The following is a 176,249-nucleotide window of genomic DNA, read 5'->3' as shown; positions in this document are numbered from 1 at the left end:
GCTGCTGCACCTGGCGGAGTCCGACCCGGACGCCGCGGACGCCGCGGCGTTCGGGCACCCCGGCCGCCGGGGGAGTACGGCCGGGTGCGGCGTTGCTGGAGTACGCGCGGGGGCGTGTGCGGTCGGCGCAGGGCCGCCACCGCGACGCGGTCGAGCAGTACATGGGGTGTGCGGACGGCTCCTGCTGGACCGGGGGGGCGGTGAACCCGGTCCTGGCACCGTGGCGGTCGGCGGCGGCGACGTCGCTGCTGGCCTGCGGCGCCCCGGCGGCCGCCCACCGGATGGCCGCCGACGAGCTCCGGCTCGCCCTCCCGGTGGGGCGCGCCGGCCCGGTCGCCGTGGCCGAGGCGGTCCTGGCCGGGCTGGACGCCGATCCCACCGTCGAGGAGCCGGGCGGGGACGGGGTGACCCGTGCTGCACGGCCGTGACCTGGAGCTGCGCACCCTGCGCGGGACGCCGTCGCCCGGGCCGCCGACGGGCGTGGCACGGCCGTCGTCGTCGGCGGCGGTGTCGGCACCGGCCGGACCGCACTGCTCGACGCGGTGGCGGTCGCGGCGGGCAGGGCCGGTCTGACGGTGCTGCGGGCCGCGTCGGCGCTCGTCGAGCGCGACTTCGAGTACGGCGTCGTCCGGCAGCTGTTCGACCCGCTCCTCGCCGCCGCGGGCGCGGACGCCCGCGGCCGGTGGCTGGCGGCGTCGGGCGGGAGCCTGCCCGCGGCGCTGGCGGTGGAGCCGCTCGACCGGCCGGAGCCGCACGACCAGCACGGCCGGGGTGCGCGAGCTGCAGGCGCTGCTGGCGACGGTCGGCGCCGAGCGGCCGGTCCTGGTGCTGGTCGACGACCTCCAGTGGGCGGACACGGCGTCGCTGCAGTGGCTGAACCGGCTCGTCGCGCGGGTCGCGGAGCTGCCGGTGTCCTTCGTCGGCACCACCCTGCACGGCGATCCCGGGGGCCGGACGGCCACCGGTGCGCGGCCTGGCCGCCGGCCGCGGGTACCGCTGCGCGCCCGGCCGCTGGGGCCCGCAGCGGTCCGCGGGGTGGTCGCCGGCCGCTTCGGCCGCGCGCGGCGACCCGGAGTTCCTGCAGGTGTGCGAGGAGGTGTCGGGGGGGGGTGTCTCTATGGGTTCGTCAAGCGGCGGCGAGTTCTGGATCGGGGTTGTTGACCGTGGGCGGGTTGTAGGGGCGGCGGTCGCGGAGCATGGCGTAGATGACGTCGGTGCGGCGTCGGGCGAGGAGATCAGGGCGGCGTTGTGTCGTTTGCCGGCGGCTCGTTTGCGGTCGTAGTAGGCGCGGCTGGCGGGGTCGGCCAGGGCGGCGAATGCGGACAGGAACAGCGCGGATTTCAGGGCGTGGTTGCCGCGCTGGGATCGGGTTTCGCCTTTGATCGAGGTGCCGGAGCGGCGGGTGACTGGGGCGAGGCCGGCGTAAGCGGCGAGGTGCCGGCGGTGGGGAACCCGGAGCCGTCGCCGACGATGGTGAGGATCTTGATGGCGGTCCTGACCCCGAGTCCGGGCATCGAGGTCAGGACCGGTCCAAGAGGGTGGGCCTCCAGGCGGGCTTCGAGCTCGTCGGCGAGCTGGTCGCGTTCGGTGTGGACCTGGCGCAGCTGCCCGGCGACGCCGGTGATGACACGGGCGAACGCGGCCGTGCCGGGAACGGTCAGGCTCTGGGCGTCGAGCGAGGTCAGGATCTGGGCGGGAAGGGTGCGGGCCAGTCGAGGCGACCGGGCCCGCATCGTCTCGGCGATCCGTCAGCGCCGAGCTCTCGCAGGGCTTGCGGGGTGGGCGCGGCCGCGAGCAGGTCGAGCACGCCACCGCGGTCCAGGCGTGGCCCGAGCAGGCGTTCCAGGGCGGGATGAACATGCAGCAGGGCGTCGCGCAGCCGGTTCGTCAGCCGGGTGCTCTGCCCAGCCAGGTCATCGTCGTAACCGGCGAGCACAGTGAGTTCGGCGAGGGTCTCGTCGTCGGTGCCGACCCGGCGCAGGGTGTGCGGCATCGTCCGGGCGGCCTCGGCGATCACGTGGGCGTCGCGGGCGTCGGTCTTGGCCTGCCCGGGATGCAGGTCGGCGATGCGGCGCATCGCCAGCCCGGGCAGGTAGGCCACCGTGATCCCCAGATCACGAGCGACGGCGATGGCCAGCGCTCCGATCGAGGCGGGCTGGTCGATGACCATCAGCACCGCGCCGTGCTCGGCCAGCCCGGACAGCACGGTGCGCAGCGCCGATTCGTCGTTGGGCAGGGCCTTGTCGTGCACCCGCTTCCCGTTGGTGTCGACCGCGCAGGCGTGGTGTTCGGACTTGCCCACGTCCAGGCCGCAGAACACCGCGAACCCGGTCGGGTGCTGGTCAGGATCGGGCAACCGCCGCTCCCTTCTCGTCGCGGCAGGCCGACCACGAGCACCCGCGCCGGCAGCCACGTTACGAGCAGACCACACGGGTCAGGTCTCTATCAGCGGTCGTTGGCGCCCTCCGGCCACGGCGACAACACCCCCCAGATCATCGGGCGACAGGGGCAGTCAGTCATACCGCGGCCGGCGGCCTGCAAGCCCTCAGCGGGCTTGATCAAGAAGGTAACGGGGGGGGGTGCCGTCGGTGCTGCGGGCGGTGCTCGACGAGGTCGTCGCCGCCGGCGGCGGACCGGTCGCGGCGTGCGGCGCAGCGGTGCGGGCGGCCTGGCCCGCCGTCCTGCGGGAGCGGTTCGTCCGGTGCCTGCGCGCACAGGACGACGCGGCGCGCCGGTACCTGGGTGCCCTGGCGGTACTGGGGCCCGGCACCGACCCGGCGATCGTCGCGCGGCTGGCGGACCTGGACCCGCACGGGCTCCGTGCGGTCCAGGGGCAGCTGACCGACCAGGGCCTGCTCACCGACGACCACACCGGCTTCACCCACCCGCTGGTCCGGGACGTCGCCGCCGACCCCGCCGAGCGGGAACGGCTGCACCTGCGCGCGGCACGGCTGCTGCACGAGACCGGGCACCACGCCCGGCAGGTGGCCGCACACCTGCTCGCGGTCGCCGCCCCGCTCGACGGCTGGGCGGTCGAGGTCCTGCGGGCCGCGGCACACCAGACGGCCACCGCGCACCGCCCGGACGCGGCCGACGACCACGACACCGACCCGGTCGCGGTCCGGTACCTGCGCCGGGCGTTGCTCGACAGCGACGTCCGCGGCCACGAGCGCGGGGCCCTGCTGGTGGAGCTGGCCGCGGCGGAGCGGTTCACCGAGCCCGGCACCGCGGTCCGGCACGTGTCCCAGGCGCTGCCGCTGCTCGCCTCCCCGCAGGACCGGGCGGTCGCACTCACCCTGATCGACCCGTCGACGGTGCGGGAGGTACCGGCCCGGGTCCGGGAGGCGGTCCGTGCCGCCGACGCCGGAACGGACCCGGTCGCCGACGACGAGCGCGCGGTGGCCGTGCGGATCCGCGCCCGCGCCCGGCGCCTGGCCGAGCAGCACCCCGAGGGGCTGGCCCGGTCCTGTGCGCTGCTGCGCGAGGTCGTGGCCGCGCCGGACGGGTACCTCAGCACCGCGGCAGGCCGGGAGCTGGTCGGCGTGCTGCTGCACGCCGCGGCGCTGACCGGCGCGGTGCCGGCGGCCGACGTCGCCCATCTCGGCGAACGGCTGCTGCGGATCACACCGGCGCGTGAGGTGCGCCCCCCGCACGGCATCCCGCCCGGCGACGGGCCGCGCGGCCTGCTGGTGCTCGCACTCGTCGCCGCCGACCGGCCGCGGCCGCTGGAGGACTGGCTCGTCCCCGACCCGGCGTCGCCCGCAGCGGCCACCGCCGACGAGCTGGCACTGGTGCTGCTCGCCCGCGGACGTCCCGCCGAGGCCGCGGCGCTGCCCGGTGGGGTGCTGCGCGAGCGCGGGGTTCCGACGTCGGCCGCGTTCCACACCGCGCTGATCGCCGCGGCGATCGAGGCCGGGGCGCCGGCCCTCGGCCCGGAGCCCGCCGGGCGCCCGCCCGGCGGCGGTCTGGTCGCGCACGCGACCCACCAGCTCGTGCGCGCGGCCGGCGCACTGCGGGCCGACCGGCAGGACCTGGCGCTGGAGTGCCTCCTCGACTGCGGGCGTCACCTGGAGCACCTCGGCTGGTCCAACCCGGCCCTGTTCCCGTGGCGGAGCTGGGCGGCCCGGCTGCTGCGCCGGCGTGGTGCGACGGCGGCCGCGCTGGAGTGGGCCGACGAGGACCTGGCACTGGCGCGGGCGTGGGGCGCTCCCGCCGCGCTGGGGCGCGCCCTGCGGGTGCGGGCGCGCTGGTCGGCGGGGCCGCGGGCGGGACCCAGCTGACGGAGGCGGTCGAGGTGCTCGGGGACTCGGCGGACACCGCCGCGCTGGGGCGGGGCCGAGATCGCGCTGGGGCGACACCTCGCCGGGACGGGCGCGCCCGAGGGGGAGGAACTGCTGCGCCGCGGCCTGCGTCGCGTCGAGGAGGCCGGGGTCGGGGACCCGTACGGCGGGGCGCCGGCACCGGTACCGGCGGTCGAGCCGGGGGCCGGGGCCGCCGGCACCGGCGACGACGGGGAGGCGCCCGCGGGGCCGCTCGTGGTCGAGGGACTGACCGAGGCCGAGCGGCAGGTCGTGGACCGGGTGGTCGCCGGGGCGACCAACAAGATGATCGCCGAGGAGCTGGGCGTCAGCCGCCGGGCCGTGGAGAAGCGGCTGACCAGTGCCTACCGCAAGCTCGGGGTCAGCGGCCGCAGCGCGCTCCCGGGGGCCGGTCGAGCGCAGGCCCCGATGCCGGGCGTGCGGCACCGGGGCCGGGCCCCGTCAGGCGCGTCCGGTCCAGCTCGCGGGCGCCTGGTAGCCGCCCTGACCGGTCCAGCTCGCCGCGGGCCGGTAGCCGTCCGCGCCCGGCCAGGACGTGGCCCGGTGCCGCCGGGCAGGCGGGCCGGTCCGGGCCCGTCCGGCCAGGGCGCACAGCGCCACGGTCACCGCCGCCACCTCGGCCGGGGTCGGGTGGCCCCCGGTGATCAGGATCCGCGGCCCGGGGCCCGTCGCGGTGGTCACGTCGGGGGGTTGCCGTGCTTGCGGACCGGCAGCTCGGCGCGCTTGGCGCGCAGCATCGACAGCGCGTCGACGAGGACCGCGCGCGTGTCGGAGGGGTCGATCACGTCGTCGACCAGACCGGCCTCGGCGGCGTAGTAGGGGTGCATCAGGTCGTTGCGGTACTGCTTGATCCGTTGGGCGCGGGCGATCTCGGGGTCGGGCGCGGCGGCGATCTCGCGCCGGAAGACGACGTTGGCCGCGGCCTCGGCGCCCATCACGGCGATCTCGTTGGTCGGCCAGGCGAGCGAGAGGTCCGCCCCGATCGAGCGCGAGTCCATCACGATGTAGGCGCCGCCGTAGGCCTTGCGCAGGATGAGCTGGACCCGCGGGACGGTGGCGGCGCAGTAGGCGTAGAGCAGCTTGGCGCCGTGCCGGATGATCCCCCCGCGCTCCTGGTCGCCGCCGGGCAGGAAGCCCGGCACGTCGACCAGGGTGACCAGCGGGATGCTGAAGGAGTCGCAGGTGGAGACGAAGCGGGCGGCCTTCTCCGAGGCGTGGATGTCGAGTACCCCGGCCAGCGAGGCCGGCTGGTTCGCCACGATCCCGACCGTGTGCCCGTCGAGGCGGGCGAGGCCGCACACGATGTTGGTGGCCCAGTTCGCGTGCACCTCGAACAGGTCGCCGTCGTCGACCACCTCGGCGATCACGTCACGCATGTCGTAGGCGCGGGTGGTGTCGGCCGGGACGATGTCGAGCAGCGCGGGGGTGGTGCGGTCCGGCGGATCGGCCGTGGGCGCGACGGGCGGCTGCTCGCGGTTGTTCGACGGCAGCAGCGACACGAGGTGGCGCACGTCGGCGAAGCAGGACTCCTCGTCGTCGTAGACGAAGGCACCCGCCCCGGACTCGGTGGCGTGCACCTCGGCGCCGCCCAGCTCCTCGTGCGTGATCTCCTCACCGGTCACGGCGGACACGACGTCCGGTCCGGTGATGTACATCTGGGCGATGTCGCGGACCATGAACACGTAGTCGGTCAGGGCGGGGGAGTAGGTCGCGCCGCCGGCACACGGGCCGAGCATCACGCTGATCTGCGGGACGACACCGGAGGCCCGGACGTTGCGGCGGAAGATGCCGCCGTAGCCGGCCAGCGCCGTCACGCCCTCCTGGATCCGGGCGCCCGCGCCGTCGCTCAGGCTGATCAACGGCGCCCCGGCCGACTCGGCCAGGTCCATCACCTTGTGGATCTTGGTGGCGTGCGCCTCGCCGAGCGAACCGCCGAAGATCCGGAAGTCGTGGGCGTAGACGAACACGGTGCGGCCGTCGATGGTGCCCCAGCCGGTGACGACGCCGTCGGTGTGCGGACGGCGGTCCTCCAGCCCGAAACCGGTGGCGCGGTGCCTGCGGAACTGCTCGATCTCGCGGAAGCTGCCCTCGTCGAGCAACATCGCCAGGCGTTCGTGCACGGTCAGCTTGCCGCGGGCGTGCTGCTGCTCGGTCGCGGCGGTGGACGGGCCGGACCGGATCTGCTCACGGGCCGCGTGCAGCTCGGCCACCCGCGACCGCAGGTCCGCGGTCGTCCGGATGTCGTCGGTGGCGGTCATGTTCTCACCTTTCGCCTCGGGACGTCGTCGGGTCGAGCAGTCACTTCACGTGATCGGGCACGACCTGGGGCGGCCACGAACCCAGCTCGAAGAAGCCCATCGAGTAGGCCTTGGAGATCAGAGCCGGCCGGTTCTTGACCCGCATCTTCCGGAGCAGGGCGGTCACGTGGTACTCGACGCCGCCGCGGCTGAGGAACAGGGTGGAGGCCAGCTGCACGGTGGAGGCGCCGGAGGCGACCCCCTCCAGGATCTTGGCGTCCATGTCCGACAGGATCCGGCGCGGCCCGCTCCACGCCGCGGACGGCTCGGCGTCCCCGGTGCGCAGGACGACGACGACGCCCTCGACCCGGCCCGCGTTCCGCGCGATCGCGGTCGCCATCAGGTCACCCCGCAGCGACGAGTCGGCCCCGGCGATCGCGACCGACCGCTCCTGGAAACGGGGCTGCTGACCGTCCAGCAGCCGCTCCATCTGGTGTCGGACACGGGGCCGGATGCTCCCGTCCAGCAGATCGCAGAAGGCCGATCCGCACACGTCGCCGGAGCCGATGTCGCACATCCGGCGGAACATCTCCTGGTTCGCCGCGACGACGCGCAGGCCTCGGTCGAGCGATACCATGCAGGCACTGGTGGATTCCTGGGAAATGCGCTCGGCGGTGTCGCCTTCATAGGGCAGGACTCGCATCGAATAAGAGCGTCCGGCAGTAGAGGTGGCCGTGTGTCGGTGTTGGTAGAGACACGGACCTGCAAGTGATCATGGGATTGCTGATGTCCTGATGGTCGCCTGGAGAGTCCGTGCCTCTACCTGCAACGACACCCCCACGACCTCATTTACCGGGCGCTCTAACTCCCCGAAGTTCAACGGAACACGCTGTTCCGGGAGCGGACCGGACAGTCGCGGTAGCCGTTCTCGATAACCGATTCGACCGTATGGGGGTCGCTCGACAGGGGTCAACGGCTCCGTAGCGTAAGCGCTTAACACTGTGGCCGCGGGGGTGCGGGGGTTCGGTGGGGTGTGGTGCGGTGTGTGAGCTGGATCACTACGGTGCGGGGTGTGAGTGCTGGGGTTCTGCTGGTCCCGTCCGTGGTCCCGCGGGTGCGCGCGGCGGCCCCGGGGTAACGAGATCGCCCGGCGGGTCACACCCGGCGGCGTCGCCCCGCCCGGGCCGGTCCGCCGGTGCCGGTCCTCGCCTCAGGGCCGCACGAGACCGGCTTCGCGCAGGTCGTCCAGCCAGTCGTCCATCATGTCCCGCATCGCCCAGGGTCGGTGTCCCACAGGTCGGCGAGATGGGCGGCGGCGTCGCCGAGGTTCCACGCCGACCGGCACAGCGCGAGCCACATGGCCGTGCCGACCTCGTCGCACAGCAGCCGGTCGCAGCGCGTCGGATGGCCCAGCTCCATCCATCCCGTGTCGAGCACCCGGACGGTCAGTCCCGGAACGGGTTCCACGTCGCTCCCCCTCCGTGTCGGACCGGCTCGACCCGCGGGTCCCCGACCGGTCGCGTCGCCCGTCCGTTGCATTCCCGACATGATGAGTTCATGCTCGCCGTCCCCGATCGTCATCGCGGTAGGACTATGCCGCCGATGTCGCCCGGATACCACCAGTATCCACTGCGCGGATCGAACCGACGCGGGCCGGCGGCAGAACTGGGCCTTTCCCGACGGATTCCGTGGTGGGGCTCCGTTCCACGCCGCACCGGCGTAAGATGATCATCGAATCGCGTGCACGTCCGCGGACCGGAGGTCGTATGAGTGTCGGGGGCCCACCCGGGGGAGCCGTCCGTCGGACGGACCGCGCGGCGCTCCGTGCGCGCGTCACCCGGTCACGGGGCCTGCGCTGATGCCCCGTCCGGTCCTGCTCGACCGCGCCGACGACCTGGCCGAGGTCGACGCCGTCCTCGACCGTGCCGTCGGCGGTGCGGCCGGCCTGCTCGTGTTCACCGGCCCGATCGGTATCGGGCGGACGGCCCTGCTCGAGGAGGTCGCGCGCCGCGGCGCCGCCCGCGGGATGCAGGTCGTGCGGGCCGCCGGCAGCGACGAGGGGCCCGGCCTCCCGCCGGGCACCCTGGACGACCTGCTCGCCCCGTCCGGCCGTCGGCCGTCCCCCGGCCGGGGACACGACCGGGAGGACACCACCGGCGCCCCGGGCGCCGAGCCCGCCGACCGTGCCGCGGTCGCGCCGGTGCTGCTGCTCGTCGACGACGCGGCCCGCTGCGACGCCGACCCGCTGCGCCGGCTGGCCGCTCTGTGCCACCCCCGGGCCGGTCTGCGCGTGGCGGTGGTCCTCACCGTCCTCGACGGCGAGGCCGGGCACGACGGCGGTACCGCCGCACTGCCGGCCGAGCTGACCGCCGCGGCCGACGCGGTGCGGTCGCTCCGCCCGCTCTCGGACGAGGCGATCGCGGCGTCGGCCCGCGCGGCACTCGGTCGGGACGCGACCCCGGACCTCGTCGAGGCCCTCTCCACGGCGACGGAGGGGAACCCGCTGTACCTCAGCTGCGTGCTGGAGGAGCTCGCGGCCCGACCGCAGGGCGCCGTGGAACCGCCGGCGAGCCGGGTGCCCGGGTGTGCGCCGACGCGGCTGCGGGACCGGCTCGCGCACGCCGTGCGACGACTGCCCGCCGCCGAGCGCCGCTACCTGGCCGCGGTGGCCGTCGTGGGGGAGACCGACGAGGACACGATGCCGGCCCGGCTGGCGGGGCTGGACGCGACCGATGTCGCTCTCGCCGGGGCCGTCACCCGGCGGATGGGGCTCACCGGGCCCGACGGCCACCGGCTGCGGCACGCCGTGGTCGGCGACGCCCTCGGGGTCGTCCAGCCGTCGGAGCAGCGACGCGACCTGCACCTGGATGCCGCCCGGATGCTGCGGGACGCGGGCGCGCCGTCGGACCGGGTCGCGTCGCACCTGCTCGCGGTCGGCGGGTCGGCACCGGCCTGGACGGTGGAGGCGTTGCGCGACGCCGCGGGGAGCGCGGCGGGCCGCGGGGAGCCGTGGACCGCCGTCCGGTACCTGCGGCACGCCTTGCTCGCGGGCCCGGAGGGGCCGGAGCGGGCCGGCGTGCTGGTCGACCTGGCGGGCCTGGAGCGCTCCTACGACACCGGCCTCGCCCTGCGCCGGATCGTCCAGGCGGTCCCGTTGCTCGGGTCGGTGCGGGAGCGGGCCGCCGCGCTGTGCCGGGTGACGCCGCTCGCGCTGGAGGGTGCCGCGCCGCCGGTGATCGCGCTCCTGCGGGGGGTGGCCGCGGAGCTGGACCGCGACGGCGACACCGGGGACGCCGAGGTCCGCGAGCTCGCCCTGCGGGTGGAGGCCCGGCTGCACTACGTCGACAAGCACACCCGCGCCGGGCTGTCCGCCGCCGCCGTCCGGCTCGACGAGCTCGAGGACCTCTCGGCCGGGCTCCCGGTGGGGACACCGGGGGAGCGGGAGCTGGCGTGTGTCCTGCTGCACTCCGCCGCCGTCGGCGGTCACCGGCCGGCGAGCCGGGTCGCCGCCGCCTGCCGGGCGGTCCTGGCCCGTGAACCGGCGTCGTCGGAGCACGTGCACAGCACGGTCGGGATGCTGGTGACCTGTCTGTGCATGGCCGATGCGGTCGAGGACCTCCCGCCCTGGCTGTCGGTCGCGATCGAGCAGGCGCGTGCCGAGCGCGCCCCGGTCGCCGAGGCGGTGCTGCGTGCCGAGCTCGCGGCGGTCCTCGTGTGTTCCGGCCGGGTCACGGAGGCCGCCGAACAGGTGCGGTCGGCGGTCGACCTGGTCGACGAGCTGTCCGACGACTCGCTGCTGCCCGGGACGGTGCTCGCCCCGGTGCTGACCGCGGTACCGCACGGGCCCGGGGCGGACCGGGTACTGGCCCGCTACGGCGCGACGCCGTCGATCCCCCCGGGGTTCGGGGCCTGCCTGCAGATGCTGCGCGCCCGGGTCGCCGCCGAGGCCGGCGACGTGGAGACCGCCCTGGAGTACTGTCTCGACGCCGGTCGCCGGTTCGACCAGGCGGGATGGGTCGCCACCCCCGTGCCGTGGCGGCCGTGGGCGGTGGAGATCCTGGCCGAGCGGGGGCGGCGGGCCGAGGCCCGCGAGCTCGCCGGGCAGGAGCTGGCCCGTGCGCGCCGCTGGGGTGCACCGGCGCAGCTGGGGCGGGCGCTGCGGATGCTCGGGCAGCTGGGCGGGACCGACCGTGCCGCGGGCCTGCTCGACGAGGCGACCACGGTCCTGCGGGCCTCGGCCGACCGGTCGGAGGTCGAGCGGGCGACCCGGGCGCTGGACGCACACCGGGCCGAGCCGGGTCCCGGTGACCTGCCACCCCGGCCCGGGACCCCGGCGGGGCCACCGCGCCGCCACGACACCGTGGGGACGCCCATGCCCGGGCGCCGGCCCGCTCCCGCCGTCCGCGCCCCCGCCGCCCTGACCCGGTCCGAGGAGCGGGTCGCGACCCGGGCCTCCCGCGGCCTGACCAACCAGGAGATCGCCGCGGACCTCGCCGTCAGCGTCCGGGCCGTCGAGAAGCACCTGACCGGCGTCTACCGCAAGCTGGGGGTGCCGGGGCGTGCTGCGCTCCGCCGTCTCCGGGAGAGTGGTTCCGATCGCATCGCCTGACCGGTCGGGGAGCGGCGCACCGCCGCCCGCCGACCGGCTGGCCGCCGCGTTGCGTCACGAGCCGCCCGGCGTCGTCGAGCTGGCCGGGGCCGCCGCCGTGCTCGACCCGGACGCCGGTGCCGCCACCCGGGCCCGGGTGGCCGGGCTGGACGACATCGCGGCCGCCCGGGCCGCGGAACGGCTCGCGGAGCTCGGGGTGCTCGACGGAGCACGCTGCGGGGACGGACCGGCCCGCGCCGCGGTCCTCGACGCCGCCGGGGACGACCGGTGCCGCCGGCTGCACGCCCGCGCCGCCCGGGTACTGGACTGCGAGGGGGCACCGCTGGAGCGGGTGGCCCACCACCACCTGGCGGCCGGGCCGCCGTGGGACGGGGGAGTGGTCGAGCTGCTGCACGTCGCCGCCGCCCGCGCCGAGCAGAGCGGTGACCGCACCCGGGCGGGGCGCCTGCTGGAGCACGCGCTGACCGGGCCGGTGGGCGGCCGGCGGCGGGCCGCCCTGCTGGTGGACCTCAGCGTCGTCGCGCGGGTCGCCGCACCGGCGACGGCGCACGGGCACCTGGCCGAGGCGTTGTCGCTGGTGCCCTGCGCGCGGGAACGTGCCGAGCTGCTCGCCCGGACCGTGGCCCGGTCACCCGGGGGGCGCCGTGGACCTCGCGCCGCTGCTGGAGCGCGGCCGGCGCGAGCTGGCCGACGCGACCACCGCGACGCGGGAGGACCGTGAGCTGCGGCAGCGGCTGGAGGCACTGGCGCTGCACGCCGCCTGCGAGGACCCCTCGGGTGCCGCGCAGGTGTGGGAGTGGGTCGTGCGGACCGACCCCGACGAGCTGGGGGACGGGCCCGGCGCCGACGTCCTGCGTAGCGCCCACCTGCTGTTCTCCGCGCTGGGACTGCACACCGACGCCGCGACGGCCGCCGCCAGGACCGCCGAGGCGATGCCCGCGGACCTGGAGGACGACGCGTACCTCCATCCGATGCGGGTGGCAGCGCTCGGACTGCTGTGCTGGTCCGAGGCCGCCACCGGTCTCGGCGGCGTCCGCCGACGGACCCTGGACGCCGCCCACCGCACGAACCGGCCGGACGTCGAGGCGTTCCTGCGCGGGGTCGAGTCGATGCGGCTGCTCCGGCGCGGGCAGGTGCCTGCGGCGCTCGCCGCGGCCCTGGCCTCGCTCGACGTGCTGACCGGCGAGACCCGGCTGATGGTCGTCCGCGCGTCGCCGCTGGCGTGTGTCGAGCTGGGGCGCACGGCGGAGGCGGAGCGGTTGCTCGCGCCGGTCGACGACCGGGTCACGTCCGAGCGGACCTGGCGGTGGAGCTACCTGCTCGACGCCAGGGCGGCGGTCCTCGCGGCGACCGGGCGGACCCGGGAGGCGCTCGCGCTGACCCTCGAGTGCGGACACCGGCTGATGTCCGCCGGGATCGTCAACCCGGTGGTGCTCGACTGGCGCCGGCGCGCGGTCGAGCTCCACCACGAGCTCGGCGAGCACGAGGCGGCGAGGACGGCGGCGGAGGAGTACGTCGCGCTCTGCCGCCGCTGGGGGGCCGAGGGGTACGTCGGCGCGGCGCTGCGGGTGCTCGGACTCGCCCAGGGCGGGGAGCAGGGCCTGGCGACGCTGCGCTCGGCCCGCGCCGCGCTCGCGGCCTCGCCGCTGGCCCTGGACCGGGCACGGTGCACGGTGGACCTGGGCGCGCGGGTGCGCGCCGAGGGCGGTGCCGGTGAGGCGCGGGCCCTGCTGCGGCACGGGCTGGAGCTGGCCGCCGAGTGCGGTGCCCCGACCCTGGCGGCCCGGGCCCGCACCGAGCTCGCCGCCGCCGGTGGGCGACCGCGCCGCGGTGGCTCCTCCTCCCTGACCCCGGCCGAGCTCGGCGTCGCCCGGCTGGCCGCGGGGGGAGCGACCAACCGGGACATCGCCGCGGTCCTGGGGTCGACCCTGCGGGCGGTCGAGGGACACCTCACGCGGGTGTACCGCAAGCTGGGGATCGACGGTCGTGCCGGGCTGGCGTCCGCACCGGGTCTGCGGGTCGGTGACCGTCGCCCGGGCGGGCCCGACGACGGCGACGACCCGACCCGGCAGGCCGCGCTCCGGCCGTGACCGTCCGCACCGGGCCCGTCCCGCCCGCCGTGCCGGCGACCGATTGCGCGCCCGATCCGGCGGTCCCGACCCCGGCCTAGCGTCCGGCCCGCACTGCTCCGTCCCGACCCGGCACGCGCGACGGGCGGGACGGCCGGTCCGACCGGTCGCGCAGCGAGGACGCCGGGCCCGGCAGGAGAGGAGCACCATGAGGATCACGATCCTGGGCCGGGGCACCGTCGGCGGCGGGCTGGCGGCGCTCTGGACCGCGGCCGGGCACACCGTCACCGTGCTGGGCCGCGACGGCGGCGACGCCACCGGCGCCGACGTGCTCGTCGTCGCCGTCCCCGGTGACCGGGTCGCCGAGGCCCTGTCCCGGGTCACGGGGATCGCCGGCACCCCCGCGGTCGACGCCACCAACGTCTACGGTCCGCGCGATCCCGGCCACGAGTCGAACGCGCACCTCGTCCGGTCGGTCACCGGCGGCCCGGTGGCGAAGTCGTTCAGCGCGAACTTCGCCTCCGAGTACCCGCGGCTGGCCGACCAGGCGACGCCGCCGGGCAACCTGGTGGCCGCCGAGCCGGAGATCCGGGAGCTGGTCGACCGGCTCAACCGGGACGCGGGGTTCGCGCCGGTCCACGTCGGCGGGCTGGAGGCGGCCCGCGCGATCGAGGACGCCGGCCCGTTGCTGATCGCCATCGCCCGCAACGGCACCGGCCCGTTCTTCTACCGGGTCTCGCCGACCGGCCGATGACCGGGACGGCCGCGGGTCACGCCCACCGCAGCGGGTCGTCCTCCAGCGCGGCGCGGTCCCAGTTCCCGAGGTCGGCCGCGGCCGCGTAGGTCGTGCGGAGGAACTCGGCGACCGCACGGTCGGGGTCGGGCGCGGTGCGCGCGGCCTCGTAGGGCAGCAGGAACTGGGCGAACTCCGGGCTGAAGAAGGCCCCCTCCGGGCCGACCGGTGCGTCGGCGAAACCGGCGGGTGCGGGGTAGGCGTAGGAGTAGAAGGCGCCCTCCTCGCCCCCGCCCGGCCAGAACCCGCAGCTGGACAGCTCCCGGGAGTAGCCCTCGACCATGACCCAGTCGCCGCAGTTCGGCACCCCGCCCGGGTGCGGGGGCGCCGGCCGCCCGGAGAACCGGGTGCAGGCCAGGTCCATGCCGCCCCAGAAGAAGTGCACCGGGCTGACCTTGCCGACGAAGTGCGACCGGAACTCGCCGATCACCCGGTTCGCCTGCAGCAGCTGCCGCCAGAACAGGGTGACCGCCGCACCGTCGTAGGAGCTGTGGGTCCGGTCCTCGGCGAAGGGGATCGCGGGGTCGACCTCGTTGGGGTGCGGGCGGATCGGGGCGGGGATCCCGAGCCGGCGCAGGACGTCGAGGAGCCGGTCGTAGAACTCGGCGACCGGCATCGGCGCCAGCGCGAAGCCCAGCGCGCCGCCGTCGCTGGTGCGGACCTCCAACCGGTGGCCGACGAGGTCGAACTCGATCTCGAAGGCGCCGGTGCCGTACGGGATCGTCGACGTCGTCAGCCCGCGCGGGCCGACGTAGAGGGTGACCTGCCACCAGTGGTTGAGCAGCGGGGCGTGGGCCATCCGGATCTTGCCCACGATCTGGGTCCACATGTGCAGCGTCTCGCGGGTGTCGGTCCAGTCCGCCACCCGCAGGGCCGGCCATGCCGTGGTGGTGCTCGTCATCGGTGCTCCTGGTCCTCAGCGGTACTCGGGGTTGGCGTGCCCGGGGTGGGTCCCGGCGTCCCAGGCGGTGCGCTGGTTGCCGTAGGCCGGGAAGCCGCCGGCGTCCCGGATCATCGCAGCGAGGTGCAGCAGGTTGTAGGTCATGAAGGCGATGTTGCGGTTGGTGAAGTCGTTGTCCGGGCCGCCGGAGCCCTCGTCCAGGTAGGACGGGCCGGGGCCGACCTCGCCCAGCCAGCCGGCGTCGGCCTGGGGCGGGACGGTGAACCCGATGTGCTGGAGGCTGTAGAGGATGTTCATCGCGCAGTGCTTGAGGCCGTCCTCGTTGCCGGTGAGCAGGCACCCGGCGACGCGGCCGTAGTAGGCGTACTGGCCGCGGTCGTTCAGCACGCCCGAGCGGCCGTAGAGGCGTTCGGTCACGCGTTTGGTCACCGAGCTGTTGTCGCCCAGCCAGATCGGCCCGCCGAGGACGAGGATGTCGGCGTCGAGGATGCGTTCGAGCAGGGCGGGCCAGTCGTCGGTGTCCCAGCCGTGCTCGGTCATGTCCGGGCGGACCCCGGTGGCGATGTCGTGGTCCACGGCCCGGAACCGGTCGACCGAGACGCCGTTGGCCTCCATGATCGCGATGCTGCGGTCGATGACGCCCTGGGTGTGGCTGCGGCCGGGGGAACGGTTGAGGGTGCAGTTGACGAAGGTCGCGCGGAGCCCGGTGAAGTCGGGCCCGGCGGCCGTCGCGGGCGCAGCGGGGGGTGCGGAGCGGGTCACCCGGGCAGTGTCGGGCGCGGCGGGTCCCGCCGGATCGGTCGCCGGATCGGTCGCGGGGGACGATCCGGGCCGCGCGGCTACGGTGGGGGACGGACCGGCCGTGCCACGGCGGGCCGGGTCACCGGGGGTGCGCGGGGTCATGGAGCTGTTCGGGCGGCGTGCCGAGACCGCGACGCTGGACCGGCTGCTGGACGGTGCGGCCGGGGGAGCGGGGGCGTCGCTCGTGCTGTGGGGCGAGCCGGGCATCGGCAAGACGGCGCTGCTCGACCACGTCGTCGACGTCGCGTCCGGGGTCGCGTCCGGCGTCACGGTGCTCCGCACCCGGGGCACCCGGATGGAGGCGGGGCTCGCGTTCGGTGCCCTGCACGCGCTGCTGTGGCCGGTGCTCGACCGGCTCGGTGCGCTCCCGGCGCCGCAGGCCGCCGCCCTGCGGGGTGCGCTGGGGATCAGCCGGGATCCGGCCAACCGGTTCCTCATCGGTGCGGCCGTGGTGTCGCTGCTGTCCGGGCTGGCCCGGGAGCGACCGGTGCTCGTCGTCGTGGACGACGCGCAGTGGGTGGACGAGGCGACCGCACACTGCCTGGGCTTCCTCGCGCGCCGGGTGCGGACCGACCCGGTCGTGGTGGTCCTGACCGACCACGCGGACCCGGCCACGGGACCCTGGGAGGGGGTACCGGCCCGGGAGGTCGTGGGACTCACCGACGACGACGCCCGCCGGCTGGTCGTCGCTGTCGCCCCGGACGCCGAGGGGGCCACCGTCGACGGCATCGTCGCGATGGCGGGGGGCAACCCGCTCGCGCTGCGGGAGCTGCCCACCGTCGTGGGCGACGCCGGTGCCGGGACCTCCCGCACCGCGTCCGGAGAGCCGATGCCGGTGGGGCCCCGGCTGCAGCAGGCGTTCTGCGCGCGTGCCGAGGCGCTCAAGCCGGCCACCCGGGCGCTGCTGCTCCTGGCGGCGGCCGAGGGGCGGGGCGACCGCCGGGTCGTCGACCGGGCCGGAGCTGGATGGGATGTCGACGCGTCCAGCTGGGACGAGGCCCTGCGCTCGGGTCTGCTCCACGCCGCGGGCGACCGCGTGCAGTTCCGCCACCCGCTGGTCCCGGCCGCCCTCTACGACGGTGCGCCGGTGCCCGACCGGCGGGCCGCGCACCGCGCGCTGGCCGCCGTGCTCCCGGCCGGGGCCACGGAGGAACGTGCCTGGCACCTGGCGACGGCTGCGGACGGGCCGGACGAGCAGGTCGCGGCGCTGCTGGAGCAGGCGGCCGAGCGCTGCCTGCAGCGCAGCGCCGGTCCGCTGGCGGCCCGCACACTGCGGCGCGCCGCCGAGCTGTCCCCGGAACCCGCGGACGCCGCACGCCGGCTGGCGACCGCGGCCCGTGCCGCCTGGGACGCCGGCGACGCGGGGCAGGCCCGTCGGCTGCTCGACGACGCCGAGCGGCTGGGCGGGGTGGAGCCCGTCGTGCGGTGCAGCGGCGGTCTGCGCGGGATCCTCGAGTTCACCGTCGGGCTCCCCGAACGCGCCCACCACTACCTGGTCGCGGACACCGGCGTCGTCCCCGGGACCCGCACGGCGCTGGAGCTGGGCACGGTGGCGGTCCGCGCGGCATGGTCGGCCGGGCGGCCGGACCTGCAGCAGGACGCCCTGCGCCGGCTGCTCGCCCTGGACACCGGCGGTGTCCCGGAGCTGGCACCGGTCCTGCCGACCCTGCAGGCGTGGTGGGCCTGCTACGACGTGACCGGCACGCCCACGCCGCCGTTCCCCGCCCCCGACGCCGACACCGTCGGTCTGCTCGGCACCGTGCCGTGGGAGCTGCTGCCCCCGGTGCCGCTGGCCCAGTCGTGGGGGGTCGAGGGGCCGCTGCGCGACGTGCTGCGGGTCCAGGCCGCCCAGCTGCGCCGCAGGCACGAGCTCGCGGCACTCGCCGTGGTGCTCGTCCAGGGCGCGGTGCTCGACTTCGCGGCGGGCCGGTGGGAGGTGGCCCGGGCCGCGGCGGCCGAGGCCCTGCGGCTGGCCGAGGAGGCCGGCGCGGACCACGTGGCCTCCCAGTGCCGGCTCCACCTGGCGAACCTGGCCGCGGCCCGGGGCGACACCGCCGCGGTCGACGAGCACACCGGCAGGGCACTGGCGGTCTCGGTGCCGCAGGGCGTGCGCGCCCTCAGCGCGTCGGCGTACTGGGTGCGGGGGCGGGCGGCGCTGTTCGCGGGCAGGCCACGGGACGCCCTGCGGCACCTGGTGCCGCTCGAGGAACCAGGACACGAGGCCGCGCACCCCACGTTCGCGCTGCTCGCGGCCCCGGACACCGCGGAGGCCGCGACGCAGGCGGGGCGCACCGACACGGCCGCGTCCCGGACCGCGGCCGTGTCGGCGTGGGCGCGGCGGACCGGGGCCGCCTGGGCCCGCACCGCCGCCGACCGGCTGCACGCCCTGGCCGCGAGCGGGCCGGACGCCGAGACCTCCTACCGGGCGGCGCTCGACGCCGTGGGCCTGGCCGTCGACCCGTTCGAGCAGGCCCGGACCCGGCTGCTGTACGGGGAGTGGCTGCGGCGGGTCCGCCGTCGTGCCGACGCCCGGCACGAGCTGAGCGGCGCGGCGGAGGTCTTCGCGCGTCTCGGTGCGGTGGGGCTGCGGGAGCGCGCGCTGCGCGAGCTGGGACTGGCCGCGCAGTCGGGCACGCGGCACGAGCCGTCCGGGCCCGGCCTCACCGTGCAGGAGCTGCGGGTCGCGCAGCTGGCCGCCGAGGGGCTCACCAACCGGGAGATCGCCGCCCGGCTGCTGATCAGCCACCGCACGGTCGGGCACCACCTGGGCAGCGTCTACCCGAAGCTCGGCATCGCCTCCCGCGCCGACCTGGCCCGGATCGACATGGCGGGCGACCTGAGGTTGCGCGCGCCCGGGCCCGACGGGTGACCCGGGCCCGCCCGCGGTGACCGATTGAGGTGGTCCCGGTGCTGCGCCGGGAGACCGCGGCCGCCCGCGCACCCGGTGTCCCGGACGCCCCCACGCACGCGTCGCTGGTCCGTGCCCGGTACGGCGACGCGCCACCGCGCCGGCCACGGCCCCGGCCGAACGGGGGCGACAACCTCACCGGGGACTCCCCGTACGAGGACTGCGACCCCGCCGTGCCGACCCGGTACCCGGCCGCGTGAGCGCCGCCGACCGTCCCGGTGCGGCCGGGACCGGTGGGCCTCAGCCCGGCGCGGTCGTCGGTCCGCTCACGGCCGGCACGGCGGGGAGGACGATCTCGGCCCCGGGGAGTCCGGCGAGCACCTCCTCCAGCGAGACCGAGGCCGACGTCGCGTAGTCGCGTTCCCGGCGCCGCTCGTCGCCGAGGACCAGCACCTCCACGACGAACGCCGCGGTGAGCCGCACCGACAGGTCGTTCTCGGGCCGGCCCATCCGGGGCGCCAGAGCGGCCTCCAGCTGTGTCCGCGTGCTGAGGTGGAAGTCCCAGAGCCGCGCCCGTGGCACCGGGGCCAGGTCCACCAGCCGCCGGATCTCCGGTAGCCGCAGCTCGGGTGCGTCGAAGTCGGCCGCGGCCCGGCGCAGCACGGCGGTCAGCGCCTCGCCCACCGGTTCGTCGCGGGGCCGCTCGCGCAGGCGCTCCCCGAGGTTCATGCCACCCACGATCCGGTCGAGCAGCAGCAGGTCCTTGGTCGGGAAGTAGCGGTAGAGCGTCGTGGTGCCGACCTCGGCGCGCTCGGCGATCTGCTCCATCGTCGTGTCGTCGTAGCCCTGATTGAGGAAGAGCTCCACGGCGACGTCGATCATCCGCTGCCGGGTGCGCGCCGACTTGATCTCCCGCAGACCCATGACGTGATCGTACCCGGGGCTCTCACCCGGAAGGACTTGACAACGAGAGAGGTGTGACTCCAATGTGGTAGTCACTACCGATCAGAAGTCGACTCCACACGAGGAGGTGTGTCGATGTCGGTCCCCGTCGTCGGCGCACCGGTGATGAACGGCCCCCGGCGCCCGGGACCCCCGCAGGCTGCGGCCGGGAGGGCGATCCCCGCCGGCGGCACACCACCCGGGGTGAGTGAGCCCCCGCGTGAGGGCCACCGGCTCCCGGACGACGGGCGCCCGACGAGAGGAAACCGATGACCGTCCTGTCCGTGTCGTCCTACAGCCTGCGCGAGCAGCTCGGACCGACCGACCTCGCCGTCGTCGCCCCCGACGGGCGCGAGATCCGGTTCACCACCGACTTCCCGGCGCTGGTGGACATCGCCGAGTTCCCCGGCCTGGCGGCCGAGCGGTTCGGCGTCGCGGGGGTCGAGACGGTGGCGTTCCAGTTCACCGGCCCGCAGGACCCCCAGCTCGACCGGTTCGCCGCGGAGGCGGCGGCCGCCGGCGTACGGCTGCTCAACGTGGCCGTGGACGTCGGTGACCTGCTCACCGAGGACCCCGTCCGGCGCGCCGACGACGTCGCGGCCCTGACGGCCTGGATCGACCGGTGCGCCGGGCTCGGATCCGCCTTCGTCCGGGTGAACCCGGGCTCGCCGCTGAGCCCCCACCACGGGACCACGCCGCCGGAGCACCTGGTCGAGGCGCTGACCGGGCTCGGCGCCCACGCCCGGGAGCGGGGCGTGCGGCTGCTCGTGGAGAACCACGGCGGGCCCTCCAGCGACGCGGTCTGGATGAACCGGCTGCTCGACGCCGTGGGGCAGGAGAACCTCGGCCTGCTGCTCGACCTGGGGAACTTCGACGTGATCACGGTGCCGATGACGGCCGCGCTCACCGGTGACCCGGACGGCCCCCCGGTGCCGCTGCGCGGCGGCGCCGAGCTCGAACCCGTCTACCGGGGGATCGACGCGCTCGCCGGTCGCGCCGAGCTCGTCCACGTCAAGGCCCACGACGTCGACGACGACGGGACCGTCGGGCTCGTCGACCTCCCGCGGGCGTTCGCGATCCTCGCCCGCCACGGCTACCGGGGGCCGCTGACGGTCGAGTACGAGGGCACCGGCGGCGACCCGTGGGCCAGGACGCGGCGGGTGCTCGACCTGACCGCCGCGGCGTTCGCCGGGACCGGCTGACCCGCTGACCTGCCCCGCGACCTCGCAGAGGACCGAGATGACCTCCACCGACGCCGGCGACCCCCGGGTCGACGTGCTCGTGATCGGGAGCGGCCCCGCCGGCTCCACCTACGCCCGGACCATCGGGGACGCCGTCCCCACGGCGCGGATCCTGATGGTCGAGGTCGGCCCGGCCGTCCCCGGCGTCCGCGGCGACCACACCCAGAACATGTCGGACGACGACCGGGCCGCGGCCCAGCTGCTCACCCAGGGGCCGGACGCCGGTGTCGAGCGGGCGGCCGCGCTCTCCGACGTCGCCGACGGCATCGACCCGAGCCTGGAGTTCCGGCACACCATCCTGCCGGGCCTGTTCTTCGCCGACCCGCGGCCGACCCGGGACCCGGGTGAGGTCGGGCTGCCCGCGGCCAGCATGGCCAGCGGGGTCGGGGGGATGGGGATCCACTGGGGGACCTCGAGCCCCCGCCCGCAGCAGTCCGAACGTATCCCGTTCGTGCCCGCGGCCGAGATGGACACCGCCCTCGACCGGGCCGAGCGGCTCCTGGGCACGACCACTCCGCCGACCCCGGGACACGGGCTGCCCGAGGCCGTCCGGTCGGCACTGGCCGACGAGTTCGACGGGCCCGGGCTGACCCCGACCGGGTTCATGCCGACCTCCACCCACTGGGAGGGCGACACCCTGCGGTTCAGCGGTACCGGCAGCATCCTGGGGGACCTGGAGGCCACGGTGCCCGGTTTCGGGCTGCGGACCGGGACCCTGGCCCGCCGGGTCGTCGTGGAGAACGGCGCCGCCGTGGGCGCGGTGCTGGAGGACCGGCGGTCGGGACGGACCTACGAGGTCCGGGCCCGGCACGTCGTCGTGTGCGCCGACGGCCTGCGCACGCCGCAGGTGCTGTACGCCTCGGGGGTCCGCCCGGCCGCTCTCGGGCGCCACCTCAACGAGCACTTCCAGGTGACCTCGTTCGTCTCCCTGGACGACCGGGTCGACCCGGCGGCGTTCCCGCCCGAACCCCGCAACGTCCGCTCGGTACTGATCCCGTTCTCCGACGCCCGGCCCGTGCAGGGCGGGGTCGTGCTGCTCGCGAACTCCGCCTACCGGCCGAGCCCGGGCGGCGGCGACCTGCTCGCCGGCGCCGGCGCCTCCGACCGGCTCGCGGTCCTGGCCTGGTACGGGGCGAAGGACATCCGCTCCGCCGACGCCGTCGGGTTCAGCGACACCGCCACCGACTTCTACGGCATGCCGCGGATGCGGATCCGCTACTCCCACACCGACCGGGACCGGGCGACGATCGAGCGGATGACGGCCGACTCGGTCCGCGCGGCGCGCCGGATCGGCACGCTGCACGAGCCCCCGGCGCTCGCCGCCGGCGGGTCCTCGCTGCACTACCAGGGGACCGTCCGGATGGGCGAGGTCGACGACGGCTCGTCGGTCTGCGACCCGTGGCTGCGGGTCTGGGGGGTCGACAACCTCCACGTCGGCGGTAACGGCGTCATCCCCACCTCGACCGCGTCCAACCCGACGCTGACGACGGTGGCACTGGCGTGGCGGGCCGCGACCGCGATCGCCCGGAGCCTGACCTCGTCCCGTGGCGCCACCCCGGCGGTCGTCCACGGGGACCCGGACCCGCGCAGGGCCACGACCCCGGACGCGCGGTCGTGAGCCCGGGCTGGACCGCGAGCTGGACGCAGGCCGTCACCGACGTGGGGGTGGCCGACCTCGAGCTCCGGGACGTGACCCTGCGGATCGCGGTGGAGGCGGGCGTCGGCGGTGACCGGCTGCGGATCGGCCTGAGCAACCGCTTCGGGACGACCCCGCTGCACATCGGCCGGGCCGCGGTGCGGGTGGCCGGGCGCGGCGCCCCGGCCCGGTTCGACGGAGTGCCCACCGTGGAGCTCCCGGCGGGCGCCGAGCTCACCACCGACCCGGTGGACCTCCCCGTCGGCGCAGGCGACGCGGTCGAGCTCGACCTGTACCTGCCCGGCACGTGGCGCTACGCCACGGCGAACGTGTCCACCGCGACGTGGCGCCCGTCCGCGCCCGGCGACCACGCGGGGTCCGACCGGTTCCCCGGACGGGACGCCCCCGTGCTGACGCTGCTCGACGGCACCGCGAGGGCCCTGCCCGCGCCGTTGCTGCGCGGGGTGGACGTGCAGCGCGAGGTACCCGCCCCGGTGGTGGTCTGCCTGGGGGACTCCATCACCGCGGCCGGCTGGCCCGAGCGCACGGCGCGGCTGCTGCGGGACCGCCCCGTCGCGGTGGTCAACCGGGGCATCGCCGGCAACCGGCTCCGGCTCGACGGGGCCGGGCCCTTCGGGCCGGTCTTCGGCGCGTCGGGCCGGTCGCGGTTCGACCGCGACGTGCTCGCGACCACCGGCCGGACCCACGTCGTCGTCGCACTCGGGGTCAACGACCTCGGCCACCCGGGGACGACGGCGCCGCAGGACCAGCTGCCGACGGCCGGGCAGCTGATCCGCGCGCTGGACGAGGTCGCGGGCCGGGCCGAGGCCGCGGGCCTGCCGGTGGTGCTCGCGACCCTGACGCCGTTCGACGGCGCCGAGGGGTTCGACCACGAGCGCGAGCGGCGCCGCGCCGAGGTCAACGCGTGGATCCGCGACCCCGGCAGCGGCCGCCCCGTCCTCGACTTCGATGCCGCCCTGCGAGCCGGACCGGGCTCGGTCGCGCTCGACCCGCGCGGCGACAGCGGTGACCACCTGCACCCCGGCGACGAGGGCCTCGACCGGATGGCGGACGTCGCGGCCGGGGTGCTCGGCCGGCTCGTGTGAGGCCCCGCCCGGGTGCCGGCCACCGCGGAGGCCGGCACCGCTGGCGTGCTCAGAAGCCCCGCGCCAGCCGGTGGTAGGCGTTGTTCCAGCGCAGCTCGTGCAGGAACGTGCGCGGCCGCGTGGTGTCGCCGATGTGCACCAGCTCGGTGCCGACGATCTCGGCCAGGTCGTCGAGGGCCTCGACCCCGACGGCGGTCGACAGCACCGTGTGGTGCGGGCCGCCCGCCATCAGCCAGCACTCGGCCGAGGTGGCCAGCGACGGCTCCGGGACCCAGGTCGCCGTGGCCACCGGCAGCCTCGGCATCGGCTCGTCCGGGTCGACGACCTCGATGTCGTTGCTGACCAGACGGAACCGCTCGCCGAGGTCGCAGATGCCGAGCACCACGCCCGGGCCCGGGTCGGCGGTGAACCGCAGCCGGACCGGGTCCTCGCGCCCGCCGATGCCCAGTGGGTGGATCTCCAGCGACGGCCGGGACCCGGTGATGCTCGGGCAGACCTCCAGCATGTGCGCCCCGAGGATCCGCTCGTGGCCGGGCCGCAGGTGGTAGGTGTAGTCCTCCATGAACGAGGTGCCGCCGGGGAGTCCGGTCGCGACGACCTTCACCGCGCGCAGCATGGCGGCGGTCTTCCAGTCGCCCTCGGCGCCGAAGCCGTAGCCGTCGGCCATCATGCGCTGCACCGCGAGCCCGGGGAGCTGGCGCAGGCTGCCGAGGTCCTCGAAGTTCGTGGTGAAGGCCTGCGCGCCCGCCGCCTCCAGGAACGAGCGCAGCCCGATCTCGACCCGGGCGCCGTAGCGGAGCGCGTCGTGCCGGTCGCCGTCGGGGAGCAGCTCGGGGACGACGTCGTAGAGCTCGGCGTACTCGGCGACGAGCTTGTCGACGTCGGTGTCGGCGACCTCGTCGACGACCGCGACGAGGTCGTTCACGCCGTGGGTCCGGACCGACATCCCGAACACCCGGGTGGCCTCGACCCGGTCGCCGTCGGTCACGGCGACGTCGCGCATGGTGTCACCGAACCGGACCAGCGTCAGTGCCCGCAGCTCCGCCGCACCGGCGGCCGCCCGGGTCCAGGTCCCGATGCGGTCGCGGAGCACCGGGTCCGAGACGTGCCCGGCGACGGTCTTGCGGGCCAGGCCGAGCCGGGTCTGCACGTAGCCGAACTCCCGGTCGCCGTGCGCGGCCTGGTTCAGGTTCATGAAGTCCATGTCGATCTCCGACCAGGGGAGGTCGACACCGGCCTGGGTGTGCAGGTGCAGCAGCGGCCGGGTCAGGGCCTCGAGCCCGGGGATCCACATCTTCGCCGGCGAGAAGGTGTGCATCCAGGCGATCACGCCGAGGCAGCGGTCGTCGGCGTTGGCCTCCAGGCAGATCCGCCGGATCGCGTCGGCGTCGGTGAGCACGGGCTTCCACACCACCCGCACCGGGATCTCGGCGGCGGTGTCGAGCCGGTCGGCGACCACCCTGGACTGGTCGGCGACCTGGGCGAGGGTCTCCTCGCCGTAGAGGCCCTGACTGCCGGTCAGGAACCAGACCTCGTAGCTGTCGAGCAGCGAGCCGCTCATCGGACGTCCCTCCTTTGGGGTGCGGCGGCGCTCAACGCTGCCCGTAGACGTTCTGGTAGCGGTCCCAGAGGCTGTCGATCCCGGCCTGGGGGATGGGCACGGTCTCGCCGAGCTGGCGGGCCAGGTGCACGGTGCGGGCGACGTCCTCGCACATCACCGCGGCCTTCACCGCGGAGCGGGCGTCGGCGCCGATGGTGAACACACCGTGGTTCTGCATGATCACGGCGGGGGAGCGGCTGCCGGTCAGGGTCTCGACGACGCCGCGGCCGATCGACTCGTCGCCGATCAGCGAGAACGGGCCGATCGGGATGTCCCCGCCGAACTCGTCGCTCATCGCGGTGAGCACGCACGGGATCGGCTCGGCGCGCGCCGCCCACGCGCTGGCGTAGGTGGAGTGGGTGTGCACCACGCCGCCGACCCCGGGCATGGCCCGGTAGACGTGGGCGTGCGCCGCGGTGTCCGACGACGGCGTCAGGTCGCCCTCGACCGGGGTGCCGTGCAGGTCGCACAGCACCATGTTCTGCGGGGTCAGGTCGTCGTAGGAGATCCCGCTGGGCTTGATGACCATCAGGTCGTGGCCGGGGACGCGGGCCGAGACGTTGCCCGCCGTCCAGACGACCAGCCCGTAGCGGACCAGCTCGGCGTGCAGCGCGCACACCTGCTCGCGCAGCCGCGCCACGGTGGCGGCGACGTCGGGAGAGGCCAGGGTGTCGGTCATGCGTCGAGGTCTCCTTCTCGCTGGGCGCGCGCCTCGCGGCGGATCGCGCGCAGGCGGTGCATCACGTCGTCGCCGCCCCGGCCGAAGTGGTCGTGCAGGCGGGTGTACTCGGCGAACAGGGCGTCGTAGGACTTCGCCGACTCCTCGTCGGGCAGGTGTGCGCCCTCCCGGACGCGGCCCATCGCCGCGGCCGCGGTGGGCATGTCGGGGTGCACCCCCGCGGCGACGGCCGCGTGGATCGCCGAGCCCAGGGCCGGGCCCTGCCCGGTCTCGACGACGGTGAGCGGCAGCCGGGTCACGTCGGCGTAGATCTGCATGAGCAGGGCGTTGCGGGTGAGCCCGCCGGAGACGATCAGCTCGGTCACCGGGACGCCGGAGGCCGCGAAGGTCTCCACGATCATCCGGGTGCCGAACGCGGTGGCCTCCAGCAGCGCCCGGTAGGTGTCCTCGGGCCGGGTCGCGAGGGTCTGCCCGACGACGACGCCGGACAGCTCGTGGTCCACCAGCACCGACCGGTTGCCCGAGTGCCAGTCCAGCGCGACGAGCCCGTGCTCGCCGACCGCCTGCCCGGCGGCCAGCTCGGTGAGGTACTCGTGGATGCCGAGCCCGCGGGCCCGTGCGGCCTCGTGGTGGGCGGGCGGCACGCCGTGCTCGACGAACCAGCCGAAGATGTCGCCGACGCCGCTCTGCCCGGCCTCGTAGCCCCAGAGCCCGGAGACGATGCCGCCGTCGACGACACCGCACATCCCGGGCACCTCGCGCAGCACGTCGGAGCTCATGACGTGGCAGGTGCTGGTCCCCATGATCGCGACCATCTGCCCGGGCCGGACGGCGTTCGCCGCGGCGGCGGTGACGTGGGCGTCGACGTTGCCGACGGCGACGGCGATCCCCTCGGGCAGCCCGGTCCAGCCCGCCGCCTCGGCGGTCAGCGTCCCGGCGACGGCGCCCAGCTCACCGATCTCGTGGGCGACCTTGGTCTCGGCGAACCCGGCGAAGGCCGGGTTCAGCGCAGCGAGGAAGTCGCGGCCGGGGTAGGCGCCGTCCTGCAGGATCCCCTTGTAGCCCGCCGAGCAGGCGTTGCGGACGTAGCGACCGCACAGCTGCCACACGATCCAGTCCGCGGCCTCGACCCAGCGCTCGGTCCGGGCGTAGACCGCGGGGGCCTCCTCCAGGATCTGCAGGCCCTTCGCGAACTCCCACTCCGAGGAGATGAACCCGCCGTAGCGGGGGAGCCAGCTCTCGCCGCGCTCGGCGGCGAGGGCGTTGATGCGGTGGGCCTGCGGCTGGGCGGCGTGGTGGCGCCAGAGCTTGGTGTAGGCGTGCGGCTCGTCGGCGAGGTCGGGCACCTCGTTCAGCGGGGTGCCGTCGCGCAGGGTCGGGACCATGGTGCAGGCGGTGAAGTCGGTGGCGATCCCGACCACCCGTGCGGGGTCCACCCCGGCGGCGGCGACCGCGTCGGGGACGGCGTGGCGCAGGACGTCGACGTAGTCCGACGGCACCTGCAGCGCCCAGTCGGGCGGCAGCCGGAGGTCCGGCCGGCCCGGCAGGGCGTCGGTGACGACGGCGTGGGTGTAGGCGTGGACGGCGGTGCCGAGCTCGGCCCCGTCGGCGGCACGGACGACGACCGCCCGTCCGGAAAGCGTCCCGAAGTCGACGCCCACCACGAGGGCGTCGGCGGGGTCGACCGGTGGTCGGATCATGAGCACTTCCTCGGGTCACGAACGCGGCCGACCGGAGACCGGTCGGCGGCCGGATGTTATCGCTCACAGAACGCAGACTCAATGGTCGCCGGACGGGCAGGCCCTGCGAACCGTTCGCTGCCGTGCACGTTCACCCAGCGGTCGCCGCCGGATCGGGAGGTGCGGTGGTCAGGGATCTTCGGGCCGGATCGGACCGGCTCGGTGCGGCACATAACGGACGGGTAACGCCACTTCCGTGGCGGCCAGGCTGTGGTTAGCGTTCACATTTCCGGGTTCAGATCCCGACCGGGCGTGTCCCGCCCGCTGCCGTCTCGACGAGGAGATCGCCTGTGTTCACGAGGATGCGCACCGTCGCCGTCGGTGCCCTGCTGGTACTGGGTCTGGCCGCCTGCGGCGGCGAGGGCGCCGGGGGAGGTGGCGGCGCGGGGGCCGGGGAGGCACCCGGCGACCTGACGGTCGGGGTCTCGATGCCGACCCAGACCTCCGAGCGGTGGATCGCCGACGGCAACGCCGTCCGCGACCAGCTCACGGCCGCCGGCTACCAGGTGGACCTGCAGTACGCGAACGACGACATCCCCACCCAGTCCCAGCAGATCGACCAGATGGTCACCAGCGGGGCCGACCTCCTGCTCGTCGCGGCCATCGACGGGACCGCCCTGTCCGGGCAGCTGCAGGCGGCCAAGGACGCCGGCATCCCGGTGGTCGCCTACGACCGGCTGATCCGGGAGAGCCCGAACGTCGACTTCTACGTCACCTTCGACAACTTCCAGGTCGGGGTGGCCCCGGCGAACGCGCTGCTGCGCGGCATGGGTCTGCAGAACGCCGAGGGGTCGCCCGGCCCGGAGCGCGGCCCGGTCGTCGTCGAGCTGTTCGCCGGCTCGCTGGACGACAACAACGCCTTCTACTTCTTCGACGGCGCCATGTCGGTGCTGAAGCCGCTGATCGACGACGGCACGGTCCGGGTGAAGAGCGGCCAGACCACCATCGAGCAGGCCGCCACGCTGCGGTGGGCACAGGAGACCGCGCAGAAGCGGATGGAGGACCTGCTCACCTCCTCCTACAACGACGGCAGCAGCCCCGACGGCGTCCTCTCGCCCTACGACGGCATCTCCCGCGGTGTCCTCACCGCCCTGCAGAACGCGGGCTTCGGCACCCCGGCCAAGCCGATGCCGACGGTCACCGGCCAGGACGCCGAGATCGCCTCGGTCAAGCTGATCGACGACGGGGTGCAGAGCTCCACGGTCTTCAAGGACACCCGTCAGTTGGCCGAGCAGGCGGTCGTCGCCGCGAAGGCGTTCCTCGACGGGGGCACCCCCGAGGCCAACGACACCACCACCTACGACAACGGGGTGAAGGTCGTGCCGTCCTACCTGCTGCCGGTCCGGACGGTGTTCAAGGCCGACATCGCGCCGGTCCTGGTCGACTCGGGCTACTACACCGCCGAGGACGTCGCCCGCGGCCGCCAGGGCTGAGCCCCGCGACCGGCCCCACCCCTTCCGTGACGGAGGACGACGTGACCGACCACGATCCCGGCGGCGACCCGCCGGACACCATCCTCGAGATGCGCGCCATCACCAAGACCTTCCCGGGGGTGACCGCGCTGTCGGAGGTCTCGCTCGCCGTGCGCCGTGGCGAGATCCACGCGATCTGCGGCGAGAACGGCGCCGGCAAGTCGACGCTGATGAAGGTGCTCTCGGGCGTGCACCCCGCAGGCACCTACGACGGCGACGTCGTGCTGGACGGGCGGCCCGCCCGGTTCACCGGGATCCGCGACTCCGAGGCCGACGGCGTCGTGATCATCCACCAGGAGCTCGCGCTGGTGCCGCACCTGTCGATCGCCGAGAACGTGTTCCTGGGCAACGAGCGGCGCGGCCGGCTGGGCCTGCTCGACTGGCGGCGCACGCATGCCGAGGCCGCCCGCCTGCTCCGCGAGGTGGGGCTCACCGAGAACCCCGCGACGCCGGTGGGCCGGCTCGGTGTCGGCAAGCAGCAGCTCGTCGAGATCGTCAAGGCGATGACCAAGGACGTGCGGCTGCTCATCCTCGACGAGCCGACCGCCGCGCTGAACGACACGGACTCCGCGCACCTGCTGGAGCTGATCCGGCGCTTCCGCGACGACGGCATCACCTCGATCATCATCTCGCACAAGCTCGACGAGATCGTCTCCATCGCCGACCGCACCACCGTCATCCGGGACGGCCGTACCGTCGAGACGTTCACCGTCGCCGACGAGCCCGCCCCGCGGAACCGGATCATCCGCGGGATGGTCGGCCGCGACCTGACCTCCTTCTACCCGGACCGGGTGAGCAGTCCGGGGGAGGAGCTGCTGCGGATCACCGACTGGACGGTCTGGCACCCGACCCAGGACCGCAAGGTCGTCGACGCCGCGTCGCTGTCGGTGCGGGCCGGGGAGGTCGTCGGGATCGCCGGGCTGATGGGCGCGGGCCGCACCGAGCTCGCGATGAGCGTGTTCGGTCGGTCCTGGGGACGCGAGGTCAGCGGCACCCTGCAGGTCGGGGGTCGCGAGGTCCGTGCCCGCTCGGTGCCCGAGGCGATCGAGGCCGGGCTGGCCTACGTCACCGAGGACCGCAAGCACTTCGGCCTGAACCTGATCGACGACATCCGGCGCAACGTGTCCGGTGCGGGACTGCACCGGCTCTCCCGCCGCGGCTGGGTCGACGGCGACGCCGAGCTGCGCGTCGCCGAGAGCTACCGGCGCGACCTGGGGATCCGGGCCGCGAGCACGAGCGTCGGGGTGGGCACCCTCTCCGGCGGCAACCAGCAGAAGGTCGTGCTGGCCAAGTGGCTGTTCACCGAGCCGGACGTGCTGATCCTCGACGAACCGACCCGTGGGATCGACGTGGGTGCCCGCTACGAGATCTACGTGATCATCAACCGGCTCGTGGAGGCCGGCAAGGCGGTCCTGGTGATCTCCTCCGAGCTGCCCGAGCTCCTGGGGATCTGCGACCGCGTCTACACCCTGTCGGCCGGACGGATCACCGGTGAGGTGCCGGTCGCCGAGGCCACCCAGGAGGGCCTGATGGCCCTCATGACCCAGGAGGCGGAGAGCTCCGCATGACCAGCACCCTCCCGAAGAAGGACCCCTCCTCCGACGAGCGTCCCGGCGCCGGCGCGGCCGCCCTGCACTCCGGCACGAGCAACCTGCGCCGGCTGCTGGCCGGCAACGTCCGCCAGAGCGGGATCGTGATCGCGTTCGTGGCGATCGTCGCGCTGTTCGCGGTGCTCACCGGAGGCGTCTCGCTGAGCCCGGGCAACATCACCAACATCGTCCTGCAGTACTCCTACATCCTGGTCCTCGCGATCGGGATGGTGATCGTCATCGTGGGCGGCCACATCGACCTCTCGGTGGGGTCGGTGGTCGCGCTGACCGGTGCGGTGGCCGCGGTCCTGGTGATCGGCGGCGGCCTGCCGTGGTGGGTCGGCGTCGTCGCGGCCGTCGGCGTCGGGGTGCTGGTCGGTGTCTGGCACGGGTTCTGGGTGGCCTAGGTCGGCATCCCCGCCTTCATCGTCACCCTGGCCGGGATGCTGCTGTTCCGCGGCCTGACCCTGCAGGTCCTGGGCAACATCTCCCTGTCGCCGTTCCCCGCGGGCTACCAGCAGATCGCGGGCGGCTTCCTGAACGGGCTGATCGGCGGCCAGGGCTACGACGCCTTCACCGTCCTGATCGGCGCGCTCGGCGTGGCCGGGTACGCGGTGCTCGCCTACCGCAGCCGGGTCGCCAAGGTGCTCGACCTGCAGCAGGTCGAGTCGTTCCCGCTGTTCGCCTGCCGGATCGCGCTGGTCGGCCTGGTGGTCATGGCGTTCGCCTGGCAGCTGGCCTCCTCCCGCGGGCTGCCCGTGGTGCTGGTCGTCCTGTCGGTGCTGGTGCTCGCCTACGGTCTGCTCACCCGGCGCACCGTGTTCGGCCGGCACGTCTACGCCCTGGGCGGCAACGCGGCCGCGGCCCGGCTGTCCGGGGTGAAGGTCAAGGCCGTCACGTTCTGGATCTTCGTGAACATGGGTTTCCTGGCCGGGGTGGCCGGTGTCATCTACTCCGCGCGCTCCAACGGCGCCCAGCCCGCGGCCGGGAACATGTTCGAGCTCGACGCGATCGCCGCCGCGTTCATCGGTGGTGCCGCGGTGACCGGCGGGGTCGGGACCGTGGTGGGAGCGCTGGTCGGCGGCCTGATCATGGCCGTGATGAGCAACGGCATGCAGCTCATGGGCGTCGACCAGTCCGTGCAGTCGGTCGTGAAGGGGCTCGTGCTGCTGTTCGCCGTCGCGTTCGACGTCTGGAACAAGCGGCGCGCCCGTGGCGACGGCTGAACAGGTGTGATCGCCCTCCGTAGGGGATGATCACGGACGGCTACGCTGCACCGACCGGAGGGGGAACGGGCGTGGGGATCGCGATGGAGCCGGGACCGAGGCCGCAGCGGGCACCGTCGATGTTCGACGTGGCCCGTCGTGCCGGTGTCTCGCACCAGACGGTCTCCCGCGTCCTGAACGCGCACCCGAACGTCCGGGAGAGCACCCGGGTGCGGGTCCGGACCGCGATCGAGGAGCTCGGCTACCGGCCGAACCGCGCCGCCCGCACCCTGGTGACCGGCCGGGACCGGGTGCTCGGCGTCGTCGCGCCGCGGTCCACCCTGTTCGGCCCGGTGTCGCTGCTCGCCGCGTTCGAGGAACAGGCGGTCGGTGCCGGTTTCGGGGTCAGCGTCGTGCGGGTCCGTGAGATCGACGGCGGGTCGGTGCGCGAGGCCGTCCAGCGCCACCTCGACGGTCAGGTGGCGGGGATCGTCGTCATCGCGCCGGTCGCGTCGGTGGCCGAGGCGCTCGACTCCGTCCCGCGCGACGTCCCGCTCGTGACCGTCGACGGCGACCCCGAGCAGCACCTGCCGATGGCGACGGTCGACCAGGTCGAGGGCGGCCGCATCGCGACCGAGCACCTGCTGGCGGCCGGCCACGCGACCGTCTGGCACGTCGCGGGCCCCACGGACTGGTTCGACGCCGCGGGCCGCGCGGCCGGCTGGGCCGCGGCGCTGCACGCGGCCGGGGCCGAGGTGCCCCCGGTGATGGCGGCGGACTGGAGCGCGGACGCCGGGTACCGGGCGGGCGAGCTGATGGCGCGGATGCCCGAGGTGACCGCGATCTTCGCCGCGAACGACGCGCTGGCCACCGGCCTGCTGCACGCCTTCCACGACCGCGGCCGGCGGATCCCGGCCGAGGTGAGCGTCGTCGGGTTCGACGACGTGCCCGTCTCGGCGCACCTGATCCCGCCGCTGACCAGCCTGCGCGCCGACTTCGAGGCGGTCGCCCGGGAGGCGCTCGACCTGCTGCTCAACCAGGGGACGGGGCCGGACGCGCCGCAGGCGGTGCACCGGAGGATCGCCCCGGTGCTGGTGTCCCGCGACAGCGTCGGGCCGCCGCCCCGCTGACGGTCGGGGTCAGCCGGAGTTCTGCACCTTTGTCGCGAGCAGCTCCCAGCTGCGCCACCAGCTCTCCCGGCGCGGCGCCGGACCGGTGACGATCAGCTCGTCGGCGTCGGCCCGCTCGGCGAACTCCTCGAGGTAGCGCGTGACCGTCTCCGGCGTCCCGACCGCGGTGTAGCGGGTCATCGACCGGATCTGGCCGCCCGAGGCGCTGTCGAGCACGGCGTCGGCCTCGGCGTCGGTGAGCGAGGCACCGCGACGCCCGGTGAACAGTCGCACCCGGGACCGCTGCACCTCGCGCTGGATCTGCTGCGCCTCGTCGTCGGAGTCGGCGGCGATCACGTTCACCCCGGCCAGCACCCGCGGGGCGGACAGCTGCTCCGAGGGCCGGAACTCGCGGCGGTAGAGCGCCACGGCCTGCTCCAGCGCCTCCGGTGCGAAGTGCGAGGCGAAGCCGTAGGGCAGGCCCAGTGCGGCCGCGACCTGCGCGCCGTAGAGCGAGGAGCCGAGGATCGTCAGCGGGACCCCGGTGCCCCGGCCCGGGTGGGCCTCGACCCCCGGGACCAGGCTGGTGCTGCCGAGGAACGCCTGCAGCTCCTGCACGTCCTGCGGGAAGGTCTCCGAGGCCCGCGGATCACGGCGCAGCGCCGCGACGGTGGCCTGGTCGGTGCCGGGTGCGCGCCCGAGACCGAGCTCGATGCGGCCGGGGTGGAGCTCGGCGAGGGTGCCGAACTGCTCGGCGATCTGCAGCGGCGAGTGGTTCGGGAGCATCACACCGCCGGAGCCGAGCGTGATGCGCTCGGTGTGCGCGGCGACGTGGGCGATGAGCACGCTCGTCGCCGCCGAGGCGATGGAGCCCATGTTGTGGTGCTCGGCGTACCAGATCCGGCGGAAACCCCAGTCCTCGGCGCGCTGCGCCAGCCTGGTGCTGGCCTCCAGGCCCTGGGCGACGGTCTCCCCCCGGGCGACGGTGGCCAGGTCCAGGATCGACAACGGCAGTGGTAGCGGCATGACAGCACCTCACGGATCGACACGGTGACACCGGGTCCAACGAACCGGAGGCGCATCCTCTTCCGTCCCGCGGGATCCGGTTCGGAAACGGGGCGCAGCGCTGCTCAGCGGGTCCGCTCGTAGTGCCGGCGTGCCTTGGCCCGGTTCCCGCAGGCCGCCATCGAGCACCAGCGCGCCCGGTTCGCCCGGCTGCGGTCGAGCAGGAACAGCCGGCACGTCCCGTTCGCGCAGGGGCGGAGCCGGCCGGGCTGCTCCTCCTCGACGGCGGCCCAGGCCAGGACCGCCTCGACGGCGAGCCGGGCGTGGTCGGGGGCGACGGTCCGCCAGGTCAGGCGGCCACCGATCAGCTGCGGCACCCGGTGCACGTCGTCGAGGAACGGGCCCAGGGTGACCGCCGGGTCCGCCCCCTCCCGCACGACCCGGGTCAGCGCGTCGCGGACCTCGCGCAGTGCCGCCAGCTCCTGCGCGCCGCCGTCACCGCCGTGCTCGCGCGCCCAGCGGCTCCCGCCGGCGGGGTCGTGGAGGGCGTCGCGTTCCCCACCGTCGACCACGGGTCTGCTGTTCAGCAGGTCCAGCAGCAGGTCCACGGCAACTCCTAACCGCATCGGCGTCGGTGACAGGTTACACACCGCCGTGCTCCGATGAGTGTCTAACCACATCAAATGATTGAAGGAGTTAGTCATGCCGCTCGTCCACCACCGGACCGCGACCGTCGGCGGGCAGGAGATCTTCTACCGGGAGGCCGGCCCGGCCGGCGCGCCCACGATCGTCCTGCTGCACGGCTACCCGACCAGCTCCTCGATGTTCCGCGGGCTGATCCCGCTGCTGGCCGTCGACCACCACGTCATCGCGCCGGACCACCTCGGGTTCGGCCACTCCGCCGCTCCGTCGGTGGCGGAGTTCGACTACACCTTCGACGCGCTGGCCTCGCTCACCGACGCGTTGCTCGAGCACCTCGGTGTCGACCGCTACGCCCTCTACGTGCAGGACTACGGCGCACCGATCGGCTGGCGGCTCGCGCTCGCCCATCCGGAGCGGATCACCGGGATGGTCACCCAGAACGGCAACGGCTACGAGGACGGCTTCGTCGACACGTTCTGGGCCGACGTCTGGGCCTACGGCGACGCGCCCGGTCCGGACACCGAACCCGCCGTCCGGGCGGCGCTGGGACTCGACGCCATCCGGTGGCAGTACCTGCACGGGGTGCCCGACCCGGACACCGTCGACCCGGACACCTGGCACCGCGACCACGCGCTCGTGTCCCGGCCGGGCAACGCCGAGATCCAGCTCGCGCTGTTCGCCGACTACCGGACCAACCGCGCGCTCTACCCGCGCCTGCACGAGTTCCTGCGCGCCGGCGGGACGCCGGTGCTGGCGGTGTGGGGCCGGGGCGACGAGATCTTCGGCCCGGACGGGGCCCGGGCGTTCGCCCGCGACGCCGACGACGTGGAGGTCCACCTGGTGGACGGCGGCCACTTCCTGCTGGAGAGCCACCTCGACGTCGTCGCCGGGCACGTGCGCCGGTTCCTGGGCCGGATCCCGGGCTGAGCCCGGCGACCGGCCCGTCGGGTGCGGGGTCAGTCCCGGCCGTGACCCGGCGCGTCGCCCAGCACCGCGTCCACGGCCAGCCGGAGGGTCTCGGTCTCGGCGCGCAGGACCGGGTCGGCGGCGGGCAGCGCCCGCTCCAGGGTGAGCCCGTTGACCACGGTGGTCAGGAACCGTGCCCGTCGCGTGGTGTCGCCCGGCGCGAGTGCGCCCTGCTCGACCAGGGTCGTCAGCCAGTACTCGACGCGGCGCTGCATCTCGCGCTCGATGGCCAGGTAGGCGGCCCGGTTCTGCTCGGTCGGCTCCGGCGCGACGAACGTCTCGACGGCGACCTGCAGGGACCGGCGTGCCTGGTCCCCGACCCCGGTGCGGGACAGGACCTCGCGCAGACAGTCGGCGAGGCGGTCCCGCGCCGGTACCGAGGTGTCGTGGATGGCGCCGTCGGGGACGACGAGGTCGTAGACGCGGGTCAGCACCTCGTCCTGCAGGGCCCGCTGGGTCGGGAAATGGTGCCGCAGCGAGCCCGTGCTGACCCCGGCCCGTGCGGCGACGGCGCGCACGCTCAGCCGGCCGCCCGGGTCCTGGCCGAACAGCTCCATCGCGGCCAGGAGTACCTTGTTCCGGCTGCTCAGCTCCCGGCGTTGCCCCTCGTCCACACCGGCAGCGTACTAGTACGCCGTGCTAGTGTCCCGGCCCATGGACCAACACAGTGTGTTGGTCGTGGCTCACGAGCGGGGGACCCGATGCTGACCGAGTGGCGACGACACCGCGCCGTCCGACGGGTGCGGCCGGGCGACGGCAGTCCGCTCCCGCCGTTCCGCTGGTGGCAGATGTTCCTGGGGCGCGCGCTGCTGCACCTGGACCTGGCCGGGGCCGACGGTCGCCCGGTGCGGTACTCCGTCGACGTGCGCCACCAGGGCAGCGGGGAGACCGGGCAGGTCGTCGCGCAGGTGTACCGCGACGGGCGGCACCACGCGTCGTCGCGGGTGCCGGCCGTCGTCCCGGTCGAGGGTGGTGCGATCGAGGTCGCGACGAGCGCGTTCGGGGTGAAACGCTGCCGGTACGTCACCGCCGGCGGTGCGGTCCGGCAGCTCGTCCCGGACCCGCGCTCGGCGGAGGGCCGCCGGGCCCGCCTGGAGCGCGGGCACCCGTCGCTGGGCCGCGTGCTCGGTGTCGTGTCGGTGGTGGCGCTGGTCGTCGGCGTCGGCCTGAACCTGCTGCAGCTGCTGGAGCCGCTCAGCCGGATCCCGCCGGTCGCGGCGGCGGTCGGGGTGTTCGAGTCCCCGGTCCAGCTGCCGATCTGGCTCAACGTCGCGCTCGCTCTCCTCGCCGCCCTGGCCAGCACCGAACGCGCGTTGCGGCTGCGCTACCACTGGCTGCTCGACGGCGTCGGCACCTGAGCCGGGCGTGCCCCGGCGGTCCGTCCGCCGGGGCACGCGTCCGATCACGCGGACGGCTGCCCGAACCAGCGGCGGGCCGCCCGCCCGAACGTCGCGGGATCGGGCCGCTCACCGCCCACCCAGGCCACGACGCCGTCCGGTCGCACCAGCACGGTGCCCGTGCCGAGGTCGTCGCGCACCTCTGCGGTGACCCGGCGGATCCGGTCGGACCAGCCCTGTGCGGCGGCCCCGAGCGCGGGGTCGGCCCGGGGGTCGAGCAGCACGCCGCTGCCGGTGGACATCAGCTCGCCGAGCAGCGTCCCGTCGGCGAGGCGGAACTCGGGCGCGACCCGGCCGACCATCGGGTGGTCGTCGCCGAGGTCGTGGCGGACGCCCGCACCGGAGGTCCGCAGGTACACCTGCCGGGCGCCGTCGGGGGTGGTGAGCAGGTCGCGCACCACCGACTGCAGGGCGGCGGCCTGCGGGCCGGGCCGGATGAACGCCACCTGGGCCCGCGACCAGTCGAGCACCCCCGCCGCGACCGGGTGCCGCTCGCGGTCGTAGGTGTCGAGCAGGTCCTCCGGGGCGCTGCCCCGCACCGTCGCCGCCAGCTTCCAGCCCAGGTTGAGCGCGTCGGCCACGCCGGAGTTGAGCCCCTGGCCGCCCAGCGGGGAGTGGATGTGCGCGGCGTCGCCGGCGAGCAGCACCCGTCCCCGCCGGTACGTCGTGGCCTGCATGGCCCGGTCGGTGAAGCTGGAGGCGTTCCACACCTCCAGCAGCGTCACGTCGGTGCCGGAGACCCGGCGCAGCACCTCCTGCAGGTGCCCGGCCGTCGGCGGGTGCGAGCGGTCGAACGCCCCGCCGTCGAAGTCCATGATCCCGAGGTGGCCGTCGGTGGGCATCCGCAGGTACATGCCCTGGGGGGTGAGGGTGAAGCCGGGGTCGAGCTTGTCCAGGTCGTCGACGCGGGCGTGCAGCACGTAGCCGGTGAACTGCGGCTCGGTGCCCACGAAGTCGAACCCGGCGAGGCGCCGGACGGTGCTGCGACCGCCGTCGCAGCCGACCACCCAGCGCGCCGGGAACCCCCGGTCGCCGCTGTGGACGAGGACGCCGTCGTCGGTCCGGTCGAGGGCGGTGCCCGGGGTGTCGCGCAGCACCCGCACCCCGAGCTCGCCCGCGCGGCGGGCGAGGACCCGCTCGACGTCGGCGAGGTGGACCATCAGCCATCCGGCGGCCGGGGTGGGCAGCCGGGGCGGCAGCGCGGCCTCGTCGAGCTCGACCCCGCCCAGCATGATCCCGGCGAAGTGCCCGGCCCGCGCCGGCGTCGCCACGTCGGGACCGCCGCCGTCGTCGGCGTCGGCCGCGCCCACCGCCGCCCGCAGCGACGGCAGCAGCCCCCGCCGGTGGAAGGTCTCCAGCGAGCCCGCGTCGAGCCCGCGCATGCCCAGCGGCACACCCCGCCACGGGTTCCCGCCGTCGGGCCCGCGTTCGAGCACCGTCACCGAGCAGCCGGCGAGCCCCAGCTCGCAGGCGAGCAGCAGCCCGACCGGGCCCGCTCCCACGATCACCACGTCGTCCACACCGATCGCCTTCTTCCCGTCGTCGAGGTCGTGCCCCGAGCCTGCGACCGGCCACTGGTACGGGGCACGCGTGCCGCACGCACGCCCCTGACACGCCCCGGTCCTCGTGACCCCGGTCACGAGGACCGGGGCGTGCCGCGACGGCCGACGGTGACATGGAGCCCTGCACCGGGGACGGTCCCCGGCTCGCCGAGGAGGTACCGATGACCCAGGCACCCACCCGCAGCCGCGCCCGTATCGCGCTGGAGACCTTCTTCGCCGACCCGGAGTTCGCCGGGCCGTCGCTGTCGCCGGACGGGACGCGCCTGGCCTACCTGGCGCCGCACCGCGGGCGGCGCAACCTCTGGGTCCGTGGGGTCGACGAGAGCCACGCCGAGGCCGTCCCGGTCACCCACGACACCCGCCGCGGGATCTCCCGCTACCACTGGACCGGCGACCCGCGCTGGATGCTCTACGAGCAGGACACCGACGGCAACGAGGACTGGCACCTGTTCCGGGTCGACCTCGACGCCCCCGACCGGCCGGCCGTCGACCTGACACCGATGGCGCCGGGCTCGCGGGTGTTCGGCGTCGAGCCCGCGCACGAGCGACCGGGCACCGTGCTCGTGTCGATGAACCCGGACCCGATGTCGATCGACCTGTTCCGGGTCGATCTCGCGACCGGGCGGACCACGCTCGAACTGCCCCAGCCCGGGGTGCGCGAGACCTGGCTGACCGACCGCGAGGGCCGCCCGGCGTTCCACTCGGTGATGACCGAGGCCGGTGACTACGAGTTCTCCGCGGTCGACCCGGACGGCGGGCGGCGCCTGCTGCGCACCGTCGGCGGTCCGGAGCACCCGGTCGGCGTGTACCCGCAGATGGTCACCCCCGACGGCACCGGCCTGCTGCTGGGGCTCTACCAGGACTCCGACGACCTGCGGCTCGTGCGGATCGACCGGGAGACCGGCGAGGAGACCGTGGTGTCCGCGGTGGACGGGACGAGTCTGGACACGCTGGGACTGCTCGGACCCGGCCTACCGCAGACGCTGCTCACCGACCGCGCCACCGGCGAGCTGATCGCCGCCCGGTACGTGGGGGACCGGCCGCACCTGGAGGTCCTCGACCCGGACTTCGCACCGGTGTACGAGGCGCTGTCCGCGCTGTCCGACGGCGTGCTGGAGTCGGTCTCCTCCGACGAGTCCGGGCGGCTCTGGATCGCCGGCTACACCCACGACCGCGAGCCGGGCGTGTACCGGCTCTACGACCACGCCACGGGGGAGAGCCGGGAGCTGTTCCGTGCCCACCCGCAGCTCGACCCGGCCGACCTGGCGCCGATGGAGGCCGTCTCGTTCACCGCCCGCGACGGCCTGCCGCTGCACGGGTTCCTGACGCTGCCCGTGGGCGCGGAGCGCCACGACCCGGCCGCCGAGCGGCTACCGCTGGTCCTGGTCGTGCACGGCGGGCCGTGGGCGCACGACACCTGGGGCCACGACCCGGAGGTGCAGTTCCTCGCCAACCGCGGGTACGCGGTGCTGCAGGTCAACTTCCGCGGCTCCACCGGCTACGGACGCCGGCACCTCACCGCGGCGATCGGGGAGCTCGCCGGGGCGATGCACGACGACCTGCTCGACGCCTGCGACTGGGCGGTCGCGCAGGGCTGGGCCGATCCCGACCGGATCGGCATCTACGGCGGCTCCTACGGCGGCTACGCCGCCCTGGTGGGCGTGACCGTCACCCCGGACCGCTTCGCCGCCGCCGTCGACTACGTGGGCATCTCCGACCTCGCCAACTTCATGCGCACGCTGCCCCCCTTCGTGCGGCCCTACCAGGTCAACGCCTGGTACCGCTACGCAGGCGACCCGGACGTGCCGGAGCAGGCGACCGACCTCGCCGCCCGTTCCCCGATCACCATGGTCGACCGGATCCGCACGCCGCTGCTGGTCGCCCAGGGCGCCAACGACGCCCGGGTGGTCCAGGCCGAGTCGGACAACATCGTCGCGTCGCTGCGCGAGCGCGGGGTGCCGGTGGAGTACCTGCTGGCCGCCGACGAGGGCCACGGCTTCGTCAACCCGGAGAACCGGATCCGGCTGTTCCGGGCGATGGAGCGACACTTCGGTGAGCACCTGGGCGGCGACGCCTGAACCCGTGGGCCCGGGTGGCGGGGCTGCCGCCCCGCCACCCGATCCGGCCGCTCACGCCGCCAGGTCGGCCTCCAGCGCCTCGGTGAGCAGCGCGACCAGCGCTTCGCGCTGCACGTCGGCCGAGGAGCCGGACACGTCGTCGGCGCCGTCGAGCGCCGCCGCCGCGAGGCCGGCCTTGGCGTCGATCAGGTTCGCGATCCGCGCGTCGATCGTCTGCGCGGCGAGGATCCGCCACGCGGTCACCGGTTCGGACTGACCGATCCGGTGGCTGCGGTCGATCGCCTGGGTCTGCTCGGCCGCCGTCCAGGACAGCTCGGCCAGCACGATGTTCGACGCGACCTGCAGGTTCAGCCCGACCCCCGCCGCGGTGAGCGAGCACACCGCGACCGCGACGCCCGGGTCGTTCACGAACGCGTCGATGTTGCGCTGGCGCACCGAGGGTGTCTGGTCGCCCCGGATCGAGGAGTACCGCACGCCCTGCTTGGCGAAGGTCTGCTCGGCGGCGTCCATGACGTCCACGTGCTTGGCGAAGAACACGACCTTGCCCGCACTGCGCGCGATCTGCACCGCGTAGTCCGCGGCCAGACCGGCCTTGGCGCGGCCGAGGCGGCGCATCATCGTGAACACGTTGTCCCCGGAGCCCGCCTCCGCGGCGTCCTTCTGCTCCCAGCCCGCGACGTCGCGGACCAGGCCGTGGTCGATCCCCTCGACCGGCGGGCCGGACCGGCGTGCGGCGAGCGCGGCGGTGTAGCGGGCCACCATCCGGCGGGCGAGCGCCCGCTCGGCGGCGCGGATGGACCGGCCGGTCGGACCGTCGATCTCGACGGGCAGGTCGGCGATGCGCCGGGCCGGGATGTCCGCGGCCACGTCGATCTTGCGGCGGCGCACGATGCCCATGTCGACCACGCACTGGCGGGCGGCGCGCTCGAACAGCCCGTCGGCCGGGGTCATCCCGGTCGCGGTCAGCGCGTCGAGCAGCTGGGCGCGGGGCTTGGTCGCGTCGATCCAGCCGAGGAACTGCCAGATGGCCAGGAAGTCCTCGACGTCGTTGATCAGCGGGGTCCCGGTCAGCGCCATGAGCAGCGGCCGCGGGACGGACGCCCGGATCTTCTCCGCGATCTCCAGCACGTGCCGGGACCGCTGCGAGGTCCGGTTCTTGATGAAGTGCGCCTCGTCGACGACCATCCCGCGGAACCCGAAGTCGCCCAGCCAGCCGATGTGCCGGTCGAGCACCTCGTAGTTGACGACGACGATGTCGGCGAACCCGTCGACGGAGTCGCCGTTGCCCTGGATCGCGGTCGCCGCGCGGCGCGGCGCCCACAGCGCCGCCTCACGCACCCAGTTCGTCTTGACCACGTTCGGCACGACGACCAGCAGCGGGTAGGCGTTCGCGGCCTCGGCGGCGCGCAGCGCCTGCGCGGTCTTGCCCAGGCCGGGCTCGTCGGCCAGCAGGAAGGTGCGGTGCCCGTTCTCGGCGGCGGCGACGAGCTTCGCCTGGTGCGCCATGAGCTCCCGCCCGCCCGGGACCGGCCGGGTCGACGGCTCGGGCAGCTCCATGCAGGCCGGCGCACCGGCCCCGGCGCGCTCGAAGGAGCGCAGCAGCGGGCCGAGCAGCTCCCAACCGGTCAGCGGTGTCGGGCGCGGGCCGCTCGGCGGGGCCGCGGAGAAGTCGGGGCCGAGGAACGGGTTGGCCATCTGCCGGGCGACCACGGACTGCGGAACGACCTGCGGCTTGGCCGGGACCAGCGGGACCTCGACGGGCTCCGGTTCGGGCTCGGGCTCGTCCACCTCGATGCCGGCCGACCGCAGCAGCTCCCGCTTCAGCGCGCGCGCCGAGTCGGAGACGACGGCGTCGTCGGCGAGCAGCGCGAGCAGGCCCGCGTCGCGGACCGCGTCCATCGCCAGCGCCTTCGCGATCTCGTCGAGGCGCTGGAGGGTCTCGGCCCGCTTCCCGTCGTCGTGGCGCTCGCGGACCCGGGCCCGTTCGTCGCGCAGCAGCAGCGCCACGGTCTGGAACTTCGTGCGGGTGGCCGGGGTGACCCGGCCGGTCCGCAGGGCCGTCCGCACCTCGCGGGCGGCCCCGGTCAGCACCGACATCACGTCGTTGCCGCGCGGGCGGCGACGTCGCTGGGGGGTGCTCTGGCGAGCCCCGGTCCGGGGCCTGCCTCCTCGCGCCACGTACTGCTCCTGTCGACGTCCTGCGGCGCCGGTCCGTGGCCGCGTCCCGGGTGGGCCGCGACCGGACGTACTCGACGTGACGAGGGGCCGGGCTGGCCCCTCCGCACCACGAACCGGCCGGTGGGGGATCGCAGTCACGGAGGTCGGCGGTCCGGCTGCGGGAAGCGCCACAGGCCGTCGACGGTGTCCGGGACCCGCCGTACGACCCGGGAGTGGAACGCCCGGGACGGGCGGCAGATCTGATCCGGTGTCCACCCTACCCCGCCCGGGGCGCCACGGCGCGTGACACACCGGTGGCGGTCGACACCCGTCGCGTCAGCGGGCCGGCCCGACCGGTCCCTCGATGTGGAACAGCCGTCGCGCGGTGCCCTCGGTGAACAGGTCGCGGTCGGCGGCGGTGAACCCGTCGAGGAACCCCGCGACCTCCGCCCGCGAGGGGTGCTGGAAGGGGTGGTCGGTGGAGAACAGCAGCCGGTCGGGCGTCGTCACCGCCAGCGCGTGCCGCAGGTGTGCGGGGTCGAGCATGCCCGAGCAGGTGAGCACGATGTTCTCGCGCACGTACTCGGACACCGAACGCTCCAGCCCGGCGACCCGGGCGACGCCGTTCGCGCGGTCGGCCCAGTAGGGCAGCAGCTCGCCCCAGTGTCCGAGCACGACGGTCAGGCCGGGGTGCCGGTCGAAGGTGCCGCGGGCGATCAGGCGCAGCACCGCGACGGCGGCCTCGACGTGCCAGCCCCACCCGAACGTCGCCAGCGCCAGGTCGGTGGTGTCGCCGAACCCGGAGTAGGACGCGTCGCGCACGGCGGGCGGCGGGACCTGCGGGTGCACGAACACCGGCAGCGCGCGGGCCGCGGCGACGGCGAACAGGTCGTCGAGGCGGGGGTCGTCGAGCAGGACGTCGCCGCTGCGGCCGTAGACCATCGCCCCGACCAGACCGCGGTCGGCGGCGCGTTCCAGCTCGGCCGCGACCGCCGGCGGCGCCGCGGTGGGCAGGGTCGCCATCGCGCGCAGGCGCCGCGGGTGCTCGGCGACGGCCGCGGCGGCGGTGTCGTTGAGCTCGCGGCACAGCGCGACCGCGTCGGCCGGGTCCAGCGGGCCCGTCGCGGGCGGGGCGAGCGAGAGCACCTGCAGGTCGACGCCCTGGGCGTCCATCGCGGCGATCCGGCCCGCGCCGAGGTCGTGCAGCTGCGCGAGGTGGTCACCGATGCCGTTCAGCGCGGTGCTCGGGTCCCGCCGGTCCGGCGGCAGCGCGGCCAGCGCCGCGTCCAGCGCGGGGGAGGACCAGTGCTCCTCGACGGCGATGATCGACATGGGTGCTCCCCGCGGCTGTCCCGGATCGGCCGCGCGACCGCGGGCCCGGGGGCGATGCTGCCACCCCGCGGCCGTGACCCGCCGCCGGCGCGTCGCCCCGACCGGCGCGCCGGGCCCGCGCCGTGCGCGGTCGGCCGGTAGCGGCTCCGGATCAGCCGCGCAGGATCCGCGGGACGGCCTGGCGCACCGCGGCGAGGTCGGCGAGCACCTCCACGGCGCCGGCCGCGACCAGCTCGTCGACCCCCGCCCCGCCGGTGCGCACCGCGTAGGCGGGGTGCCCGGCGGCCGCGGCCGCGCGCACGTCCCACTCGGAGTCGCCGAGGACGAACGCGGTCGACCCCGCGACGCGGCGGACCGCGGACCGGACGAGGTCCGGGTCGGGCTTGGTGCGCCGCGCGTCCTCCCGGGTCAGGCAGGCGTCGGCCAGGTCACGTCCGCCGAACAGGTCCAGGTAGGCCTCGACGTGCTCCGGGTCGCCGGAGCTGGCCAGCACCACCTTCATCCCGAAGCCGTCGCGCAGGTCGGTGAGCAGCTCCGCGGCCTGCGGCAACGCGACGACCTCGCCCAGCAGCGGGTCGAACTCCTCCTTCCAGGCGGCGCGGGCGTCGTCGCCGTGGGCGTCCTCGAACTCCTGTCCGGCCACGGCGGGCACCAGCTGGTCACCGCCCATCCCGACGGAGCGGTGCAGCCGCCACAGCGGCACCGTGACGTCGAACCGGCGCAGGGCGCGGGACCAGGCGAGGGTGTGGTGGTAGTTCGTGTCGACGAGCGTGCCGTCGACGTCGATCACCGCGGTGTCCGGGGTCGTCATCCGGGCGGTGTACCCGGCTGCCGACGGTCCAGTCCGGGCCGCCCGGTGATCTGCGACCCGCCGCGGTGCCGGGCGGGCCCGACCGGCCTGCCGGGACGCGGTGGGGCACCTAGTGTTGCGGTAACTAGGTTACTTTACTCACGGGCTGGTTTACGGGATCATGAGCTGTGCCGTTGACTGTGACCGTGGACGTTCCGGCCGCCGACCGCGAGGTGCTGGAGTCCTGGCTGCGTTCCTCGTCGGTTTCGGCGGGACTGGCCCGACGGGGCAGGATCGTGTTGCTGGCCGCGGACGGGGTGGCGGTCAAGGACATCGTCACACTGGTCGGGGCGTCGAAGGCGACGGTGATCGGGTGGAAGAAGCGTTACGCCGCTGAGGGGATCGCCGGGCTGGCCGACCGGCCCAAGGCGGGCCGGCCGCCGGTGATCGACGAGGTCGCGGTCGTGCTCGCCACGCTGGAACCGCCGCCTGAGCGGCTCGGAGTCACGCACTGGTCGTCACGGCTGCTCGGTGCCGAGCTCGGGATCTCCCACGTGTGGATCGGCAAGATTTGGCGGCGGTGGGGGCTGCAGCCGTGGAAGTCCGAGACGTTCAAGTTCTCCACCGATCCCGAGCTCGAAGCCAAGGTCCGCGACATCGTCGGGTTGTATCTGAACCCGCCGGACAAGGCCGTCGTGCTCTGCGTCGACGAGAAATCCCAGGTCCAGGCCCTGGACCGGACAGCGCCGATCCTGCCGATCATGCCCGGTATCCCGGAGAAACGGACGCATGACTACGTCCGTCACGGCACCACCACGCTGTTCGCGGCGTTAGAGGTCGCGACCGGGCGGGTCGAGCAGGCGTGCCTGCCGCGGCATCGCCATCAGGAGTTCCTGCGGTTCCTCAAGCAGGTCGCGAAGGCCTACCCGCGGCGCAAGCTGCACCTGGTGGTGGACAACTACGCGACCCACAAGCACCCCGCAGTGAAGGCCTGGCTGGCCCGCAACCCGCGGATCACCCTGCACTTCACCCCGACCTCGGGATCGTGGCTGAACATGGTCGAGGTCTTTTTCGGGGTCATCACCCGCCAGGCCATTCGCCGTGGCAGCTTCGGCAGCGTCAGAGAACTGATCGGCGCGATCGGCCGGTTCATCGACGGCTGGAACGAACGCTGCCACCCGTTCATCTGGACCAAACCCGCAGACCACCTACTCAACCACTGCCGACCCGGTCAAAGAACATCGTTTACGCGACACTAGTACTCCAGCCGCACTTCGTTAGCTGAGCTGTCTTCGTCGTCGATAGTGGCTTTCGCGGGCTCGGTGTTGGTGGCGACGTCGCCAGGTCGACCAGGCCCAGCACGGCGCCTGGGTGGGAATGTGGATCAGAGGTGCCAGGAGACGTCGGATCTCGGCGAGGGTGAGCGGGATGAGCCCGTGATCAGGTCTTTTGGGGCGATCGCCGCGGTGACCGAGAGGTAGGCGTGGGCGAGAATAGCCAGGGTGACGTGGCGGTACCAGGCGTCGTAACGCCGCACTTGATAGTGGTCGAGCCCGACCTCGTTCTTCGCGGTCTGGAAGCACTCCTCGATCGCCCACCGCGGGCCGGCGACGCGGATGAGATCGTCGTCGGTGGTGCCGGGCGGGCCGGCGCACAGGTAGTAGGCCAGATCGGGCTCCTCGCCGGCGGAGAGCTGTGTGTCGGTGAGGATCTGACGTCGGACCAGTAGCCATCGGCCCCATCCGGCCGGGGCGTTCTCGGGCGGATACAGCGAGGCCACGGCCCAGTCGTAGAAGCGTTCTCCCTTCACACCCGGACCGGCTGAGCGGCGCTTCCACGCCCGTCCGGGAGCGCGGGCGACCAGGTCGTCGGCCCGTCGTGAGCCGCTGATCTGACAGATGTCGGCGTCCAGGGACAACGGGACGGACTGGCTGCGCGGAACCGCGACGACGTAGCCGATCCGGCGCTGCTCGCACCAGGTGCGGAACTTGTAGTCCTGCCCGTATGCCTCGTCCGCGGTCACCCATCCTGCGGGAACCCCGGCATCGAGGGCACGGCCGAGCATTTCCTTGGCCAGCGTGGCCTTGGTGGCGAACTCGATCTCCTCAGGCACCGCCGCGGCTCGGCAGCGTTCCCGATCACCGGTCCAGGACTTGGGCAGGTAGAGCTCGCGGTCGATCAACGTCCGGCCCTTGCTCGTGGCATAGGCACAGAAGACTCCGAGCTGGCAGTTCTCCACCCGCCCGGCAGTGCCCGAGTACTGGCGCTGCACCCCCGCCGACTTCGTCCCCTTCTTCAGGAACCCGGTCTCATCGACGATCAGCACCCCACCGGACTCGCCGAGGTGCTCGACGACGTAATCCCGCAGGTCATCACGGACACCGTCGACATCCCAGGTCGCGGAGTTGAGCAGCCGCTGCATCCCATCCGGAGTCGTGTCACCGGCGACCTCGGCCAGCGTCCACCCGTTCTTCCCCGCCAACGGCGCCAACAACCCCCGCACATACGCCCGCGCCCGACGCCGCGGTTCCGTCCGGAAGAACCGGCCCGCCACCAGCCCGAACAGCCCATCCAGGCCACCGGCCCACGCCTCGAGATCCTCCTCCACCTGCACAAGATCGAAGCTTAGCGCACATCAACATCACAAACTGCGGCTGGAGTGCTAGGGCGTGTCTCCTAAGAGGTCGTTTCAGAACGACTTGTCGAGTTTCCATTGACCCCTCGACGACAGATCAAACGGCAGGTCAGATAGCCGCTTGTCGTCTACAACAGACACGTCGACCTCGTTCTGAAATGACCTCTAAGAGGTCGCGCGGATTGGTCACAGCTTGGCCGCGGTCGAGTGTCTGGGGGCGAGGGCGGGTACGGGCCTGCCGATCATGAAGTTATCTACGCTTCGTGATCGTCTGGAGGCCGCGTGCCCACCCTGCCATCATGGCTGACCGAGCCGTTGTGGGACCAGTTCACCGCGCTGCTGCCTCATCGAGACGAGTTCGATCCCACCCATCCGCTGGGCTGCCATCGCCGCCGGATCGCGGATCGGATCGTGTTCGACAAGCTCCTGCAGGTACTGCGGTTCGGCTGCTCGTATGAGGGCATCGCTGACAGCACCTGCTCGGCGACCACCATCCGCGATCGTCGTGACGAGTGGATCAGGCTCGGGGTCTTCGCCCAGCTGCGTCGGATCGTCCTGGACGCCTACGACCGCATCGTCGGTCTGCTGCTGCACGACATCGCCGTCGATGGCGCCATCACCAAGGCCCCCGGCGGCGGCGAGGTCGCCGGTCCGTCGCCGGTGGACCGGCGCAAACAGGGTATGAAACGTTCGGTGCTCGTCGAGGGATACGGCATCCCGCTGGGCCGAGTCCTGGCCGGAGCCAACCGGCACGACTCCCCGCTACTGGGCCCCACCCTCGACCGCCTCGATGCTCTCGGCCCGCTGCCCGACGACATCACCGTGCACCTCGACGCCGGCTATGACTCCGGCAAGACCCGCGACACGCTGGCCGAACGAGGCCTGCACGGCGAGATCGCGCACAAGGGTGAGAAAGCGCCGATCCAGGCCACCCGCCGCTGGCACGTCGAGCGGACCAACGCTTGGCACAACAGCTTCAACCGGCTGCAGCGCTGCTACGAACGACGAGAAATCGTCGTCGACGCGTTCTTCGACCTCGCCGACACGATCGTCACACTCCGTAGCTTGATTCGGCAGGCCTGGACCACACACCGCTGGAACGCCCGACCTGCACGACGTCCATGATCACCAACCAATCCGCGCGACCTCTTATCTACGCTTCGTGATCGTCTGGAGGCCGCGTGCCCACCCTGCCATCATGGCTGACCGAGCCGTTGTGGGACCAGTTCACCGCGCTGCTGCCTCATCGAGACGAGTTCGATCCCACCCATCCGCTGGGCTGCCATCGCCGCCGGATCGCGGATCGGATCGTGTTCGACAAGCTCCTGCAGGTACTGCGGTTCGGCTGCTCGTATGAGGGCATCGCTGACAGCACCTGCTCGGCGACCACCATCCGCGATCGTCGTGACGAGTGGATCAGGCTCGGGGTCTTCGCCCAGCTGCGTCGGATCGTCCTGGACGCCTACGACCGCATCGTCGGTCTGCTGCTGCACGACATCGCCGTCGATGGCGCCATCACCAAGGCCCCCGGCGGCGGCGAGGTCGCCGGTCCGTCGCCGGTGGACCGGCGCAAACAGGGTATGAAACGTTCGGTGCTCGTCGAGGGATACGGCATCCCGCTGGGCCGAGTCCTGGCCGGAGCCAACCGGCACGACTCCCCGCTACTGGGCCCCACCCTCGACCGCCTCGATGCTCTCGGCCCGCTGCCCGACGACATCACCGTGCACCTCGACGCCGGCTATGACTCCGGCAAGACCCGCGACACGCTGGCCGAACGAGGCCTGCACGGCGAGATCGCGCACAAGGGTGAGAAAGCGCCGATCCAGGCCACCCGCCGCTGGCACGTCGAGCGGACCAACGCTTGGCACAACAGCTTCAACCGGCTGCAGCGCTGCTACGAACGACGAGAAATCGTCGTCGACGCGTTCCTCGACCTCGCCGACACGATCGTCACACTCCGTAGCTTGATTCGGCAGGCCTGGACCACACACCGCTGGAACGCCCGACCTGCACGACGTCCATGATCACCAACCAATCCGCGCGACCTCTAAAGTGCGCAACCAGGTGACGATGGCCTTCAGTGCAACTCCGCCGCGGTAGGTCAGGGCGAGTTTGTCGTAGCGGGTCGCGAGGCCGCGCCACTGCTTGACCTCGCAGAACCCGCGTTCGACGACGTTGCGGCCGCGGTAGTCGACCCGGTCGAACGCCGGTGGTCGGCCGCCGCGTGTGCCGCGTCGTTTCCGGTGTCCCTGCTGGTCTGTCGACGGATCCTGAAATCTGACCCCCTGGCGTTCCGGGAATCGTGACCCCTCCCAACGCTGGGGAGGTGCTGAACGTGGAGGACTGGGCGGAGATCCGTCGTCTGCATCGGGCCGAGGGTGTCCCGATCAAGGAAATCGCCCGCCGGCTCGGGGTAGCCCGGAACACGGTGCGGGCGGCGCTGCGCTCGGAGGGGCCACCGAAGTACGAGCGCGTGTCGCGGGGCTCGGTCGCTGATGCCTACGAGCCGCAGGTACGGGCGCTGCTGGTGCAGTGGCCGAGGATGCCGGGGCCGGTGATCGCGCAGAAGATCGGCTGGCCTTAGAGCGTCCGGCAGTAGAGGTGGCCGTGTGTCGGTGTTGGTAGAGACACGGACCTGCAAGTGATCATGGGATTGCTGATGTCCTGATGGTCGCCTGGAGAGTCCGTGCCTCTACCTGCAACGACACCCCCACGACCTCATTTGCCGGGCGCTCTTAGAGGTCGTTTCAGAACGACTTGTCGAGTTTCCATTGACCCCTCGACGACAGATCAAACGGCAGGTCAGATAGCCGCTTGTCGTCTACAACAGACACGTCGACCTCGTTCTGAAATGACCTCTTACTCCGAGGGGCCGCTGAAGAAGCTGTTGGCCCGGATCCGGCCCGAGTACGTCGGGATCGATCCGTCGGACCGGACCGTCTACGAGCCGGGCGAGATCGCCCAGTGCGACCTGTGGTTCCCCGAGACCCTGATCCCGGTCGCGGCAAGGCAGGCGCGGATCCTGCCGGTGCTGGTGCTGACCTTGGCGTTCTCCCGGTTTCTGTCGGCGACGATGATCCCGTCGCGCCAGGGCGGTGACATCCTGTCCGGGATGTGGCAGCTGATCGCTGCCCTGGGCCGTGTCCCGAAGACGCTGGTCTGGGACCGGGAATCGGCGATCGGCGGCACCGGGAAGGTCTCGGCCCCGGCCGCCGGGTTCGCCGGAACTCTGGCCACGAGGATCCGGTTGGCTCCGCCGAAGGACCCCGAGTTCAAGGGCATGGTGGAGCGCAACAACGGGTTCTTCGAGACCTCGTTCCTGCCCGGACGCGAGTTCGCCTCCCCAGCCGACTTCAACGACCAGCTCGCCGAGTGGCTGGTGACCAGGGCGAACACGCGCACCGTCCGCGCCATCCATGGCCGGCCGGTGGACCTGCTCGAGGTCGACCGCCAGGCGATGATCGTCCTGCCGCCGGTGGCTCCACAGGTCGGTCTGACCCACCGGATCCGGCTGGCCCGTGACTACTACGTGCGCGTCGACGCCAACGACTACTCCGTCGATCCGCGGATGATCGGCCGCTTCGTCGAGGTCGCCGCATCACCCACTGCGGTCGAGGTGTTCTGCGGCAACGAGCGAGTCGCCAGCCACGACCGCAGCTGGGGCCGCCACCTGGTGATCACCGACCCGGCCCACGTCGCCACCGCCGCCGACATGCGCCACGCACTGGCTGAACAACGCCGCGCCCAGCAGCGGTCCCAGCAGTCCGGGACGCGCCGCCACAACGATGGCCACGCCGTCGCGATCCGGGCCCTGCCCGACTACGACGCCCTGTTCGGCGTCGACTTCACCCCCACCAGCCCGGCCGACCCCACGGCCGCGCCCGCAGCGGAAGCGAGCAACCCATGACCGCCACCACGACCGGGACTGCGCCGAGCGAGGGGTTGCCCTCGATGCTGGCCTACCTGACCCGGGTGCTGAAGACCCCGACGATCGGGCGCTGCTGGGCTGAGCTCGCTGAGCAGGCCCGCGACGAGACCTGGTCGCACGAGGAGTATCTGGCTGCGGTCCTGCAACGCCAGGTCGCCGAACGCGAGTCCGCCGGCACCACGATGCGGATCCGGACCGCGCATTTCCCAGCCGTGAAGACTCTCGAGGATTTCAACCTCGACCACCTGCCCTCGCTGCGTCGAGATGTGCTGGCGCACTTGGCGACCGGGACGTTCGTGGCCAAGGCTGAGAACGTGATCCTGCTCGGCCCACCCGGGCTCGGGAAGACCCATCTCGCGATCGGGCTCGGGGTCAAAGCCGCCCACGCCGGCTACTCGGTGCTCTTCGACACCGCGAACAACTGGATCACCCGCCTCACCGACGCCCACCAGGCCGGACGGCTGGAGGCCGAGCTGAAGAAGATCCGCCGCTACAAGCTGATCATCATCGACGAGGTCGGCTACATCCCCTTCGACCAGGACGCGGCGAACCTGTTCTTCCAGCTCATTGCCTCCCGCTACGAGCAGGGCTCTGTGATGGTCACCTCGAACCTGCCCTTCGGACGCTGGGGCGAGACCTTCTCCGACGATGTCGTCGCCGCAGCCATGATCGACCGTCTGGTTCACCACGCCGAGGTTCTGACCTTGACCGGAGACTCCTACCGGACCCGCCAGCGCCGCGAGCTGCTGGCCAAACAGAACCGCGCCGACCGGGACTGACAGACCAACCGAGGGGTCAAACTTGCCGATCCCCAGGGGGGTCAATCTTCAGGATCCGTTGACACTCTCGCCGCCTCGACCGTGCACGCGGTCCTGCGCCGCTGCCGGATCAACAGGCTCTCCCACATCGACCGGGTCACCGGCGAGCCCCTACGCCGCTACGAACACCCCTACCCCGGTTCGCTGATCCACGTCGACGTCACCAAGTTCGGCAACATCCCCGACGGAGGCGGACACCGCTACGTCGGACGCCGACAAGGCGCCCTGAACAAGCGGTCCACTCCCGGACTGCCCAAGGGAACCGACTACAAGCCGCGCACCGGCAGAGCGTTCGTCCACACCGTCATCGACGACCACTCCCGCGTCGCCTACGCCGAGATCCACAGCGACGAGAAAGCCGACACCGCCACCGGTGTGCTCCGACGAGCCGTGGACTGGCTCAACGCCCGCGGCGTGACCGTCGAACGGGTCCTGTCCGACAACGGCAGCTGCTACCGCTCACACGCCTGGCGTGACACCTGCAGCGAACTGGGCATCACCCACAAACGAACCCGGCCCTACCGGCCTCAGACCAACGGCAAGATCGAACGTTTCCACCGCACCCTCGCCGACGGGTGGGCCTACGCCCGCTTCCACCCCTGCGAAACCGCTCGTCGAGACGCGCTCCCCGGCTGGCTGCACTTCTACAATCACCACCGGCCCCACAGCGCAACCAACGGCCTACCGCCGATCAACCGCCTGACCAACCTGCCTGGACATCACACCTAGGGTCGGCCGGGTGCACGCCTGTCCCAAGCGGATGCAGTTCGGCCCGTGCGGTGGGGTCCGTCCCGACCACGGCTGCGAGCTCGGCACCGGCCCGTGCCCGTTCGCCGCCGCGCCCCTGGTGCCGTGGACGGGGCCTGCCGTCCGACCGGTGCGGCCGTCGGCGTTCGACGGCGACGGCCCGGTCGTGCTCACCGACCTGACCAGCCCGCCCTACGACCCGGTCGCGCTGCGCCGGATCGTCGCGACCACCGCTGCCGGCTGCGACGCGGTGCTGGTCGGCCAGCACCACGACGCCCCCGACTTCCCGCCGACCATGCTCGCGGCGCTCGTGCGGGAGGCCGGTGCCCGCCCGTGGGTGACGCTGACCTGCCGGGACCGCAACCGGGTCGTGCTGGAACAGGACGTCGCCGGGCTCGCCGCCGCGGGCGCGGACGCCGTGTTCTGCGTGACCGGCGACGCCCGCGGGCCCGGGGTGCGTCCCGACGTCACCCAGGTGTTCGACCTCGACGGCACCCGGCTCGCGGCGCTGGCCGCCGCCGCCGGGATGGCCGCCGTCGTCCCGGAGGCACCGGACGCCGCACCGGTGGCGCTGCGCCCGGCGCGGCTCGCCCAGAAGCAGCGCGCCGGCGCCGGGGCCGCGGTGCTCAACCACGCGGCGTCCCCGCGGCGGGTCGCGCGGTTCACCGCCGCCGCGCGGGCGTACGGGGCGAGCCTGCCCGTCGTCGCCGGGGTGGCGGTGTTCACCGACGAGCAGGGCGCGCGCACCCTGGCGGCCTTCCCCGGGCTGGGCCTGGACGCCGCCGCCGTCGAGGCGGTGCTGGGCGCCCCGGACCCGGTGGAGGCCGGGATCGCCGCGGCGACCGCCGAGGCGCTGGAGCTGCTCGCGGTCGACGGGGTGGACGGGGTCAACCTGTCCGGGCGCGGCACGTCCGCCGGCGACGACGCCGCGGCGGAGATCAAGGCCGAGATCGGCAGGCGGATCCGGCGTGGGGTGGCGTCGGCCGGGTAGGCGCGGCCCATGGCCGACCTCGTCCCGCAGCGGATGGCACTGGAGTTCGACACCGTCGCCGAGTGGACCCGCGGCGCGGTCGCCGAGCTGGGCCCCGACCACGCCCTCCCGGCCGCCTGCCGCGGCAGCGCCAGCCCGGCCGGGCTGGACTGGCTGGTGGAGTCCTGCGGGCTCGGACCGGGCATCCGGCTCGCCGACGTCGGGGGAGGTACCGGCGGCCCCGCGGCATGGGCCCGGCGGCGGGCCGGGGCGGACCCCGTCGTCGTCGACCCGATGCCGGGGGCCTGCCGGACGGCGGCCGCGCTGTTCGGGCTGCCGACGCTGGTCGGGGCCGGGGACGCCGTACCGCTCGCCGACGGGTCGGTGCCGGTCTGCTGGTGCCTGGGCGTGCTCTGCACGGTCGAGGACAAGGCCGCGGTGCTGGCCGAGCTGCACCGGGTGCTGCGCCCGGGCGGGTCGCTCGGGCTGCTGGTGTTCCTCGCCGACACCGAACGCCCGGCCGGGTCCCCGCAGGGCAACCGGTTCCCCTCGGCGGCGGGGCTGCGCACCCTGCTGCACGACGCCGGGTTCGCGCTCACCGACGAGGCGGCGCTGACCTCCTTCCCCCCGTCGCCGCAGGAGTGGCAGGACGGGACGGCACGGGTGGAGGCGGTCCTGGACCGTGACCACGGGCACGACCCCCGCCACGCCGCGGCCCGCGAGCAGTCCGAGCGGATCGGGCGGCTGATCGCCGACGGCACCGTGCGGGGGCTGCTGCTGCACGCCGTGTCCCGCTGAGCCCCGCCGGCCGGGCAGCAGGCGCCGCCCGGTGTGGGGACGCCGGTGGCGGGTACCCGCCGGCACGGCGCCGAGGACGAGGAGCGTTCGGATGGCACAGGTGCGGGTGACGGGGGTCGGCGTCGACGCCGGCACGGGCGACCGGGTCGTGCTGCTGCAGGAGACCGCGGGCGCAGGCCGGATCGTCGTGGTCGCGGTGGGTGAGCCCGAGGCCCTGGCCGCGGCCGCCGCGCTGGAGGGCGTCGCGGGCGCCCGCCCCGGTACGCACCGCCTGATCGGCGCCGTGCTGGAGGCCGCGGGCCGTCGCTTGGTCCGGGTCCGGGTGCACACGCTGCGCGACCGGGTCTTCCACGCGGAGCTCGACCTCGACGACGGCACCCGGGTCGACTCCCGGACCAGCGACGCGATCGTCCTCGCGCTGCTGCTCGGCGCGGACATCGAGGTGGCCGACGCGGTGCTGACGGTGGCCGGGGTGGACCCGGCCGCGGTCACCGTGCACGACGACGGTGGCCGGTCCGCCGAACTCGACGCGTTCCGTCGTTTCCTGGACTCCGCGGTGCCCGACGACTTCGAGGAACGGGACTGACCCGACCCTGCCGTCGTGCCTCCGGCCCCGCCGTCGTGCACCACGCCGAGGACACGGCCACCGACGTGCGCGGTGCTCACGCGACCGGCATGCCCGCCCCGCCGGTCCCGACGCCCTGCCCGGCCCGCGGCGGGCCCGCCGGCCGGGCGTCGCGCAGCAGGTCGGCCAGCCCTCCCCGGGCCCGGCCGTGGGTGCGGGCGCTGGTGCGGACCGTACCGGGCGCGCCGGCGACGACCCGGTAGCCGGCGGCCCGGAGCCGGGCGACGAGGCCGTGGTCCTCCCCGCAGGCCAGCGGGGGGAACCCGCCGACCGCGGCCCACGCGTCGGCCCGCACGCCCAGGTTGGCCCCGTACACCGGGTGCTCGGGCGGCACCGGCTCGCCGGGCGGGCGTGGCAGCCCGGGTACGTCGAGCACCACCCCGCCGGCGACGGCGTCGGCGCCGTCCGCGGCGAGGGCCAGGTGCGCGGCGACCCAGCCGGGCACGACGGTGCCGTCCGCGTCGGTCCCGAGCAGCCAGGTCGTGGCCGGGTCGGCGCCCTCGGCGGCCAGCACCGCGGACAGGGTACGGGCGGCGAGCTCGCGGACCGCACCGATCGTGACCGGCCCGGCGACCCCGTCGCGCCGGGACGCCCGGCGGCAGCCGGGCAGCGGCGCCACCCCTGCGGTGGGCTCCAGCACCGTCACCCGGACCCGGTCCGCCGCCGGGTGGGCCGCAGCGGCGGCCCTGGCGAGTGCGGCGGTGCCGTCGGAGCAGCGGTCGGCGACCACGCACAGCGCCCGCGCGGTGAGACCGGACGCCTGGTCCAGGGCGGTGAGCACCGAGCGGACGCACGCGGCGACGGTGCCCGCCTCGTCGTGGGCGGGCACGAGCACGCCGGCGGCGGACACCGGGGCTCCCGGGGCCGGGGGCCGGATCACCGGCGCCGGACCACGTGCAGGAGGAACTGCTCGTCGGTGTGCTCGACGAGGGTGCCGAAGCGGTCGTCGGCCAGCACCCGCGCGTGCACGGCCGCGGCGTCGGCGGGTGCCTCGGCGGGCCACTGCCGCCAGTGCACCAGCACCAGGTCACCGCCCGGCACCAGCGCGTCCGCGATGCGGTCGAGCACGGCGCCCACCCGGTCGGCGGGCAGGTAGTAGAGGAACTCGGCGAGCACCACCAGGTCGGCGCCGGCGGGCACCGCCCGGGAGTCGTCGACGTCGGCCGCCACGACCTCGACCCCCGGCGTCCCGGCCAGGGCGTCGACGGTGGCGGCGACGGCCTCGGCGACGACGTCGGAGGCCACCACCCGGTCGCAGCGGGACGCCAGCCCGCGGGTCAGCTCGCCGAGCCCGCAGGCAGGCTCGGCGGCCAGCACGTAGCGCTCCCGGGGCAGGCAGGCCAGCAGCACGTCGCGCTTGCGCCGTTCGTAGAACGAGGTGCGCACGTCCCACGGGTCGGCGCCGTCGCGGTAGAGGGCGGCGAACAGCTCCGGTGGCGCCCCCGCCGGCGGCGGCTCCCGGAAGTACACCTCCTGGCGGCCGTGGAAGTGCGCGAGCGTCGCCTCCGAGAGCACCGCCCGGGTCCCCCCGGGCGGGACCGCGGACTGGGACGCGTGCGCGGCGATCGCGCGGCGCTTGGCCTCGCGGTCGCCCGGCGACAGCGCCAGCCGGTGGGCGCGGTCCCACGGCACGCCGGGGTCGGTCGGCGCGATCCGGGTGCGTGCCCAGATGGGGAACCCGAAGCCGTGGGCGGTCACCGGCGCGGCCTCCGGGCAGGCCCGGCCCACCGCGGCGTGGTCGGGGTGCGGATCGCCGCGCCACGGGCTCGCCCAGGCGTCGGCTCCGGCGAGCAGCTCGGTCAGCGGATCGACGAGCCGGTCCTCGGTCAACCCCGAGTCGGGCAGCCCGAGCCGGTGCACCGTCGCGGGCACGCCCAGCTCGGCCAGCGCCGCGTCGAGCTCGGCGCGGCGGGTGCGGGCCAGCTCGCGGCGGTCGATCGAGCCGACCTCGGGCAGGGCGGCCTCCCCGTCGCTGGCCAGGACGATCTCGACGGTGCCGCCCGCGGCGACGACACCGCGCAGGAGCCCGGCCGCGCCGAGCGTCTCGTCGTCGGGGTGGGCGCACACCACGACCAGGCGGCCGAACGCCGCCGGGTCGAGCTCGCGCGGGGAGAGCGCCGCGGTCGCGTCCTCCCAGACGTCCGCGGTCTGCACCGGCTCCATCAGGTCCCCGCGGCGAGCACGGCGCGCCCGAGGTCGGCGAGGTCGCGGCCGCCGTGGTGCTGGCGCAGGTAGATCTGCAGGTCCGCGAGGCGCGCGCTGAGCAGCGCCGAGCCGGCCAGCACGGCCACCCCGGCGATCTCCGGGGCGGCGTCGAGGACGGTGCGGCACGCCCGCTCCACCGCGGCCCGCACGGTGGCCACCGCGTCGTGGTGGGCGTTCGTGGGATCGGCGTCGATCCGGGCGGCGGTGACGACGAGCAGGGCGTCGGCGGCGGCGACGGCCGTGTGCACCGCCCCCAGCGCGGCGAGCCGGTGCGGGTCGGGTCCGGTCGTGCGCAGGGGCACCGCCACGTGGTCGACGATCGCGGCGGCGGCACCCAGCCACACCGCGGCCACCCCGGCGCCGCCGTGGGCGAACCCGGGGCGTGCGGTGTAGGCGTCCGGGCCACCGACGACGGTCCCGGCAGGCACCGGCACGTCGTGCAGGACGACGTCGTGGGTGTCGCTCGCGGCCATCCCGGCCGCGTGCCAGGCGGTCACCCGCTCCACCTGCGGCGCGGCCAGGTCCAGGTCCACGAGCCGGGTGCCGTCCCGCGCCCCGGCGACGACGAGTGCCCGGTCCAGCAGGTGGGTGCCCGAGCAGAACCGCACGGTGCCGGTCAGGCGTGGCCCGTCGGGGCCGGTGTCGTAGCGTGCGCCGCCGCCGGACCGCGACGCCCACACCCCGTAGGTGGCGCCCTCGACGGGGGCGCGGTGGTGGTCGGCGAGGATCGCCACGGCGTCGGCGTGTCCCTCGGCGAGCCGGGCGACCGGCAGGTCGCGCCGGGCGATGCGGGCCAGCCGCGCCCACCGCGTCGCGGTCGCCCCGGAACCGGGCAGCGGCAGGTCCAGCTCACCGGCGGCGACGGCGGCGGCGACCGTCGCCCCGGGCGCGGCCGGGAACGGCTCGGCGGGGCCCGCGGGCGCGGGCACCGGGTCCAGGACGGCGGTCCCGGGGAGCCCGTCCCGGCGGTCGGTGGCGGGGACACCGGATCGGTGGTCGAGGGTCACGGACCTCCGTATCTCCGGTCCCGGCGGGTCCAAACCCGACCGGGGCGCGGCGCCGGGCCGTACAGCCGCCGGTGGGCCGACCGGACCGCGCCGCGGTACAGCGCGCCGGTCGCCCCGGCCGCGGCCAGCGCGGCCCGCGCCGCGTTGGCGCCGGGCCCGCCGTGCACCGCCCCGCCGGGGTGCGCCGAGGCCCCGGCCAGGAACAGGCCCGGTACCGGGGTGTCGGCGCGACCCAGGCCCGGGACCGGCCGGAACACCAGCTGCTGGTGCACCGCGGAGGTACCCGCGGTGATGGCCCCGTCGACGAGGTTGCCGTCGCGGGCCTGCAGGTCCGCCGGTCCGGCGACGGCGCGGGCGCGGACGAGCGAGCCGAACCCCGGCGCGTGGTCCTCGACGACCTGCTGCATCCGGTCGGCCCAGCGCAGGACCTCGTCGCGGCCCCAGCCGAGCCCGCGGGGCACGTGGGTGTAGGCCCACGCCGACTCGGTACCGGGCGGGGAACGGGTGGGGTCGGCCGTGGTCATCTGTCCGAACAGCAGGAAGGGCTCGCCGGGCAGCCGGCCCGCGGTGAGGTCGGCGGCGTAGCGGCGCAGACCGTCGACGTCGGCGCCGAGGTGCACCGTCCCCGCCGACCGGGCGCCCGGTGCGGTCCACGGCACCGGTCCGTCGAGCGCCCAGTCCAGCTTCACCGTGGAGTGGTCCCACTCGAACCGGTCGAGGTCGGCGACGAAGCGGGCCGGCAGGTGCTCCTCCCCGACGAGCTCGCGGTACAGCCGGGGCGCGTCGACGTCGGCGAGCACCGCCCGGCGGGCGAGGACGCGCTGCCCGGCCGCGTCGACGACGCCGCAGGCCCGGCCGGACGGTCCGACCAGGACGGTCCGGACCGGGCGTCCGCACTCGAGCCGCCCGCCCCGCGCCGCGAGCCGGGCGACGAGCGCACCGGTCAGCGCCCCCGCCCCGCCCTGCGGGACCGGGAACCCGACACGCTGCCCGAGCATCGCCAGCAGCCAGCCGTAGGCGGCACCCGCGGCGGAGTCCGGCCCGAGGTCGGTGTGCAGCGCGTTGCCCGCCAGCAGCAGGGGGGCGGCCCGGCCCCCGAAGTGCTCCTGGGCCATCCGCGTGACCGGCGCCAGCAGCATCCGGGCCAGCCGCAGCGCGTCGCCGGGGCCCAGGGTGCGCAGCAGCCGGGACGCCGGCCGGACCGGCGGGAACGGGCGCAGCGCGGCCGCGAGGACGTCGTCGCCGATCCGGTCCCACTGCGCGACGAGCGCGCGCCAGGCGGCGCCGTCGCCGGGGTGGTCCTCGTCGAGCGCGTCGGCGGTGTCGTCGAGGCGGCGGTGCAGGACCGCGCACCGGCCGTCGGGTGTGGGATGGGCGAGCACGGCGGGGGCGTGCCGCCACACCAGCCCGTGTGCACCGAGGTCGAGCTCGCGCAGCACCGGTGACGCGGCTCCCAGCGGGTGGAACGCGCTGGCCAGGTCGCTCACGAAGCCGGGCGCGGTGATCTCGGCCGAGCGCACCGCGCCGCCCGGGGCCGGGGCGGCCTCGCAGACCAGGACCTCCCAGCCCGCGTCGGCCAGCAGGTTCGCCGCGACCAGCCCGTTGTGCCCGGCCCCGACGACGACGGCGTCGACCCGTTCCGCCACCCGGTCCCCCTCCCGTGCCGGGGCCCGCGCGGGCCTGCCCCTGCACAGCGGTACCCCGGGCCACGGACGTCATGCCCGTCACGATCGGCATCCCCCGCCGGTGCGCGGGTAGCCGCGCCGGTACGCCGGACCGACCGGTGCGCCCGATCCGGAGGACGAGTATGCCGACCCAGTCCCAGCACCACTCCCACGGCCACGCGGTGTTCCCCTGGCCCCAGCTGCTGGTGGTCGTCTCCGCGTTCCTGCTGCTGCTCTACGGGCTGCTCGGGTTCCGCTACAGCGGCCTGCCCGGGCTGCCCGCGGCCAGCGGGGAGCTGCTGGGCATCGGGGTGGACCCGCTGCGCGACCTGGTGCACGTCGTCCTGGGCGTCGTCGGGCTGCCGTGCGCCACCCGGCTGCCCTGGTCACGGGGATTCGGGGTGGTGCTCATGGTCCTGGGGGTCGCCGAGGTCCTGCTCGGGCTCCTGACCGGCGTGCTCCGCCTGGTTCCGGCCGGACCGTTCGTGACCAACACCGGCTCGGTGCTGATGGGGGTCCTGCTGCTCGTGCTGGGCGCGGTCGCGGTGTTCGGTCGCGCGTTCAGCGACGCCCCGTACGCGGGGCTCCAGCGCGGGGTGGAGGCGGCGGGCCGGCGGATGACGGGCCTGAGCGACCGCAGTGCGCACGCGGGCACCGGGGTCCCGGACCCCGACGAGCCGGCCGGGGACGGCACCCGGCCCGGCGGGCCCGACGCCGCCCGCGGGGCGCGGTGAGCGGGACGGCGGGCCGGTGCCGCGGCCGCCTCCCCGGCGCCCGTGCCGGTTTCGCCGGGATGCGACCGGGTAGCCGGGCGCCCACACCACCGGCGACACCGAGGAGGACCCCATGCGTGCCCTGACCTGGCACGGCCGCCGCGACGTCCGGGTGGACACCGTTCCCGACCCGGTCCTCGAGCAGCCCGACGACGTGGTCGTGCAGATCACCAGTTCCGGGCTGTGCGGCTCCGACCTGCACCTCTACGAGGTGCTCACCCCGTTCCTGACGCCCGGCGACGTCCTCGGCCACGAGCCGATGGGTGTCGTGGCCGAGGTCGGGTCCGCCGTGACCGAGCTCTCGGTGGGTGACCGCGTCGTGATCCCGTTCAACGTCAGCTGCGGGCACTGCTGGATGTGCGAGCGCGGCCTGCAGTCCCAGTGCGAGACGACCCAGAACCGCGACCAGGGGACCGGCGCGTCCCTGTTCGGCTACACCCGGCTCTACGGCCAGGTGCCCGGCGGGCAGGCCGAGTACCTGCGGGTGCCGTTCGGCAACTCGCTGCCGATCCGGGTCCCCGAGGGCCCGCCGGACGACCGGTTCCTGTTCCTGTCCGACGTGCTGCCGACCGCCTACCAGGCGGTCCGCTACGCCGCGACGCCCGCCGACGGGACGCTGGTCGTGCTCGGGCTCGGGCCGATCGGCGACATGTGCACCCGGATCGCCGCGCACCTGGGGGTCCGGCAGGTGGTCGGCGTGGACGTCGTGCCCGAGCGTCTGGCCCGGGTCGGGGCGCGCGGGGTGACCACGCTGGACCTGGGCCACGGCGACGATGAGGTGCTCGGCGCGATCCGGTCCATGACCGGGGGCCGTGGCGCCGACGCCGTGATCGACGCGGTCGGCATGGAGGCCCACGGGTCCCCGATCGCGGCCGCCGCCCAGAAGCTCGTGGCCGCGATGCCGTCCGGGCTGGGCCGCAAGGTCATGGAGACGGCGGGCACCGACCGCACCGCGGCCCTGGAGCTCGCGATCGGCGCGGTGCGCCGGGGCGGCACGATCTCGCTGTCGGGGGTCTACGGCGGCAGCGCCACCCCGCTGCCGCTGCTCACCCTGTTCGACAAGCAGGTCCAGATGCGGATGGGCCAGGCCAACGTGTGGCGCTGGGTCCCGGACCTGCTGCCCCTGCTCGGCGACGACGACCCGCTCGGCGTCGACCACTTCGCCACCCACCGGGTACCGCTGGAGGAGGCCGCGCAGGCGTACTCGATGTTCCAGGACAAGAGCGACGGCGCGGTGAAGGTGCTGTTCACCCCCTGACGCCCTCTCAGCGGGTGTCGTCCTCGCCGCGTTCCTCGGCGAGCGCCTCCGCACGCGCCTCGGCCCCGGTCCGCCCCGCGTAGCCCTCGTCGCGGCCGGCGACCCGGCCCACGAACCCGCCCGACTCGCCGGTCCCGGTGGTGGACGCCGAGTCGCCGTCCTGCCGGGGCAGGCCACCGGTCTCGCGGGAGTTGGCCAGGTGCGGGTCGGGCTCGACGTCCTCGGCCGGGCCGCGTCCGCGCAGCCGGTCCAGCAGTCGTCCCAGGAAGGAGGTCATGGGGGAGGGGTACCTCCGGTGGCCGTCCTCACACGTCCGGGCCACCGGGACCGTCTCCGGACGGCACGGGTTGGAGCGCTCCACTGCTACGGTGACCGCCCCCGGGAGGACAGGAGCGCACCGTGGCCGACGCCGCAGGCCGCCCGGCGCGACGGGCCGGTCGTCGTCCCACCCTCGACGACGTCGCGGCCGCGGCCGGGGTGTCACGGGCGATGGTGTCGATCGTGCTGCGCGGGGCGCCGGGGTCGCGCCCGGAGACCCGCGAGCGCGTGCTCGCCGCGGCCGAGCGGGTCGGCTACCGGCCCGACACCCGGGCCCGGCTGCTGGCCAGCGGGAGCTCGCGCCAGCTCGGGGTGGTGCTGGGGATGTCGGGCCGCTTCCACACCGAGCTCCTCGACGGCCTCTATGACGCCGCCGCGGCGTACGGCTACGAGCTGTTCCTGTCCGCGCTGACCCCGCGCCGTGACGAGCGTGCCGCCGTCGAGACGCTGCTCGACCTGCGCTGCGAGGCCGTCATCCTGCTCGGCTCCGGGCTCGGCGGGGTCCCGGTGCCGGCCGGGCGGCTGCCGGTCACCGTCGTCGGGTGGCGGGTGCCCGACCCGGGTGTCGACGTGGTCCGGACCTCCGACACGGCCGGGTTGCGGCTGCTCGTCGAGCACCTGGGCGGGCTGGGCCACCGCCGCGTGGCGCACGTGGACGGTGGTCCCGGTCCGATCGGCACGGCCCGCCGGACGGCGTTCCGCGCCGCGCTGCGCCGGCGGGGCCTGGCCGCCGGAGGGATCGTCGTACCGGGCGGGGACAGCCTGGAGGCCGGGGTGCGCGCCGCCCGCGAGCTGCTGCGCCTGCCGACGCTCCCGACCGCGGTGGTCGGGTTCAACGACGACGTCGCCGCCGGGCTCGCCGAGGCGCTCGGTGCGCACGGGATCCGGGTCCCCGGCGACGTGTCGGTCACCGGTTGGGACGACAGCTCCCTGGCCCGGCTGCCCGAGCAGGGGCTGACCACACTGCGCCAGGACCCGGTGGAACTGGCCCGGCTCGCGGTCGGGCGCAGCGTGGCCCGGCTGCGCGGCGAGGAGCCGCAACCACGTGAGATCGTCCTGGACCCCGAGCTGGTGGTGCGCGGGTCGACGGCGCCCCCGCCCGCGGCCTGACCCGGCACCGTCCCGGTCGACCGGTGTCTTGACGCGTGCGTGTTAGAGCGCTCTAATCTTTGTCGTTAGAGCGCTTCAACCCACCCGGCGGCGAGGAGGCCCCCATGACGGCGGTCGTGTACGACCCGTTCGACCCGAGCTTCTACACCGACGACCCGTTCGGGACCTACCGGCGGATGCGGGACGCGGAGCCGGTCCACCACAGTGAGCGCTACGGCTGGTACGCCCTGACCCGCTTCGACGACGTCCGTGCCGCGATCACCGACGCCGAGACCTTCCTCAGCCACGAGGGCATGGACATCGACGACTCGCGCCTCGAGCACGTCCCGCCCGGGTCGATCGGGTCGATGGACAACCCGCGCCACGACCAGGTGCGCCGGGTCGTGCAGCCGTTCTTCGTGCCGCGGCGGATCGCCCGGCTCGAGGAGGGCGTGCGCGGCGTCGTCCGCGGGCTCGTCGGGTCCTGGGCCGGGCGGGACCGCATCGACATCGGCCGGGACCTGGCCTGGCCGATGCCGTTCGACGTGTTCTTCCACCTCATGGGCTTCCCGAGCCGGGCCGAGGCCACCGACGCCGAGCGTGCCCGCCGCGACCAGCTGGAGCACTGGACCCACGAGCTCAAGGACCGGATCCCCGGCACGCCGCACCTCGGCCCGAAGGCGAGGGCCGCCACCCCGAAGGTGCAGCAGTACTTCATCGACGTCCTGGAGTCGCGCCGCCGGTCCGGGCGCGACGACCTGATGACCTCGATGGTGACCGCCGACGTCGACGGCGAGCCGTTCGTCCCGGGGGAGATCACCACGACCTCCGAGATCAGCGGTCTGATGATGATCCTCTTCCTGGGCGGGGTCGAGTCCACCGCCGGGCTGGTCACGACACTGTTCAAGCTGCTGGCCGAGAACCCCGACCAGCTCGCCCTGCTGCGGGCGGACCCGTCGCTGGTCCCGGCCGCGGTCGAGGAGGCGATGCGCTGGGCGACCCCGCTGCAGCTCACCGCCCGCACCACCGGCCGCGAGGTACGCCTGCACGGCGTCACCCTCCCCGCGGGCTCGCGCGTGGTGCTGGTCCCGGGCGCGGCGAACCGCGACGACCGCCGCTTCCCCGACCCCGACCGGTTCGACATCACCCGCCCGCCCGGCCGGCACCTCGGATTCGGCGAGGGCGTGCACGGCTGCCTCGGCGCGCCGCTCGCCCGGCTGGAGGCGCGGGTCGCGCTGGAGGAGGCGCTGCCGCTGCTCGGGGACTTCGTCCTCGACGGCCCTCCCCGGTTCTACGCCAGCTCGCCCAACATGTACGTCTGGAAGTCGATGCCGCTCGCGCTCGCCGCCCCGGTCCCCGACGCCGGGCCGGAGCACCGCCGCCCGGCCCCGGGCGCGGGCTCCCGGAGCGGGGTGGTGACCGAGGTCGTGGCCGAGGCGACGGTCGTCGCCAAGGAGCCCGTCTCCGAGGGCGTGGTGACCCTGACCCTGCGGGCCGCCGACGGCTCGCCGCTGCCGGCCTGGCGTCCCGGAGCGCACGCCGACCTGCTCTGCGGCGGGGCCACCGCCCGCCAGTACTCGCTGTGCGGGGACCCGGCCGACACCACCACCTGGCGGATGGGCGTCCTGCGCGAGGACGCCGGACGCGGCACCTCCCGGCACGTCCACGACGCGCTGTCGGTCGGGGACACCGTGCGGGTGCGCGGCCCGCGCAACAACTTCCCGCTGGCCTGCTCACCGCGCTACCTGTTCGTGGCCGGCGGCATCGGGATCACCGCGATCCTGCCGATGGTCGCCGCCGTGGACGCGGCCGGCGCCGACTGGCAGCTCGTCTACGGCGGCCGCCGCCGGGCGTCGATGGCCTTCCTGGACGAGCTGGGCCGCTACGGCGACCGGGTGGTCGTCGCCCCGCAGGACGAGGTGGGCCTGCTCGACCTCGACGGCCTGCTCGGCACCCCGCGGGAGGAGACCCTCGTCTACTGCTGCGGTCCGGAACCGCTGCTCGCCGCCGTCGAGCAGCGGTGCGCGGGCTGGCCGGACGGCGCGCTGCACGTGGAGCGGTTCAGCCCGAAGCCGGTCGGCGAGCCGGCCCGGGCCGAGGCGTTCGACGTCGAGCTGGCCCGCACCGGGGTGACCCTGCAGGTCCCGCCGGAGCGGTCGGTGCTCGAGGTCGTCGAGCAGGCGGGGGCGACGGTGCTGTCGTCGTGTGCCGAGGGGACCTGCGGGACCTGCGAGACCCGGGTGCTGGACGGCGAGGTCGACCACCGCGACTCCGTGCTCGACGACGCCGAGCGGGCCGCGGGCGACTGCATGATGATCTGCGTCTCCCGGGCCCGCTCGGCGCGGCTCGTGCTGGACCTGTAGGCCGCGGTGTCCTCAGCCCAGGTCGACCCAGGCGCGCTCGTCCACCGACTCCGCGACGGCGTCGAGCACCCGGGCCGCGGCCAGGGCGTCGTCGATCGTCGCCCCGCCCGAACGGCCCTCGGCGACCCCGCGCAGGAACGCCGCGCACTCGGAGACTTTGAGGTCGTCGAAGCCGGTGGGGTTGCCCGCCCCGGGCTGGAACAGCGCGAAATCGCCGTCGCCGGGGGCGGCCGCCCAGGTCGTCGCGGGCTGGTCGACGTACGACCCGCCCGCGGCGACCACGAGCTCGCCGGGGCGCCGGAAGTCGAACGACAGGTACCCGCGGGTGCCGTGGATCTCGAAGCCGTAGTCGTTCTGGTCACCGACCGCGACCCGGCTGGCCTCCAGCGTCACGATCGCCCCGCCGACGGCGCGGCCCAGCACCGAGACGAAGTCGAGGTTCTCGACCTCGCCGGTGGGGGCGTCGGCGGCGGCACGGACGTACTGGCTCGCCCCGGCGGGGGCGACCGGGCGGCGAGGGACGAACCGGTCGCCGTCGGCCACCACCGAGGCGAGATCCCCGACCAGGTGCCGCACCAGGTCCACCCCGTGCACGGCCAGGTCGTTGAGCACCCCGGAGCCGCCGTGCTCGCGGGTGAACCGCCAGCTCAGCACCCCCGACGGGTCGGCGGCGAAGTCGGTGAGCAGCCGGAACCGGGCGTGCGTGGGCGTGCCCAGCACGCCGTCGTCGATCAGGCGCTTCGCCCGCGCGACGGCCGGCACCATCCGGTAGTTGAACCCGACGGTCGCCTGCACGCCCGCCGCGCGCACCGCCCGGGCGACGGCCGCGGTGTCGGTGGAGGACAGCCCGACCGGCTTCTCGATCCAGAGGTGCTTGCCCGCCTCGGCGACGGCGACACCGACCTCGCGGTGGGTGCTGTTCGGCGACGCGACGCTCACCGCCGCGATCGAGGGGTCGGCGACCAGCTCTCGCCAGTCGGTGACGGCGCGGGCGAAGCCGTAGCGGGCGACGTGGTCCGCCCCGGCGGCGGCCACCGGGTCGGCGACCGCGACCAGGCGCGGCCGCAGCGGCAGGTCGGTGACGTGGTGCGGCAGCCGGGCGTACGCGCGCGCGTGCAGGTGGCCCATCCACCCCGCGCCGACGACGCCCACCCCGATCTCGCTGGTCATGCGGATCCCTCCGGTTTGACGGCCAGTACCGGGACCGGGCTGTCCAGCAGCAGTCGCTGCGACACGCTGCCGAGCAGCGCCTTGCTGACCCGGCTGCGCCGGCGCAGCCCGATGACGAGCCGCGCCACGTCGCCGCGCTCGGCGATCTCGTCGAGGACGGCGTCGACCGGGTCCCGGTCGCCGGGGCCGTCGCGCTCCAGCACTGCGGACGCGGCCGGGACCGGTCCCAGCGGGTCGAGCGTCAGGTTGACCACGACCAGGTCGGTGCCCAGCAGGTCGGCCTCGGCGACCCCGGCCGCCAGGGCGGCGGCGCCCTCCGGGCCTGCGGCGACGGCGACGAGCACGCTCATGTGCATTCCCTCCCTGTCGGGCTCACGCGTAGCGGGTACGGAACTCGGCCTCGAGCTGCTCCAGCGACCGTCCCCGGGTCTCCGGGACAACCCGGTACACGAAGACGAGCGCGCCGAGCCCGAGGGCGACGAAGACGAAGAAGGAGCTGGCGATGCCGATCGCGGCGACCATCGGCGGGAACAGCAGCGCGACCACCGCGTTGGCGATCCACAGCACGAACACGCTGATGCCGATGGCCAGGCTGCGGATCCTCAGCGGGAAGATCTCGGACAGGATCAGCCACACCAGCGGGCCGATCGTGCCCTGCATGGAGAACACGAACAGCACGACGAAGACCAGGATGAACCAGGCCTTGGCGGCGCCGTCCGGCAGCAGCAGCGCCGCCAGCCCGACGAGCAGGTGGAAGGTCGTGGTGAGGACGAACCCGGCGAGCAGCATCGTGCGGCGGTCGATCCGGTTGATCAGCAGCAGGCCCACGGTCACGCCCAGCACGGAGAACAGCCCGTTCAGGGTGTTCGCGACGACCGCGGCGTTCGCCGAGAAGCCGGCGTCGCCGAGCAGCTGGGTGCCGTAGTACATGACCGAGTTGATGCCGGTCGCCTGCTGGAAGACCCCCAGCCCGGCGCCGATCAGGATGAGCCGCCGGATCCAGCGCACCCCGAGGTCGGTGGCCCCGCCGGTGCGCGAGGCCCGCTCCTCGTCGGCGAGCCGGTGCACCTCGGCCATCTCGGCGCGGGCCCGCTCGTCGGATCGGACCTGGCGCAGCACGGCCAGCGCCTCCTCCTCGCGGCCGCGCGAGACCAGCCAGCGCGGGCTCTCCGGCATCCGCAGCATCCCGACGAACAGCACGACCGCGGGCAACAGCGCGACCAGCAGCATGACCCGCCAGACCGCGTCGACCTCACCCCAGATGCTGTAGATGGCCGCGTTCACCACGAACGCGGCGAACTGGCCGGAGACGATCATGACCTCGTTGCGGGTGACGAGCCCGCCGCGGCGCTCCACCGGGGCGATCTCGGCGAGGTAGACCGGGACGGTGGCCGACGCGCCGCCGACGGCGAGGCCGAGCACGAACCGGAAGAGGGCGAGGACCTGCCAGCTCGGGGCCAGGACACAGCCGATCGTGCCGACCATGAACACCAGCGCGAGCAGCAGGATGTTGTGCCGTCGGCCGTAGGTGTCCGACAGCGACCCGCCGGCGACCGCGCCGACCGCCGCCCCGACGATCAGGATGCTGACGACGAAGCCCTCGGTCAGCGGGGTGAGCCCGAGGTCGCGGGTCATCGGCTCCAGGGCGCCGTTGATGACGCCGGTGTCGTAGCCGAAGAGCAGCCCGCCGAAGGTGGCGATGACGGTGATCAGGCCGAGCCGCGACGAGTGCGGTCCCTGGGTGTCGGGGGGCAGCCCGGCGGCGGCGCCGGTCGCTCCGTGGGTGGTCATGGGTCCTCCGCATCGAGGGGCACGGCCGGTCGCGGGCAGGCCGGGACACCGGACGGCCGGCCGTGCACGGTGTCCGGTCCGGCGGCGCCGGGTGGCCCTCACGGCCACCCGGCGGGCGGGGTCAGGTGTTGGTCGGGAAGCCGAGGTTCACGCCGGCGTGGCCGGGGTCGAGCCACCGGGTGGTGACGACCTTGCCGCGGGTGAAGAAGTGCACCCCCTCGACACCGTGGGCATGGGTGTCGCCGAACAGCGAGTTCTTCCAGCCGCCGAAGCTGTAGTAGGCCATCGGCACGGGGACCGGCACGTTGACGCCGATCATGCCGACCTCGACCTCGTTCTGGAAGCGGCGGGCGGCGCCGCCGTCGTTGGTGAAGATCGCGGTGCCGTTGCCGTAGGGGTTGGCGTTGATCAGCTCGACGGCACGCGTGTAGCTCTCGACCCGCACGACCGACAGCACCGGCCCGAAGATCTCGTCGGTGTAGACGCTCATGTCGGGGGTGACGTGGTCGAGCAGGGTGGGGCCGACGAAGAAGCCGGACCCCTCGGCGTCGAACTCGCCCGTCCTGCCGTCGACGACGACGGTGGCGCCCTCGGACTCGCCGGCGTCGACGTAGCCCGCCACCCGGTCCCGCGCCGCCCGCGTCACGAGCGGCCCCATGTCGCAGGAACGGCGACCGTCGCCGGTGCGCAGGGCCCTGGCCCGGTCGGCGATCTTCGCGACCAGGGTGTCGGCGATGTCACCGACCGCCACCAGCGCCGAGACGGCCATGCAGCGCTCGCCCGCGGACCCGAACCCGGCGTTGACCGCCTGGTCGGCCGCGAGGTCGAGGTCGGCGTCGGGGAGGACGACCATGTGGTTCTTCGCGCCACCGAGGGCCTGGACGCGCTTGCCGTGCGCGGTGCCGGTCTCGTAGACGTAGCGGCCGATCGGCGTGGAGCCGACGAAGCTGATCGAGCGGACGTCCGGGCTGGTCAGCAGGGCGTCGACGGCGGTCTTGTCGCCGTGCAGGACGTTGAACACGCCGTCGGGCAGGCCGGCCTCCGACCACAGCTCGGCGATCCACAGCGCGGCGGAGGGGACCTTCTCCGAGGGCTTGAGCACGACGGTGTTGCCCGCGGCGATCGCGATCGGGAAGAACCACATCGGGACCATGGCCGGGAAGTTGAACGGGCTGATGATCCCGACGACGCCGAGCGGCTGGCGCACCGAGTGGACGTCGATGCCGGTCGAGGCGTTCTCGGTCGCCGAACCCTTGAGCAGGTGCGGCATGCCGCAGGCGAACTCGACGACCTCCTGGCCGCGGGCGACCTCGCCCGCGGCGTCGGAGAGCACCTTGCCGTGCTCGGCGGTGATGAGCGCGGCCAGCTCCGGGGCGCGGGCGTTGAGCAGCTCGCGGAACCGGAACAGGATCTGGGTGCGCCTGGTCAGGGAGGTGTCGCGCCAGCCGGGGAACGCGTCCTTCGCCGCGGCGATCGCCGCGGCGGCCTCGTCGGTGCCGGCGAGGGGGAGGTGCGCGGTGACCTCACCGGTGGCCGGGTCGGTGACCTCGCCGGTGCGCCCGGAGGTGCCCTCGACCGGCCGGCCCGCGACCCAGTGGTGGAGCGTCTTCTGCAGCGTGCTCGTCATGGTCCTCTTCCTTCTCAGCTGCTCGGGCGCAGGAACGTGCGCTGCGTCGCCTTGTGCTCGTCGTACACCGTGCGGGCGGCCCGCGTGGAGTCCAGGTCGCTGACCGCCGACACCGGGACGTCCCACCAGGACGCCGAGTCCGGCGCACCGACGAGCGGGTCGGTCTCGACGTGGATCACGGTGGAGTCCTCGGCGGCCTTGGCGGCCTTGACCGCGTCGGCGAACTCGCCGGGGGTCGAGACCCGCAGCACGCGCAGGCCGAAGCTCTCCGCGTTCGCGGCGAGGTCCAGCGGCAGCACGTCGCCGTCGAGCCGGCCCGACCGCGCCGACCGGTAGCGGTAGCGGGTGCCGAACCGCTGGGACCCGAGCGACTCCGACAGCGCGCCGATCGAGGCGAACCCGTGGTTCTGCACCAGCACCGTGATGATCTTGATGCCCTCCTGGACGGCGGTGGCCAGCTCGGTGGCCATCATCAGGTAGGAGCCGTCGCCGACCATGACGAACACGTCGCGGTCCGGGCAGGCCAGCCGCACGCCGAGGCCGCCGGCGACCTCGTAGCCCATGCAGGAGTACCCGTACTCGACGTGGTAGCCCTTGGCGTCCCGGGTCTGCCACAGCTTGTGCAGGTCACCGGGCATCGAACCGGCGGCGCACACGACGACGTCGCGCGGGTCGGACAGGTCGTTCACCATGCCGATGACCTCGCCCTGGGTCAGCAGCCCGCCGGCGCCGGCCGCCGGGACCGCCGGGTGGTGGGCGGCGTCGACGGTCGCGGTCCACGCGGCGTCGAGCCGGGTGTACTCCGCGACGTAGCCCTCGTCGACGCGGTGGCCGGCCAGCAGCGCGGTGAGCTCGGTCAGGGTCTCCCGGGCGTCGGCGACGACCGACACCCCGGAGTGCTTGACCGCGTCGATCGGTGCCACGTTGACGTTCACGAACCGGACGGAGGGGTGCGCGAACGCGGTGCGGCTGGCGGTGGTGAAGTCCGAGTAGCGGGTCCCGACACCGATCACGAGGTCGGCATCGCGGGCGATCGCGTTGGCCGCGGTGGTGCCGGTCGACCCGATGGCGCCCAGGCACTGCGGGTGGTCCCAGACCAGGGTGCCCTTGCCGGCCTGGCTCTGGCCGACCGGGATGCCGGTCGCGGCGCAGAACGCGGCCAGTGCCTCGGTGGCGCCGCTGTAGTGCACCCCGCCCCCGGCGACGACGACCGGGCGCTCGGCGGCGCGGACCAGCTCCGCGGCGCGCTGTACGGCCCAGGACTCCGGGCGGGGACGGGCGACGTGCCAGGTGCGCTCGGCGAACAGCTCCACCGGCCAGTCGTGCGCCTGGGCCTGCACGTCCTGCGGGAGGCAGACGGTGACCGCCCCGGTGGCGGCCGGGTCGGTCAGCACCCGCATCGCCGACAGCAGCGCGGCGGGCAGCTGCTCGGGGCGCCAGACCCGGTCGAAGTAGGCCGAGACGGGGCGGAACGCGTCGTTGACGGTGACGTCACCGGCGTCGGGACGCTCCAGCTCCTGCAGCAGCGGCGAGGCCGCGCGGTCGGCGAAGGTGTCGGCCGGGAGCAGCAGCACCGGCAGCCGGTTGATCGTCGCCAGCGCGGCGCCGGTGACCATGTTCGTCGCGCCCGGCCCGACGCTCGAGGACACCGCCCACATCCGCAGCCGGTCCGTGGCCCGGGCGTAGGCGACGGCGGTGTGCACCATCGCCTGCTCGTTGCGGCCCAGCACGTAGGGGAGCAGGTCCGGCTCGGTCAGCTCGGCCTGCAGCAGCGCCTGGCCCAGCCCGGCCACGTTGCCGTGGCCGAAGATGCCGAAGCAGCCCTCGAAGAGCTTGCGGCGCACACCGTCGCGCTCGCTGTACTGGACGCCCAGGAACTGCACGACGGCCTGGGCGACGGTCAGCCGGACCGTCTCGGTCATCACTGGCCTCCGTTCCCGGTGAGACGGGGATCGACGGCCTGGTCCGCCCACGTGTCGCGGACCCAGGCCTGGTCGGGGTGGTCGGTGATCCGCCAGGCGCGCTCCTCGCCCGGGCCGGCCATCACGTTGAGGTAGTACATGTCGTGCCCGGGGGCCGCGGCGCACGGGCCGTGCCAGCCCCACGGGATGAGCACGGTGTCCCGGTCGTGGACCTCGACCGTGATGTCGATGTCATGACCGGGGGAGCTGGAGGTGCGGTGGAACCCGAGACCGGGCTGTCCGGCCGGACCGGGCGCGACCTCGAAGTAGTAGATCTCCTCGAGCTCGCACTCGTGGGGTCCGGCCTCGTCGTGCTTGTGCGCGGGGTAGCTCGACCAGTTCCCGCCCGGCGTGACCACCTCGACGCAGATGGCCGACGCGGCCTCGAACACGCCGGCCGCACCGAAGTTGCGGACCTGGCGCGAGGACCGGCCTGCGCCGCGCAGCTCGACCGGCACGTCGGCGCGGGGCCCGTACCGGAACGGCAGCGCGAGGTCGGTGCGGGCACCGCAGAGGGCGAAGCGGCCCCCGGCGGCGGAGGTCACGGTGACCGCGGAGCGCACCGGCAGGTAGGCGAAGTCGGTGGGGCCCTCGAACACCCCGGCCCGGCCCGCGAGCTCGTGGGTCTCGGAACCGAGGGTGACCGTCGCGGACCCGGACAGCGGGACGAGGAACATCTCCTCGCCGCCGGTGTCCACCGTGCGTGACGCACCGGGGGACAGCGCCAGGATCCGCAGCGAGGAGTGCTCCCACCCGGCGGAGTCCTGGGTGACCTCCAGCTCCCAGCCGTCTCCCGGGCTCGTCCCGGCCGGGACGACGTAGTGCGGGTCGCGGCGGCCCGCGGCCGACGGTGCGCTCGTGGACGCGCTCATGCGGCCCTCACCTCCTGCGGGCGTACCAGCGACACGGCGGTGTCGACGGCCGAGGCGACGTCGCCGTCCTCCGGGTACAACAGTGCGCGTCCGACGATGAGCCCGCGCACCGACGGCAGCTCCAGGGCGGACTTCCAGGACGCGTAGGTCTCGTCCGGGCTGGTGGTCGGGTCACCGCCCAGCAGCAGGGTCGGCAGCGTGGTCGCGTCCATCACCCGCTCCATCTCCTCGACCACCGGCAGCTTCATCCAGGTGTAGGCGCTCGACGCGCCCAGGCCCTGCGCGATGTGCACCGACCGGATCACGGCCTCGGGGGACAGGTCGTTGACCACGCGGCCGTCGATGCGTCGCGACAGGAACGGCTCCACCATCGCGACCAGGCCGGCCCGGTTGGCCTCGCTGACCACCCCGGCGCAGGTCTCCAGGGTCCGCACGCTGCCCGGGTCGGACAGGTCGATCCTGGTCAGCATCTTGATGGCCTCGAAGCCGGCGTCCACGGTGCCGCGCACGTCGTAGCCGGTGAGCCGGTCGTCCAGCTCGAAGCTCGCACCCTGGAGCCCGCCGCGGTTCATCGACGACACGACGACCCTGCCCTCCAGCGCCCCCAGCAGCAGGAGGTCCTCGAGGATGTCGGCCGTGGCCAGCACGCCGTCGACACCGGGCCGGGCCAGCGCGGTCCGGAGCCGGTCGAGCAGCTCCGGGCGGCTCGCCATGGCGTCCGCCCGGCCGCGGGCGGCCAGCGCCCCGCGTGCCGGGTGGTCGGCCGCGACGATCATCAGCCGGCCGTCGGCGGGGACGAACGGACGACGCCGTCGTGCCGCCAGCAGGGCCGGGATGCGCTCGGGCGACGAGGCCCGGATCTCGCGCACCTCGTCGTAGTCGCGGGCGAAGCTCACGACGCCTCCTTCCGGTTCGGGTCCCCGCCGGCGAGCAGGACGTCGATCTCCGCGGCGGTGGGCATGGCGGTGGAGCACTCCAGACGGGACGCGACGATCGCGCCCGCCGCGTTCGCCCGGGCCAGCACCGTCTCCAGCGGCCACCCGGCGAGCAGGCCGTGGGCGAGCGAGCCGCCGAAGCTGTCGCCGGCACCGAGGCCGTTCACGGGGGTGATCGGGATCGGGGGGCTCACCACACGCTCGGTGCGCGACCGCGCGAGCACCCCCTTCGGGCCCTGCTTGACGATCGCCAGCTCGACGCCGGCGTCGAGCAGCGCGTCGGCGGCCCGCTCCGGGTCGGTCTCACCGACCGCGACCGCGCACTCCTCGCTGTTGCCGACGGCGACGGTGACCTGGCCGAGCACCTTCTGCACCTGCTCGGTCGCGGCCGCGGGGGACTCCCAGAACATCGGCCGGTAGTCCAGGTCGAGCACCGTCGGCCCGCTACCGGGGGCCCGGGCGGCGAGCGCCTCGTGGTGCGCCGCGCGCGAGGGTTCCTCGGACAGCCCGGACACGCTCAGCCAGAACAGGCCGGCGTCGGCGATCGCGTCGAGGTCCAGGTCGGCGGGGGAGACCTGCAGGTCCGGGGCGGAGGGCCTGCGGTAGAAGTAGAGCGGGAAGTCGTCCGGTGGGAAGATCTCGCAGAACGTCACCGGTGTCGGGAACTCGGAGCTCGTCACGACGTGCCGGTCGTCCACCCCCAGCCGGTTCAGCTCACGGCGCACGTAGCGACCGAACGGGTCGTCGCCCACGCCGGTGACGATCGCGGCGCGCCGGCCGAGCCGGGCCGCCGCCACCGCGACGTTGGCCGTGGTGCCACCGAGGAACTTGCCGAACGAGACGACGTCCTCCAGGCCGACGCCGACCTGCAGCGGATAGATGTCCACCCCGGCGCGGCCGAAGGTGAGGATCTCAGCGGGGGCGTTCATGGTCCTCGGTGACCTCTCGTGGGCGGTGTGCGGCGGAACGGGCGACGGGGAGAACGGTAGGCGGCCCCGCGCCCGCGGTCAACAGTTTGTACAGACATAAGGACAAGCGAACCTGGGCCGGTAGAGTGGTGGACATGGCTACCCGCTCCGACGCCGTCCAGGTCGACGTCCGTCTCGACCGGACGAGTCCGGTGCCGCTGTACCACCAGCTCTCGCAGGCCATCGAGGCCGCGATCGACAACGGAGCCCTCCGTCCCGGCGACCGGCTGGAGAACGAGCTCTCGCTCACCGAACGACTCGGGCTGGCCCGGCCGACCGCGCGCCAGGCGATCCAGGAGCTCGTCCGCAAGGGGCTGCTGGTGCGCCGCCGCGGTCTCGGGACCCAGGTGGTGCGCCCGGCCATCCACCGCGACGCCCGCCTGACCAGCCTCTACAGCGACCTCGCCTCGGGCGGGCGCGAGCCCGACACCCGGCTGCTCACGCACGACACCACCACGCCGTCGGCGGCGGGCATCGACCTCGGCGACGTGATGGCCCCGGACACCCCGCTGCACCTTCTCCGCCGGTTGCGCTGGGCCGACGGGGAGCCGTTGGCGATCATGACCAACTACGTGCCCGCGCGCTTCGAGCTCGACGACGCCGCGCTGGCCGGGCGCAGCCTCTACGACCTGCTCCGCGAGCAGGGCGCCCAGATCGCCATCGCGCACCAGACGATCGGGGCCCGCCTGGCGGATGCCGAGGAGGCGGGACTGCTGGAGCAGCCCCGCCCGCTGGCGTGCGTCACCGCCGAGCTGATCGTCTACGACGACGCGGGCGCGCTGGTCGAGGTCGGGCGGCACCTGTACCGCGCCGACCGCTACACCGTGCAGACCTCCCTGGTGGTCTGAGTACGGACCGTGCGGTGCCCCGGCCGGTCTCAGCGGCCGAGGGCCTTGCGCAGGTTCTGCACGCTGGTGTGCACGTCGCCCGCGGGGCCGTCGCCGGTGGGCGGGCCGTGCAGGATCGTGTCCTGCTCCAGGACGTGCCAGCCGTCGTAGCCGTGGGCGTCGAGGGTGGTGAGCACGCCCTCGAGGTCGACGTCGCCCTCGCCGAGCGGGCGGTACATGCCCGCGCCCACGGCCTCGGTGTAGGTCAGGCGGCCGTCCTGCACCTGGCGGGCCAGGCCGAGGTCGACGTCCTTGAGGTGGGTGTGCGCGACCCGCTCGGGGGCCCGGCGGGTCAGCTCGGCCGGGTCGGTGCCGCCGATGAGCAGGTGCCCGGTGTCCAGGCACAGCGCGATCGACGAGCCCTCCAGGACGCGCGCGACGTCGTCGCCGGTCTCGACCATCGTCCCGACGTGCGGGTGCAGCACGGCGACGACGCCGCGGGTCGCGGCGTACTCCGCGATCCGGTCCAGGTGGGACAGCAGCAGCGCCCAGCCCGCGCCGTCGAGCTCGGGGCGCGAGTCGTAGCCGGTGCCGCCCGAGTCGGCGGACAGCACCAGGGTGCCGGCGTGCGCGGCGTCGTAGCCGGCGAGCAGCGCCTCGACGCCGGGCAGCGGGTCGTGTCCGGGCACGTGCAGCAGGGTCGGGGTGAACCCGCCGACCGCGGACAGGCCGTGGTGCTGCAGCGTCGCGGCCTTGGCGGCGGGCGCGTCGGGCAGGAAGCCGTCCGGGCCGAACTCGGTGGCCGACAGCCCGACCTCGCGCATCTCGGTGAGCACGCGCTCCGGGTCGAGCTGGAAGCCCCAGCCGGGGACCTCGCAGACGCCCCAGGAGATCGGGGCGCCGGCGATCCGGGGACCGGTGGGAGCGTTCATCGGACTACCTCCTCGAGGCGCACGGGGCGCCGGGACCGCAGTGACGTGGTGGCGGCCTCGGCGATCCAGCCGGCGGCCATGGCGTCGGCGACGGTGCACGGCGAGGGCCGCGTCCCGGCGACGAGCTCGGTGAACGCGGTCAGCTCCGCCCGGAAGGCGGGGGCGAGCCGGTCCATGAAGAACGCGTGCGGGGTGCCGCCGGGGAAGGCGACCCCCCGCTCGACCGAGCGCAGCGGCAGCCCGGCGTCGAGGCCGACGGCGACCGAGTCGGCGTCGCCGTGCAGCTCCAGGCGCACGTCGTAGCCGCGCGGGTTGTAGCGGGAGTTCGAGACCACGGCGTGGCTGCCGTCGTCGAGGGTCAGGACCGCCTGGGAGGTCGAGACGTCGCCGATCTCGGCGAACACCGGGTCGCCGTGCGTGTCGCCGGTGGCGTACACCTCGACGACCTCGCGGCCGGTGACCCAGCGGATGGCGTCGAAGTCGTGCACCGAGCAGTCGCGGAAGATCCCGCCGGAGACGCGCAGGTACTCGGCGGGCGGCGGGGCGGGGTCCAGGGTGGTGGCCCGCACGGTGTGCAGCCGGCCCAGCTCACCGCCCGCGACGGCGGCCCGCGCGGCGGCGTAGCCGGCGTCGAAGCGGCGTGGGTAGCCGATCTGGACCCGCTCGTCGCGCCCGGCCAGCTTGGCGGCGAGCGCGACGGCGTCGTCGATCCGGCCGGCCAGCGGCTTCTCGCAGAACACCGGCAGCCCGGCCTCGACCGCGGCGAGCAGCAGCTCCGGGTGCGCCGGGGTGGCGGCGGCGATGACGACCCCGTCGATGCCGGCGGCGAGCAGCTCCTCCGGTGAGCCCGTGGTGCGGGCGCCGACCTGCGCGGCGACGGCGTCGGAGACGTCCGGGCGGGCGTCGGTGACGACCAGGGTGTCGACGGTGTCCAGCCCGGACAGGGTCCGCGCGTGGAACGCGCCGATCCGGCCGAGGCCGATGAGTCCGATCCTCATGAGGTGTCCCTAAGGTCGCAGGTGTTCGGGGTTGATGCCCCGGATGCCCGGGACGACGGGGTGTGGCTGATGAGCTGTTGCCGCTTCGGTGGCTCGGAAGGAATGGCCGCCCCGTCGTTCTGGACAGGCCTGGCCACTGATTCGGATCTGATGCGAACCGTCGCTGATTAGGGACCTGATGGCGGGTTGTCCACGGGCGTGAACTGCAACAACAGGAGTTTGTTCGTGGCGCGACGAGCAGTGGTCTGGATCGGGATCGACGTCGGGAAAAGGACCCACCACGCCTGCGCTGTCGATGCCGAGGGCAAGGTTGTGTTCTCCCGCAAGGTCGGCAACGACCAGGCCGCGATCGAAGCTCTGCTCGATCGGGCGTCCGCCGCGGCCGAGGACGTGCGGTGGGCGATCGATCTGACCAACAGCTATGCCGCGCTGTTGCAGGTCGTCCTCACCGCAGCCGACCAGCGGGTGGTCTACGTTCCCGGGCGGGTCGTCAACCGGATGAGCGGCGTGTTCCGTGGGGAGGCCAAGACCGACGCCCGCGACGCAAAGGTCATCGCCGACACCGCCCGCATGTCCGGCGCCGACCTCACCGTGGTTACCGCCACTGACGAGACCACTGCTGAGCTGCGTCGGCTCGTGGCCCACCGCGAGGACCTGATGGCTGACTGGGTACGCGGGGTCAACCGGCTGCGTGACCTGCTCGGGTCGATCTTTCCCGGTCTCGAGGCGGCCTTCGACTACTCCACCCGCAGCGCTCTGGTGCTGGTCACCGGGTTCCAGACACCGCAGGCGCTCCGAGACGCGGACACAGCCGGAGTGATCGAGTATCTGCACGCCCACCGGGCATGGGCACCAGGCATCCCCACGATGGCGGCCACCGCGGTCGCCGCAGCCCACGCCCAGACCGTGACCCTGCCCAGCGAGACGCGGACCGCGGTCCTTGTCGCCGGCCTGGCCCGGCGGCTGTTGGAGCTCGACCGGGAGATCAAAGACACCGACAAGCTGATCACCACCGTGTTCCGCACCCACCCGGACGCGGCGATCATCGAGTCGCTGCCCGGACTCGGCCCCATTCTGGGCGCGGAATTCCTCACCGCCACCAACGGCGGTGTCAGCAGCAGTATCGGCGCTGATGTCGGCTCCGAGCTGGGTGGCTTCGCCAGCTCGGGACGGCTGGCCTCCTACGCCGGCCTCGTCCCAGTGCCCCAGGACTCCGGCCGGATCAGCGGGAACCTGCGCCGCCCACGACGCTACAACCGCCGCCTGCGGCGAGTGTTCTACATGGCCGCGCTGTCCAGCCTCAAGGTCAACGGCCCGTCCCGGGCCTTTTACCAGCGCAAACGCAGCGAAAGAATGCTGCACACCCAAGCTCTGCTCGCCCTGGCCCGACGCCTGGTCGACGTCCTGTGGGCCCTGCTGCGTGACCGGAGAATGTTCACCATCACCGCACCACAACCCGCTACCGCGGCTTGACACCATCATTCGGATTCCTTCCCGGGGAGGGTGAGCAGGCCGCGCAGGTAGTCGCGGTTGGTGGCGCAGACACCGAGCGAGTCGCCGCCGTACTGCTCCATCAGGAACGGCCCGCGGAAGCCGAGTTCGACGGCGTCGCGCACCACCTGGCGGTAGTTGATGAGCCCGAGCTCCATCGAGGTCGGGGTCGCGGTGAACCACGAGCCGTCCGCGGCCTCGTCGCGGGTGTAGTTCTTGACGTGCCAGTACTTCGCGTACGGCAGCGTCTTGGCGTGCATGTCGCGCCAGTCCTCGATCGGCCGGTGCAGCCGGACCAGGTTGCCGATGTCGGGGTTGAGCCCGACGTTGTCCAGGCCGATCTCGTGCACGAGCTGCACCGCGGAGTCCGCGGTGCCGAGGTAGGTGTCCTCGTACATCTCCAGGGCCATCGGCAGGCCGACCGAGGCGGCGTGCTCGCCCAGCTCGCGCAGCCGGGTGACGGCGGTGGCGCGGGTCCGCGCGTCGTCGGGGTCCTTCCAGCCCGGTGCGGTCCAGAACCACAGCGCCTTCTTCTGGGCCTCGGAGAACGGGTGGTGCAGGCCGGTGGAGAACACCGACATGCCCATCTCCGCGGCGGCGTCGATGGTGCGGTGGGCGTAGTCGAGGTTGCGCTGTTCGCGGCCCGGCTGGAGCACACTCTGACGCTGCACGTGCACCGAGATGATCTCGACGCCGTGCTGCTCCGCGATCGAGAGCAGCTCGGCGCGGCGGGTGGGCTCGAGGTCGGCGGGGCGGATGTGGGAGTCGGCGAGCTCCAGCTCGCTGAACCCCAGGGCGGCGACCTCGGCGAACACCGCGTCCCAGCGTTCGGTGGGTGCGTCGTGCAGGGCGACCCCGTCCGGGCCGACCGGGGCGAACCCGTGCATGCAGACGGCGATCGGCCAGCTCTGCGCCGTCGGTGCAGGGGAGGGCGGTGGCATGGCGGCTCCTTCGGTGCACATGCGATGTGGGATAGATCCTATAGGATTGCTGCGCGAACTCAACCCCTTCGAGGACTCGGAGGTGGGTCAGCCGTCGTGCTCGAGGCGCAGCGAACGTTCCCGCACGTTGTCCAGGTGCCGGCGCAGCGCGGCGACCGGCTCGTCGACGCCGCCGGAGGTGAACGCCTCGACGACCGCGGCGTGCTCGGCGACGGCCTCCTCGACGTCGGGGACGCCCCGCAGTGCCGTCTGGCGCATCCGGTGCACCTGCGCGCCGAGTGCCTCCGACATCTGCGCCAGGTAGCGGTTGCCCGCGTGGTGCAGCACGACGTCGTGGAACTGGGTGTCGGCCGCGAAGTATTCGGCGGTCAGCGCGGGGTCGACCCGCCCCCGGGCGAGCGCGTCGGCCACCCGCTCCCCGGCCCCGGCGTGCCGCCGGTGGGCTGCGGCCAGCTCGTCGAGCAGGGCCGCCGAGGCGGGGGCGGCCATCCGGGCGGCGGTGGTCTCCAGCATCAGCCGGGCGTCGAACAGCTCGGCGAGCTGTGCGGCGCCGAGCGGGGGCGCGACCCGGTAGCCCTTGAGGGCCTCCCGCGTCACCAGCCCGGTCCGTTCGAGCTGCACCATGGCCTCGCGCACCGGGGTGGGGGAGACGTCCAGGTCCCGGGCGATGGTGTCGATGCCCAGCCGGGTGCCGGGCTCGAGACCGCCGGAGAGCAGCAGCTCGAGGATGCGCTCGTAGACGTGGTCGCGCAGCCCGCGACGCTCGATGCCGCCGCGCAGTCCCGGTGTGGCACTCATCGGGCTCCCTCCAGGGCGGCGACCTCGTCGAGGATCAGGGCGACGGCGCGCGGGTCGTGGGCGAAGCGGCCGAGGAACAGGCCGTCGACCCCGTCGGCGATCCGGGGCAGCAGGCCCGGTCCCGCGCTCCCACCGTAGAGGACCGCCGACCCCGCGACTTCCCCGACGTGCGCACGCAGCGCGGACCCGACCCGGCGGACGTGCTCGACCGGCGCGGGCGCGGGCGCGCCGATCGCCCACACCGGCTCGTAGGCGACCACCACGGCGCCCTCGTGGCCCGCCGCCCTGGCCGGCGCCAGGGCGTGGTCGACCTGGGCGCGCACGACGTCGGCGGCCCGGCCGGGCCCGGTGTGCCCGGACTCGCCGCCGCACAGCACCGGGGTGAGCCCGTTGCGCAGGGCCGCGTGGGTCTTCGCGGCGACGACGTCGTCGGTCTCGCCGAAGTGGGTGCGCCGCTCGGCGTGCCCGACCTCGGCCAGGGTGGCGCCGAGCTCGGCGAGCACCGCGCCGGACACCTCGCCGGTCCAGGGGCCCTCGTCGTGGACGGCGAGGGTCTGGGCGCCGACGGCGATCCCGGCCGGCCGTGCGATCCGGACCGACTCCGGGATCGACGGGAACTGCGGCAGGGCGAACAGCGCGGCCGTCCCCGAGGCGACGGCGGGGTGCCGGACGGCGAGCGCGGCCACCTCGCGGAGCCAGGAGCAGGTGCGGGCGTGCGAGAAGTAGGTCTTGAAGCTGGTCCCGATCAGCACAGACGGTCCCCGGCGGCCCGCACCACCAGCGCGAACGACACCGCGCCGGGATCGGGCGTGCCGATGCTGCGCTCGCCGTGGGCACGGGCACGCCCGATCCGGGCGGTCAGCCGCGCCGTGGCCCCGGCGGCCTCCTCGGCGGCGTCGGCGGCGGCCGCCCACGCCGCGGCGAGGCCGGTACCGGCGGCGACGCGCTCACCGAGCACCGTGGTGAACGGGACGATCGCGTCGACCATGGTCTTGTCGCCGACCGCCGCACCCCCGGCGTCGGTGACGGCGCGCCCGCCGTCGTGGACCGCCGCGGCGACGGCGGCCGCGTCCGGGGCGTCGGTGTCGCCGAGGGCGGCGCCGACGGCTTCGAGCAGCGCGGCCCAGATCGCCCCGGACGCACCGCCCGCGCGGTCGCCCCGCGCGGCGGCGGCGTGCCGGAGCACGGTCCCGGCCCCGGCGCCCGCGTCGGCCGCCGCCGCGGCGGCGTCGCGGGCGGCCCGGCCACCGCGCGCCATGCCGATCCCGTGGTCGCCGTCGCCGGCGACGCGGTCCAGCTGGCCGAGTGCGTCCGCCTCGGCGTCGAGCACGACGGCGACGGCGTCCAGCGCCGTGGCGACCCGCTGCCCGCAGGCCCGGGACGCGGGGGAGCCGGGGGCGGTGGCGGGTGCCGGGCCGGTCCCCGACGCCGACGCCGACGCGGTGGCCGCGTCGGCGGCCGACGCGGCCGCGCCGAGGGCCCGGTGCCCGGCGGGCACCGCGCCGCGGCGGAACCCGGGGGTGTCGCAGGGTGCGGTCCACAGGGTCTCCAGCTCGCCGCCCGGCCCGTCGTCGAGCCAGAGCAGGGTCAGCGAGGCGCCTGCCATGTCGAAGCTGGTGCAGAACTCGCCCACCTCGGGGTCGACGACCGTCAGCCCGGCCTCGCCGAGCAGCCGGTGCACCGCGCGGTAGACCACGAACAGCTCCTCGTACTTGACCGAGCCGAGCCCGTTCAGGATCGGCACCACCCGGCTCCCCGCGCCCGCGGGTCGCTCGGCCAGCAGCCCGTCGACCAGCAGCGAGGCCAGCCCGTCCGCGGTCGGGACGGCGGTCTCCTCGATGCCGGGCTCGCCGTGGATGCCCAGACCCACCGCCATCCGCCCGGTCGGGACGGTGAACAGCGGCTCGTCGGCGCCGGGCAGGGTGCACCCGTCGAAGGCGACGCCGAGCGAGCGGGTCCGCTCGTTGGCCAGCCGCGCCAGGCGCTCGACGTCGTCGAGGTCGTGGCCGGCCTCGCAGGCCGCGCCGGCGACCTTGAACACGCACAGGTCGCCGGCGATCCCCCGGCGCAGCGCGGGGTCGGCGGCGCTGGAGACGTCGTCGGTCACCACCACGGTGCGGCAGTCCACCCCGGCCTCGCGCAGGCGTTGCTGGGCGGCGTCGAAGTTCAGGACGTCACCGGCGTAGTTGCCGTAGGACAGCAGCACCCCCCGGCCGCGGTCGGCGGCGGCGGCGACGCCGTGCACCTGCGCGGTCGACGGGGACGCGAACAGGTTCCCCATCGCGGCCCCGTGTGCCAGGCCGGGACCGACCAGGCCGGCGAAGGCGGGGTAGTGGCCGGACCCGCCGCCGACCACCAGCGCGACCGTGGGCACGGAGGACTCGGTGGACCGGACGACACCACCCGGGGCCGCGCGCAGCCAGCGCGCCGAGGCCGCGACCAGCCCCGCGGTCATCTCGGTGGCGAACTCGTCCGGGTCGTTGAACAGGCGCGTCATCGCGGTCTCCTCGTCGGCGTCGACCAGAAGCCTAGATCCTATAGGAATTCCTGTGGGCGCACGGCGCGACGCCTCACCGCCCCCACACGGCCGACGCGGTGGGATGGGACCGTGAGCACGACTGCCCCGACCGGTCCGGACCCGATCACCCCCGCCCGCGACGCCGAGCGGCTCGAGCGAGCGGTGCTCGAGGTGAAGCGGGTGGTCGTCGGTCAGGACCGGCTGGTCGAACGGATGCTGGTGGGGCTCCTCGCCAAGGGGCACCTGCTCCTGGAGGGCGTGCCCGGCGTCGCGAAGACCCTCGCGGTGGAGACGTTCGCGACGGTCGTGGGCGGCAGCTTCTCCCGGCTGCAGTTCACCCCCGACCTGGTGCCCGCCGACATCCTCGGCACCCGGATCTACCGGCAGGGGCGCGAGGAGTTCGACGTCGAGCTGGGTCCGGTCGTCGCCAACTTCGTGCTCGCGGACGAGATCAACCGTGCACCGGCGAAGGTGCAGTCGGCGATGCTCGAGGTGATGGCCGAGCGCAAGCTCTCCCTGGCCGGCCGCGACCACCCGATGCCCGACCCGTTCCTGGTGCTCGCCACCCAGAACCCGATCGAGAACGAGGGCGTCTACCCGCTGCCCGAGGCGCAGCGCGACCGCTTCCTGTTCAAGCTCATCATCGAGTACCCGGGCGTCGAGGAGGAGCGGGAGATCATCTACCGGATGGGCTCGACGCCGCCGTCGCCCTCCCAGGTCCTCACCCCCGACGAGCTGGTCCGCCTGCAGCGCACCGCGGCGGACGTGTTCGTGCACCACGCCCTGGTCGACTACGTCGTGCGGCTGGTCGTCGCGACCCGGCTGCCGTCCGAGCACGGCCTGGCCGACGTCGCGTCCTGGATCGCCTACGGCGCCTCGCCGCGCGCGTCGCTGGGCATCGTGTCCGCCGCCCGGGCGCTGGCCCTGGTCCGCGGCCGTGACTACGTGCTCCCGCAGGACGTGCTGGAGGTCGCGCCGGACGTGCTGCGGCACCGTCTCGTGCTGTCCTACGACGCGATCGCCGACCAGGTGCCGGTCGACCACATCGTGACCCGGGTCCTGCAGACGGTTCCGCTGCCCCAGGTCAGTGCCCGGCCCGGGGGAGCCCCCGATGCCGCGTCGTCGGCGTGGCCGCCGCCCGCGCCGGGCGCGGGCCAGGGCCCGGCGTGACGGCGGGGTCCCCCGACCTCGTCCGGCTCGAGGCGTCCCTGCGGACCCTGGAGCTCACCGTCCGGCGGCGTCTCGACGGCCTGCTCCAGGGCAACCACATCGGGCTGCTGCCCGGTCCGGGCACCGAGCCCGGCGACGCGCGCCCGTACCAGCCCGGTGACGACGTCCGCCGGATGGACTGGTCGGTCACCGCCCGCACGACCGCGCCGCACGTGCGGGAGACGGTCGCCGACCGGGAGCTGGAGACCTGGGCGGTGGTGGACCTGTCGCGCAGCATCGACTACGGCACCGCCCGCACCGACAAGCGGCACCTGGCACTGGCCGGGCTGACCGCGGTCGCGCAGCTGACCACCGGCGGCGGGAACCGGCTCGGTGCCGTCGTCGCGAACGGGGAGACGACGCTGCGGCTGCCGGCCCGCGGCGGCCTGGCGCACGCCCGCGGCCTGGTCCGCCGGGTGGCCACCATGCCCGCGGCCGTGGAGGGCGTCCGCGGTGACCTGGCCGGTGCCCTCGACGAGCTGCGCCGCCCTCCGCGCCGGCGCGGGCTGGTCGTCGTGGTGTCGGACTTCCTCGGCGAGCCCGTCTGGGAGCGGTCGCTGCGGGCACTCTCGGCCCGGCACGAGCTGCTCGCGATCGAGGTCGTCGACCCGCGGGAGCTGGAGCTGCCCGATGTCGGGACCGTCGTCCTGGCCGACCCCGAGACCGGGCGGCAGCGCGAGGTCGACACCACGCCGCTGCTGCGTCGCGAGTTCGCCGCGGCCGCCGCCGAGCACCGGGACCGGGTCGCCACGGCGCTGCGCCGCTGCGGGGCCGGGCACCTGACGCTGCGGACCGACACTGACTGGGTCGCCGACATCGTGCGGTTCGCCGTCGCGCGCAAGCACGCCGCGGCCCCGCGCAGCAGTACCGCGGCCCCGCGCAGCAGTACCGCGGCCCGTGGCAGCGGCACGGCGGCCCCGTGGGGGCCGGCATGACCTTCACCGCCCCCTGGTGGCTGCTCGGCCTGCTCGTCGTGGCCGGGCTCGTCGTGGCCTACGTGTGGCTGCTGCGCCGGCGCCGTCGGGACGTCGTCCGGTTCACCAACCTGGAGCTGCTGGACTCGGTCGCCCCGAAGCGGCCCGGCCGGTGGCGGCACCTCCCGGCGATCGCGCTGATCGCGGCCCTGGCCGTACTGACCGTGGCGCTCGCCGGGCCGCAGGCGACGGCGAAGGTGCCCCGCAACCGGGCCACGGTGATGCTGGTGATCGACGTGTCGCTGTCGATGAAGGCCACCGACGTCGCCCCGACCCGGCTGGCCGCGGCGCAGGCCGCGGCCAAGCAGTTCGCCGACCAGCTCACCCCGGGTGTGAACCTGGGGCTGGTGTCCTTCGCCGGGACGGCGGCGGTGCTGGTGTCGCCCACGACCGACCGCAGCGCGGTGAAGAACGGCGTGGACAACCTGCAGCTCGCCGAGTCCACCGCGACCGGTGAGGCGATCTTCACCGCGATGCAGTCGATCGACACGTTCTCCCGGTCGCTGCAGGGCGGGCCGGACGCCGAGGGCGTGCCGCCGCCCGCCCGGATCGTGCTGCTCTCCGACGGCACCCAGACCGTGCCGGGGCCGGACGGGGAGACCGAGCCGCGTGGCTCGTTCACCGCGGCCACCGAGGCGAAGAACCGCGGCATCCCCGTGTCCACGATCTCGTTCGGCACCAGCTACGGCACGATCGAGCTGGACGGCGGGCGGACCCCGGTCGCCGTCGACGACGCCTCGATGGAGCGCATCGCGCAGCTCTCGGGCGGACGGTTCTTCACCGCCGCCACCGAGTCCGAGCTGCGCGCGGTCTACTCCGACCTGTCCGAGGCGCTGGGCTACGAGGAACGCGAGGTCGACGCGAGCAGGCCGTGGATGGTCGGCGGCTTCGTGCTGCTGATCGGTGGGCTCGGTGCGGGCATCCTGCTCGGGCGGCGGCTGCCGTGACCCGGCCCGCGGTGAGGGTGATCTCCGCCGACGGGTACCGGCCGGTAGTGCGTTAGGTTCTCCCCCCGTGGGACGCAGCGTGCTGGTGACCGGAGGAAACCGCGGCATCGGGCTGGCGATCGCGAGAGCGTTCGCCGCCCAGGGCGACCAGGTGGCGGTGACCTACCGCTCTGGGAAGGACGACATCGGGGACGGGCTGCTGCCGGTGCACTGCGACGTGACCGACGCCGGGTCCGTCGACGCCGCGTTCACCGAGGCCGAGGCCGCGCACGGCCCGGTCGAGATCCTGGTGTCCAACGCCGGGATCACCGACGACGGGCTGCTCATGCGGATGGCCGAGGACTCGTTCACCAAGGTCGTCGACGCCAATCTGACCGCGGCCTACCGGGTCGCCAAGCGCGCCTCCCGCGGCATGCTGAAGGCGAGGACGGGCCGGATGATCTTCGTGTCGTCGGTCGTGGGGTTCAGTGGCTCGGCGGGCCAGGTCAACTACGCGGCCTCGAAGTCCGGCCTGGTCGGGCTGGCCCGCTCGGTCGCCCGCGAGCTCGGCAGCCGGGGCATCACCGCGAACGTCGTCGCCCCGGGGTTCGTCGACACCGACATGACCCGCGCGCTGCCCGAGAAGCGGCGCACGGAGATCCTGGGGACCATCCCGCTGGCCCGCTACGCCGACACCGACGAGATCGCCTCGGTCGTCACCTTCCTCGCCTCGCCCGGCGCCGGCTACGTCACCGGGGCGGTCGTCCCGGTCGACGGCGGCATGGGCATGGGGCACTGAGCGTCGCTCGCGGAGCGACCATCGACACCGGGCCCACCGCGGCCCCGGCCCCGCAGAACTCTCGAAAGGACGTCATGGGACTGCTCGACGGCAAGCGGCTGCTGATCACCGGTGTGATCACCGACGCCTCGCTGGCCTTCCACTCCGCCAAGATCGCCCAGGAGCAGGGCGCCGAGGTCGTGCTCACCGGCTTCGGCCGGATGCGTCTGGTCGAGCGGATCGCGCAGCGGCTGCCGAAGCCCGCACCGGTCGTCGAGCTGGACGTGTCCGACCAGGGCCAGCTCGACTCGCTGGTCGAGCGGATCTCCCCGCACCTGGGTGACGAGCCCCGCCTGGACGGCGTGCTGCACTCGATCGGCTTCGCCCCGGCCGGTGCGCTCGGCGAGGGGGCCTTCCTGACGGCCGAGTGGGAGGACGTCGCCACCACGATCCAGGTCAGCGCCTACTCGCTGAAGTCCCTGGCCGTGGCGTGCAAGCCGCTGATGGGTCCCGGCGGATCGATCGTCGGCATGGACTTCGACAACCGGCAGGCCTGGCCGGCCTACGACTGGATGGGCGTCGCCAAGTCCGCGCTGGAGTCGGTCACCCGCTACCTGGCCCGTGAGCTGGGCCGCGACGGCATCCGGGTCAACCTGGTCGCCGCGGGCCCGGTGCGGACGATGGCCGCCCGGTCGATCCCGGGGTTCGCCGCGTTCGAGGACGTCTGGGACAAGCGCGCCCCGCTCGGCTGGGACATGAACGACCCGGTGCCGGTCGCGAGGACCGTCTGCGCGGCGCTCTCGGACTGGATGCCCACCACCACCGGCTCGATGATCATGGCCGACGGCGGGGTGCACGCCGTCGGCGTGTGAGGCCGGGGAGCGCGCGCACCGGGTGGCGTCGATAATCGGGCGCGTGCCCGAACAGTTCGACGCCATCCTGCTGCTCAGCTTCGGCGGCCCCGAGGCCCCCGACGAGGTCCGACCGTTCCTGGAGAACGTGACGCGGGGCCGCGGGGTACCGCCGGAGCGGCTCGACGCCGTCGAGGAGCACTACCAGCACTTCGGCGGGGTGTCACCGATCAACGCCCGCAACCGGGAGCTGGTCGCGGCGATCACCGCGCGCACGGACCTGCCGGTGTACTTCGGCAACCGCAACTGGCGACCCTTCGCCGAGGACACGGTGCGGGAGATGACCGAGGCCGGGGTCGGCCGGGCCCTGGTGTTCGCGACCAGCGCCTACGGTGGCTACTCGGCCTGCCGACAGTACCACGAGGACATCGCCCGGGCCCGTGACGCGGTCGGCGTCGCGGCCCCCGAGCTGGTCAAGCTGCGCCACTTCCACGACCACCCGGACTTCGTGCGCGCGAACGCCGACGCGGTGCGGGCCGCCTGGGCACAGCTGCCCGAGGACCTCCGGGACGCGGCGCGTCTGGTGTTCACCGCGCACTCCATCCCGACATCGGCCGACACGGCCGCCGGGACACCCGCCGACGGCGGGCACCGCTACTCGCGCCAGGTCGCCGAGGCCGCGGCGCTGGTCGCCGCCCAGGTCGGTGCCGACGAGTTCGACGTGGTCTGGCAGTCCCGCTCGGGGCCGCCGCAGGTGCCGTGGCTGGAGCCCGACATCGTCGACCACATCGATGACCTGCACGCCAAGGGGGTGCCCGCGGTCGTCGTCGCGCCGGTCGGGTTCGTGTCCGACCACGTCGAGGTCGTCTGGGACCTGGACAACGAGGCGGCCGAGCGCGCCGCCGAGCACGGCATGGGGTTCGCCAGGGCCACCACGGCCGGGCCGGACCCGCGCTTCGCCGACATGGTCGTCGAGCTGGTGCGGGAGCACACCGACGGCGTCCCCGCCCGGCGGCTGGGCACCGGCCCGTCCGCGGGGTGCACCCGCAACGGGGCGCCGTGCGCGGTGGACTGCTGCGTACCGCAGCGTCGGCCCGCCCGGCCGAGCTGACCCGCGGCCGGCCGTGGCGCCCCGGCGATCCGGCCGGTGTCACTGCCCGATAAGGACGATCATGTAACTGTTCGTCCGGATTGTTGCGGTTCGAGTGGCGATCGGGTGAGGTAGCCGATCATGTCCTCCCTCCCGTCCACGGTGCCGTCGCAACCCGGCGTGCTCGAGAACATCGAGAACTCGATCAACTCGGTGTTCGACCCCATCTCCTCCGGGCTGTCCGGCATCGTCTTCTACGAGGTGACCGTCCTCGGCGCCGACTTCCCGATCATCGTCGGCTGGCTGATCCTGGCGGGCGTGCTGTTCACCCTGTACTTCGGGTTCGTCCAGTTCCGCAACATCGGGCTCGCCCTGCGCATCGTCCGCGGCCGCTACACCCGTCGCGACGAGCCGGGGGAGATCACCCATTTCCAGGCGCTGGCCTCCGCCCTGTCCGGGACCGTCGGGCTCGGCAACATCGCCGGGGTCGGCGTCGCGGTCACCGTCGGCGGGCCGGGCGCGACCTTCTGGATGATCGTCGCCGGTCTGCTGAGCATGGCGACCAAGTTCGTCGAGTGCACCCTCGGGGTGAAGTACCGCGAGGTGCACGCCGACGGCACCGTGTCCGGTGGTCGATGCACTACCTGCGGATCGGCGTGGCCGAGCGCATCCCGAACGCCTTCGGCCGCGGCCTGGGGAAGGTGCTGGCGGCCGGTGCGGCGGTGATGATCCTCTTCTTCGGGGTCGCCGGCGGGAACATGTTCCAGGCCAACCAGACCTTCGCCCAGCTCCGCAACGTCACCGGCGGCGAGACCGGACTGCTCGGCAGCGGCGGCGCCGCGTTCGTCTTCGGTCTGCTGCTGGCGGCGCTCGTCGGGGCGGTCGTGTTCGGCGGCATCAAGTCCGTCGGCGCGGTCACCGGCCGCCTCGTCCCGGCGATGGCGATCGTCTACGTCACCGCCTGCCTGGTCGTCATCGCGGTGAACATCGCGCAGGTCCCCACGGCGGTCGGGCTCATCCTGGCGGGTGCGTTCTCCGCGGAGGGTGTCGTCGGGGGCGCGTTGGGCGCGATGATCGTGGGCTTCCAGCGGGCGGCGTTCTCGAACGAGGCGGGCCTGGGCTCGTCGCCGATCGCGCACTCGGCGGTGCGGACGAAGAACCCGGCCACCGAGGGCTACGTGGCCCTGATCGAGCCGTTCGTCGACACCGTGGTCATCTGCACCATGACGGCGCTGACGATCGTCATCGCCGGCACGCCGTTCTGGCAGCAGGCCCAGGCGACCGCGTTCGCCACCGGTGGCGACGAGGTGGCCGACGGCGTGCTCGTCACCTCCGACGCGTTCGCCACGGTCCTGCCGTGGTTCCCCTACGTGCTGGCGGTCGCGGTGTTCCTGTTCGCCGTGTCCACGATCATCACGTGGGGCTACTACGGTCAGAAGGCCTGGACGTACCTGTTCGGCAAGAACGTCGTGACCGAGCGCATCTACCAGGCGATCTTCTGCTTCTTCGTGATCGTCGGCTCGGTGCTGACCCTGGGGAGCGTGCTCGACTTCGCCGACGCGGTCCTGTTCCTGCTCGCGTTCTTCAACATCCTGGGCCTGTACGTGCTGGCCCCGGTGGTGAAGCGGGAGGTCCGCGCGTTCCGCGCGAAGCTGGCCTCCGGCGAGGTCACCGAGGTGGAGCCGTCCGAGCGCGCGATGCTCTGACCCGTCGGGTGGGCCCGGCTCAGAGCCGGGCCCAGGCCCGGGCGAGCAGCTCGTAGGAACGCAGGCGGTCGGCGAGGGTGGGGGCCACGGTCTCGACGACCAGCTCGTCGGCCTCCGCGGCCTCGACGATCGCGGCGAGCCGGTGTGCGACCACGTCGGCCCGGCCCACGACCCGGGTGCGCAGCCGGTCGTCCAGGGCGACCAGCTCGTCGGGGTCCAGCGGCGGGAGATCGGCCCGTTCGGCGGCGGTGGGGTAGTGGTGCCTGCCGCCGTCGAGGGCGAGTCCGCGCAGCCAGACGTCGTAGCCCGTGCCCAGGGACGCCGCCTCGTCGTCGGTGTCCGCGGCCAGTGCCGACACGGCGATCGCCACGTACGGGCGGTCCCGGTAGGGGCCGGGCACGAACCGTTCCCGGTACAGGTCGATCGCCTCCAGCACGGTACCCGGCCGGGAGAAGTAGGCGACGCCCATCGGCAGCCCGTTGCGGGCGGCGTAGTCGGCGCTCTCGCCCGCTCCGGCCGCGTGCACCCAGACCTGCGGGGGTACGGCCTCGAGCAGCTCGACCGGTGCCCCCTGCAGTCCCGGCTCCTTGCCGGCGAGCAGGCGCAGGAGCTGGTCGCAGCGCCCGGAGAACGAGCCCAGGCCGCGTTCGAGCAACCGGGCCTCGACGTGGGCGCGGTCGTGCTCGACCCCCACGGTGCGCGGTGTACGGGCGGCGACGGACCGGCCCAGCCCGAGGTCGGCACGGCCGCCGGACAGCGCCGAGAGCAGGGTGGCGTCCTCGGCCAGACGCAGTGGCGGGTGGTAGGCGACCGGCGTCGCGGCGACGCCGAGCCGGATGCGCCCGGTGCGGGCCGCGAGGTGGGACAGCAGGACCATCGGGCTGGTCGACCCGAGCGTGGGGGCGAGGTGGTGCTCACCGACCCAGTAGCGCCGCATGTCGAGCGCCTCGGCCTGCTGCGCGAGCGCGACGGCGTCGGCGACGACGTCGGCGGCGGTTCCGCCGGGCCGGACCGGGTTCAGGTCCAGGCACGACAGCGGGATCGTGGACAGGGTGCACTCCTGCGACGGGCGGGGTGCACGGTGTCGGCACCGGGGATCGTTCCCGGAATGTAGGCGCGCCGTGGGCGGAGGGTCAACGCGCCGGCGACCGCGGCGCAGGGATCACAGTGTCAAGGAATCATTGACGCCGACGCGCGGTCAACCGAACAGCGACACCCACGGACCGGGAGCCCGGGGGAGGGGTCGGCGCCCGCGCGGCTGCCGCCGTGCCCAGGACCGGCGGCACCTCGGCGCGGCCCGGGGTGAGCACCGGGACCGGCCCGCACCATGCCGGCGCCCCACACCGCAGTGGCCGGGGTGTCGCCCGGTGCAGCTGCCCGCGCACGGGCGGGCCCCCGTCGTCGACGCGGGCGCCGACGACGCCCCCGGAGCCCGCCTCGGATGCGCCCACTCGCACCCCGCCGGGACGGCTCCGGACATCCGTGGGCACCGTGGTCAACGAAACGTTGACGCCAACGATCCGTCGACGAAACGACGACCACCCGACCCGCCCACGACCACGGAAGCCGCCTCCGCGCCGGCCGGGGGCGGACGGTCCGGGGCTGCGGCCCCGCCGTGGTGGGCCCGGTGGGGGCTGGTCAGCGACGAGGGGGGAGGACCCGGTCCAGGGCGTCGACGACGGCGTCGGTGAAGGCGCCGCCACCGCCGTGCCCGGCGTCGTCGATGAGCCGCAGCTCGCTCCCCGGCCAGCGCCGGTGCAGGTCCCAGGCGATGTCCGGCGGACCACTGACGTCGTAGCGCCCGTGGACGAGCACACCGGGGATCCCGGCGAGCCGTGCCGCGCCGCGGAGCAGGGCGCCGTCGGGGAGGAAGGCGGCATGCCGCCAGTAGTGCGTGACCAGCCGGGCGAACACCAGCCGGAACGCCGGGTCGTCGTAGCGGGGGCTCGGCGCGTGGCCCGGCGCGAGGGAGACGTGGGTGTCCTCCCAGCGGCACCACTCACCGGCGGCGTGGGACCTCCGGGTCCGGGTCGGCGAGCAGGGTCGCGTAGGCGTCGACGAGGGGGGTGCCGCGCAGATGGGCGGGCACGGCGCCGGCGAACCGGTCCCACGCGGCGGGGAAGATCCGGCGCATGTCCTCGGTGATCCAGCGGACCTCCCGCGCGGTCGTCGTCGTGACCGCGGCGAGGACGAGCGCGTCGACGCGCTGCGGGTGGGCCCGGGCGTAGGCCAGCGCGAGGGTGGTGCCCCAGGAGCCGCCCCGCACCACCCAGGAGGGGATCGCCAGCAGCTCGCGGAGCCGCTCGATGTCGTCGAGCAGCAGCTGCGTGGTCTGGGTGCGTCCGAGGTCGACGTCGGGGTCGGAGGCGAGCGGCCTGCTGCGGCCGCAGCCGCGCTGGTCGAACAGCACGATCCGGTACCGCTCGGGGTCGAAGTACCGGCGCGCGCCTGCCGTGGAGCCCGACCCGGGGCCGCCGTGCAGGTGCAGGGCGGGGTGGCCGCGGGGGTTGCCGCAGGTCTCCCAGTACAGGGACTGGCCGTCGGTGGTGGTGAGGGTCCCGGCGTCGTAGGGCTCGATCGGCGGGTACCGGGGCACGGCTACAGCCCGGCCAGCAGGGCGGCGGAGTTGTCCTCCCAGGCGTTGTCGATCCGGATGTAGGTGCCGACGGTGGCCAGGGAACGGTGCCGGGTCTGGTGGGCGATGGCCCGGTCGGAGGCGCCCCGCTGGTGGGCGTAGGTCACGTGGCCCGCGCGCAGCGAGTGCGCGGACCAGGGGCCGGGGCCGATGTCGGCGCGGGCCACGGCACGCTGCACGATCGCGTTGACCGACTCGGGGTGCAGCGGACCGTCGGTGACCCGGTTCCCACGGGTGACCTTGCGCAGCACCGGGCCCTCGGTGATCCCGGCGGCGCCGAGCCAGGCCCGCAGCGCGGTGACCGGGCAGCGCGTGGCCCGGTGGGCGTGCGGGAGGACGACCAGCTCGGGCTCGGTGCCGTAGGGGTTGGTCTTGGACCGGGGGATCGACAGGACGCGTCCGCGGGGGTGGTCGGCGATGTCGGCGACGGTGAGCGCGGCCAGCTCCGAGCGGCGCAGCGCGGAGAAGAACCCGACGAGCAGCAGGGCCCGGTCGCGCAGCCCGGCGAGGTCCTCCTCGTCGGCGCGTGCCCGCGAACTGCGGACGGCGGGGCAGGCGTCGACGACGTCGTCGAGGTCGGGCGGCATCAACGGCCGCGCCTGCACCGGCGGGGCGCCGTGGGTGCGGCGGATGCCCTCCCAGACGGCGGTGACGCGACGGGCGTCGGTGGGGTCGGGCAGGTCGCGCATCAGGTGCACGAACCGGACCGACGACAGCCGGCGGCTGATGGTCCCGACCTTCGCCCCGGCACCCGCGAGCTCGGTGATGTAGCCCGACAGCGCCTCGGGGGCCGCGGGCAGCGGCCGGTGCCCGTGCCGGGCGCACCACCCGCTGAACTCCCGCCAGTCCGAGGCGTAGCCGCGCCGGGTGTTGGCCGAGCGGGCGGCGGCGACGTAGGCGGCCTCCTGCTCGGTCAGGGGCAGGTCCACCTGCGGTGCGAGCAGCTCGCCGCCGGGCACGGGGTCCGGCACGGGGTCGGTCACGGCGGTCATTCTGCCGGGCCCGGTGCGCGGGCGACGATCACCACGCCCGCCCCGCCCGCGCCCTGGGCGGGGAGCCGGACCTCGGCCTCGGGGCACAGCCCGGCGCCCTCGATGAGGTCCCGCAGCTGCTCGGGCTGCCACAGGTGGGTGATCCAGCGGACGGGCACGCCGCCGTAGGCCTCGGTCCGGACGAGATCGCCGTCGCCGACGTGGGTGGCCATGATCAGCCGCCCGTCGGGGGCGAGTGCGCGGGTGAAGGAGGCCAGGACCGGTGGCAGGACGTCGCGGGGCAGGTTGAACAGCGACCACCAGCCCAGCACCCCGGCCAGCGAACCGTCCGGGACCCCCAGCTCGGTCGCCGACCCGACCGCGAAGCGGCAGTGCGGGTGGAGCCGGCGGGCCTGCGCGACCATCGCGGGGGAGAGGTCCACCCCGGAGGCGTCGACGCCGCGCTCGACCAGGTGGGCGGTGACCTGACCCGGCCCGCAGCCGACGTCTAGGACCGGGCCGCGCCCCCGGACGGCGTCGGCGAAGACGTCCATGGCGGCGCGCAGCCAGGGGTGGGCTCCGACGTCGCCGATCCCGGTGTCGACGACCAGCTCGACGTACCGGGCGGCGACGCGGTCGTAGGAGTCCCGCACGGCGTCGAGATCGGCGGGACGGGGGACCGGTCCGGTCACGGGGGCACCTCCGGGGCGATCGTGGTCGCGAGGACCGATACCTACCACGCTGCCGGCGCCGTCGACCGTGCCCGGCTCGGGAGGTGCCGGTGATACCCCCGACGAGGTCCGCTCCCGGGGTGCGGCGGGCGGGGACGCCGGTGGGTCGCCGCCGGACGCGGGCGGAGGGGGTCTCGGCGGTCGCGACGGGGACGATGCGCCGCGGCGCCGGTCCGACCCGGCGAGGGCGTCGAGCGCCGACCGAGGGTGGATCGCGTGATTGACTGGGGGCATGCCCGCCGCAGGCACGCACGTCAAGAGCGATCAGCGCCGTGAGGCCGTGCTGGACGCCGCCATCGCCTGCTTCGCGCGCCGGGGGCTGTACGGAACCACGACGCAGGAGATCGCCGACCGGGCCGGGATCTCCCAGCCCTACGTGGCCCGCCTGTTCCCCGGCAAGGAGGCGTTGTTCGTCGAGGCGGTCCGCCGGGTCTCGCGGCTCCTGTCCGAGGCGCTGCGGGCCCATGCCACGCGGATCGGGAGCCCGGACACCGGCCGCGACGGCGCGCTGCGGGCGACGAGGGCGGCCTGGGCGGGGATCATCGGTGACCGCGACGTCCTGCGCTTCCTCCTCCAGGCCAACTGCGCTGCGACCGAGCCGTCGGTGGGCGCCGCCGTACGGGCCTGCTACGCGAGCCAGGTGGCACTGGTCGGTGAGCTCCTGGGCGGGGACGAGCAGGTCGTCCGTCACTGGTTCGCCGACGGCATGCTCGACACCGTGGTCGCCGCGCTGGACCTGCAGGAGACCGACGAGCCGTGGGCCCGTGTGCTGCGCGGGTGAGCCCACGCGCGTCGTGCCGGCTCATCGGGAGGGGCGGTGGCCGTCGACGGCGAGGTGCCGGGCGGACTCGCGGTCCCGTCGAGGCGGGCGCGGCCCCCTCAGGTGCCGAAAGGAGCACTGAGGTCGGAGCCGGACGTCACATCGTCCGGTGCGAGTGCCTCGATCGCCACCAACGGGTTCCAGTAGTCCAGGTAGTGGGTGATGCGGGCGTCGTCATCGGTCCGGACGACCGAGATGCAGGTCTGCTCGTAGGGCTTGCCGGTCGGCCGCGCCGTACCCGTCGAACGGAACTCGGCGATCACGAGGCTCGGATCGACGGTCTCGTGGAAGACCAGATCGACGAACTCCACGTCGAAGGTCTCGGGGAAACGACGCATGTGCGCGATCAGCGCATCGCGTCCGGCGACCCGTGGCGACACGCCGGCCGGGGCGAACGGGAACTCGAGCACCGCGTCCGGGGCGAACAGCTCCACCCATTCGTCGACGCGTCCCGCGGCGGTCAGCCGTAGGTGCTCGGCCACAGCGTGCTGCGCCGCCGCACGACGGTCGGCGATGTCGTCCACGACCATGCCCACTCCTTAGAGGTCATTTCAGAACGAGGTCGACGTGTCTGTTGTAGACGACAAGCGGCTATCTGACCTGCCGTTTGATCTGTCGTCGAGGGGTCAATGGAAACTCGACAAGTCGTTCTGAAACGACCTCTTAGAGGTCGCGCGGATTGGTTGGTGATCATGGACGTCGTGCAGGTCGGGCGTTCCAGCGGTGTGTGGTCCAGGCCTGCCGAATCAAGCTACGGAGTGTGACGATCGTGTCGGCGAGGTCGAAGAACGCGTCGACGACGATTTCTCGTCGTTCGTAGCAGCGCTGCAGCCGGTTGAAGCTGTTGTGCCAAGCGTTGGTCCGCTCGACGTGCCAGCGGCGGGTGGCCTGGATCGGCGCTTTCTCACCCTTGTGCGCGATCTCGCCGTGCAGGCCTCGTTCGGCCAGCGTGTCGCGGGTCTTGCCGGAGTCATAGCCGGCGTCGAGGTGCACGGTGATGTCGTCGGGCAGCGGGCCGAGAGCATCGAGGCGGTCGAGGGTGGGGCCCAGTAGCGGGGAGTCGTGCCGGTTGGCTCCGGCCAGGACTCGGCCCAGCGGGATGCCGTATCCCTCGACGAGCACCGAACGTTTCATACCCTGTTTGCGCCGGTCCACCGGCGACGGACCGGCGACCTCGCCGCCGCCGGGGGCCTTGGTGATGGCGCCATCGACGGCGATGTCGTGCAGCAGCAGACCGACGATGCGGTCGTAGGCGTCCAGGACGATCCGACGCAGCTGGGCGAAGACCCCGAGCCTGATCCACTCGTCACGACGATCGCGGATGGTGGTCGCCGAGCAGGTGCTGTCAGCGATGCCCTCATACGAGCAGCCGAACCGCAGTACCTGCAGGAGCTTGTCGAACACGATCCGATCCGCGATCCGGCGGCGATGGCAGCCCAGCGGATGGGTGGGATCGAACTCGTCTCGATGAGGCAGCAGCGCGGTGAACTGGTCCCACAACGGCTCGGTCAGCCATGATGGCAGGGTGGGCACGCGGCCTCCAGACGATCACGAAGCGTAGATAACTTCATGATCGGCAGGCCCGTACCCGCCCTCGCCCCCAGACACTCGACCGCGGCCAAGCTGTGACCAATCCGCGCGACCTCTTAGTTAGTGAGGGATTCATAACATACGTCGACGACGCGACCACGTCGAACCTCGGCCGGTTCCCCTCCTCCCGGGGTGACCACGCCGTCCAGCACGGTCCGGGGCGCTACGGCCGGACGTCGGGTAGCTCTGTCCCGATGGTCGCGACCCGCTGTGCCACCCGGTAGGCGCCGGCGATACGCGCGGGGACGGACGGGTCGCCGCGCAGCTCGAACGGGTCCTCGTCGGAGGTCCGACCGGCGCGGGCCGCCCGGGCGGCGCGTATCGCGGCGCGCCAGCCGCCGACGTAGGTGAGATCGGCGGTGCCCGATGGTTCCAGGGAGAACCGCGCCCCGGTGCCGCGCTCGAACGCCAGCACCCAGTACACGGTGCCGCCGTCCGGAGCGTCGTGCAGCTCGTAGGCGATCGTGTAGTCGCGGTCCAGCGCCGCGCACGCCTCCCGGACGTCGGGCGAGCGTCGCAGCAGATCGTTCATCCGCACCACGTGCTCGCCCGACATGAACACCACTGTGGACATCCTGCCGCCTCCCCGGGGCGTCGCGCTCCACGTCGTGCCCGGCTCATCCCATGACGGTGCCGCTGCTGCTGTTGACCGCACGCCGTCGGGAGAAGGCCGCGAGATCGATCTCGGCGCCGGTGTGCTCGGCGAGGAACCGGACGGGCTCGGCGTCGTGATCGCCCCCGCTCTCGACCCGGTCGATGATCGCCGTCATGAGCCGGCCGACGACGGGGGCGTTCTTGAACTGGTTACCGCTGGTCCCGACCGCGACGTAGAAGCCGGGCAGGTCGGTCCGGTCGTAGACCGGGGTCCAGTCGTCGGTGACGTCGTACACCCCGACCACCCCGCGGGCGCGGTGCGGGACCTGCAGCTCCGGCAGCCGTCGCGCCGCCCGCACGGTCTGGGCCTCGAAGACCTCCATGGTGGCGTCCGGATGCGCGTCGTCGGGACACTCCAGCCACTGGAAGGGGTCGCACTCGGGTTCGGTGCCGCCGACGAGCAGCCCCCCGCCGACCTCGCCGCGCAGGTAGACACCGAGGTCCAGGTCGGCGACCGAGATGCTCGCGCCGCCCTCCGGATGCAGACCCGCCGGAGCGCGGACGTGGGCGACCTCCTGACGCATCGGCGTCAGCGAGATCGTGAAGTCCGAGCCCACCCCGGCGAGCCGGTTGATCGCCGACGACCAGGGGCCCGCTGCGTTGACGACCACGTCCGCGTCGACCCGGGTCCCGTCGTCGAGCAGGACCGCACGGACCCGGTCGCCGCGCTCGATCGCCGTGACCGTGCGGCGCAGGAGGAACCGGGCGCCGTGACGCTCCGCGGCCCACGCGAGGTTGTGCGCCGCGAGCTGCGGATCGCTGACGTAGCCCGCGTCTGGTGTGTACACCGCCCCGACGGTGCCCTGCGCGTCGTCGAAGAAGCGCTCGTCGGTGAGGGACCTCGGCGGCCAGTAGCGGCCGACGTCGATACCCGGGATGCGCTGCGCGAGCGTCGCGGCGTCCCACTCCTCGAAGGGCACGCCCGCCTGCTCCAGGTGCGGGACGAACATGCTGCGCGGGGCCGCGTCGACGTCGAGCACGGCCAGCCCGGTGCGGACGTACCGGATCATCCCGGCCGGGTCCTCGCCACCGAGATGGTCGGCCCACGACTCCCAGGCGAACCGGGACTCCCAGGCCGCCGCGACCCCGGCGCGGGTGGAGAAGTTGAATCGGACCACGGCGCTCGACGCGCTGGTCGAGCCGTGCCCGACCCCGCCCGCCTTGTCGACGACGACGACCCGCCGACCGCCGCGGGCGAGTTCGAGTGCGATCGAGGAGCCGACCACTCCGGCTCCGATGACCACGGTGTCAGTTCTCATGGGTGTCCTTGTCCGGAGGGCCTGGGTCCCTGACCAGCATGGTCGGGCCCCGGGCGCCCCGACAGCCGCAGGTGTCGCGCGGTGCGGACCCACCGGCACGACATGTGTCGCGACCGGCGCGCTACCGGTCCGGGCGGCGCGGTGACGCGACCAACCGGTCGTACGTGCCCGCCAACCGGGCGATCTTGACCCCCAGGTGGAAGGTGAGGCGGTCCCCGCCGTTGGCGAAGCTCAGACCGGTGAGCTGCTCGATGCGCGACAGACGCTGGTAGAGCGTCGCCCGGTGGATGTGCAGCTCCGCCGCCGCACGTTGCACGTCGCCCGCGAGGTCCAGGAAGGTCTCCGCGGTCTCCAGGAGCAGCCGGGCGCCGCGGTGCCCGGCCAGCCGGAGCAGCGGCGCCGGATACGACGAGATGTCCAGGTCACCGGGCGTGAGCATGGCGAGGAGCCCGTAGACGCCGAGCTCCTCCCAGGTCACGACGTTCGCGAACTCCGGCAGGTGCTGAGCGGCGCGGTTCGCGATCACCGCGTGCCGATAGGCCTGGCGGGCCTCCGCCAGGCCGCCGTCGTGGCTCCCGGTGCCGGCCGTCCAGCCGCCCCCGGTCGCCCGGTCCAGCTCGGCGGTGACCCGGGCCGCGACCTGCTCCACCTGGTGGCCCGCCACCTGGTCCCCCGCGACGAGGACGACCAGACCGGTGCGGCGGACCCAGACGAGCGTGCTGTGTCCGGGTGCGCGTCGCAGGACCTGGTCGGCGGCCTGGGCCAGTGCCGTGGCGAGGGCCCGGTCGACATCGGCGGCGTCGTCGTCGGCGTGGGCGGCAGCGCGGCGGCCGACGACGGCGACCTCGACGTGGTCGGCCTCGGGGAGCAGGTCGTCCTCGCGGAGCTCGGACAGCGCGTCGCCCCGGGTGGCCGTGTCGGACGACACGAGCCCCCGCAGGAGCACCTCCATCCGGGCACGCCGACGCTCCAGCGCGACGTCGCGACGGTAGAGACGCAGTCCGATCGTCTCGGCGACCTCCACGGAGTCCGCGATCTGCTCTTCGGTGAGCGGGGCGTCCTCGATCAACCACAGGAACCCGAGCAGCAGACCCGCGCACCGGATCGGCACGCACAACCGGGGTGTGACGCCGGGGAGCGGCAGGGTCAGGCGGGCCGGCTCGGTGAGCTGCCAGACGTCCTGCGCCTGCACCAGCTCGCGGACCTCGTCGTCGACGTCCCGGCCGAGCACCGATCGGATGCGCGTCTCGTCCTCGTCACCGAAGTGCCTGCTGGCCGCGAGCAGGCGGATGTTCGGGTCGTCGATTGCGACCGACCGCTGCAGCCGCTCGGCCAGTGCGTCGACGGCCTCCTGCAGGCCCGCCTCGTCCTCGGTGCCGGCCGTGTGCAGCCGGTCCCGTGCCCGCTTCGCCACCAGCGCACGACCTCCGGATGTTCCTGGGACGGATCCGCAGCATAGGCATCCGGCATCTGCGCGGGAGTCCGTGTTCCCCGGGGGAGCCTGCGCTACCGGGCCGGCATGTGGAGCTCGAACCAGTCCACGGCCCGCGCCAGGAAGTCGACCTGCGCCGGGTAGGCGCGCACCCCGTGCCCCTCCTGCGGGTAGACCGCCAGCACCGAGGCCACGCCGTGTGCCTGCAGCGCCTGGTGGAACTCCTGGGCCTGGCCGGGTGGTGTGCAGTTGTCCAGTGCCCCCGCCACGGTCAGGCACGGCGTGCGGACCTTGCTGGCGTGCAGCACCGGGCTGCGGGTGTGTGCCCGGGTTCCGTGCTGCTCCGGGTCGGCGTCGAGGAACCGGTTGCCCCAGGCGGCGATGTTGCTCGTGAAGCCCTGGCTGTACCAGTCGGTCACCGGGGCGATCGGCACGGCCGCCGCGAACCGCCGGTCCTGGGTGACCAGCCACGACGACATGTAGCCGCCGTAGCTCCCGCCGATCAGACCGACCCGGCCCCCGTCGACCACACCGCGCTCCACGAGTGCGTCGATGCCGGACAGGAGGTCGTGGGTGTCGGCCCCGCCCATGTCGCCGACGACCAGGCCGGCGAAGTGCTGGCCGCGCCCGGCGCTGCCGCGCGGGTTCGGGTTGAGCACCGCGTACCCGCGGGACACCAGCAGCGGGACCCACGACGACCGCATCGACCACTGGTTGCGGAACGCCCAGATCGGCCCGCCGTGGACGTTCACCACCAGCGGGAACGGACCGTCCCCCTCCGGCGTGCACAGGATCCCCTCGATCTCCGTGCCGTCCGGCGCGTCCCAGGTGACCACCTGCGCGGTCCCGGCGACGGAACGCAGGTACTCGGTCCCGGGGTGGGCCACCGAGGCGAGCACCCGGTCACCGCCGGAGCCGGACACGACGAGCTGCTGCGGCAGCGCGTAGGACTCCTGGATCGTGCACACCGTGGCGTCGGCGGTGAACACGCCGTCCGGGTGGAAGGTGCTCCCGCCGCACGCCGAGGCCGTCGAGAAGATCTCCGACACCTCCGTCGTCCCGTCGTGTGCGACGTCGACGACGCCCGCGACCGAGTCCAGGTGCCGCAGCCCGACGTAGCCGAGCCGGGTCTCGTCGAGCCACTCCAGCCCGGGAGACGTCGGTGCCGCGCACGTCGATCCGCCGCACCGCCCCGGAGGTGCGGTCCACCACCAGCAGGTCACCGGCCACCACCCAGCGGTCGCTGCACACCGCCTCGACCACCGACAGCCACCGACCGTCGGTGGAGCCGGTCGGCAGGGCGAGCTGGACGTCGCTGCCCAGCACCTTCCGGATCGAGCCGACCGGCTCGAACAGGCTCAGGTCCGCGCGGTACCAGTCGTCCTCGCCGGGCCCGTCGGAGGTGATCGCCGCGACCCGCTCCGGGCCGCACCAGCCCGCCTCCCAGCAGTTCAGGCCCGCCGCGGAGAGCCGGTCGAGCGCCCCGGTCCCCGGCGTGTACAGCCAGAGGCTGCGCCGTGCCTGCTCCCCGGCCCCGTCGTCGATGCGGGGGAACCACGACGGTGTCTCGTCGGCGTCGCGTCGGTTGACCCCCGATCCCTGTCCGCCGGACAGGTCGGCGCCGAGACCCGCGACGCCCAGCAGGATCCGCCTGCCGTCGGGCGACCAGTGCAGGTACTCGACCGTGCCGGGCACCGGGGGCGCCGCCTGCGCCTCACCCAGCCTGCCGTCGACCAGCAGGTGGAGCTGGAACACCCCGCGCTCGCCCCGGTCGGCCAGGAACGCCAGGGTGTGCCCGTCCGGCGAGAACCGGCCGGACCGCGCCGATGCGCCCGTGGCCGACACCTGCCGGAAGCGGCCGTCCTCGGCCGTGTGGAGCGCGTTCCGCGGCACGCCGTCGAGCTCGTCCAGGACGTCCGCGGTGACCACCGTGCGCCGCCCGTCCCGGGTCACGTGCGGCTCCCGGATGCTCGACGGGCCACCGAACCCGGGCTCGTGCAGTGCCTGCAGGTGTGCCAGGACCCTGTCGTACTGCGCCTGCTGCTGCGTGCTCCGCTGTGTCATCGGGCTCCCCCGGATCCTGCCGTGGTCTCGTGTGGGCGAGTCTCCCCGGCGGTCGGATCGACGGGCGTCAGGTCGAGCCGCTGCATCAGGAAGGCGAGCCAGTGGGTGGCGTGGGTGACGCCGTCGGACCGGGAGGTCGCCGTTCCGTGCCCGACGCGGTCCCAGACCCGGAGCAGCTGCGGCGCGGTGGTGTCCGGCACCGCCTGCACCCGGGCGACGAACTTGCGGATCGGCCCCGGCGGGCACGCGACGTCGGCGCCGCCGGCGTGCACGTACAGCGCCGGGTAGGCCGTGCCGTTCTCGATCAGCTGGTACGGCGAGATCCCGGCGAGCCGGGTCACCTCGTCCGGGTCGTCGAGGTCGCCGTACTCGGCGCCGACCGCGAACCGGCCGTAGGGATGGCGGTGGCAGCCGATCACGTCGAGGATCGGGCACTGGGCGACCACCGCCGCCCACAGCTCCGGGCGCTGGGCGAAGGCGACCCCGGCCATGAGTCCGCCGTTGCTCCACCCGGTCACGGCGAGCCGGTCCCGCGTGGTGACCCCGGTGCGGACCAGGTCCTCCGCGATCGCGTACAGGTCGTCGAAGCTGTTCTGCTTGTTCCGGAGGCGCCCGGCGTCGGCCCAGTCGGAGCCGAGGTCCGCGCCCCCGCGCTGGTGCGAGATGACCAGCGTCCCGCCGGCCGCGACGAACGCCGCGACCGGCCCGGGGAACTGGGCGGGCCAGGCGACCCGGCCGCCCCCGTAGGCGGTGATGAGCGTGGGCGACGGCTGCGTCCCGTCGGTGCCGGCCGGCCGGACGAGGTGGTAGGGCACCTCGGTGCCGTCCGCGGACCGGGCCCGGCGCAGCGACACGCCGGCCCCCGGCAGACGGACGCGGGGTTCGCGCAGCGTGCTCAGCCGACCCGAACCCGGGCGGTAGCTGTACACGCCCGGCGACGACGTCGGGGTGGAGAAGGCGAAGAGGAACTCCTCCGGGTGCTCCGGCGGCACCAGCGAGGCGTGGGGCAGCACGTCCAGCGGGAACGCTCCGCGGCCGGGCAGCGGTACCTCCTCCAGCTCGCGGCCGTCGAGATCGAAGACCCAGGCACGCGCCTCGGTGTCGACCGAGCCGGTCACCACCAGGCGGTCACCGATCAACCGGACGTGGCCGAGCACGCGGTCGGAGGCCGCGACCAGCTCCTGCCAGGTGGCGGGGTCCGACGGCGCCGGGGCGTCGAACGGGATCGCGACGATCCGTCCGCGGGGAGCGCCGTGATCGGTGACCGCGATGTACCGGTCGCCGTGGATCACGCCCGCGACCGAGGCGTCGACGTCGCGGACGAACGGTCGCCACGCCCGCCCGGGCAGGTCGCACACGTACTGCGGCAGCGGCCACACCGCGGAGACGACCGCGCGCCTGCCGTCGGCGGAGACCTGCACGGTGGGCCCGTGGGCGACGTCGAACGGCTCCGGTTCGTCGGGGGGAGGGGCGCCGACCGCGTGGAAGTACGTTCGCAGGGCGAACGTCCCGGAGGACGTGTCGGCGGCCGTGTAGAAGAACCCGGAACCGTCCGGCACCCATTGTGGAGTGACGAGCGGTCCCATGGTCCGCTGCGGGATCCGGTCCGCGAGGCGGTCGCCGCTCTCCGCGTCGAGCAGCCTGACCTCGCCGAGCTCGGAGCCGTCCGCGCAGACCGCGAACGCCACGATCCGCCCGTCCGGGGAGGGCGCGAACCACGAGATCTGGCGGTTGCCGTCGGTGTCCGGGTCGTAGAGGACCGTTCCGGGGAGGTCCGGTCCGTCGGAGACGACCAGCGCGGCCCGGTCCGGGTAGTCCGGATCGGGCGTCCGGTCGAGGCGGAACCAGCGACCGCCTGCGTACCGCGGCGCCGGCTCGACCATCCAGTTGCTCGACCCGGTCCCGTCGGCGACGAACGTGTCGACCGACGCGTGCAGCGCGGCCAGGTGCGGCCACCCGCCGATCATCGTGTCGGTCAGCGACTGCTGGTCCCGCTGCCAGGCGGCGACCTCGTCGGAGTCGTCCTCCAGCCAGCGGTAGGGATCGGGGGAGTCGACACCCGCCACGACGTCCCGGACGTCGACGGTCCTCGCCTCCGGATACTGCGGACGATCACCGGGCATCCTCGTGTCCTTCCTGCTCGCGGGCAGACCTACCAAGTGTGGTCTCCGGGGCGTAGGTGCACAGCCGACGATTGCCGATGATCCCGGGCGCTGGACACGACGTCTGTGCATCGTGCGCCGGGCCGGCTCCACCCGGCGTCGCGTCGGGAAGCGGTCGACGCACGGATTCCTCGCTGCGTGTCCGCACGGGTCGGCGGTCGTCGGCGTCGGGTCCAGCCCGCCCGCCGGGATGTCGTCGTGTGGGGCGCAGGTCCGGCGGGCGATCTCCGACGGGCCGGGGTCACGCCGTCGGGATGGGCGCACGTCTCCGTCGACGCGGCGGACGGGCCATGACGCCGGACCCGAGCGGGTGCGGTTCGACCCGCGCCACCGACGTCGGGGGATCGCGCGGCGGACTGTGGTGAGCCGCGTCGAGACCTTGGAGATCTTCACGGGCCGGACGGGCCGTGATCGGCTGGAAGTCGGGACCCACGTCGGAAGGTGCACCGATGACGAAGATCAGGATCAGGCCCGGGCCCGCTCCCGAGCAGGTGCTGCAGGTCGTCCGCGCGACCTTCGAGTCGCGCGACTTCACCTGGCAGCCCGACGGCGACCGGCAGGCCCGCGCGAGCGAGGGCGATGCCGCGGTGCGCGACGCCGCGCTGCCGACCTCGCAGCGGCTGCGGGTCCGGGTCCGTGTCCGACCCGACGCGGACCGCGTGGTGCTCGACCAGGAGACGGTCGGGGCGGCGATGACGGGGGCCATGGCGTCGACCGGTGCCGGGCCGTGGCTGATGATCACGCTCGGCCGTCGGTTCCGTCGGATCGTCAAGGCGGTCCGGCAGGACCTCGCGGCCGCGCACCTGTCCGTCTGAGACGGCGACACGATGGCGAGGCGTACGGCACGGCGCCTGATGAACGGGCTGGTCGCCGTGGCGATGACGGTGGGGGTCGCGGCTGCGTGCTCCCCGGCCGGCCCCGGCGAGGACCCGGGCGGCGATCCCACCCGTGTGCAGACCGCGTCGGGTGCTCTGCAGGGCGTCGCCGACGGCGACGTGGTGCGGTTCCGCGGGGTGCCCTACGCCCAGCCACCGGTGGGGGAGCTGCGCTGGGCACCGCCCGTGCCGGTCACCCCGTGGAGCGCGGTGCGCGCCGCCGACCGCTCGGGACCGCCGTGCGCGCAGTCCGCGCCGCCACCGGCCGGCCCGCAGGTCGAGGAGGACTGCCTGCACCTCGACGTCACCGTCCCGGCGCGACCGGCTGCGGTGCCGCGCCCGGTGATGGTGTGGCTGCACGGAGGCGGTTTCAGCACCGGCGCCGGCTCGGACCACGACCCGCGGCGCCTCGCCGCCCAGGGCGACGTCGTGGTCGTCACCGTGGACTTCCGGCTCGGGACGTTCGGCTACCTCGCCCTGCCCGGGATGATCGACCCCGGCAGCTACGGGCTCCAGGACCAGCAGGCCGCCCTGGCCTGGGTCCGGCGCAACGCGGCCGCCTTCGGTGGGGACCCCGCGAACATCACGCTGTTCGGGCAGTCGGGCGGCGCCGTGGCGGTGTGCGGGCAGCTCACCTCACCCGCTGCGCGAGGACTGTTCGACAAGGCCATCCTGCAGAGCGGCTCCTGCGGCACGACCCTCGCCGCTGGTGCCGCCGGTCCCGGCTCGCCGGCCTTCGGGGCGTTCTGGAGGCCCATGGCGCACGCCCGGCGCACCGGCATCTCCGTGGCCGAGAACCTGGGTTGCACCGATCCGACGACTCGGCTGGCCTGTCTGCGAGGCGTACCCGCGGACAGGCTGCTCGCCCAGCCCACTCCGGTCACCGCGGCCGCCACCGGTGACAGCACCCTCCCCGTCGATCCCCGCGACGCCCTGCGTTCAGGGCGGTTCGCCGACGTCCCGGTGCTGTCCGGCCACACCGCCGACGAGCAGCGCTTCATCGCCAACCTCTTCGCCCTGCTGGGGCAGCCCGTCACCGCGGCGGCCTACCCGGAACTGATCGCCACCGGCTTCGGGGAGGACGCAGACGCCGTTCTGGGCGAGTATCCGCTCGCCTCCTACCCCGACGCGGCCTCGGCATGGACGGCCGTCCACACCGACTCCGGGTACGTCTGTCCTCAGCTGGACACCACCGCCGCCCTGGCCACACGCGGACCGGTGTTCGGCTACGAGTTCGCCGACCCGACCGCGCCGCCGACCATCCCGGACCCGACCGGGACGACCGCCGGGGCCACGCACGCCTCGGAGCTGTTCTACCTGTTCGACCAGCCCGGGAAGCCCGTGCGGGCCGACGGCTCGGTCCAGATGCTCACCCCGGTCCAGCGGCAGGTGGCCGACACGATGATCGCCGCGTGGACCACGTTCGCCCGCACCGGTGCCCCACCGACCGGTCCGGGTGCCTGGCCGGCATGGCACGGCCTCACCTCGGCCGTGCACGTCTTCACCGCCGACCCCGGACGACCCACCCGGGCCGATCCTGCGGCCCGGCACCACTGCGCCTTCTGGGCCGGTCTCGGGAGGTAGCGCCGTCGCCTCCGGCGGGCGACCGGTGTCGACGTCGCGCGGCCGCTCACCGGTGGTGGGGCTCGTGCGCGGCGGCGCCCCTCGTCGTCCGCGCTCGCCGTCCGCTCGGTCGACCACCAGCGCCTGCCGTCGACGGTATGCCGGGATTCTCTGCATTATCCCGTGTAGAATGCGTTGTGGTTGATATACTCGAAACCTGTAGACAGTTTGTTCAATCCGAACCGGTAGAGTGTCCACCGTGACGGAGACGGTGGTGCGGTGCGGATACAGCCGGTGCCGGGCGGAGCTGCCCCCACCCGGGCCGCAGGGGGGCCGGCCGCGGTCGTTCTGCCGGGACACCCGGTGGGAGCAGGGGAGGACGTGCGCCCAGATGGCCCGCGCCGAGCGGGAGGCACTCGGCACCCTCGGCCTGGACGCCGGGACCGGGGCGTTCGCGCTCGACGCGGACCGGCTGCGCGAGCACGTGGGGGCGCTCGCCGGGCCGGTGGCGGAGCTGTCCGGGGCGCTGACCGCGGTGCTGGACCGGCTGGACGAGGTCGAACGCGACGCGCTGGCGGCGACGGAGTCGGCCCGCGCGGGAGCGGCGCAGGCGGACGCCGCCCGGCAGGAGGCAGACGCCGGGCGGGAGGCCGCCGAGCGCCGCGCCCGGGAGGCGGAGCGGGCCGCCGCCGAGGCGCGGCAGGAGCGGGCCGAGGCGGTGACCCGCGCGGAGGAGGCCGCCGCCACCGCGCTGGCGGCGACCGAGGCCCTCGGTGCCGCCCGGCAACAGGCCGTCGACGCCGTCACCGCCCGCGATGCCGCCGTCGCCGCCCGGGACGAGGCCGTCGCCGACGCCCGCGAGGCGCGGGTGGCCGCCGCGACGGCCACCCGGGACCGGGAGGCGGCGGTACTCGCCGCCCGGACCGCCGAGCACGAGCGCGACGCCGCGCTGGGCCGCGCGGACGTCGCCGCCCGCGACCGGGAGCGGGTGAGCGCGGAGCTGGCGGCGCTGGCCGACGACCGGGCCGCGGTGGTCGCCGACCGTGCCGGGCTCGTCGAGACCGTGGTCGAGCAGCGCAGCCGGCTGACGTCGCAGCGGGAGCTGCTGGACGAGGCCCGCACGGTCGCCGACGGGCTGCGCGCGGAGCACGCCGCCGCCCGGGACGCGGTCGAGGACCTGACCCGGCGGCTCGACGACGCCCGACGGGAGTGCGCCGCGCTCGCCGCCGAGCGGGACGGGCTGCGCGCCGGGCCCCCGGCACCGGCCCGGATGCACCCGGACGACCTCGCCGCTCTCGCGACGGCGCTCCGTGGATGAGGCCGCCGGTCAGCTCCCGGGGTGGCCGGCCCGTCGGGTGGTCGAGGTCCAGCTGGCCAGGACGTCCATCGCCTCCCGGGACGGCGACCCGGCCGCGGTGGTGTAGACGAACAGGGTGGTGTCCGGGTCACCGGGCGGGGCGAACGTCTCGTACTCCACGGTGAGTGGCCCGACGACCGGGTGGCGCAGCCGTTTCGACCCGTGGGTGCGCTGGTACACGCGGTGCTCCTGCCACCAGCGACCGAACTCGGGACTCTCCTCGCGCAGCTCGGCCACGAGCGCGACGGTCGCCCGGTCCCCGGGGTCGCGTCCCGCCTCCAGCCGCAGCGTCTCCACCGCGGCCCGGGCCTGCGCCTCCCAGTCCTCGAACAACGCGCGGGCCTCGGCGTCGAGCAGGATCCAGCGGGCGTAGTTGCGGTGCGGACCGGGGAACCGCTCGAAGTCCCCGAACAGGGCCGCGGCCATCCGGTTGGCGGCGAGCACGTCCATCCGGCGCCCGAGCAGCAGGGCGGGTTCGCCGTCGAGGGCGTCGATGAGCTGGCGCAGACCGGGGCGCACCCGCTGCACCTCGCGGGCCCGTGGCCGCGGTGCGGCCGAGCCCAGCCCGATCAGGTCGGCCAGGTGCGCCCGGGCGGCCCCGTCGAGCTCCAGGGCACGCCCGATCGCCTCGACCACCGCGGGGGACGGCACGATCCGGCGGCCCTGCTCCAGCCGTGCGTAGTAGTCCGACGACACCCCGGCGAGCAGCGCGACCTCCTCCCGGCGCAGTCCCGGTACCCGGCGGACGCGGCCGTCGGCCGGCAGCCCGGCGCGGGCCGGGTCGCACTGGCCACGGGCGCGGCGCAGGAAGTCGGCGAGCTCACGGTTGTTCCCGGCCATGGAGGCCAGTGTCGTCCATCGGGCCCCGGCGGACCTGGCCCTGCGAGTCCTGGTCGGCGGAGTCCTGGTCGGCGGGGTCCTGGTCGGCGGGGACCCCGGTCGCACAGGGCCCGGTAGCGGCGCCCGGACGGCCCGTACCGGCACCAGGCTGGGTGCACGCCCCGGGTCGCCGGCGGCGTACCGCCATCGAGCAACGAGGGAGCACCACAGTGAGCCGGATCCTGATCGTCCTGTCCGCAGCCGACACCTGGGAACGCACGGACGGGTCCGCCTACCCGACGGGGTACTGGGCCGAGGAGCTCGCGGCGCCGTACGAGACGTTCGTCGCGGCCGGGCACACCGTGGAGTTCGCCTCCCCGGGCGGGGTGCTGCAGCCGTTGGACCGGCACAGCGCCGACCCCGCGGTCGCCGGCCCGGACTGCGCGCACCACGTCCGGGTCGCGGAGGCCGCCCTGCGCGAGTTCGGGACACCGCTGCGCCTGGCCGACGTCGACCCGGACCGCTACGACGCGGTCGTGCTGCCCGGGGGGCACGGGCCGCTCGTCGACCTGTACCGGGACCCCGACCTCGGCGCCCTGCTGGCGCGGGTCGACGGCGACGGCAGGATCGTCGGCGCGGTCTGCCACGGACCCGCCGGACTGCTGAGCGCCACCGGCCCGGACGGGCGCTGGCTCTACGCCGGCCGCCGCATGGCCGCCTTCACCGACGAGGAGGAGCAGCTGTTCGGCACCGCCGACGGCGCCCCGTGGCTGCTGGCGAGCCGGCTGCGGGAGCGCGCCGCCGTGCACGAGAGCGGCCCCGCCTACCAGGCGTTCACCGTGGTCGACGGGAACCTGGTCACGGGGCAGAACCCGGCGTCGAGCACCCCGATGGCCGAGCAGGTCGTCGCCGCCCTGCGCGACCGGGACACCGTCGGCGCCCCCGCCCACGCCTGACGGTAGCGGCACCGGGGTCGTCCCCGGCCGCGGTGCCCTGCCGTCGCCGGGGCCTGGCAGGCTCGGCGCCATGAGCGCGCGTGTCCCCTCCCGCCGTCGTCCCGACGGCGGGGCCCCTGCCCCTGCCGTGGTGACGGTGCTGCGGGAGCGGCTCTACGGCACCCTGTCCTGCCTGTCGACCCTGCTCGTGCTGCTCGGTCACGGTGGCGAGGGCTCCACGGCCGGGTCCGCGATCGTCGACGTCGTGGTGGCCGCGGGTGCCCTGTGGGCGGCGAGCCTGCTGTCCGACGTGGTCGCCCACCTCGCCGTGCACGGTGCGGGTCCCCGCGGCCACGAGCTCGTCGCGGCGCTGCGGAGCTCGGGCCAGATCCTCCAGGCCTCGGCGGCCCCGGTCGTGCTGCTGGCCGCCGCCGCGGCCGGCCTGCTCGAGCTCACGACCGCGCTGGAGCTCGCGACCGGGGTCACGGTGCTGGTGCTGGCGCTGTTCGCGGTGCTGGCCGCCCGGCGGACCCCGCTGTCGTGGTGGCGGCGGGTGCTGCTGGTCGTCGCCCTGGTCGGACTGGGTGCGCTGGTCATCGTGGTCAAGCTGCTCGCGCACGGCTGACCTCAGCCGACCGGGGCGGCGCCGGGACGGGTGGTCGCCGGCGGCGGGGTGCACACGGTCCCGGCCGGCGGCACGGTGGCCGCGATCAGGGTGGACCCGACCGCGGCGGCGACGCAGGGGTCGGTGCCGTAGGAGCCGTGCCCGACGCCCTCGCGGGTCAGCAGCACCGCCGAGTCGAGGGTGTCGACCATCCGCTCCGCCCACCGGTGGGGGGTGACCGGGTCGAGCCTGCCGCCCACCACCAGCGTCGGCGGTGCGCCCGCGCCGGTCAGCGGCCCGGTGACCCGGTCGGTGTTCGGCGCGTCCAGGGCCGCGCACGCCAGCGCGCTGTAGGCCGCCCGGGTGCCGATCCGCGGAGCCTGCTCGACGGCCCGCTCGGCGGCCGCGGTGTGCGCCGCGACGTCGGTCGGGGTGTCCCAGTCCGCGCAGCGCACCGCGGTGTGCTGCTCCTGGGTCGCGGTGGGGACCCCGAACGGCGAGACCGTCAGCGAGCGGTACAGCAGATGGGCCGTGGTGCCGTCGCCCTGCTGCGCGGTCGTCAGTGCCGTCGTCAGCACCGGCCAGAGGGTCCGGTCGCCCGCCGCGGCGCGGGCGACCTCCAGCAGCATCGCGCCGTCGACGACGCCGGCGGGGGAGAGCCCCTCCACCGCCCGCGCCGGGGCGGGACGGCGTTCCAGGGCGGTGACGAGCGCGTCGAACGCGGCCGCCGGGTCGTCGTCGCCGAACGGGCACGCCGCGGTCCCCTCGGTGCGGCAGGCGTCGAACCAGGCGTCCAGGGTCCGCTCGCTCGCGACGGCGACCTCGCCGAGGAACTCGAGCGGGTCACCGGCCCACAGGGTGGTGTCGACCGGCGCGTCGAGGACCATCTGGCGGACCCGGTCCGGGAACAGGGTGGCGTACATCGGGCCGACGACGGTGCCGTAGGAGATGCCGTAGTAGGTGACGGTCCGCTCGCCGAGCGCGGCGCGCAGCCGGTCCAGGTCGCGGGCGACGTTGTCGGTGGACAGGCTCGCCAGGAACGCCGGGTCCTGGTGCCGCGCGCAGCCCTCGGCCAGCGCGGCCGCCTGGGCCTGCAGCGTGGGCAGCGGGGCACCGCCGGGGATCGCGGGGTCGGCGGTGGTGTCGGCCGCGGCCTCGGCGCGTTCGGCATCGGTCCGGCAGCGCACACCCGCCGAGCCGCCGACGCCGCGTGGGTCCATCGCGACGACGTCGAAGCGGGCCAGCACCTCCGGGCCGAACGTGCCCGGCGCCCCCGGGGTCGACGGCATCGCGCGCAGCGTGTCGGTCGCGGCGACCCCCGGCCCGCCCGGGTTGAAGAACAGGGTGCCGCTGCGGCGCTGCGGGTCGGTGGCGCGGTGGCGCATCACCGCGAGGGCGATCCGCGGGCCGCCGGGGTCGGAGTACTCCTGCGGCACCTCGAGGGTGCCGCACTCCAGGCCGGGTCCGCAGTCGGACCAGGCGAGGGGGCCGGGTGGTGGCGGGTCGGCGGCGGGACCGGCGGGCGGGACGCCCGCGCCGCAGCCGGTGAGGGCCACGGCGACGGCCGCCGCGAGCACGGCGAGGGGGCGGAGGGCGCGGTACGGGGGTGGCATGCGGCCGATCCTGCGGGGGCCGGCCGGGCGGGCGGATCGGTCCGGTGGAGCGGTCCGCCCGCCCGGGCTCCGTCCGAAGGATGAGTGCGTCCGGTCCGGGGGACGGAGGCGCCCGTGCCGGTGCGGGCCCTAGCCTCGGCGCCATGACCGAGGCTCCGGCGTACCGGCGGTGGGTCGTCGACGGCCTGCCGGTCGTGCTGACGGCCCTGGTGGGGCTGCTCGCGGCCCGGTTGCGGCAGGTGATGCCGGGCGGGGAGCCCGAGCTGCTGCTGCGGGCCGACCTGGCCGTCGGGATGGTCGCCTGCGTCGCGCTGTGGTGGCGGCGCCGGTACCCGCTGCCGGTCGGGGTCGGGATCGTGCTGCTGTGCACGGTCTCGGAGATCGCGTCGGTCCCGGGGCTGGTCGCGTTGTTCGCGGTCGCCGGGCGGTGTCCCGCCCGGGTGTCGGCCGCGGTGTTCGCGGGGAGCCTGGCGTCGTTCGGGGTGTACTTCTCGTGGCGGTCCGCGCCCGAGGCGCCGGTGTGGCTGCTGGTCGGGGCGGTCGTGGCCGGGCACGCGGCGGTGTTCGGCTGGGGGCTGCTGGTGCGCAGCCGTCGCCTGTTGCTCGCGTCGCTGCGGGAGCGGGCGGCGATGGCGGAGTCGGCGGCGGCGCTGCGGGCCGAGCGCACCCAGCACGAGGCCCGCGAGGCGCTGGCCAGGGAGATGCACGACGTACTGGGACACCGGTTGTCGCTGCTCAGCGTGCACGCGGGGGCGTTGGCGTTCCACCGTGGCGCCCCCGCGGAGGAGACCGCGCGCGCGGCGGAGGTGGTGCGGGAGAACGCCCACCGCGCGCTGCAGGACCTGCGTGAGGTCATCGGGGTGCTCCGCGCGCCGGTGGGCGAGCTGCCCCTGCCCGGGATCACCGACGTCGGGGAGCTGATCGAGGAGACCCGCCGGACCGGGACCGCGGTCACCCTGCACGACGGGCCGGGTGTGACCAGCGGGGAGCAGCCGGTGCCCGAGACCGCGGGCCGCACCGCCTACCGGCTGGTGCAGGAGGCACTGACCAACGCCCGCACCTACGCGCCGGGCGCCCCGGTCACGGTGACGCTCACCGGTGGCGCCGGGGACGGCCTCGTCGTCGAGGTGGCGAACCCGGCACCGGCCCGGTCCGGTGCCGCCGACCGCCCGGGGGCCGGGCAGGGTCTGCGGGGGCTGGCCGAGCGGGCCGCGCTGGTCGGCGGGCGGCTGGACCACGGTCCGACCACGGACGGCGGGTGGCGGACCGGGATGCGGCTACCGTGGCCGCCATGACCGGCTCCGACCCCGTCACGGTGCTCCTCGTCGACGACGACCCGGTCGTCCGGTTCGGACTGTCGATGATGCTCCGCGGCGCCGAGGGCCTGACCGTCGTCGCGGAGGCCGGTGACGGCGCCGAGGGGGTCGCGCTGGCGCAGCGGCACCGGCCCGACGTCGTGCTGATGGACATCCGGATGCCGGGCACCGACGGGCTCACCGCCACCGAGACGCTGCGCCGCCGCCCCGACGCGCCCCAGGTCGTCGTGCTGACCACGTTCGACGCCGACGCCCACGTGCTGCGCGCGCTGCGGGCCGGTGCCGCGGGGTTCCTGCTCAAGGACACCCCGCCCGACGAGCTCGTCCTCGCCGTCCGGCAGGCCGCCGCGGGACGCCCGGTGCTCTCCCCGGAGGTGACCCGCCGGCTCATCGACCGGGTCGCCGAGACCGACCGGGACAGCGTCCGGGCCGCGGCCCGGCGACGGCTGGAGCGGCTCGCGGAGCGCGAGCGCACCATCGCCCTGGACCTCGGCGCGGGCCGGTCCAACGCCGAGATCGCCGCACGCCACCACATCAGCGTGGCGACGGTGAAGACCCACGTGTCGGCGATCCTGACCAAGCTGGACCTGAACAACAGGGTCCAGGTGGCACTGCTGGTGCACGACGCCGGGCTGTCCCCGCCGGTCTGACCCGCGCTCAGGCGGTGCCCGGGCGGGGCGGCCCGTACCGGAACGACGGGTGCGTCCCCTCGGTGGTCGCCCGGCCGGAGAACCCGTCCAGGACGTCGTCGACCACCGACCAGGCGGACGCGGCGGTGACGTCGTCGCCGAACGGGGCGAGGGCGTTCACGCAGTAGGCGGCGTCGCGGCCGCGGACGGTGTCGGCGACGGCCGGGGGGCGCCCGGCCGCGCCGCCCAGGTGCCGGATCCCGGTCACGACCATCGGACCGGTCCGCGACACGACCCTGGCGAGGCCGGCGCGGTCGAGACCGTCGACGAGGACGTCGTCGCCCAGATAGGCGTGCGGGACCTCCGGCTCGGCGTACACCCGCGCGGAGTCGCGCGGGTCCAGCGGACCGACGGTGTCGTCGTCCCAGGCGACGGCGGCGCGCAGCGGCGCGAGCAGCGTGTCGGTACGGCCGGTCCCCCCGGTGCCGACGACCCCGACCCGCAGGACCCGGCGTCCGCGCAGGTGGGCGGGCAGGAAGGGGAGGTCGGGGTAGCCGACCACCGACACACCGGAGGAGACGTCGTCGGGCAGCCTCGCGGACCAGTCGGCCCAGGCGTACAGCGGTGCCGGGTCGCCGGGGGAGTCCGCGGGGCCGAGGACGCGCACGAGCCCACCCCCCACCAGCCCCGCGGAGGGGAGGAGCCCGAGGTGGACCGCGGTGACGACGTCGCCGTCGTCCGGGCCGGTGCCGCGCAGGCGGGCGAAGCAGCGCGGGTCGGACTCCGCGCAGACCCGGACGGTCCCGGTCGCCCGGGCGAGCTCGATCGCCCGGACGTGGTCGGCGGCCCAGCCGTCGGCGCGGACGGTGAGACCGAGCCCCCCGCCGAACAGGTACCCGGCGACGCCGACCGAGGGGGCGCTGCCGTGCGGCGGGCGCAGCCCGTGCGGTGCCGCCGCGGCGACGACGTCGCCCCAGGTCGCGCCCGCCCCGGCGCGGGCGGTCCGGCTGCGCGGGTCGACCGTCACCCGAGCCATCGGGGCGGTGTCGAGGAGCAGGCCGTCCGTGCAGGGGCGACGCAGGCCGTGGCCGGTGGAGTGAACGGTGACCCGGAGGTCGTCGCGGCCGGCCCGGGCCAGCGCGGCGACGACGTCGTCCGCGTCCCGGGCGGCGACGACGACCGACGGACGGTGGGCCACCCCGGTCTGGAAGCTGCGTGTGCTCGTCATGGCCTCGAGCCTGGTCCCGGAGCCGGCAGAAGTCGAAGAGATGGATCGTCTGGTCGCTAGCATCTCCGGTTATGGAACTGCGTCACCTGCGCTACCTGGTCGCGGTCGTCGACTCCGGGACCGTCACCGCGGCCGCCGCCGCACTGCACGTCGCGCAGCCCGGGGTGAGCGCGCAGCTGCGCCGGCTGGAGCGCGAGCTCGGCGCGCCGCTGTTCGACCGCGGCCCGCGCGCCGCTGTTCGACCGCGGCCCGCGCGCCGCCACGCTCACCGAGGCCGGCCGGGCGGTGCTGCCGCACGCCCGGGCCGCGCTGGCCGCGGTGGAGGAGGCCCGCGGCGCCGTCGCCGCGCTGCACGGGCTGCTGCGCGGCCGGGTCGCGGTCGGGATGGCCACGTCGCTGCCGGACACGGTGCTCGCCGACCCGGTCGGGGACTTCGCCGCCGCCCACCCGCAGCTGGAGGTGTCCCTGCGGGAGGGGACGACCGACGACCTGGTCGAGGAGCTGCGTGCCGGGCGTCTCGACGTCGCCGTGCTGGGATTCCCGCACGCCCCGCCCGACGGCCTCGACGGCCGGGTGCTGGTCGAGTCCCCGCTGGTGGCGGCCGTCGCGTCGGACGACCCGTTCACCGGTCGGGCCGCGGTGACGTGCGAGGAGCTGGCGTCCAGGACGCTGATCTGTCTGCCCCGCGGGCACGGGCTGCGCTCCGCGCTGGACTCGGCGCTGGCGGCCCGGTCGCTGAGCGCCCGGGTCGGGTTCGAGTCCGGTGCGATGACCCTGCTGCTGCGGCTGGCCGCGCGCGGGGCCGGGGTGGCCGTGGTGCCGGAGCCCGCGCTCGGTGCAGCGGGCGTCGCGGCGCTGGCCCGGCCCCCGGTCGCCGTCCCGATCACCCCGGAGATCCGGACCCGGCTGCACCTCGTGTGGCGCCGGGGCGGCCCGGGCGGACCGGCGGCGCGGGCGTTGCTGGACTCCCTGCTGCGGTAGGGCGCGGGCTCAGCGGGGGACCGACACCAGGACCCGGACGGCCTCGGCGACGGCGGCACGGCGGGCGACCCGCACCGCGGTGGCGATCGGGCGCAGGGCGTCGGACCGGGCGAGTGCCGCCGACGCCGACAGCGCGCCGCCCGGCTCGTCGCCGGAGGACGCGGACAGGATCGCGTCGACCTCGTCGGCCTGCTGCAGCACGCGCAGCGCCTGCGGGGGCATCCCGGCGGGCCACAGCGCCTGCGGGCGGCGGCGCAGCGAGGCCGCGATCTCCTCACGGACGCCGGGCCGGTGCCGGGCCACGCCCAGGTCGGTCAGCGCCGCGGCGGCGGCCCGCACCTGGCCGCGCAGCTCCCGCTCGGCCTCGTTGAGCGCCACGTACTCGGGCACCGGCCCCGGGTCGGCGACGGCGTGCGCGGTCCAGCGGACCACCCCGTCGGCGATCGGCGACGGCACGACCCCGAACCCGGCGTCCGGGAACAGCACACCCTCGCCCGCGGTGATCGCGGCGTCGGAGAACGGACCCGGGCCGGGCAGCCCGCGCACGTCACCGGGGGCGGGCAGCACCAGTCGCGCCTGCCCGCGCGGGGCACCGCGCCGGACGGCGGCGAGCAGCAGCGCCGTCGAGGTCGGTGGCGCCCCGGGGCCGGGCAGCCCGGGCGCGGCGGCGGTGAGGTCGTCGGCGGCGAGCACGTCGTGCGCTTCCGACCACGGCGCGAGCGCGTCGAGGACGTCGTCGGGTGCGGCGGACCCGGCCAGCCAGGCCGAGGCCCACACGGCGAAGGTCGTGGAGGCACAGGACACGGCGGTCAGGCTAACGGCCCGCCCGGCGCCGCACACCCGGCACGTGGGTGACGCAGCGCGACAAGGTTCACGCTGTGCGTGACCACCGGAGTGTGGGCGTGTCGTGGCCCGGTCACCGACCGGCGTCGGCCGATACTGGCTCACCATGAGCCGGACCCACGATTACCGGGGCATGTTCGACACCACGGGTACCCGTGCGCCGCGGGAGAGCCGGGTCGCCGAGGTCGCCGCCGAGCCGGGTCTGGTCGTGGAGGACCCGGCCAGCGGGTTCTGCGGGGCCGTGGTGACCGTCACCGGCTCCGAGGTGACGCTGGAGGACCGCTTCGGCGGCCGGCGGATCTTCCCGTTGCGCCCCGCCGGGTTCCTGTACGAGGGCCGCCCGGCGACGCTGGTGCGGCCGCGGGCCGCGCCCGCGGGCCGCGGGCTGTCCGCGTCCGGCTCGGTGCACGTGGCGAACCTGACGGCGCGCACCGCCCGCGCCGCCCGGATCTGGGTCGAGGGCCTGCACGACGCCGCGCTGGTCGAACGGGTGTGGGGGCACGACCTGCGGGTCGAGGGCGTGGTGGTGGAGCCGCTGCACGGCGTCGACGACCTCGCCGCGGCCGTGCGCGACTTCGACCCGGGCCCGCACCGGCGCCTGGGGATCCTCGTCGACCACCTGGTGGAGGGGACCAAGGAGACCCGGCAGGCCCGTGAGGCCTACCGGGCCACCCGTGACGCGCAGCAGCACGTCCTGGTCACCGGCCACCCCTACGTCGACGTGTGGCAGGCCGTGAAGCCCTCGGTCGTCGGGATCCGTGCGTGGCCGGTGATCCCGCGCGGCACCGACTGGAAGACCGGCGTCTGCGCGGCGCTGCGGTGGGGCGAGCCCGCCGACGGCGCCCGCCGGGTGCTCGGCGCGGTGCGCAGCTACCGGGACCTGGAGACCCCGATGATCGGTGCGGTCGAGCGGCTCATCGACTTCGTGACCGCCGACGCGTCCTGATCCCGGCACACCGGGCGAAGTCCGGCACCCACCGGCACCGACCGGTAACGATCCGGTGGAGCGGGGGGCACCATCCCGGCGGAACGACGACGGGGAATCGGACATTCTGGCACCCTGGAGCCATGGACCCGGCACTGATCTGGCTGCTCATCGGTCTCGTACTGATCGGCAGCGAAGTCGTGTCCGGAGAGCTGTTCCTCGTCATGCTGGGCGGTGGCGCGCTCGCCGCGGCGGCCGGTGCGGCACTGGGGCTGACGCTCCTCCCGGCCGCCGGGGTGGGCGGCGCCGTCGCGGTGCTGCTGCTGCTGGCCGTGCGGCCGGTGGCCAAACGCAGGCTGGCCGAGCACATGGGCACGCTCGACCGTCACCAGGACCGCTTCGTCGGCGCCGCCGCCGAGGTCGTGCAGCGCGTGGACGGTGAGCGCGGTCAGGTGCGGATCGGCCGCGAGCTGTGGTCGGCCCGGTCGATGGACGGCACGGAGGTCCTCGAGGCCGGTGCCACCGTCACGATCCTGCAGGTGACCGGGGCGGCCGTGCTCGTCACCGGTCGGGGGGAACTGCCGCAGGCCTGACCGCGTCCGCGGCAGGTCGGCGGGACCGCTCCGGGGACTCCCGGAGCGACACGGGCGCCGGTTCTCCGGCGCAGAGGGGAGAGCACATGGGCGCCGAGCTCGTCATCGGCATCATCCTGCTCGCGTTGGTCGTGACGATCGTCGTCAAGTCGGTCGTGATCGTCCCGCAGGAGTGGGCCTACATCATCGAACGGCTGGGTCGGTACCACAGCATCCGGGAGGGCGGCCCCGCCATCCTGGTGCCGTTCGTCGACCGCACCCGCGAGCGGGTCGACCTGCGGGAGCAGGTCGTGTCGTTCCCGCCGCAGCCGGTCATCACGCAGGACAACCTGACCGTCAACATCGACACGGTCGTGTACTTCAAGGTCAACGACGCCAAGGCGGCGGTCTACGAGATCGCGAACTACATCGCCGGTGTCGAGCAGATCACCACCACGACCCTGCGCAACGTGGTCGGTGGCATGACGCTGGAGCAGACGCTGACCTCGCGGGACCGGATCAACACCGCGCTGCGCGGCGAGCTGGACGAGGCCACGGACCGCTGGGGCATCCGGGTCGCCCGGGTGGAGATCAAGGCGATCGACCCGCCGCCCTCGATCCAGAACTCGATGGAACAGCAGATGAAGGCCGACCGCGAGAAGCGGGCCATGATCCTGACCGCCGAGGGGCAGCGCGAGTCGGCCATCCGCAGCGCGGAGGGCAACAAGCAGTCCCAGATCCTCACCGCGGAGGGGGCCAAGCAGGCCGCGATCCTCGCGGCCGAGGCCGAGCGGCAGTCGGAGATCCTGCGGGCCCAGGGCCGCCGCGCCGCGCTGTACCTCGAGGCGCAGGGTGAGTCGAAGGCGATCGAGAAGAAGTTCGCCGCGATCAAGGCCGGCAAGCCCACCCCGGAGCTGCTGGCCTACGAGTACCTGCAGACGCTGCCGCAGATGGCCGAGGGCGAGGCCAGCAAGCTGTGGGTCGTGCCGTCGGACTTCGGCAAGGCACTGGAGGGCTTCACCCGGATGCTGGGCGCGCCCGGCGAGGACGGCGTCTTCCGCTACGAGCCGAGCCCGGACGACGGGACCGTCTCCAAGCCGGCGGAGGACGACGGCGTCGAGGACTGGTTCGACACCTCCTCCGACCCGGAGATCGCCAAGCAGGTCGCGGCGGCCACCGCGGCCGCCCAGCAGGAGGTCCCGCCGGTCGGCTCGGACGTTCCGCCGGTCCCCGGCGCCGAGACCGGCAACGGCGGCGCCGCCGGCGCCCCGGCCCAGCTGGAGGCCTCCCGCGAGGTCCCCGGCATCGGCGCCCCGGGCACGGTGCAGGGCCACCCGAACGGCCAGGAGCAGCGCGGCTGAGCCATCCCGGCCGCACGTCACCTCCGACGGTGACGCACCGCCCCATCCGGTCCGCCGGGTGGGGCGGTGCCGTGTACAACGGCTTCCGATCCACCGACGAGTAGGAGATCGACAGTGGTCACGGCCTCGTCACCCGGGCACACGGGTGCGGCACCGGGCGGCGACCGCCCGGCGGACGCCGGCTCCCGGGCGCCGCGGCTACGGGTGTGGCAGTTCCTGGTCCTGGTCCTCGGGTACCTCGTCCTGGTCCAGGGCGCAGTGCTCCTGCTGGCCGCGGAGCCGGGCGCCGACGCACACGGCCTGACCTCCACGGACGCGATCCTCCAGCAGGTCGTCGTCCCGGTCGGGATCGGTGCCGCGTTCGTCCTCGGGATCGTGACCTACCTGCGTGCCTGGCAGACGGTCTTCGTCGAGCCCCGCCGGCTGCGCGCCTGGGTCCTGGCGATCCCGGTCGTGCTGCTGGTGACCGGCCTGGTCGTGACCGACTACAGCGGCCTCGTCGGCAAGGGCCTCACCTTCACCGGGGCCCTGCTGATCGCCACCCTCATGGTCGGGTTCTCCGAGGAGCTCCTGTTCCGCGGCGTCGGGGTGCAGGTCTTCCGCCGAAGCGGGTGCAGCGAGTTCCGGGTCGGTCTGTGGACCAGCATCGTCTTCGGCATGGCGCACGGCTCGAACGGGCTCGTCACCGGTGAGTACGGCAACGCGCTCCTGCAGGTCGTGCTGACCACGGGAACCGGGTTCGTGTTCTACCTCGTGTTCCGCAGCACCGGGGCCCTCACGGCGGCGATGCTCGCGCACGGCTGGTGGGACTTCAGCGCGCTGAGCACGCAGGTCGACCCGGCGCGACCGACGTCGATGGAGTTCCTCGCCTTCGGCGCGCTGGCCGTGATCCTGCCGGCGGTGCTCGTACTGCGCCGCCGGGCGGGCCGGGATCAGGCGAGCACGAAGCCGTAGGGGAGCTCCAGGCGGTGCCGGGCGAGCAGCTCGTCGTCGGCGAGCAGGTCGCGGGTCGTCCCGTCCGCGACGACGGTGCCCCCGTCGAGCACGACGCTGCGCGGGCACAGCTGCAGCGCGTAGGGCAGGTCGTGGGTGACCATCAGCATCGTCCGGTCCAACCCGAGCAGCACCTCGGCCAGCTCGCGACGGGCCACCGGATCCAGGTTCGACGACGGCTCGTCGAGGACCAGGATCTCCGGGTCGCACGCCAGCACCGTGGCCAGCGCGACCCGCCTGCGCTGTCCGCCGGACAGGTGCAGCGGGGAGCGGTCGGCGGCGTCGGCCATCCCCACCGCGGCCAGCGCCTCGGCGACCCGCGCACGCAGTTCGGGCCCGCGCAGGCCGAAGTTCGCGGGCCCGAACGCGACGTCCTCGGCGACGGTCGGCATGAACAGCTGGTCGTCCGGGTCCTGGAAGACGATCCCGACCCGGCGTCGGATCTCGCGCAGGTGCGGTCGCTGCACGGGCAGACCGCCGACCTCGACCGTGCCCGCCGCGCCGTCCCCTCCGCCGCCCAGGATCCCGTTGAGGTGCAGCACCAGGGTGGTCTTCCCGGCGCCGTTGGGTCCGAGCAGCGCCACCCGCTCGCCGGGGGCGATCGTGAGGTCGACGCCGAACAGCGCCTGGTGCCCGTCCGGGTAGGCGAAGGCGAGGTCGGTCAGCCGCAGCGACGGTGTGCTCACGCGGCCACCCAGCCCGCACCGGCGAGCAGCACCGCCACGCCCGCCACGGTCAGTCCGGCCAGCCACTGCCGCGACGTGGTCGGGGCGTCGGCCGTCGGCGGCAGGGTGCCGGTCCAGCCGCGCGACAGCATCGCCAGGTGCACCCGTTCGCCGCGTTCGTAGGACCGTACGAACAGCGAGCCGATCCCGCGTGCGGTCGCCCCGGCCTGCCACAGGAACCGCGGGTCGTGACCACGGGAGATCCGGGACAGGCGCATCCGCCGGGCCTCGCCGGCGATCACGTCGGCGTAGCGCAGCATCAGGGTCGCGATGGTGGTGACGACGGCCGGGGCGCGCAGCCGCGCCAGCCCGACCAGCAGGTCGCGCATCGGCGTCGTCGCCGCGAGGGTGAGCGAGGTCAGCACCCCCAGGGTGCCCTTGACCAGGATGTTCCACGCGGCGAACAGGCCCGGCTGGGACAGTGGGAGCCCGAACCAGTCGAGCGTCGGCTCGGGGCCGGTGAACGGCAGCAGCACCGCGAGGACCACGAAGGGCAGCTCGATGACCGAGCGGCGCAGGATCCAGCCCGGCCGGATGCCCGCCAGTGCCCACACCACGGCGAGCAGGACCGCGAACCCGCCGAACACCGCGAACGCCTCGCGGGGGGTCGCGACCACGCAGACCACCACCAGCAGCGCCGAGACGATCTTGACCTCCGGCGGGAGCCGGTGGACGGGGGAGTCGTGGTGCAGGTGGAGCGGGTGGGAGTGCCCGGCGCCCATCAGCCGTCCCGGCGCCGCAGCAGCAGGAACACCCCGCCCGCGACGACGACCGTCACCAGGACCCCGGCCACCCCGGCGACCCCGGTGGTGCCCTCGCCGCCCGCGACCGCGTAGCCGGCGAGCGGACCGGACGCCATCGCGTGGTCGCTCTCGTGGCGCGCGATGCAGGTCCCCTGCAGCTGCTCCTCGCCGTCCGGGCCCGCGACGGCGGTGCAGCCGTCCCGGGCGACGGTGTCCAGGCCGTCCGGGTCGGGGGAGGCGAGGGAGGAGACCAGGCCGGCCACGACGAGCGAGACGATCAGGAACCCGGCGAAGAACAGCAGCGGGCGACGGCGGGCGGTGGCGGTCATCGGGCACCCTCCGGGGAGGTCGAGCGGCGGGTGAGCGGGCGCGCCGTGCCGCGCAGCAGGTGGACGAGGTCGGGCCGGGCGGCGGCCACCGCGCCCACGGTGGCGGCGGTGATCACACCCTCGCCGATGCCGATCAGCACGTGCAGGCCGCCCATCAGGGCGAACACCGTGCCGAGAGTGGCGCCACCGGCACCTCCGATCGCGTACTCCAGGACGAAGCCCATCGAGGCGACGATCGTGTTCAGCAGCGCCGCGACGAAGGCCACCGCGACCAGCCCGCCCCGCGAACGGACCGCGAACCGGCGCAGCGAGCGGGCCACCAGCCAGCCGACCACGACCCCGATCACGGCCATGTTGGTGATGTTGAGCCCGAGCGCGGTGATGCCGCCGTCGGCGAACAGGAGCGCCTGGACGACGAGCACGATCGAGATCGCGATGACGCCCACCCAGGGGCCCACCAGGATCGCGACCAGCGCCCCGCCCAGCAGGTGTCCGCTGGCCCGGGCAGGATCGGGAAGTTGATCATCTGGACGGCGAAGACGAACGCCGTGACCAGGCCGGCCATCGGCGCGGTGCGGTCGTCGAGGTCCGCGCGGGCGCGCAGGACGGCCACCGTCAGCGCGATCACCGCGACGACGGCGAACAGCAGCGCCGTCGGACCGTTCACCAGCCCGTCGCTCATGTGCATGGCGACCGCGTGCGTCTGCATCGCGCCCCCTCACCGGTCGGACCGGCCGCCACCCGGCCGGGTGAGGGGATTCAACGCGACAACGGTGCTCCCGCACAGAGCTGGCAGTAGATAGACGACTGCATGTCCCGGATGTCCGGTACGAGCCTCGCCGATGGGAGGGTCCGGGGCACCGTCCGTCCGGGTGGCCCGGCGGGCCGCGGGATCAGCGGGCGTCGGCCGCCGCGGCCTCGTCGCGCTCGGCGATCAGCCGGTCGTCCTTGCGGGCGGCGATCCGCGAGACCTTGAACAGCGCCTTGCGCCGGGCCCGGCCCAGGGGCAGGGCGAGCCGGCCGATCCGCACGTCGAGCGGGCGGACGTCGAACACCCCGGAGTCGCCCAGCTCGTCGAACAGCAGCTGCTGCTCGGCGGAGATCTGCTGCTCGAACTCCGACGAGACCGAGCCGCGCGCGATCCGGAACGCGGCCAGCGTCTCCGGGACGCCGAGGAAGTCGCCGTACTGGAGCAGCCGCATCCACAGGTCGAGGTCCATGATGAAGCGCCGCTCCGGGCGCCACCCACCCGCGGTGACGAACTGTTCGCGGCGGAACAGGACGTTGCCCGGCTCGCCGATCGGGTTCGCGCCGTTGCGGATCACCCGCCGGGCGACCTCGCTGCCCGAGTGCAGCCCGACCAGCCCGCCGCCCAGCCCGCGCCGCGGGACGATGACCCGGCTCTGCTCGTCGATCATGTGCCGGCGCGAGGCCACCACCGAGAGCGACGGGTCGTCGCGCATCGGCGGCACCTGCAGCTCCAGGCAGCGCGGGTGCAGCAGGTCGTCGGCGCACACCATCTTCACCAGCGGCGCGCGGCACAGCTCGACGGCGCGGTTCCAGTTCTCGCCCTGCGACAGCGGCTGCCGGTTGCGCTCGACCCGGATCCGCGGGTCGCGGAAGGAGGTCGCGATCTCCCAGCTGGCGTCGGTGCTGCCGTTCTCCAGCACCACGAGCTCGAAGTCCCGCCAGGTCTGCTCCATCACGCTGCGGATGGTCTCGGCGAGGTAGGCCTCGCCGTTGTGGACCGGGATGCAGACGGACACGCTGGACACAAAGCCGCCGGGCCTCATCGGGTACCTCGCAGGGGTGGAACGGATCGGACGAGCAGGCGGCGAGCCACGCTACCCGCCCCGTTCGGCGGGCCCGACGGCGGCGCGGACGAGCGACGTCCGACCGGGGCCGTCCGCAACCGACGGCCACGGACCGTGATCGCGACCCGGGGGCTGCCGCTCGCCGCCCGTCGGTCACCGCTCGTCGGCCGGTGCCGCACAGGCCGGTCCCGCGCCGCGGCGGCCCGGACGGCGTCCGTACTATCGGCGATCGTGTTCGCGTGGTCGGTCCACGCCGTGGCGACGGAGCCCGGAGGGTGTACGCCGTCCGGGCGACACCAGATGCGGTGCGGGTCACGTAACGCGATCGACGGCGCCGGAGATATGCCGGATGACCCCCGTTGTGGGGTAACGGATCCGGTCGGGGTCGGCATCGTCGTCACGACCGGGAACGCACTGCTCGCCAACCGCGCGCCAGGACCGATCGATTCGGGGGAGAGACCGGTGGACAAGCGCATTGACCACGGACCACGTCGTCCGACCCAGCCACGGGTGTCGGTGATCGTGCCGACCCGCAACGAGGCACGGAACCTCGAGGTCGTCCTACCGGCCGTCGCGGCCGTGCGACCCGCCGTCCACGAGGTGATCGTCGTCGACGGCGACTCCAAGGACGGCACCGTCGAGACCGCCCGCCGCGTCCTGCCCGGCGTCCGCATCGTCCGGCAGACCCGTAAGGGCAAGGGCAACGCGATGGCCTGCGGCTTCGCCGCGGCCACCGGTGACGCCATCGTCATGTTCGACGCGGACGGCTCCGCCGACCCGCAGGAGATCCCGCGCTTCATCGCCGCCCTCGTCGAGGGCGCCGACTTCGCCAAGGGCAGCCGGTTCACCAAGGGGGGCGGCAGCGACGACATCACGTTGCTCCGCAAGGGTGGCAACGCCGGTCTGAACCTGATCGCGAACACGCTGTTCGGGACGCGTTACAGCGACCTCTGCTATGGCTACAACGCCTTCTGGGCCGACATCCTGCCGCTGCTGGAGCTGCCCGCGGTCGACATGCCGCCGCACCCGGACGGCGGGATGTACTGGGGCGACGGTTTCGAGATCGAGACGGTCCTGAACTGCCGGGTCGCCGCCGCGGGTCTGTCGATCACCGAGGTCCCCTCGGTGGAGAAGGAGCGGATGTTCGGCGAGACGAACCTGCGCACCTTCGCCGACGGCACCCGGGTCCTGCGGACCCTCGCGGCCGAGCGTCGCCGCGCCGGTCGTGACGACCGGCCCGCCGCCCGCGGACCGGCCGTCCCCGGCCCGGCCGCGGTCCTGCCGCCCGCCGGTCACCCGGTGACGCCCGCGGCGCCGGCGCACCCGCAGCGCCCGGCCCCGCGCCCGCACGCCGACGCGCCCGCCCCGGCGCCGTCGCGGCCCGCCCCGTCGCCGGTCGCGCGCGAGCAGCGTCCGGTCGGCGCCGAGCGGGAGGGGTCCGCCCGTCCGGAGCGGACCGGGGTGCGGTACGCATGGGGGGAAGAGGCGTCCTGAGCGCCCCGCGACCGGCTCGGCCGGTCGCGACCCCACCGGCCGCCCGCCCGCACGGGGTGGCGCGCCGGCAGAACCATCGGAGAAGAGGAGTGAGCCGCGGTGAGCGTGCAGTCCGCAGCTGAGCTGACCCGCGCGAGGACCGCGCGGCGGTACGTGGCGATCCTGCTCGTCGCCGCCGGCGTCATCGCCTGCGGACTGAGCGTCGCCGGGGTCAGCGGGGGCGCGCTGGGCGAGTTCCGGCTGCTGGTCACCATCGGCTTCCTGCTGCTCGGCCCCGGCTGGGCCGCCGCGGGTTTCCTGCGTCGTGCGCCCGCCGCGCACGTCTGGCTGCTGACCCTCGGGGTCGGCACCGCCGTCACCCTGATCGGCGGCCAGCTCATGGTCAGCCTCGGTCTCTGGTACCCCAGCGTCGCGCTGTTCGTCGTCACGCTCCTGTCCGTCCCGTTCCTGCTGCGCCACGCCGTGGTGGCCCAGTGAGCGGGACCTTCCGGTGAGGCCGGTCGGGCCGGCCCGCCCCCGCCCTGCCGCGGGTGCGCCCGGTCCCGGCCCCGCCCCCGGACCCCGGATGTCCGACGTCGACCCCGACGCCCCGACCCAGCGTCTCGCCACGGCGCACGCCCGGGGACGGGTGCGCCGCAACGCCGAGCAGCACACCGAGTACCTGCCGCCGCTGGTCGGCCTGCGCGGGCCCGGTGAGAACCCACCGACCCCGCCGCCGGCCCCTCCGCCCGGACCGGGCGGCGGAGGCGGCGGTGACGACGGCGGTGACGACGGCGAGCAGGTCCCCGACCGCAACGCCGGCATCGGCGACGGCATCGCCCTGACCCTGTGCTCGGGCTTCGGATCGGTCGCCGGTCTGCTCGGCGTGCTGATCGCGACCCGGATCATGCCGCAGTCCGAGGTCGGGCGGGCCTCGGAGTTCGTGTCGGCGTTCCAGCTGATCGGCGGCGTCGCCCAGCTCAACCTGGGGCTCGCGCTGCTGCGCTGGCTGCCCGGCGCCGGCCGCAGGTCCGTCCGGCTCACCTTCGGCTCGCTGCTGCTGATCATGCCGCTGTCCGGGCTGATCGGCCTGATCTACGGCACGCTCGTGCCCCGGGTCGCCGAGGCGGCGGGTGGCGGGTCGTTCGGGTGGGGCCTGGTCGTGCTCGTCCTGACCTGTGCCGGCTGGTGCGTGTTCGTCGTGCACGACTTCGTCATGGTCGCCATCGGGCGCCCGTGGGTGGCCGTGTGGCGCAACGGCACCTTCGCGGTGACCCGGATCGTGCTGCTGCTCGCGCTGGGCGGCACGCTCGCGTCCGAGGCGCTGGTGCTGTCCTGGGCGATCCCGGTGGTGCTGTGGATCGCCGCCGGCACCGTGCTGCTCTGGTTCATGGTGCGGCGCTTCGCCCGCTCCGGCGGGCCGGGCACGGTGCCGTCGCGCCCGGAGATGATCGCGTTCCTCGCGCCGACCGCGCTGGCGCAGTGCGGCAACGCGCTGCTCTACAACCAGGTCCCGCTGTTCGCGAACTTCCGCATGGGCAACGAGATCGGCGCGGTCTTCTTCATCTGCTGGCAGGCGGTGACCGTCATCGACCTGGCCGCCACCTTCTTCACGAACTCGCTCACCGTCCAGACCGCCCGGGAGCCGCACCGCGCGGAGGAGTTCGCCCGCGTCGCCCGCCGCCGGATGCTGCTGCTGTTCGTCCCGGCGCTCGGGCTCGGCGCGGCGCTGGGCTACCCGGTGCTGTCGCTGCTCGGCGAGGGCTACGCGCCCGGGGCGCCCGCGCTCGCGGTGCTCATGGGCGGGCTGTTCTTCCGGCTCATCGTGGTCTTCGAGCTCGCCCGCCGCCAGGCCGACGGCGACGGGATGGGCTACGCGAAGATCCAGTTGCTCAACACCGGACTGGTCGTGGCCTTCGCCGGTCTGGTCCCGCTGCCCGACCCGGGAACCGCATCGGTCAGCATGATGATGCTGCCGATCGTGCTCGGCTACGTCGGCGCGCAGCTCCTCTGCGCGCTGGCACTCAGATTCGTCCCGGCGTGGAACCGCCGGAGCACCCCGGAGGTGAAGTCGTGACGTCGGAGACCCGCCGGACGGGCGGCCCCGACCCGTCCCCGTCCACCCGCGGCCACCGCGGCGCGGAGCCCGCCGTCGCGCGGACCCGGGTCGCGGAGGAGAGCGCGAGCGAGCGGACCCGGTTCGTCACGCCGCCGGGCCCGGACTCGCCGACCATGGCCGTCCGCGGCCCGGTCCCGCGTCCGCCCGGGGACGGCCCGCCTCCGCCGCCCGCACCCGAGACCGCCGAGCCGCTGTCCCCGCTGTGGGTCTGGGGCGCCCCGGTGCTCGCCGTGCTCGCGGTGCTGCTGCTCCCCGTGGCCGCCGCGACGACGGACCTGTCCGACCTGGGCGGCTGGGGCCTGGCCCCGGCACTGAGCCCGTTCGCCTGGATCGCCCTGCTGCTCGCGATCGGCGCCTGCCTGGTCGAGCTGTGGTCGCGCCGCCCGCGCATCCCGATGCTGGGTGCCGCGACGGGTGTGCTGCTGCTGTGCTCCACCGGCCTGCCCTCGGTCGTGCAGCCGCAGGCGCGGTTCACCACGGCCTGGCTGATCTCCGGGTTCGTCGACGCCGTCGCCCGCAACAACGGGGTCCCGCCCACCGGTGTGGACGCCCGGTTCTACTGGCCGGCGTTCTTCGCCCAGTGGGCGTGGATCCGGGACGCCGCGGGCGCCGACCAGCTCGACACGATCCTGCGCTGGTACCCGCCCGCGGTCACCGCGGTGTGGGCGATCGGCGTCTACGCGCTCGCCCGCTCGATGCTCGGGGGCACCCGCGCGCCGTGGGTGGCGGCCTGGCTGTTCATCGGCCTGAACTGGATCGAGCAGGACTACTTCTCCCCGCAGGCGACCGCGATCGTGCTGCTGCTGACGGTGCTGACGTTCGCGCTCGGCCCGCTGGCCACCCGCCGCGTCGACAACGCCGGCGTCCCGGGCTGGCCCCGGGCGCACCGCGGCGCACCACCGCTGCCCCGATGGCGTCGCTGGCTGGTGTCGGCGCTGACCCCGCCGAACACCCCGACGCTGCCCGCCCGGCAGCTGCTGCTGATCTACTTCTGCGCGGCGCTCTGCGTGATCGCGGTCGCCCCGGCCCACCAGCTGACGCCGTTCGCCATCATCGGCCAGCTCGCCGTGCTGGCGGTCGTGGGACGGTTCCGCGGCCGGGGGCTGGTGATCATCGCGATCGCGGCGGTGGCGGTGTTCGTGCTGATCGGTGCCCGCGACTTCTGGATGAACCAGATCAGCATGATCATCGGTAGCAGCGACGACGGCAGCGCGCTGCAGGCCGGCGTCGTCGACCGGTTCCAGGGCGACACGGGCCAGCTGGTGGGCAAGGGGTTCCGGGTCGTGATGACCGGCCTGACCTACGTCATCGGTTTCGCCGGGGCCTGGGTCTACTGGCGCCGTCGGCGCGACCTGGTGCCGATCCTGCTGGCGATCATCCCGATGGGGATGGCGGTCGTGCAGAGCTACGGTGGCGAGCTGCTGCTGCGCGTGCTGCTCTACGGCCTGCCGATCCTGTCGATCCTCGCCGTCGACGCGCTGCGGGCATTCGCCCGTGTCGACCGCAAGCGCGAACGTCTGCTCGCGGCGGGCATGGTGGTCATCTTCGGCCTGCTGATCTTCATCCGCGGCGGGAACGAGGCCTACACCGACGTCACGACCGAGGACGTCCAGATGACCCGCAAGGCCTACGACGAGGCGCCGCCCGGGGCGACGGTGCAGCCGTTGTCGACGGTCGGGCCGTACGCCCTGGAGGGCGTCGGCGAGAACAACAACATGGCGTCGGGCGGACAGGGCTGCGCGGTCCTCGCGGCGGACCCGTTCCGCTGCATCGACCAGGTCCAGCCGCAGACGATCCTGTTCTACCCGGCGATCGAGAAGCAGGGCGTCGTGCTGAACGACCGCGAGCCGGGCTGGACGATCGAGATCCGCAACCAGCTCGTCGCGTCGGGCCAGTACCGGGCGACCTACGAGAGCGGGTTCGACGCGATCCTGGTGCGTAACGAGCCGCTCCCGGTGCCGGGTGTCCCGGCGCCGGACACGGCGCCCGCTCCGGCGGCCGGCGGGGAGGTGCCGAACCCGTGAACGGATTCCTCCTGACCTGGCTCGCCTTCGGTCTGATGCTGGCGGTGTTCGCCGCCCGCGCCTGGGTGGTGGAGACCAGCCGGGGCCGGCTGGTCACCAGCGGTTCCGCGCAGCGCGGGCTCACCGCGGCCGCCGTCGCCTCGGTGGCGCTGGTGATCGTGATGCTGAGCCTCAACGGCGGTGTCGAGCTGGTCGAGCTCGTCTCCGGGGGCCGGGCCGACGTGACCCAGCCCGCCGAGCCGCTGCCCGGGCAGGACCCGGCGGTGCCGATCCAGCCGCAGGCCCCGGCCGCCCCGGCCCCGCCCGCGGCCCCGCCCGGCTGACCGACCGGCGATACGCGAGGGCCCCGGTGCCGTACGGCGCCGGGGCCCTCGTGCGTGCGGGGGATCAGCCGCTGTAGCCGATCGCCACGTACTTGGTCTCCAGGAACTCGTCGATGCCGATGCCGCCGCCCTCGCGGCCCAGCCCGGACTCCTTGACCCCACCGAACGGTGCGGCCGGGTTCGACACCAGCCCGGTGTTGAGCCCGATCATGCCGCTCTCGAGGTTCTCGGCGATGTGCAGCGCCCGGTTCAGGTCCCGCGTGTACACGTAGTTGACCAGGCCGAACTCGGTCGCGTTGGCCGCGGCGAGCGCGTCGTCGGCACTGTCGACCACGGTGATCGGCGCGACCGGCCCGAAGATCTCCTCGTGGTTGAGCCGCGAGTCCGACGGGACGTCGGTCAGCACGGTCGGCGGGTAGAAGTAGCCGGGCCCGTCGTGGGCCTGCCCGCCCAGCGCGATCGACGCGCCGTTCGCGACGGCGTCGGCGACCAGGTCGGTGACCTTGTCCCGGCCCTTGGCGTCGATCAGCGGGCCGACGTTCACGCCCTCCTCGGTGCCACGGCCGACCTTGAGCGCGCCCATCCGCTCGGCGAGCTTGGCGGTGAACTCCTCGACGACGCCGCGCTGGACGTAGAACCGGTTCGCCGCGGTGCAGGCCTCGCCCATGTTGCGCATCTTCGCGATCATGGCGCCCTCGACGGCGGCGTCGACGTCGGCGTCGTCGAGCACGATGAACGAGGCGTTGCCGCCCAGCTCCAGCGACGAGCGCATGACCTTGTCCGCGGCCTGGCCCAGCAGCAGCTTGCCGACCGGGGTGGACCCGGTGAACGACATCTTGCGGGCGCGGCCGTCGCGCAGGATCGGCTCCATCACCCCGCCGGCGTCGGTGGCGTTGATGACGTTCAGGGCGCCGTCGGGCAGGCCCGCGTCGGCCAGCACCTGGGCGAACGCGAGCATCGTCAGCGGCGTCTGCGGGGCGGGCTTGATCACCGATGCGCAACCGGCGGCGACCGCGGGGGCGATCTTGCGGGTGCCCATGGCGAGCGGGAAGTTCCACGGCGTCACGAACACGCAGACCCCGACGGGCTGGCGGATCGTGAGGAAGCGGGTCTGGCCGTTCGGCGCGACCTGGTAGCCGCCGTCGATGCGCACGGCCTCCTCGGAGAACCAGCGCAGGAACTCCGAGGCGTACACGACCTCGCCCTTGGCCTCGGCGAAGGGCTTGCCCATCTCCAGGGTCATCAGCAGGGCCAGGTCGTCGATGCGCTCGTGGAGCAGGTCGTAGGCGCGGCGCAGGATCTCACTGCGCTCCCGGGGCGCCATCGCGGCGATCGTGGGCTGTGCGGCGTGTGCGGCGGCCAGGGCGTCCATGCCGTCGGCGGGGGAGGCGTCGGCGACCTCGGTGAGCACCTCGCCGGTGGCCGGGTCCTCCACCTTCGCGGTCGCGCCGTTCTCCGCCTGCCGCCACCGGCCGCCGATGAACAGGCCGGTGGGGACGGCCTCCAGCACCCTGCGTTCGTCAGCATTGGTGGTCATGCCCGGAACGTACCCCGGTGAGCCCTCCCATAGACACGGCGGCGGGCCCGCGACCTGGGCCATGATGGCGTCCGTGGCAGGTACATCGACGACGATCCCGAAGCTGCCCGCGCTGGTGCCCGAGCCGGTGGAGCTGCCGGCGGAGCTGGCCGGGCTGCGGGCCGAGGTCCGGTCCTTCCTGGACGACGAGCGCGCCGCGGACCGCTGGACCCCGCGCGCCGACGTCTGGCTGTCGGGCTGGGACGAGGGCTTCTCCCGCCGCCTGGGCGAGCGCGGCTGGCTGGGCATGACCATCCCGACCGCCTACGGCGGTCACGGCCGCACCGCGCTGGAGCGCTACGTCGTCACCGAGGAGCTGCTCGCCGCCGGCGCGCCGGTCGCGGCGCACTGGATCGCGGACCGGCAGATCGGGCCGTCGCTGCTGCGTCACGGCACCGAGGAGCAGCGCCGGGCGTTCCTGCCCGGCATCGCCCGCGGGGAGGTGTTCTTCGGCATCGGGATGTCCGAGCCGGACTCCGGCTCCGACCTGGCGTCGGTGCGCACCCGCGCCACCCGCGTGGACGGCGGGTGGCAGCTGAACGGCACGAAGGTGTGGACGTCCGGGGCGCACCACGCGCACGCGTTCTTCGCCCTGGTCCGCACCGAGCCGCGCGACGAGGCCCACCGCCACGCGGGGCTGTCGCAGTTCCTCGTCGAGCTGGACTCGCCGGGCGTGGAGATCCGGCCGATCCCCCTGCTCACCGGTGCGCACCACTTCAACGAGGTCCGCTTCGAGAACGTGTTCATCCCGGACGCACGGGTGTTCGGCGAGATCGGCAACGGCTGGGCCCAGGTCACCGGGGAGCTCGCGTTCGAGCGCTCCGGGCCGGAGCGGTTCCTGTCCACCTACCCGCTGCTGTCGTCGCTGGTCGGGGAGCTGACGGCGGCGTCGGGCGGCGTCGACGCCGGCACCCGGCGCCGGATCGGGTCGCTGGTGTCGCGGCTGTGGACGCTGCGGGCCATGTCGCTGGCGGTCGCCGGGGCGCTGGAGTCCGGCGAGGCGCCCGAGCTGGCCGCGGCCCTGGTGAAGGACCTCGGCACCCGCTTCGAGAACGAGATCGTCGACGCGGCCCGGCTGCTCGTGGACGTCCCGCCCGATCCGGGCGCGGGGTCCGGGTTCGCCCGGCTGCTGGCTGACGCCGTGCTGCACGCCCCCGGGTTCACCCTGCGCGGCGGCACCAACGAGGTCCTGCGCGGCATCGTCGCGCGGGGGATGGGACTGCGCTGATGGCCCGCAACACCGAGCTCGCCGACCTGGCCGGGGCGATCTTCGCGGACTCCTACGAGCGCGACGCCACCGGTCTGGACGCCGCGGCCTGGAAGGCCTGCGCCGAGTCGGGGCTGACGACGCTGACCGCCCCGGAGACCGGCGGGACCCCGACCGACGCCGCGGTCGTGCTGGACGCGGCCGGGGCGTGGGCCGCACGGGTTCCGCTCGCCGAGACCGACCTGCTCGCCGGGTGGCTGGCCCGCGCCGCCGGGCTCGCCGTGCCGGACGGGCCGCTGGCCGCCGTCGTCACCGCCCGCACGGCCGGGACCCGGCCCGCCGGGACCGCCGGTGGCACCCTCGACGGGGCCGGCACCGTCTCGGGGACGCTCACCCGGGTGCCGTGGGGGCGCAGCCTCGCCGCGGTGGTCGTGCTCGACGCCGGCCGGGTGCTGGTGCTCGACACCACCGGGGCGACCGTCACCGAGCACACGAACCTGGCCGAGGAGCCGCGCGACGACCTGGCGTTCGCCGCCGCCACGCCGCTCGCCGCCGGGGACGCGCCCACCGGTGCCGCCGAGGAGCTCGCCCTGCGGGCCGCGCTGGCCCGCGCGGTGCTGCTCGCCGGGGCCGCCCGTGCCGCCCTGGCCCGCTCGGTCGGGTACGCGGGGGAGCGCAACCAGTTCGGGCGGGCCATCGGCCGCTTCCAGGCCGTGCAGCAGATGCTCGCCGAGGCCGGTGCCGAGGTGGCCGCCGCCGCGGCCGCGTCCGCCGCGGCGGCCGCCACCGCGGAGCGCGACGGCTTCGCCGCGCCGGGCACCGCGTTCGCCGTGGCCGCGGCGAAGGCCCGCTGCGGGGAGGCGGCGGGTGCCGTCGCACGGATCTCCCACCAGGTGCACGGCGCCATCGGGTTCACCCGGGAGCACGACCTGCGGCTGGTCACGACCCGGTTGTGGGCCTGGCGCGACGAGGACGGCGACGAGGCCTACTGGAACGACCGGGTCGGTGCGGCCGCACTGGGGGCGGGCGCCGACGGGCTGTGGCCGCTGGTGGTCGGGCGGCCCTGAGCGGTCAGGAGATCCCGAACTCGCGCAGCTTGCGGTAGAGGGTGTTGCGGCCGATCCCGAGCGCGCGGGCGGCCCGGGTCCGGTTCCCGCCGGCGCCGCGCAGCGCCTCCACGACGGCGTCCCGCTCCGCGGCCTCCATCAGCGCGAGCCCCCGGCGGGCGGCCCGCAGCCGGTCGGGCAGGTCGGTGGGTCCGATCGGGCCCCCGGCCGCGCGCCGGGCCGCCGCGCCGAGCACCGTGTGCAGCTCGGCGATGTCGCCCGGCCAGTGCCAGGCCAGGAGCCGGTCCAGCGCCGCCGCGGTCGGGCGCGACCCCGACGCGGGCCCCGGCAGACCGGCCAGCACCGCCTCGACCAGCGCCGGCAGGTGCTCGCGGCCCGCCGCGAGTGCCGGCAGCCGGACGACGGTGGCGACCTGGCCGAGCAGGTCGGACAGACGGCCGTCGACCGTGGTGGCCTCCGCGGTGAGGGCGATCGGCCCGCCCGTCGCGGCCAGGTCCCGCAGCTCCGCCGCGGACGGGCCCGGAGCCGCGTGCACCCGCCGCAGGACCAGGCCGCGTCCCGCCGCCGCGGCGGCGCGGGCCGTGGTGAACCAGTCCGGATCGCGGTGCGGCTCGACGACGACGACGTCGTCGAGGCCGAGGCGGGACAGCAGCAGCCGGGCGGTACGCAGCTTCCCGCTGCCACCGGGACCGGTCACCGCGACGGTCTCCCGGTGTGCCACGGCGTCCCGGAGGCGGCGGTCGGCCTCCGGATCGTGGTGCAGCCCCCGGTGACGGCGGGCGTCGTGGCGGGCCTCGGGCCGCGAGCGGACGTGCTGCCCGGTGGCGCCCCGGACCGCAGCCCGCGCCGGCTCGGTGACCGGGGGACTGCGGCGTCCGAGCCGGATGCTGAACGCGGTCCCGCCGGTGCCCTCGACCGGTGCGACGACCGCGTCGTGCAGGCCGTCGGGCAGCGGGACCCGCATCCGCCGTGCCCGGTCCGGGCGGTCCTCGCGCAGGAACGCCCACAGCAGGGGGTGCAGGTCGGGTCCGGCGTGGGCGAGCGCCGGGCGGTCTCCGAGCAGGGTGTCGGCGTCGACGACCAGCGCCCCGGCCGTCGTCCGCCCCAGCGCGAGGTAGGCCCGCACCAGGCGCCGGTGCCGCTCCACGGCCTCGTCGAGCAGCCGGCCCTCGATCTGACGGCCGATGTCGGCGGCCATTACCGCCATGAGCGGATGCACGTCCCCCACCGCACAGGCCAGTGAGAACGAGCCCACCGCGCGCCCGGTCCCGGGGTCCACGACCGGGGTGCCCGCGCAGGTCAGGTTCTCCAGCAGCGCGTTGTAGTGCTCCGGGCCCCGGACCAGGACCGGCCGCCGTTCGACGAGCACGGTGCCGATGCCGTTGGTGCCCACCGACCGCTCGGAGAAGTCCGACCCCTCCACCGCGCTCGCCCGGTCCATGATGGTCCGCTGCCGCCGGGGGCCGACGTGGCGCCGGACGATGCGCCCGGTCGCGTCGGACAGGACCATGGCCACCGGGACGTCGGCGAAGCTGTCCACCAGCCGGGCCAGGACCGGCTCGGCCGCCCGCCGCAGCAGGGTGTGGTCGTCCCCGGGGTCGGCGTGGCCGATGCGCTCCGGCGCGGTCGGTACGGCCTCGCCGATGCAGCGCCGCCAGCTCTGCTCGATCAGCGGCGGCACCCCCGCGTGGCCGGGCGGTACGGCGAGCAGCCCGCCGTCGACGAGCGTCTCGCGGCTGCGCCGGATGTGCCGGCGCTGTCCGGCCGACAGCGCCGGCACCGCCGTGTCGTCGTCCCGACGCGTCATCGCCCCGATCCGTCCCGCCCGATCCGTTCCCACCGCCGACACACCCACTGTGCCCCGGGTCACACGATTCTGGCCAGCGCTCGCGGTCCGGGGGCGTTCCAGAACGGAACACCCGCGCGGGCGGCGGGGTGCCGACCATCGACGACCACACCACCGCCGGTGCGGCGCCCCCGTCGTCCCGGCCGACCGGAGGAGAACTGCGATGACGACGGCGCCACCGACCCGCCCGCCGGGCACGTCCACCGAGTCCGACGCGCTGCGTGCCCTCTACGCGGACTGGTCCGGGATCATCGCGGACACCCCCGACCTCACCACCCGGCTGTTCCGCAGCATCTTCGACGAGTGGCACCGGGCCACCCGCGAGCCCGAGGACGTCACCTACCGCGAGGACACCCTCGGTGGGGTCCCCGGGACCTGGACCCTCCCGATCGGTGCGGACCCGGCCCGGGTCCTGCTCTACACCCACGGCGGCGGGTTCGCGGTCGGCTCCGCGGCCAGCCACCGCAAGCTCGCCGGGCACGTCGCGAAGGCACTGGGGGCGACCGCGTTCGTCGCCGACTACCGGCGCGCCCCCGAGCACCCGCACCCGGCGCAGGTGCAGGACACCGTGGCGGTCTTCGAGGCGCTGAGGGCGCGGGGGACCGCCCCGGCACGATCGGGGACTCCGCGGGCGGCAACCTCGCCGTCGCCGCGGTGCTGGCCCTGCGTGACGCGGGGCGGCCGCTGCCGGGGCGGGTCGTGGCGTTCTCGCCGTGGCTGGACATGGAGAACACCGGATCCACGCTGTCCGCCAACGCCGCCACCGACGCCCTGGTCACCGTGCCGCTGCTGGAGGGCATGATCGCCGGCGTCCTGGGGAGGGCCGGGTCGACCCGCGGACCCCGCTGGCGAACCCGCTGCACGCCGACCTCACCGGGTTCCCGCCGCTCTACGTGAACGCCGGCGGCGCCGAGGCGCTGCTCGACGACGCGGTGCGGCTGGCCGACCGGGCCCGCGCCGCCGTCGTCGACGTGACGCTCTCGGTCGTCGAGGGCATGCAGCACGTCTTCCCGTTCCTGGCCGGGACCGCGCCCGAGGCCGACGACGAGCTCGCCGCCCTCGCCGCCTGGTACCACCGCTGACCCGTCGCACCACCCGGAGACCGTCATGGACACACCCACCACCCCGGACGTCGACGCCGTCGTCGTCGGCGCCGGCTTCGGCGGCATCTACATGCTGCACACCCTGCGCGACCGGCTCGGCCTGAGCGTCCGCGCGTTCGAGAAGGGCGGCGGCGTCGGGGGCACCTGGTACTTCAACCGTTACCCGGGCGCGAAGTCCGACACCGAGGGTTTCGTCTACCGCTACTCCTTCGATCCCGACCTGCTGCAGGAGTGGGACTGGACCAGCCGCTACCTGGACCAGCCCGACGTCCTGGCCTACCTCGAGCACGTCGTCGACCGGTTCGACCTGCGGCGCGACATCACCCTGGACACCGAGGTGACTGGCGCCGCCTACGAGGAGGACACCGGGCTGTGGCGGGTGTCGACCTCCACCGGCGGGACGCTGCGCTGCCGCTACCTGGTCAACGCCCTGGGCCTGCTCGCACGCAGCAACGTCCCGGACATCCCGGGTCTGGACACCTTCGCCGGGCGCACCGTCCACACGAACGCCTGGCCCGACGACCTCGACCTCACCGGCCGCCGGGTCGGGGTGATCGGCACCGGCTCGACCGGGGCACAGTTCATCGTTGCCGCGGCCCCGGTGGCCGGGCACCTGACCGTGTTCCAGCGCAGCCCGCAGTACAACGTGCCGTCGGGGAACCGGCCGGTCACCCGGGACGAGGTGGACCGGACCAAGGAGCGCTTCGGGGAGATCTGGGACCAGGTCCGCGGCTCGGTGGTCGCCTTCGGTTTCGAGGAGAGCGGGGTCGAGGCGATGAGCGTGCCGCCGGAGGAGCGGGAGCGGGTCTTCCAGGAGAACTGGGAGGCGGGCAACGGGTTCCGCTTCATGTTCGGCACCTTCTGCGACATCGCGACCGACCCGGAGGCGAACGCGGCGGCGGCGGCGTTCATCCGCCGCAAGATCGCCGAGACCGTCACCGACCCCGAGACCGCCCGCAGACTGACCCCGACCGACCTCTACGCCAAGCGCCCGATCTGCAACGAGGGCTACTACGAGACCTTCAACCGCGACGACGTGGAGCTGGTCCCGATCCGGGAGAACCCGATCGTCGGGATCGTCCCCGAGGGGGTGCGCACCGCCGACGGCGTGCTCCACGAGCTGGACGTGCTCGTCCTGGCGACCGGGTTCGACGCCGTCGACGGGAACTACCGCGCGATGGACCTGCGCGGCCGCGGCGGGCGGCACATCGACGAGCACTGGACCGGTGGGCCGTCGAGCTACCTCGGGGTGGCGAAGGCCGGCTTCCCGAACATGTTCATGGTCCTCGGGCCGAACGGGCCCTTCACCAACCTGCCGCCGAGCATCGAGGCCCAGGTGGAGTGGATCGGCGGGCTCATCGGTCACGCCGAGCGCACCGGCGTCCGCGCCGTCGAGGCGACCTCCGAGGCGGAGGCCGGCTGGAGCCGGGTGTGCCGGGAGATCGCCGACGCGACGCTGTTCCCGAAGGCCGACTCGTGGATCTTCGGGGCGAACATCCCCGGCAAGCCGAACGCGGTGATGTTCTACATGGCCGGGCACAAGGCCTATCGCGAGGAGCTGCGCGCCGTCGCCGACGACGGCTACCGCGGGTTCCTCCTGGACCGGGCGGGGGAGGCCGCGACCGTCTGAGCGCCGGTCCCCGGCGGTGCCGTGGCCCGCCGGGGACCGTTCAGCCCTGCGCCAGCTTGCGGAAGTCCCAGCTGGTGATCTTCTCCGGGCGCAGCCGCAGCCATGCGTGCCGCCCGTCGATCACCACGTGCCCGCCGGTGTAGCGGTCGGCGAACGCCTGCTCGACGCGCTCCAGCTCCGGGTTCGGCTCCCCGGTCCGCGGCACCTCGCCGACCACCTCGACCGACCCGCGCAGCTCCACCCCGCGCAGCTCGGTGTAGTCGTCCCCGGCGTCGACGACGGCGGCGATCCGCGGGTCGCGCTCCAGGTCGGTCCAGCGCTGCGAGCGCGACAGTGACGTCAGCCAGAGCGCGTCGCCGTCCCAGAGGTACCAGAGCGGGGTGGCGTGCGGGCCGTTCGCCCCGTTGGTGGCGACCCGGCAGGTGCGCTCGGCGTCGAGGAAGGCGGTGACCTCCTCGGCGGTCATGGCGATCTTCCGGGCGCGGCGCTGCGGCTTCGGTGCGGTCATGGGACGAACCTAGTGTCGCGTAAACGATGTTCTTTGACCGGGTCGGCAGTGGTTGAGTAGGTGGTCTGCGGGTTTGGTCCAGATGAACGGGTGGCAGCGTTCGTTCCAGCCGTCGATGAACCGGCCGATCGCGCCGATCAGTTCTCTGACGCTGCCGAAGCTGCCACGGCGAATGGCCTGGCGGGTGATGACCCCGAAAAAGACCTCGACCATGTTCAGCCACGATCCCGAGGTCGGGGTGAAGTGCAGGGTGATCCGCGGGTTGCGGGCCAGCCAGGCCTTCACTGCGGGGTGCTTGTGGGTCGCGTAGTTGTCCACCACCAGGTGCAGCTTGCGCCGCGGGTAGGCCTTCGCGACCTGCTTGAGGAACCGCAGGAACTCCTGATGGCGATGCCGCGGCAGGCACGCCTGCTCGACCCGCCCGGTCGCGACCTCTAACGCCGCGAACAGCGTGGTGGTGCCGTGACGGACGTAGTCATGCGTCCGTTTCTCCGGGATACCGGGCATGATCGGCAGGATCGGCGCTGTCCGGTCCAGGGCCTGGACCTGGGATTTCTCGTCGACGCAGAGCACGACGGCCTTGTCCGGCGGGTTCAGATACAACCCGACGATGTCGCGGACCTTGGCTTCGAGCTCGGGATCGGTGGAGAACTTGAACGTCTCGGACTTCCACGGCTGCAGCCCCCACCGCCGCCAAATCTTGCCGATCCACACGTGGGAGATCCCGAGCTCGGCACCGAGCAGCCGTGACGACCAGTGCGTGACTCCGAGCCGCTCAGGCGGCGGTTCCAGCGTGGCGAGCACGACCGCGACCTCGTCGATCACCGGCGGCCGGCCCGCCTTGGGCCGGTCGGCCAGCCCGGCGATCCCCTCAGCGGCGTAACGCTTCTTCCACCCGATCACCGTCGCCTTCGACGCCCCGACCAGTGTGACGATGTCCTTGACCGCCACCCCGTCCGCGGCCAGCAACACGATCCTGCCCCGTCGGGCCAGTCCCGCCGAAACCGACGAGGAACGCAGCCAGGACTCCAGCACCTCGCGGTCGGCGGCCGGAACGTCCACGGTCACAGTCAACGGCACAGCTCATGATCCCGTAAACCAGGGGGCGCCGTAGTATCCGGAATTTTTCGGGCGGATATGGAGGATGCAGGGCTGTGACCTCGTGGTTCGTGGGGATAGGTCAGATAAGAGGTCGCGCGGATTGGTTGGTGATCATGGACGTCGTGCAGGTCGGGCGTTCCAGCGGTGTGTGGTCCAGGCCTGCCGAATCAAGCTACGGAGTGTGACGATCGTGTCGGCGAGGTCGAAGAACGCGTCGACGACGATTTCTCGTCGTTCGTAGCAGCGCTGCAGCCGGTTGAAGCTGTTGTGCCAAGCGTTGGTCCGCTCGACGTGCCAGCGGCGGGTGGCCTGGATCGGCGCTTTCTCACCCTTGTGCGCGATCTCGCCGTGCAGGCCTCGTTCGGCCAGCGTGTCGCGGGTCTTGCCGGAGTCATAGCCGGCGTCGAGGTGCACGGTGATGTCGTCGGGCAGCGGGCCGAGAGCATCGAGGCGGTCGAGGGTGGGGCCCAGTAGCGGGGAGTCGTGCCGGTTGGCTCCGGCCAGGACTCGGCCCAGCGGGATGCCGTATCCCTCGACGAGCACCGAACGTTTCATACCCTGTTTGCGCCGGTCCACCGGCGACGGACCGGCGACCTCGCCGCCGCCGGGGGCCTTGGTGATGGCGCCATCGACGGCGATGTCGTGCAGCAGCAGACCGACGATGCGGTCGTAGGCGTCCAGGACGATCCGACGCAGCTGGGCGAAGACCCCGAGCCTGATCCACTCGTCACGACGATCGCGGATGGTGGTCGCCGAGCAGGTGCTGTCAGCGATGCCCTCATACGAGCAGCCGAACCGCAGTACCTGCAGGAGCTTGTCGAACACGATCCGATCCGCGATCCGGCGGCGATGGCAGCCCAGCGGATGGGTGGGATCGAACTCGTCTCGATGAGGCAGCAGCGCGGTGAACTGGTCCCACAACGGCTCGGTCAGCCATGATGGCAGGGTGGGCACGCGGCCTCCAGACGATCACGAAGCGTAGATAACTTCATGATCGGCAGGCCCGTACCCGCCCTCGCCCCCAGACACTCGACCGCGGCCAAGCTGTGACCAATCCGCGCGACCTCTAAGCCGCGATTATCGCGTGTCTCAATCTATCGAGGCGGAAGCGACCATGGACTCGTCTCGACAGCAGTGGCCACGGAGTGCGCTGCCAGAGACGACAGTGGGTCTGAGCAGCGACGATGGGTGCTGTGGTGGCTGGCCAGTGAGTGAAACTTGCCCGATGACGGGGGCGTCGCGTCGTGAGGACGGCGAACCTGATCAGAACAGGGTGTCGCGGACACGTAGTGGTCGGTAGCCGGTCGGGCTGAGTTGGGCGAGTTCGCCGTCGATGTCGACCTCGATGGCGCCGAAGAAGTTGATGTTCTCCGAGTGGGCCGGGGAGATGTGGGCCAGGACCTCGTCGTCGATGCGGCGACCGGCGGCGCGCATCTGCTCGACGGCCAGGCCGTAGTACTCGGTCGTCCAGGTGACCACGGCGTTGGTGACGAGGGTGAGGCACCACGCCTGCTCGGTCTGTCCCTCCAGGTGTCGGGCGCGGATCATGCCCTCGTGGGCGTAGAGCAGGTCCCGCTTGAGCGCGTGCAGCGACTCGCCCTTGTTCAGCTGCCGGGAGATCTTGCGCCGGTAGGCCGGATCGGACAGGTACCGGGCGGTGTAGACGGTTCTGCGCAGCGCGCCGTACTCCTTGAGCGCCGCGGCGAGCGCGTTCTGCCGCCCGGACGCCGAGAGTTTCCCGACCAGTAGCGATGCGGTGGCGTGCCCGAACTTCAGCGACCCGGCCAGGCGCAGCAGGTCGTCCCAGTGCTCGGCGATCAGGTCGGTGTTGAGCTTGCGAGCCAACAGCGGCCCCGTCAGGGGGAACGCCGTCTCGGCCGCCGCCTTCGCACCCGTCCGGTAGAGAGTGATCTTGCCCAGGTCCCGGATCCGCGGTGAGAGCTGCAACCCGAGCAGGTCGAACAGCCCGAAGTTGACCAGGGTGACGCCGTGCGTGTCGGTGGCGTGCTCGGTGATCGGGATGTCGGTCGCGTTGCCGAGGATCTCGTCCAGGACGTAGTGCGCCTCGCGTTTCGTGGCGACGATGATCTTCGTGCCGTAGGTGGTATGCTGATCGGTCACGTGCGTGTAGGTCGACAGGCCCTCGTGCGCAAAATACCTGCTCAGAGCCCTGGCGGTGACCGACTTACCTCGCGTCGGGAACCGCTGACCGTCCGAAGAGGACAGCGTGCCGGTGCCGAACACCGGGGTCAGCGGCAGGCGCTGGTGGTAGCCGATCAGCGCCAGGTTCGCCGCCCGCAGCGTTTCCTCCCGTACGTACCACTCGGCGGTCCAGGCCAGGATGTCGTAGGAGATCCCGCACGCGTCCGCCATCCGTGTGAGCCCGAGGTTGGTGGACTGGGCGAGCAACACCGCGATCAGGTTCCGCTTCAGCTCGCGCGTGCGGGCCTGCTTGCCGCCGGCGTGGGTGAAGCAGTCCAGGAACCCGGTGCGCTTGTCCATCTCGATCAGCAGCGACACGATCGGCGCGAACGGCAGCATCTCGGTCAGCTCCGCCTTCAACGCTCTCGCCTCGGCCGGGATGTCCTCCGCGGTCAGCGGGGAGATCACCAGATCGCCGTCGTCGTCCAGGCGGACCGGGCCGTCGCCGTGGGCGAGCGTCGTTTCCAGCTTGCCCAGCGCGGTGTGCAGCTCGTCTTCGGCCTCGGCCAGGCCGGTGGCGGCGTCGGAGGGTTTGCCGACCAGTCGGCAGAACTCCGCCCGCTGATCCGCCCACTTGTCCTCGGTGAGCAGGTAGGCGGCCGGGTCGGAGTAACGGCGGCTGCCCGGCACGAACACGTCCCCGGTGCGCAGCCCGTCCCGCAGGGCCAGCAGCACGCACAGCTCCCAGTAATGCCGATACGCCGTCGCGCTGCGGTTCGCCGCGGCGGTGTCCAGGTAGCCGCGGAAGCGGGCCGGGACGAACCCGCTCGGCGCGTCGTCGGGGACCTTGCGGGCGCCGGTGGCGTTGAGCTCCCGCAGGATCGCCACCGCCTCCAGCAGCTCGGCCGCGGCGGTGCCGCCGGCGAAGGTCACGGCGTCGAGGACGTTCGGGGTGAACTGGCGCAGGTACCCGTACGAGCCGTCCAGCGCGGCGAGGTGCCCGTGATCGCGCGGCAGCGGCGGCAACGCGCTCGACTGCGCCGAACGCAGCCGGTCCCAGCCGACCCGCTCGCCCCGGATCAGACCGCCGACATCGCCGTCCGGCACCGCCGGGTCGGCCACGATGGCCAAGATCGCGTCCAGAAGCTCCTGGCGGTCCTCCCCGGACTTGGCGCGTTCGGCCAGATAGTCCCGCATCCTGTGCGCGGCCTTGCTCTCCCGCGCCGAGAGCGCCTGGTCGAACAGCGCCACCACCTCGTCGAGCACCTCGGTCGCCGACTGGGCCAGCAACGTCAGCAAGATCGGGTACCGGCGTTCCGGCTCCCGCCGTTCCAGCGCTTGGGCGGTGAGGCGGCGACCGACCGTGGCCAGGAACCGGCGGCGTTCGGCCGGCAGCACCGACAGGTCCAACGCGTGGGCGTCCATTCCGCGCAGGAACTCCAGCTTCGCGATCTCGGCCTTCACCGCCGCGGGCGAGGCCTCCACCGGCCCCTTCCCCAGCCACCGCAGCCGGGTCATCCCGATCTCCGAATCCACCACCAGCAGCCCGTCCAGCCCGACGCGGCGGGCGTCGGTGAACTCGTGCGCCAACCGGTCGAACGTCTCCTGCCGGGCCACCTCGCGGGCGTGGGCGACCCGCTTGACCACCGTCACCGGTCCCGGCCGGATCACCCGCGCCGAGATCAGGAACTCGCACGCCAGCCGGAACAGCAGCGTCGGCGAATCATGCTCCATCGCCCGCGCCAGCAGGAACTCGTCGAGCTCCTTGATCTCCAGCGTCGTCGGCGGCCGCCACCCCAGATACTGCGCCGCCAGCCGAAGATGCTCGGTGCGGGTCTTCGCCCGGCGCCCATACGAACCGATCACGGCCGGATCCACGCGCAACTGCTCAGCCAGGCGCACCACCGCCGCCTGCGGCGCCGACGCCACCTCATCCGGCACGAACCCCAACCACGACAACGAGCACACCGCGACCGCCAGACCCAGCCGATCCGCCGCGCCCCGGCCCCGACCGGGATCAACAAACGCAACGTCCGCCGGGGCCAGCGTGAAGAACCGGAACAACTCCTCCCGGCCGATCTCCGGGAACCGCCGCAGCCTCTCCAGCTCGACGTCTGTGAACACCGGAGCGACCACCCGACAACCTCCCGACCAGAACCCCAGAAACCCCCTGGTCAGGAGCCTACCCAGCCATATCCGCCCGATTATTCCCGGATACTACGGCGACCCCAACCAGCCCGTGAGTAAAGTAACCTAGTTACCGCAACACTAGATCAGGGCGGTGCCTCCCGGAGCGGTCCGGCCGGGCCGGGTCGGGCCCCTCCGGGTCGTGCCCCGGCGGCGGCGCGGCGAGCGGCCCGGGGGACGATCCGGCCGTGCCCGACGTCCTGAGCCCCGGCCTGGAGCAGCTGCTGGCCACCGACCGCCCGACCCCCTACCTGGCGCTGGACCCGGCCGTCGTCCGGGAGCGGTACCGCACCCTGGCCCGGGCGTTCGGCGACGCCCGGATCCTGTACGCGGTCAAGGCCTGCCCCGAGCCCGCGGTGCTGGAGACGCTCGTCGCCGCCGGGGCGGGCTTCGACGTCGCCTCCCAGACCGAGATCGACCTGTGCCTGGCCGCCGTCGCGGACCCGTCGGTGCTGCAGCACGGGGACCCGGTGCGCGGGCCCGGCGCCGCCGCCCGCGCCGCCCGCGACGGGGTCACCCGGTTCGTCACCGACAGCGCCGAGGACGTCGACGCCCTGGCCGCGGAGGTCCCCGGCGCCCGGGTGCAGGTCCGGCTCTCGGTCGACGACACCGGCTCGGCGACGCCGTTCCACGGCAAGTTCGGTGCGGCGCCCGACGAGGCGGTCGCGCTGCTCGGCCGGTGCCGGCGCCGCGGCCTGGACCCGGCCGGGATCACCTTCCACGCCGGGTCCCAGCAGACCCGCCCCGGCACCTACGCCGCCGCCGTGGCCCGCGCGCTGGGGACCGCCGGCCGGGCCGGGCTGCGCCACCCCGAGCTCGACCTGGGCGGCGGGTGGCCGGTCGCGTACCGCTCACCGGTCGCCGGACCGGCCGACTACGCTGCGGCGGTGCACGGCGCGGTGGCCGACGCCGTCGCCGCCGGGCACGTCGACGGCGCGGACCTGCTGCTGGAGCCGGGCCGCGCCCTGGCCGGGCCGGCGGGCGTCCTGCGGGCGCCGGTGCTGCGCGTGTCGCGGCGGCCCGGGATCGACCATCGGCGCTGGGTGTACCTCGACGTCGGCCGCTACCAGGGGCTGGCCGAGACCGAGGGGGAGGCGATCGGCTACCCGCTGCGGGTCCCGGGCCGCTCCGGTCGGGCCGGACCGTGCGTGCTCGCCGGCCCCACCTGCGACGGCGACGACGTGATCTACCGGCGGACCCCGGTCGCGCTGCCGTCGGACCTGGCCGCGGGCGACGTGGTCGACCTGCTGCACACCGGCGCCTACACCTCCAGCTACGCCTCGGTCGGGTTCAACGGGTTCGGACCGCTGGAGGTGGTCGTCGCGGGGGAGGGGGCGTCGATCCCACATCCCGGTTAACGTGTCCGGACGTGTCATCCTCCACCTCGCCGATCACGTCCGTGCCCGCCACCGCGGCCGGAGACCTGCATCCGGGCGCCGGGCTCGGCCCGGGCACCCCCGCCCTGCCCAGTACCTCCTCGCCGGTCGGCAGGCACGTCCTGGCCGAGCTCGGCGGTATCGCCCCCGAGGTCCTCGACGACTGCGAACGCCTGCGCGCCGACCTCACCACCGCGCTGACCGAGGCCGGGGCCCAGGTCCGCCAGGTGGTGACCGAACGGTTCGAGCCGCAGGGGGCGACGGTCGTCGCCGTGCTCGCCGAGTCGCACGCCTCGATCCACACCTGGCCCGAGCACGGGGGCATGCACGTCGACGTGTTCACCTGCGGCGAGAGCGCCGACCCGGTCGACGCGGTGCGCCGCCTCGCCGAGCGCGTCGGCGCGGCCGACACCGCGCTGCAGGTCGTGGACCGCGGGGGCGCCCCGCGCACGGTCACCGAGCCGGTCTCGCCCGGCCTGACCCGGCGCTGGGACCTCGGCCGGGTCCACCACGTCGCGCACACCGGGTTCCAGCACGTGGTCGTGGCCGACACCGCCCACGGTGTCTCGCTGTTCTGCGACGACGAACGCCAGTCCACCGAGCAGACCCAGCTTAGAGGTCGCGCGGATTGGTCACAGCTTGGCCGCGGTCGAGTGTCTGGGGGCGAGGGCGGGTACGGGCCTGCCGATCATGAAGTTATCTACGCTTCGTGATCGTCTGGAGGCCGCGTGCCCACCCTGCCATCATGGCTGACCGAGCCGTTGTGGGACCAGTTCACCGCGCTGCTGCCTCATCGAGACGAGTTCGATCCCACCCATCCGCTGGGCTGCCATCGCCGCCGGATCGCGGATCGGATCGTGTTCGACAAGCTCCTGCAGGTACTGCGGTTCGGCTGCTCGTATGAGGGCATCGCTGACAGCACCTGCTCGGCGACCACCATCCGCGATCGTCGTGACGAGTGGATCAGGCTCGGGGTCTTCGCCCAGCTGCGTCGGATCGTCCTGGACGCCTACGACCGCATCGTCGGTCTGCTGCTGCACGACATCGCCGTCGATGGCGCCATCACCAAGGCCCCCGGCGGCGGCGAGGTCGCCGGTCCGTCGCCGGTGGACCGGCGCAAACAGGGTATGAAACGTTCGGTGCTCGTCGAGGGATACGGCATCCCGCTGGGCCGAGTCCTGGCCGGAGCCAACCGGCACGACTCCCCGCTACTGGGCCCCACCCTCGACCGCCTCGATGCTCTCGGCCCGCTGCCCGACGACATCACCGTGCACCTCGACGCCGGCTATGACTCCGGCAAGACCCGCGACACGCTGGCCGAACGAGGCCTGCACGGCGAGATCGCGCACAAGGGTGAGAAAGCGCCGATCCAGGCCACCCGCCGCTGGCACGTCGAGCGGACCAACGCTTGGCACAACAGCTTCAACCGGCTGCAGCGCTGCTACGAACGACGAGAAATCGTCGTCGACGCGTTCTTCGACCTCGCCGACACGATCGTCACACTCCGTAGCTTGATTCGGCAGGCCTGGACCACACACCGCTGGAACGCCCGACCTGCACGACGTCCATGATCACCAACCAATCCGCGCGACCTCTTAGCTTGATCTTTAACCTTCCGGAGCTGCTGCTGGGAGGTTGATGTAGTTCGGGCGGCGTGTCGGCGGGACATGGGTACGGCCACCGCTTGATCATCTTCGGGTTCCTTCCACAGAACATCGAAGACGAAAGCGGTGGCCGTGGTGGTCAGTGTGGCTTCTGCCGGGCCAGTGGTGCTCGGTGACACTCCGGTCGGGCGGGGTGATCTTGCCGGGTTTCGGCAGGAGTTCTACGCGTCGTTGACTGCGCGAGCGGATGCGCTGTTCGAGCTCACCGACGCCGTGTTGTGCGCGGACGGCCCGGTTCGCTCGCTACCGGAGCTGACCTTGGTGGCTGAGCACCGTCGCGGGCACGGCGCGATGTACGACGCGTTGGCCTGTGGCAGGATCTCCGCCCGGAGGCTGCGCCGGGTGCTGGCCGGTCTCCCGTTGCCCCGTGCCGTCGACGGTCGGATCGTGCTCGCCGTGGATGTCAGCCCGTGGCTGCGCCCGGACGCTACGACCAGCGATCAGCGGCTGTTCTGCCATGTCTACGGACGCGGAAAGGGCAACGCGCAGCTGATCCCGGGCTGGCCATACTCGTTCGTCGCCGCCCTGGAGACGGGCCGGACGTCGTGGACGGCGGTCCTGGACGCGGTTCGACTCGGCCCGGCCGACGACGCCACCGCGGTGACCGCCACCCAGCTACGCGCGGTCATCGAGCGACTGACCAGCGCCGGGCACTGGCGCCCCGGGGACCCGGACATCGTGATCGTCACCGACACCGGATACGACATCACCCGCCTCGCCTACGTACTGGCCGATCTGCCCGTCGAGCTGGTCGGACGACTGCGCTCGGACCGGGTCCTGCGCCTGCCCAAGCCGCCACGGCTGCCCGGCACGACCGGGCGCCCACCCAAGCACGGCCCGGAGATCGCCTTGAACCGGCCCGCCACCTGGATCGAACCGGTGCACACCACGACGACCAAGACCACCCGCTACGGCACTGCCGTCGCGACCAGCTGGGACCGGGTCCACCCCCGGCTGACCCGGCGCACGTGCTGGATCGACCACGCCGGCGAACTGCCGATCATCGAGGGCACCCTGCTCCGGCTGCAGGTCGACCACCTACCCGGCGACCGCGACCCGAAGCCCGTGTGGCTATGGAGCTCCGCCACCGACGCGAGCGCCGCCGACGTGGACCGCTGGTGGCAGGCGTTCCTCCGCAGATTCGATCTCGAGCACACATTCCGCCTGCTCAAGCAGACCCTCGGCTGGACAACCCCGAAGCTGCGCACCCCCGAAGCCGCCGACCGCTGGACCTGGCTGATCATCGCCTCCCACACCCAACTCCGCCTGGCCCGACCACTGGCCGCCGACCTACGCCGCCCCTGGGAACGACCCGCCGCCCCCACCCGGCTCACCCCGGCCCGGGTTCGCCGCGCCTTTCGGAACATCCGCGCGCGGACCGTCCTCCCGGCCAGTGCACCGAAACCCAGCCGACCCGGTCCCGGCCGCCCACCCGGCTCCCGCAACCGGCACACCCCGACCAGCCACGACGTCGGGAAAACGGTCAAACGCGACCGCACCATCACCGCGCGACGACAACACACAGGTTAAAAACCAAGCTTAGAGGTCGTTTCAGAACGACTTGTCGAGTTTCCATTGACCCCTCGACGACAGATCAAACGGCAGGTCAGATAGCCGCTTGTCGTCTACAACAGACACGTCGACCTCGTTCTGAAATGACCTCTTAGAGGTCGTTTCAGAAGTCGGCGTGTCGGTCCTGTGTGGATCGGCGCTGGTAGCTGATCATGTCCGGTCGTGGCGCGGCGATCTTGTGTCGAGCGATTGGTGAGCGACGAGCTGTGGGCGCTGGTGGAGCCGCTGCTGCCCAAGCCGCGCAAGCACAAGCGGGGACGGACAGGCCGTCCGCGGGTGCCGGATCGGGCCGCTCTGGCCGGGATCGTGTTCGTGCTCAAGACCGGGATCAGCTGGAACGCGCTGCCCGCCGAGCTCGGCTGTGGGTCCGGAGTGACCTGCTGGCGGCGGCTACGGCAGTGGCAGCAGGCCGGGGTCTGGGCCCAGCTGCACCGGGTGATGCTCGACCGCCTCGCCCAGCAGGGCCTGCTGGACTGGTCGCGGGCGGCGGTGGACAGCGTGAGCGTGCGGGCCAAGCGCCGCGGCGAGGCCACCGGGCCCTCGCCGACCGATCGCGGGAAGGCGGGCAGCAAGTACCACGTGCTCTGCGACCGAGGCGGGCTCCCGCTGCATGCGCTGGTCACCGGGGCGAACACCCACGACAGTCGGATGCTCGCCCCGCTGCTGGACACCAACCCCGGCGTCCGCGAACGGGCGGGACAGCCGGGGCGTCCGCGACGTCGGCCGGACAAGGTGCACGCCGACAAGGGCTACGACTATCCCCGCTGCCGCCGCTACCTGAGTGGGCGTGGGATCGGGGTGCGGATCGCCCGGCGCGGGATCGAGGACTCCACCCGGCTCGGGCGGGTCCGCTGGGTCGTCGAGCGCACCATGTCCTGGCTGCTGGACTTCCGCCGCCTCGCGCTGCGCTACGACCGCGCCGAATCCACGATCACCGCGCTGTTATCGCTGGCCTGCGCCCTGATCTGCCACCGCCGCCTCACCAAGCCGAAGCCGAAGTGATGGTCGACCCAGCCCTCGCTGAGGCACTCGCCTACGAGGTCGGGGCCAGCGGCCGCCAGGCCAGCCACTCCAAGGCCCGGTCGGCCTCGTCAGGGTCGAAGCGGTGCGGGTCGAACGGCCCGCCCGCCCACTCCAGGCGCTCGGCGCGGTCGGGATGGTCAGGGTCGGCGAGCACGGCCTGGAAGTCCTCATACCCCCCGATCCCGCCGACGTCCTCGGGCGGGCACGCCCCCTGCCCGGCGACGCATCGCGGATAGCACACTCCCGGCTCGACGGCCGCGACCGCCTCGACGGTGATCTCGTGGGCCCAGTTGTCACCGAAGTCGTAGACGTAACCGAACCGGTCACCAGCCTTGACCAGCCGAAACAGCTTCTCTTTCGTCTCGTCGGCGACATCCTGTCCGGGCCAGTCCGGGTCTGGGATCCCGTAGCGGCGCCCGACGATCTCGAACTCGTGCAAATGAGAGTTCGTCCAGCCCATCACTGACTGCACCACCTCGTGTAACACCGCCAAGTCGACCTCGCCCGGCACCTGCACCCGACGCCGGACCGCCGGCACCACCTCGGTCAGGACGATCTCCAACTCGAAAATCTTCGTCTTCTCAGACACACGAGGCGCGACCATCAGCCGATGCTGCCAGCCCCGCCGTCACCGGCAGAACCGGGCCCACCACTTCTGAAACGACGTCTTACCTACCACGAGGCGCTGGTGTGGCCGGGTGCGCTGCTGGCCCGCGAGCTGGACCGGGTGCTGATCGTCGGCTCGTCGGAGGGGGTCGCGTCGGAGATGGCGGTCGCGGCCGGTGCGAGCCGGGTCGACCACGTCGACATCGACGCCGAGGCCGTCCGGATCTGTGCCGAGCACCTGCCCTACGGCTACACCCCCGAGACCCTGGCCGCGGCCGAGCGCGGCGAGGGCCCGGTGCACCTGACCTACGGCGCCGGGCGGCAGTTCGTCCTGGACGCGCGTGAGCACTGGGACCTGGTGATCGTCGACCTGCCCGACGAGCGCCCCGACGAGCCCGACGCCCAGATCAACCGGCTCTACGAGGAGGACTTCGTCCGGGCCTGTGCGCAGCGGCTCACCCCCGGCGGGGTGCTGGTGTTCCAGGCGGGCAGCCCGGCGGTGTGGCGGGACGCGACGCTGCGGTCGGCCTGGCAGCGCTTCGCCGCGGTGTTCGGCCCGACCGGCGGGCACGGGGTCTACATCGGCTGCGAGGAGCACGAGTGGGCCTTCCTCGCCGGCGTCCGCGAGCCGATGGCCGACCCCGGCGCGGTCGCCGCCGGGCGGCTCGCGTCGATGCCGTCGCAGCCGCAGTGCTGGGACGCCACGGCGCTGCGGCACCGCCTGGTGGCGCCGCTGTCGCTGCGCAGGCTCACCGACTGAGCGAGCCCCGCCCACGGTGCGTGACGGGCCGGGCGCGTACCCGGCCCGTCACGTGCGTCGAACGGGGCGTAACCGCCCGTCGACGATGATCGTTGGTCGGCCAGGACCGGCGTACCCGCGCCGGCGCCGTCCGACCGGAGGTCCGAGAGCCCGTGCGCCGTCCCCGTCCGTCCCGGTGGCTCGCCGTGGCGACCATGACCCTGCTGAGCTCGGCGGGGATGAGCGCCCTCGCGACCGCGCAGGCGGAGGCACCGACCACGTTCGCCGAGACCACGCGGTCCGCACGCAACCTGGACACCGCCCCGGTCGGGCGCTTCGTCGCCCTGGGCGACTCCTACGCCGCGGGCCCGCTGGTCCCGGTGCAGCAGGGCACGCCGTCGGGGTGCCTGCGCTCGAACCAGAACTACCCGTCGGTCCTCGCCCGTTCCGCCGGCATCGGCCGGTTCACCGACGTGTCCTGCAGCGGCGCGACGACCGAGGACATGACGTCCCCGCAGGAGGTCCAGGCCGGCCCCAACCCGCCGCAGCTCGACACCCTCGACGGGTCGGAGTCGCTGGTCACCCTCACCATCGGCGGCAACGACATCGGGTTCTCCGGGATCATCACCGAGTGCGTGCGCCGTTCCTCGGCGAACCTGTTCGGGGCAGCCTGCAAGGACTTCTACACCGCGGGCGGCACCGACCAGCTCGCCGAGCGGATCGACGACACCGAGCCGAAGGTCTCCGACGTGCTCGCCGCGGTCCGTGAGCGGTCGCCGGCCGCCCGGGTCGCCGTCGTCGGGTACCCGTCGATCCTCCCGGACACCGGGCCCGGCTGCTACCCGGTCCTCCCGTTCAGCCCGGGCGACACCGCCTACCTGCGCGAGACCGAGAAGAAGCTCAACGCGATGCTGGCCGACGCGGCCCGCGACGCCGGGGTCGACTACGTCGACACCTACACCCCGACCATCGGCCACGACGCCTGCCAACTGCCCGGCGTCAAGTGGGTGGAGGGCCTGATCCCGACCTCGCCGGCGGCACCGGTGCACCCCAACGCCCAGGGCATGCGGGCGATGGCCGCGGCCGCGGGTGACGTGCTCGGCATCCGGGTCGCCCGCCCCACCTCGCAGCCGGTCCCGGGCGCGACCAACCCGGTGCCCGCCGAGTCGCTGCCGCCCCAGGCCCGCACCGCGGGTTGACGCCCGGACCCGGGGCCACGGTGCGTGTCAGACTCGCACCGTGACGGGGACGGCCGAGCGGGGACGGCGCCTGCCGGCGCCGGTCCGGTGGGGTGAGCTGCGGACGTGGGCGGCCGCGGTCGACCCGGGGCACACCCGGCTCCACCTGGCCTCGGTCGCGACCGCGGCGATGCTGCTCGCCGCCGTCGTCGCGAGCGTGCTGCGGGCGCTGACCGGGCAGCCGGTCACGATCGTGCTGTTCTCCGTCGTGCTGGCGATGATCAGCAACCTGGCGGTGAACGAGAACGACCTGGGACGACGACGGGTCACCACCGCCCTGATGGTCCTGCCCGCCGCCGCGTCGGCGACGCTGTCGGCGGTGCTGTCGACCAACCGGGTCGCGGCCGACGTCGTGTTCGTGCTGGTCATGATGGTCGCCGTCGCGGTGCGCCGGTACGGGCCGCGCGGTGTCGCGCTGGGCATGGCCGCGTTCATGCCGTTCTTCTTCGTGCAGTTCCTGCACGCCGGGCCCGGCGAGCTCCCGTTCCTGCTGGCCGGGGCGGTGATCGGGATCGGGAGCACCTTCCTGTTGCGCTGCCTGGTGTTCACCCGCCGTTCCGAGGTCGTGCTCGACGCGCTGTTCCGGGCGTTCGAGGCGCGGCTGCACGCGCTGCTGCTGGCCGCGGTCGAGGCGGTGGGTACGACCGGGGGCGAGCCCGATCTCGACCCGCTGCTGCGCGCCCAGGCGCGGCTGAACGAGACCGCGCTGCTGGTGACCGACCGGCTCGACGAGACCACCGACGACCGCCCGGACGACGGCGCCGACGGCACCACCGGGGACGGCACCGACGACACCCTGGGCCCCGTGGCGGGCCTGCGGCAGTGGGTCATCGACTCCGAGCTCGCCGCCGAACGGGTCGCCATGTCGGTCCGCCGCTCGGTGGAGCACCACGACCCGGTCCCCGACCAGGACCGGGCCGCGCTGGCCGAGGGACTGCGGGCACTCGCCGCGGCGACCGCGGTGGGGACGCCCGGTGCGATCGCCGCCCGCCTCTACGACGACGCGCGGAGCGCGGTCACCGGCATCGTGGACCGGCCGTCGGGTGCCGGTCCGGCCGCCCGTGAGCAGCGGATCGGCTTCGCCGTCGTCCGGCTCGCCGACGCGATGCAGACCACCGTCGAGCAGGCCCGGCTGCGGATCGCCGAGCACCACGACACCGAGCGCGAGACCGCGGGCGGCGACCCCGTCCCGTCCCCCGACCACACCGGGGACGCACCGGCGGTCCGCGACCGCTTCGACGGGCTCGCCCTGCACACCCGCCAGGCCGTGCAGGTCGGCGTCGCCACCAGCCTGGCGATCGTGGTGGGCGAGCTGATCTCCCCGGCCCGCTGGTACTGGGCGGTGATCGCGGCGTTCGTGGTGTTCGCGGGTACCGCCAGCCGTGGCGACGGGCTGAGCCGCGGCTGGGCCCGCGCGGTCGGCACCGCGGGCGGTGTCGTGGCCGGGATGCTGCTGGCGCTGCTGGTGGGCGGCAACGTCGTCGCCAGCCTCGCGCTGCTGTTCGTCTGCGTGTTCCTCGCGCTCTACCTGGTGCGGATCTCGCAGGCGATGATGGCGTTCTGGATCACCGCGGTGCTGGCGCTGCTCTACGGGGTGATCGGCCAGTTCAGTGTGCAGACCCTGGTGCTGCGGGTGGAGGAGACCGTCGTCGGTGGGGCGCTGGGGATGCTCGCCGCCTACCTGGTCCTGCCCACCCGGTCGCGCACGGCGTTCGCGGAGGCCCTCGACGACGCCCTCACCGCCGTCGACGTGTCCCTGCGCACCTCGGTCGACGCGGCGCTGGGCCGGCCCGGCGCCGGGGACCCCCTGGAGAAGGCCCGTGCCGTGGACACCGCGGTCGCCACCGTCCGGGCCCGTGCGGTACCGCTGGAGCACCCGGTCGCGCGCAGGCCGCTGCGCCGCGGGGTGCACCACACCGTCCGGGTGGTCGGCGCGATCGACCACTACACCCGCCTGCTCGCCGCCCAGGCCGCGACCGCGTCGGTGCCCGGCTGGGCCGCCACCCTGGTGCCCGCGGCGGAGCGGGTGCGCGCCGACGTCGACGGCCTGCGCCGCATCCTCGACGACGGCTGGGGCCCGGCCGACCGCCGCGAGCACGCCGCCGGGGCGGCACCCGCCGACTACGGCGTCGGCTCGGCGGAGGAGCTGCTCGCCGCCGCCGCGCCCGACGCGGCCTCCTGGACGCCCACCGGCGCCGGGCCCGAGCGCACGCGCCGGCTGGCCGCCGCGCGGCTGCTGCGCCGGATCGACCAGCTGGCCGTCGGGCTGGCCCGGGAGCTGTGCGGCCGGACCTGGAGCGAACCGGCACCCGCCGCACGCGGCGCCGGTCACGCGGACGGGTCGGGGACCGCGGCCGCGGGTTAGGGTCCGGCCCGTGATCTCCGTGAGTACCCACGACGACGTCGGTCTGATCGAGCTGAACCGCCCCGAGCGCCGCAACGCGCTGGACATCGCGACCTGCCGGCAGCTGGTCGACGCGGCCGCCGAGGTCCGCGCGGCGGGGGCGCGGGCCGTCGTCGTCGCCGGCAACGGGCCGGCCTTCTGCTCCGGCGCGGACTTCGGCGAGGTCTACACGGCCGAGTTCCTCGATGCGCTCTATGCGGGGCTGCACGCGGTCGCCGACCTGCCGATGCCGACCGTCGCCGCGGTGACCGGGCCCGCGATCGGCGGTGGCCTGCAGCTGGCCCTGGCGTGCGACCTGCGGGTCGCGGCCCCGGAGGCGGTGTTCGGGCTGCCCACCACGCGCCTCGGGCTGGCCGTGGACCCGTGGACGATCCAGCGGCTGGTGCAGATCGCCGGCGGCGGCACGGCCCGCAGCCTGCTGCTGGCCTGCGCCACCGTCGACGCCACCACCGCCCACGCCCGGGGTCTGGCCGACACCCTCGGAGACCGCGACGCCGCGCTCGCCCTGGCCCGTGACATCGCCACCATGGCCCCGCTGACCCTGGCCTACAACAAGCGGTCGGTGGACGCGTTCGGCCACGGCGGCCACACCGACCAGGCGATGGTCGACGGCCTCACCGAGCAGTTCCGCGGCTGCTGGGCCGCCGAGGACATCGCCGAGGGTCGCGCCGCCCGGACCGAGAAGCGCGCACCGGTGTTCCGGGGACGCTGACCGGGAGACCGGACGGCGCGGCGACCGTCCGACGCATCTGGTGCACCGCCGATCGGCGGTACGGGACTCACCCGTTCAGTCCAAGATCATGTCGGGCTACCGTGTGGAACCAACCGGTCGCACTGTGCATCCGGGGCGGTCCGGACGGGCCGAGGACGTCGGGCCCGGGTCCGGCGGAGGGGTGGACGGATGCGGGCACGGGAGCGGAGCCGGATCGCCGGGCTCCTCGCGGCGGGCGTCGCGCTGACCGGTGCCCTGACCGCCGGACTCCTGACGGGTCCCGCCCTCGCCGAGCCGTCGGAGCAGCCCGACCCCACCGACCGGCAGGTCGCCACCGGTCTGCTCGTCCCCGGCACCCCGTGCACCTCGTCGGCGCGCGCCTGCGTGGATCTCGCGAGCCGGTCCAGCTGGCTGTTCGAGGCGGGCCGGGTCGTGGCCGGGCCGGTCACCATGCGTCCCGGCGACCCGGAGGCACCCACGCCGACCGGGACCTTCGCCGTGCAGTGGAAGGCCGAGCAGTGGACCAGCCGGGAGCGGCTGACCCAGATGCCCTGGTCGGTGTTCTTCGCCCAGGGCGGGATCGCCTTCCACCAGGGCGACCTCTCCACGCCGTCGGCAGGCTGCGTGAAGCTCGCCGAGGCCGATGCGCGCCAGTGGTTCGGCCACCTGCAGGTCGGCGACCAGGTGCAGATCCACTGAGTCGCGCCCGGGTGTGAGCCATCTCCCGCAGGGGTTCTACGCGCAGTAGAAAGGTTCGCGTAGGATGACCTTCGTGACGAGTCTGGGCGAGTTGGAGCGGGCGGTCATGAACGTCCTCTGGGAGACCGAGCGGGACATGACCGCCCGTGAGGTGCAGGACCAGCTCTCCGACCGCGACCTGGCCACGACGACCGTGCTCACCGTCCTCGGTCGGCTCGAGCGCAAGCAGCTCGTCCGGCGGATCCGCGACGGCCGCGCCCACCACTACCGCCCGGTGGCCAGCCGGGAGGACCACGTGGCCGAGCTGATGACCGACGCGCTCGACGACACGTCCGACCGGGGCGCCGCCCTCGCGCGGTTCCTCGGCTCCATGTCGGAGGAGGAGCGGTCGCGGTTGCGCGACCTGCTCGGCTGAGCGACCGACGGTCCACGAGCCTGTCCGGTCGCGGGGGTGATGCGGCGCCGCGCCGCGCACTCCGCGACGATGTGAGGCGATGCAGCTGACCGCGCTCGGACTCGGACTGCTCGGCGTACTGCTCGCCGAGCCGGTCAGCCGTGCCCTGGCCCGGGCGCGATGGCCCGGCCGCGACCCCGTCGGTGCGCTGCTGCTGTGGCAGGCCGTCGGGCTCGGCGGGGGGATCTCGCTGTTCGGCGCGGGGCTGGCCTACGGGCTCTCGCCGATGGGGCCCAGCCTGCCCACGGCGGCGGCCGCGCTGTCGGCGTCGCTGGCGGTGGGCGAGTGGCCGGACCGGATGGACCCGCTGCACGTGGGCGCGCTGCTGATCGCGCTCGGGGTGCTGCTGCGGCTGCTGTCGGTCCTGGTGATCACCACCGTGCGGACCCTGCGGGCCCGCCGTCGCCACCGCGACCTGCTCGACGTGCTCGCCACGCCCTGGCCGCACGCCTCCGGTACCCGCGTCCTCGACCATCCCGTCCCGGTCGCCTACTGCCTGCCCGGGCGCAGTTCCCGGCTGGTGGTGTCGGCGGGGGTGCTGGACACGCTCGACACCGCCGGGGTCGTCGCGGTGCTGGCCCACGAGCGGGCGCACCTGCGCGAGCGGCACGACCTGGTCGTGCTCCCGTTCGTCGCCTGGGGGGCGACGGCGCCGTTCGTGCGCGGCATGGTGCACGCCCAGCTCGCGGTGGCCCGGCTGATCGAGATGCGGGCCGACGACGTCGCGCGCCGTCTGTGCGACCCCACCGAGCTGGCGACCGCGCTCAAGGCCGTCGGCGGGTCCGCACCGGCCGCGGCGCTCTCGTCGTTCACCGACGCGCTGGAGGCCCGGATCGACCGGATCACCGCTCCGCCGCCGCCGCTGCCGCGCGTCGTGCACGGGCTGATCCGGTTGGTGGCGCTCGCGCTGGTCGCGGTGCCGGTCTGGCTGCTGGTCGCTCCGTGAGCCCCCCGGTGCCGTCCCCGGTGCGGGCCTTCCCCGGGGCCGAGGCGCTGCTGCGGGTGCACGCGGCGTCGCTGCCCCAGCCCGACCAGCTGGCGGGGCCGTTCGTCGCCCGGCTGCTCGTGGCCGCGCTGTCGCCGCTGCCGGCGCCGACGGTGGCCGCCTTCGCCCACGCGGCGGGGACCCGGGTGCGGGCGGGCGACGACGCGTCCGACCGGCCGCCCGGGGCCCCCGCGGACCCCGACTACCTGAGGGGGCTCCCGCCCGCCGCGGACGACGAGTGGGCGGGTACCCCGGTGGCCGGGCTCGGGCGCGCGGTCGAGGAGTTCTCCGGGGAGTCGCTCGCGGCCGTCCCGGCGTCGGGGGAGTGGACCGGGGGAGCTCTGGTGGCCCTGCTCGATGCCGCCACGACCGACGACGCGGCCGGCCCGGTGGGGGTGCTGGTGGAGCTGGCGACCGGGGAGCTCGGGGCCGCGGCCACCTCGGTCGCCGACCTCGACGCCGGGGCCCGGCCGGGGCCGGACTGGTCGGCGGCCGCGCACGTCGTCGCGCTGTGGGGGCGCCGGGACGGGCCGGGCGGCCCGCTGCTCGCCGTCGCCGACACCTACCCGCAGCTCGGGTCGCCGGACCTGGGGCCGGGGCTGCACCTGCAGCCCGCGGACCGGGTCGCGGCCGCGCTCGGCCACGGGGGGCTGGTCCTGGTCGGGCCGGCCTCGCGCCGGGCGGACCTGGCCGCGGCGGTCGAGGGCGCCGGGCTGCGGGTGCGCTGGTGGGACGACCCCGCCTGACCTCAGGCGCCGTGCGTCTGGAACAGCGTGGCGCCGCCCCGGTCCTCGGCCAGCAGGGCCCGGGTGGCCGCGACGTTGCGGGCCTGCGCGGCCGCCAGCGCCGCCGGGCTGCGCCGGACCCACCGGCGCTGCACCGCGATCGCCCGTGCCAGCACGGCGACCGCCACCTCCCAGCCGGGGCTGCGGCGCAGGCCCAGCCCGGTGGTCACCGCGGCGCCGTGGAAGCGCCGGGCCAGCGCCTGCAGCAGGCGGCGTCCCTGCGGGGCGGGTAGCCGCAACGGCTCGACGAGCAGCGCGGCGACGGCGTCGACGAGCGCGCCGGCCAGCGCGCGCGACTCGGCCACCGGCGGACCGGTGACGGCGGTGACCAGGGCGTCGAGCTCCTCGGCGGCGGCGTGCGAGGTGATGTCGCGGACCAGCTCGCGGTCGATGCCGAGCTGGTGGGCCAGCAGGTGCCAGCAGGCGTAGACCTCGGCGGTCTCGGCGCGGGTGAGCCCGAACCCGATCGTCGCCTCGGCACGCATCGAGACGAGGGTGAAGTCCAGCCACGTCCGGACCAGGTCGACCTGATTGACCGGGGTGCCGTGCACCGCCTCGTCCAGGCCGCGGTCGCGGGCGAGCAGGCGCATCCGGGCGTGCAGCACCCGGACCTGGAGGGTGCCGACGTAGCCCGGGCTGCCGGGACGCATGCCACCGGGCAGGGTGGCGGCGAGCAGCCAGGTCCCGGTCTCGGTGAGACGGCGCTCGGCGGACTCCACCAGCCGTCCGGTGGTGCCGAGCAGCACCGCGATCGACGGGGAACCGTAGGTGCGCAGCAGCGCCCCGGCCGAGAGCGACAGGGTGTGCACGGCGGGCGGGGCGGTGAACGACGGCCGGATCCCGGTGTCGAGCACGGCGGGGTCGACGCCCTCGGGCAGCGACTCGGCGGAGGTGAGCAGGGCGGCGACGGCGGGGGAGGGATCGCGGAGTGCGGCGAGCCCGTCGCGGATGCCGCGTTGCAGCTGGGCGGTGAGGGCGCGACCGCGGTCGCGCCCCGCGGCACGGATCTCGGCGACGACGGCGTCGGCGAGCGGGTCGCCCGCGGCCCTGGCGTGCAGCGCGAGGTCGGCCCGTCCGGGACCGAAGCGGGCGGCGAGGGCGTCGCGGTCGAGCGTCCCCGACGGTCGGGTGCTGGTCACGGGAGCCGGTCCTCCTGGGGCTGGTGGGCGTCGTGGGCGCCGAGTCCGGCTCCGGCGAGCAGCCGGGCCATCCGCGCGCGCAGCTCGGGCTCGGTGGGGGTGACGGGTGCGAACGCGGCCAGTGCGGACAGGCCGAAGACCCCGGCGAACAGCTCGCGGGCCCGCTCCCGGTTCCCGACGTGGTCCTGGATGAGGTCGACCAGCGCCGCGTCGGGCTCCGCGGCGGCCGGGTCGGCGGCACCGCCGTGCCCCCGGGCGACCCGCACGCGCAGCTCCAGCATGGTCAGGAACTCGGTGCGGCGGGCGCCGAGCAGGTCGACCAGGTAGGCGGTGCAGGCGTCGAGCAGGGTCAGCTCGCCGGTGCGGCTGCGGCGGGTCAGCTCGCCCAGCCGCGCGACCGCGTCGCGTTCCAGCTCGGCGGCGACGGCCCCGAGCAGGGCGTCGACGGTGCCGAAGTGGTACGTCGCCGACGCGGCCGACGCCCCCGCCCGGTCCGCGACCCGGCGCAGCGTGAGGCGGTCGAAGCCGTGCGCGGTCACCACGTCGACGGCGGCCCGCACCAGTGCGCGACGGGTGTCGGCGCCGCGGCGGCGGCGTCCGTCGGGGGATCGGTCGGTCATGACGACAAACTATCTGTACAACCAGACAGATTCCAGGGCCGTCGGCGGAACACGGTTCCGCGACGACGCGCTGCACCCGCGCAGCGGGCGTAGCGTGGAGTTCGTGCCCGTCACACCTGACCTTCCCCGTACCGTCGGTGCGCTGCGTGCGTCCGGCCACGTACAGCGACCTGTGAAGCACGAGATCCGCGACAACCTGCTGGCGGCCCTGCGCGAGGGCCGCGACCCCTGGCCCGGCATCGTCGGCTTCGACGACACCGTCGTCCCGCAGCTCGAGCGGGCCCTGATCGCCGGCCACGACCTCGTCCTGCTCGGTGAGCGGGGCCAGGGCAAGACCCGGCTGCTGCGCTCGCTGGCCGGCCTGCTCGACGAGTGGGCGCCGGTCATCGAGGGCTCGGAGATCGGTGAGCACCCCTACGAGCCGATCGTGCCCGCCTCGATCCGCCGCGCCGCCGAGCTCGGCGACGAGCTGCCGGTCGTCTGGGTGCACCGCGACCACCGCTACACCGAGAAGCTGGCCACGCCGGACACCTCGGTCGCCGACCTGATCGGCGACGTCGACCCGGTCAAGGTCGCCGAGGGGCGGTCGCTGGGCGATCCCGAGACCATCCACTTCGGCCTCGTCCCGCGGTCGCACCGCGGGATCGTGGCCATCAACGAGCTGCCCGACCTGGCCGAACGCATCCAGGTCGCTCTGCTCAACGTGATGGAGGAGCGCGACATCCAGGTCCGCGGCTACACGTTGCGGCTGCCGCTGGACGTGCTGCTCGTGGCCAGTGCGAACCCCGAGGACTACACCAACCGGGGGCGAATCATCACCCCGCTCAAGGACCGGTTCGGTGCCGCGGTCCGCACCCACTACCCGCTCGAGCTGGCCCCCGAGGTCGAGCTCGTCGCCCAGGAGGCCGACCTCGTCGCCCAGGTGCCGCGGCACCTGCTGGAGGTCGTCGCCCGGTTCACCCGGCACCTGCGCGACTCCTCCGCGGTCGACCAGGGCTCCGGGGTGTCGGCACGGTTCGCCGTCGCCGTCGCCGTCGCCGTCGCCGCGGCCGAGACCGTGGCCGCGGCGGCGCTGCGCCGGGCCGCGCTGACCGGCGAGGACACGCCCTACGCCCGGCCGGTCGACCTGGAGTCGGTCCCCGCCGTGCTCCGCGGCAAGATCGAGTTCGCGTCGGGGGAGGAGGGGCGCGAGGACGAGGTCCTCGAGCACCTGCTGCGCCGCGCGACCGCCGACACCGCCCGGTTCGCGCTGCGCGGGGTCGACCTCGACGAGCTCGCCGTCGCGGTCTCGACCCGCCCGGTCCGGACCGGGGAGCGGATCCCGGCCCAGGACGTCGTCGCGGCGCTGCCGCAGGTCGACGCCCTGACCGAGATCGCGGCGAGGCTCGGCGCCGAGGGGACCGAGGACCCGGGCCCGATGGCCTCGGCCGCGGAGCTGGCGCTGGAGTACCTGTTCCTGACCCGCAAGCTGGCCAAGGACGAGAGCGACGACGGCGACACGGTGTCGTATGGCTGATCCCAGGCGTCGTCGACGCCGTTACGCCTACGGCCCCTACGCCGGCGGGCCCGACCCGCTGGCGCCGCCCTACGACATCCGCGCGGCCATGGACCAGATCGGCCGCGACGTGTCGCCGCGCCAGGCGCTGCAGGAGCTGCTGCGCCGCGGCCTCGACGGACGGCGCGGTCTGGACGACCTCACCCGCCGGGTGTGGGAGCGGCGCCGCGACCTGCAGCGCGACAACCGGATCGACGGCACCCTGCAGGAGGTCCGTGAGCTGCTCGCGCGGGCGCTGGACGCCGAGCGGGAGTCGCTGGGCAACGAGGACTCCGACGACGCGCGGTTCCGGGAGATGCAGCTCGACGCCCTGCCGCCCGACACCGGCGGCGCGGTGCGGGAGCTGGGCGGGTACGACTGGCGGTCCTCCGACGCGCGGCAGGCCTACCAGGAGATCCGCGACCTGCTCGGCCGGGAGATGCTCGACCAGCGCTTCCAGGGCATGAAGCAGGCCATGCAGAACGCGACGCCGGAGGACGTCGAGCGGATCAACGCGATGCTCGACGACCTCAACGACCTGCTCGACCGGCACGCCCGCGGCGAGGACACCACCGAGCAGTTCGCCGAGTTCATGCGCGCCCACGGCGAGCACTTCCCGGAGAACCCGCAGAGCACCGAGGAGCTCGTCGACGCGCTCGCCGCCCGCGCCGCCGCGGCCCAGCGGATGATGAACTCGATGTCGGCCGAGCAGCGCGCCGAGCTGGCCGAGCTGGCCCAGCAGGCCTTCGGCGACCCGCGGCTGTCGCAGTCGCTGGCCCGGCTCGACGCGCAGCTGCAGGGTCTGCGCCCGGGCGAGGACTGGTCCGGTGAGGGGAACTTCCGCGGCGAGAACCCGATGGGCATGGGCGAGGCGACCCGCGCGATGGAGGAGCTGGGGCAGCTCGACGCCCTGGCCGAGCAGCTCGCGCAGAGCTACCCCGGCGCGCGGATGGAGGACATCGACCTCGACGCGCTCACCGAGATGCTCGGGCCCGAGGCCGCCGCCGACGCCCGCACCCTCGCCGAGCTGGAACGCGAGCTGCAGCGCCAGGACCTGTTCCGCCGCGCCCCCGACGGGTCGCTGCTGCTCTCGCCCAAGGCGCTGCGCACGCTCGGGCAGTCGGTACTGCGCGACGTCGCCGACCGGATCTCCGGGCGGCAGGGACAGCGCGACACCCGGCGGGCCGGCGCGGCGGGCGAGGCGACCGGGGCGACCCGGCCGTGGGCGTTCGGCGACACCCAGGCCTGGTCGGTGCCCCGGACGCTGCTCAACGCCCAGCTCCGCCGCGCCGGCGGCGACGACCGGGCACTCGACGTGTCCGACGTCGAGATCGTCGAGACCGAGCAGCGCACCCGGGCCGCGGTGACCCTGCTGGTCGACACGTCGTGGTCGATGGTCGCCGAGGGGCGCTGGGTCCCGATGAAGCGCACCGCCCTGGCCCTGCACCAGCTCATCTCCACCCGGTTCCGCGGCGACGACCTGTCCCTGATCACCTTCGGCCGGCACGCGCAGACCGTCGACCTGGCCGAGCTGATCGGGCTGGAGGGCGTGTACATGCAGGGCACCAACCTGCACCACGCCCTGCTGCTGGCCCGCGAACGGCTGGCCCGCCAGCCCGACGCGACGCCGGTGGTCCTGGTGGTCACCGACGGCGAGCCGACCGCGCACCTGGAGCCCGACGGCGAGGCGTTCTTCGACTATCCGCCCAGCCCGTACACCCTGCGGGCCACCGTCGACGGCCTCGACCGGCTGATCGGCATGGACGCCGCCTTCACGTTCTTCGTGCTCGGCGACGACCCCGGGCTGCTGTCGTTCGTCAACCGGCTCGCCCGCCGCGCCGGGGGACGGGTGGTGCAGCCCGACCTCGACGGCCTGGGCGCCGAGGTCGTCTCGGACTACCTGCGCCGCCGGACCGGCTGAGGCGCCCCGCCCGGACGTCAGCGAGCCCGCAGGGCCTCCAGGATCAGCGCGACCACCCGGGGGGCGCGGTGGTCCCACTGGTCCTGCGGGATCCGGGCCAGCCCGGTGAGCAGCACCTCCACATCGGCCACCTCGACGTCGTCACGGACCACACCCGCGGCCCGGCCCGCGGTGAGCAGGGCCGAGAAGGCGGCAGCGAGCCGGGTGTGCTGGTCCGTGCTCAGATCCCGCCACGCGGTCGCGGTCAGGGCGACCATCACCCCGCGCTTGACCCGCACGTAGTCCAGCAACCGGTCCAGGTACCGGGTCAGCGCGATCCACGGCGGATGGGCGGCCAGCAGCGCGGTGGCCGTGTCGGCCAGCTCCCCCACCTCGGTGCGGTAGACCTCGACCAGGAGGTGCTCGCGGGTCGGGAAGTGCCGGTAGAGCGTGCCCTGGCCGACCCCGGCGGCGCGGCCGATGGCGCTGAGCGCCACCCCGTCCGGGTCCGCTCCGGCCGCGGCCAGGGCGGACCGGGCCGCGCCGACGATCCGTTCCCGGTTGGCCCGGGCGTCGGCCCGGGGTTCCCGCAGCGACATCGCGACTCCCTAACCGGACAGCTGTCCGGTACGCTCGGACGAGTAAGCGGACAACTGTCAGGTTAGTCGAGGAGCCGGGATCATGAGCGGGATCGAGAACGAGGTCGTGGCCATCACCGGGGCCAGCAGCGGGATCGGGGCGGCCACGGCGCGGGAGCTGGCCGCCCGTGGAGCCGCGGTCGTCCTGGGGGCCCGGCGTACCGACCGGTTGGACGCGGTGGCCGAGGAGATCCGCCGGGCGGGCGGCCGGGCCGAGACCGTCACGGTCGACGTCACCCGGCGGGCGGACGTGCAGACCCTGGTCGACCGGGCGGTGGACCGGTTCGGGCGGCTGGACGTGCTGGTCGCCAACGCGGGGATCGCCCGGACCGCGCCGCTGGCCGACCTCGACGTCGACGACTGGGATGCCATGATCGACTCCAACCTGCGCAGCGTCCTGCACGGGATCGCCGCGGCCCTGCCGGTGTTCCGCAGACAGGGTCGCGGGCACCTGGTCACGGTGGTGTCCACCTCCGGCATCCAGATCGTTCCCACCCAGGGCGTGTACGCCGGCACCAAGAACGCGGTGCGCACCCTGGTGGAGGCGTTGCGCCAGGAGTCCACCGACGGGGTGCTGCGCACGACCTCGGTGTCGCCGGGCTACGTGCGGACCGAGCTGGTCGACTCCGTCGTCGACCCCGAGCTGCGGGCCCGCTACCAGCGCGACATGGCCGACAAGGGCATCGATCCGGCCGCGGTGGCGCGAGCGATCGCCTTCGCGATCGACCAGCCCGACGACGTGGAGATCGGCGAGCTGGTCATCCGCCCGACCCGGCAGGGCTGACCGGCGGTCACGACACGTGCTGCCGGAGGAGCCGCGGCCGGTCACCTGTGCGGCCGACCTCGACCGGCGGCACCGCGAGGTGGTCCCCGACGACCCGGGCACCCGCATGCGCCGGCGACCGGTGGGTCCGGAGCCGGTCCGGCTCGGTCAGACCGGCCGGTCGCCGCTGCGGTGCAGGTGCTCCGCCGCCCAGCTCCGCAGCGTCGTCGGGGTCGTCGACACCGCGTCGCGGCGCTGCTCGGGGAGGTACCCGGGGGCCGAGAGGCCCTCCGCCATCCCGGCGACCGCGTCGATCTCCGGTGCGGTCATGCCGAGGCCGGCCAGCATCGACCGGAACTCGGCGCGGGGCAGGTGCACCGCCCGCACCGGGTGCCCCACGACCTCGCCGAGCTCCGCCGCGGCCTGGCCGAAGGTGATGTCGGCCGGCCCGTGCACCGCCTGCACCACCCGCCCCGACCAGACCGGCCCGAGCAGACGCACCGCGGCGACGGCGGCGATGTCACCGGGCGCGACCCACGGCAACGCGTGGTCGAGCGGCCACGGCGTCGACAGCGTCCCGTCGGCGATCTCCCCGGCCGACGTCATCAGGTTGGACATGAAGTAGCCGCACCGCAGGTGCAGCACCGGGGCGCCGGTCGCGTCCAAGGCCTGCTCGGTCGCGGCGAGACCGTCGATGTCCCCCGCCCCGCGCCGCAGCTCCGCCCCGCCGCTGCTCTGGAACACCGTCGCGCCGACCCCGTTGCGGCGCACGGACTCCGCGACGGCAGCCGCGCAGGCCGACTGGTGGGCGAGCGGGTCGGTGCCGGGCGCGGCGGGCGGGTTCACCCAGTACAGCCGGTCCGCCCCGAGCGTGGCGCCGACGACGGAGTCGGCGTCGGTCTGGTCGGCGACCACCGGCTCGACCAGCCCGGCGAGGTCCGGGGGGAGCCGGGCCGGGTCGCGGACCAGGGCCACCGGGCGCACGCCGGCCTGCACGAGCAGGCGCAGCACCCGCGACCCGACCGTGCCGGCCGCCGTCGTCACCACGATGCGCATGACCGCACCGTCGCACGGGGGTCCGACAGCCACACCCGTCCATCGGTGGCCACACCGGTCACGACGGGTGTGGCCACCCGCGCGGGGGTGTGGCTCAGCCGAGCCAGGGGCGGGCGAGCCGGTCCCAGGTGCCGTCGGTGCGGGCCGCGCGCAGCCAGGTGTCCACCCGCTCGGTGAACGCCGGGTCCCCGGCGGGGGGTCAGGTAGGCCTTCTCCGAGGTCGTGAACGGGGCGTCGGGGTGCACCGCGCACAGCACCCCGGGGTGCTGCGCGGCCTGCCAGCGGGTCTCGATCGCGTCGGTGACCATGACGTCGTCGCGGCCGGCGACGATCTCGTCGAAGATCGTGGAGTTGTCCGGGTGGTCGACGATCGTCGCGCGGGTGAACGTCTCCCGGGCGAAGCGCTCGTTGGTGCCGCCCGGGTTCACCACCGCGCGCACCCCGGGCCGGTCGATGTCGGCGACGGTGTCGTAGCGGGCGACGTCGGGGCACCGCACGATCGGCGTCTTGCCGTCGCGCAGGTAGGGCTCGGTGAACGCGGCCCGCTCGGCCCGGTCGGGGGTGACCGAGACCCCGCCGACGGCGATGTCGCAGCGGTCGGCCACGACGTCGTCGAGCAGGGTCGCCCAGGTCGTGTGCACCAGCTCCGCCCGGGCGCCGAGCTCGGTGGCGAGGTCGCGGGCCATCTCGACGTCGATGCCGGACCAGGTGCCGTCCGCGGCCAGCGCGGTCAGCGGCCGGTAGTCCCCGGTCGAGCAGACCCGCAGCACCTGCGACGACGCCACCCGCTCCAGCCTCGGTGAGGCCGGTCCGGGGGGTGTGCCGCAGCCGGCGACCAGCACGGCGAGCAGCAGGACGATCGGCAGGCGGCGCACGGCCCGGGACCCTAGCCGCCGGACGGCGGAGGCCACGACTCCGGACGCAGGTCGGCGGTGCGGATGCTGCGGACCAGTGCCTCGGCCGGGTCGCTGCGGCGCCGTCCGTGCGCCAGCACCAGCTCCACCGGTCCCAGCCCCGGCAGACCGGCACGGTCGGCGACGATCTCCAGCCCGTCGGGGACCAGCGTCGCGGCGTGCGCGAGCACGCCCAGCCCGGCGAGCGCGGCGGCCCGCAGCCCGGAGAGGCTGCCGCTGGTGCAGGCCATCCGCCACGGCCTGCCCACGGCCTCCAGGGCCCCGACGGCGGCCGTGCGCGACAGGCTCGGTGGGGGATAGGCGACGACCGGGACCGGGTCGTCGGGACCGAGCGCGATCCCCGGTGCCCCCACCCAGACGAACCGGTCGCGGCGGACCACCAGGCGACCGTCGTCGGGGCCGGGGAGGCGCTTGGCGAACATCAGGTCCAGCTCACCGGCGTCGAGGCGGCGTTCCAGGCCCCCGGCCAGGCCGACGGTCAGCTCCAGGTCGACCTCGGGGTGGCGGCGGCGGAAGTCCGCGAGCACGGTGGGCAGCCGGGTCAGCACCAGGTCCTCGGACACCCCGAAGCGCACCCGTCCGTGCACCTGCGACGCCCGGAAGTGCGCCACCGCCCGCTCGCCGGCGTCGAGGATGGTCGCGGCGAAGTCCAGCATGGCCTCGCCGTCGACGGTCAGCGCCACCGAGTGGGTGTCGCGCTCGAGCAGGGGCCGTCCGACCGTCGCCTCCAGCCGACGCACGTGCTGGCTCACGGTCGACTGCCCGACCCCGAGCGTCGCGGCGGCCCGGGTGAAGCTGCGGGCACGCGCGACCGCGACGAAGGACCGCAGCTGGACCGGATCGAGCACCCGGTCATCATAGAACGCGGTCACAGTCATGGTGATCAGTCGGTTTCCCGATGAGACGCGGGCTTGCAGGATGGGACCCATGCGAGTCCGTCCCGACCCCTTCCTGGTGCTGCTCCTCCTGACCGTCGGCGTCGCGTCGCTGGTCCCCGCGCGCGGCGCGGCGGTCGGGGTCGTCGACATCGCCGTCACCGCGGCGATCGCGCTGCTGTTCTTCCTCTACGGCGCCCGCCTGTCCGCCGCCGAGGCGCTGACCGGACTGCGCAACTGGCGCCTGCACGGCACCGTCCTGGTGGCGACGTTCGTCCTGTTCCCCCTGCTGGGGCTGTCGGTGCTGCTGCTGCCGGAGTGGCTGCTGCCCGCGCCGCTCGCGGCCGGGGTCGTGTTCCTGTGCTGCCTGCCCTCGACCGTGCAGTCCTCCATCGCCTTCACCGGCATCGCGCGGGGCAACGTGCCCGCGGCGATCGTCGCGGCGTCGGTGTCGAACGTGCTCGGGGTGTTCCTCACCCCGGTCCTCGCCGCGCTGCTGCTGGCGACCAGCGGCGGGTTCGACGCGTCGAGCTTCGGCGACATCGCGCTGCGCCTGCTGGTGCCCTTCCTCGCCGGACAGGCCGCGCGCCCGCTGATCGGCCGGTTCGTGGCCCGGCACCGGAAGCGGCTGTCGCTGGTCGACCGCGGGTCGATCCTGCTCGTCGTCTACGCCGCGTTCAGCGAGGGCGTGGTCGCCGGGATCTGGGGACGCCTCACCCCGGTGTCGCTGCTGGTCCTGCTCGGCGTCTGCCTGGTGCTGCTCGTGCTGGTGCTCGTGGCGACCTCCGTCGGGGCCCGTGCGCTCGGGTTCGACGACGCCGACCGGATCGCGATCGTGTTCTGTGGGTCGAAGAAGTCCCTGGCCAGCGGGCTGCCGATCGCCGGCGTGCTGTTCGGCGGCCCCGCCGGGGCGCTCGTGGTGCTGCCGCTGATGCTGTTCCACCAGATCCAGCTGATGGCCTGCGCGGTGATCGCCGAGCGGGTCGGGCGGCGTCGCGGGGTGCTCGACACCGAGCACGCCGCCGGAGCACCATCGCAGGCGTGACGCCGTCCGACTGCCGCCGCTGCGGCGCCCCCGGTCCCGACGCCGCCGGGGTCGCCGCCGTCGCGGGGTGGGTGACCGACCGCGACGAGCAGGGTCGCGACGGGCGGCTGTGCCCGGCCTGCGCGCGCCGCCACGTCCGCGACATCGAGTCCAAGCTCGACCCGCGGTGGTGGTGACCCCACGGTCCCGGGTTCCCGCCCGTGTGGCCGGCGCCGCGCCCGTCCCGGAATCTGCGACGGACGACGCACGTTCGCATCCGTGACCGCTTCCGAGAGCTAGGTAGGTTTGACCGTATGGAGACCTGGGCCCCGACCGACGTCCCGGCACTGGAGGGCAGTGGCCCGCCGCTGCGCCTGCACGACACCGCCACCGGCCGGGTCCGGCCCACGGCGCCCGGTCCGGTCGCGACGATGTACGTCTGCGGGATCACCCCCTACGACGCGACCCACCTCGGCCACGCCGCCACCTACCTGACCTTCGACCTGGTCCACCGCTACTGGCGCGACCTCGGTCACGAGGTGCACTACGTCCAGAACGTCACCGACATCGACGAGCCGTTGCTGGAGCGTGCCGAGCGCGACCAGGACGACTGGATCGTGCTGGGCCTGCGCGAGACCGCCCTGTTCCGCGAGGACATGGAGGCGCTGCGCGTCCTGCCGCCCCGCGAGTTCATCGGCGCGGTCGAGGCGATCCCGGAGATCGCCGAGCTCGTCGAGAAGCTGGTCGCGTCCGGCGCGGCCTACCGGATCGACGACCCCGACCACCCCGACGTCTACCACGACGTCACCGCCACCGGGCACTTCGGCTACGAGTCGAACTACGACCTCGACACCATGCTGAGGTTCTCCGCCGAGCGCGGGGGTGACCCGGACCGGCCGGGCAAGCGCAACCGGCTCGACCCGCTGCTGTGGCGCACCGCGCGCCCCGGTGAGCCCGCCTGGGACTCCGGTCTCGGCCGCGGCCGCCCCGGCTGGCACGTGGAGTGCGCCGCGATCGGGCTGAACCGGCTCGGCCCGCAGATCGACCTCAACGGCGGCGGCTCGGACCTGATCTTCCCGCACCACGAGTGCGGCGCCCTGCACGCCGAGTCCCTCACCGGCGAGCACCCGTTCGCCCGGCACTACGTGCACACCGGGATGATCGGGCTCGACGGGGAGAAGATGTCGAAGTCCAAGGGCAACCTGGTCTTCGTCTCCAAGCTGCGCAACGCCCGCGTCGACCCGAACGTCATCCGGGTCGCGCTGCTCGACGGCCACTACCGCACCGACCGGTCCTGGACCGACGAGGTGCACGCGAAGGGCGACCGGCGGGTGGCGCGCTGGCGGGAGGCCGTCGGCCTCGACGCCGGGCCGGACGCGGCCGAGCTGGTCACCCGGTTGCGGACCCACCTCGCCGACGACCTCGACACCCCCGGTGCGCTCGCCGCCGTCGACGCCTGGGCCGAGGAGGCGCTGACCCGCCGCGGTACCGACACCGCCGCCCCGCAGCAGGTGCGCGCCGCGCTGGACGCGCTGCTCGGCGTGCGGCTGTAGCGGTGGCCCGCAACGTGCTGGGCGGCGAGCTGGAGTCGTGCTCGACCGACCCGATGACCGGCTTCCACCGCAACGGGTGCTGCGACACCGGTGGTGAGGACGTCGGGGTGCACACCGTGTGCGCCCGGGTCACCGCGGAGTTCCTGGACTTCTCCCGCGAGCAGGGCAACGACCTGTCCACCCCGCGCCCGCAGTTCGGGTTCCCCGGTCTCGTGCCGGGGGACCGGTGGTGCCTGTGCGCGAGCCGCTGGGCCGAGGCGCTGCACGGGGGTGTGGCGCCGCCGGTGGTGCTGGAGGCCACCCACGCCCGCACCCTGGAGTGGGTCGACCTCGACGACCTGCGGGCGCACGCCGCGGGGTGAGGCCTCAGGCGCGGCGCGCCCGGTCGAGGGCGAGGACGGCCGGCGCGCCCGCCGCGAGCAGCGCCGCGGGCGCGAGGAACGCCACCAGCGGGTCCGCGTGGTACACCGGCGTCAGCGCCACCGGCGACGCCGCCGTCCCGGCGAAGCGCACCGCCTGCACCACCGACACCGCCCCGCCCCCGCCCCCGGCCGGGCCGAGGACCAGCGCGTTCACCCCGACCAGGACCAGCTGGCTGCACACCCCGCCCAGCGCCCACAGCGCGACGACGACACCCAGCACCGGCACCACCCCGATCAGTGCGACGAGCACCCCGCCGCCGACGGCCCCGGCGAGCACGCAGCGGCGCGCCCCGAGCCGGTCCACCGCCCCGCCGATCAGGCGGGCGGTCAGGATCCCGGCCACGCCGAGCGCGGTCAGTACGAGCCCGCGCGGCCCCGCCCCCAGGCCGAACTGCTCCTCCAGGCGCAGCGCGAGCAGGAAGTTCAGCCCGGCCAGGCAGCCCCAGCCGATCCCCGCGACGAGTCCCAGCCGCAGCACCGGTGGGCTCCACGCCGTCCGCAGCCGCGGTCGCCCCCCGCCGGTCGCCGGGGTCGAGCCGCCCGGGATGCCGACCGCGCCCAGCCCGAGCGCGACGACCGCGGCGCCGCAGAACGCCCAGCGCCAGTCCACCTCGGCGGCCAGCCCGCCGAACAGCGGCGCGGAGGTCTGCCCCGCCGCCTGCAGCGACCCGAACCAGCCCAGCGCCCGGCCGAGACGGTCCGGCTCCACCGCGGCGGCCAGTGCCGCCAGCAGCAGGGGAGTGGTGAAGGCGTTCGCCGTGCCCTGCAGCGCGCGCCCGGCCAGGAACACCGGCCAGGACACGGCCAGCACGCAGACCAGTGAGGCGACGACGTAGAGGGCGTACCCGGCGACGACGGTGCGCCCCCGGCCCCACCGGTCACCGAGGGTGCCCGAGACGAGCATGACCCCGGCGAACGGCAGCAGGTACGCGGTGATCGACACCGAGGCCGTCGCCGTCGGCACGGCGAAGTCGGCCCCCAGCTCCGGCAGCATCGCCGCCGTCAGACCACCGCCGAACGGGCCGAGGAACGCGCCCAGGAACAGCGCCGCGCGGCGCAGCGCCACCACGTGCCGGGGCCGGTCAGGAGTTGGGGTCGCGGCGGCGCAGGTAGCGCTCGAAGTCCGCCGCGATCGAGTCCCCGGAGGTCTCGCGCAGCTCGGTGCGGGCCTCCTCGTCGTCGGACTCGGAGGCCTGTTCCTCGAGCTGGCGCACGTACTCGCGGACCTCGTCGTCGGCGTCGGCCATCTCCGACACGGTCCGCTCCCACTCCTCGGCCTTCTCCGGGAGCCCGCCGAGGGGCACCTCGACGTCGAGGGACTCCTCGATGCGGTGCAGCAGGGCCACCGCGGCCTTCGGGACCTGGGCCTGCGACACGTAGTGCGGCACCTCGGCCCAGTAGGAGACGGCCGGGATCCCCGCCTGCACGCAGGCCTGCTGGAAGACCGCCACGATCCCGGTCGGGCCCTCGTAGTTCGACGGCTCGGTGCCCATCGCCTTCTGCGACTCCGCGTCCCAGGACGTGCCGTTCACCGGCGTCGGACGGGTGTGCGGGACCTCGGTGAGCAGAGCCCCCAGTGTGATGACCTTCGTCACGCCCAGACGCTCGGCGTGACCCACGAGCTCCGCGCAGAAGGTCTTCCAGCGCAGGTTCGGCTCGATCCCGTTCACCAGCACGACGTGGCGGTCCGTGCCTGGCAGCGTGGCCCACGACAGCCGCGTGGTCTGCCACTCGATCCGCCGGGTGACGCCGCCGGCGAGCTTGACGTGCGGGCGCGTGACCTGGAAGTCGTAGTACTCCTCGGGATCGATCGAGGTCAGCGGCTTCGCGTCCCAGCTGAGCTCGAGGTGCTCCAGCGCGGTGCTCGCGGCCTCACCGGCGTCGTTCCAGCCCTCGAACGCGGCGATGAGGACCGGATCGACCAGCTGCGGAGTGCTGTCGCCACCCGTGGTGCTCGGCTCTCGGTCGGTCATCACCCCAGCCTACGACCCCGCGGGCGCGAACCCGGGTTCCTCCCCCTCCACCAGGTACCGTGGCTGATCGTGTCATCTACGACGGGAGCGGATCACTCGGTGAGCACCTCGGCGCATGACAGCACCCTCCGTCCGGTCGACCCCGAACGGGTCCGGCGGGCGGCGCAGCGGACCGAGCAGCTCACGGAGCTCCTCGGCCGCCGCATCGGTGTGATCGACGGCGCCTGGGGCACCGTCATCCAGGGCCTGGGCCTGACCCCGGAGGACTACTCCGCGGACTGGCTCCACGGCCACCACAAGGACACCAACGGCGACCCGGACCTGCTCAACCTCACCCGTCCGGACCTGATCCTGCAGGCGCACCGGAACTACTTCGACGCCGGCGCCGATCTGACCACGACCAACACCTTCACCGCGACCACCATCGGCCAGGCGGACTACGGCCTGGAGTCGAAGGTCGACGAGATGAACGTGGCCGCGGCCCGGCTGGCCCGCGAGTCCGCCGACGAGGCGGAGAAGGCCACCGGCGAGCCCAAGTGGGTGGCCGGCTCGATCGGCCCGCTGAACGTCACGCTGTCGCTCTCGCCCAAGGTCGACGACCCGGCCTACCGCGCGGTGTCCTACGCGCAGGTCTACGACTCCTACGCCCAGCAGATCGCCGCGCTGGACGAGGGCGGCGTCGACGTGCTGCTGATCGAGACGATCTTCGACACGCTGAACTCCAAGGCCGCGCTGCAGGCCGCGCACGACGTCGCCCCGCACCTGCCGGTCTGGATCTCGGTGACGATCGTCGACCGCTCCGGGCGCACGCTGTCCGGGCAGACCGTCGACGCGTTCTGGACCTCGGTGCGTCACGCCGCGCCGCTGGTCGTCGGGCTGAACTGCGCGCTGGGCGCCGACGAGATGCGCCCGCACGCCGTCGCGCTCGCCGAGATCAGCGACGCGTTCGTGGCGACCTACCCCAACGCGGGCCTGCCCAACGCCTTCGGCGGCTACGACGAGACGCCCGAGCAGACCGCGGACTTCCTCAAGGAGTTCGCCGAGTCCGGGCTGGTCAACATCGTCGGCGGCTGCTGCGGCACCGGCCCGGAGCACATCCGGCACATCGCCGACCGGGTCGCGGGGCTGCCGCCGCGGGTCCCGGCCGAGGCCCCCCGGCGCACCCGGTTCTCCGGTCTGGAGCGTTTCGAGATCGGGCCCGACACCGGCTTCGTGATGATCGGTGAGCGCACGAACGTCACCGGGTCCAAGCGGTTCCGCAGGCTCATCGAGTCGAAGGACTACAACGGCGCGCTCGACGTCGCGCTGGACATGGTCCGCGGCGGCGCGAACATGCTCGACGTCAAC

At 74.3% G+C, this 176,249-nt stretch carries 157 protein-coding genes and 10 pseudogenes (1 of these 167 cut by a window edge); 91 read left to right on the top strand and 76 right to left on the bottom strand.

The features are described 5' to 3' along the window. The 3 genes from KPF47_RS10475 to KPF47_RS10465 all read left to right on the top strand — a co-directional run. On the top strand, window positions 1–428 hold a 428-nt coding region (locus KPF47_RS10475), incomplete at its 5' end, for a hypothetical protein (protein ID WP_374108820.1). Next, window positions 412–573 carry a hypothetical protein gene (locus tag KPF47_RS10470; protein ID WP_224388474.1) on the top strand — a complete coding sequence of 54 codons (162 nt, stop codon included), beginning with the start codon at window positions 412–414 and terminating at the stop codon, window positions 571–573. The genes KPF47_RS10475 and KPF47_RS10470, both read left to right, overlap by 17 nt. 198 nt (window positions 574–771) lie before the next feature. Further along, window positions 772–1,161: a hypothetical protein gene (locus KPF47_RS10465; RefSeq protein WP_224388472.1), complete on the top strand. Its 390-nt coding sequence runs from the start codon at window positions 772–774 to the stop codon at window positions 1,159–1,161. Here the strand turns inward: KPF47_RS10465 and KPF47_RS10460 are convergent. Next, window positions 1,127–2,356 (bottom strand): annotated as a pseudogene (locus KPF47_RS10460) (IS110 family transposase). The gene KPF47_RS10465 and the pseudogene KPF47_RS10460 sit on opposite strands and share 35 nt — an antisense overlap. A 223-nt stretch (window positions 2,357–2,579) precedes the next feature. On the opposite strand from KPF47_RS10460, the gene KPF47_RS10455 reads away from it, so the two are divergent. Together KPF47_RS10455 and KPF47_RS10450 are read left to right on the top strand one after the other, a co-directional pair. Continuing rightward, window positions 2,580–4,280 (top strand): hypothetical protein, encoded by a 1,701-nt coding sequence (locus KPF47_RS10455; RefSeq protein WP_224388470.1) that lies wholly within the window; start codon window positions 2,580–2,582, stop codon window positions 4,278–4,280. 255 nt (window positions 4,281–4,535) lie between these two features. Continuing rightward, a pseudogene (locus tag KPF47_RS10450) lies at window positions 4,536–4,685 on the top strand (helix-turn-helix transcriptional regulator); the annotation flags it as partial. Between the two features lie 75 nt (window positions 4,686–4,760). Here KPF47_RS10450 and KPF47_RS10445 read toward each other — a convergent pair. The 4 genes from KPF47_RS10445 to KPF47_RS10430 form a co-directional block, all read right to left on the bottom strand. Then, window positions 4,761–5,000: an acyl-CoA carboxylase epsilon subunit gene (locus KPF47_RS10445; protein ID WP_224388468.1), complete on the bottom strand. Its 240-nt coding sequence runs from the start codon at window positions 4,998–5,000 to the stop codon at window positions 4,761–4,763. Beyond that, window positions 4,997–6,577 (bottom strand): acyl-CoA carboxylase subunit beta, encoded by a 1,581-nt coding sequence (locus KPF47_RS10440; RefSeq protein WP_224388466.1) that lies wholly within the window; start codon window positions 6,575–6,577, stop codon window positions 4,997–4,999. Before KPF47_RS10440 ends, KPF47_RS10445 begins: the two co-directional genes overlap by 4 nt. Before the next feature lie 40 nt (window positions 6,578–6,617). Continuing rightward, on the bottom strand, window positions 6,618–7,259 hold the full coding sequence (locus tag KPF47_RS10435) for a PAS and helix-turn-helix domain-containing protein (RefSeq protein WP_224388464.1): 642 nt from the start codon (window positions 7,257–7,259) through the stop codon (window positions 6,618–6,620). 557 nt (window positions 7,260–7,816) lie between these two features. Continuing rightward, window positions 7,817–8,023 (bottom strand): hypothetical protein, encoded by a 207-nt coding sequence (locus KPF47_RS10430; protein WP_224388462.1) that lies wholly within the window; start codon window positions 8,021–8,023, stop codon window positions 7,817–7,819. Between the two features lie 391 nt (window positions 8,024–8,414). Here KPF47_RS10430 and KPF47_RS10425 point away from each other — a divergent pair, with 391 nt between their 5' ends. From KPF47_RS10425 to KPF47_RS10410, 4 genes are all read left to right on the top strand, one after another. After that, window positions 8,415–11,165 (top strand): LuxR C-terminal-related transcriptional regulator, encoded by a 2,751-nt coding sequence (locus tag KPF47_RS10425; protein ID WP_224388460.1) that lies wholly within the window; start codon window positions 8,415–8,417, stop codon window positions 11,163–11,165. After that, complete coding sequence (locus KPF47_RS10420; RefSeq protein WP_224388458.1) at window positions 11,116–11,886, top strand: hypothetical protein; 771 nt, start codon at window positions 11,116–11,118, stop codon at window positions 11,884–11,886. The genes KPF47_RS10425 and KPF47_RS10420 overlap by 50 nt, the downstream gene beginning before the upstream one ends. After that, the gene (locus KPF47_RS40030; RefSeq protein ID WP_224388456.1) at window positions 11,810–13,255 is read left to right on the top strand and encodes a helix-turn-helix transcriptional regulator; all 1,446 of its coding nucleotides are present in this window, start codon (window positions 11,810–11,812) and stop codon (window positions 13,253–13,255) included. The genes KPF47_RS10420 and KPF47_RS40030 overlap by 77 nt, the downstream gene beginning before the upstream one ends. A gap of 187 nt (window positions 13,256–13,442) precedes the next feature. Next, window positions 13,443–13,988 carry an NADPH-dependent F420 reductase gene (locus KPF47_RS10410; RefSeq protein ID WP_224388454.1) on the top strand — a complete coding sequence of 182 codons (546 nt, stop codon included), beginning with the start codon at window positions 13,443–13,445 and terminating at the stop codon, window positions 13,986–13,988. A 16-nt stretch (window positions 13,989–14,004) separates the two neighbouring features. On the opposite strand, the gene KPF47_RS10405 is transcribed toward KPF47_RS10410, so the two are convergent. Together KPF47_RS10405 and KPF47_RS10400 are read right to left on the bottom strand one after the other, a co-directional pair. Beyond that, the gene (locus tag KPF47_RS10405) at window positions 14,005–14,928 is read right to left on the bottom strand and encodes a DUF5996 family protein (RefSeq protein WP_224388452.1); all 924 of its coding nucleotides are present in this window, start codon (window positions 14,926–14,928) and stop codon (window positions 14,005–14,007) included. Between the two features lie 15 nt (window positions 14,929–14,943). After that, a complete protein-coding gene (locus KPF47_RS10400; protein WP_224388450.1) occupies window positions 14,944–15,690 on the bottom strand; it encodes a flavodoxin family protein in 747 nt (248 codons plus the stop codon). Window positions 15,691–15,790: 100 nt separating this feature from the next. Here KPF47_RS10400 and KPF47_RS10390 point away from each other — a divergent pair, with 100 nt between their 5' ends. Next, window positions 15,791–18,598 (top strand): AAA family ATPase, encoded by a 2,808-nt coding sequence (locus KPF47_RS10390; protein ID WP_308015370.1) that lies wholly within the window; start codon window positions 15,791–15,793, stop codon window positions 18,596–18,598. 38 nt (window positions 18,599–18,636) lie between these two features. Beyond that, window positions 18,637–18,837, top strand: a complete 201-nt coding sequence (locus tag KPF47_RS10385; protein ID WP_255659364.1) for a hypothetical protein — start codon at window positions 18,637–18,639, stop codon at window positions 18,835–18,837. 40 nt (window positions 18,838–18,877) lie between these two features. Here the strand turns inward: KPF47_RS10385 and KPF47_RS10380 are convergent, their stop codons facing one another. Continuing rightward, window positions 18,878–19,501, bottom strand: coding sequence for a TetR/AcrR family transcriptional regulator (locus KPF47_RS10380; protein WP_224388447.1), 624 nt, complete (start codon window positions 19,499–19,501; stop codon window positions 18,878–18,880). Between the two features lie 287 nt (window positions 19,502–19,788). Between KPF47_RS10380 and KPF47_RS10375 the strand changes: the two genes are divergently transcribed. Genes KPF47_RS10375 through KPF47_RS40025 form a run of 3 tightly spaced genes read left to right on the top strand, consistent with a single transcriptional unit; the run spans window position 19,789 to window position 23,502 of the window. Then, on the top strand, window positions 19,789–20,721 hold the full coding sequence (locus KPF47_RS10375; protein ID WP_224388445.1) for a sugar phosphate isomerase/epimerase: 933 nt from the start codon (window positions 19,789–19,791) through the stop codon (window positions 20,719–20,721). Window positions 20,722–20,758: 37 nt separating this feature from the next. Further along, window positions 20,759–22,378 carry a GMC oxidoreductase gene (locus KPF47_RS10370; protein ID WP_224388443.1) on the top strand — a complete coding sequence of 540 codons (1,620 nt, stop codon included), beginning with the start codon at window positions 20,759–20,761 and terminating at the stop codon, window positions 22,376–22,378. Continuing rightward, window positions 22,375–23,502, top strand: coding sequence for a GDSL-type esterase/lipase family protein (locus KPF47_RS40025; protein ID WP_224388441.1), 1,128 nt, complete (start codon window positions 22,375–22,377; stop codon window positions 23,500–23,502). The genes KPF47_RS10370 and KPF47_RS40025 overlap by 4 nt, the downstream gene beginning before the upstream one ends. A 49-nt stretch (window positions 23,503–23,551) precedes the next feature. Here the strand turns inward: KPF47_RS40025 and araA are convergent, their stop codons facing one another. The 3 genes from araA to araB are packed head-to-tail and all read right to left on the bottom strand — an operon-like array spanning window position 23,552 to window position 27,481. After that, complete coding sequence (gene araA, locus KPF47_RS10360) at window positions 23,552–25,063, bottom strand: L-arabinose isomerase (RefSeq protein ID WP_224388439.1); 1,512 nt, start codon at window positions 25,061–25,063, stop codon at window positions 23,552–23,554. A 31-nt stretch (window positions 25,064–25,094) separates the two neighbouring features. After that, the gene (locus KPF47_RS10355; RefSeq protein WP_224388437.1) at window positions 25,095–25,781 is read right to left on the bottom strand and encodes an L-ribulose-5-phosphate 4-epimerase; all 687 of its coding nucleotides are present in this window, start codon (window positions 25,779–25,781) and stop codon (window positions 25,095–25,097) included. After that, a complete protein-coding gene (araB, locus tag KPF47_RS10350; protein ID WP_224388435.1) occupies window positions 25,778–27,481 on the bottom strand; it encodes a ribulokinase in 1,704 nt (567 codons plus the stop codon). The genes KPF47_RS10355 and araB overlap by 4 nt, the downstream gene beginning before the upstream one ends. 341 nt (window positions 27,482–27,822) lie before the next feature. Here araB and chvE point away from each other — a divergent pair, with 341 nt between their 5' ends. From chvE to KPF47_RS10325, 5 genes are all read left to right on the top strand, one after another. Then, window positions 27,823–28,953, top strand: a complete 1,131-nt coding sequence (gene chvE / locus KPF47_RS10345; protein WP_224388433.1) for a multiple monosaccharide ABC transporter substrate-binding protein — start codon at window positions 27,823–27,825, stop codon at window positions 28,951–28,953. An 89-nt stretch (window positions 28,954–29,042) separates the two neighbouring features. Then, window positions 29,043–30,560 carry a sugar ABC transporter ATP-binding protein gene (locus KPF47_RS10340; RefSeq protein ID WP_224388516.1) on the top strand — a complete coding sequence of 506 codons (1,518 nt, stop codon included), beginning with the start codon at window positions 29,043–29,045 and terminating at the stop codon, window positions 30,558–30,560. Beyond that, window positions 30,557–30,988: a hypothetical protein gene (locus KPF47_RS10335; RefSeq protein ID WP_224388431.1), complete on the top strand. Its 432-nt coding sequence runs from the start codon at window positions 30,557–30,559 to the stop codon at window positions 30,986–30,988. Before KPF47_RS10340 ends, KPF47_RS10335 begins: the two co-directional genes overlap by 4 nt. Before the next feature lie 6 nt (window positions 30,989–30,994). Then, window positions 30,995–31,807, top strand: coding sequence for a sugar ABC transporter permease (locus KPF47_RS10330; protein ID WP_224388514.1), 813 nt, complete (start codon window positions 30,995–30,997; stop codon window positions 31,805–31,807). A 71-nt stretch (window positions 31,808–31,878) separates the two neighbouring features. Further along, window positions 31,879–32,916 carry a LacI family DNA-binding transcriptional regulator gene (locus tag KPF47_RS10325; RefSeq protein ID WP_224388429.1) on the top strand — a complete coding sequence of 346 codons (1,038 nt, stop codon included), beginning with the start codon at window positions 31,879–31,881 and terminating at the stop codon, window positions 32,914–32,916. A 9-nt stretch (window positions 32,917–32,925) separates the two neighbouring features. On the opposite strand, the gene KPF47_RS10320 is transcribed toward KPF47_RS10325, so the two are convergent. Further along, window positions 32,926–33,921 carry an LLM class flavin-dependent oxidoreductase gene (locus tag KPF47_RS10320; protein ID WP_224388427.1) on the bottom strand — a complete coding sequence of 332 codons (996 nt, stop codon included), beginning with the start codon at window positions 33,919–33,921 and terminating at the stop codon, window positions 32,926–32,928. 104 nt (window positions 33,922–34,025) lie between these two features. Then, a complete protein-coding gene (locus KPF47_RS10315; protein WP_224388425.1) occupies window positions 34,026–34,508 on the bottom strand; it encodes a CGNR zinc finger domain-containing protein in 483 nt (160 codons plus the stop codon). Window positions 34,509–34,602: 94 nt separating this feature from the next. Here KPF47_RS10315 and KPF47_RS10310 point away from each other — a divergent pair, with 94 nt between their 5' ends. Beyond that, window positions 34,603–35,469: an alpha/beta fold hydrolase gene (locus KPF47_RS10310; protein WP_224388423.1), complete on the top strand. Its 867-nt coding sequence runs from the start codon at window positions 34,603–34,605 to the stop codon at window positions 35,467–35,469. 29 nt (window positions 35,470–35,498) lie between these two features. Here KPF47_RS10310 and KPF47_RS10305 read toward each other — a convergent pair whose 3' ends face one another. Beyond that, complete coding sequence (locus KPF47_RS10305) at window positions 35,499–36,122, bottom strand: TetR/AcrR family transcriptional regulator (RefSeq protein WP_224388421.1); 624 nt, start codon at window positions 36,120–36,122, stop codon at window positions 35,499–35,501. 87 nt (window positions 36,123–36,209) lie between these two features. Between KPF47_RS10305 and KPF47_RS10300 the strand changes: the two genes are divergently transcribed. Further along, window positions 36,210–36,866, top strand: a complete 657-nt coding sequence (locus KPF47_RS10300) for a hypothetical protein (RefSeq protein WP_224388419.1) — start codon at window positions 36,210–36,212, stop codon at window positions 36,864–36,866. 44 nt (window positions 36,867–36,910) lie between these two features. Here the strand turns inward: KPF47_RS10300 and KPF47_RS10295 are convergent, their stop codons facing one another. After that, on the bottom strand, window positions 36,911–38,425 hold the full coding sequence (locus KPF47_RS10295; RefSeq protein ID WP_224388417.1) for an FAD-dependent oxidoreductase: 1,515 nt from the start codon (window positions 38,423–38,425) through the stop codon (window positions 36,911–36,913). A 203-nt stretch (window positions 38,426–38,628) separates the two neighbouring features. On the opposite strand from KPF47_RS10295, the gene KPF47_RS10290 reads away from it, so the two are divergent. Beyond that, on the top strand, window positions 38,629–40,545 hold the full coding sequence (locus KPF47_RS10290; RefSeq protein ID WP_224388415.1) for an alpha/beta fold hydrolase: 1,917 nt from the start codon (window positions 38,629–38,631) through the stop codon (window positions 40,543–40,545). Window positions 40,546–40,596: 51 nt separating this feature from the next. Here KPF47_RS10290 and KPF47_RS10285 read toward each other — a convergent pair whose 3' ends face one another. From KPF47_RS10285 to KPF47_RS10275, 3 genes are all read right to left on the bottom strand, one after another. Next, entirely contained in the window at window positions 40,597–42,642 is a 2,046-nt protein-coding gene (locus KPF47_RS10285) for a DEAD/DEAH box helicase (RefSeq protein ID WP_224388413.1), read from the bottom strand. Window positions 42,643–43,038: 396 nt separating this feature from the next. Beyond that, the gene (locus tag KPF47_RS10280) at window positions 43,039–44,034 is read right to left on the bottom strand and encodes an amidohydrolase family protein (protein ID WP_224388411.1); all 996 of its coding nucleotides are present in this window, start codon (window positions 44,032–44,034) and stop codon (window positions 43,039–43,041) included. Between the two features lie 151 nt (window positions 44,035–44,185). Continuing rightward, window positions 44,186–44,845 carry an HAD family hydrolase gene (locus KPF47_RS10275; protein WP_224388409.1) on the bottom strand — a complete coding sequence of 220 codons (660 nt, stop codon included), beginning with the start codon at window positions 44,843–44,845 and terminating at the stop codon, window positions 44,186–44,188. Window positions 44,846–45,018: 173 nt separating this feature from the next. Here KPF47_RS10275 and KPF47_RS10270 point away from each other — a divergent pair, with 173 nt between their 5' ends. After that, window positions 45,019–46,083: an IS630 family transposase gene (locus KPF47_RS10270; RefSeq protein ID WP_255658826.1), complete on the top strand. Its 1,065-nt coding sequence runs from the start codon at window positions 45,019–45,021 to the stop codon at window positions 46,081–46,083. Between the two features lie 125 nt (window positions 46,084–46,208). Here KPF47_RS10270 and KPF47_RS10265 read toward each other — a convergent pair whose 3' ends face one another. Then, window positions 46,209–47,432, bottom strand: coding sequence for an IS701 family transposase (locus tag KPF47_RS10265; RefSeq protein WP_374108788.1), 1,224 nt, complete (start codon window positions 47,430–47,432; stop codon window positions 46,209–46,211). 309 nt (window positions 47,433–47,741) lie between these two features. On the opposite strand from KPF47_RS10265, the gene KPF47_RS10260 reads away from it, so the two are divergent. Beyond that, on the top strand, window positions 47,742–48,584 hold the full coding sequence (locus KPF47_RS10260) for an IS5 family transposase (protein ID WP_224386276.1): 843 nt from the start codon (window positions 47,742–47,744) through the stop codon (window positions 48,582–48,584). A gap of 56 nt (window positions 48,585–48,640) precedes the next feature. Next, window positions 48,641–49,483, top strand: a complete 843-nt coding sequence (locus KPF47_RS10255) for an IS5 family transposase (protein ID WP_224388407.1) — start codon at window positions 48,641–48,643, stop codon at window positions 49,481–49,483. Here KPF47_RS10255 and KPF47_RS10250 read toward each other — a convergent pair. After that, window positions 49,484–49,684 (bottom strand): annotated as a pseudogene (locus KPF47_RS10250) (transposase); the annotation flags it as partial. 101 nt (window positions 49,685–49,785) lie between these two features. On the opposite strand from KPF47_RS10250, the pseudogene KPF47_RS10245 reads away from it, so the two are divergent. The 7 genes and pseudogenes from KPF47_RS10245 to KPF47_RS10215 all read left to right on the top strand — a co-directional run. Further along, window positions 49,786–50,040: pseudogene (locus tag KPF47_RS10245) on the top strand (helix-turn-helix domain-containing protein); the annotation flags it as partial. 279 nt (window positions 50,041–50,319) lie between these two features. Next, a pseudogene (locus KPF47_RS10240) lies at window positions 50,320–51,366 on the top strand (IS21 family transposase); the annotation flags it as partial. Continuing rightward, window positions 51,363–52,166 (top strand): IS21-like element helper ATPase IstB, encoded by an 804-nt coding sequence (gene istB, locus KPF47_RS10235; RefSeq protein WP_224388405.1) that lies wholly within the window; start codon window positions 51,363–51,365, stop codon window positions 52,164–52,166. The pseudogene KPF47_RS10240 and the gene istB, both read left to right, overlap by 4 nt. Window positions 52,167–52,232: 66 nt before the next feature. After that, window positions 52,233–52,934: pseudogene (locus tag KPF47_RS10230) on the top strand (IS481 family transposase); the annotation flags it as partial. A gap of 10 nt (window positions 52,935–52,944) precedes the next feature. Beyond that, window positions 52,945–53,943, top strand: coding sequence for a methylenetetrahydrofolate reductase (locus KPF47_RS10225; protein ID WP_224388403.1), 999 nt, complete (start codon window positions 52,945–52,947; stop codon window positions 53,941–53,943). Between the two features lie 9 nt (window positions 53,944–53,952). Next, on the top strand, window positions 53,953–54,720 hold the full coding sequence (locus KPF47_RS10220; RefSeq protein ID WP_224388401.1) for a class I SAM-dependent methyltransferase: 768 nt from the start codon (window positions 53,953–53,955) through the stop codon (window positions 54,718–54,720). Between the two features lie 91 nt (window positions 54,721–54,811). Then, window positions 54,812–55,306 carry a bifunctional nuclease family protein gene (locus KPF47_RS10215; protein ID WP_224388399.1) on the top strand — a complete coding sequence of 165 codons (495 nt, stop codon included), beginning with the start codon at window positions 54,812–54,814 and terminating at the stop codon, window positions 55,304–55,306. Between the two features lie 76 nt (window positions 55,307–55,382). Here the strand turns inward: KPF47_RS10215 and KPF47_RS10210 are convergent, their stop codons facing one another. From KPF47_RS10210 to KPF47_RS10195, 4 genes are read right to left on the bottom strand one after another with little or no spacing between them, the layout of a single operon-like run. Further along, window positions 55,383–56,195: a glycosyltransferase family 2 protein gene (locus KPF47_RS10210; RefSeq protein ID WP_224388397.1), complete on the bottom strand. Its 813-nt coding sequence runs from the start codon at window positions 56,193–56,195 to the stop codon at window positions 55,383–55,385. 26 nt (window positions 56,196–56,221) lie between these two features. Continuing rightward, window positions 56,222–57,508 (bottom strand): bifunctional PIG-L family deacetylase/class I SAM-dependent methyltransferase, encoded by a 1,287-nt coding sequence (locus tag KPF47_RS10205; protein WP_224388395.1) that lies wholly within the window; start codon window positions 57,506–57,508, stop codon window positions 56,222–56,224. Further along, on the bottom strand, window positions 57,508–58,557 hold the full coding sequence (locus KPF47_RS10200) for an acyl-CoA dehydrogenase (RefSeq protein WP_224388393.1): 1,050 nt from the start codon (window positions 58,555–58,557) through the stop codon (window positions 57,508–57,510). Before KPF47_RS10200 ends, KPF47_RS10205 begins: the two co-directional genes overlap by 1 nt. Then, entirely contained in the window at window positions 58,554–60,203 is a 1,650-nt protein-coding gene (locus KPF47_RS10195) for an NAD(P)/FAD-dependent oxidoreductase (RefSeq protein WP_224388391.1), read from the bottom strand. Before KPF47_RS10195 ends, KPF47_RS10200 begins: the two co-directional genes overlap by 4 nt. Window positions 60,204–60,364: 161 nt before the next feature. Here KPF47_RS10195 and KPF47_RS10190 point away from each other — a divergent pair, with 161 nt between their 5' ends. Next, window positions 60,365–60,955: a DUF4383 domain-containing protein gene (locus tag KPF47_RS10190; RefSeq protein ID WP_224388389.1), complete on the top strand. Its 591-nt coding sequence runs from the start codon at window positions 60,365–60,367 to the stop codon at window positions 60,953–60,955. Between the two features lie 112 nt (window positions 60,956–61,067). Beyond that, entirely contained in the window at window positions 61,068–62,252 is a 1,185-nt protein-coding gene (locus tag KPF47_RS10185; protein ID WP_224388387.1) for an alcohol dehydrogenase catalytic domain-containing protein, read from the top strand. Between the two features lie 7 nt (window positions 62,253–62,259). Here the strand turns inward: KPF47_RS10185 and KPF47_RS10180 are convergent, their stop codons facing one another. Continuing rightward, the gene (locus tag KPF47_RS10180; protein ID WP_224388385.1) at window positions 62,260–62,529 is read right to left on the bottom strand and encodes a hypothetical protein; all 270 of its coding nucleotides are present in this window, start codon (window positions 62,527–62,529) and stop codon (window positions 62,260–62,262) included. 122 nt (window positions 62,530–62,651) lie between these two features. On the opposite strand from KPF47_RS10180, the gene KPF47_RS10175 reads away from it, so the two are divergent. Then, window positions 62,652–63,680: a LacI family DNA-binding transcriptional regulator gene (locus KPF47_RS10175; protein ID WP_224388383.1), complete on the top strand. Its 1,029-nt coding sequence runs from the start codon at window positions 62,652–62,654 to the stop codon at window positions 63,678–63,680. A gap of 104 nt (window positions 63,681–63,784) precedes the next feature. Then, window positions 63,785–66,022: a cytochrome P450 gene (locus tag KPF47_RS10170; protein ID WP_224388381.1), complete on the top strand. Its 2,238-nt coding sequence runs from the start codon at window positions 63,785–63,787 to the stop codon at window positions 66,020–66,022. Between the two features lie 12 nt (window positions 66,023–66,034). Here the strand turns inward: KPF47_RS10170 and KPF47_RS10165 are convergent, their stop codons facing one another. The 8 genes from KPF47_RS10165 to iolC all read right to left on the bottom strand — a co-directional run bounded on the left by KPF47_RS10165 (window position 66,035) and on the right by iolC (window position 75,307). Then, entirely contained in the window at window positions 66,035–67,192 is a 1,158-nt protein-coding gene (locus KPF47_RS10165) for a Gfo/Idh/MocA family protein (protein WP_224388379.1), read from the bottom strand. After that, complete coding sequence (locus KPF47_RS10160; RefSeq protein ID WP_224388377.1) at window positions 67,189–67,542, bottom strand: universal stress protein; 354 nt, start codon at window positions 67,540–67,542, stop codon at window positions 67,189–67,191. Before KPF47_RS10160 ends, KPF47_RS10165 begins: the two co-directional genes overlap by 4 nt. Before the next feature lie 22 nt (window positions 67,543–67,564). After that, complete coding sequence (locus tag KPF47_RS10155; RefSeq protein WP_224388376.1) at window positions 67,565–68,983, bottom strand: sugar porter family MFS transporter; 1,419 nt, start codon at window positions 68,981–68,983, stop codon at window positions 67,565–67,567. Between the two features lie 121 nt (window positions 68,984–69,104). After that, window positions 69,105–70,610: a CoA-acylating methylmalonate-semialdehyde dehydrogenase gene (locus KPF47_RS10150; RefSeq protein ID WP_224388374.1), complete on the bottom strand. Its 1,506-nt coding sequence runs from the start codon at window positions 70,608–70,610 to the stop codon at window positions 69,105–69,107. A gap of 14 nt (window positions 70,611–70,624) precedes the next feature. Next, on the bottom strand, window positions 70,625–72,532 hold the full coding sequence (iolD, locus tag KPF47_RS10145; protein WP_224388372.1) for a 3D-(3,5/4)-trihydroxycyclohexane-1,2-dione acylhydrolase (decyclizing): 1,908 nt from the start codon (window positions 72,530–72,532) through the stop codon (window positions 70,625–70,627). Beyond that, window positions 72,532–73,443, bottom strand: coding sequence for a 5-deoxy-glucuronate isomerase (iolB, locus tag KPF47_RS10140; RefSeq protein ID WP_224388370.1), 912 nt, complete (start codon window positions 73,441–73,443; stop codon window positions 72,532–72,534). The genes iolD and iolB overlap by 1 nt, the downstream gene beginning before the upstream one ends. Next, window positions 73,440–74,339, bottom strand: a complete 900-nt coding sequence (locus KPF47_RS10135; RefSeq protein ID WP_374108819.1) for a class I fructose-bisphosphate aldolase — start codon at window positions 74,337–74,339, stop codon at window positions 73,440–73,442. Before KPF47_RS10135 ends, iolB begins: the two co-directional genes overlap by 4 nt. Further along, a complete protein-coding gene (gene iolC, locus KPF47_RS10130; protein WP_224388369.1) occupies window positions 74,336–75,307 on the bottom strand; it encodes a 5-dehydro-2-deoxygluconokinase in 972 nt (323 codons plus the stop codon). Before iolC ends, KPF47_RS10135 begins: the two co-directional genes overlap by 4 nt. Before the next feature lie 134 nt (window positions 75,308–75,441). Here iolC and KPF47_RS10125 point away from each other — a divergent pair, with 134 nt between their 5' ends. Then, the gene (locus tag KPF47_RS10125) at window positions 75,442–76,194 is read left to right on the top strand and encodes a GntR family transcriptional regulator (protein WP_224388367.1); all 753 of its coding nucleotides are present in this window, start codon (window positions 75,442–75,444) and stop codon (window positions 76,192–76,194) included. 29 nt (window positions 76,195–76,223) lie between these two features. On the opposite strand, the gene KPF47_RS10120 is transcribed toward KPF47_RS10125, so the two are convergent. Continuing rightward, window positions 76,224–77,105, bottom strand: a complete 882-nt coding sequence (locus tag KPF47_RS10120; RefSeq protein WP_224388365.1) for a sugar phosphate isomerase/epimerase — start codon at window positions 77,103–77,105, stop codon at window positions 76,224–76,226. Then, complete coding sequence (locus tag KPF47_RS10115; protein WP_224388363.1) at window positions 77,102–78,103, bottom strand: Gfo/Idh/MocA family oxidoreductase; 1,002 nt, start codon at window positions 78,101–78,103, stop codon at window positions 77,102–77,104. The genes KPF47_RS10120 and KPF47_RS10115 overlap by 4 nt, the downstream gene beginning before the upstream one ends. A gap of 225 nt (window positions 78,104–78,328) precedes the next feature. On the opposite strand from KPF47_RS10115, the gene KPF47_RS10110 reads away from it, so the two are divergent. Then, the gene (locus KPF47_RS10110; protein WP_224386790.1) at window positions 78,329–79,576 is read left to right on the top strand and encodes an IS110 family transposase; all 1,248 of its coding nucleotides are present in this window, start codon (window positions 78,329–78,331) and stop codon (window positions 79,574–79,576) included. A gap of 5 nt (window positions 79,577–79,581) precedes the next feature. Here KPF47_RS10110 and KPF47_RS10105 read toward each other — a convergent pair whose 3' ends face one another. The 4 genes from KPF47_RS10105 to KPF47_RS10090 form a co-directional block, all read right to left on the bottom strand. Continuing rightward, entirely contained in the window at window positions 79,582–80,535 is a 954-nt protein-coding gene (locus KPF47_RS10105) for a sugar phosphate isomerase/epimerase (protein WP_224388361.1), read from the bottom strand. A gap of 87 nt (window positions 80,536–80,622) precedes the next feature. Beyond that, window positions 80,623–81,333: a GntR family transcriptional regulator gene (locus KPF47_RS10100; protein WP_224388359.1), complete on the bottom strand. Its 711-nt coding sequence runs from the start codon at window positions 81,331–81,333 to the stop codon at window positions 80,623–80,625. Further along, window positions 81,330–82,085 carry a triose-phosphate isomerase family protein gene (locus KPF47_RS10095; RefSeq protein WP_224388357.1) on the bottom strand — a complete coding sequence of 252 codons (756 nt, stop codon included), beginning with the start codon at window positions 82,083–82,085 and terminating at the stop codon, window positions 81,330–81,332. Before KPF47_RS10095 ends, KPF47_RS10100 begins: the two co-directional genes overlap by 4 nt. Continuing rightward, window positions 82,079–83,830, bottom strand: coding sequence for a dihydroxyacetone kinase family protein (locus tag KPF47_RS10090; RefSeq protein WP_224388355.1), 1,752 nt, complete (start codon window positions 83,828–83,830; stop codon window positions 82,079–82,081). The genes KPF47_RS10095 and KPF47_RS10090 overlap by 7 nt, the downstream gene beginning before the upstream one ends. A 111-nt stretch (window positions 83,831–83,941) precedes the next feature. Here KPF47_RS10090 and KPF47_RS10085 point away from each other — a divergent pair, with 111 nt between their 5' ends. The 7 genes and pseudogenes from KPF47_RS10085 (at window position 83,942) to KPF47_RS10055 (ending at window position 91,385) form a co-directional block, all read left to right on the top strand. After that, complete coding sequence (locus KPF47_RS10085; RefSeq protein WP_224388353.1) at window positions 83,942–85,021, top strand: MoxR family ATPase; 1,080 nt, start codon at window positions 83,942–83,944, stop codon at window positions 85,019–85,021. Further along, window positions 85,018–85,995, top strand: a complete 978-nt coding sequence (locus KPF47_RS10080; protein WP_224388351.1) for a DUF58 domain-containing protein — start codon at window positions 85,018–85,020, stop codon at window positions 85,993–85,995. Before KPF47_RS10085 ends, KPF47_RS10080 begins: the two co-directional genes overlap by 4 nt. Further along, on the top strand, window positions 85,992–86,981 hold the full coding sequence (locus KPF47_RS10075) for a VWA domain-containing protein (RefSeq protein WP_224388349.1): 990 nt from the start codon (window positions 85,992–85,994) through the stop codon (window positions 86,979–86,981). Before KPF47_RS10080 ends, KPF47_RS10075 begins: the two co-directional genes overlap by 4 nt. A 67-nt stretch (window positions 86,982–87,048) precedes the next feature. After that, window positions 87,049–87,759 (top strand): 3-oxoacyl-ACP reductase FabG, encoded by a 711-nt coding sequence (gene fabG / locus KPF47_RS10070; protein WP_224388347.1) that lies wholly within the window; start codon window positions 87,049–87,051, stop codon window positions 87,757–87,759. Between the two features lie 74 nt (window positions 87,760–87,833). After that, window positions 87,834–88,610 carry an enoyl-ACP reductase FabI gene (gene fabI / locus KPF47_RS10065; protein WP_224388345.1) on the top strand — a complete coding sequence of 259 codons (777 nt, stop codon included), beginning with the start codon at window positions 87,834–87,836 and terminating at the stop codon, window positions 88,608–88,610. 43 nt (window positions 88,611–88,653) lie between these two features. Next, window positions 88,654–89,700 carry a ferrochelatase gene (locus tag KPF47_RS10060; protein ID WP_224388343.1) on the top strand — a complete coding sequence of 349 codons (1,047 nt, stop codon included), beginning with the start codon at window positions 88,654–88,656 and terminating at the stop codon, window positions 89,698–89,700. A gap of 120 nt (window positions 89,701–89,820) precedes the next feature. Beyond that, a pseudogene (locus KPF47_RS10055) lies at window positions 89,821–91,385 on the top strand (alanine/glycine:cation symporter family protein). 19 nt (window positions 91,386–91,404) lie between these two features. On the opposite strand, the gene KPF47_RS10050 reads toward KPF47_RS10055, so the two are convergent. The 5 genes from KPF47_RS10050 to KPF47_RS10030 form a co-directional block, all read right to left on the bottom strand. Next, window positions 91,405–92,412, bottom strand: coding sequence for an MsnO8 family LLM class oxidoreductase (locus tag KPF47_RS10050; RefSeq protein ID WP_255659463.1), 1,008 nt, complete (start codon window positions 92,410–92,412; stop codon window positions 91,405–91,407). 611 nt (window positions 92,413–93,023) lie between these two features. Further along, window positions 93,024–93,299: a hypothetical protein gene (locus tag KPF47_RS10045; RefSeq protein WP_224388341.1), complete on the bottom strand. Its 276-nt coding sequence runs from the start codon at window positions 93,297–93,299 to the stop codon at window positions 93,024–93,026. Between the two features lie 85 nt (window positions 93,300–93,384). After that, the gene (locus KPF47_RS10040; RefSeq protein WP_224388340.1) at window positions 93,385–93,981 is read right to left on the bottom strand and encodes an alpha/beta fold hydrolase; all 597 of its coding nucleotides are present in this window, start codon (window positions 93,979–93,981) and stop codon (window positions 93,385–93,387) included. Between the two features lie 2 nt (window positions 93,982–93,983). Next, entirely contained in the window at window positions 93,984–95,003 is a 1,020-nt protein-coding gene (locus KPF47_RS10035) for a site-specific integrase (protein WP_224388338.1), read from the bottom strand. Between the two features lie 5 nt (window positions 95,004–95,008). Beyond that, window positions 95,009–95,683, bottom strand: a complete 675-nt coding sequence (locus KPF47_RS10030; protein WP_224388336.1) for a class I SAM-dependent methyltransferase — start codon at window positions 95,681–95,683, stop codon at window positions 95,009–95,011. A gap of 271 nt (window positions 95,684–95,954) precedes the next feature. On the opposite strand from KPF47_RS10030, the gene KPF47_RS10025 reads away from it, so the two are divergent. Continuing rightward, complete coding sequence (locus KPF47_RS10025) at window positions 95,955–96,503, top strand: TetR/AcrR family transcriptional regulator (RefSeq protein WP_224388334.1); 549 nt, start codon at window positions 95,955–95,957, stop codon at window positions 96,501–96,503. 98 nt (window positions 96,504–96,601) lie between these two features. Here KPF47_RS10025 and KPF47_RS10020 read toward each other — a convergent pair whose 3' ends face one another. The 8 genes from KPF47_RS10020 to KPF47_RS09985 form a co-directional block, all read right to left on the bottom strand. Continuing rightward, a complete protein-coding gene (locus tag KPF47_RS10020; protein WP_224388332.1) occupies window positions 96,602–97,072 on the bottom strand; it encodes a nuclear transport factor 2 family protein in 471 nt (156 codons plus the stop codon). 160 nt (window positions 97,073–97,232) lie between these two features. Next, window positions 97,233–98,075, bottom strand: coding sequence for an IS5 family transposase (locus KPF47_RS10015; RefSeq protein WP_224386276.1), 843 nt, complete (start codon window positions 98,073–98,075; stop codon window positions 97,233–97,235). Window positions 98,076–98,295: 220 nt separating this feature from the next. After that, a complete protein-coding gene (locus tag KPF47_RS10010) occupies window positions 98,296–98,706 on the bottom strand; it encodes a hypothetical protein (protein ID WP_224388330.1) in 411 nt (136 codons plus the stop codon). A gap of 43 nt (window positions 98,707–98,749) precedes the next feature. Next, complete coding sequence (locus KPF47_RS10005) at window positions 98,750–100,045, bottom strand: FAD-binding oxidoreductase (protein ID WP_224388328.1); 1,296 nt, start codon at window positions 100,043–100,045, stop codon at window positions 98,750–98,752. Window positions 100,046–100,166: 121 nt separating this feature from the next. Then, window positions 100,167–101,459, bottom strand: coding sequence for a CdaR family transcriptional regulator (locus KPF47_RS40020; protein WP_224388326.1), 1,293 nt, complete (start codon window positions 101,457–101,459; stop codon window positions 100,167–100,169). 92 nt (window positions 101,460–101,551) lie between these two features. Then, the gene (locus KPF47_RS09995) at window positions 101,552–102,466 is read right to left on the bottom strand and encodes a S9 family peptidase (RefSeq protein ID WP_224388324.1); all 915 of its coding nucleotides are present in this window, start codon (window positions 102,464–102,466) and stop codon (window positions 101,552–101,554) included. Further along, entirely contained in the window at window positions 102,381–103,541 is a 1,161-nt protein-coding gene (locus tag KPF47_RS09990; RefSeq protein WP_224388322.1) for a hypothetical protein, read from the bottom strand. Before KPF47_RS09990 ends, KPF47_RS09995 begins: the two co-directional genes overlap by 86 nt. Beyond that, window positions 103,538–105,664 carry a prolyl oligopeptidase family serine peptidase gene (locus KPF47_RS09985; protein WP_224388320.1) on the bottom strand — a complete coding sequence of 709 codons (2,127 nt, stop codon included), beginning with the start codon at window positions 105,662–105,664 and terminating at the stop codon, window positions 103,538–103,540. The genes KPF47_RS09990 and KPF47_RS09985 overlap by 4 nt, the downstream gene beginning before the upstream one ends. Before the next feature lie 488 nt (window positions 105,665–106,152). Between KPF47_RS09985 and KPF47_RS09980 the strand changes: the two genes are divergently transcribed. The 3 genes from KPF47_RS09980 to KPF47_RS09970 all read left to right on the top strand — a co-directional run bounded on the left by KPF47_RS09980 (window position 106,153) and on the right by KPF47_RS09970 (window position 109,459). Continuing rightward, complete coding sequence (locus tag KPF47_RS09980) at window positions 106,153–106,518, top strand: hypothetical protein (RefSeq protein WP_224388318.1); 366 nt, start codon at window positions 106,153–106,155, stop codon at window positions 106,516–106,518. Window positions 106,519–106,530: 12 nt separating this feature from the next. Next, window positions 106,531–108,162, top strand: a complete 1,632-nt coding sequence (locus KPF47_RS09975; protein WP_224388316.1) for a carboxylesterase/lipase family protein — start codon at window positions 106,531–106,533, stop codon at window positions 108,160–108,162. A gap of 370 nt (window positions 108,163–108,532) precedes the next feature. Beyond that, complete coding sequence (locus KPF47_RS09970) at window positions 108,533–109,459, top strand: response regulator receiver protein (protein WP_224388314.1); 927 nt, start codon at window positions 108,533–108,535, stop codon at window positions 109,457–109,459. 9 nt (window positions 109,460–109,468) lie between these two features. Here the strand turns inward: KPF47_RS09970 and KPF47_RS09965 are convergent, their stop codons facing one another. Further along, window positions 109,469–110,338 (bottom strand): helix-turn-helix transcriptional regulator, encoded by an 870-nt coding sequence (locus KPF47_RS09965; protein WP_224388312.1) that lies wholly within the window; start codon window positions 110,336–110,338, stop codon window positions 109,469–109,471. A 209-nt stretch (window positions 110,339–110,547) separates the two neighbouring features. On the opposite strand from KPF47_RS09965, the gene KPF47_RS09960 reads away from it, so the two are divergent. Beyond that, window positions 110,548–111,273, top strand: coding sequence for a type 1 glutamine amidotransferase domain-containing protein (locus KPF47_RS09960; RefSeq protein WP_224388310.1), 726 nt, complete (start codon window positions 110,548–110,550; stop codon window positions 111,271–111,273). A gap of 70 nt (window positions 111,274–111,343) precedes the next feature. Continuing rightward, window positions 111,344–111,877, top strand: a complete 534-nt coding sequence (locus tag KPF47_RS09955; protein WP_224388308.1) for a hypothetical protein — start codon at window positions 111,344–111,346, stop codon at window positions 111,875–111,877. Between the two features lie 2 nt (window positions 111,878–111,879). On the opposite strand, the gene KPF47_RS09950 is transcribed toward KPF47_RS09955, so the two are convergent. Then, complete coding sequence (locus KPF47_RS09950) at window positions 111,880–113,469, bottom strand: alpha/beta fold hydrolase (RefSeq protein ID WP_224388306.1); 1,590 nt, start codon at window positions 113,467–113,469, stop codon at window positions 111,880–111,882. A 143-nt stretch (window positions 113,470–113,612) separates the two neighbouring features. Here KPF47_RS09950 and KPF47_RS09945 point away from each other — a divergent pair, with 143 nt between their 5' ends. Both KPF47_RS09945 and KPF47_RS09940 read left to right on the top strand, forming a co-directional pair. Beyond that, window positions 113,613–114,764, top strand: coding sequence for a sensor histidine kinase (locus KPF47_RS09945; protein WP_224388304.1), 1,152 nt, complete (start codon window positions 113,613–113,615; stop codon window positions 114,762–114,764). Continuing rightward, window positions 114,761–115,435: a response regulator transcription factor gene (locus tag KPF47_RS09940; protein WP_224388302.1), complete on the top strand. Its 675-nt coding sequence runs from the start codon at window positions 114,761–114,763 to the stop codon at window positions 115,433–115,435. Before KPF47_RS09945 ends, KPF47_RS09940 begins: the two co-directional genes overlap by 4 nt. A gap of 7 nt (window positions 115,436–115,442) precedes the next feature. Here the strand turns inward: KPF47_RS09940 and KPF47_RS09935 are convergent, their stop codons facing one another. Further along, window positions 115,443–116,642, bottom strand: coding sequence for an FAD-binding oxidoreductase (locus tag KPF47_RS09935; protein ID WP_224388300.1), 1,200 nt, complete (start codon window positions 116,640–116,642; stop codon window positions 115,443–115,445). 71 nt (window positions 116,643–116,713) lie between these two features. Here KPF47_RS09935 and KPF47_RS40015 point away from each other — a divergent pair. Continuing rightward, window positions 116,714–116,824: pseudogene (locus tag KPF47_RS40015) on the top strand (LysR family transcriptional regulator); the annotation flags it as partial. A 103-nt stretch (window positions 116,825–116,927) separates the two neighbouring features. Next, window positions 116,928–117,623 (top strand): LysR substrate-binding domain-containing protein, encoded by a 696-nt coding sequence (locus tag KPF47_RS09930; RefSeq protein WP_308015369.1) that lies wholly within the window; start codon window positions 116,928–116,930, stop codon window positions 117,621–117,623. Between the two features lie 9 nt (window positions 117,624–117,632). Here the strand turns inward: KPF47_RS09930 and KPF47_RS09925 are convergent, their stop codons facing one another. Next, window positions 117,633–118,427 carry a hypothetical protein gene (locus KPF47_RS09925; RefSeq protein WP_224388298.1) on the bottom strand — a complete coding sequence of 265 codons (795 nt, stop codon included), beginning with the start codon at window positions 118,425–118,427 and terminating at the stop codon, window positions 117,633–117,635. A 172-nt stretch (window positions 118,428–118,599) separates the two neighbouring features. On the opposite strand from KPF47_RS09925, the gene KPF47_RS09920 reads away from it, so the two are divergent. From KPF47_RS09920 to KPF47_RS40010, 4 genes are all read left to right on the top strand, one after another. After that, window positions 118,600–119,412, top strand: coding sequence for a DUF3097 domain-containing protein (locus KPF47_RS09920; RefSeq protein WP_224388296.1), 813 nt, complete (start codon window positions 118,600–118,602; stop codon window positions 119,410–119,412). Window positions 119,413–119,534: 122 nt separating this feature from the next. Next, complete coding sequence (locus tag KPF47_RS09915; protein WP_224388294.1) at window positions 119,535–119,984, top strand: NfeD family protein; 450 nt, start codon at window positions 119,535–119,537, stop codon at window positions 119,982–119,984. 86 nt (window positions 119,985–120,070) lie between these two features. Then, entirely contained in the window at window positions 120,071–121,324 is a 1,254-nt protein-coding gene (locus KPF47_RS09910; RefSeq protein ID WP_224388292.1) for an SPFH domain-containing protein, read from the top strand. Window positions 121,325–121,438: 114 nt separating this feature from the next. After that, the gene (locus KPF47_RS40010) at window positions 121,439–122,278 is read left to right on the top strand and encodes a CPBP family intramembrane glutamic endopeptidase (RefSeq protein WP_224388290.1); all 840 of its coding nucleotides are present in this window, start codon (window positions 121,439–121,441) and stop codon (window positions 122,276–122,278) included. Here the strand turns inward: KPF47_RS40010 and KPF47_RS09900 are convergent. From KPF47_RS09900 to KPF47_RS09880, 5 genes and pseudogenes are all read right to left on the bottom strand, one after another. Then, window positions 122,257–123,003, bottom strand: a complete 747-nt coding sequence (locus tag KPF47_RS09900; RefSeq protein WP_224388288.1) for an energy-coupling factor ABC transporter ATP-binding protein — start codon at window positions 123,001–123,003, stop codon at window positions 122,257–122,259. The genes KPF47_RS40010 and KPF47_RS09900 overlap by 22 nt on opposite strands. Continuing rightward, window positions 123,000–123,764, bottom strand: coding sequence for a cobalt ECF transporter T component CbiQ (gene cbiQ / locus KPF47_RS09895; RefSeq protein WP_224388286.1), 765 nt, complete (start codon window positions 123,762–123,764; stop codon window positions 123,000–123,002). The genes KPF47_RS09900 and cbiQ overlap by 4 nt, the downstream gene beginning before the upstream one ends. After that, on the bottom strand, window positions 123,764–124,114 hold the full coding sequence (locus tag KPF47_RS09890) for a PDGLE domain-containing protein (protein ID WP_224388284.1): 351 nt from the start codon (window positions 124,112–124,114) through the stop codon (window positions 123,764–123,766). The genes cbiQ and KPF47_RS09890 overlap by 1 nt, the downstream gene beginning before the upstream one ends. Continuing rightward, window positions 124,111–124,823, bottom strand: a pseudogene (locus KPF47_RS09885) (energy-coupling factor ABC transporter permease). The gene KPF47_RS09890 and the pseudogene KPF47_RS09885 overlap by 4 nt, the downstream one beginning before the upstream one ends. Before the next feature lie 184 nt (window positions 124,824–125,007). Next, window positions 125,008–125,907, bottom strand: a complete 900-nt coding sequence (locus KPF47_RS09880) for a glycosyltransferase (protein WP_224388282.1) — start codon at window positions 125,905–125,907, stop codon at window positions 125,008–125,010. Window positions 125,908–126,438: 531 nt separating this feature from the next. Between KPF47_RS09880 and KPF47_RS09875 the strand changes: the two genes are divergently transcribed. The 5 genes from KPF47_RS09875 (at window position 126,439) to KPF47_RS09855 (ending at window position 131,867) form a co-directional block, all read left to right on the top strand. Continuing rightward, the gene (locus KPF47_RS09875; RefSeq protein ID WP_308015368.1) at window positions 126,439–127,422 is read left to right on the top strand and encodes a glycosyltransferase family 2 protein; all 984 of its coding nucleotides are present in this window, start codon (window positions 126,439–126,441) and stop codon (window positions 127,420–127,422) included. A gap of 99 nt (window positions 127,423–127,521) precedes the next feature. Next, the gene (locus KPF47_RS09870) at window positions 127,522–127,899 is read left to right on the top strand and encodes a hypothetical protein (protein WP_224388278.1); all 378 of its coding nucleotides are present in this window, start codon (window positions 127,522–127,524) and stop codon (window positions 127,897–127,899) included. 88 nt (window positions 127,900–127,987) lie between these two features. Further along, the gene (locus KPF47_RS09865; RefSeq protein ID WP_224388276.1) at window positions 127,988–129,478 is read left to right on the top strand and encodes a lipopolysaccharide biosynthesis protein; all 1,491 of its coding nucleotides are present in this window, start codon (window positions 127,988–127,990) and stop codon (window positions 129,476–129,478) included. Beyond that, window positions 129,475–131,544 (top strand): hypothetical protein, encoded by a 2,070-nt coding sequence (locus tag KPF47_RS09860; protein ID WP_224388274.1) that lies wholly within the window; start codon window positions 129,475–129,477, stop codon window positions 131,542–131,544. The genes KPF47_RS09865 and KPF47_RS09860 overlap by 4 nt, the downstream gene beginning before the upstream one ends. Further along, complete coding sequence (locus KPF47_RS09855) at window positions 131,541–131,867, top strand: hypothetical protein (protein ID WP_224388272.1); 327 nt, start codon at window positions 131,541–131,543, stop codon at window positions 131,865–131,867. Before KPF47_RS09860 ends, KPF47_RS09855 begins: the two co-directional genes overlap by 4 nt. Window positions 131,868–131,931: 64 nt before the next feature. Here the strand turns inward: KPF47_RS09855 and KPF47_RS09850 are convergent, their stop codons facing one another. Next, window positions 131,932–133,404, bottom strand: coding sequence for an NAD-dependent succinate-semialdehyde dehydrogenase (locus KPF47_RS09850; RefSeq protein WP_224388270.1), 1,473 nt, complete (start codon window positions 133,402–133,404; stop codon window positions 131,932–131,934). Window positions 133,405–133,468: 64 nt separating this feature from the next. Between KPF47_RS09850 and KPF47_RS09845 the strand changes: the two genes are divergently transcribed. Together KPF47_RS09845 and KPF47_RS09840 are read left to right on the top strand one after the other, a co-directional pair. Further along, the gene (locus KPF47_RS09845; protein ID WP_255659361.1) at window positions 133,469–134,671 is read left to right on the top strand and encodes an acyl-CoA dehydrogenase family protein; all 1,203 of its coding nucleotides are present in this window, start codon (window positions 133,469–133,471) and stop codon (window positions 134,669–134,671) included. Continuing rightward, window positions 134,671–135,717 carry an acyl-CoA dehydrogenase family protein gene (locus KPF47_RS09840; protein WP_224388266.1) on the top strand — a complete coding sequence of 349 codons (1,047 nt, stop codon included), beginning with the start codon at window positions 134,671–134,673 and terminating at the stop codon, window positions 135,715–135,717. Before KPF47_RS09845 ends, KPF47_RS09840 begins: the two co-directional genes overlap by 1 nt. A gap of 4 nt (window positions 135,718–135,721) precedes the next feature. Here KPF47_RS09840 and KPF47_RS09835 read toward each other — a convergent pair whose 3' ends face one another. Continuing rightward, complete coding sequence (locus KPF47_RS09835; RefSeq protein WP_224388264.1) at window positions 135,722–137,524, bottom strand: sigma-54-dependent Fis family transcriptional regulator; 1,803 nt, start codon at window positions 137,522–137,524, stop codon at window positions 135,722–135,724. Here KPF47_RS09835 and KPF47_RS40005 point away from each other — a divergent pair. From KPF47_RS40005 to KPF47_RS09825, 4 genes and pseudogenes are all read left to right on the top strand, one after another. Further along, window positions 137,463–138,104: pseudogene (locus tag KPF47_RS40005) on the top strand (alpha/beta hydrolase); the annotation flags it as partial. The gene KPF47_RS09835 and the pseudogene KPF47_RS40005 overlap by 62 nt on opposite strands. 113 nt (window positions 138,105–138,217) lie before the next feature. Beyond that, window positions 138,218–138,460 carry a hypothetical protein gene (locus tag KPF47_RS38530; RefSeq protein WP_308015367.1) on the top strand — a complete coding sequence of 81 codons (243 nt, stop codon included), beginning with the start codon at window positions 138,218–138,220 and terminating at the stop codon, window positions 138,458–138,460. Further along, the gene (locus KPF47_RS38525; protein WP_308015373.1) at window positions 138,409–138,645 is read left to right on the top strand and encodes an alpha/beta hydrolase fold domain-containing protein; all 237 of its coding nucleotides are present in this window, start codon (window positions 138,409–138,411) and stop codon (window positions 138,643–138,645) included. Before KPF47_RS38530 ends, KPF47_RS38525 begins: the two co-directional genes overlap by 52 nt. A gap of 25 nt (window positions 138,646–138,670) precedes the next feature. After that, window positions 138,671–140,296 (top strand): NAD(P)/FAD-dependent oxidoreductase, encoded by a 1,626-nt coding sequence (locus tag KPF47_RS09825; RefSeq protein WP_224388262.1) that lies wholly within the window; start codon window positions 138,671–138,673, stop codon window positions 140,294–140,296. 40 nt (window positions 140,297–140,336) lie between these two features. Here KPF47_RS09825 and KPF47_RS09820 read toward each other — a convergent pair whose 3' ends face one another. The 4 genes from KPF47_RS09820 to KPF47_RS09805 all read right to left on the bottom strand — a co-directional run bounded on the left by KPF47_RS09820 (window position 140,337) and on the right by KPF47_RS09805 (window position 146,171). Next, window positions 140,337–140,804, bottom strand: a complete 468-nt coding sequence (locus KPF47_RS09820) for a pyridoxamine 5'-phosphate oxidase family protein (RefSeq protein ID WP_224388260.1) — start codon at window positions 140,802–140,804, stop codon at window positions 140,337–140,339. 9 nt (window positions 140,805–140,813) lie between these two features. Continuing rightward, window positions 140,814–141,878 (bottom strand): IS630 family transposase, encoded by a 1,065-nt coding sequence (locus tag KPF47_RS09815; RefSeq protein ID WP_255658826.1) that lies wholly within the window; start codon window positions 141,876–141,878, stop codon window positions 140,814–140,816. A gap of 138 nt (window positions 141,879–142,016) precedes the next feature. Further along, window positions 142,017–142,859, bottom strand: coding sequence for an IS5 family transposase (locus tag KPF47_RS09810; RefSeq protein WP_224386276.1), 843 nt, complete (start codon window positions 142,857–142,859; stop codon window positions 142,017–142,019). A 309-nt stretch (window positions 142,860–143,168) separates the two neighbouring features. Further along, window positions 143,169–146,171, bottom strand: coding sequence for a Tn3 family transposase (locus KPF47_RS09805; RefSeq protein ID WP_224386186.1), 3,003 nt, complete (start codon window positions 146,169–146,171; stop codon window positions 143,169–143,171). A gap of 251 nt (window positions 146,172–146,422) precedes the next feature. On the opposite strand from KPF47_RS09805, the gene KPF47_RS09800 reads away from it, so the two are divergent. From KPF47_RS09800 to KPF47_RS09780, 5 genes are all read left to right on the top strand, one after another. Beyond that, a complete protein-coding gene (locus KPF47_RS09800; RefSeq protein ID WP_224388258.1) occupies window positions 146,423–147,592 on the top strand; it encodes a type III PLP-dependent enzyme in 1,170 nt (389 codons plus the stop codon). 41 nt (window positions 147,593–147,633) lie between these two features. Beyond that, entirely contained in the window at window positions 147,634–148,323 is a 690-nt protein-coding gene (speD, locus tag KPF47_RS40000) for an adenosylmethionine decarboxylase (protein WP_308015366.1), read from the top strand. A gap of 15 nt (window positions 148,324–148,338) precedes the next feature. Beyond that, window positions 148,339–149,181, top strand: a complete 843-nt coding sequence (locus KPF47_RS09790) for an IS5 family transposase (protein WP_224386276.1) — start codon at window positions 148,339–148,341, stop codon at window positions 149,179–149,181. Between the two features lie 198 nt (window positions 149,182–149,379). Then, window positions 149,380–150,804: an NF041680 family putative transposase gene (locus KPF47_RS09785; protein WP_224386384.1), complete on the top strand. Its 1,425-nt coding sequence runs from the start codon at window positions 149,380–149,382 to the stop codon at window positions 150,802–150,804. 204 nt (window positions 150,805–151,008) lie between these two features. After that, on the top strand, window positions 151,009–151,848 hold the full coding sequence (locus tag KPF47_RS09780; protein ID WP_224386569.1) for an IS5 family transposase: 840 nt from the start codon (window positions 151,009–151,011) through the stop codon (window positions 151,846–151,848). A gap of 31 nt (window positions 151,849–151,879) precedes the next feature. Here the strand turns inward: KPF47_RS09780 and KPF47_RS09775 are convergent, their stop codons facing one another. Then, complete coding sequence (locus KPF47_RS09775; protein ID WP_224386178.1) at window positions 151,880–152,473, bottom strand: plasmid pRiA4b ORF-3 family protein; 594 nt, start codon at window positions 152,471–152,473, stop codon at window positions 151,880–151,882. A gap of 6 nt (window positions 152,474–152,479) precedes the next feature. Between KPF47_RS09775 and KPF47_RS09770 the strand changes: the two genes are divergently transcribed. The 8 genes from KPF47_RS09770 to KPF47_RS09735 all read left to right on the top strand — a co-directional run bounded on the left by KPF47_RS09770 (window position 152,480) and on the right by KPF47_RS09735 (window position 160,452). Beyond that, window positions 152,480–153,235, top strand: a complete 756-nt coding sequence (locus KPF47_RS09770) for a spermidine synthase (RefSeq protein WP_224388256.1) — start codon at window positions 152,480–152,482, stop codon at window positions 153,233–153,235. Window positions 153,236–153,387: 152 nt separating this feature from the next. Further along, window positions 153,388–154,413: an SGNH/GDSL hydrolase family protein gene (locus tag KPF47_RS09765; RefSeq protein WP_224388254.1), complete on the top strand. Its 1,026-nt coding sequence runs from the start codon at window positions 153,388–153,390 to the stop codon at window positions 154,411–154,413. Window positions 154,414–154,453: 40 nt separating this feature from the next. Beyond that, window positions 154,454–156,817, top strand: a complete 2,364-nt coding sequence (locus KPF47_RS39995) for an FUSC family protein (protein WP_224388252.1) — start codon at window positions 154,454–154,456, stop codon at window positions 156,815–156,817. 10 nt (window positions 156,818–156,827) lie between these two features. Next, window positions 156,828–157,568, top strand: coding sequence for an enoyl-CoA hydratase (locus tag KPF47_RS09755; protein WP_224388249.1), 741 nt, complete (start codon window positions 156,828–156,830; stop codon window positions 157,566–157,568). Window positions 157,569–157,757: 189 nt separating this feature from the next. Then, window positions 157,758–158,267 carry a L,D-transpeptidase gene (locus KPF47_RS09750; RefSeq protein WP_224388247.1) on the top strand — a complete coding sequence of 170 codons (510 nt, stop codon included), beginning with the start codon at window positions 157,758–157,760 and terminating at the stop codon, window positions 158,265–158,267. A 73-nt stretch (window positions 158,268–158,340) separates the two neighbouring features. After that, on the top strand, window positions 158,341–158,682 hold the full coding sequence (locus KPF47_RS09745; protein ID WP_224388245.1) for a BlaI/MecI/CopY family transcriptional regulator: 342 nt from the start codon (window positions 158,341–158,343) through the stop codon (window positions 158,680–158,682). A gap of 79 nt (window positions 158,683–158,761) precedes the next feature. Further along, window positions 158,762–159,667 (top strand): M56 family metallopeptidase, encoded by a 906-nt coding sequence (locus KPF47_RS09740; protein ID WP_224388243.1) that lies wholly within the window; start codon window positions 158,762–158,764, stop codon window positions 159,665–159,667. Then, window positions 159,664–160,452 carry a hypothetical protein gene (locus tag KPF47_RS09735; RefSeq protein ID WP_224388241.1) on the top strand — a complete coding sequence of 263 codons (789 nt, stop codon included), beginning with the start codon at window positions 159,664–159,666 and terminating at the stop codon, window positions 160,450–160,452. Before KPF47_RS09740 ends, KPF47_RS09735 begins: the two co-directional genes overlap by 4 nt. 2 nt (window positions 160,453–160,454) lie before the next feature. Here the strand turns inward: KPF47_RS09735 and KPF47_RS09730 are convergent, their stop codons facing one another. Continuing rightward, complete coding sequence (locus tag KPF47_RS09730; RefSeq protein ID WP_224388239.1) at window positions 160,455–161,630, bottom strand: oxygenase MpaB family protein; 1,176 nt, start codon at window positions 161,628–161,630, stop codon at window positions 160,455–160,457. Then, complete coding sequence (locus KPF47_RS09725) at window positions 161,627–162,250, bottom strand: TetR/AcrR family transcriptional regulator (protein ID WP_224388237.1); 624 nt, start codon at window positions 162,248–162,250, stop codon at window positions 161,627–161,629. The genes KPF47_RS09730 and KPF47_RS09725 overlap by 4 nt, the downstream gene beginning before the upstream one ends. 103 nt (window positions 162,251–162,353) lie before the next feature. On the opposite strand from KPF47_RS09725, the gene KPF47_RS09720 reads away from it, so the two are divergent. Continuing rightward, the gene (locus tag KPF47_RS09720; RefSeq protein ID WP_224388235.1) at window positions 162,354–163,766 is read left to right on the top strand and encodes a sigma 54-interacting transcriptional regulator; all 1,413 of its coding nucleotides are present in this window, start codon (window positions 162,354–162,356) and stop codon (window positions 163,764–163,766) included. Beyond that, the gene (locus KPF47_RS09715) at window positions 163,759–165,705 is read left to right on the top strand and encodes a VWA domain-containing protein (protein WP_224388233.1); all 1,947 of its coding nucleotides are present in this window, start codon (window positions 163,759–163,761) and stop codon (window positions 165,703–165,705) included. The genes KPF47_RS09720 and KPF47_RS09715 overlap by 8 nt, the downstream gene beginning before the upstream one ends. A 17-nt stretch (window positions 165,706–165,722) precedes the next feature. Here KPF47_RS09715 and KPF47_RS09710 read toward each other — a convergent pair whose 3' ends face one another. Next, window positions 165,723–166,283 (bottom strand): TetR/AcrR family transcriptional regulator, encoded by a 561-nt coding sequence (locus KPF47_RS09710; protein WP_224388231.1) that lies wholly within the window; start codon window positions 166,281–166,283, stop codon window positions 165,723–165,725. An 82-nt stretch (window positions 166,284–166,365) separates the two neighbouring features. Here KPF47_RS09710 and KPF47_RS09705 point away from each other — a divergent pair, with 82 nt between their 5' ends. Beyond that, on the top strand, window positions 166,366–167,106 hold the full coding sequence (locus tag KPF47_RS09705) for an SDR family oxidoreductase (protein WP_224388229.1): 741 nt from the start codon (window positions 166,366–166,368) through the stop codon (window positions 167,104–167,106). 147 nt (window positions 167,107–167,253) lie between these two features. Here the strand turns inward: KPF47_RS09705 and KPF47_RS09700 are convergent, their stop codons facing one another. Genes KPF47_RS09700 through KPF47_RS09690 form a run of 3 tightly spaced genes read right to left on the bottom strand, consistent with a single transcriptional unit; the run spans window position 167,254 to window position 169,903 of the window. Then, complete coding sequence (locus KPF47_RS09700; protein WP_224388227.1) at window positions 167,254–168,141, bottom strand: NAD(P)H-binding protein; 888 nt, start codon at window positions 168,139–168,141, stop codon at window positions 167,254–167,256. Then, window positions 168,126–169,016 (bottom strand): transporter substrate-binding domain-containing protein, encoded by an 891-nt coding sequence (locus KPF47_RS09695; protein ID WP_224388225.1) that lies wholly within the window; start codon window positions 169,014–169,016, stop codon window positions 168,126–168,128. Before KPF47_RS09695 ends, KPF47_RS09700 begins: the two co-directional genes overlap by 16 nt. Before the next feature lie 11 nt (window positions 169,017–169,027). Next, on the bottom strand, window positions 169,028–169,903 hold the full coding sequence (locus KPF47_RS09690) for a LysR family transcriptional regulator (RefSeq protein WP_224388223.1): 876 nt from the start codon (window positions 169,901–169,903) through the stop codon (window positions 169,028–169,030). Window positions 169,904–169,982: 79 nt separating this feature from the next. Here KPF47_RS09690 and KPF47_RS09685 point away from each other — a divergent pair, with 79 nt between their 5' ends. From KPF47_RS09685 to KPF47_RS09670, 4 genes are all read left to right on the top strand, one after another. After that, window positions 169,983–170,975, top strand: coding sequence for a bile acid:sodium symporter family protein (locus KPF47_RS09685; RefSeq protein ID WP_224388221.1), 993 nt, complete (start codon window positions 169,983–169,985; stop codon window positions 170,973–170,975). Further along, window positions 170,972–171,151, top strand: coding sequence for a hypothetical protein (locus tag KPF47_RS09680; protein WP_224388219.1), 180 nt, complete (start codon window positions 170,972–170,974; stop codon window positions 171,149–171,151). The genes KPF47_RS09685 and KPF47_RS09680 overlap by 4 nt, the downstream gene beginning before the upstream one ends. A gap of 117 nt (window positions 171,152–171,268) precedes the next feature. Then, complete coding sequence (gene mshC / locus KPF47_RS09675) at window positions 171,269–172,507, top strand: cysteine--1-D-myo-inosityl 2-amino-2-deoxy-alpha-D-glucopyranoside ligase (protein ID WP_224388217.1); 1,239 nt, start codon at window positions 171,269–171,271, stop codon at window positions 172,505–172,507. A 2-nt stretch (window positions 172,508–172,509) separates the two neighbouring features. Continuing rightward, entirely contained in the window at window positions 172,510–172,869 is a 360-nt protein-coding gene (locus KPF47_RS09670) for a DUF2237 family protein (protein WP_224388215.1), read from the top strand. A gap of 4 nt (window positions 172,870–172,873) precedes the next feature. On the opposite strand, the gene KPF47_RS09665 is transcribed toward KPF47_RS09670, so the two are convergent. Together KPF47_RS09665 and KPF47_RS09660 are read right to left on the bottom strand one after the other, a co-directional pair. Continuing rightward, window positions 172,874–173,995: an MFS transporter gene (locus KPF47_RS09665; protein WP_224388213.1), complete on the bottom strand. Its 1,122-nt coding sequence runs from the start codon at window positions 173,993–173,995 to the stop codon at window positions 172,874–172,876. Window positions 173,996–174,011: 16 nt separating this feature from the next. Next, entirely contained in the window at window positions 174,012–174,902 is an 891-nt protein-coding gene (locus KPF47_RS09660; RefSeq protein WP_224388210.1) for a PAC2 family protein, read from the bottom strand. 99 nt (window positions 174,903–175,001) lie between these two features. Here KPF47_RS09660 and metH point away from each other — a divergent pair, with 99 nt between their 5' ends. Then, window positions 175,002–176,249 carry the 5' portion of a methionine synthase gene (gene metH / locus KPF47_RS09655; protein WP_224388208.1) on the top strand. Its footprint extends 2,445 nt past the window's final position, so the window shows 1,248 of its 3,693 coding nt (coding positions 1–1,248); it begins with the start codon at window positions 175,002–175,004; its stop codon lies off the right edge, out of view.

Origin of the sequence: Pseudonocardia sp. ICBG1293 (genome assembly GCF_020131355.1) — a bacterium.
Taxonomy (GTDB): Bacteria; Actinomycetota; Actinomycetes; order Mycobacteriales; family Pseudonocardiaceae; genus Pseudonocardia.
The sequence above is the reverse complement of the archived record's forward strand: the minus strand, read 5'-3'. Positions and strand labels throughout refer to the sequence as shown.

Bases quoted from the DNA above. Each gene is read 5' to 3' on its own strand.
- istB (WP_224388405.1), top strand. From the start codon at position 51,363: ATGACCGCCACCACGACCGGGACTGCGCCGAGCGAGGGGTTGCCCTCG.
- KPF47_RS10340 (WP_224388516.1), top strand. From the start codon at position 29,043: ATGCGCGCCATCACCAAGACCTTCCCGGGGGTGACCGCGCTGTCGGAG.
- KPF47_RS10115 (WP_224388363.1), bottom strand. From the start codon at position 78,103: ATGAGGATCGGACTCATCGGCCTCGGCCGGATCGGCGCGTTCCACGCG.
- fabI (WP_224388345.1), top strand. From the start codon at position 87,834: ATGGGACTGCTCGACGGCAAGCGGCTGCTGATCACCGGTGTGATCACC.
- cbiQ (WP_224388286.1), bottom strand. From the start codon at position 123,764: ATGGGCGCCGGGCACTCCCACCCGCTCCACCTGCACCACGACTCCCCC.
- araA (WP_224388439.1), bottom strand. From the start codon at position 25,063: ATGAGCGGCTCGCTGCTCGACAGCTACGAGGTCTGGTTCCTGACCGGC.
- KPF47_RS10075 (WP_224388349.1), top strand. From the start codon at position 85,992: ATGACCTTCACCGCCCCCTGGTGGCTGCTCGGCCTGCTCGTCGTGGCC.
- KPF47_RS09950 (WP_224388306.1), bottom strand. From the start codon at position 113,469: ATGCCACCCCCGTACCGCGCCCTCCGCCCCCTCGCCGTGCTCGCGGCG.
- KPF47_RS09965 (WP_224388312.1), bottom strand. From the start codon at position 110,338: ATGGCCGGGAACAACCGTGAGCTCGCCGACTTCCTGCGCCGCGCCCGT.
- KPF47_RS09710 (WP_224388231.1), bottom strand. From the start codon at position 166,283: ATGTCGCTGCGGGAACCCCGGGCCGACGCCCGGGCCAACCGGGAACGG.
- KPF47_RS10170 (WP_224388381.1), top strand. From the start codon at position 63,785: ATGACGGCGGTCGTGTACGACCCGTTCGACCCGAGCTTCTACACCGAC.
- KPF47_RS10105 (WP_224388361.1), bottom strand. From the start codon at position 80,535: ATGCCACCGCCCTCCCCTGCACCGACGGCGCAGAGCTGGCCGATCGCC.
- chvE (WP_224388433.1), top strand. From the start codon at position 27,823: ATGCGCACCGTCGCCGTCGGTGCCCTGCTGGTACTGGGTCTGGCCGCC.
- KPF47_RS09700 (WP_224388227.1), bottom strand. From the start codon at position 168,141: ATGCGCATCGTGGTGACGACGGCGGCCGGCACGGTCGGGTCGCGGGTG.
- iolC (WP_224388369.1), bottom strand. From the start codon at position 75,307: ATGAACGCCCCCGCTGAGATCCTCACCTTCGGCCGCGCCGGGGTGGAC.
- KPF47_RS09750 (WP_224388247.1), top strand. From the start codon at position 157,758: ATGCGGGCACGGGAGCGGAGCCGGATCGCCGGGCTCCTCGCGGCGGGC.
- KPF47_RS09940 (WP_224388302.1), top strand. From the start codon at position 114,761: ATGACCGGCTCCGACCCCGTCACGGTGCTCCTCGTCGACGACGACCCG.
- KPF47_RS10280 (WP_224388411.1), bottom strand. From the start codon at position 44,034: ATGTCGATCATCGCCGTCGAGGAGCACTGGTCCTCCCCCGCGCTGGAC.
- KPF47_RS09840 (WP_224388266.1), top strand. From the start codon at position 134,671: ATGGCCCGCAACACCGAGCTCGCCGACCTGGCCGGGGCGATCTTCGCG.
- KPF47_RS09775 (WP_224386178.1), bottom strand. From the start codon at position 152,473: ATGGTCGCGCCTCGTGTGTCTGAGAAGACGAAGATTTTCGAGTTGGAG.
- KPF47_RS09935 (WP_224388300.1), bottom strand. From the start codon at position 116,642: ATGACGAGCACACGCAGCTTCCAGACCGGGGTGGCCCACCGTCCGTCG.
- KPF47_RS09845 (WP_255659361.1), top strand. From the start codon at position 133,469: ATGGCGTCCGTGGCAGGTACATCGACGACGATCCCGAAGCTGCCCGCG.
- KPF47_RS09985 (WP_224388320.1), bottom strand. From the start codon at position 105,664: ATGCCCGGTGATCGTCCGCAGTATCCGGAGGCGAGGACCGTCGACGTC.
- KPF47_RS10190 (WP_224388389.1), top strand. From the start codon at position 60,365: ATGCCGACCCAGTCCCAGCACCACTCCCACGGCCACGCGGTGTTCCCC.
- KPF47_RS09820 (WP_224388260.1), bottom strand. From the start codon at position 140,804: ATGACCGCACCGAAGCCGCAGCGCCGCGCCCGGAAGATCGCCATGACC.
- KPF47_RS10380 (WP_224388447.1), bottom strand. From the start codon at position 19,501: ATGGGTCTGCGGGAGATCAAGTCGGCGCGCACCCGGCAGCGGATGATC.
- KPF47_RS10410 (WP_224388454.1), top strand. From the start codon at position 13,443: ATGAGGATCACGATCCTGGGCCGGGGCACCGTCGGCGGCGGGCTGGCG.
- KPF47_RS10025 (WP_224388334.1), top strand. From the start codon at position 95,955: ATGCCCGCCGCAGGCACGCACGTCAAGAGCGATCAGCGCCGTGAGGCC.
- KPF47_RS09705 (WP_224388229.1), top strand. From the start codon at position 166,366: ATGAGCGGGATCGAGAACGAGGTCGTGGCCATCACCGGGGCCAGCAGC.
- KPF47_RS10165 (WP_224388379.1), bottom strand. From the start codon at position 67,192: ATGACCAGCGAGATCGGGGTGGGCGTCGTCGGCGCGGGGTGGATGGGC.
- KPF47_RS09945 (WP_224388304.1), top strand. From the start codon at position 113,613: ATGACCGAGGCTCCGGCGTACCGGCGGTGGGTCGTCGACGGCCTGCCG.
- KPF47_RS09685 (WP_224388221.1), top strand. From the start codon at position 169,983: ATGCGAGTCCGTCCCGACCCCTTCCTGGTGCTGCTCCTCCTGACCGTC.
- KPF47_RS09715 (WP_224388233.1), top strand. From the start codon at position 163,759: ATGGCTGATCCCAGGCGTCGTCGACGCCGTTACGCCTACGGCCCCTAC.
- KPF47_RS10310 (WP_224388423.1), top strand. From the start codon at position 34,603: ATGCCGCTCGTCCACCACCGGACCGCGACCGTCGGCGGGCAGGAGATC.
- KPF47_RS10020 (WP_224388332.1), bottom strand. From the start codon at position 97,072: ATGGTCGTGGACGACATCGCCGACCGTCGTGCGGCGGCGCAGCACGCT.
- KPF47_RS09975 (WP_224388316.1), top strand. From the start codon at position 106,531: ATGGCGAGGCGTACGGCACGGCGCCTGATGAACGGGCTGGTCGCCGTG.
- iolB (WP_224388370.1), bottom strand. From the start codon at position 73,443: ATGAGCGCGTCCACGAGCGCACCGTCGGCCGCGGGCCGCCGCGACCCG.
- KPF47_RS09915 (WP_224388294.1), top strand. From the start codon at position 119,535: ATGGACCCGGCACTGATCTGGCTGCTCATCGGTCTCGTACTGATCGGC.
- KPF47_RS10100 (WP_224388359.1), bottom strand. From the start codon at position 81,333: ATGAGTGCCACACCGGGACTGCGCGGCGGCATCGAGCGTCGCGGGCTG.
- araB (WP_224388435.1), bottom strand. From the start codon at position 27,481: ATGATCCGACCACCGGTCGACCCCGCCGACGCCCTCGTGGTGGGCGTC.
- KPF47_RS09725 (WP_224388237.1), bottom strand. From the start codon at position 162,250: ATGACCGACCGATCCCCCGACGGACGCCGCCGCCGCGGCGCCGACACC.
- KPF47_RS10180 (WP_224388385.1), bottom strand. From the start codon at position 62,529: ATGACCTCCTTCCTGGGACGACTGCTGGACCGGCTGCGCGGACGCGGC.
- KPF47_RS09835 (WP_224388264.1), bottom strand. From the start codon at position 137,524: ATGACGCGTCGGGACGACGACACGGCGGTGCCGGCGCTGTCGGCCGGA.
- KPF47_RS09890 (WP_224388284.1), bottom strand. From the start codon at position 124,114: ATGACCGCCACCGCCCGCCGTCGCCCGCTGCTGTTCTTCGCCGGGTTC.
- KPF47_RS09910 (WP_224388292.1), top strand. From the start codon at position 120,071: ATGGGCGCCGAGCTCGTCATCGGCATCATCCTGCTCGCGTTGGTCGTG.
- KPF47_RS10155 (WP_224388376.1), bottom strand. From the start codon at position 68,983: ATGACCACCCACGGAGCGACCGGCGCCGCCGCCGGGCTGCCCCCCGAC.
- KPF47_RS10205 (WP_224388395.1), bottom strand. From the start codon at position 57,508: ATGGAGCCGGTGCAGACCGCGGACGTCTGGGAGGACGCGACCGCGGCG.
- KPF47_RS10320 (WP_224388427.1), bottom strand. From the start codon at position 33,921: ATGCCGCTACCACTGCCGTTGTCGATCCTGGACCTGGCCACCGTCGCC.
- KPF47_RS10160 (WP_224388377.1), bottom strand. From the start codon at position 67,542: ATGAGCGTGCTCGTCGCCGTCGCCGCAGGCCCGGAGGGCGCCGCCGCC.
- KPF47_RS09990 (WP_224388322.1), bottom strand. From the start codon at position 103,541: ATGACACAGCGGAGCACGCAGCAGCAGGCGCAGTACGACAGGGTCCTG.
- KPF47_RS10275 (WP_224388409.1), bottom strand. From the start codon at position 44,845: ATGACGACCCCGGACACCGCGGTGATCGACGTCGACGGCACGCTCGTC.
- KPF47_RS09660 (WP_224388210.1), bottom strand. From the start codon at position 174,902: ATGACCGACCGAGAGCCGAGCACCACGGGTGGCGACAGCACTCCGCAG.
- KPF47_RS10290 (WP_224388415.1), top strand. From the start codon at position 38,629: ATGACCCAGGCACCCACCCGCAGCCGCGCCCGTATCGCGCTGGAGACC.
- KPF47_RS10440 (WP_224388466.1), bottom strand. From the start codon at position 6,577: ATGACCGCCACCGACGACATCCGGACGACCGCGGACCTGCGGTCGCGG.
- KPF47_RS10185 (WP_224388387.1), top strand. From the start codon at position 61,068: ATGCGTGCCCTGACCTGGCACGGCCGCCGCGACGTCCGGGTGGACACC.
- KPF47_RS09880 (WP_224388282.1), bottom strand. From the start codon at position 125,907: ATGAGGCCCGGCGGCTTTGTGTCCAGCGTGTCCGTCTGCATCCCGGTC.
- KPF47_RS09955 (WP_224388308.1), top strand. From the start codon at position 111,344: ATGAGCGCGCGTGTCCCCTCCCGCCGTCGTCCCGACGGCGGGGCCCCT.
- KPF47_RS10220 (WP_224388401.1), top strand. From the start codon at position 53,953: ATGGCCGACCTCGTCCCGCAGCGGATGGCACTGGAGTTCGACACCGTC.
- mshC (WP_224388217.1), top strand. From the start codon at position 171,269: ATGGAGACCTGGGCCCCGACCGACGTCCCGGCACTGGAGGGCAGTGGC.
- KPF47_RS09920 (WP_224388296.1), top strand. From the start codon at position 118,600: ATGTTCGACACCACGGGTACCCGTGCGCCGCGGGAGAGCCGGGTCGCC.
- KPF47_RS10370 (WP_224388443.1), top strand. From the start codon at position 20,759: ATGACCTCCACCGACGCCGGCGACCCCCGGGTCGACGTGCTCGTGATC.
- KPF47_RS09850 (WP_224388270.1), bottom strand. From the start codon at position 133,404: ATGACCACCAATGCTGACGAACGCAGGGTGCTGGAGGCCGTCCCCACC.
- KPF47_RS10125 (WP_224388367.1), top strand. From the start codon at position 75,442: ATGGCTACCCGCTCCGACGCCGTCCAGGTCGACGTCCGTCTCGACCGG.
- KPF47_RS10150 (WP_224388374.1), bottom strand. From the start codon at position 70,610: ATGACGAGCACGCTGCAGAAGACGCTCCACCACTGGGTCGCGGGCCGG.
- KPF47_RS10435 (WP_224388464.1), bottom strand. From the start codon at position 7,259: ATGCGAGTCCTGCCCTATGAAGGCGACACCGCCGAGCGCATTTCCCAG.
- KPF47_RS10425 (WP_224388460.1), top strand. From the start codon at position 8,415: ATGCCCCGTCCGGTCCTGCTCGACCGCGCCGACGACCTGGCCGAGGTC.
- KPF47_RS09980 (WP_224388318.1), top strand. From the start codon at position 106,153: ATGACGAAGATCAGGATCAGGCCCGGGCCCGCTCCCGAGCAGGTGCTG.
- KPF47_RS10355 (WP_224388437.1), bottom strand. From the start codon at position 25,781: ATGACCGACACCCTGGCCTCTCCCGACGTCGCCGCCACCGTGGCGCGG.
- KPF47_RS09970 (WP_224388314.1), top strand. From the start codon at position 108,533: ATGGCCCGCGCCGAGCGGGAGGCACTCGGCACCCTCGGCCTGGACGCC.
- KPF47_RS10090 (WP_224388355.1), bottom strand. From the start codon at position 83,830: ATGACGCGCCTGTTCAACGACCCGGACGAGTTCGCCACCGAGATGACC.
- KPF47_RS10120 (WP_224388365.1), bottom strand. From the start codon at position 77,105: ATGAACGCTCCCACCGGTCCCCGGATCGCCGGCGCCCCGATCTCCTGG.
- KPF47_RS10335 (WP_224388431.1), top strand. From the start codon at position 30,557: ATGACCAGCACCCTCCCGAAGAAGGACCCCTCCTCCGACGAGCGTCCC.
- KPF47_RS10375 (WP_224388445.1), top strand. From the start codon at position 19,789: ATGACCGTCCTGTCCGTGTCGTCCTACAGCCTGCGCGAGCAGCTCGGA.
- KPF47_RS10285 (WP_224388413.1), bottom strand. From the start codon at position 42,642: ATGTCGGTGCTGACCGGGGCCGCCCGCGAGGTGCGGACGGCCCTGCGG.
- iolD (WP_224388372.1), bottom strand. From the start codon at position 72,532: ATGACCGAGACGGTCCGGCTGACCGTCGCCCAGGCCGTCGTGCAGTTC.
- KPF47_RS10300 (WP_224388419.1), top strand. From the start codon at position 36,210: ATGCTGACCGAGTGGCGACGACACCGCGCCGTCCGACGGGTGCGGCCG.
- KPF47_RS09770 (WP_224388256.1), top strand. From the start codon at position 152,480: ATGCTGCCAGCCCCGCCGTCACCGGCAGAACCGGGCCCACCACTTCTG.
- KPF47_RS09740 (WP_224388243.1), top strand. From the start codon at position 158,762: ATGCAGCTGACCGCGCTCGGACTCGGACTGCTCGGCGTACTGCTCGCC.
- KPF47_RS10215 (WP_224388399.1), top strand. From the start codon at position 54,812: ATGGCACAGGTGCGGGTGACGGGGGTCGGCGTCGACGCCGGCACGGGC.
- KPF47_RS10010 (WP_224388330.1), bottom strand. From the start codon at position 98,706: ATGTCCACAGTGGTGTTCATGTCGGGCGAGCACGTGGTGCGGATGAAC.
- KPF47_RS09865 (WP_224388276.1), top strand. From the start codon at position 127,988: ATGTCCGACGTCGACCCCGACGCCCCGACCCAGCGTCTCGCCACGGCG.
- KPF47_RS10005 (WP_224388328.1), bottom strand. From the start codon at position 100,045: ATGAGAACTGACACCGTGGTCATCGGAGCCGGAGTGGTCGGCTCCTCG.
- KPF47_RS10405 (WP_224388452.1), bottom strand. From the start codon at position 14,928: ATGACGAGCACCACCACGGCATGGCCGGCCCTGCGGGTGGCGGACTGG.
- KPF47_RS09825 (WP_224388262.1), top strand. From the start codon at position 138,671: ATGGACACACCCACCACCCCGGACGTCGACGCCGTCGTCGTCGGCGCC.